This window comes from Kluyvera sp. (assembly GCF_047971185.1).
Classification (GTDB): domain Bacteria; phylum Pseudomonadota; class Gammaproteobacteria; order Enterobacterales; family Enterobacteriaceae; genus Kluyvera.
Map to the genome: position 1 here is coordinate 1 of NZ_JBKDZH010000018.1, position 202,125 is coordinate 202,125.

The following is a 202,125-nucleotide window of genomic DNA, read 5'->3' on the forward strand; positions in this document are numbered from 1 at the left end:
GGGTGCGTGATATAGGGTTCACCGCTTGAACGTGTCTGACCCTCGTGAGCGTCACGTGCAACGAGATACGCCTGCTGAAGACGTTTTATCTGGTCTTCAGGCAGGTAGTTTTGAATCAGTTGATTCAGGCTTTCAAACAGATACAAGGGCGACCCGCTTTGTGATTAACGACGGCCTTCAGCAATAGCGGTAACGGCTTGTAATTCAGCGGCTTCCTGCTCTTGCTGTTCCTGGCGCTCACGGACGTCGAGGATCTGGTTGTTGATCAGACCTTCTTCGATTTCGCGCAGCGCGATTACGGTAGTTTTATCGTTTTCTTCCGGTACAAGCGGATCCTTGCCGCCTACCTGCATCTGACGAGCGCGACGCGCGGCGACCAGTACCAGGTCAAAACGGTTACCAATTTTCTCTACAGCGTCCTGAACAGTTACGCGTGCCATATTTAAAATGCTCCACAGGTGAAGAAATGACTGGGCATGATACTGAAAGTGGGTTCAGTCTGCCAACAGTTTGCTGATTAAAGCGTCATGACGCTGCTTTTGGCGGCTCATGCGCAGACGTTCGGCGCGAATAATGGTTTTCAGATCGCCCAGGGCGGTGTCGAAATCATCATTCACAATAAGGTAATCATATTCGGCGTAATGGCTCATTTCTGCAACAGCTTGCGCCATACGTTTTGCGATTACGTCTTCGCTATCCTGACCGCGCCCGCGAAGGCGGCGGTCCAGCTCAATTTTGGACGGCGGTAAAATAAAGATACTGCGCGCTTGCGGCATCTTCTCACGAATTTGCTGCGCGCCCTGCCAGTCGATATCCAGAAAAACATCCACACCCGTTGCCAGCACTTGCTCAATGGTTTCACGCGATGTGCCGTAATAGTTACCAAACACTTCAGCGTGCTCCAGAAACGCATCTCTGCCAATCATGGTTTTGAACTCATGATGATCGACAAAGAAATAATGCTCGCCATGCACTTCACCCGGACGCGGTGCGCGCGTGGTGTGTGAAACAGAAACCTGGGTGTCATACAACGGTTGGGTTTTTAATAACGCCTGAATCAGGCTGGATTTACCCGCGCCACTGGGGGCAGAAACAATATAAAGCGTGCCTTGAGCCATGAGTATCTTATGTATGTGATTATCGAAAGAGAGCCTACATACGAGCTTATTATACACGTCGCCGCTATGTGACGTAGCCTTTGTCACACTTTTTGCGTCAGTTTATTGCGTTTTGCGTACCTGTTTCCTGATTTACCGTGTAGTTACTGTAATCAATGAAAATGTCTGGAAGCGTGTTCGCACGATCGCTTTTTGCCTCTCGGTTTTGATGACGCCCCGCGTTATACCTGGCCCGCAATCTACAGCGGAGGTACTGATGAGAAGAGGGAAAAGTATCGTGCTGAGTCTGTTGCTGTGGCATTTCCCGGTATGGGCGGCTTGCCCTGACTGGTCGCCAGCCAGAGCGAATGACGAAATCGCCCGGCTACAGCAGCAGCTCGCCCAGTGGAACGACAGTTACTGGCAGCAGGGGGTTAGTGCGGTAGAAGATAGTGTCTACGATCAGCTCAGCGCGCAATTGGTGCAATGGCAACGCTGCTTTGGCGGTGATACCGGGGCAGAACTGGCACCGCCAGTGAGCGGCTCATTACCCCATCCTGTTCCGCATACGGGTGTGCGAAAGCTTGCGGACAAACAGGCGGTGCAGCAGTGGATGCGTAAGCGCAGCGATTTGTGGGTGCAACCGAAAGTGGATGGAGTGGCGGTTACTCTCGTATACCGGGATGGGCGTCTGGTCAGCGCGATTAGCCGGGGGAACGGGCTTAAAGGCGAGGACTGGACGCAGAAGGTGCGTTTAATACCCGCAGTACCGCAAAGTACAAAAGGCGCGCTTGCCAATAGCACGTTGCAGGGTGAGATTTTTTTGCTGCGCGACAACCATATTCAGCGACAAATGGGAGGAATGAATGCCCGTTCGAAGGTCGCCGGAATGATGATGCGCCAGAATAACACCTCGTCGCTCCAGTCGCTGTCTGTTTTCATCTGGGCATGGCCTGATGGCCCGGCAACGATGCCTGAGCGCTTGCGTCAACTGTCCGGGGCAGGATTTGGCTTTGCACAACAATATTCTCAACCGGTGAAAAGCGCTGATGATGTTGAACGCGTGCGTACAGCATGGTGGACAACGGGATTACCGTTCGTTACCGATGGAGTCGTGGTAAGAACGGGTAAAGAACCTGAGGCCAGACACTGGATGCCCGGGCAGGGCGACTGGCTGGTTGCCTGGAAGTATCCTCCGGTCGCAAAAGTGGCTGAAGTCACCGGGGTTCAGTTCGCTGTCGGCAAGAGCGGGAAAATCTCGGTTGTGGCGTCGCTTGCGCCAGTGATGCTGGATGATAAACGGGTGAAGCGCGTAAATGTAGGGTCTGTCAGGCGCTGGGCGGAGTGGGACATTGCGCCAGGTGACCACATTCTTGTCAGCCTTGCCGGACAGGGGATTCCGCGTATTGATAAGGTTGTCTGGCGTAGCACTCAACGGGATAAGCCCGCTCCGCCGGGGAATCGCTATAACGCATTAACCTGTTTTTATGCGACTGAGGTATGCCAGGAGCAGTTCATCGCCAGGCTGGTCTGGCTGGGGTCGAAGGAGGCGCTGGAGGTTGACGGGATGGGGGAAGCAGGATGGCGTGTGCTTCACCAGGCGCATCGTTTCAAGCATATTTTCTCCTGGCTCGCGTTAACGCAGGAACAACTACAGGCGACACCTGGGTTTAGTAAAGAAAAAAGCAAGCAATTGTGGCATCAGTTTAACCTGGTGCGGCATCGGCCATTTATCCGCTGGGTGATGGCGATGGGCATACCGTTAACGCAGGTGGCGCTTAAGGCCAGCGGCGATCGTTCATGGGGGCAGCTACTGGCACGCACGGCAGAATACTGGCAACAGCTTCCGACAACAGGGGAGGGGCGCGCCAGGCGGGTCATCCAGTGGCGGGATAACCCGGAAATACGGGCGCTGGGCAACTGGCTGTCTGCCCGGCATATTAACGGCTTTAGCCCTTAGTGACCTTCGTGGCGATAGTAAAACACCGGCAGGCCAAGCTTGAGACGCAGCGCCAGCAAGCGAGCGGTAAAGCCAAAAACCAGCGTGGAGATAACCACGACGTCTTGGTTGGATACGTAGTGTTGTAGCGCGATGTACAACACGGCAGACGCAAAGGAAACACCAGCATACAGCTCTTTCTGGAAGACCAGCGGAATACGTTTGCAGAACATGTCACGCAATACGCCGCCAAATACGCCGGTAATGACAGCCGCCACAATAGCGATGACCGGGCTATGCCCCATATCCAGCGCAACCTGAGCGCCGATAATAGAAAAGACCACTAAGCCCAGCGCATCAAGTACAAGGAACAGTTTGCGTAGGTAAGGCATTACAGGGGCGACGATCGTCGTCAGAACCGCAGCAGAAGCGACAATAATCACGTACTCAGGGTGCTGTACCCAACCGAGCGGATAGTGACCGAGCAGAATATCGCGTACGGAACCGCCGCCAATTGCTGTCGCGGTGGCAATGATAATAACGCCAAATGTATCCATGCGGCGTCGACCCGCAGCGAGAGCCCCGGTCATGGCTTCGGCAGTAATGCCAATTAAGTAGAGAACGTGTAACAGCATGTCTTCCCCCTGGTTTACTGAGGGCAGAGACTAACGATTTGTGCGTAATATCACGATTGAGATTTTCTAAGGTGAAGCAATTTTGATAACTATAATTTATGTGGATATTGCGATTCATCCGCTATTTATGCGTTATTCATTTTTAATGGATTAGAAAATGGATAAGAAAAAATAATCCGAAAGTGGCGAGGCAGTACGGAGTGTAAAGGAAGCACGTAGCACCATCGCATCGCGACGGGCTACGTGGGAATGAGGTTTACTCGATATTCTGGATCTGCTCGCGCATTTGCTCGATCAATACTTTCAGCTCAATTGCAGAATTGGTGACATCAGCATTGATGGATTTGGAGGCCAGCGTGTTCGACTCGCGGTTGAACTCCTGCATCATAAAGTCCAGACGACGGCCAACCGCCTCTTTTTTCTTCAGGATGTTGTAGGTTTCTTTGACGTGCGCGTCCAGACGATCCAGCTCTTCCGCCACGTCAATGCGCTGTGCCATCAGCACCAGCTCTTGCTCCAGACGGTTATTTTCCAGTTGTACCTGTGCGTCTTCCAGTTTTGCTACCAGACGTTCGCGCTGCCATTGCAGGATTTCCGGCATATGGGCGCGGACTTTCACTACCTCAGCGCTGACGCCTTCCAGACGCTGCTCAATCAGCGCTTTCAAAGCCTGACCTTCGGTTTCCCGGGCGACAATGAAGTCATCCAGCGTCCCGTCCAGCGCGGCGAGGATCTCTGCGGCAATCGCGTCCAGATCCTGTTCCTGGGCGGCCATGACGCCCGGCCAACGCAGGATATCTACCGGGTTGATTTCCCCTTCATCGCTCTGCATTTTGACCCAGTTTGCGGAGGCAACGAGCTGCTTTGCCAGCTTCTCATTCAGAATGAGTTCGCCTTGCGCGCTGGCATCGGGTTCAAAGCGTAAAGTACATTCGATTTTTCCGCGCGTCAGGCGTGTACGAATGCGTTCGCGTACAACAGGTTCAAGGCTACGGAACTGTTCCGGCAGACGAAAATACGTTTCCAGATAACGCTGGTTTACCGAGCGCATTTCCCAGGTAGCGCTACCCCATTCACCCTTGATTTCACGCCGGGCGTAGGCGGTCATACTGCGGATCATAGACGTTCCTGTTTTTAAAGGAGAGATGGAAGGATTATAGCCATCCATGCCTTGTCAGGATAGGAATAACCGCCGGAAGTCCGTATAATGCGCAGCCACATTCGTTTCAAGCCGGAGATCTCAATATGCGTCCAGCAGGCCGTAGCGCTAATCAGGTGCGTCCCGTAACCCTGACCCGTAACTATACAAAACACGCTGAAGGCTCGGTGCTGGTCGAATTTGGAGATACCAAAGTGCTGTGCACTGCATCCATCGAAGAAGGCGTACCCCGCTTATTGAAAGGGCAGGGCCAGGGGTGTATCACAGCAGAATATGGCATGTTGCCACGCGCTACGCATACCCGTAACGCGCGTGAAGCGGCGAAAGGCAAGCAGGGCGGCCGCACGATGGAAATCCAGCGTCTGATCGCCCGCGCGCTGCGCGCTGCTGTCGATCTTAAAACGCTTGGCGAGTTTACTATCACTCTGGATTGCGATGTGATCCAGGCGGACGGCGGTACGCGTACTGCATCTATCTCCGGGGCTTGTGTTGCGCTGGCCGATGCGCTGAACAAGCTGGTCGCGAACGGTAAGCTGAAAACCAACCCGATGAAAGGGATGGTGGCTGCGGTTTCCGTCGGCATCGTGAATGGTGAAGCGCTCTGCGATCTGGAGTACGTTGAAGACTCCGCGGCTGAAACCGATATGAACGTGGTAATGACCGAAGACGGTCGAATTATTGAAGTGCAGGGAACGGCAGAAGGCGAGCCGTTCAGTCACGAAGAACTCCTTACCTTGTTGGCATTAGCCCGAGGGGGAATCGAATCCATTGTAGCGACGCAGAAAGCGGCGTTAGAAAATTGATTTTAAGGCGACCAGCGAGTCGCCTTTTTTTTGTCTGTAATAAAGTGAAATGAGGAGCGAATCCATGAAACCGTATCAGCGCCAGTTTATTGAGTTTGCGCTTAACAAGCAGGTACTAAAGTTTGGCGAATTTACGCTGAAATCCGGGCGCAAAAGCCCCTATTTCTTCAACGCCGGGCTGTTTAATACCGGGCGCGATCTGGCTCTGCTGGGACGTTTTTATGCCGAAGCGTTGGTGGATTCGGGTATCGATTTCGATCTGCTGTTTGGTCCGGCCTATAAAGGTATTCCGATTGCGACGACCACCGCTGTTGCACTGGCGGAACACCATGACAAAGACCTGCCGTACTGCTTTAACCGTAAGGAAGCCAAAGACCACGGTGAAGGCGGAAGTCTGGTCGGGAGCCCATTACAGGGACGCGTGATGCTGGTGGATGATGTGATCACTGCGGGTACTGCGATTCGTGAATCGATGGAGATTATTCAGGCGAATGGCGCAAGTCTGGCGGGGGTGCTGATTTCTTTGGATCGTCAGGAGCGTGGCCGTGGCGAGATTTCCGCGATTCAGGAAGTGGAACGCGATTACGGGTGTCAGGTGATCTCGATTATCACGCTGAAAGACCTGATTGCGTATCTGGAAGAGAAACCAGAGATGGCGGAACATCTGGCGGCAGTGCGCGCGTATCGGGAAGCGTACGGGGTTTAAGTGAATTGCCCGGCGGCGTAGTGCTTACCGGGCCTGTAAGGCCGGATAAGGCATCGCCGCCATCCGGCTACGCTGTTACTGCAATTGCGCGGCAACCAACGGCCAGCGGGCGTCGAAATCGTCCGTTGGGCGGTATTTGAACTCGCTGCGTACAAAGCGGGACAACATCCCTTCACAAAACGCCAGCAACTGACTTGCCAGCAGGGTTTCATCCGTGGCGTACCCTTCGCCTTCGCGCATTCTTTTTTCCCGCAGAACCTGACGCAGCTGCGCTTCAATGCGCTCAAACAGCTGGTTAATCCGTCCTTGCAGGCGATCTTGTTCAAACATTAACGCATGACCGGTGAGGATACGCGTCAGGCCTGGGTTGCGTTCGCCGAAGCCCAGAATCAACAACACAATTAAACGCAGACGCGCGCTGGTGTCTTTCTCATCTTTTAAGATCAGATTGATACGGGTAATCAGACTGTCTTCGATAAACTCAATCAGACTATCGAACATGCGAGTCTTACTGGGAAAATGGCGATACAGCGCCGCTTCAGAAACGCCGACGGAGGCTGCCAGTTTCGCTGTTGTGATGCGTTGGCTTCCATCGCTGGATTCCAGCATCAGCGCCAGAGACTGAAGTATTTCTTCGCGACGATTCCTTTTCGCAGTTTGTTTTTCTGCCATGTTACAAAATACCCCTGAAAATAAGCACTTGCCAGGCGAGCATCCACACTATGACCGCAGACTCAGCGTTTGCGGCGATGTTATGTCGTTATCAGGATGCGTAAATGTCTTACTTGCGACCAGAATGGCCGAAGCCGCCTTCACCACGGTCGGTGGCTTCAAACTCTTCCACCAGATTAAATTCGGCCTGTACAACCGGTACGAAAACCATCTGAGCAATACGTTCGCCTGGCTCAATGGTAAAGCTGTCCTGGCCACGGTTCCAGATGGAAACCATTAACTGACCCTGATAGTCAGAGTCGATCAGGCCGACCAGATTGCCGAGCACAATACCATGCTTATGGCCCAGGCCGGAACGTGGCAGCATTACCGCCGCCAGAGACGGATCGGCAATATGAATCGCCAGACCGGTCGGCACCAGCGTTGTTGCGCTAGGCGCCAGTTCTACGGCGTCATCGAGACAGGCGCGCAGGTCAAGTCCGGCGGAGCCGGAGGTGGCATAAGTTGGAAGCGGAAATTGCTGCCCAACGCGCGGGTCCAGAATCTTAACGTCGATTTTTTTCATCATAACGGGTCACGATCTCGTCGAGTAATAATTGGCCCAGGAGCGCTTTCCGTTCGAGCGGTAAGGCTTTATCTCCATCCTGCCAGAAAAGGTGTAATGCGTTGCTGTCGCTATTAAATCCTTGAGTTGAAAGCGAAACATCGTTCGCGCAGATCAGATCAAGGTTTTTGCGGATACGTTTTTGCCGGGCGTATTCTTCCACATTATTTGTTTCCGCGGCAAACCCAACGACATAAGGACGCTTGTCTTTGAGTGCGGCGACCCCGGCGACAATATCAGGGTTCTTGACCATTTTTACTGTTAATTCATCGCCCTGCGTCGCCTGTTTCTTAATTTTTTCACTGGCGACGGCGGCTGCACGGTAATCAGCAACCGCAGCACAGCCGATGAAAATATGCTGCTTCTGAACCGCTGCCTGGACTGCCGCTTCCATTTCCAGCGCAGTCATCACATCAATGCGCTGAACAAAAGGTGGTGTGGGCAGCGCAACGGGGCCGGAAACCAGCGTGACGTTGGCGCCGCGTCGTGCGGCGGCGGCGGCAATGGCAAATCCCATCTTACCGGAGCTGTGGTTAGAGATATAACGCACCGGATCGAGCGGCTCGCGCGTCGGGCCCGCCGTAATCATGATGTTGAGATGTTGCAGATCGTTGACAGGGGAGAAATGCGCTGCCGCCATATCCACAATGGTCAACGGGTCGAGCATGCGTCCTGGCCCCACGTCTCCACACGCCTGGCTGCCGCTGTCCGGCCCCCAGATAAGCATTCCGCGTGACGCGAGTACATCCAGATTATGTTGCGTGGCGGCGGCGCGATACATTTGCTGGTTCATGGCCGGAAGTACGGCAATCGGGGCGGGTGTCGCCAGACAAATCGTTGAAACCAGATCGTTAGCCATACCGGCAGCGACGCGAGCGATCAGGTCTGCCGTGGCTGGCGCGAGGATAACTAAATCCGCCCATTTCCCCAGCTCAATATGGCCCATCGCGGCTTCTGCGGCAGGGTCAAGCAGACTGTCAGAGACGGGATAACCCGACACCGCCTGTAGGCTCAGGGGCGTGATAAAGGCTTTTGCCGCTTCGGTCATCGCCACGCGGACGTCGGCGCCGCGTTCGCGTAAACGACGCACCAGTTCAGGGGCTTTATAGGCAGCAATGCCGCCGCTCACGCCGAGAACGATTTTTTTGCCAGCCAGGCTCATCATGATCTTTCCTGTTGGATTGCACCAGAAGGCGGACATTTTATCACAATCCTGAATCCCGTCGTGCAGTTGCCCGTAATTCACTTTGCGAGGCGCTACGCAGGAGTGAAATACGGGTGTCGATTCACCCCAGGAGCTATGCCACCATGAGGCGTACTTAAGGAGGTGAACGTATGGATGCGCCGGAACGTTTAATGCCCCGGGAAAAAATGTTGAAGTCAGGAATTGGTTCGCTGACGGATGTTGAACTGCTGGCGCTCTTTTTACGTACAGGAGTGCCAGGAAAAGATGTGATGGCTCTGGCGCATGAAACGCTGCAACGCAGTGGGTCGCTCTATGGGTTGCTGTCTGCGGATTTCGCGCAATTTCGCGGTACAGGTATCGGTATCGCTAAGTATGCGCAGCTTAAGGGGATTGCCGAACTGGCAAGGCGCTATTACAAGGCGCGCATGATGAAGGAAAACGCGTTGTTGAGCCCGGAAATGACGCGTGAGTTTCTGCAAAGCCAGTTGACGGGGGAAGAGCGGGAGATCTTCCTTGTGATCTTTCTGGATGCCCGGCACCGGGTGATTAAACACAGCCGTCTTTTTTCCGGCACGCTGAATCATGTCGAGGTGCATCCGCGCGAGATTATCCGCGAGGCGATAAAATTAAATGCTTCTGCGGTGATCCTTGCGCATAATCACCCCTCGGGGTGTGCAGAACCGAGCAAAGCGGATAAACTCATCACCGAACGTGTCGTAAAATGTTGTCAGTTCATGGATATACGAGTACTGGATCACCTTGTGATTGGGCGCGGAGAGTACGTTTCTTTTGCCGAACGTGGTTGGATTTAGAACACTTCGCGCGATCCATCGGGATCTTTGTCTGTTCGGGACTTGAGCACATCGCTTACACAGCGTATACTACGCCACCTTTGAGAATCTCGGGTTTGGCATTTGGGCCTGGCAATCGAGAGTTCACAATGAACTGCGATAACCAGGCTGAGAAGCCTGACGAGGCGCCAATACCCCATACGAAGCTCGAGCTAATTTGATTTTTGGAGAATAGACATGTCCCGAGTCTGCCAAGTTACTGGCAAGCGTCCGGTGACCGGTAACAACCGTTCCCACGCACTGAACGCGACTAAACGCCGTTTCCTGCCTAACCTGCACTCTCACCGTTTTTGGGTTGAGAGCGAGAAGCGTTTTGTCACCCTGCGCGTATCTGCTAAAGGTATGCGTGTAATCGATAAGAAAGGCATCGATTCAGTTCTGGCTGAACTGCGTGCCCGTGGCGAAAAGTACTAAGTACTTAGAGGAAATAAATCATGGCTAAAGGTATTCGTGAGAAAATCAAGCTGGTTTCTTCTGCTGGTACTGGTCACTTCTATACCACCACGAAGAACAAACGTACTAAGCCGGAAAAACTGGAACTGAAAAAGTTCGATCCAGTTGTCCGTCAGCACGTTCTGTACAAAGAAGCTAAAATCAAATAATTTTAGTTTCGATGTAGCAAAAAACCTCGCCCCGGCGGGGTTTTTTGTTTTCTGCGCGTCCCCATAATAGAGACATCTGTATTCGAGCCGGAGACGCTATGCCTGAATTACCCGAAGTTGAAACCAGCCGCCGGGGCATTGAACCCCATCTGGTTGGCGCAACCATCCAATATGCCGTTATTCGCAACGGACGCCTGCGCTGGCCCGTCTCTGATGAAATCTACCGCCTGAGCGATAAACCGGTTCTCAGCGTCCAGCGACGCGCCAAATACCTGCTGCTTGAGCTGCCTGACGGTTGGATCATCATCCATCTGGGTATGTCGGGAAGTTTGCGCATTCTGGCGGAAGAGCTGCCGGCGGAAAAACATGACCACGTCGATCTGGTGATGAGTAACGGTAAAGTGCTGCGCTACACCGACCCACGGCGCTTTGGCGCCTGGCTATGGACGCCGGTGCTGGAAGGGCACAGTGTTCTCGCTCATCTCGGCCCTGAGCCGCTGAGCGCGGAATTTAGCGCGGATTATCTGCAGGCAAAATGCGCGAAGAAGAAAACGCCGATTAAACCCTGGCTGATGGATAACAAGCTGGTGGTGGGCGTCGGTAATATCTACGCCAGCGAATCGCTGTTTGCCGCGCGGATCCATCCGGATCGGCTGGCTTCATCGTTATCTGCGGAAGAGTGTGAGCGGCTGGTGACGGCGATCAAAGCGGTACTGCAGCGATCGATTGAGCAGGGCGGAACCACGCTCAAAGACTTCCTGCAAAGCGACGGCAAACCGGGCTACTTTGCGCAGGAGCTACAGGTATACGGGCGGAAAGGGGAAGCGTGTCGGGTATGCGGGACGCCCATTATCGCCAGCAAACATGCGCAGCGGGCGACGTTTTATTGCCGGCAGTGCCAGAAGTAAGCTGATAGCCCCGGCGAGACGCCGCCGGGATGCCTACTTCAGCTTCTCCATCAGCGCCTGATGCACGTTCTCCGGCAGGAAGTGCGTGACGTCGCCCGCGTGGCGCGCCACCTCTTTCACCAACGATGACGAGATAAACGACCATTCCTTCGACGGCATCAGAAAGACGCTTTCCAGCTCCGGCATCAGGTGGCGATTCATGTGCGCCAGCTGCATTTCATATTCGAAATCCGCCACCGCACGCAGGCCGCGAATCAGAATATTGGCCTGCTGAGTGCGGGCGAAATTGGCCATCAGATCGCTAAAGCCCATCACTTCTACGTTGCCCAGATGCGCCGTTGCCTGCTGGGCCAGCGCCACGCGCTCGCTCAGATCAAACATCGGTTTTTTACTCGGGCTGGCGGCAATAGCGAGGATGACCTGGTCAAACATGCAGGCCGCGCGGGTCACGATATCAAGGTGACCGTTGGTGATGGGATCGAAAGTGCCCGGATAAATCGCCCGTTTTTGCATAATCATCCTCAATGCGTTTTCGGTGGCAGGTACGGTTCCAGGAGTTGTAACAGGCGTTGTAGCGCGCCCTGGTTCTGGTACAAGACCTCAACGGCGTGGCGACCGTAGAAGCTACGGTAATCGGCATCGCCTAACAGTGAGGATACCTCTTTTTCGAGACTTGCGGCATCGGTGACGGTGATAAGACCGCTCGCCTGCTCCAGACGCGCGCAGATATCTTTGAAGTTAAAGGTATGCGGACCCATGAGTACAGGAATCGCGTGCGCTGCGGCTTCCAGCGGATTATGCCCGCCGCGCTCAACCAGCGAGCCACCGACAAATGCCAGGTCGGCAATGCCGTACAGCAGCATCAGCTCGCCCATGGTGTCGCCAATGACCACCTGGGTGGTGGCGGAGGGTACTTCACCGGAGGAGCGGGTGATAAAGCTCAGGCCAGCCTGACGCGTGAGGTTGATGGCGTCGGGGAAGCGTTCCGGATGGCGCGGCACCAGAATCAGCAGTAAGTCCGGGTAGTGCTGCAGCAGCGCCTGATGGGCGGCAATGATGATGCTCTCTTCGCCTTCGTGCGTGCTGGTGGCGATCCACACCGGGCGACGCGGCGCCCACTGACGTCGCAGGGTGACCGCTTTGGCGGCCAGCTGCGGCGTAACGGAAATATCGAACTTCAGGCTGCCGGTAATGGTCACCTGATTATTTTTGGCGCCTAAGGTGACAAAACGCTGACCGTCTTCTTCATTCTGCGCGGCAATCAGCGTAATACGTTGCAGCAGCGTGCGCACGAATGAGCCCAGTTTGGCGTATCCGGCGGCGGAGCGCTCGGAGAGGCGTGCGTTAGCAATCACCAGCGGAATATGGCGGCGATGCAGGGCGGCAATCAGGTTGGGCCACAGCTCCGTTTCCATAATCAGCACCAGCTTAGGGTCGATTTTATCGAGGAAACGGTTGAGGGCATCGGGTAAGTCATACGGCAGATAGACGTGCTGGACGTCTTTGCCAAACGCCGACTGCACACGCTCGGAACCGGTTGGGGTCATCGTGGTCACAGTAATCGGCAGATCGGGATAACGGTGGCGCAGCGCGCGCACTAGCGGGATTGCCGCCAGCGTTTCGCCAACGGAGACGGAATGCAGCATGATCCCGCCGGGCTTCAGCGGCTGGCGGTAAAAACCGTAACGTTCACCCCAGCGTTTTCGGTAGGCTGGAGCCTTACGTCCGCGCACCCAAAGCCGTATCCAGATAAGAGGCTGAATAAGGTAGAGCAGAGCGGTGTAAAGCAATTCAAGCATAATAAATACTGAGTTATGAATGTGCTGTGGATTCTAAGTATTTACCTGAGGCTTTACCATTACTTTTGCTGTTTTTGGTCTAAATTATCCACAGCACCGGGGCTGGCCGTGGATATCACTGCCGATCCCCCTTTTTTATTCTGCTGGTTTCGGTTAATACCCCGGGATATTGGGGGAGGCTTTAGGCGGAAGTTATGGTGGCGGAAATTGTTTTATTGATATGATTTGTAAGGGAAAATATCTTTATTCGCGCGAAACGTATTCGGTTCGGATTGCGGCCCAGGAAGTGGTACACTAGCGCGTCAAAATAAGTGCAATATCAGTAATCAGGTAGCTGTTGAGCCTGGGGCGGTAGCGTGCTTTTTTCCTACTTTTACCGGAAAATCTCAACCAAAGAGTCGCTTGTGGAAAAGCCATTTCGAAAAATTCTGGTCATTAAAATGCGTTTTCACGGGGATATGTTGCTCACCACTCCCGTTATTAGCACGCTAAAACGCCATTATCCAGAGGCACAGGTGGATGTCCTGCTGTATCAGGACACGATCCCTATTTTGTCCGAAAACCCTGAAATTAATGCGCTGTACGGTATTAAAAATAAAAAAGCCAAAACGGCAGAAAAAATAACCAATTTCATCAGCACAATCAGGGCATTGCGTCGCAACAAATACGACCTCGTCATCAATATGGCCGACCAGTGGATGGCGGCGGTCTTAGTGCGCCTGCTGAATGCGCCGATGAGCATCTCGCAGGACTATGGTCACCGGCAATCGGCCTTCTGGCGTAACAGCTTCACGCATCTTGCGCCGTTAAGCGGCGACAACGTGGTTGAGAGCAACCTCTCGGTGCTGGCGCCGCTGGGGCTTGAGTCCCGCGTGGCGGAAACGACCATGAGCTATAACCCGGCCTGCTGGCAGCGCGTGCGCGGCGAGCTGGATAAAGCCGGCGTTGGCGAGCGCTATGTGGTGATTCAACCGACGGCGCGGCAGATATTTAAATGCTGGGAAAACGAGAAATTCTCCCGGGTGATAGACGCGTTGCACCAACGCGGCATTGAAGTGGTGCTGACCTCCGGGCCGGGCGCGGACGATCTGGCCTGCGTCAACGCGATCGCTCAGGGCTGCCAGCAGCCGCCGGTGACGGCGCTGGCTGGTAAAGTCAGCTTCCCCGAACTGGGCGCGCTGATTGACCACGCCGCGTTGTTTATTGGCGTCGACTCCGCACCGGGGCATATTGCGGCCGCGGTCAAAACGCCGCTGATTGCCTTATTCGGTGCAACGGACCATATTTTCTGGCGCCCGTGGTCGGATAATATGATCCAGTTCTGGGCCGGCGACTATCGGCCGATGCCGCCGCGCGAGCAGCGTAACCGCAATGAGATGTATCTTGCCGTTATTCCGGCAGAGGACGTTATCGCCGCTATCGATAAAATTCTGCCCGTTCCCGAGGCCGACTCTGCTACAGGCGAGGAATTATGATCGTTGCATTCTGTCTGTATAAGTACTTTCCCTTTGGCGGTCTGCAGCGCGACTTTATGCGTATTGCCCAGACCGTTGCGGCCCGCGGCCACCAGGTGCGCGTTTATACGCAATCGTGGGAAGGAGAGTGCCCCGAGGCGTTTGAGTTAATTCTGGTTCCGGTAAAATCTCATACCAACCACGGGCGTAACGCGGAATATTATACGTGGGTGCAAAATCATCTGCGTGAACATCCGGTTGCCAGGGTGGTGGGCTTTAATAAGATGCCGGGGCTGGATGTCTATTATGCTGCCGACGTGTGCTACGCCGAGAAAGTGGCGCAGGAGAAGGGCTTCTTCTATCGTCTGACGCCGCGCTACCGCCACTATGCGGCTTTCGAGCGCGCAACGTTTGAACACGGTAAGCCGACGCAGCTGCTGATGCTTACCGATAAGCAGATTGCAGATTTCCAGAAGCACTATCAAACCGAATCCGAGCGTTTTCATATTTTGCCACCGGGGATTTACCCGGACAGAAAATACAGCCAGCAGATTGATAACGCCCGTCAGGTTTATCGGCAGAAGAACGGTTTGAGCGAGTCGCAGAACGTGCTGCTGCAGGTCGGCTCAGACTTTACGCGTAAAGGCGTGGATCGCACGCTGGCCGCGATGGCTTCGCTGCCGGAGAGTCTGCGCCAGAATACGCAGCTGTTTATCGTCGGCCAGGATAAGCCGGGGAAATTCGCCGCGCTGGCTGAGAAGCTGGGGATCCACCGCAACGTTCACTTTTTCTCTGGCCGCAATGATGTGGCGGAGCTGATGGCGGCGGCAGACTTATTGCTGCATCCGGCCTATCAGGAAGCGGCAGGCATTGTGCTGCTGGAAGCGGTAACGGCGGGCCTGCCGGTGTTAACGACCCGCGTGTGCGGCTACGCGCACTATATCGCGGACGCAAACTGCGGCGCGGTGATTGACGAACCTTTCCGACAAGAAGCCTTAAATGAGATTCTCCTTAAGGCCCTGACCCAGCCAGCGCTGCGCGAGGCGTGGGCGGAAAATGCGCGCAATTACGCCGATACACAGGACTTATACAGTCTGGCGGACAGAGCGGCAGATATCATTATAGGTGATTTGGATGGTTGAGCTGAACGAACCGCTGGCCACGCTGTGGCGCGGAAAAGATGCCTTTGAGGAAGTGAAACATCTGCAGGGTGAGGTGTTCCGTGAACTGGAAACCCGCCGAACGCTGCGCTTCGAACTGGCCGGCGGCAGCTATTTTCTGAAATGGCACCGCGGCACCTCTCTCAAAGAGATCGTCAAGAACCTGATTTCCCTGCGTATGCCGGTGCTGGGTGCCGACCGTGAGTGGAACGCGATCCACCGCCTGCACGATGTGGGCGTCGACACCATGCACGGCGTGGGCTTTGGCGAGAAGGGGTTAAATCCGTTAACCCGCACGTCATTTATCATCACCGAAGATCTGACGCCCACCATCAGCCTGGAAGACTACTGCGCGGACTGGGTGGCGAATCCGCCGACGCCTGCGGTTAAACGCATGCTGATTAAACGTGTCGCCACGATGGTACGCAAGATGCATGAAGCGGGTATTAACCACCGCGACTGCTATATCTGCCATTTCCTGCTGCATCTGCCGTTTAGCGGTGAGGAAGAGACGTTAAAAATTTCAGTGATTGACCTGCACCGGGCGCAAATTCGCAACCGCGTGCCGCGTCGCTGGCGCGATAAGGATCTAATTGGTCTGTATTTTTCTTCGATGAATATTGGGCTGACCCAGCGGGATGTTCTGCGCTTTATGCGGATTTATTTTGATCGGCCGCTCAGCGACGTGATGAAGCAGGAGCAGGCGCTGATGGCGAAAGCCGAAGAAAAAGCGAATAAAATCAAAGAAAGAACGATCAGAAAGTCGTTGTAACGTTTGGGGCGGAGTATGGCGTATTCCTATTTAAATGCGGAAGAGATGATCAACGAAACGATTATCTTTGATGAGCGTGAAGCGGTTCAGGGCGGCTCGCCGTTCAATATCGCTTACGGTATTGATAAGAACTTCCTCTTCGGCTGCGGCGTCTCTATTGCCTCGGTTTTGCTGCACAACCGCGATATGGACTTTGTTTTCCACGTGTTTATCGATGTGCTGCCGGAAGCGGAAAAGCAGCATTTTTCGCAGCTGGCTAAGGACAACAAGACCTGTATTCAGATTCATATCGTCAACTGCGATCGCCTGAAGGCTTTCCCGACGACCAAGAACTGGTCCGTGGCGATGTATTTCCGCTTTATTATTGGTGACTACTTTATTGGCCAGCAGTCTCGCGTACTTTATCTGGATGCGGACATTGTGTGTCAGGGCAGCATAAACGAGCTGTCGACGCTGGCTTTAGGGGATAGCGTGGCAGGCGTCGTGCCGGAACGGGACAAGACGTGGTGGCTGTCGCGCAGTCAGAGCCTGGAATGCCCGGCTATTGAGAACGGCTACTTTAACTCGGGCGTGCTGTTGCTGAATATTCCAGCCTGGGCCAGCGAGTATGTCTCGGGCAAGGCCATGTCGCTGTTGTCTGATAAGAACGTGACCCGCAAACTGAGCTTTATGGATCAGGATATCCTGAACATTATTCTCGCCGGGAAAGTGACCTTTATCGCGGCTAAATATAATACGCAGTTCAGCCTCAACTATGAACTGAAAGACGCATTTATCAACCCGATTAATGACGCGACCGTGCTGATCCACTACGTAGGGCCGACGAAACCGTGGCATAACTGGGCAACTTACCCGAGCGCGGCGCCGTTCGTGAAAGCGAAAAAATCCTCCCCATGGTGCGAGCAGGCGCTACTTAATCCAGATAACTCAAATTATGCTCGATATTGTGCAAAACATAGTTTCAAACAACGTAAGTATTTTAATTGGTTAATAAATAATATTTATTATTACTATCTAAAATTGGCCCGCTAATAATAAAGGTAGCAGGATGAACGAATTTATTAAAGAAATATATAGTTTCGGGGTGACAAATGAAAAAAATAATTACCCGGAGCTAAATATATCTTATGGTATAGATAAGAACTTTCTATACGGTGCGGGTGTATCAATTTCGTCTGTATTACTGAATAACCAGGATATTAATTTTGTTTTTCATGTTTTCACAGATTATATTGATGATGAGTATTTAAATGCTTTCAAAAATACTGCGGAGCAATTTGATACGTCAATAAAAGTTTATCTTATTGACCCTCATTATTTTATTGATCTACCAACATCCGATGTATGGTCATATGCAACATATTTTAGAATTTATTCTTTTGACTATTTAAGCAGTTCGATATCAACGCTATTATATCTGGATGCGGATGTAGTCTGTAAGGGGAGTCTGAAGTTATTCACTGAAATTAATTTTAAAGATGAGTTTTCAGCGGTAATTCCTGACAGTAAAGCGACTCAAGAATCATGTAGTAATCGCTTAAATATTCCAGAAATGAATGGTCAGTATTTTAATGCCGGTGTGATGTTTGTAAACCTTGATAAATGGAAAAAGTCAAATTTAAAACCTTATTTATTGACTTTACTTAAAGGTGAAACTCGCTTTGGAAAATTAAAATATTTAGATCAGGATGCATTAAATATTTCATTTGAGATGAATAATATATATCTTCCAGGTATCTACAATACAATATATTCATTGAAAAATGAGTTGTCAGATCGAAAGCATGTCAAGTATCGGGAGGTTATTAATGATGAGACTGTGCTCATTCATTATACGGGCATTACTAAGCCATGGCATGCCTGGGCTAACTACCCTTCAGCAAAATATTTCCAGACTGCACGCGAAAGATCGCCATGGGTAGCATATCCACTTAAAGAAGCCAGAACAATTTCAGAGATGCAAAAAAAATATAAGCACCTATTTGTCCATGGTGCTTATATCAAAGGTCTGTTTGCAATGATTCAATATAAATTGAAAAAATAAATAAGAATAATATTTATATACAAATAAGGTTTTTCGATGAAAGTTTTAATCTATATTGTATCCCTACTTAGGGATACTGAAAGAAGAGAGAAGATTACGAGTGATTTTTCGAAGCTCGGAATAGACTTTCATTTTTTCGATGCTATTGATGCAAAAGAACCAAAAAATAAAATATTGATTGAGCAAGCAAGATTAAGTGGCGTCGGTCATAATATGACTGATGGGGAAATCGCGTGTACATTGAGTCACCAGTTTATTTATCAGGACTTGATATCAAGTAGTAATGATTGGATTATCATTCTTGAGGATGATGTAGAAATTGATAACCGCTTTAAAGAGTTTTGGTTATCTTTTAATGAAAATGAGCAGAAAAGATTGCCGAAAGATAATTTATATTTGCTTGGAGGACAGAAAGGACTGCACAGTTATCCTGTATTAGGTGTTAGTCTTTTTAGTGTCATAAAGGCTGGTAGCCTTCGATTAGGTCGCGTTAATTATAATAGAGACAAACTGCGTCGAACCTGTTGTTATCTGATGAATAAAACAATGGCGAAGCAACTTGTTGAATTAACTAAAAGTTATGGTACGTACCGGGCTGACAGTTGGCAACTGATGCATCAAGAAAAAATCATTAAAGAGTTTTATCTGAATGAAATCATATTCCATCCTATAGTTACCCCCCTAAATAGCCATCTGGAGTTGGAACGCAGTCTAATCTCCGGGCAGAAAAAAACGCGAGGAAAAGTAAAAGGAAAAATGAAATTGCTTCGTTCCTGGATTCGAGTCATTTTCTTCGCATTTCTAAAATAGATCGGTTTCTTTAGGTAAATAAATTTTGAATCTGCAAATTTTTAAAAATTACATATTCTTCATTGTGGTTTTTTTATGTTTTTTTGGGGGAGTGTTAATCCCCATAAACACAGACTATGCTAATAAGATAGTTATTGTTGTAGGCTTTACTTCTTTCGTCATGCTAATGCTTGAACGACAAGGCGGAGTGAGTAGAGGTACGCTATTTTTTGCCGTCGCTCTATTTATTTTAGGTGCAATAGATTTATTATGGTATGCATCCTATAAGACTGAATATGTTATCTATAAGAACGCGTATAGAGGGTATCTAGAAGCAGGGAAAATGTTTGTTTTTGGTGCTTTTGCTTTTATCTATATGTCGAAGAGTTCGCGAAAAGTAAATTTTAAATTTCATATAATAGCCAGTGTTCTGATGCAAGCTATCATATATATAGTTTCGTTATATCAGTACTATTGGCTGGGGGCAAGAAGGATTCCACTTTCGGCAATGGATGGTGGGATCGATCAGATGGGAGCGGCAACTATTGCCGCTTATATGATAACTTTTTGCTCTTTATATTCATCTATTGTATTTATAAACCTTTCGACAAAATATAAATGGTTTATTTTTTATGTGAATTTCTTGCTTAGCTTCTCAGTGATAATAATGACTGGCACCCGGGCAGCTATTTTTACCTATCCATTTATTGTTGCAATAATATTGTTTGCGCAATATTATCGGAACAAATTATTTCTAGCGAAGTGTATCGGTGGAATATTTATATCTTTGATGATTTGTGGTCTTGTATTTCAGCAATATGTGAATCATCGTATTACCCAGCTGCAACGCGATATTGTCAGTTATCAGACTTCAGATAATAGTGTTTCTTCTGTCGGTGCTCGCTTCTCTATGGTTATGGCGGGATTTAAAAGTGCGCCAGAGGGTTTAGAATGGCAATCTTTAGAGCAACGGGCCTCTAAGATTATTGCACTGAGCAAAGAGGATACTATTTATCAAGGCGCGACAGAATTCCTGAACGTTCATATGCATAATGATGTGATAGAGGCATTATCGACGAAAGGAGTAGTGGGTGTAGTTACTCTTGTTTTATTTTACGTTGCGTTAATTATATACTGCCTTTCTGAAGGACGGTATGCTTTATTAGTTTTTCCGGCATCCATTATATTATTTGGTATCAGTGACGTCATAACCCACGATAAACCAATACCAGCATCATGGATTATATGCTTGCTGCTATCGTCATTACTTTTAAAAAATAAAAGACAAGATAATTGCTAATATATTAGTGGGCATTATGCCCACTAAGAATTTGGCCCTATGGCGGTTTTATATAGGGCCATAACACTTTCTGCTTTTAGATGAGATAAATCTTTCTCAGGTGAACAGCACGCCACCTGGTTCTTCCCATATCCCCCAATCAATCCAGGGTCGGTCGGCCCATACAGCGTGATATTTGGGCGGTCCAGCGCCGCGGTTAAGTGGCTTAATCCGGTATCCACTGAAACAACAAATTCTGCACCTGCCAGCACGTGCGCCACCTTCTCCAGGCTCAGGCGCGGCAGAACGTCCACATAATCAAATCCCTCGGCCAGACGCTTTGCGCGGGCTTCTTCGTGCGGTGCGCCCCACGGGAGTTTAATGTGCAGCCCGCTCTCTTTTAGCAGACCAATCAGCTCCCGCCAGTTTTCTTCCGGCCAGTGTTTATCGTCACGCGTGGTGGCGTGCAAAAAGACGCAGTAGGGGGCTTCTGTTGGCGAACGATCGCCGAGGAAATGCTGGGCAATAGCATAATCACCCTGCGCATCGGGGATAGCGTAGCCGAGGCTTTTGGCAAACAGTTCGCGCGTACGTTCTACGGCGTGCTGCTGCTTCGCAATATGATGGCGACGGTTATAGAACAGGCTGGCCAACGGCTCGCGGGCGCTGCTCCAGTCCATACCGTGCTTCACCCCATGCGCCAGCCGGGTGACCAGCGCGGCGCTTTTTACCAGCCCCTGGGCATCGATGATCGCATCATACTTCACCGCCTGAACGGCATCACGGAAGGCTTTGCGCTCAGCCTTAATGGGGGCGGAGAACCACGCTTTGCGCCAGCGGCGGATGGCCACCGGGATCACATGGTCTACGGCGTCGTGCCAGGAGGGGATCTGCGCGAAGCCTTCTTCTACCACCCAGTCAAAACGAATGCCGGGAATGGCGCGCTGCGCGTCGGTTAACGCTGGCAGCGTGTGCAGAACGTCGCCCATGGAGGAGGTTTTTACAATCAGAACCCGCATGCGTCAGGCTTCCTCACTCGACAACAGTTCATTCAGCTCTTCCCGTACCCGCGCTGGCGTGATGTCGATAAGACTTTGATGGTAACCCTGCGCGGAGTCGCCTTTGCGTACCTTGTGATAGCCGGTAATCAACCGAATCACTCGCGCTTTGTTCGACAGCGGCGGCGTGAAGTCCGGGCTGCTTGGCCCGTAGAGCGCAACCAGCGGTCGGTTCAGGGCGGCGGCGACGTGCATCAGGCCAGAATCGTTGGTGACGATGGCCTTACAGGCGGCAATCAGCACCACCGCCTGCTCCAGCTGGGTTTCCCCGGCCAGGTTGCGGCACCAGCCCTTTTGTTCGTCGCTTAGCGCGGCGATGATCTCGTTACCGGCCTCGTTGTCTTTGGCGGAGCCGAAAAGAACAATCTGATTCCCTTCGTCGATCAGTTGCTTAGCAAGTGTGGCGTAGTGATAGTGCGGCCAGCGTTTTGCCGGGCCAAACTCGGCGCCGGGGCAAAAGCCGATCATCGGACGGTCGCTGGAGAGCGAAAACGCGTTACAGGCCAGCGACTTCTCGCCTTCGTTCACCTGCAGCTGCGGCCACAGCAGCGGCTGCGGCAGATCTTTCGCGCAGCGCATCACGCCTTTATCGTAGGCCAGCGCCACGTAGCGCTCGACCATCAGCGGCCAGGCGTCTTTATCCAGCACCCGTGCATCGTTCAGCAGGCCGTAGCGCATCTCGCCGCGCCAGCCGGTGCGCAGCGGAATACCGGCAAAGAACGGGACCAGCGCAGATTTAAAGGAATTAGGCAGCACATAAGCGCGATCATAGCGCCGCTCGCGCAGGCTATGGCCGAGCTTGCGCCGTTCGCCAATTTCCAGCGCGCCGTGCCCTAAAGGCATGGCAATCGCTTCATTGACTTCCGGCATCCGCGATAACAGCGGACGGCACCATGCGGGTGCCATCACGTCGATTATCGCCTGGGGATAGCGCGCCTTGAGCGTGCGATAGAGACTTTGCGACATCATCATGTCGCCCACCCATGACGGGCCGATCACCAGTATTTTCATGCTGAGTTCTTACGCGTCGCGGTTCAACCAGGCCATGTATTCCGTTACGCCTTCGGCGACGGTCTTGAACGGCTTATCGTAGCCGGCAGCGCGCAGGTTGGTCAGATCGGCCTGCGTGAACGCCTGATAGCGGCCTTTCAGTTTGTCCGGGAACGGAATGTACTCGATGCTGCCTTTCTTGTGGTATGCGAGGGTGGCATCAGCCACCGCCTGGAAGGATTCCGCGCGGCCGGTACCGAGGTTGAAGATGCCGGATTTGCCGTTTTCCCAGAACCACAGGTTTACCGCCGCCACGTCGCCGACGTAGACGAAGTCGCGCTTGAAGCCGTCGCTGCCTTCAAACAGTTTCGGGCTTTCGCCGTTGTTCAGCTGCGTGTTCAGGTGGAACGCGACGCTTGCCATGCTGCCTTTGTGGCCTTCACGCGGGCCGTAGACGTTGAAGTAGCGGAAGCCGACGATCGGTGAGTTCACTTCCGGCATGATGCGGCGTACGTACTCGTCAAACAGGAATTTGGAGTAGCCGTAAACGTTCAGCGGTTTTTCGAACTCGCGGGACTCAATAAAGTCGCTGGTGCGGCCGCCGTAGGTGGCAGCGGAAGAGGCGTACAGGAACGGGATTTCACGCTCCAGGCAGTAGTGCAGCAGCTCTTTGGAGTACTGATAGTTGTTATCCATCACGTACTTACCGTCCCACTCGGTGGTGGAAGAGCAGGCGCCTTCGTGGAACACGGCTTCGATATCGCCGAACTCTTCACCGGCCATAATCTGGATCAGAAAATCTTCTTTATCCATGTAGTCGGTGATGTCCAGGTCCACCAGGTTGACAAACTTGGTGCCGTCTTTCAGGTTGTCCACTACCAGGATGTCGGTAATGCCTTTGTCATTAAGCGCTTTCACGATGTTGCTGCCAATGAAGCCAGCGCCGCCGGTAACGATAATCATAGCTGTAACCTTTGAAATGGGAGGGCCCTGGAGTATCCCGGGCACGAATACTTCTTATCATACCATCACATTAGCCAGCCTTCAGCCTTTCACCGTACAGCGAGGTGAGGGACGCGTGATTTATGCTGCAAATAATTCATTCAGACATGCATCATCTCGTATCAGCGTATAGCTTTGGGTAATATGTGCCAAATTTTACCGAATCTGGAGAGTTGCAATGCGTGGTGATTTTTACAAACAGTTAACTCAGGACCTCGACACCGCCCGTGCGGAAGGGTTGTTTAAAGAAGAACGTATTATCACCTCCGCTCAGCAGGCGGATATCACCGTGGGCGACGGCAGCCACGTCATCAACTTCTGCGCCAACAACTATCTTGGCCTGGCGAACCATCCTGAGCTGATTAACGCCGCGAAAGCGGGGATGGACAGCCACGGTTTTGGTATGGCGTCCGTGCGCTTCATCTGCGGTACTCAGGACAGCCACAAAGCGCTGGAGCAGAAGCTGGCAAGCTTCCTCGGCATGGAAGATGCGATTCTGTACTCCTCCTGCTTCGACGCCAACGGCGGCCTGTTTGAAACGCTGCTCGGCGCAGAAGACGCCATCATCTCCGATGCCCTGAACCATGCCTCAATCATCGACGGCGTGCGTTTGTGTAAAGCGAAGCGTTTCCGCTACGCCAACAACGACATGGCTGAACTGGAAGCGCGCCTGAAAGAAGCGCGTGAAGCCGGTGCGCGTCACGTGCTGATCGCCACCGACGGCGTGTTCTCAATGGACGGCGTGATCGCCAACCTGAAAGGCGTGTGCGACCTCGCGGACAAATACGATGCGCTGGTGATGGTCGATGATTCCCACGCCGTCGGTTTCGTCGGTGAAAACGGCCGTGGTTCCCACGAATACTGCGACGTGATGGGCCGAGTCGACATCATCACCGGCACGCTGGGCAAAGCGCTAGGCGGCGCGTCCGGCGGCTATACCGCAGCGCGTAAAGAGGTGGTCGAGTGGCTGCGTCAGCGTTCACGCCCATACCTGTTCTCCAACTCGCTGGCGCCGGCAATTGTTGCCGCGTCGATTAAAGTGCTGGAGATGGTAGAGAACGGCGCCGAGCTGCGTGACCAGCTGTGGGCCAACGCCCGACTGTTCCGCGAAAAAATGACCGCCGCAGGCTTTACCCTGGCGGGCGCAGACCACGCGATTATCCCGGTGATGCTGGGCGACGCGGTGGTGGCGCAAAACTTCGCGCGCGAGCTGCAAAAAGAAGGGATTTACGTCACCGGATTCTTCTTCCCGGTGGTACCAAAAGGCCAGGCGCGTATCCGCACCCAGATGTCAGCGGCGCATACGACGGCACAAATTGAACGTGCGGTAGAAGCCTTTACCCGCATCGGTAAACAACTGGGCGTGATTGCCTAAGGGTCTCAGATGAAAGCGTTATCCAAACTGAAAGCTGAAGAAGGGATCTGGATGACCGACGTTCCGGAACCGGAGCTCGGCCATAACGATCTGCTGATTAAAATTCGCAAAACCGCGATTTGCGGCACCGACGTGCATATCTACAACTGGGACGAATGGTCGCAGAAAACCATCCCGGTGCCGATGGTCGTGGGCCATGAATACGTGGGCGAAGTGGTCGGCATCGGCCAGGAAGTGCGTGGCTTTAAGGTCGGCGACCGCGTTTCCGGCGAAGGCCACATCACCTGCGGCCACTGCCGTAACTGCCGCGCCGGGCGTACGCACCTGTGCCGCAACACCATTGGCGTCGGCGTTAACCGCCCGGGCTGCTTCGCGGAATATCTGGTGATCCCGGCGTTCAACGCCTTTAAAATCCCGGACAATATTTCCGACGAGCTGGCCTCTATTTTCGACCCGTTCGGCAATGCGGTGCACACCGCGCTCTCCTTCGACCTGGTCGGTGAAGACGTGCTGGTTTCCGGCGCGGGCCCGATTGGCGTGATGGCGGCGGCGGTAGCGAAACACGTTGGCGCGCGTAACGTGGTGATTACCGACGTGAACGAATACCGCCTGGAGCTGGCGCGCAAGATGGGCGTGACCCGCGCGGTGAACGTTGCCAAAGAGAACCTCAACGACGTGATGGCTGAGCTGGGCATGACCGAAGGCTTTGACGTCGGCCTGGAGATGTCCGGCGCGCCGCCGGCGTTCCGCTCGATGCTGGACACCATGAACCACGGCGGGCGTATCGCGATGCTGGGGATCCCGCCGTCGGATATGTCCATCGACTGGACCAAAGTTATCTTTAAAGGGCTGTTTATTAAAGGTATCTACGGTCGTGAAATGTTCGAAACCTGGTACAAGATGGCCGCGCTGATCCAGTCTGGCCTCGACCTGTCGCCGATCATTACTCACCGCTTCGGCATCGATGACTTCCAGAAAGGCTTTGACGCGATGCGCTCGGGTCAGTCCGGTAAAGTCGTGCTGAGCTGGGATTAATCCTCGTTGTATAACCGCTCCCCGGGCCTCGGTCCGGGGATTTTTTTGCCCGCACGCACAACAGGCAGCAACAACTTTCGCTGACCTTTTGCGGCTATCTATGTTAAAAATTGCCGTTAATTACACTGTTTGGCAGGATTTTATATGACCTACACCCCCGGTCTCCTGAGCGTCATCATGCCGCTTTACAACACGGGTGAGCCGTTCATCGCCTGTATGGATTCGCTGATTGCCCAAACCTGGCAGAATATCGAGATCATCATCGTTAACGATGGCTCGACGGATAATTCAGCCGAGCTGGCACAGTCCTACGTTGACCGCTATCCGCACGTTCATCTGCTGCACCAGCGCAATGCGGGCGTTTCGGCGGCGCGTAATACCGGCATGAAAGTGGCGAAAGGGGAGTACATTGCTTACGTTGATGGTGATGACATTGCCTATCCAGAGATGTACGAAACGCTGATGACGATGGCGCTAAAAGACAATCTCGACGTAGCGCAGTGCAACGCCGACTGGTGTATCGCCGAAACCGGCAAAACCTGGGCATCCATTCCGACTGACCGTATTCGCTCCACCGAGGTGATGACCGGGCCGGACTGGCTGCGTAAAGGGCTGGCGAGCCGCCGCTGGCGTCACGTGGTGTGGATGGGCGTCTACCGTCACCAGACTATCCGCGACGCGGGGCTGAGCTTTGTTCCCGGTCTGCATCATCAGGATATTATCTGGTCGACCGAGTTTATGTTTAACGCCAAACGCGCGCGTTACACCGAAGTGCCGCTGTACAAGTACTTCCTGCACGGCGCCTCCGTCAGCCGCCTGCCGCGCACCGGGCTGAAAAACCTGGCTTACCAGCGTCACTATCTCAAAATTACCCGCCTGCTCGATAAAATGAACCACGACTACGCCGGGCGCATTCCGATTTATCCGGAGTTTAAACAGCAGGTGATTTATGAAGCGCTGCGCGTCTGCCACTGCATTCGTAAAGAGCCGGACCAGAAGATTCGCGAGCGGATGATTGCCGAAGCGGAAGTCTCCGGCATGTTGAAACGCATGGTGAGCAATATTTGCAGCGTGAAGCTGGCGTATCAGGTCATGCTGTGGGCCATGCGCTTTAACAAATGGCGCGATAAATCACTCACGCCGCGCCGTCTGGCCCATCTTACGCTGGATCTGGAAGACTAACCGTTCTGCCACCCCTGCCACTGCAGCTGCATATACTGCACCAGCGTGCTGTGGGTGATGCTCTCGCTTAACACGTTGAAGAAGCGGCTGGCGTACACCGGCTCCAGCGGTTTCTTCGGCTGGCAGAGCTTCACGCCGCGGAACGGGTTGCGCGGGGTATTCGGCTGCGTTTGCGGCACGCCGCGATTCGGCGTTGAGGTATCGACCTGCGGTTCGTTGAGCAGGCTGCTTGGGCGTACCAGGGTGATATCCGGCGGCAGGTTATAGACCATTTGCTGTAAGACGCGCACGGTGGTGGGATGCGGATGGCCAATGGCAATCGCTGAACCGTTGCGGCGCGCCAGATCGACCGCCCGGTTAAACTGGCGGCGAATGTCCGCCTCGTTTTGCGTGTCGTCGAGGAACACCCGACGCTTAATCACCTTCACGCCGGTACCGTTAGCGGCGCGCATGGCCTGGCTGTTGCCGATGGTCATGCTGTCGAGGAAGTAAAGATTGTAGCGGCTGAGCGTCTGCATCACCTTCTGCATGCCGAACAGGCTGGAGGTCATCGCGCTGCCCATGTGGTTGTTCAGCCCCACGGCATACGGCACTTTATCTACCGCTTCGCGGATAATCCGCTCGATCTCATCGCTGCTCATATCCGGACGCAGCGTGTCTTTTTCCAGCGGCTGCTTGCTCAGCGGCGCCATTGGCAGGTGAATCAGCACCTCGTGCCCGGCGTTATGGGCTTTGGTGGCCATTTCCCGGGCGTGCGGGGCGTTAGGTAACACGGCGACGGAAATGGTGGACGGCATCGCCAGCACCTGATTTTCCTGATGCGGGCGATAACCAAAGTCATCGATAACGATAGAGAGCTTACCGGCATGGCTCGGCGCGGCGAAAACCAGCGCGCCGAGAAGTACAACCCGACGAAATTGAAGCAAAACTTATCTTCCCAACCACGGCAGTGGATTGACCGCCTGACCCTGGCGGCGAATTTCGAAATAGAGCGACGGTCGACCCTGACCGCCGCTGTTGCCCACCAGGGCGATCGGCTGCCCGGCGCGGACCTGTGTGCCGACGCTGACCAGCGCGCTCTGGTTATAACCGTAAAGGCTCATATCGCCTTTACCGTGCTCGACCACCACCACCAGGCCATAGCCCTGTAGCCAGTCGGCAAGGATGACGCGCCCATCGGCAATGGCTTTAACTTCGGTGCCTTCCGATGCGCTGATCACCATCCCCTTCCAACGTAGCTCACCTTGCAGCTGTTCGCCATAACGATGCAGCGTGGTACCGCGAACCGGCCAGTAGGCCTGACCGCGCGGCGCGCCCAGCCCTCCGGTGCGCGCCATCAGTGAACGTTCACTTTCGGAAGGTTTGTAGGTGGTGCCTTTGCGGGTGGCTTCTTGCTGACGGTTACGTACCGCCTGGGCCTCTTTGGCTTCACGTTCGGCGCGGGCTTTTGCCGCCGCTTCGGCACGCGCAATGCTATTGCGCAGGCGAGATTCGTTCGCCCGTAGCTCGCCAAGCTGTTGCTGGCCCTGCTCAATGGAGGATTCCAGCCCGGAAATTGTTTTCTGGCGCTCGTTACGCGCCGCTTCGAGTTTGGCCTGCTGGGCCTTCTGCTCGTACAGCAGCGTCTGCTGCTCGCTCTGTTTGTCTTCCAGCTCGGTTTTTTGCGCCGCCATCTCTTCGCGAGTTTGTTTCAGCTCGGCGATCGTTTCCTGGCGTGCCTGGTTCAGGTAGCCAAAATAGGCCTGCAGGCGCTGCCCGCGCTGGCTTTCTTCGCCGCTGAGAATTAGCTGAATACCGGTGTGCTCGCCCTGACGAAACGCGGCGTCAAGCTGCGCCGCCAGATTACGTTCCTGCGTGGCGCGCTGGGCTTCCAGTTTCGCCATATTGGCGTTCATCTCGGCGATTTGCGCATTGAGCTGCGTCAGCGAGTTTTGCGTTTCGCGTAGCTGACGCGCGGCGGCGGCAATGGCCTGTTCCTGCGCTTTAAGCTGGGCGAGAAGGGTGGAGCGTTGCTGCTGCTGTTGGCGTACCGCGCGCTCTTTGGCGGCGATATCGGCCTGAATAGACTGGAGCTGCGAGCGGTCGTCCGCATGGGCGGGCGCGGCGCACAGCAATACGCCAGCGCTGAGCGCGCTGGCGTAAAACGTGGACCGAAGCGTGGCCTCGGCCCATTTAATGGAATAGATCGCCTTTCCCCTCATGGGGAAGGATTATTCCACGATGAACAGCGGCTTACCAGTCATCTGTTGCGGGATTTCCATCCCCATCAGCGCCAGCATGGTCGGCGCGATGTCGGAGAGCTTACCGCCTTCCACCGCTTTGACGGTTTTGTCGCCAACGTAAATCAGCGGAACCGGCAGGCTGGTGTGGGCAGTGTGCGCCTGGCCGGTAGCCGGATCGCGCATCTGCTCTGCGTTGCCGTGGTCAGCGGTGACCAGCAGCTGGCCGCCCACTTTTTCCACCGCGCGGGTGACTTCATCCAGGCAGTGATCCAGCGCTTCAACGGCCTTCACTGCGGCTTCCATCACGCCGGTATGACCAACCATATCGCCGTTCGGGTAGTTACAGATGATGGTGTCGTATTTGCCGCTTTCGATCGCTGCAACCAGCTTCTCGGTCAGCTCGGCGGAGCTCATTTCCGGCTGCAGGTCGTAGGTCGCCACTTTCGGAGAGTTGATCAGAATGCGGTCTTCGCCTTTGAACGGCTCTTCGACGCCGCCGTTAAAGAAGAAGGTGACGTGCGCGTATTTCTCGGTTTCGGAGATGCGCAGCTGGGTTTTGTCATGGTTCGCCATCCACTCGCCGAAGGTGTTTTCCAGAGAGGCTGGCGGGTAGGCGCACGGCGCTTTGATGTCTGCCGCGTATTCGGTCAGCATAATGAAATCGCCCAGCTTCACTTCGGTGCGACGCTTGAAGCCGTCGAAGTCAGCGTTGACGAAGGCGCGGGTGATTTCACGGGCACGGTCGGCGCGGAAGTTCATGAAGATCAGCGCATCGCCGTCTTCCATGGCCGCATCGGCCTGGCCGGCAGCGCGGATAACGGTCGCTTTCACGAATTCGTCGTTTTCGTCACGGGCGTAAGCGGCTTCCTGCGCGGCAACGGCGGTGTCTGCCTGGAATTCGCCTTTTGCTTCAACCAGCAGGTTGTAAGCTTGTTCAACGCGATCCCAGCGGTTATCACGGTCCATCGCGTAGTAACGGCCAATGATGGATGCGACGCGGCCTTTGCCCAGCGCGGCGAATTTTTCTTCGAACTTCTGCAGGGAGCCGTTGGCGCTGCGCGGCGGGGTATCGCGACCGTCGAGGAAGGCGTGCAGGTAGATTTTTTCTGCGCCACGTTCCGCGGCCAGTTCAACCATCGCCATGATGTGATCTTCGTGGCTGTGAACGCCACCGGCGGACAGCAGGCCCATAATGTGTACCGCTTTACCGGCGGCAACCGCTTTGTCTACCGCGCCGGACAGCACCGGGTTAGTGAAGAACTGACGATCTTTGATTTCAACGTCAAGACGAGTCAGATCCTGATACACGATACGGCCTGCGCCCAGGTTCACGTGACCCACTTCGGAGTTACCCATCTGCCCGTCCGGCAGGCCTACTTCCAGGCCAGAGGCGTGGATCAGGGTGTGCGGGCGTTTGGCCCACAGCGCGTCCATCACCGGGGTTTTAGCGCTGTAAATAGCGTTATCCTGATGCTCTTCGCGGTAGCCGTAGCCATCCAGGATCACCAGTACCATAGGTTTTTTAGAAACCGACATTGCGACAACCTCATGCTCTAAAGACAGAAAATTTGCGTAATTTTACTACAGCTGAATCGATAAAATAACAATGAGAGATCAAAGAAAGCGGGGAGATGCGTACGGAAAAACGTTCATTTTCACCCTTTTTTCCGTAGCACTCCGCAGAAAACGCATTACATCGCGCGCGCTGGCTGTATTTGCGCCACGCCGCAGGTATACTCCTTCCCTGGTTTTTAAACATTACACGTCGGGAGCTGTTACCCCCCATGCAAGAAATTATGCAATTTGTAGGTCGTCACCCTGTCCTGAGCATCGCGTGGATCGCGCTGCTGGCGGCCGTGCTGTTCACCACCTTTAAAGGGCTGATGTCTAAAGTTAAGGTCATCAACCGCGGTGAAGCGACGCGCCTGATCAACAAAGAAGACGCGGTTGTTGTCGACCTGCGCCAGCGTGATGATTTCCGTAAAGGCCACATTGCCGGTTCCCTGAACCTGCTGCCGAACGAAATCAAAGCCAACAACCTCGGCGAGCTGGAAAAACACAAAGACAAGCCGGTTATCGTCACCGACGGTTCCGGGATGCAGGCAACGGATTCCGCAAACGCGCTGCTGAAAGCCGGTTTTGAAAAAGTATTCGTACTGAAAGAAGGTATTGCTGGCTGGAGCGGTGAAAACCTGCCTCTGGTTCGCGGCAAATAATTCCCTGCTCGTTCATCGAGTGAAGTCAGGAGAACTGTCATGGCGAAGATTGAAATCTATACCAAAGCAACATGCCCGTATTGCCACCGTGCAAAAGCGCTGCTGTCTGAAAAAGGCGTCACCTTCCAGGAGCTGCCGATTGACGGTAACGCCGAAAAGCGTGAAGAGATGATCCAGCGCAGCGGCCGCACGACGGTTCCGCAGATTTTTATTGATGCACAGCACATTGGCGGCTGCGACGACTTGTATGCGCTTGATGCGCGTGGTGGACTTGATCCCCTGCTGCGCTAATGCTTTGCGAAGCGTTCACGCCTGACCTGGGCGGGCGTGAAGCGTACCGCTTTTTTTTAAGGACAACACGAAAGGGTTTTTACACATGTCAGAACAAAACAACGCAGAAATGGCTTTCCAGATTCAGCGCATCTACACCAAAGACGTTTCCTTTGAAGCGCCGAATGCGCCGCACGTTTTCCAGAAAGATTGGCAGCCAGAGGTTAAACTTGATCTGGATACCGCTTCCAACCAGCTGGCTGAAGGCGTGTATGAAGTGGTGCTGCGTGTCACCGTAACGGCGACGCTGGGCGAAGAGACGGCTTTCCTGTGTGAAACTCAGCAGGCGGGTATCTTCTCTATCGAAGGCATTGAAGGAACTCAGATGGCTCACTGCCTGGGTGCCTACTGCCCGAACATCCTGTTCCCGTATGCGCGTGAATGCATCACCAGCCTGGTTTCCCGTGGGACCTTCCCACAGCTGAACCTTGCGCCGGTTAACTTTGATGCGCTGTTCATGAACTATCTGCAGCAGCAGGCTGGCGAAGGTGCAGAACAACATCAGGATGCCTGATGAACGCACTTAATGCTTCAATGACTGTGATCGGTGCCGGCTCGTACGGCACCGCTCTTGCCATCACCGTGGCAAGAAACGGCCACCAGGTTGTACTCTGGGGCCACGATCCCAAACATGTCGCGACGCTACAGCACGATCGCTGTAACGCGGCATTCCTGCCCGACGTTCCATTCCCCGATACGCTCCACCTGGAAAGCGACTTAGCGACCGCGCTGGCTGCCAGCCGCGATATTCTGGTGGTGGTCCCCAGCCACGTGTTTGGCGACGTACTGCGCCAGATGAAACCGCTGCTGCGCCCCGACGCGCGCCTGGTCTGGGCGACGAAAGGGCTGGAAGCCGAAACTGGCCGCCTGTTGCAGGACGTGGCGCGCGAAGCGCTGGGCGACGAGATCCCGCTTGCGGTGATTTCCGGCCCGACGTTTGCCAAAGAGCTGGCGGCAGGTCTGCCGACGGCGATTTCGCTGGCGGCGACGGACCCGGTTTTTGCCGACGATCTGCAGCAGCTGCTGCACTGCGGTAAAAGCTTCCGCGTCTACAGCAACCCGGATTTCATCGGCGTCCAGCTGGGCGGCGCGGTGAAAAACGTCATTGCCATTGGCGCGGGCATCTCCGACGGCATCGGCTTTGGCGCGAATGCGCGGACCGCGCTGATTACCCGCGGGCTGACCGAAATGTCGCGCCTCGGCGTGGCGCTCGGCGCTGACCCGGTGACCTTTATGGGCATGGCGGGGCTCGGCGATTTAGTCCTGACCTGTACCGACAACCAGTCGCGCAACCGCCGTTTTGGCATGGCGCTGGGCAAAGGGGCGCAGGTGCAGGAAGCGCAGGACAGTATTGGCCAGGTGGTCGAAGGTTACCGTAATACCAAAGAAGTCCGCGAGTTGGCGCACCGGGTAGGTGTCGAAATGCCAATAACCGAGGAAATTTATCAGGTATTATATTGCGGAAAAAACGCGCGCGAGGCAGCATTGACCTTATTAGGTCGTGCACGCAAGGATGAGCATAGCGGCAATTAATCGCAGGAAACCTTTGTCATCCGACGATCCGGCAAGCGCAGACTTGCCGATCGTTCCAATATGTCTGGAGTAAGCAATGTCGTGTGAAGAACTGGAAATTGTCTGGAACAATATTAAAGCGGAAGCCAGGGCTCTGGCAGACTGTGAGCCGATGCTCGCCAGTTTTTATCACGCGACGTTACTCAAGCACGAAAACCTTGGCAGCGCGCTGAGCTACATGCTTGCCAACAAGCTGGCTTCACCGATTATGCCCGCCATTGCCATTCGCGAAGTGGTGGAAGAAGCCTACGCCGCCGACCCGGAGATGATCGCCTCCGCCGCCTGTGATATTCAGGCCGTGCGCACCCGTGACCCGGCGGTCGACAAATATTCCACCCCGCTGCTGTACCTGAAGGGCTTCCACGCCCTGCAGGCCTATCGTATCGGCCACTGGCTGTGGGGGCAGGGGCGTCGCGCGCTGGCGATTTTCCTGCAAAATCAGGTCTCAGTCTCGTTCCAGGTCGATATTCACCCGGCGGCAAAAATTGGCCGCGGCATCATGCTCGACCACGCCACCGGCATTGTGGTGGGGGAAACGGCGGTGATCGAAAACGATGTCTCGATTCTGCAATCCGTCACCCTTGGCGGTACCGGTAAAACCAGCGGCGATCGTCACCCGAAAATTCGTGAAGGGGTGATGATTGGCGCCGGGGCGAAGATCCTCGGCAATATTGAAGTAGGGCGCGGCGCGAAGATTGGCGCGGGCTCGGTGGTGCTACAACCGGTACCGCCGCATACCACCGCCGCTGGCGTACCGGCGCGTATCGTTGGCAAACCGGAGTCGGATAAACCGGCGATGGATATGGATCAGCACTTCAACGGCATTAACCACGGGTTTGAGTACGGAGACGGGATTTAACGCTGCGGCGTTCCCGGCGTCGCTTCGCTCGGCCGGGCTACCTTCAAATGTAGCCCGGGCAAGGCGCCGCTTCCGGGAATGCGTTAGCTACGTAATACCGCGCCCGGATACCCCAGCTGGCGCCACGCCTCATACACCACCACCGACACCGCATTCGACAGGTTCATGCTGCGGCTGTCCGGCATCATTGGAATACGAATTTTTTGCTCGGGTGGCAGCGCATCGAGGATGGTCGCGGGCAGCCCGCGCGTCTCCGGGCCAAACATCAGAAAATCACCGTCCTGATAGCTCACCGCGCTGTGGGCGGGCGTGCCTTTGGTGGTCAGGGCAAACAGCCGCTGCGGTTTGGCGCTTGCCAGGAAAGCGGCGTAATCCGCATGACGCTGCACGGCGGTAAACTCATGATAATCCAGCCCAGCGCGGCGCAGACGCTTATCGTCCCACGCAAAGCCCATCGGCTCGATGATATGCAGATTAAAGCCGGTATTGGCGCACAGACGGATGATAGTGCCGGTATTCGGCGGGATTTCTGGTTCGAATAAAACGATGTTCAGCATGTTGCCCCCTGGATTGCGCGGGCAGGATAGCAGAATTTACGGAAACCCTCACCCCGGCTCTCTCCCTGAAAGGGAGAGGGAGCAGAGCAGGTCTGCGGGTGAGCAAACGAAACTGAACGATCCCCTCTCCCCGCTGGGGAGAGGGCTAGGGTGAGGGGAACAACCGGCGCAGAACTACGCAGCGCTCCCCTGCTTAATGGCGTTAAACGTCCGCGCCATCTCCGCATTATTCACCAGTGAATCGCGGCTAATCTCGTTAATCGATTTTGCCCCGGTAAGCGTCATCGCCACCTTCATCTCTTTCTCCACCAGATTCAGCAGATTCGCTACCCCCGCCTGGCCGTGGGTCGCCAGCGCGTACAGATAGGCGCGGCCCAGCAGCACGCTGTCTGCGCCCAGCGCGATCATGCGCACCACGTCCAGACCGTTGCGGATACCGCTGTCGGCGAGGATCGTGATATCGCCCTTCACCGCGTCGGCAATGGCCGGTAGCGCGCGAGTGGAGGAGAGCACGCCGTCGAGCTGGCGGCCGCCGTGGTTCGACACCACGATCCCGTCGGCACCGAAACGTACCGCGTCGCGCGCGTCTTCCGGATCAAGGATCCCCTTGATCACCATCGGGCCGTCCCAGAATTCGCGGATCCACTCGAGGTCTTTCCATGAAATAGACGGATCGAAGTTATTCGCCAGCCAGCCGATGTAATCTTCCAGCCCGGTCGGTTTACCGAGGTAGGTAGAGATATTGCCCAGGTCATGCGGGCGACCGTTCAGCCCCACATCCCATGCCCACTGCGGGTGGGTGACGGCCTGCCAGTAGCGGCGCATCGCGGCGTTGGTTCCGCTCATGCCGGAGTGGGCATCACGGTAGCGTGCGCCGGGCGTCGGCATATCGACGGTGAACACCAGCGTCGAGCAGCCTGCGGCCTTGGCACGTTCCAGCGCGTTACGCATAAAGCCGCGATCGCGCAGGACATACAGCTGGAACCACATCGGGCGCTTGATAGTCGGGGCCACTTCTTCAATCGGGCACACCGACACGGTGGAAAGGGTAAACGGAATGCCTTTCGCATCGGCGGCGGCGGCGGCCTGCACTTCGCCGCGACGGGCGTACATGCCGCACAGGCCCACCGGGGCCAGCGCCACCGGCATCGACAGCTGCTCTTTGAACAGCGTGGTTTCCAGGCTCAGGTCGGACATATTTTTCAGCACCCGCTGGCGCAGCGCCACATCGGACAGGTCTTCCACGTTGCGGCGCAGAGTGTGCTCCGAGTAGGCGCCGCCGTCGATGTAGTGGAACAGGAACGGCGGCAGAATGCGCTGGGCGGCGGCGCGGTAGTCACTCGCGGCGGAAATAATCATGCTTTTTTCTCCCTGGAAATTTCGTTGTGGTCGTCGGGCAGGCGGGTACTCCGCGCCTGGCGGGCCAGGTCTTCATCAAAACGTTTAATGGTGGTGTGGACAAAACCAAGGTGCGCCATCATCGCCTGACGCGCGCCTTCGGCGTCACCGGCGGTAATCGCGTTAAGAATCGCCAGATGCTGCTCGGTGAGCTTCGCAAACACCGGCGGCACCAGATACATCCGTTCACGGCTCTGGATCACCGACGATTGCAGTAGATCGAAAAAGCCGCGCATGGTTTGCAGCAGCACCACGTTGTGCGAGGCCTCGGCGATGGCCAGATGGAAGCGAACGTCGGCCTGTGAAGCGAGGTCCGGGTCATCGCTCTGGGTGGCGTCAAAGCAGAGGCGGATTTTTTCTTTATCGGCGTCGGTGGCGCGCATCGCCGCGTACCACGCGGTGCTGGCTTCAATGGCATGACGCGCTTCGAGGATGTCGAAGCTGTAGTCCGGGTCATCCGCCAGCAACGTCTTCAGCGGCTGCACGATATTCTGCTCCGACCAGCCTTCATGCTGCCAGCGCACGAAGGTGCCGCCGCCGCGGCGGCTAAGTAGCAATCCTTCGCTCACCAGCTTCGCCAGCGCCTCGCGCAGAGAGTTGCGCGAGACGCCGAGCTGGCTTGCCAGCTTGCGTTCGGCGGGCAATCGCATGCCCGCCTCCAGCTGTTGTTCTTCAATCAGCGCCCGCACGCGGCAGGCGACATCGTCTGACAGACGTTTGGGCAGGGTTATCACGGGATCATCCAGGTTAAGACGTAAGCCTGTAGCGTGGTGATCACGCCCACCATGCAGGTGAAGATCAGGCTATGTTTCACGGTGAAGCGGAACAGGTCGGACTCTTTGCCTACCAGTCCTACTGCCGCACAGGCGATCGCAATCGACTGCGGCGAAATCATCTTGCCGGTAACGCCGCCGGTGGTATTCGCGGCCACCAGCAGCACGTCCGACACGCCAATCTGCTGAGCGGCGGTGGCCTGAAGCGCGGCAAACAGGGCGTTGGAGGAGGTATCCGAGCCGGTCAGGAATACGCCCAGCCAGCCGAGGAACGGCGAGAAGAAGGTAAATGCGTGCCCGGTGTGCGCCAGTGCCAGCGCCAGCGTCGATGACAGCCCTGAGTAGTTTGAGATGAAAGCAAACGCCAGCACCATGCCGATGGAGTAAATCGGTAACGCCAGCTCTTTCAGCGTAGAGCCGAAGGTGTTGATGGCGTCTTTCGGCTTCATGCGTAGCCACACGATAGAGAGCAGGGCGGCAAACAGAATCGCCGTGCCGGTGGCGGAGAGCCAGTCGAACTTATACACCGCGGCATAGGCGGTCGCCTGGCTGACAACCGGCGGCATACGCGCAACCAGCTTGTCGAGATACGGCACTGAAATGTTAATCACCAGGTCGTACAGCGCGCCGCCCGGAGCAAACAGCGCTTTAAACGGCGGGATGCTCCACAGCGTGACGGTGGCGGTCAGGAACAGGAACGGCGACCATGCGCGGACGATTTGTCCGGCGGTGTAGCGAGTACGCGCCAGGTTCATATCCACCTGAGATGCGCCCATATCGCCAAAGCGGAAGATGCGTACCGGCTGCCAGCGCTTGAGGAACAGCGTCAGGCACACCAGCGACACCAGCGAGGAGATGATGTCCGGCAGCTCCGGGCCCAGGAAGTTAGAGCTGAGGTACTGGGCGATAGCAAAGGAACCGCCCGCCACCATCACCGCCGGCCAGGTCTCTTTGATGCCGCGCCAGCCGTCCATAATCGCCATGATCCAGAACAGCACGATAATGGTCAGGAACGGCAGCTGACGGCCCACCATCTGGCCGATTTCAAAGCTATCCAGCCCGGTAACCTGCCCGGCGACCAGAATCGGAATGCCCATCGCGCCGAACGCCACCGGCGCGGTGTTGACGATCAGGCACAGCCCGGCGGCGTACAGCGGGTTAAAGCCCAGGCCAACCAGCAGCGCCGCGGTAATCGCCACCGGCGCGCCAAAGCCAGCTGCCCCTTCCAGGAATGCGCCGAAGGAGAAGCCGACAATCAGCATCTGCAGGCGTTGGTCCGGCGTAATGGAGAGGATCGACGAGCGAATAATGTCGAACTGCCCGGTCTTCACCGAAATTTTGTAGACGAAAACGGCGGCGATAATAATCCAGGCGATCGGCCACAGGCCGTAGAAGAAGCCGTACACCACCGAAGCGAGCGCGCGGTCGACCGGCATTTTGTAGAACAGCAGCGCGACGGCCAGCGCGATAACCACCGTCCAGCTTGCCGCGACGTAGCCCTTCAGCTTGAGCTTAATCAGCGCAAAGAAGAAGAACAGGATAGGGAGCGAGGCGATCAGGCTGGATAGCCAGATATTGCCGGCCGGATCGTAGTTTTGTTGCCAGAGGCTCATGCAGGTCTCCAGGGGGCCACACGCGCTGGTCGGCGGTGAGTCTATGCTCATCTCTGCGTCACAGTTTGTGTAAAAGTGGCCCTGCCAATTAGGTGATGTAGGGGTAATGACAACGAATGGTTAACTAAATGTTATGTACTAGCAATGTGTTTGTGACTTTAAATGATGAAATTGTGAACCAATAGCGATTTGGTTGTGAAATTGGTTGGGCCAATTTGAGGGGGGAAAGAAGAGAACAAAACCTTCTCCCGGGCGGGAGAAGGCTCAGGGGCGGTGAATCAGAACTCGCTCTTCGCGAACCCGGTCATCACCTGCAGACCCATTTCACGGCCAAGCGCCGTCATGGGGTGAACAACCACCAGACCACGGACGCTTTTCTTCAGCTTGCCCATGTCGGCCTGTTCTTTTTTGGTAATCGGGCGGCTGAAGCCCATTTTCGTCAGCTTCTGCGCTTCTTTACTCAGCTTCTGAGTGTGAACTTCACGCAGGCGGGCGATTTCAGTTTCGAGCTTGGTTTTTTCTTCTTCCAGCTCGGCATATTTTTCTGCGCTTTCGACCAGAGACAGGCCTGCCTGCTGGTGGCGGATAGCGTCGAGCAGATCGCTCAGGCGCTTGATTTCATTTTTTTCGATTTCTTTCATCTTGCTGATATCTGATAACAAAATAGACGTAATAACGCTTAGTATGCGCGTTGTCGCTCATTTCTGGTAGTTAATTATACAAAATGGCCGTGTTTTATTACGTGATAATCAACGGCTCGCGACTATAACTTAATGAATAATATTAGTATTTCATAAATTAGTTAAGTCGATCGCTTTTTTGAAAATGAGTGACGAAAATCCGCACATTTTCCTCAACCCGTTACGTCAGGATTATCCATGCTTAGGGAAAGGTCTTAAAGAGGGAGAGCGACGATGAGTAAAATGGGCGAGAACGTACCGCAAATCATTGATAAAGCCGTAGACTTTATGGCCTCCAGCCAGGCTTTTATGGAGTATCTGCATAAACGTCCGCATTCGGACCGCGTACCCGCAGATATCCCAGAGGACAAAGCCGAGATGTTTCTGGCGCGACTGGCCCACTACCGTAACCTTTATCGTCCGGTGGAAACGCCGAAAAAGTAGTATAAAAAGCGGTATATTGACGCCGGTTTAACGACTTCTCCTGCTGGTGGTCCATCGCGGCCAGCCAGCGTTTTTTGCCGCCTGTCTTACTGAGTAAAAATTCCCTGCCGCCGGATGGCGAAAACGGCCATTGCGCATTATTTTCATATTACCAGCCATGAGCGTGTCGGCTGCCTGCAATTAAAAAATCCTATAAGCGTGAATCTGGGGCAGATATGTTTCTAAACTATTTTGCGTTAGGTGTGCTGATCTTTGTTTTCCTGGTCCTGTTTTACGGGATCATCATGATTCATGATATTCCCTATACCATTGCGAAAAAGCGCAACCATCCCCACGCGGATGCTATTCACACCGCCGGGTGGGTGAGCCTGTTTACGCTGCACGTCATCTGGCCGTTTTTATGGATCTGGGCCACCCTCTACCAGCCTGAACGCGGCTGGGGCATGCAGTCGCACATCAAGCCAGCCGAACCCGCGCCAGCTGCGGATGATACGCTTGCGCAGCTTTCCCTCCGGGTCACGGAGCTGGAGCAAAAACTGGCGCAAATTCGCCCCTCAGCCGACACGACGACGCCGGAGCAATAATCATGGATCTGCTGATTGTTTTAACCTACGTGGCACTCGCGTGGGCGGTGTTTAAAATATTCCGTATTCCAGTTAATCAATGGACGCTGGCGACCGCCGCGTTGGGCGGTATATTTTTGGTTAGCGGGCTTATTTTATTAATGAACTATAACCACCCCTATACCTATACCGCGCAAAAAGCGGTGATCTCGATTCCCATTACCCCGCAGGTTACCGGCGTCGTCAGCGAAGTGACGGATAAAAATAATCAGCTGATTAAAAAAGGCGAGGTGTTATTTAAGCTCGATCCGACGCGCTATCAGGCCCGCGTTGACCGCCTACAGGCGGATCTGGTGACCGCCACGCACAATATCCAGACGCTGAAAGCCCAGCTGTCGGAAGCGCAGGCCAATACCACCCGCGTATCCGCCGAGCGCGACCGGCTATACAAAGATTACCAGCGCTATCTGAAAGGCAGCCAGGCGCGGGTGAACCCGTTCTCAGAAAGCGATATCGACAACGCCCGACAGAATTATCTGGCGCAGGACGCGATGGTGAAAGGCTCCGTTGCCGAACAGTCGCAGATTCAGAGCCAGTTAGACAGTATGGTCAACGGCGAGCAGTCGCAGATTGTCAGCCTGCGCGCGCAGCTGGCGGAGGCGAAATATAACCTTGACCAGACGATTGTCCGCGCGCCTGGCGACGGCTATGCCACCCAGGTGCTGATCCGCCCGGGTACCTACGCCGCCGCGCTGCCTTTGCGCCCGGTGATGGTGTTTATCCCGGATCAGAAACGGCAGATTGTCGCCCAGTTCCGCCAGAACTCGCTGCTGCGTCTTGAAGCCGGCGACGAGGCGGAAGTGGTATTCAACGCCCTGCCGGGGCAGGTGTTCAGCGGCAAGCTGGCGAGTATTTTACCGGTCGTGCCCGGCGGCTCGTATCAGGCGCAGGGCACGCTCCAGTCGCTCACGGTAATCCCCGGAACCGATGGCGTACTCGCGCTGATTGACCTCGACCCGAACGCCGATGTGGATTCCCTGCCCGACGGCATTTACGCTCAGGTGGCGGTCTATTCCGACCATTTCGCTCACGTCTCGGTGATGCGTAAAGTGCTGCTGCGGATGACCAGCTGGATGCATTATCTTTATCTGGATCACTAGGATGACAAAATCCAGAAGGCGAATGCCGCTGCCTGAGCCATACTGATAGTTTTGTTGGCGCATGGAGATAAGAATGAAATTAGTCGGCAGCTACACCAGCCCGTTTGTCCGTAAGATATCGGTCCTGTTACTGGAAAAGGGGATCGCCTTCGACTTTATCAACGAGCAGCCCTACAGCCCCGACACCGGCGTGGCGCAGTACACGCCGCTGGGTAAAGTGCCCGCGCTGGTTACCGACGACGGCGAATGCTGGTACGACTCGCCAATTATCGCGCAGTATATTGAGCTGCTGAACGTCGCGCCGCAGATGGTGCCGTCCGACCCGCAGCAGGCGTTGAAAATCCGTCAGCTGGAAGCGCTGGCCGACGGCATTATGGATGCCGGGCTGGCCTCGGTGCGCGAGCAGGCGCGCCCGGCGGCGCAGCAGTCGGAAGAGGAAGTGCTGCGTCAGCGTGAAAAAATCAGCCGCAGCCTGGATGCGCTGGAAGGCTACCTTAACGACGGTACGCTGAAGACCGATGAACTCAACCTGGCGACCATCGCCATCGCCTGCGCGATCGGCTATCTCAACTTCCGCCGCATTGCGCCGGGCTGGTGCGTTGATCGTCCGCAGCTGGTGAAACTGGCCGAAACGCTGTTCCTGCGCGAAAGCTTTGCGCGTACCGAACCGCCAAAGGCTTGATTGAACGCTATAACGCGGCGGTGCAGTCCATTGTACAATCCCTTCCTATGAACTCCCTCTCCCGTCGGGAGGGGTAACATTTAACCGTCAGGCCTATTCATGACTACCGATACCCGTTCGCTCTACAGCCAGCTTCCCGCCACCGACCGCCTGCTTCGCGATCCCGATTTTGCCCGTTTACTTGAGGCCCACGGCCACTCGCAGGTGGTGGAACAGCTCCGCCTGATGCAGGAAGAGGCGCGGCTCTGCATTCGTGAGCAGCAGGCGCTGCCGCAGTGGAGCGAAAGCTGGGCGCAGGAGACGGCGCGGCGGCTCAACCGTGATTCGCAGAGCGCGCTACGGCCAGTAATCAACCTGACGGGAACCGTATTACATACCAACCTCGGCCGCGCGCAGCAGGCGCAGTCGGCGATTGATGCCGTTAGCCAGGCGATGCGCGACCCGGTGACGCTGGAGTACGATCTGGACGGCGCCGGGCGCGGCCACCGCGACCGGGCGCTGGCGGACCTGCTGTGCCGCTTAACCGGTGCGGAAGATGCCTGTATCGTCAACAATAATGCCGCGGCGGTGCTGCTGATGCTGGCGGCGACGGCGGCGGGTAAAGAGGTGGTGGTATCGCGCGGCGAGCTGGTGGAGATTGGCGGCGCGTTTCGTATTCCCGACGTGATGCGTCAGGCGGGCTGCGTGCTGCATGAAGTGGGCACCACCAACCGTACCCATGCGAAGGATTATCGTCAGGCGCTCAACGACAACACCGCGCTGCTGATGAAGGTACACACCAGTAACTACAGCATTGAAGGCTTTACCAAATCGGTGGAGGAAGCCGAACTGGCGGAAATCGGCCGTGAGCTCGGCGTGCCGGTGGTGGCGGATCTCGGCAGCGGTTCGCTGGTGGATCTCAGCCGCTACGGCCTGCCGAAAGAACCGATGCCGCAGGAGATGATTGCCGCGGGCGTGAGCCTCGTGAGCTTCTCCGGCGACAAGCTGCTGGGCGGCCCGCAGGCCGGGATTATCGTTGGCAGCAAAGCGCTGATCGCCCAGCTCCAGCAGCACCCGCTCAAGCGCGCGCTGCGCGCCGATAAAATGACGCTCGCGGCGCTGGAAGCGACCCTGCGTCTGTATCTGCACCCGGAAAAACTGGCGGCCGAGCTGCCGACCCTGCGCCTGCTGAGCCGCAGCGCACAGGAGATAGAGCAGCAGGCGCTGCGCTTGCGCGAGCCGCTGGCCGCCCGTTACAGCGAAGAGTTTGCCGTACAGGTGATGCCGTGTGCGTCGCAGATCGGCAGCGGATCGCTGCCTTCGGAAAGCCTGCCCAGCGCGGCCATTGCGCTGACGCCGCTCGACAGTCGCGGCAGCCGACTGGAGGCGCTGGCCAACCGCTGGCGCAGCCTGCCGGTGCCGGTAATCGGCCGCATTTACGATGGCCGCCTGTGGCTGGATTTGCGCTGCCTTGAAGATGAAACCCGTTTCCTGGAGATGTTGCTGAAATGATTATTGCCACCGCCGGTCACGTCGACCACGGCAAAACCACGCTGCTGCAGGCGATCACCGGCATTAACGCCGACCGCCTGCCGGAAGAGAAATCTCGCGGTATGACCATCGATCTGGGCTACGCCTACTGGCCGCAGCCGGACGGGCGCGTGCTGGGCTTTATCGACGTGCCGGGGCATGAAAAATTCCTCTCCAATATGCTGGCGGGCGTCGGTGGTATCGACCATGCGCTGCTGGTGGTGGCGTGCGATGACGGCGTGATGGCGCAGACCCGCGAGCATCTGGCGATTCTCCAACTGACGGGCAACCCGACGCTGACGGTGGCGTTAACCAAAACCGATCGCGTTGATGCGGCGAGAATTACTGAAGTGCGTGATGAAATCGCCGACGTGCTGCGTGAATACGGTTTTGAACAGGCTACATTATTTGAAACGGCGGCGACGGCGAATATCGGCATTGAAGCGCTGCGCGACCATTTACGCCAGCTTGCCGCTCGCGAGCACCCGGAGCATCAGCGTTTCCGTCTGGCTATCGACCGCGCTTTTACCGTCAAGGGCGCAGGCCTGGTGGTCACCGGCACGGCGCTGTCGGGCGACGTGCGCGTGGGCGATACTCTGTGGCTGACCGGCATGGGTACGCCGATGCGCGTGCGCGGTTTGCATGCGCAGAATCAGCCGGTTGAGCATGCGCACGGCGGGCAGCGTATTGCGCTGAATATCGTTGGCGCGGCGGAAAAGGGCGATATCAGCCGCGGCGACTGGCTGCTGACGGAAGCGCCGCCGGAGCCCGTTGAGCGGGTTATCGTTGAGCTGCAAAGCCACCTGCCGCTTAGCCAGTGGCAGCCGCTGCACATTCACCACGCCGCCAGCCATATCACCGGCCGCGTGTCGCTGCTGGAAAATAACCTCGCTGAGCTGGTGCTCGACACGCCGCTGTGGCTGGCGGATAACGACCGACTGGTGCTGCGCGATATTTCGGCGAAAGTGACGCTCGCCGGGGCGCGGGTGGTGACGCTGAACTCACCGCGCCGGGGCAAGCGTAAACCCGATTACCTGGCCTGGATCGCCGCGCTGGCGCTGGCAAAAACCGACGCTCAGGCGCTGGCGGCGCATCTCTCCCGCGATGCGGTGAAGCTGCGTGAGTTCGGCTGGGCGCGCCAGCTCAGCACGCAGGGGCTGGAACAGCTGATTGCCCAGCCGGGGTTTATCCTCGCTGGCGACTGCCTGCTGGATGCGCCGCTGGCGGCACGCTGGCAGCGTAAATTGCTGGACGCGCTGGCGCTGTATCACGAGCAGCATAAGGATGAGCCGGGCCCGGGCCGTGAACGCCTGCGCCGCATCGCGCTGCCGATGGAAGATGAAGCGCTGGTGCTGACCTTAATTGAGCAGATGCGTGAAAGCGGCGTGATTGCCAGCCATCACGGCTGGCTGCACCTGCCGGACCATAAGGCCGGGTTCACCGACGAGCAGCAGGCTATCTGGCAGAAAGCCGCGCCGCTGTTTGGCGACGAACCGTGGTGGGTGCGCGATCTGGCGACGCAGACCGGCACCGACGAGAATGCGATGCGCGGCGTGCTACGCCTGGCGGCGCAGCAGGGGATGATCACCGCGATTGTGAAAGACCGCTACTATCGCAACGATCGCATCGTGGCGTTCGCCAGCATGATTCGCGAGCTCGATCTGGAAAAAGGCTCCACCTGCGCGGCGGATTTCCGCGATAAGCTGAACGTTGGCCGTAAGTTAGCGATTCAGATCCTTGAATATTTTAACCGTATCGGCTTTACGCGCCGCCGCGGCAACGACCACTTATTGCGCGATGCGCTGCTGTTCCCGGAAAACAAAACGTAACAATTGATTTGAAAAAGATATCAAATCAAACACAAAAATATATTTATCACTATAAATCGCGACATTAACAACAAAATGCCGCGATTTTTATTTTTTACGTCGAGTAAAATGCTAACTGGATCGTGTTTTATGGGCGGTTAATGCTATAGCCTCGGGAGCTTGCTTATTAAATAAAGGAACTATCATGACTGCATCAACTTTCTTCATCCCTTCAGTGAACGTTATTGGTAACGGCGCCTTAAAAGACGCGATGAATACCATGAAAGACTACGGCTATCGCCGCGCTCTGATTGTCACTGATGCAGTTCTGAACAAGCTCGGCGTGGCGGCGGATATCCAGAAACGCCTCCAGGAATTTGACATCCTGAGCGTGGTATTCGACGGCACGCACCCGAACCCGACCACCGTTAACGTGGAAGAAGGCCTGGAAATGCTGCGCGCCAATGATTGCGACTGCGTCATTTCCCTGGGCGGCGGCTCCCCGCACGACTGTGCGAAAGGGATCGCGCTGGTCGCCTCTAACGGCGGCGATATCCGTGATTATGAAGGCGTTGATCGCTCTGCTAAACCGCAGCTGCCGATGATCGCCATCAACACCACTGCGGGCACGGCGTCTGAAATGACCCGTTTCTGCATCATCACCGACGTAACGCGTCATATCAAAATGGCGATCGTCGACAAGCACGTGACGCCGGTTCTCTCCGTCAACGACTCTTCCCTGATGGAAGGCATGCCGAAAGGGCTGACCGCCGCCACCGGTATGGATGCGCTGACCCACGCGATTGAAGCCTATGTCTCTATTGCCGCCACGCCGATTACCGACGCCTGCGCGCTGAAAGCCATCACCATGATTATCGACAATCTGCCGACCGCGGTAGAAAACGGTAGCAACAGCGAAGCGCGCGAAGCGATGGCCTACGCTCAGTTCCTGGCGGGCATGGCGTTCAACAACGCTTCCCTGGGCTACGTTCACGCGATGGCGCACCAGCTGGGCGGTTTCTACGATCTGCCGCACGGCGTGTGCAACGCGGTGCTGCTGCCGCACGTGCAGGTGTTCAACAGCAAAGTGGCCGCCGCGCGTCTGCGCGACTGCGCCCAGGCCATGCATATCGACGTGAGTGCAATGAGCGACGAGCAGGGCGCTGAAGCCTGCATTGAGGCCATTCGTAAACTGGCGCGCCAGGTGAACATCCCGGCGGGCCTGCGTGACCTGAACGTGAAAGAAGAGGACATCCCGGTGCTGGCGACCAACGCGCTGAAAGATGCCTGCGGCCTGACCAACCCAATCCAGGCAACGCACGACGAAATTATGGCGATTTTCCGCGCAGCCATGTAATTCCGCGCAAAGTAACAAAAAAGCAGAACGTTCACGTTCTGCTTTTTTATGGCCGCTGTTTTGCGCTGTAACCCCTGTTCGGTGATGCTGAACACATTATCTTCCGGCAAATAACTCTATAAAACATTGTTTCATTTTTATTCGTTTAACATAAAAAGGAATAATGCATGCGGAAGATATATTCATTAATTGTCATGCTCTCCGCTCTACCCGCAGTATCGCTCGCGGCGATAGATTGCCAGAAGCTGTCCGGCGATCGCTGGAAGGCGGGCGTTGAGGGCCAGCGGCAGGCCGACCTGGGCAATGGCTGCTACCTGAATCCCATTCTCTCTGGTGATCACCCCGATCCTTCCATTATTAAAGATGGTCAGGATTACTACATGACCTTCTCGTCATTTGAAGATTCTCCAGGCCTGATTATCTGGCACTCCCGCGATCTGGTGAACTGGCAGCCGGTTGGGCCCGCGCTGACGCAGCCAACTGATGCGGTGTGGGCACCAGACTTAGTGAAATATGGTGACCAGTACTATATCTACTTCACCACTAACCGCATCATTGATGAAAAAGGCACCAAAAAGAAAACGCTGTACGTGGTAACGGCGAAGGATATCCGCGGCCCGTGGAGTGCGCCGAAAGATATGGGGCTACAAAATCCGGCCAGTGACCCGGGGCATGCGGTGGGTGAAGATGGAAAACGCTATTTGTTTATGTCCGGCGGAAACCGTGTGCAGCTTAGCGATGATGGGCTGAGTACGGTAGGGCCGATGTCCGTAGTTTACACCGGCTGGCAATATCCTGAAGAGTGGGAGGTCGAAAGCTTTTCCCAGGAAGGCCCGAAGATTTTGCACCATGGCGATTATTACTACATGGTGCTGGCAGAAGGCGGAACGGCCGGGCCACCAACCGGGCACATGGTGATTGCGGCCAGATCGCGATCCATCAACGGGCCGTGGGAAAACTCGCCGCATAACCCGATTATCCGCACCCAGAATAAGCAGGAAAAATGGTGGTCGCGCGGCCATGCGACGCTGATTGAAGGGCCCGATAAGCAGTGGTACATGGTGTATCACGGCTATGAAAATGGCTTTATGACGCTGGGGCGGCAGGCGATGCTGGAACCTATCGTCTGGGGAGACGACGGCTGGTTCACCGCCTCCGGGGGCGATACCGGCAAACCGCTGCCGATGCCGAAGGGCGGCGAGGCCGTCGTGCACGGCATGGCGTGGTCCAATAGCTTTACGGCCGATGCGTTTCCGCTACGCTGGCATTTCTATCATGCACAGAATAATGAGCTACAGCGCGTTCGGCTCAATAACGGCGAGCTGGTGTTGCAGGCCAAAGGCTCGTCGCCAAAAGATACCTCGCCGTTGACGATGATTGCGGGCGATCGCGCTTATCAGGTAGAGGTAACCGCCCATTTCACCCCGCAGGCGCAGGCCGGACTGCTGCTGTTTTATAACCAGAAGCTGTACGTCGGGCTTGGGGTTAACGCGCAGGGCGTGGTAATGCACCGTTATGGCATGGAGCGAAACGAGAAGGCCCCGGCGCATCTGCAGAAGGTGAATACCGTCGATATCCGTATGATTAATCGCGAGAACATTGTGACCTTCTGGACGCGTCCCGCCGGTAGCGATAAATGGATAAAGTATCCGGTGCAGATGGAGGTATCAGGCTACAACCAGAACGTTGGCTATGATTTCCTCAGCCTGCGCCCGGCGTTGTATAGCGCGGGCGAAGGCAGCGTGACGTTTAGCCATTTTCGCTATCAGGCGCTGCCAGAGGCTGAGTGATTTTTTCGGCTACGTCGGTGATGAAAGGACAGAACGCTGGCGTTCTGTCTTTTCATTTTTGCGGCTTATTATTTCCGGGCACAACGCGCAGCGTTAGCTCGCGAAACTGCCCATAAATCCACAGTCCAAGCCAGCTCAGGCTGCCGATAACGGCGGTCAGAATTAATGCCAGCAACAGAAACAGCAGCGGGCTGAAAATGAGCGCAGGGAAGCCATGAACGATTTCTCCGTTCCAGCGAATGGTAATCAACGTAATACCTATCGCGCCGAGAATACCGTTGAACACGCCGAAGGGGACCAGTGAGCACAGCAGGCCGAGCAGGTGAATTCTATAGAGGCTGCCCGCGCTGATTTTCTTTAACGTCAGAGAGTGAAATTCGTCCATGGGGGTGAGTTACTTGCGGATTTTATTGTCAGGCGATTATAGGGGATTTGGCGTCGCTACGCTCGGCAGGTCTGATTTCAGACCCGGGCGGGCGCAGCGACGGCGGGGAGGTTACTCGCCTTCGTTAACCCAGATCGGCATCTCGCCTTCGCCACGGTTGGCCCAGCTAAACCACGGAATAAAGGTTAACGTCTGCGGCTGGCGCTGTGCCGGCGGCGTATCGTAATGCCACAGCGACTGCTGCTCCGGCTGGCTTGCCGTATGCTTAACGCCCTGCGCCTGCAGCAGCACCTTGTGAGCGAAAATGCCTTTGCCTTCCAGCTCGGTAAACGGCGCGTCTGCCGGCAGCCACAGATTATGCAGCTCCTCACCGTTATCGGCCTGCTCCAGGCAGTAAACCAGCGGCCCGCGCTGCACGGCGACCTTGCCGGCGACGTGGCGGACCAGCGGGTTGCCGTAGACCCGACGCACCGGCATTGGCAGCGTCAGCGTTAAGGTATCGCCTTCCACCCAGGTGCGGGAGATATGCAGATAGCCTTTTTTCACCGTTCCAGCCACGTCGCGACCGTTTAGCGTCACCAGCGGATCGCGGCACCAGTCCGGCAGGCGCAGCGCCAGCGTGTGGTTAACCGGATCCGGTGAATCAACGGCGATCTTGACCTGATCCTGCCATGGATAGTTACCGCTAATGCGCAAGCGCAGCGTTTGCTCGCCGACCGGGACCTCAACGCTGTTACCGATATACAGGTTCACGTATAGCGCATCCTGGCGCGGCGTGTAGATGTAGTGGCCGATTGAGGTCAGCACGCGGGCGATATTCGGCGGGCAGCAGGCGCAGCCGAACCAGCGCTGGCGCACCGGCTTCACGTGGTCGTAGATGTGGTTGAACGATAGCGTTTTCGGGTGCACTTCCAGCGGGTTAACGTAGAAGAAGTGCTTGCCGTCCAGCGCCATGCCGCCCAGCACCGTGTTATATAACGCGCGCTCCATAACGTCGGCGTACTGGCTGTCTGCCTCCATCTCCAGCATACGGCGGGCAAACATCATCAGGCCAATGGAGGCGCAGCTTTCTGCGTAGACCGTATCGTTCGGCAGGTCGTAGTCGCTGCTGAAGGCTTCGCCGCTGCTTTGTGAGCCGATCCCACCGGTGATGTACAGCTGGCGCTGCGCCATGTTGTTCCACAGGCGCAGGCAGTCCTGGCGTTTGTTTTCGTCCTGGCTCAGACGGGCGAGGTGCGCCACGCCGGTCATCAGGTAGACGAATCGCACCGCATGGCCAATAGCCGTAGGCTGCTCGGCAATGGGCTGATGCGCCTGGCTGTAAGGCTTGTCTTTCACCATCCATGCCGGGCCGTAGGTATTCCAGTAGGAGGTTTTACCGCGTTTTTCGTATTCGTCGTCGTAGAAGTGCGGCTGTTTACCGCGTTCTTCGACGAAATAATTCACCAGCGCCATATAGCGCGGCTCTTCGGTCACCTCATACAGGCGCATCAGCGCTAGCTCGATTTCCGGGTGGCCGGGGTAGCCGTGAATCTGGTTTTCTCCGGTGCCGAAGACCCGGTCGATATGGTCGGCGAGGCGGCACACCACTTCCAGCAGGCGACGTTTTCCGGTGGCCTGGAAGAAAGCGACGCCCGCTTCAATCATATGCCCCGCGCAGTACAGCTCGTGGCATTCGGCAAGATTGGTCCAGCGTTCTTGCGGGGCTTTGACGGTGAAATAGGTGTTCAGATAACCGTCGTCGCACTGGGCGGCGGCGACCAGTTCAATCACCGCATCGGCGGTTTTTTCCAGCTCGGCGTCCGGCTTCTGGCACAGCGACCAGGCGACGGCTTCCAGCCATTTCGCCACGTCGCTGTCCTGGAAGACCATGCCGTAAAATTCCCCCGCCTGCTGGCCTGCGGCAATGCGGAAGTTTTCTATCGCGTGGCTGGGTTCGGCATCGTCAATGCGGTCATTTAATGCATCCCATTGATAGGGGATTACCACATCGCGAACCAGCTGTTGATACTGGGCGAAAAACGGGTCATTAACTTTCAACGTATGCAGATTCACTTCCATAACAGACATGGCGAACTCCTCAGGACTGAACGTGACGGGCGCGAAGATCGGTGGCGATGCGCGCCATCATGGGATTATTGAGCTTGCAGGCGCGGATAGAGAACGCCAGCAGCAGGTGGAACAGGGCTGGCAGCAGGGTTTCCATCGACGTGATGCCCGCCAGCGATGATGCCGTTTGGTTTCCGACGCCGGGCTGATAGGCCACATAGATAAAGACAAGGCTAATAATGCCCGCGCTGGAGGCCCAGGCCAGCTTGATGAAAAACAGGTTAAAGGCGAAGTTCATGCCGGAGGAGCGCACACCGGTTTTCCATTCACCGTAGTCGTCGGAGAACGCCATCAGCGAGAAGTGTAGCGGCAGCGTGAAGCCAAGAATAATGCCGTTACCGAGAATGACCGCCAGCCATAAGGTCTGGTAAGCCGGGCCGGTGGGTAAGAACCACATCCCCAGCGCGATCGCCGCCAGCACCAGGTTGGTGTAGTAGTAGAGCTTGACGGTATCGAAGCGGCGCGACAGCAGGTTAATAATGACTGAGCCGAAAATAGACGCGAAGGTCACCATGGTGAAGAACAGGGAGGTGTAGCCGGTGGAGCCGCCCAGTACGTAGGTGATGAAGTACATATAGCCGCCGCCGCGGATATTAAAGACGTTAATCAGCAGGAACGACATCACCAGCATCAGCAGCAGCTGATCGTTTTTACGCAGCCCCGCAATGTGTTCACGCAGGGTAAATTTGCCCATCATGTCCAACGACACGCGCTCGCGAACCCAGAAGAAGCAGCACAGGAACATGACCGCGGCAATCGCGCATAGAACGCCGACGCCGTATTGATAACCCTGTGCCGTGTCGCCCTGACCAAGCGCCTTCACCAGCCACGGCAGGCCAACGGAGACCAGGAAACCCGCCACGCCGCACAGCACAAAACGCCAGGCCTGGCAGGAGATAACCTCGCTGTGGCGCGTGGTCATGGTGTTGATCAGCGCGCAGTAGGGCACGTTGATGGCGGTATAGCCCATCGACAGCAGCAGATAGGTGCCAAATGCCCAGGCGATCTTCACGCCTATGCTGGCGTCGGGAACGGTAAAGGTGAGTACGCCGATGATGGCGATGGGAAGCGCAATCCACATCTGCCACGGACGGAAGCGCCCCCAGCGGCTCTGCGTGCGGTCGGCCAGCACGCCCATAATCGGGTCGGAAATCGCATCAAAAACGCGAAGCGCCAGGAACAGGGTGCCAACCAGCGCAGGCGTCAGCCCAAAAACGTCGGTATAAAAGAAGGTCAGGAAGTTCATGATCAGGCAGGTAATCACGGTGCCGCCCGCATCGCCAAGGCCATAGCCGATTTTCTCGCGGACGGATAATTTCTCGTCCTGTGAACCGGACACGACCTCGCTGGTAGAAATAGGTGTAGCGGTCATGGGGTGCTCCTCGCAATGTGGAGATGTCTCTTTCAGTAGGGGTATTGTTGTAATGTCATGACCCGTTTAATTTTGCCTGGAAAGCGGCGACCAACAAGGTCACAAAGAAGTATAAAAAGTGGGTAATTCCGACCTGATGAGAAAAGTGTGAAGGCGATCGGGCATAAAATATTTTAGTTGTTAATAATCAGATAGAAAGGTCATTTTTTAGCGGCGAATAAGCGGGATATTTAATATTTATGCTCAATCTATCCATAGCGCTTCCGATTAAAGTTCAGAACGGTGGGCTATTTATCTCGCGCGGCGTGGGTCGTCACCCGGCGCGCAGACTGCGCTCATGGGAAGTCATATTCGTGGAAAAGGGGACATTAACGATTCAGGAAGAAGAGCATATTTTCCACGTTTCGGCCGGGGATACGCTCTTATTATGGCCAGGTCGTCGCCACGTTGGCGTTGAGGATTTCCCTACCGATCTGAAATTTTACTGGCTGCATTTCGAAGTGAATGCGCCCGTGCAGTCCCATCCGCTGTTAACCCAGCTGTCTATCCCGCAGCAGACCACCTCACACGACCCGCAGTACCTGATTTCTCTGTTTCGTCAGTTTCTGAACGAGCAGGAGAAAATTCAGCGCAACGCCTCGCTGGAGTTTATTTTACTGTTGATTTTGCAGCATATTTCGCTGTCGGCGCAAAATGAAGAGCCAAAAGATGAAGGCGGTACGGCGCTGGCGTGGAAGGCGCAGCAGGTGATTCATACCCGCTATCACCTGCCGCTCTCCACGTCGGCATTGGCAAAAGAGTTACACTGCAATGCCGACTATCTGGGGCGCGTGTATCGCCGGGTATTTCATCTGACGATTACCGAGGCCATCCACCGCCAGCGGGTGCGGGCGGCGGAAAAGCTGTTGAGCAACCACGCGCGTTCGCTTAAAGAGGTGGCCGAACAGTGCGGGTTTGCCGATGTGGGGTATTTCCGGCAGATTTTTCGCAAGCACACCGGGTTGACGCCTGCGGCCTGGAAACGGCGGTACTGCAAAGAGCATATTAATTCTGCTTGAGGCAAACGGCTGAATTTCGTCAGGCAGATAGCAAAAAATGCGCATCTCCCCTGTCGGATCAAAGCGTAGCGGCAGCCCGCTCTGGCACTCTTAAGCTTTATCGACCGTACGGAGAGGGGAATGAACCCGTTTATTGTTGCTGATTCCTTAAAGTGCATTGGCTGCCGGACCTGCGAGGTGGCCTGCGTGGTGGCGCATCAGGAACAGCAGGCTTGTGCGACCGTTTCGCGCGAGGCTTTTGTACCCCGCATTCGGGTGGTGAAGGGCGACGCGTTCTCAACGGCGGTGGCCTGCCATCAGTGTGAAGATGCGCCGTGCGGTAATGTGTGCCCTACCGGGGCGATAACCCGCGACAAAGAGGCGATCCGCGTCGATCAGGCACGCTGTATTGGCTGCAAGAGCTGCATGCTGGCGTGCCCGTTCGGGGCGATGACGGTGGCCGTGCAGCAGGCGCGGGCTCAGGCAATCAAGTGCGATTTATGTCACCACCGCGAGGAGGGGCCAGCCTGCGTGGCCGCCTGCCCGACGGGGGCGCTGGCCTGTATTGACGTCGGCCAGCTCTCCGTTTCTCGATTAATGTAGGTTATTGAAGTTCCAGCTGAAGGTCAGGCTGTAGCGCCATTCCCGGCTGTGCGTGTCGGTTGGCTTATCACCGACCGGGCGCGCGGCCTCGACGGTAACGCTGTAGTGTTTGTTGTCGCCAACCATCACCCCAGTGGCCACCGATGCCAGCCGCTGATGCGGAAATCCCGGCGCGTTGAACCACGTTTGTGCGGTATCGGCCAGCACGTAAGGCTGTACGGTCGCAACCCAGGTGCTCTCTTTGCGTTGATGCAGATAGCGCAGCTCAAGCTGCCCGCCGTAGCCGTAGTCACCGCTGGCTTCGCCGTCCTGGTAACCGCGACCAAAACGCTGGGCGCCGAAGCTGACGCGCTCTGGCTCTGGCAAATCGTTATCTGACCAATCGCCCTCCAGCGACGTGGAGAGGCGCCAGGTATCCGTTATCATCCATGCCGCGTCGATATTGCTTTTCCATAGGGTAAACGAGAGATCGTTGCCCTGCACCGGCGCGGCGTCGGCCAGCGAAGAGGCGTTAATGCCCTGGCGTAGCGTCAGCTTGCCGTTGATGCTGGCGCGGTCGAAGGCCTGAAAGCCATTCATGCCCAGTTCCAGCGCCGGATAGCGGACGTGTGATTTTTGCGTCAGGCCTAAGATTTCCTGCTCGTTAACGATGGCGCGGATGTGGTTGTCGTTACGGCGGTCGGTGTAATCCAGTCCGCCGTTAATATTGAACTGCCGTTTGCTGGTTAAGATCACCGGATAGCTGAACATCGCGCCGCCGTTGTATTGGGTGGTTTTCTGGCGCGATTCTATGTAGCCGGCGGGGAAGTTTAACAGGCGCGAATAGTCGCGCGGATCCTCGCGATAAAAGCTGCCCTTGAGCTGCATCATCAGCCCTTCATCCGTCAGGAACTGCTGATAGTTCAACCCGAGATAGGATTTGCGCGTCGAGCTGTCTAGCGGGATCAGGGTGGCGACCCCGAGCTGATCGCCGTAGCTGGTCAGGTTGCTGAGTGAGCCGTTGACGAACGCCATATTCTGACTGCGGCGGGTGTCGATCGTTGAGGAGATATCCCAGATACGCGGCTGCATCCCGACGGCCTGCATCGCCGCTGCGCCGTAGATATTCTGCGGTAGCTTCGCGTTAGCATCGACGGTCACGCCCGGGGTGCGCGTCATCAGTTGGGTATAGCGGTCGAAGGTGGCCTGGGTGAGCGGTTTCTGCGCCATGATTTTGGTCGCCAGACGCTTCAGGCGCTCGGCGATATTAGGGTTGTTGCTTTTTATATCGCTGTGGGCGATATAGCCTTCGACCAGTACGATTTTGAGCGTGCCGTCCTGAAAGTTGTTATCCGGAAGCCAGGCATAAGAGAGTGGATAACCGTCGGCACGATAGCGCAACGTAATATCGTTCACCAGCCCGGTCAGCGTTTTTAACGGCACCTGTTTATGGGCGTAGGGAACAAAAGGACGTAATAGTTCTTTTAATGGATAAACCGTGCCGCCAATAAATTGAATATGGTCGACTTTAATCAGCGTTTCGGGCGTTAATTTATTTTTGGGCACGCTCACGCTTAAACCTGGAGCGGCGGCTACGGGGGCTTGCGGTGTGCTGTTATTTTCTGCTTTAGCCGGGTTATTCGGATCAATCAATGCGGGTAATGTGTCTGCTCGGGCAATATTAAGCAGAACGATCCCCGATAGCGCATAAACCAGGGTAGTTTTCATGGCGCATTCCTTGTGTATTTTTTTGTGCAAGGATCATTATTGTTATTCTGCTGAAAAACGTGCCCCCATTGCGGGGGCACGGAACGCATTAATAAATGTATAGCTTATTTTTTAGTTGTTAACCCGAGCAGACCGCTTAAACCCCCTAAGGCACCGCCGCTGGTTCCTGTGCTGGCTGTTCCGGTACTGCTGCTACCGGTATTGGTGCTTGTGCTTACGTTCAGGCTTCCCGTGACGTTAGCTAACAGGCCGCCGCTGGTTCCGGTAGAGCCGCCGGTAGTGCCTCCGCTACTGGTGGCGGTTGGTTTCACCAGACCACCGGCGTCGGTCACGATATTACCGACGCTGGAGACCACCTGGCCCACGCCGCTCAGCGCAGGGGACGTGGTGCCAACCTGGCTGCCCACGCCGCTCACGGTGGTCCCGACCTGAGTCAGCAGGCCGTTAACCGGCGTGCCTACTCCGGTTGCCGTCCCTACGCCCTGAGTCACGCCCTGCACGCCGGAGAGCGTGTTATTGACCACCGAAGTTACGCCGGTGGTCGTCGCCGTCACGCCCGGGCTTTGCAGGGTGCTGGTCAATCCGCTGCCGGTGCTGCTGACAATCTGGCCCGTGCTGTTAACGACGTTGCCAACGACACCGGTGACACCGGCTACCGGGGTTCCCGAGGTGCTGGTGGAGAGATTACTCCCCACGCTGGAAACGGTATTGCCCAGTACGGTCACGGTGTTGGTTGTGCCCTGTAGCGTTGTCCCTACGCCGTTGGTATTTGACGAATTGCCAATACCATACCGGTGGTGACGCCGGTTCCCAGCGTATCGACCGCGTTACCCACGCCGCTCACCGTAGTGGAAATGGTTGAGGTGACCGGGTTATTGCCGGTGGTGGTGGTCAGCTGGCTTCCCAGACCGCCCAGCGTGTCACCCACGCCGGACACGGCTTTACCGGTATCGCCGACAATGCTGTTGATGGCGTTATTAGCGGTTGTACCGCTGCCGCCACCATTACCGCCGCCATCTCCACCGCCGGAGCCACCACCATTACCGCCGCCATCTCCACCGCCGGAGCCACCACCATCACCGCCGCCGGAGCCACCGCCGCTACCGCCGCTACCGCCACCAGAGCCGCCAGAACCACTACCGCCAGAACCGCTGCCACCTGACCCACTACCATCGCCGCCGCCAGAGCCGCTCCCCTGAGTGCTGCCATTTTTAGCCGTTGAATGAGAGCCCCCGCCGCTACCGCTACAGGCGGAGAGTGAGAATGCAATAAGAACCGCCACAGCAATAATGCTTAATTGGCTAACGTTTTTAGAGTTCATAACCATACTCCACCAGTTAAAACGCCGAGTGCGTATTAGTCAGTGTAAGTAGAAAATTAAGCCTTGCATGGCACGTTTCTTTTCATACGAAAGGCGGAATAAATCCGATTTAATTTAAGGTTAAACAAAGTCTGCTATGTAAATTAATATGCTTTGATGAAACAAGCTGTTACTTGGTTTTTAACATGTTAAGCCGGAATGAATAATTGCTTTAAATGTTTAGCAATAATGAAATGGCGCTTTAAATTGGGAGTAATCCGAGCGAAGAGAAGGGTAAATATTTCGGTTGTTATTTTCTGAATAACATTCGGGATCACCGAAAATATCGGCCTCAGAGAGTAGAGGCCGATATATTGTATATTATGAATGCTCGCGCCAGGCTAATTCAATTTCTTCAGCAAGGATTTTTACCCCGGCCTCGATTTTATCCGGGTCCGGTACGTAGTTCATTCGCATACATTGATGGGTATGATCCCACGGCTTATCCAGTCCCGGGAAGAAGAAGTCGCCGGGTACCATTAGCACGCCGCGTTTTTTCAGACGCTGGTAGAGCGTTTCGGTGGTAATCGGCAGATCTTTAAACCACAGCCACAGGAAAATCGCGCCTTCCGGCTTGTGGATCAGGCAACGTTCTTCCGGCAGGTAGCGGCGCAGGGTGGCGATAGTTTCCTGCACGCGCTGATAATAGAACGGCTTAATGACCGTTTCTGACAGGCGTAGCAGGTCGCGGCGCTTGATCATCTCGCACATGATGGCTGGGCCAATCCCGCCTGGGGCGAGGCTGATAATGCCGTTCATATTGCTGATGGCGGTGATGATTTTTTCGTCGGCGATGATGATGCCGCAGCGGCTGCCCGGCAGGCCAAGCTTAGACAGGCTCATACACAGCACGATGTTCGGGTTCCACAGCGGGGTCGCCTCGCTGAAGATAATCCCCGGGAACGGCACGCCGTAGGCGTTGTCGATAACCAGCGGGATGCCGTGCTGGTTGGCCAGTGCATCCAGCTGCTTCAGCTCTTCATCGGTGATGACGTTGCCCGTGGGGTTGGTCGGACGTGAAACGCAGATCATCCCGGTATCTTTATCAATAGGCAGATTTTCGAAATCAACGTGATATTTAAACTGGCCTTCTGGCAGCAGCTCAATGTGGGGACGGGTTGAGGCGAACAGATCGTCTTCCAGCCCCGAGTCGGCGTAGCCAATATACTCCGGCGTGAGGGGGAACAGTACCTTGCGGGTGGTACCGTCGGCACTGCGGCCGGCGAACAAATTGAACAAGTAGAAAAACGCGCTTTGGCTGCCGTTAGTCAGTGCAATATTCTGCGGTCCGATATCCCAACCTAATTCATTACGCAGCATATTGGCCAGCGCGACGAGTAGTTCGTTTTTCCCCTGCGGGCCGTCGTAATTGCACAGCGCATCAGAGACTTTGCCGCTTTCCAGCATCTCCGCCAGTAGATTATTAAAATAGGTATTCATCTCTGGGATCTGCGCCGGGTTACCGCCGCCAAGCATGATGGCGCCTGGGGTGCGTAAACCGTCGTTGAGGTCTTCCATCAGGCGGGTAATGCCTGAATGGCGGGTGAATTTGTCGCCGAAAAGAGAAAATGTCATAGCCAGATTTCTATTGCTTGTTCCGTGAAGTGGGTAACGATAACGCCACTGACGATGCGGTGCAAATGGCGTTAAGGCAGGGTCTTTAGTGGATAAAGTGAGATATTGCGGTATAAGCAGTTTTTTATTCTGCAAAGGCCCGGGCTAAAGCCGCGGGCCTGGAGGAGTCTCTATCAGCGCTTCCCGGCCCAGACAACCATGACCTTGTCCTCGCCGTATTCACGCACAAATCCGTAGCCTTGTGGCAGGGAGAGCGTGCTTTGTTTTCCTTCGCCAATGGCCGGATGACGGGCGCGGAACTGCCCCAGTTTTTGCCAGTGCGCCACCGTAGCGGCGGATTGACCGGCGACATCCTGCCAGTTCATGGACGAGCGCGTGCCTTGTAGCGGGTCGGAACCGGTGGGGCCAAACGGGCGATCAGATTCGTCGCCGTAGAAGATTTGTACCGCACCGGGCGCGAGCAGCAGCAGCTCGGCGGCGTTGTCGCCTTTTTCACGGAACAGGCGGGTATCGTGCGATGACAGGTAGCTCAGGACGTTAAAGCTTTGCAGCTTATCGGCCATTTGCTGCCAGGTCTGGTCGATGTTAGCCAGGCAGTCGCTGGCCTTTGCCGCCTGATCCTGGTAATCAAAGTTGATCATCGCGTCAAAGCCGTGGCGGTAGTAGTCGCTTTCCATTACGCCGTGCCCCCAGGCTTCGCCGGTCATCCAGAACGGCGCGTCGTCCATGGCCTTTTGCGGGTTGGCCTTTTTCCACGCCGCCAGCGCGGCCACCGACTGCGACTTGAGCTGCTGCCAGGCCGCCATCTCTACGTGCTTAGCGGTGTCGACGCGGAAGCCATCAATGCCGTAGTCGCGCACCCATTGGCTGAGCCACTGGGTCAGGTAATCACGCGGCGTGAAGCCGTCGACGGCGCGGGCGCGGGTATCCGGTTTGTGCTGGAAGAAATGGGGTAACCCGCCTGGAGCGGTCGATTCCGTTTTCAGATCGGGCAGAAACGCCAGCGACATCGTCAAATCATCAAAACCGGGGTTGTCGTAGTCGCCAATATCGGTGCGGATCCACGCTTTACCCCACCATTTATCCCATGCGGCCTTGTCGCTGAAGTTGATGTAGTCGTTGAAGCTGTGCCAGCTTTGCCCCGGGCCGGGCTTCCAGTCGGTCCAGCGCTGGCCCAGCGTTTTCGCCACCTCGTCGCCCTGCAGGTACAGCGCGCCGAACTGATATTCCTGCATGTCGGCCAGCGTCGCGTAGCCGGTATGGTTCATGACCACGTCGAAGAGGATACGGATGCCGCGCTGGTGGGCGCCATCAACCAGCGCGCGCAGATCGTCCTCGGTGCCCATATTGGCATCCAGCCGGGTCCAGTCCTGAGTGTAATAGCCGTGGTAGGCATAATGTGGAAAATCGCCCTTGGTACCGCCACCCACCCAGCCGTGAATTTGTTCCAGCGGCGAGCTAATCCACAGCGCGTTGACGCCCAGCTTTTGCAGATAGTCGAGCTTGCTGGTCAGGCCCTTCAGATCGCCGCCGTGGAAGGTGCCGATTTCCTGCATACCATCTTTCTGACGCCCATAGCTGTTGTCGTTGCTGGGATCGCCGTTCACGAAACGGTCGGTCAGCACGAAGTAAACGGTCGCGTTGTGCCAGCTGAACGGTGCGGTGGCGAGGACGTCGGCGCTTTCCAGCAGCAGTAAACCGTTGCTGCTCTCCGCGGGCTGTAAGGTAATTTTCCCCTGCGTGACGACCGCGGTCTGCCCGCTATAAAAATCGCGTACCTTGCTGCCTTCGGCGAAGGTCTGGCCGACATCCAGCGTCAGCGGTTTACCGTCCCAGCGCGGACACTGGCGAACGTTAACCTGCGCACTGCGGCTTTCGGCCTCGCTTTGCACGGCGATAGTCAGCGTGGGCGTGCCGGAGCGGGTATCAATTTCAAGCGTATAGCTGCCGTCGCGGAACAGCCGCCACTACGGCGCATCCCCCTGACAGGGTTCGAGCGACAGCATCTGGTTAAGGCGAACGGCGTCAGAGGGCTGCCAGCACTGCTGATCAAGATTCAACCTCAGAGCGCGGGTACCCTTCGCGAGCGTTTTCTGGCTGGTGAATTTCCCCGTGCCATCGGCTACAAAGGCGGGGAAGTCCTGCGTGGTCCAGCTGGCGGCGCTGGCGATAGCGGGGAGCAGTAGCGGTACAAGGGCGGCAAGCTTCATAGCGTTATCCTGTGCCTGGGCATTTTTTCTTCAGTGTGCCAGCAGGTTATCGCGCTGTACTCATCCTTATCCAGGGAGGAGGAAAAGGGCTGAGTGATGGTGGTCAAAAAATGCGCTAAAATGAGATATACCTAGCATTTCGTCTGCGTAATTTGTCTTATGCTGAATCGCGTCCGTTTGCTCGTTTCAGAATCGGACTATTTCCTGAACGTGCGTTGACGGGCTATTTTTGTTATAATTTGAGATTCATCTCTCAATTTTATTAAATAAGAAGGCGTTGGAATGATTGCATCCGACCAGGAGACCTAATGATATCGACTCCCATCCGACGATATGGGGCCGCGATACTAATGTTACTCATCTGCACATTTTCAGGTGGGGTGTTCGCAAAAACACACACGGTAACAAAGCATCAGAAAGCCTCGGTAACCAAGACGAGTTTAAGTAAGGCCAGCAGTAAACAAGAGTATTCTCGCAATAGTGTAAAGAGTAGTTCACTTCCTGATTTGCGAAAATACCCTTCCGGAACCCCAAGGAAAAGAGCGTTTCTCCGGACGGTAATGCCTTATATCACAAGTCAAAATGCTGCCATTACTGCGGATCGTAACTGGCTGGTTTCCAAACAGTACGAAGGCCGCTGGTCGCCGTCTGAACGTGCGCGCCTGAAAGATATCGCTGCACGCTACAAAGTCAGCTGGAACGGCAATACCCGTAAGGTGCCGTGGAATACGCTGCTTGAGCGCGTCGATATTATTCCTGGCAGCATGGTCGCCACGATGGCCGCCGCCGAAAGCGGCTGGGGTACCTCGAAGCTGGCGCGTAATAACAATAATCTGTTTGGCATGAAGTGCGGCAGAAGCTGTGGTTCAGGTTCAATGAACGGCTACACCCGGTTTAATTCGGTGAAAGAGTCCGTTCAGGCTTATGCCAGAAACCTCAATACGCATCCGGCCTATGCCTCGTTCCGTAAATCACGCGCCCAGCTGCGTAAAACGGATCAGGAAGTCACCGCTACCGCGATGATTCATAAGCTGAAAGGTTATTCCACCAAGGGGTCGCGCTATAACGACTACCTGTTCGCGATGTACCAGGATAACCAGCGTCTGATTGCGGCACATATGTAATCGCTGCTGAATATCAAAAAAGGCCTTCCATCTGAAGGCCTTTTTTGTGGGCGGGGGTCAGGCTTGAATCAGCGCCTCGCTATGCTGCTCGCGATACTCCTTTGGCGTGGTGTCGTACTCTTTTTTGAACACCGAATAGAAATACTGCAGCGACGGGTAGCCGCACATCTGCGAAATTTCGTTGATAGACAGCGATGTAGACACCAGCAGGCTGCGCGCTTTTTCCAGCTTCTCGCTGTGGATCACCGCGTGAATGGTTTCGCCCACTTCCTCCTTAAAGCGCTTCTCCAGGTTGGAGCGCGAGATGCCGACGGCGTCCAGCACCTGTTCAACCTTAATTCCCTTGCAGGCGTTGTTGCGAATATAGTGCATGGCCTGGATGACGGCGGGGTCGTTGAGCGAGCGGTAGTCCGTTGAGCGTCGTTCCATCACCCGCATCGGCGGCACCAGCACCCGCTGTAGCGGCAGAACTTCATTATCGAGCAGACGCTGCATCAGCTTGGCGGCCTGATAGCCCATCTGCCGTGCGCCCTGGGCGACGGACGAGAGCGCCACCCGGGAGAGGTAGCGGGTCAATTCTTCGTTATCAATGCCGATCACGCACAGTTTTTCCGGCACCGGAATATGCAAATGCTCGCAGGCCTGCAGGATATGGCGGGCGCGGGCATCCGTGACGGCAATAATGCCGGTTTGCGGCGGCAGGGTTTGCAGCCAATCCGCCAGCCGATTTTGCGCATGCTGCCAGTTCTCCGGCGCAGTTTCCTGGCCCTGATAGATGACGCCGCGGTACTTCTCTTTGGCGACAATCTGGCTGAAGGCATATTCGCGCTCCTCGGCCCAGCGCTTGCCGCTGGCGGTAGGTAGGCCATAGAAGGCGAAGCGATGGACGCCTTTCTCTTTGAGATGTAAAAAAGCGCTTTCAACCAGCGCGTAGTTATCGGTCGCGATGTAGTGAACGGGAGGATACTGCTCCTGGCGGTGATAGGAGCCGCCCACGCCGACGATAGGGACATCGACGTCGGTGAGCAGCGCTTCAATGGTGGGATCGTCATAGTCGGCGATAACGCCGTCTCCCAGCCACTCTTTAATGTTTTCGATCCGCGCGCGGAAATCTTCTTCAATGAAAATATCCCACTCGGACTGCGACGCCTGTAAATATTCGCCAACGCCTTCAACCACCTGACGGTCGAAGGCTTTGTTAGCGTTGAACAACAGCGTCACGCGGTGACGTTTTCCAAACATGGTTCAGGGTTCCTCGTGAAACATGAGGGGTGTTGCCGGCCACTGATTCGGCAACACCACGGCCAGGCAATTACGCACGCCGTTTGGTTGCGGAGTCCATCCAGACGGCAAGCAGTAAAATCGCACCTTTCACGATATATTGCCAGAAAGTGGGCACGTCCATCATACTCATTCCGTTATCGAGCGAGGCCATAATAAATGCCCCCATGACGGCGCCAGCGACGCTGCCGACGCCGCCCGCCAGGCTGGTACCGCCGATCACGCAGGCGGCGATGGCATCCAGCTCAGCAATGTTGCCCGCGGACGGCGAGCCGGCACCCAGACGTGAGCTTAAAATCAGCCCGGCAATCGCCACCATCAGGCCGTTAATGGCAAATACCGCCAGCTTGTTACGCTCGACGTTGATACCGGAAAGACGCGCGGCTTCAATATTGCCGCCAATCGCGTAGATACGGCGGCCAAAGGCGGTGCGGGTTGCCATAAACATGCCGCCGAGCAGCAGCAGCGTCAGCAGCAGCACTGGCGTGGGTACGCCGCGATAGTCGTTCAGCAGCCAGATGGCTCCCAGCACAATGACCGCCGTCAGCGCCTGACGCCCGACCACGCCGGTAGACGCAGGCGTTGACAGCCCCATCGACTGGCGGCGCATTCTGCCACGCCATTGCCAGGCAATAAACGCCATCAGCCCGACGGCGCCAAAGGTAAAACCGATGCCGTCTGGCAGATAGCTCTGACCAATTTGCGACATCGCCGCGCTGGTGGGCGACACGGTGGTGCCGTTGGTGATGCCAATCAAAATGCCGCGAAACGCCAGCATCCCCGCAAGGGTGACGATAAACGATGGCACCTTACGATAGGCTACCCACCATCCGTTCCACGCGCCGAGTACCAGCCCCATTGCCAGCGTCACGATAATGGTGAGCGGCAGCGGCCAGCCGAGCCAGACGTCGAAAATCGCCGCCGCGCCCCCTAACAATCCCATCATTGAGCCGACGGACAGGTCGATTTCGGCCGAGATAATCACAAACACCATCCCGACGGCGAGTATGCCGGTAATGGCGGTCTGGCGCAGCAGGTTGGAGACGTTACGCGCGCTCAGGTAGGCGCCATCGGTGGTCCAGGTGAAAAACAGCATGATCACAATAATGGCCGCAATCATGACGAAAACCTGCAAGTTCAGCGATTTTAGCCGCAGCGTCGGGGCCGCTGCGGGGGTGGCCAGTTTCATTTCAGACGGATTGTTTTTCGACATGGCGTTCGCTCCTTAAGGCGGCTTCCATCACATTTTCCTGAGTCAGGTTATGGTTCACCAGGTTGGCTTTGAGTTTCCCTTCGTGCATCACCAGCACCCGATCGCTCAGCCCCAGCACTTCCGGCAGCTCAGAGGAGATGACGATGACGGCGATGCCTTGCTGCACCAGTTGATTGATAAGTTTATAGATTTCATACTTCGCGCCGATGTCGATACCGCGCGTGGGTTCATCCAGAATCAGGATGCGCGGGTTCAGCAGCAGGCAGCGGGCCAGTATCGCTTTCTGCTGATTGCCGCCGCTCAGTCGACCGATGGCCAGATCCGGGGAGGAAGTTTTCACCTTCAGACGCTGAATGGATTGCAGGATGCACTGCTGTTCCCTGGCGTCATCGAGGCTGCTCAAGGCGCCACTGAAGTCGTTGAGCGCGGCAAGCGTGATGTTTTTGCCAACCGCCATCACCGGCACGATGCCGTCCTTTTTGCGGTCTTCTGGCACCATCGCAATGCCGTGGCCAATTGCCTGCTGGCAGCTGCGGATATCGACCTGCTTACCGTCGATAAAAATGCGCCCCTCCCAACGGCCGCGCCAGACGCCAAACAGGCACTGTACCGCCTCGGTACGCCCCGCGCCGACCAGCCCGGCAATGCCGAGGATTTCGCCGCGTTTCAGGCTGAAAGAGATGTCGTTGACGCGCTTGATATGGCGGTTAACCGGATGCCATGCGGTCAGATGCTCGACGCGCAGGATCTCCTCGCCCGCAGCGTGCGGTTCGCTGGGGTAGAGCGCCGTCAGCTCGCGGCCCACCATCATGGTGATGATGTCATCTTCCGTCATGTTGCTGGCGTCGCGGGTGCCGATATGCTGACCGTCGCGGATAACGCAGATCGTGTCGGATATCGCTTTGACTTCATTCAGCTTGTGCGAAATATAGATACAGGCGATGCCGTGGTTTTGTAGATCGCGGATGATATCCAGCAGGACGGCGGTCTCTTGCTCGGTCAGCGAGGCGGTCGGCTCATCAAGGATCAGCAGCCGCACCTGTTTGTTGAGCGCTTTGGCGATTTCGACCAGCTGCTGCTGGCCAAGCCCCAAATCGCCAACCCGGGTATCCGGGGAAATGGCGAGATTAACCTGTGCCAGCAGCTTTTCGCAGCGCAGGGTCATGGTGTCGTAATCAAGCACGCCACGGCGGCCGATCTCAGCACCGAGGAAAATATTTTCCAGCACGGTCAGATGTTTAACCAGCGCCAGCTCCTGGTGAATAATAGCAATACCTTTACGCTCGGTATCGCGAATATGCGTCGGCTGTAGCGTCTCGCCGGCGAAAATAATCTCTCCGTCATAGCTTCCGTGCGGATAAATACCGCAAAGCACCTTCATTAAGGTTGATTTGCCGGAGCCATTTTCGCCACACAGGGAAACAACCTCGCCTGGGTTTAATCTGAGGCTGACATTATCGATAGCCTTCACGACCCCGAAGGCTTTGGTAATGTTCTTCATTTCAAGTAAATACGGCATAAGTACTGGTGCTCCACGTAAGCCTGGCTACCGGGTATTCCCGGCGGCTACGCTGCCCCGGCGCTGGAGCCGGGGCATACTATTCAGAGTTCACTCTTCTTATGGAAACCGTCTTTCACAACGGTATCGTCAATGTTGGTTTTATTGACTTCGATAGGGGTTAACAGGCGCGACGGAACGTCTTTCAGCCCGTTATTCAGCGTGGCGTCAGATTTTGGCTGCTGACCGTTGCCCAGCTCGACGGCGATCTCTGCGGCGCTGTTCGCCAGCAGGGTAATCGGCTTGTAGACGGTCATGGTCTGGGTACCGTTGAGGATGCGCTTCACGCCCGCCAGGTCTGCATCCTGGCCGGAGATAGCCACTTTACCGGCCAGCCCTTGCGCGCTTAAGGCCTGGATTGCGCCGCCCGCGGTGGCGTCGTTAGAAGCGACAACGGCATCAATTTTGTTGTTATTGGCGGTGAGGGCGTTTTCCATAATCTTCAGCGCGTTTTCCGGCAGCCAGCCGTCAACCCATTGATCGCCGACGACTTTAATTTTGCCATCATCGATATACGGTTTTAATACTTTCATCTGCCCCGCGCGGAACAGCTTGGCATTATTATCAACCGGCGAGCCGCCCATCAGGAAATAATTCCCCTGGGGTACCTGATTGACCAGGCTTTGCGCCTGCATTTCGCCGACTTTTTCGTTATCGAAAGAAATATAAAAATCGATATCGGCGTTATTTATCATGCGATCATAGGCTAATACTTTAATGCCTTCTTGTTTCGCTTCTTTAATGACGTTACTCAGTACCTGACCGTTATAAGGAATAATAACAAGGACATCCACGCCGCGGTTGATCATATTTTCGATCTGCGACATTTGCGTTTCTTCATTGCCGTTGGCGGACTGCACAAAAACCTGTGCGCCAAGCTGTTCGGCTTTCTTAACGAAGATATCGCGGTCTTTCTGCCAGCGCTCAAGGCGCAGGTCATCAATGGCCATACACCGATCTTAACTTCTTTGGCGCTGCTCGCCATGCTGGTGAGAAGCAGTGAGGCGCAAAGCGTGAGGCAAAGGTTCTTTATCTTCATAATCGTAATGCCTTCTGTAGGATAAGGTGGTGAGATTGGCGATAAAAGAAACAGCGATGACTTAACACGCAGCAAATTTTTAACATGTAAACGGCGGCTGGCAATTACAGATTTTTATCTTGCCATTACGATATTTCGTTTAATTGCTGATTTTTGACCGCGATCTGATTTTAAAAGTTGGGAACGACAAATTTGCGTACATAAAACGAGGCGGATTCCATTTTATTTTGCGAGCCAGCGCACATTTGTGGATTCTCTTAATAGCAGTGTGAAATAACGTAATTGAGAGACCGCCATTCAGAATTCAGTATGACCATACGAATTATTCCTCGCCGCCTGTCAGATTATGGAGTTCATTATGCAAGCATATTTCGACCAACTGGATCGCGTTCGTTTTGAAGGCCCAAAAACCGAAAATCCGCTGGCGTTCCGCCACTACAATCCGGATGAACTGGTGCTGGGCAAACGTATGGAAGATCACCTGCGCTTCGCCGCCTGCTACTGGCATACCTTCTGCTGGAACGGCGCGGACATGTTTGGTGTCGGCTCCTTTAATCGTCCATGGCAGCAACCAGGCGAAGTCATTGAGCTTGCAAAACGCAAGGCAGATGTCGCTTTTGAATTCTTCCACAAGCTGAATGTACCTTACTACTGTTTCCATGACGTGGACGTCTCTCCGGAAGGCGCTAGCCTGAAAGAATATCTGAACAACTTTGCGCAGATGGTCGACGTGCTGGCGGAAAAACAGCAGCAGAGCGGCGTGAAGCTGCTGTGGGGCACCGCAAACTGCTTCACTAACCCGCGCTACGGCGCAGGTGCTGCGACTAACCCGGATCCAGAAGTGTTCAGCTGGGCGGCGACGCAGGTGTTTACCGCGATGAACGCCACCCACAAACTGGGCGGTGAAAACTACGTGCTGTGGGGCGGCCGTGAAGGCTATGAAACCCTGCTGAATACCGACCTGCGTCAGGAGCGCGAACAGATTGGCCGCTTCATGCAGATGGTTGTTGAGCACAAACACAAAATCGGCTTCCAGGGTACGCTGCTGATTGAGCCAAAACCGCAGGAGCCGACCAAGCACCAGTACGACTACGATGCATCAACCGTGTATGGCTTCCTGAAGCAGTTCGGTCTGGAGAAAGAGATCAAGCTGAATATCGAAGCCAACCACGCCACGCTGGCGGGCCACTCGTTCCATCACGAAATCGCCACCGCCATCGCGCTGGGCCTGTTTGGTTCTGTCGATGCCAACCGCGGCGACCCGCAGCTGGGCTGGGATACCGACCAGTTCCCGAACAGCGTGGAAGAAAACGCGCTGGTGATGTACGAAATCCTCAAAGCGGGTGGCTTTACCACCGGCGGTCTGAACTTTGACGCCAAAGTGCGCCGTCAGAGCACCGACAAATATGACCTGTTCTACGGCCATATTAGCGCGATGGACACCATGGCGCTGTCGCTGAAAGTGGCGGCCCGCATGATTGAAGGCGGCGAGCTGGATAAACGCGTTGCCAAGCGTTATGCCGGCTGGAACGGGGAGCTGGGCCAGCAAATCCTTAAAGGCCAGATGTCGCTGCAGGACCTGGCGAAATACGCTGAGCAGCATCAGCTGGCGCCGCAGCACCAGAGCGGCCATCAGGAGCTGCTGGAAGGGCTGGTAAACCACTACCTGTTCGACAAGTAATTTCAGCTTTGCCGTACACCATGCCCGGGGCGTAAGCTTCCGGGCATCGTACCACCTAAAGGAGCAGTCGCGATGTATATCGGCATAGATCTAGGCACTTCTGGCGTTAAGGCGATCCTGCTGGATGAGCAGGGCACCGTGCTGGCCTCGCACACGGAAAAACTGACGGTTTCCCGCCCGCATCCACTGTGGTCTGAGCAGGATCCTGAGCACTGGTGGCAGGCGACAGATCGCGCCATGAAGGAGCTGGGCCAGCAGCATAGCCTTCAGGGGGTAAAAGCCCTGGGGATTGCCGGGCAGATGCACGGCGCTACGCTGCTGGATAAACAGCAGCGCGTGCTGCGCCCGGCGATTTTGTGGAACGATGGCCGCTGTGCCGAAGAGTGCCAGCGGCTGGAAGCGCAGGTGGCCACCTCGCGACAAATTACCGGCAACCTGATGATGCCTGGCTTCACCGCACCGAAGCTGCTGTGGGTGCAGCGCCATGAAGCGGAGATTTTCCGCCAGGTGGATAAAGTGCTGTTGCCGAAAGATTATCTGCGTCTGCGTATGACCGGCGATTTCGCCAGCGATATGTCAGATGCGGCGGGCACTATGTGGATGGACGTGGCGAAGCGCGACTGGAGCGATGAGATGCTCGCTGCCTGTCAGCTGACTCGCGATAACATGCCCGCCCTGTTTGAAGGCTGCGAGGTGACGGGGCAACTGCTGCCTTCGGTCGCTAACGCCTGGAATATGCCCGCGGTGCCGGTGGTAGCCGGTGGGGGCGATAACGCTGCGGGAGCGGTCGGCGTGGGTATGGCGGACGCGGGCCAGGCGATGCTATCGCTGGGGACCTCCGGCGTCTACTTTGCGGTGAGCGAAGGCTTCCTCAGCAAGCCGGAAAGCGCGGTACACAGCTTCTGTCACGCGCTGCCCGGGCGCTGGCATTTGATGTCGGTGATGCTCAGCGCGGCATCGTGCCTGGACTGGGCGGCGAAGCTGACCGGCCTGGAGACGGTCCCTGCGCTGATTGCCGCTGCGCAAACGGCCGACGTTAGCGCGGGACCAGTCTGGTTCCTGCCGTATCTCTCCGGAGAGCGTACGCCGCACAATAATCCGCAGGCCAAAGGCGTGTTCTTTGGGCTGACCCATCAGCATGGTCCTGCCGAACTGGCGCAGGCCGTGCTGGAAGGTGTCGGCTTTGCGCTGGCTGACGGCATGGACGTCGTGCACGCCTGCGGCGTAGAGCCAAAAAGCATTACGCTTATCGGCGGCGGCGCGCGCAGTGCCTACTGGCGGCAAATGCTGGCGGATATCTGCGGTAAACAGCTGGATTACCGCACCGGCGGCGACGTCGGCCCGGCGCTGGGCGCCGCGCGTCTGGCGCAGCTGGCTATCCATCACGATCGTCCTTACGCTGACCTGTTGCCACAGCTGACGCTGGAGCAGGCGCATCTGCCGGATGCACAACGCTTTGCGCGCTATGCGCCGCAGCGTGAGACGTTCCGCCAGATTTATCAGCATCTGCTGCCGCTAATGTCCTGATACAACGCATAGCCCGCTCCCTCAAGGAGCGGGCTTCTCTTTGTTCTCCCGCGCCTTTATGTATTCCGAAACTGTCGCTTTTGCTGTGTTACTCCAATGTTAAAAGATTATCGTGCGCGATAATGGCGGAGTTGTCAGCAAGGGAGATGCTTATGGTAACCATCGTTAAATCACCGCGTTCGGCCTTGATTGCCGGCATTGTGCTGTATCTGATTTGTCTTTGGCGCGGCTGTCCGCATCTGGAGGATAAAGCCTATTTTCTGGCGATTTGGGTACTGGGAATCTTTGCGATTGCGGCGCATCGGCAGGCCGCGCAGGCGTCATTCGCCGCCTTATGCCGTCTGGTTCTGCTGTTAACATCCGGGTTACTGCTGGTGGGGATATGGAATATGCCGCTGGCGCTAGCCTATAAAATTCTCGCCGTCGCGGCATGGTTTAGCTGTATGTACGGCGCCGCACTGTGGCCGCGGCGGGTGCTTTCTAACTGATCAGGTTACGTTTATCTATGCGCTGTAAGGCCATCGAGAGCAGCAGGCTGCCCGCCAGGGTTATCGCAAAAACCCACGGGATATCCAGCGCGGGCCAGCTTTTGAGGTCGATATTCCAGCTTCGCAGCAGGTAAATAATAAAGGCGTGAAAACCGTAGATGCCCAGCGAGTGGCGAGAAATTAACCCCAATCCCGGCAAAATACGCTGATTCAGGGTGTTTTTAATCACGATGAACAGCGACGTCGCGCAGAGAAAGACCATCGGGCCACAGTACACATACCAGGTATCGCCAAAGTTACCGCGCCATTGCAGCTCATGCAGCGTGCCGCGCGAAATAATCCCGACCCCGAGGGCAAACAGCAGGCCACAGATCCACGTTAGCCCCTTGCGGCCGGTCTCCATCATGCCCAGCGCCCGGCCAAGCAGGCCATAAAGCACGTAGTAAAAGGTATCGCCGTTGATGTACAGATTCACCGGCAGCCAGGTCGCGCCGTCGGTTTTGAGCGGCGGGGTGTTCGGGTTGGCGACAATACCGATGACCACCATCAGCGCGAACAGCATTTTGCCGCTGATGGCTTTTACCTCAATCAGCGGTGAGACCAGATAAATCACCATGATGGCGAAGAAAAACCACAGATGGTAGAAAACCGGCTTTTGCAGCAGATTCTTCAGCGATGTCTCAAGGTTGATTTGGGTAAAGGCGGCAATGAAGAGCAGGGCGAGGGTGCTGTAAAATAGCAGGCATAGCGCAATGCGCAGGAAATGGCGCGGCTGCGCGCTGCGCTGGCCAAAAAACAGGTAGCCGGAAATCATAAAAAACAGCGGTACGCTGACGCGTGAGGCCGAATTCAGGACGTTAGCCAGATCCCAACTGAACGGGCTGATGTCGTGCGGGTGGGTCACAAACCAGGTTGTGGTATGGATCATCACCACCATCAGGCAGGCAATACCGCGTAAGTTATCAATCCAGCTAATTTTTTCTTGCATCAGATACCCTAATCTCCGCTATAAATATATTCAGACCACGCTGCCGTAGGCGCTATTTCACTGGATAATTCTGAGTTTTGCACCCTTGTGCTTGTAGAGTTATGGTGAGGTTCGCACAATGCGGAAGTGTGATAGGGGACAGCCTAAAATAATAGCCTGGTAAGATAAATAATGATGATGAAGTCTCTCCCTCCTTTGCTGGCGCTGGTGCTGCTGGCGGGGTGCTCGTCGGCCGAGCCGCCAGCGGCGCAAAAAACGCAAAGCGCAAAAATGAATCCGGCGCGCTCGCTGAGCATGGAGCAGCTCTGTAAAGACAACGCGGCGGAGCGCTATAACACCGCGCCGCAGAAAATAGACGTCACTGGATTTGAACGTTTCCAGGGCAGCTACGAGCTGCGCGGCTATACGGCGCGTAACGAAAGTTTTGTCTGCTCATTCGACGCCGACGGCGGCTTTTTACACCTCTCAATGCGTTAAAACAGGCCCGGGAGCAGCAAGATCCGGCCTGTTTTCCCCAATTTTCCTTAAACAATCCCCTTTCATACTGTATATCTCGCAGCCAGCGGGTATACTGACTGCTTCCTTTAAATCCACACGTATCCAGCACGAAATCATATGCAAAAGTTTGATACCAGGACCTTCCAGGGCCTGATCCTGACCTTACAGGATTACTGGGCTCGTCAGGGCTGCACCATTGTTCAACCACTGGACATGGAAGTTGGCGCGGGCACTTCTCACCCAATGACCTGCCTGCGTGCGTTGGGGCCGGAGCCGATGGCGACCGCCTACGTGCAGCCGTCCCGCCGTCCAACCGATGGCCGCTATGGCGAAAACCCGAACCGTTTACAGCACTACTACCAGTTCCAGGTGGTGATTAAGCCGTCTCCGGAAAATATTCAGGAGCTGTACCTTGGATCGCTGAAAGAGCTGGGTATGGACCCGACCATCCACGATATTCGCTTCGTGGAAGACAACTGGGAAAACCCGACGCTGGGCGCCTGGGGTCTGGGTTGGGAAGTGTGGCTGAACGGTATGGAAGTCACGCAGTTCACCTACTTCCAGCAGGTCGGTGGCCTGGAGTGTAAGCCGGTGACCGGTGAAATCACCTACGGTCTGGAGCGTCTGGCCATGTACATTCAGGGCGTAGACAGCGTTTACGACCTGGTCTGGAGCGACGGCCCGCTGGGTAAAACCACCTACGGCGACGTGTTCCATCAGAACGAAGTGGAGCAATCCACCTATAACTTCGAATACGCCGACGTCGACTTCCTGTTCTCCTGCTTCGAGCAGTATGAGAAAGAAGCCCAGCAGCTGCTGGCGCTGGAAAACCCGCTGCCGCTGCCTGCCTACGAGCGTATTCTTAAGGCTGCCCATAGCTTTAACCTGCTGGATGCGCGTAAAGCCATCTCCGTCACCGAGCGTCAGCGCTACATTCTGCGCATTCGCACCCTGACCAAAGCAGTGGCAGAAGCTTACTACGCTTCCCGTGAGGCCCTTGGCTTCCCGATGTGCAACAAGAATAAATAAGAGGCGGCCATGTCTGAGAAAACTTTCCTGGTGGAAATCGGCACTGAAGAGCTGCCACCAAAAGCGCTGCGCAACCTGGCGGAATCTTTTGCGGCCAACGTGACCGCAGAGCTGGATAACGCTGGCCTCGCGCACGGTAAAGTTGAATGGTTTGCTGCCCCGCGCCGTCTGGCGCTGAAAGTGGCGAATCTGGCGGCCGCGCAGGCGGATCGCGAAGTCGAAAAACGCGGTCCGGCGATTGCCCAGGCGTTCGACGCTGAAGGTAAACCGAGCAAAGCGGCAGAAGGCTGGGCGCGTGGCTGCGGTATCACCGTCGATCAGGCCGAGCGTCTGACCACCGACAAAGGTGAATGGCTGCTGTATCGCGCACACGTGAAGGGCGAAAGCACCGAAGCGCTGCTGCCGAACATGATTGCCACCTCGCTGGCGAAACTGCCGATCCCGAAACTGATGCGCTGGGGTGCCAACGACGTGCACTTCGTGCGTCCGGTTCACACCGTGACCCTGCTACTGGGCGATCAGGTGATCCCGGCCACCATTCTGGGTATTCAGTCTGACCGCGTGATTCGCGGCCATCGCTTTATGGGCGAGCCGGAGTTCACCATCGACAATGCCGACCAGTACCCGCAGATTCTGCTGGAACGCGGCATGGTGATGGCGGACTACGAAGCGCGTAAAGCAAAAATCAAAGCGGACGCGGAAGAAGCGGCACGCAAGATTGGCGGCAACGCCGACCTGAGCGAAAGCCTGCTGGAAGAAGTGACCTCGCTGGTGGAATGGCCGGTGGTGCTGACCGCGAAGTTTGAAGAGAAATTCCTCGCGGTACCGGCGGAAGCGCTGGTGTACACCATGAAGGGCGACCAGAAGTACTTCCCGGTTTACGACAACGCGGGCAAGCTGCTGCCAAACTTCATCTTCGTGGCGAACATCGAATCGAAAGATCCGCAGCAGATTATCGCCGGTAACGAGAAGGTGGTTCGTCCGCGTCTGGCGGATGCCGAGTTCTTCTTTAATACCGACCGTAAAAAGCGTCTGGAAGATAACCTGCCGCGTCTGCAGACCGTGCTGTTCCAGCAGCAGCTGGGCACGCTGCGCGACAAAACTGACCGTATTCAGGCCCTGGCGGGCTGGATCGCCGGCCAGATTGGCGCTGACGTGAACCACGCTACCCGCGCGGGCCTGCTGTCTAAGTGTGACCTGATGACCAACATGGTCTTCGAGTTCACCGACACCCAGGGCGTGATGGGCATGCACTACGCGCGTCACGATGGCGAAGCGGAAGATGTGGCCGTGGCGCTGAACGAGCAGTATCAGCCGCGCTTTGCCGGCGATGACCTGCCGTCTAACCCGGTAGCCTGTGCCGTAGCGATTGCCGACAAGATGGACACCCTCGCGGGTATCTTCGGTATCGGCCAGCATCCGAAAGGCGACAAAGACCCGTTTGCGCTGCGTCGTGCCGCGCTGGGCGTGCTGCGTATTATCGTTGAGAAGAACCTCAATCTGGATCTGCAAACCCTCACCGAAGAAGCGGTGCGTCTGTACGGCGACAAGCTGACCAACGCGAAAGTGGTCGATGACGTGATCGACTTTATGCTGGGTCGTTTCCGTGCCTGGTATCAGGACGAAGGTTATACCGTTGACACCATCCAGGCGGTACTGGCGCGTCGTCCGACCCGTCCGGCAGACTTCGATGCGCGTATGAAGGCGGTGTCTCACTTCCGTACTCTGGAAGAGTCCTCTGCGCTGGCTGCGGCCAACAAGCGTGTGTCGAACATTCTGGCGAAGTCTGACGAGACGCTGAACGATATCGTTCACGCCTCCGTCCTGAAAGACGCGGCGGAAATCAAGCTGGCGGGCCACCTGGTGGTGCTGCGCGATAAGCTTCAGCCGTACTTTGCCGAGGGTCGCTATCAGGAAGCGTTGATTGAACTGGCGTCCCTGCGCGAGCCGGTAGACACCTTCTTCGAGAACGTGATGGTCAACGCCGACGACAAAGACGTGCGTATCAACCGTCTGACGCTGCTGTCCAAACTGCGCGAATTGTTCCTGCAGGTAGCGGATATTTCGCTGCTCCAGTAACACGAAAGCGTTAAATAAAAACCTGCCTGATGGCAGGTTTTTTTATATCTGTTGTTTTATTACGTGAATCATTAATAATTATCTTGCCTATAATGCATGTTGTTTTTATTGATGAATGAAAAATATTTTAGGAATACATTAAAATAGGTGGGTGATTATTTTAAGGTAGAATGCTGGTGGGTGCTTGAGACTGTTTGTCTCAGGTATTCACCGAAAGGCAAACAGAGAAAAGCCCCACCTGACTATAAATCAGAATGCACTGCACCCATTTAGTTGGACTCTCTAATTGGAGAGTCCCATGTCCAGACGTAAATATACCTTTGAAGAACGCCTCCAGGTGGTTATGCATTATTTCACTACTGATGAGGGTTATCGTTTGACATCAGCACGCTTCGACGTCCCTCGAACCCAGGTAAGATTATGGGTTGCAGCCTATGATGCTTATGGGGAAGAGGGATTAAAATCCAGGGACAAGGGAGTCTCTGTTGACCCAGAGGTCAGAATTGAAGCTGTTAGAGCTGTACTTTCAGGTCAGATTTCCCAAACGCAGGCGGCTGCCAAATTTAAAGTTGCTGGCGCCGCTTCGATAGGCAAATGGATAAAAGTGTTCAACGAACATGGAGAGGACGGTTTGCGTTCTTTACGTGTTGGTAAGAAAAGGGCACCCCATATGATTGATGACCCTGTTAAAGCGGAAGCTGTACTGGAATATTCGAAGGATAAACGGATTCGAGAGTTGGAAAAAAAAGTCCACTTCCTTGAATTACGAGTTCTTTATCTAAAAAAGCTGAAAGCCTTGGTTCGGTAAGAGAGAAGGTTCAGGTTATCAATGAACTAAGGCAGTACTACCCATTAGAGCACCTGCTTCAGATAGCTCAGATACCCCGGAGTACATTTTACTATCACCTGAAAGGACTTAAATCTCCGGGGAAATATGATGATATAAGAAGTCGAATCAAAGAGATATATTTTGATAACCGTGGTCGTTACGGCTATCGCAGAATTACGCTTGCTCTCAGACGAGAAATTGGCGTAATCAATCATAAAGTCGTTCAACGATTGATGACATCAATGGTTCTTAAAGCAACCATCAAAGTTAAGCGCTACAGTTCATGGCGTGGTGAGTGTGGTGAAATTGCTGAAAACATTCTGAAGAGAAACTTTAAAGCCACGCGACCTAATGAGAAATGGGTCACTGATGTGACTGAATTTGCGGTAAATGGCCGGAAACTCTATCTTTCCCCTATCATCGATCTCTTTAATAACGAAGTTATTTCCTACAGTATTTCAGAACGCCCTGCGATGTCGATGATTGATGAAATGCTATTGAAGGCATTCGCCAGGCTGGATGACGACAGTAGGCCAGTACTTCACTCCGATCAGGGCTGGCAATACCGACACCGTTGGTATCAGTATCAGTATCAGTTGAAGTCTTCTGGTATCCTGCAAAGTATGTCCCGAAAGGGAAACTGCCTGGATAATGCCTGTGCTGAGTGTTTTTTCGGGGCATTGAAATCAGAGTGTTTTTATACCAGTGAATTCAATGATATTGATGAACTCAAGGTGTTTCTTGAGGACTATATCCGCTATTACAATACCCGTCGGATCAGCATTAAATTAAAAGGCCTTAGTCCGGTTGAGTATCGTCTGAAGGCCTACCCATTACGAATTTAGTTCTGGTATCAGATTTTGCTCTGATTAACGCGTGCTGATAACGCTTGGTGGCTCTCTTTTCGCTCGCTGTAGCGATCGGCAAGGTATCCCGTATGCCCTTTCAGTAGCAGCGTTATTTTAAATAGTTCCTCAGTGACATCAACGATACGGTCGTACCATGAGGACGGCTTCATGCGCCCATTTTCATCGAATTCCTGCCAGGCTTTTGCTACGGAGGACTGGTTGGGAATTGTGAACATACGCATCCACCGGCCCAGTATCCGCATCTGGTTAACAGCATTGAAGGACTGTGACCCGCCGCAGACCTGCATTACTGCGAGAGTTTTTCCCTGAGAGGGGCGAACAGCGCCTTCACTTAATGGAATCCAGTCAATCTGAGCTTTCATTATCGCGCTCATGGCACCGTGCCGTTCCGGGGAACTCCAGACCATTCCATCACACCATCTGACCAGGCTGCGAAGCTCAACGACTTTCGGATGCGTTTCTGGCGCATCGTCGGGTAACGGTAGCCCTGAAGGATTAAACATTTTCACTTCTGCGCCCATGACTGACAGCAGCCTTCCAGCTTCTTCTGCTGCAAAGCGGCTGTAGGAACGTTCTCGCACTGAACCGTACAGGATCAGGATTCTGGGGGGCTCCTGCAGGTGCAGGCGTTCGGCAATGTGTTGATCAAAGCATTCAGTATTCAGGGCAGGAAATTGTTCCATTTTTCTCCTCCGGAGAGAGCAGGTGATTTCAAAATCAATACATATGATTTACCATATGTGTATTCTAAAGGGAACGGAGTGAAAAATGCTACAACCTGTTCAGCTTTTCAAAATCCTGTCGGATGAAACCCGGCTCGCCATCGTCATGCTTCTCCGGGAGTCCGGAGAACTGTGCGTCTGCGATATCTGTGCGGCCACCTCCGAATCGCAGCCCAAAATATCGCGACATATGGCTATCCTGCGCGAGGCCGGGCTGGTACTTGACCGTCGGGAAGGCAAATGGATCCACTATCGTCTGTCACCCCACATACCGGCATGGGCAGCAGAGACAATCACGACGACCTGGCAGTGTATGCGGGAGGATGTGCGTGAATGGCTGGATAAATCAGCCTGCACCTCCTGCTGAGAAAGAAAAACACATTTACATAATCATATATAACGGAGTCTGATATGCTTTTGGCAGGGAGTATATTTTTACTGACGCTGGTACTGGTGATCTGGCAACCCAGAGGCCTGAGTATTGGCTGGAGCGCGAGTATCGGGGCAGTGCTGGCGCTGGGAACCGGTGTCATCCATATCGCTGATATTCCCGTTGTCTGGAATATCGTCTGGAACGCTACAGCGGCATTTATTGCGGTCATCATCATCAGCCTGCTGCTCGATGAGTCCGGCTTCTTTGAATGGGCCGCACTGCACGTCTCCCGCTGGGGTAACGGACGTGGCCGCCTGCTGTTCACCTGGATAGTCTTGCTCGGTGCCGCTGTTGCTGCGTTGTTTGCCAATGACGGCGCCGCGTTGATCCTGACGCCGATTGTGATTGCGATGCTGCTCGCACTGGGGTTCAGCCAGGGCACGACACTGGCCTTTGTCATGGCCGCAGGATTTATTGCAGATACGGCCAGCCTGCCACTCATTGTTTCTAACCTGGTGAATATCGTCTCGGCGGACTTCTTTGGTCTGGGCTTTACGCAGTACGCCTCCGTTATGATCCCCGTGGATGCGGCAGCGATTGCGGCCACGCTGATCATGCTGCATCTCTTCTTCCGCAGGGATATTCCGGCCACGTACGACGTTTCGCTGCTGAAGACGCCTGCCAGCGCGATCAAGGATCCGGCAACCTTCAGGGCGGGCTGGATTGTCCTGTTATTGCTGCTTGTCGGTTTCTTTGTTCTGGAGCCGCTGGGGATCCCGGTCAGTGCGATAGCGGCGGCTGGCGCAGCAGTGCTGTTTGTGGTGGCGAAAAGAGGCCATGCCATCAACACAGGGAAAGTCCTGCGCGGTGCGCCATGGCAGATCGTTATTTTCTCGCTGGGCATGTACCTCGTGGTCTATGGCCTGCGCAATGCAGGGCTCACGGAGTACCTGTCTGGCGTGCTGAATCTGCTGGCAGACAAGGGGTTATGGGCAGCGACGTTCGGCACCGGCTTCCTGACGGCATTTCTCTCATCAGTGATGAACAATATGCCGACGGTACTGATTGGCGCGCTGTCGATTGACGGGAGTACGGCGACCGGCGTCGTCAAAGAGGCAATGATTTATGCCAATGTGATTGGCTGCGATTTAGGCCCGAAAATCACTCCGATTGGCAGTCTGGCAACCCTGCTGTGGCTACATGTGCTTGCCCAGAAAAATATAAAGATTACCTGGGGATATTACTTCCGTACCGGCATTGTTATGACTGTGCCGGTGCTGTTTGTCACTCTGGCCGCGCTGGCGTGGCGGCTCTCTGTCACTTTGTAATGAGATACTGATATGAGCAACATTACCATCTATCACAACCCGGCCTGTGGCACCTCACGCAACACGCTGGAGATGATCCGTAACAGCGGCAACGAACCGACGATAATTTATTATCTCGATACGCCCCCGACCCACGATGAGCTTATTAAACTTATTTCAGATATGGGAATTACGGTACGTGCATTGCTGCGCAAGAATGTTGAACCTTATGAACAGCTTGGTCTTGCTGATGGTAAGTTTACCGATGAGCAATTAATCGGGTTTATGCTGGAACATCCTATTCTGATTAATCGCCCTATCGTAGTAACCCCCTTGGGAACTCGTCTGTGTCGTCCTTCAGAAGTTGTTCTGGATATTATCCCGGAGTCTCAAAAAGGTGCATTTACTAAAGAGGACGGTGAAAGAGTTGTTGATGAGAGCGGGAAGAAAGTGAGCCTATAATAACCTGTAATATGGATTATTCGGTCGCTGTGAATATACTTTATCTGTGTCTGTAAATAAAAAAGAGTCCATTATAATATGGACTCTTTCTCTGAAGCCTCGTTAATTCTGTCCAACTTTTGGGGGGCTGTGCAGAATGAGGCCGCCTCTATGCATGAACACCATAAGGGTAGCCTCTTACTTGTTGAAAATCAACACAGGAGGCGAGGGATGCCGCAAAAATCTATGTTGTATAGTTTAATAGTGAAATGTCTCACTATTCTATTATTTACCTGGATGGTTCGTGATTCATTATGTGAATTGCATATTAAGCAAGGTCGTACTGAATTAGCGGCATCTTTAGCCTGCGATATTAAACAGTAAGGGCTGATGGCGGGGCATCGTCCCCGCCATTCTGACGGCGTGATGCATTCTCTTTGCACCCAATTAGATTGATCTCAATAATATAAAAGCCTCCTGTCTACGGAGGCTTTTTTCTTTACGTTTCGCGCGCTGCGTAAAAAATAGTCTTGAAACCCGCCGCACAATACGTTTATCCTTGTTGCGACGAATCCCTCGTCTCACTGAGGCACACTGAAAATGGACAAACACACCTGCTGAATTCGAATCCTTGCCGGGCACATGCCGCGGGCAGGGGAGTTATTGATTTCACTCAGGAGTGCTTATGGCCCATTGTGCGCAATCCCCCTCTTTTATTTTGCATCAGGTCACCTGTCAGTTTGCGACGGGCGATACCCTTTTTGGCCCGCTGAATCTGTCGCTGGAGAGGTCGTTATGCGGCCTTGTCGGTCGCAACGGCGTAGGGAAAACCCGGCTACTGCGTCTGCTGGCGGGTAAAGATGTTCCCTCTGACGGGCATATTGAATCTCTTACTTCGTGGGCCTATGTGGCGCAGCAGCATACGGTCTCCCCTGAAATGACGCTGTCCACCCTGCTCGGCTACGACACGCACTTTGCGGCGCTGCAGCGCATGGCGAGCGGCAATGGGCTGGCGGAGGATGTTGAGACGCTTGACGGTTATTGGGATCTGCCAGAGCGTCTGAATACCGCGTTTCTGGCGGCGGGGCTGGGGGTGTTTGACCCAAACCGCCCCGCGATTTCCCTGAGCGGCGGCGAGCGGGTGAAGGCGCTGCTCTGTGCGGCGTTTACCTCCGGCGCGGATTATCTGTTGCTTGATGAACCGACCAACCATCTTGACCGTCCCGGGCGTGAATGGCTCTATCACCAGCTTGATGAGTGGCGAGGTGGCGCGCTTATTGCCAGCCACGATCGTGAACTCCTGGCGCGAATGCCGCGCATCCTGGAACTGACGGCGTCGGCGCTACGCAGCTACGGTGGCAGCTACGCGGATTACCAGCAGCAGCGCGATACTGAACGCGCGGCGGCGCGAGCGGCGCTGGAGCATGCCGCCACTGAACGGCGTCGCGTTCGGGCGCGTCTGCAAAAGGAACACGATGATTGCCAGAGGCGCTCGGCTAAAACCCTGCGCACTGTCGATAGCCTGAATATCGCCTCCTTTGAGCGCGTAAAATACAAGGGAGCGGCGCGCGAGCGGCCGGGGACGCTGCTCAATCAGCATCGGCAGCAAAACGCGGCGCTGAGTCAGGCGGTAACGCAGGCGCGGGAGCGTGTGGAAGAAGACGCGCCGGTCATGTTTACCCTGCCTGGCAGCCAGGTGGCGGCGGGCAAACAGGTGCTGGTCCTGGACGCGCTGCGCTTCGCCCATTCCTCGACGCCTGCGCTTAACTGGCGGCTGGACGGCCCGATGCGTGTCGCGCTGCGCGGCCCGAACGGCTGTGGCAAAACCACGTTGCTGAAAACGCTGATGGGGCTGGAAACGCCGCTCGGTGGGAGCTGTCAGGTGTCGGTTAGCGCGGCATGGTTGGATCAACACCTCACTCAGCTGGACCTGTCACGCTCGGTGATAGAACATCTACGCGCGGGAGAAACGCCGTTAGCGGAAGGCGCACTGCGTACCCGTCTGGCACAGCTGCAGCTCGGCGCGGAGAAAGTTAATCTACCGCTGGCAATGTTGAGCGGTGGGGAACGCTTAAAGGCAGCGCTGGCCTGCGTTTTGTGGCGTCGGGAGGCGACGCAGCTTTTATTGCTGGATGAGCCCACCAACCATCTCGATCTGACATCGGTTCAGGCGATTGAAGCCGCGCTAGCGGGGTTTCCCGGGGCGATGATTGTGGTGTCGCACGATGAGGCGTTTTTGCAGGGGCTGAAGCTGACGCACAGCCTGACATGGCAAGAGAGCGGTTGGGTTTTTACGGCGTTATAAATAAAAAAATCCCCGCCATAAGGCAGGGATTTCGTATTCTTAGCGGCGTGAACTTACAGAGAAGTTACGTTGCCAGCTGCCGGGCCTTTAGCGCCGTTTTCGATGGTGAAGGAAACTTTCTGACCTTCGTCCAGGGATTTGTAGCCATCGTTCTGGATAGCAGAGAAGTGTACGAACACGTCTTTAGAACCATCGTCAGGAGTGATGAAGCCGAAACCTTTGTCAGCGTTGAACCATTTTACGATACCATTCATTTTAACGGACATAGAAATTAACTTTAAAAATTAATTGAGCCTTACGGCGATATGGCATGCTTTACAGAATTTAAAGCGTAAAGGAAATGTCGCTACGAGGGGTACCAATGGATAACCTTGAAGGGAACTGCTTTACTCAACTGCTTTGTGGTCTGTATGTCAAACCGTGGAGGCATTAACGCATACTTCTGACCTCAAAAGCAAACGTTATCTGTCTATGTTTTTCAACGAAGCGGGAACAATAGCCGATACAAATGACGCTAATGTACTGATAAATAGGTAGACTTAAGGTCTGTTGGTGTTTTGTAAAAAAGCGTCATGAAACCCCGGCAGCCTGACTGCCGGGGCAAAAATTAGACTTTTTGCGCAGATTCCGGCAGCGACGCCGGGTCGCTGTTGCCTTGATTCTGCTGACGTTTACCGGCCGCGTACTTGATCATCAGCGCAATCGCGGACAGCACCGCCGGAATGGCCAGCAGGGCGAAGATGGTTTTAAACGACAGCTCCGCCTGCATCAGGAAGGCACCGCTGAAGGCACCGAGAATGCCCCCGAAGCGGCCCAGACCCAGCATCCAGGCGACGCCGGTGGCGCGCCCCTGAGTTGGGTAAAATCCGGCGGCCAGCGCGGGCATCGAAGACTGCGCGCCGTTCATGATGGTGCCGGCGATAAACACCATCACGCCCATCAGCACCAGGCTATGGGTTGAGAATCCCACCAGGCAGACAAAGACGCCGGTCAGCAGATAGCCTACCGCCACCACCTTGTTTGGATTCATCTTGTCCATCAGCGCACCCAGCACCAGTACGCCAATACCGCCGCCCAGCGGGAACAGGGCAGTGATTACCGAAGCCTGGCTGAGGGTTGCGCCGGTTTCGCGGATCAGCAGCGGCAGCCAGCTGGTCAGCAGATAGAAAATCAGCAGCCCCATAAAGTAGGTCAGACACAGCATCACGGTACCCACAAGGTAGCGCGGGGAGAAAATCACGCCCAGCGCGGACTTTTCTTTCACCTGGCCGGCCTCCTGCAATACGAAATGCGTGTTGTCAGGCAGTGGCGCGATACGGCGCAGAATGCGGGCAATGTGCTGCTGAGGCTGATTTTTTACCGCCAGATAACGCGCGGATTCCGGCAGCAGGAAAATCAGCGCGACGGCCAGCGCCAGCGGCATCACGCCGCCGAGAATCAGCACGCTCTGCCAGCCATAGTGCGGGATCATCCAGGCAGAGATGAAGCCGCCCATTGACGAACCAATCGGGAAACCGACGAACATCAGGTTGACCAGCAGCGCGCGGCGGCGTTCCGGCGCATATTCGCTCATCAGCGTCGCGGCGTTAGGCATCGCCGCGCCCAGCCCCAGGCCGGTTAAAAAGCGCAGCACGGTCAGCTGAGTCAGCGAAGTGGCGAAAGCGGTAATCAAACTGAAACCGCCAAAGACCAGAATGGACAGCACCAGCACCTTCTTGCGGCCGATGCGGTCAGCCATGGGGCCAGCGGTTAATGCGCCCACGGCCAGACCGACCAGCGCGGCGCTCATCACCGGGCCGAGATCGGACTTTTGTACGCCCCATTCCTGCACCAGGTCAGAGGCAATAAAACCAATAATGGCGGTATCAAATCCATCCATTGCGACGGTCACAAAGCACAGCACCAGAATCATCCACTGGTACTTTGAGAAAGGATGGCGGTTGATAAAAGCCTGAATATCCGTTGTTGTCTGTGTTGTCATGCGGTAATTCCTGCTAAGCGTTGTAAGAGAGCGGGCTTTATCCTCTTGTCTCTCCCACGGGTAGTGAGGTGTTTGGGCGATTATCGAACGTATTGTCGTTAATCGTTCATTTAATCAAATCACTTACCGGGTCTTCCCACAACGTGCCGCCGGGCGGAAGTGTGCGATTATCGTTCCCTGCGCCTGGCGGGAATCGCAATTATTGTAAAAAATTGCTGAATATCATTAGGTTAACTTTATTCCTTGCCTGTGATTTCATTGCTATAAATGTGATGGATGCAACAGCTTATTAACATTTCCAGTCAACCGCAGCGGAACGTATGAAAAAGGTATCTTGCGGCGCGGCTCTGGACTATCCTTGACACCGTCAGGCACGTGTGTGCCGGTTTGCGCTTTTTTTGGTTGAAGGAGTAAGAAAATGGCGACAGGAAAGTCCTGCTCTCGCTGGTTTGCGCCTCTTGCGGCGTTATTGATGGTTGTTAGCCTGAGTGGGTGTTTTGATAAGGAAGGCGATCAGCGTAAAGCATTCGTCGATTTCCTGCAGAATACGGTAATGCGTGGCGGCGAACGCCTGCCGACGCTAACGGCTGACCAGAAAAAACAGTTCGGTCCGTTTGTTTCCGACTACGCCGTCATTTATGGCTATTCACAGCAGGTGAGCCAGGCGATGGACGCGGGTCTGCGTCCGGTTGTTGATAGCGTGAACGCCATTCGCGTACCGCAGGATTACATGACCCAGCGCGAGCCGCTGCGTCAGGCGAATGGTTCGCTGGGCGTATTGAGCCAGCAGCTGCAAAACGCCAAAATGCAGGCCGATGCCGCGCACGGTGCGCTGAAGCAGGCCGACGATCTGAAGCCGGTCTTCGATCAGGTCTACAGCAAAGTGGTTACCACCCCGGCGCAAGCGCTGGAGCCGCTGATCCCCGCCGCCCAGGTCTTCACCCAGCAGCTGGTGCAGGTCGGCGACTTTGTTGCTCAGCAGGGTACGCAGGTGAGCTTTGTGGCGAACGGTATTCAGTTCCCGACCTCGCAGCAGGCTAGCCAGTATAACGCGCTGATTGGCCCGCTCGCGGCACAGCATCAGGCCTTTAGCCAGGCGTGGACTGCGGCGGTTAACGCCACCAAATAACGTTTTTAACGGACTTCAGGCCCTTCATATCCGCTGGTATGAGGGGCTTTTTATTGCCTCCGGCATGAAACGGGTTTGCATCAGCTGACGGTTTGTACCTATTTTCCTCCCGCTATTCCATTCTCTATTTCGCATTGCTATAACCCATTTACGCATGATGTTTATTGTCGATTTATCTATTCATTAATTATTTGCTGATTATTCTATTAATTAATTCCTGATGTGAATGATGTCGGATAAATAACATCTGACATCGCCGGGAATGGAATAGCATTGGAGCCTTTATGAAATTAACCGTAATCGGTGGCGGCGGCGTCAGATCGATATTTCTGGCCAAATCGCTGGCATGGAATGCGCATCGCATTAATCTGACTGAAGTCGTGTTTCTGGATAATTCAGCAGAAAATCTGGCGACCTTTGGTGAAATCGCCCGACATGTCTTTCAGTCGATTCGCCCGGATATTCAATTTTCGCTCAGCGAAGACCCGCAAAGCGCAATCAGAAACGCGAATTATATTATTACCACATTGCGTGTGGGCGGCGATGAAAGCCGGGTGCGGGATGAACGCATTGCCTTGTCGCATAATACGTTAGGCCAGGAGACAACGGGGGCGGCGGGTTTTGCCATGGCGCTGCGCTCCATCCCCGCGATTCTGGACTATTGCCGGATGATTGAAGAACTGGCGGTGCCAGACGCCATTCTCTTTAACTTCACCAATCCCTCAGGCATGGTGACGGAAGCGATTATTAAGTCCGGTTTCAAACGTCGCGTATACGGTATTTGTGACGCGCCATCCGAACTTATTCGTGAACTGCCAGCCGTACTGGGCTGTGATGAATCCGCCCTGAAGGTTGAATGCTATGGATTAAACCATTTCTCCTGGTTTAGCAATATCACGGTTGATGGCGTGCCCGTTTCGGCCGCGCTGGCAAAAAATGCGACGCTATATGAAAAAACCACCATGCAGTATTTCTCTGCGGACCTGGTGGCGCAATGTGATAATCAGCTGCTGAATGAATATCTCTATTATTACTATTATCGCCAGGAAGCGCTTGACGCTATTCAGCAGGCGGCGGAAACCCGTGGCGAACAGATCGCGCGAATTAACCAGCAGATGCGCAAAGCGCTGCTGACGATTGACGTAAAGCAGCACCCGGAAGACGCGTTTGATATCTGGATGCAGCATTATCTGTGCCGTGAAAATAGCTATATGCAGAGTGAATCGCAGAAGGAGAAACCGCATCCGAGAGCGGCATTAACATTAACCCAGTTTATTGAAGAGCCGGATACCGGCGGCTATGCCGGCGTCGCGCTGGATATTCTGGAAGCCGTTAACAGCCAGCAGACCAAGCGAATCGTGGTGTCGTTAACCAATAACGGCACGCTGGATTTTTTACGTCCCGATGATGTGATTGAAATCAGCTGCGATTTGAACAGCCAGGGGCTGACGCCGGTTAAACCAAGCGCGGTGCCGCAGGCGCAGAAGAATATGATTTCCTGCGTGAAGGAGTATGAGCGGCTGGCCGTTGAGGCCATTCTGACGCAAAACCGCGATGTGGCGGTTAAGGCTTTAATGGCTCACCCCTTAATTGGTTCATGGAGCCTCGCGACAAAACTGGTTCATGCCTATCTGGACGATCCTCAATATCGGCACTGGCAGTAAGGAGGCCAGATTCAGATGTGGGTAGCCCGGTAGTCGGGAAAACCGTGTCGCCTCTGGCTGGCACGGTTTTCCGGCACTACCCGGGAGAGGATTCTGGGTTGACGACTGAGTTACAGGGATCGAAATGAAAGAAAAACTACAAACCTATGGCAAAGCGATGCTGGTTCCCATCTCTCTGGTGGCGATTGGCGGGCTACTATTAGGCGTCGGCGGCGCGCTAACCTCGGAAGTGACCATCAATTCGCTTGGCGGTCATTGGGACAGCTGGTCACATTCCTTTTTCTTTAAATTTTTCAGCGTAATAAAAGGTCTTGGCGACGTAATCTTTAAAAACCTTGGCATCCTTTATGCCGTCGGCGTCGCGTTCTCGTTATCGAGAAAGGAAAACGGCTGGGCTGCGTTTTCTGCCATGGTGGCCTATATATCCATGCTGACGACGATATCTATCCTGTTAAAAAACCACGGGTTGAGCGTCGATAACACCACCATTAGCAGCTTTGTTTCACAAGGGCAGTCGACCATTCAGGCGACGAAATCCGCCGCGCTGTTTACCACCGAGTTGGGCTATTTTACCTATCGAACCGGGGTGTTTGGCGGTCTTGCCGTCGGCTTCAGCATCGCGGCCGTGCATGCGCGTTTCTACAATACCAAGCTGCCGGTGATCCTCTCTTTCTTCTCCGGGACCCGTACGGTTCCCATCCTGTCGCTGCTGGCCGGCGGTGCGCTGGGGATCTTTTTCTTTTTCTGCTGGCCGTTTGTCGGCCATGTGCTCGGGAATTTTGCCGGTTTTGTGCATGATTCCGGCTTAATCGGCACGTTTGTGTACCGCTTTGTTAATGAAATCCTGATCCCATTTGGTATGCACCCTCTGCTGTCGTTACCTATCCGCTGGACTGAGCTAGGGGGTTCCACGGTAGTCGACGGCGTGATTGTTTCCGGTACTTCCGCGATTCAGATGGCCCAGTTAGCCTCTTCGGAGCCTGGAAAGCTGCTGGTGCGAGCATTTATGGGCGGCAACGCGATCATTAACTTCGCCATTTATCCCGGCATTGCGCTGGCGATGTACCACACCACGCGCCCGGAAAATAAGAAGAAAGTGGCGGCGCTGCTTATCTCGGTGGTGGTTTCCACGATTGTATTTGGCATTACCGAACCGATTCTGTTCACCTTCTTGTTTATTGCGCCGTGGCTCTATTTTCTGGTGTATGCGCCGCTGGCGGCGATTGGCGAGGTGCTGGCCGAATTTAGCCAGGTATCGGTGTATCAGGGCAATATTAAGGACTGGATCCCCTTCATCTTCCGCCCTGAAAAGCTCAATATGTGGCCATTCCTCTATCTGTTCCCGATTTTCTTTATCGTGTCGTATCTTATTTTCAGGCTGTGTATTCAGTACTTTAATATAAGAACGCCGGGGCGCGACGAAGCCGAAGATGACGGTGATATCAAACTCTACAGTAAAAAGGACTACAACGAAAAGAACGCACAGGGAGCCGCACCTCAGCTTGATAAAGGCCATGCATCCCCGGCCAATGGGCTTGCCGGGGAGATCATTGCCGCGCTGGGTGGGCAGGAAAATATTGTTGAGGTGGATAACTGTATCTCTCGTCTGCGGGTGATCCTGCACAACGTTGAACTGATCGCCGACGATCGGCACTGGAAAAACGAATTGAACGCAATGGGCGTGGTCCGCGTCGGCAAGAATGGGGTGCAGGTTGTTTATGGCCCTGATGTCTGCCGAATCGCCGTTGAGGTCAGAGAGCTGCTGGAGGCATGAAATGCGTTTAACCTATCGCTTTACGCAGCAAACCTGCGAAGTTCACACCTCGGTAGTGGACGTTCCGGCGGGCAGCGACATCCATATCACGCTACTTAACGGGCCGTTTGAACATTTCTTTCTGCTGCTTAAGGATCCGACAAAGCGCCTTCGGGCGCTATTCACCTGGAAATCGCGGATCCAGCACTACTGCCTGCGCCAGGCTATCAGCGATGAGGCGAATTTAACCGTGCCGGGGCCGATAGCGGGCGGAGAGTGGCAGTTTACGGTGGTTAAACCGGGGAAGCTGCTGGGCGAAGCCGCCATTGATATCAACTGCGTTCCCGGCGCCGTGACGGGCAGCGGCAAGCCGCAGATTGATGTGTTAAACCAGCCGTTTGCTCGCGTTGTGAATCCACAGCACCGCTGGTATCACGGCGATCTCCACGCCCATACCCTCTATTCAGACGGTCGCGTTGCGCTGGATGACGTTCTGCATATTGCCGAGCAGCGGCAGATGGATTTTCTGGCCATCACCGACCATTCCATTGTGACCACTCATGTTGCGGATTGTCGGCCTCTGATTATCCCCGCTACCGAGCTGACGTTTGATAATGAGCTGCACTACAACGTTTTCGGCGTTAAGCAACTCATTGATTATAGTCAGTATTGTGAAGGCGGTATCAACGTCACCGATTTCATCTCGCGGCTGCACACCGACCTCGCACAGGCGGGAAACGTGCTCTCAATCAATCACCCATTTGCTGAAGGTATCAGCCTGGGGCATGAGTTTGATTTACGCTCGGTTCACCTGCTGGAAGTGATTAACGCCCCGCATCTTGCCGATCAGCCCATTGATAATGAAAAAGCCATTCGCTTTTTTGATTTTTTATGGTCAAAAGGGCTGAGAATCTTTGCGTCCGGCGGGAGCGACGCCCATAAACCCGGCGTGCAGGGCGGCTATCCGCTAGGGCTGCCCCGCGTGTCGATTTACTGTGAAGGTTTGAGCCTGGATGCGCTGCTTCAGGGGCTACGGTCGGGGCGAACCCTGATCGGTCATAACGTAACCTGTACGCTGAACATGCTTCACCACGGCGTACCGGTGTTTCCGGGCGACCAGATCAGCGAGCCGGTCATTTTCCAGGCTGAGTGTACCGAGCGCCCGCTGACCTGGAGAATGATACGCAACGGTGAGTGTATTCATGAGTTATATGGTCAATCTTATGACTATACGGTGGTGCCCGGTGCTGCGGATATGTTCCGCCTGGAGGGCCGGGAAGGGGAGCGTACGGTGTTCTTTGCTAATCCGGTTTACTCCGCGCTCCCGGCGGCCAGTGAATATCGATTTTCGGTTTTGTTGCAGGATTTTCTGGCTCAGGACAGCGCCAGAGCGCGCTGATTTTTATCATCGAACCACTGCTTCAGGCACTGTTCAAAGGCCAGAATGCAGTAGCCAAAAAACGGATTTGACCAGTAGATATCGTCATCAAACTTTTGCGGGTCATGGATGATAAACGCAATATCCGCAGCCTGCGCAAGCGGGCTGTTATGATCGCCGGTAAAACAAACCAGTTTGATGTTTTTATTTTTCAGGGCGTTGAGCCAGTTTAAGGTCGACGTGCTTCTTCCCGATTTTGATATTATCCAGATGCACTCCCACGGCGTGGCCGTTTTTTGTTCCAGAATTTCGTAATCAGGCCATAACGAGAGGCTGGCGTTAACGCCGGTAACCAGAAATTTATTGTAAACATACTGGGCGACCAGCTGCGAAAACCCGCTACCGTGGATGAGCAACTTCGCATTTTCTATCAGCGCGAACAGATCGTTGATTTTGTTCGCTGGCTCAATATGCATAAAGTTGCGATCGTTGGTGAGCTCCAGCCGGGGCTGCGCAATATTGAATTTTATAAAGTAAACCATTTCCAGCCAGCCGCTGTAGCCCAGCTTTTTGGCTAGGCGAACGAGCGTGGAGGGGTTGCTGTGACAGGCTGTCGCCGCTGAACGAATGCCTTCGCGCAGACAGCGCTCGGTATTATTTTGAATATAGTCGAGTATTGATATTTCCGTTTTATGTAAGGGGACATCACGCAAAATGTTGAAAATATTCATCCTTCCCTCCAGGTGAAGGACTACTGTAGCGTGTGAAAAGAATAAATCTGCGACCTGAGTTTTAAATCATGATGCCATCGCGGGGCGATGGCATCATTTCGGAACTTATTGCACCTGCGGGTTCACGCAGTTCTTCTCCACCTTCCCTTGCAGCGCATCAATCAGGTTATCCACCGCGCAGGCCGCCATGTTGTAGCGGGTTTCGTGCGTCGCGGAGCCAATATGCGGCAGGGCGACGACGTTGGGCATCGTCAGCAGCGGGGAGCTGGCCGGCAGCGGTTCCTGTTCGAACACGTCCAAACCGGCGGCGTGAATATCGCCGTTACGCAGCGCGGAGATCAGCGCTTTTTCGTCGACCACCGGGCCGCGGCCGGCGTTGATAAAGATGGCGGATGACTTCATGCGGGCAAACTGCTCGGCGCCGAACAGGTGGTACGTTTCATCCGTTAGCGGCAGGATCAGACAGACAAAATCCGCTTCATCCAGCAGGGTGTTCAAATCGCAGTAGCGGGCGTTGAAGCGCTCCTCCGCCTGCTCATGGCGACGGCGCGCGTTGTAGAGAATCGGCATGTTGAAACCGAAATGCGCGCGCTGCGCCAGCGCCATCCCGATGCGGCCCATCCCGACAATCCCCAGCGTTTTATGGTGCACATCAATACCGAACCAGTCCGGGCCGATGCCTTTGGTCCACTCACCGGCCTTCACCCGCTCGGCCACTTCCACCACGCGACGAGCGGAGCTGAGCACCAGCGCCATCAGCGTATCGGCGACCGTTTCGGTCAGCACCGTTGGCGTGTGCATCAGCAGCACGCGGCGGGCGTTGAGCGCCTCGACGTCAAAGTTATCGTAGCCCACGGAGATGGTCGACGTTGCGCGAAGCTTAGGCATCTTCTCCAGCAGGGCGGTATTGACGGTTTCACTCGAGCCCAGCAGACCTTCCGCATCAGCGAACGCCTGGGCGTGTTGCGCCACCGTCTCCGGGCGCAGGTTAGGCACCTGGGTAACGCTAAAATGCGCTTCCAGGCGACGCAGTAAATCGTCAGGTAACGCTTTGTAGAGAATAATGGACGGCTTCATACAAATCTCCGTGAGTTAATATTTAAGCGTGGCGTGCGCCAACGGGTAGCGGTTGATTATTAGCAGGCTTAACGATCAGAGTTAGCCATACTGAGGCAAAAAGTGCTACCCCCATAAAAATGTAAGAGGCCGACGGGCTGCCGGTGGCACCGTTGAGGTAGCCGACGAACCAGGAGCCGAAAAACGAACCGAGCGCGCCCATGCTGTTGATAAGCGCCATGGCGCCGCCCGCCACGTTACGCGGCAGCATCTCAGGAATGATGGCGAAGAACGGGCCGTACGGGGCGTACATCGCGGCTCCGGCAATCACCAGCAGAATATAAGAGAGCCAGAAGTGGTCCGCACCGACGGCCCACGAGCCGATAAAGGCAAAGCCGGCAAGCAGCAGCAGCGGCCAGACGAACAGGCGGCGGTTCTGCAATTTATCGGAAGCCCAGGAGACGACAATCATCGCCACCGTGGCGGCCAGATACGGGACGGAAGAGAGCCAGCCCACTTCGACCATGCCAAGGTTAGCGCCGCCGCTGCGGAGAATCGACGGCAGCCACAGCACGAAACCGTAGACGCCGATGCTCCAGGCAAAATACTGCATGCACAGCAGGATTACGTTGCGGGAGCGGAAGGCCTCGCCGTAGTTGCGCACCGCCTTAATGCCCTGCTGTTCGCGCTCCAGCTGCGCCTGCAGCGCGGCTTTTTCAGATTCGTTCAACCAACCGACCTGCGATGGCTTATCTTTTACCAGCACCCACCAGCAGAAGGCCCAGATAACCGCCGGGAAGCCTTCGATAATAAACATTTCACGCCAGCCGAGTGCCTGAATCAGATAGCCAGATACCACCGACATCCACAGTACCGTGACCGGATTGCCGAGGATCAGGAAGGTATTGGCCCGCGAGCGTTCCGATTTGGTAAACCAGTTGCTGATGTAAATCAGCATTGCGGGCATCACCGCGGCTTCGACGACGCCGAGAATAAAGCGAATCGCCGCCAGCGCCGGGATATTGGTGACCATCCCGGTCAGCGAGGCGCAGACGCCCCACAGCACCAGGCAGGTAAAGATCAGCTTACGTACGCTGCGGCGCTCGGCGTAGATAGCGCCGGGAATCTGGAAGAAGAAGTAGCCGAGGAAGAACAGGGCGCCCAGCAGGGAGGAGATCCCCTTGGTGATACCCAGATCTTCGGTGATCCCGGCGGCGGAGGCGAAACTGAAGTTCGCGCGGTCAAGGTACGCCAGGCTGTACGTGATAAACACGATCGGCATGATGTACCACCAACGTTTTGCTGCGTTTGTTGAGCTGTTCATAGGCCTGCCTCTATTGTCGCTGCGCCGCCGCTGTATGTAGGGTACAGGGTGGCCACTATCATAACGTGACGTTATTCGCCTAACGCTTCACGCGTGGGTAAACCTTCGCTGTCGCCCTGGACCTGAATGGCCAGCGCGCCAATTTTATTGCCTCGGGTCACGGCCTGATGCAGCGAACGGCCTTCCAGCAGCGCGCTGATGACGCCTACCGCAAAACCATCCCCGGCACCGACGGTATCGACAACGTTGTCGACTTTTACCGGCGCAACGTTGCCCTGTTCGCCGTCGGCCGTTTTGTACCAGGCACCATCTGCGCCGGTTTTCAGCACCACCGCTTTTACGCCGCGATGCAGATAGAAATCAGCGATGGCTTCCGGCGTCTGCTGTCCGGTTAAAATCATCCCCTCTTTCAGGCCGGGTAACACCCAGTCGGCCTGGAACGCGAGCTGGTTAAGTTTCTCCACCATTTCCGCTTCGCTTTTCCACAGCACCGGGCGCAGGTTCGGGTCAAAAGAGAGGGTTTTCCCCTGTGCCTTCATGGTGCGGGCGGTGTGGTCCAGCAGTGCATAAGAGCTGGCGGAGAGCGCTGCCGCCACGCCGCTTAAGTGCAGATGGCGGGCGCTGGCGAAGTAATCATCGTGATAATCATCAATGGAGAGATGGCTGGCTGCGGAGCCTTTGCGGAAGTATTCCACAATGGGATCGGTTCCATTTTCGACTTTAGATTTGAGCTGAAAGCCGGTTGCATGCTGTGGGTCGATAGTCACGCCGCAAGCATCAATGCCTTCTTTTTTCAGCGAATTAAGGACAAAGCGGCCAAAGCTATCGTTACCCACGCGGCTGACCCAGCCCACCTTCAGGCCGAGGCGCGCCAGGCCGGTGGCGACGTTCAGTTCAGCCCCCGCCACGCGCTTGATAAACTGCTCCACGTCGGCAACATCGCCGGTCTGCGTGGCAACAAACATCGCCATTGCTTCGCCGATGGTGATGACATCCAGAGAATTTTTCATTGCTTACTCCTTGCGTAACAGTTCGACGTAGCGGCGGGTGACGGCGGTCAGGTCATCTCCTGCCAGCGGGAACTCAATGCCGCGTGGTACGTCGCCAGGTAGCTGATTCAGCAGCGCCAGCCAGCGGGCGTCGGCCTCATCGGGCGGAAGCGCGCGGTAGCTGTCGTGATGCGGCACGGCGGCTTTGACGTGGATGTAACCGACGGACGGCGCCAGCTGCTCCGCCGCGGTTTCCGGCTTCTCGCCGACCCACAGCCAGTTGCCCATATCAAACGTCAGCTGAACGGGCAGCTTCTGCGTGTGGCAGGCGGCATTGAAGCGCTGCATCGGCGGCAGGCGTCCGCAGGGGGTTTGATCGTTCTCTACCACCAGTTTCATACCGCTGCTCGCCAGCCAGTCGCGCAGCGTGTTGAACGACTCGGTATGGCGAAAGTGACCCAGCGACACTTTCAGCCACAGCGCGCGCAGCGTGGTGGCTTCCTGAAGCAACGCGGGGAGCTGAGGATTGAGGGAGCCATCGGCCATAAACAGCGCTTCGGGCGCGGAGTAACAGGCCAGCAGGCCGCAAGATGCAACGGCGGAAGCTAATGCGGGCAGCGCCTGAAGCTCTCCGGGGGTCAACATCTCGCGGCGGATTTCCACGCCGTCGGCCCCGGCGCTGGCGATGATGGGCAGCATGGCGTGTTGCCCGCCGGCGCTGCTTACAACATCGTGACCATAGGCGGCGGTGACCACCATAATTTTTCTTTGCATAGGGACTCCGAATCTGACGCTATGTCTACTACGCTAGATGGAATCGGTTCCAAAGAAAATGTCACCGTGTTGAATTTATGATCGCCATCACGAAGGAAGATTAACGGGCCGTTGAACCGCGGACGATCAGCTCGCCAGAAAAGACCTGCTCATGAATGGAATCCGCCGCCCCTTCAATGCGCCGCACCACCTGCTCAACGGCGGCGTAGCCAATCTGCCAGGTCGGCTGCTTGAGCGTAGTGATGCCCACGCCCGCCAGCTCGGCCCACTCCAGTTCGTCAAACCCCAGCAGGCCGATATCGCTGCCCCAGTTCAGGCCGATGCGCTTGAGCGAGCGGGCCACCTGCAGGGTGAGCGCGCCGTTGGCGGAGATCACCGCTTTGCGCATTCCGCGATGCTGCTGGTGGAACTGGCGCAGGGTGTTATCGAGCTGGGCGTTCTCCGCCAGCGGCACTTCGGCGTTGTCGGCGACGACCCCGGGATAGCGGGCCAGCGTGGCGCGGAAGGCGCTCAGGCGCTCACGGCGCGTGTTGACGGTGCCCAGCGGCTCGCTGAGGAATAGCAGCGCTTCAAACCCTTGTTCAATCAGGTGTTCGGTAGCGGTAGTGGCGGCTTGGGTGTTATCCAGCCCGACCACGTCGCAGGCAAAATCGGGAATTTTGCGGTCGATCAGAACCATCGGCAACGCGGACTGCTGCAAGCGTTGCAGCCCCTCTTCACGCATCCCGACGGCGTTGACGACGATCCCCTCCACCTGATAGCTGCGCAGCAGGTCCAGATAGTGCAGCTCCTGGTCCACCTCGTTATTGGTGTTACACACCAGCGGGGTAAACCCTTTTTCGCGGCAGGCGGCTTCAATACCGCTGAGCACGTTAACGGAGTAGGGGTTGGTGATGTCGGCGATAATCAGGCCAATCAGGCGGGTACGGCCGCGCTTCAGGCTGCGGGCCATCAGGCTTGGGCGGTAGTCGAGCTCGGCAATGGCGGTTTCAATGCGGGCCAGCAGCGCGTCGGAAAGCAGATGTTTCTCGCCGTTAAGGTAACGGGAAATGCTGGTTTTGCCGGTTTTCGCCGCTTTTGCCACATCGCTGATGGTGGGGCGCGCTGATTTTGCCATGGGAAGGTCTCTCGCCTGAAAGTGACAACACCTTAACGCGAAAATCTGGCTAATCAAGTATTTTGCCGGGTGGGAAAGCCACCCGGCGATAACATTACTGCATCGGGCTTAAGGTAATTTCTACGCGACGGTTCTGCGCTTTGCCCTCTTCGGTGCTGTTGCTGGCGATAGGATTCGCCGGGCCCATACCGGAGGTCCGCACGCGTGTCGCCGCCACGCCCTGGGTGATCAACGAGCTGGCGACCGAGTCGGCGCGCTGCTGAGACAGCTTCATATTAAGCTGCTGGCCGCCGGTGCTGTCGGTATAGCCAATGACGTTGACCGCGGTTTTCTCATACTCTTTCAGCACCATTGCCACGCCGACCAGCGTGTTGGCGCCCGCCGGTTTCAGGGTGGCGGAGGAGCTGTCGAAGGTGACGTTATTGGGCATGTTCAGCACGATATTGTCACCGTTACGAGTGACGCTCACGCCGGTGCCCTGCATTTTTTCGCGCAGTTTGGCTTCCTGCACGTCCATGTAGTAGCCCACGCCGCCGCCGAGCGCCGCGCCCGCCGCAGCGCCGATCAGCGCGCCTTTGCCGCGATCTTTCTTCGACGACGAAAGGGCGCCGACGCCCGCGCCGACTAATGAACCAATGCCCGCGCCGATGCCGGATTTACCCGCTTCGCGCTCGCCGGTGTAAGGGTTGGTGGTGCAGCCTGAGATTGCCAGCGCGCCGCTGACGATGGCAGCGATCGCAAATACACGTTTTTTCATCTTAATTCCTTAATGACGTTCTTATTTTTCGCCACAGCGACCGTGGCGCGTCATTATGACTTGCGAAACAGACGAAAATTCTTGGGAACTCTCTGAAATTTGTAAGTAACATTAAACGGCGCAATCTATCACCGACGCCACCTGCAGGAGCGCTCACTTGTCTACGCCATCTTCTCCCTATACCGTTTTAACCGCTGCCCACTGGGGCCCGATGCTGGTCGATACCGACGGCGAACAGGTGCTCTCTTCACGCGGGGCGCTACAAACGTCGTTTACCAACTCGCTGCAAAGCGCGGTGCGCGATCAGGTGCACAGCAAAACCCGCGTGCGTTACCCCATGGTACGCAAAGGTTTTCTGGCGTCGCCGGATAGCCCTCAGGGCGTACGCGGCCAGGATGAATTTGTGCGGGTAAGCTGGGATGACGCGCTGGCGCTGATCGATCGCCAGCATCGGCGTATACGTGAAACCTATGGCCCGGCGTCGATTTTTGCCGGCTCTTACGGCTGGCGCTCCAACGGTGTATTGCACAAGGCGGCGACGCTGCTGCAACGCTATATGAGCCTTGCCGGGGGCTATACCGGCCATCTGGGGGATTACTCAACCGGCGCGGCGCAGGCGATCATGCCGCACGTGGTGGGCGGCAATGAGGTCTATCAGCAGCAAACCAGCTGGCCGATGGTGCTGGAACATACTGACGTGGTGGTGCTATGGAGCGCCAATCCGCTGAATACGCTGAAAATTTCCTGGAATGCTTCCGATGAGCAGGGGCTACCCTATTTTGAAAAGCTGCGCCAGAGCGGCAAGCGGCTGATCTGTATCGATCCGATGCGATCGGAAACCGTCGCCTTTTTCGGCGAGTCGATGGAGTGGATCGCCCCGCATATGGGCACCGACGTGGCGCTGATGCTGGGCATCGCCCACACGTTACTGGTGAATAACTGGCACGATGCCGACTTTTTATCGCGTTATACCGCCGGTTTCCCGACGTTTGCCGAATATCTCCTGGGGAGCCGCGACGGCGAGGTGAAATCCGCCGAGTGGGCAGCGGCGATTTGTGGGATTGACGCGGGTAAAATTCGCGAACTGGCGGATATCTTCCATAAAAATACCACCATGCTGATGGCGGGCTGGGGCATGCAGCGCCAGCAGTACGGCGAGCAAAAGCACTGGATGCTGGTCACGCTGGCGGCGATGCTGGGGCAGATTGGCACGCCGGGCGGCGGCTTTGGGCTGTCGTATCATTTTGCCAACGGCGGCAACCCGACGCGACGCGCGGCGGTGCTTCCGTCAATGCAGGGCACGGTGCCGGGCGGCGTGGATGCGGTGGATAAAATCCCGGTCGCGCGCATTGTCGAAGCGCTGGAAAACCCCGGCGCGCCGTATCAGCACAACGGTATGGATCGCCATTTCCCGGACATTCGTTTTGTCTGGTGGGCGGGCGGCGCCAACTTTACCCACCATCAGGACACCAACCGCCTGACTCGCGCCTGGCAAAAGCCCGAGCTGGTGGTGATTTCCGAATGCAACTGGACGGCGGCGGCACGGCACGCGGATATCGTGCTGCCCGCCACCACCTCGTTCGAGCGTAACGATCTGACCATGACCGGCGATTACAGCAACCAGCATCTGGTGCCGATGAAGCAGGTCGTACCGCCGCGTGATGAAGCGCGTGATGACTTTACGGTGTTTGCAGACCTCAGCGAGCTGTGGGAGCCGGGCGGCCGCGCGCGCTTTACCGAGGGCAAAAGCGAGCTGGAGTGGCTGGAGAGCTTCTACCAGATTGCCGCCCAGCGCGGCGCAAGCCAGCAGGTGACGCTGCCGCCGTTCGACCGCTTCTGGCAGGACAACGCGCTGATTGAGATGCCGGAAAGCGAGCAGAATGCGGCGTTCGTGCGTTTTGCTGCTTTCCGCGCCGACCCGCAGGCCAATCCGTTGAAAACGCCGAGCGGTAAAATTGAAATTTATTCCGAACGTATTGCCGGCTTCCAGTATGCCGACTGCCCGCCGCATCCGATGTGGCTGGCGCCGGACGAGTGGCACGGCAATGCGCAGCCGGGGCAGCTACAGCTGCTGTCGGCGCATCCGGCGCACCGCCTGCACAGCCAGCTAAACCATACCTCGCTGCGCGAGCGCTATGCGGTAGCCGGGCGCGAGCCGATTACCCTGCACCCGCGGGATGCGCAGGCGCGGCAGATTGCCGACGGCGACCTTGTCCGCGTGTGGAACCATCGCGGGCAGGTGCTGGCGGGCGCGGTGGTGAGCAACGACATTAAACCCGGCGTGATATGCCTGCATGAAGGCGCGTGGCCTGATTTTGCGCACGAAGCAGGGGGGATCTGCAAAAACGGGGCGGTGAACGTGCTGACCAAAGATATCCCCAGCTCGCGGCTGGGGAACGGCTGCGCCGGTAACACGGCGCTGGCTTGGGTCGAGAAATATGCCGGGCCGGCGCTTACGCTAACGGCGTTTGATCCGCCTGCCAACGCATAATCCACGTGGGATGCCGGGTCTCTTCCTGCCACGCGCTGTCTTCGATACGAAAGCCCTGCGCGTGGTAGAAATTCACCGCCCGGCTGTTTTTCTGATACACCTCGAGGCTGAGGTCGGAAAAGTGCTGCTTCACCACGTTGATCAGCGAACGACCGATGCCGTGGTGGATGGCCTCCGGCGTGACGAACAGCGCGCCGATAAAGCGTGATTCAATCACGCTGACAAACCCCTGCAGGCGCTGCTTATCTTCCCATACCCAGGTCTCGGCGGCGGGAAGGTAGGTATCGCGCACAATACCCAAACTCTCCTGCCAGTACTGCGCCTGAATAAACGGGTGCGCATAGGTGGTGCTTTCTAACCACAGCTCAAGTAACGGGTCGAACTGCTTAGTGTTCCATTTTCTGATCATGCTGAACTCCAGGATGGCAGAAGCAGGTAGTCACATGGTCGTTGACCAGCCCGCAGGCTTGCATGAAGGAATAACAGATCGTGGTGCCAACGAATTTAAAGCCACGTTTTTTCAGCGCTTTTGACAGCGCGTCTGAGGCGGGCGTTGACGTGGCGATGTCGCCCAGCGTCGCGGCCTGAGTGACGATTGGGGTGTTATCGACAAACGACCAGACGAAGTCATTGAATGATTCGCCGCTGGCCTCCATCGCCAGGAAGGCGCGGGCGTTGCCGATAATCGCCTGAATTTTACCCCGGTGGCGAATGATGCCGGCGTCCAGCACCAGTCGCTCGACGTCGTCTTCGGTCATGGCGGCAACCTTAACCGGGTCGAAATGGTGGAAGGCGCGACGATAGTTCTCGCGCTTTTTCAGTACGGTGATCCAGGAAAGCCCGGCCTGCTGGCCTTCCAGGCAGATCATCTCGAATAATTTCTGGTTATCTCTTTGGGGAACGCCCCATTCGGTATCGTGATACTCGATGTAAAGCGGATCCTGGCTTACCCAACCACAGCGCTGCATTTTTTTCTCCCTGTTTTTGTCGATGGCGCACGCATAACAATAAAACCCTGCACTTCGCTTGACGCCTGTCATAAAGAGACAATAGTTAATACAGGGATCTTTATCCCTAAAAACATAACAATAACAGCCAAAATTGGCTCTTTCTGGAGTCACTTAATGAATAATAAGAAATGCAATGGCCTTTGGCGATGTGCTGTGCCAGCGTCGGTTTTCGTGTGGATGTTACTATCGCCACATGCGAATGCCTGGCAACAGGAATATATCGTGACTGACTCACAAAGTAATACTGCGGAGCGCTATACATGGGATAGCGATCACCAACCGCGGTACGATGACATTCTGGCGGAGCGTATCGAGGCCGTACAAGCCGGCGCGGGGCTGAATATGAATCTCCCGGACGCGACGCCGCTGGATGCGACAAAAACCCTGAGCGTTGGCTGGAACTTCCCGCTGACGGAAAGGCTCACCACCGGGCCGGTCGCTTCGTGGCACTACGATGGCTCTCCGGGCTTTATGTGGAATGAATTTGGCGATACCGCCAGCGCCGGTGCGCAAACCGATCCGCTGTGGCATGCGAGCGTGAGCACGCTGGGGTGGCGCGTGGATTCGCACCCCTGGCTGGGCATTCGCCCGTGGGCACAGGTGAGCTATAACCAGCAGTTCGGCGAGAATCAGTGGAAAGCGCAATCTGGCCTGAATCGAATGCCAACGACCACCCAGGACGGCAACTGGGTCGATGTGACCGTCGGGGCGGATATGTTACTGAACTCACATCTGGCGGCCTATGCGGCGCTCTCGCAGGCGGATAATATGGCGGCAGGCGCGAACTATCTGTATACCATGGGCGTCAGCGCGCGTTTTTAATCACGCAATATATTCAGCAGCGGAATGATTTTTTCAATGTCATTCATTCCGCTGCTGATGCATTTCATTCCGTCCTCAATGCATTTCATGCCTTTTTGAACCAGCGAAAATGTTAACTTCGTTATCGTTGGCAGCAGTTAATTCAAGAAGGCATCTTCATCATGAACGCTGCAACTAAAAATCACACTCGCTGGCTGACATTGTTCGGCACCATTATTACCCAGTTCGCCCTCGGTTCTGTTTATACCTGGAGTCTGTTCAACAGCGCGCTGTCCAGCAAGCTGGACACCTCGGTCAGCCAGGTGGCGTTCTCCTTTGGCCTGCTTAGCCTCGGTCTGGCGCTCTCCTCGTCCGTGGCGGGTAAGCTGCAGGAACGCTTTGGCGTTAAGCACGTCACCATCGCTTCCGGCCTGCTGCTAGGGCTAGGCTTCTTCCTCACCGCCCACGCCACCAGCCTGATGATGCTGTGGCTGAGCGCCGGTATTATCGTTGGCCTGGCAGACGGCGCAGGCTATCTGCTGACGCTCTCCAACTGCGTGAAATGGTTCCCGGAGCGTAAAGGGCTGATTTCCGCCTTTGCGATTGGTTCTTACGGTTTAGGCAGCCTCGGTTTCAAATTTATCTGTAGCCATCTGCTGGCGACCGTCGGCCTGGAAAAAACCTTTGTGATTTGGGGCACGATTGTGCTGGTGATGATTGTCTTCGGCGCGATGCTGATGAAAGACGCGCCGAATCAGGAAGCGCAGAGCCATGACGGCGTGGTGGAAAATGACTTCACGCTGGCGGAATCCATGCGTAAACCGCAGTACTGGATGCTGGCCGTGATGTTCCTGACCGCCTGCATGAGCGGCCTGTACGTGATTGGCGTCGCTAAAGATATTGCGCAGGGGATGGTGCACCTGGATCTGGCAACCGCCGCCAACGCCGTTACCGTTATCTCGATTGCTAACCTGAGCGGCCGTCTGGTGCTGGGTATTCTGTCCGACAAAATCGCCCGCATCCGCGTGATTACGATTGGCCAGATTATTTCACTGGTCGGGATGGCGGCGCTGCTGTTCGCTCCGCTGAATGAAATGACTTTCTTCGCCGCGATTGCCTGCGTGGCCTTTAACTTCGGCGGTACCATCACCGTGTTCCCATCGCTGGTGAGCGAGTTCTTCGGCCTCAACAACCTGGCGAAAAACTACGGCGTGATTTACTTAGGCTTCGGTATCGGCAGCATCTGCGGTTCGCTGATTGCCTCAATGTTCGGCGGTTTCTACGTGACCTTCTGCGTGATTTTCGCCCTGCTGATTATCTCGCTGGCGCTGTCCACCACCATTCGTCAGCCGAAGACGGAAATGCTTCACGAAGCGCACGCTTAACAATATTGCCCTCCTCAATATGATGATTCAGGCCAAATATTTTTGTAAATATTTGGCCTAATCACATCCGCAGCGAATACTTTTCCCCTTTCTTGTTGTCTACTTACCGCGCTTGCAAATGCGGCCCTCTGGGCATAACGCATAAATTAACTAGTCTACTAATTCTGTGATTTGTAACTGGTTTTTTATTTTTCCCTTTTTCCAGGGTCATTTTGAATGAGATATATCAAAGCGATGTCGCTGCAAAAGCTGAGCCTTTTGCTGGCGGTATACATCGGCTGGTTTATGAATTATTCCGTGTTGGTCCGTCGTTTCGAGGGTTATCTGTCGGACTTTAGCGTCGAGAAAGGGATTTTTATCGGCATTGAACTGGTGAGCTCGCTGCTGGTGACGTTCTTCCTGCTGCGCCTGCTGTCGCTGGGTGGACGCACGCTGTGGAAAGTGCTCACCACCGCCGTGGTGCTGATTTCCGCCGGTGCCAGCTACTACATGACCAACCTTAACGTGGTGATTGGCTATGGGATCATTGCCTCGGTAATGACCACCGATGTCGATCTCTCTAAAGAGGTGGTGGGCTGGCATTTCATCTCGTGGCTGGTGCTGATAAGCATCGTGCCGCTGGTGTTTATCTGGTTTAACCGGGCGCGCGATACGCTGCTTTATCAGCTGCTTACGCCAGGCCAGCGCCTGCGCGGTATCGGTGCCGTGCTGCTTTGTGTGCTGCTGGTATGGGGGCCGATTCGCCTGATGGAAGCGCATCTGAAGAAGAGTGAACGCTTGTCGCAGGTGGATATGCCAAGCTACGGCGGCGTGCTGGCCAACTCCTATCTACCGAGCAACTGGGTTTCCGCGCTGAGCCTGTACGGCTGGACCCAGGTTGACGAATCGCTGGATACCAGCGATCTTATCGACCCGGCGAAGAAATTTACCTACGTCGAGCCCAAAGATATTGATGACACTTACCTGGTGTTTATTATCGGCGAAACCACCCGCTGGGATCACATGGGCCTGTTCGGCTATGAGCGCAACACCACGCCGGGGCTGGAGAAAGAGAAAAACCTGGTGGCCTTCCGCGGCTACTCCTGCGATACCGCGACCAAACTTTCACTACGCTGCATGTTCGTGCGTCAGGGCGGGGCGAGCGATAACCCGCAGCGGACGCTGAAGGAGCAGAACGTGTTTGCGGTACTGCATCAGCTCGGTTTCACCGGTGACCTGCTGGCGATGCAGAGCGAGCTGTGGTTCTACAGTAACACCATGGCCAACAACATCGCCTACCGCGAGCAGATTGGCGCCGAGCCGCGCAACCGGGGTAAGAGCGTGGACGACATGCTGCTGGCGGATGAAATGAAAAACGTGCTGGCACGAAACGGCGTCGACGGTAAGCATCTGATTATCATCCATACCAAAGGTTCGCACTTTAACTACACCCAGCGCTACCCGCGCAGCTTTGCAAAGTGGACGCCGGAGTGTGTGAACGTGGACGATAAATGCAGCAAAACGGAGCTGATTAACTCGTACGATAACTCAATCACCTACGTCGACCACTTCCTGGTGAACGTTTTCGACCAGCTGCGCGACAAGAAGGCGATCGTCTTCTATGCGGCGGACCACGGTGAGTCGATTAACGACCACGAGCGTCTGCACGGCACGCCGCGCAAGATGGCGCCGCCAGAACAGTTCCGCGTGCCGATGATGGTATGGATGTCGGATAAGTATCTGGAGAACCCGGACCACGCGAAGTCGTTCGCCTGGCTGCAAAAGCAGGCGGCGATGAAGCAGCCGAAGCGCCACGTGGAGCTTTATGACACCATTATGGGCTGTCTGGGTTACACTTCTCCGGACGGTGGCATCAACGAGCGCAATAACTGGTGCCACGTTCCCGAGGCCAAAAAGTCGGCGCAGTGATGGCTTTCTGGCCGAACGAAGGGCTTTTGTAAAATAAGGGATTGACGAGGGCGGGGCACAGCAGTAAGATGCGCCGCATTCGGTGATTGGCGCAGCCTGGTAGCGCACTTCGTTCGGGACGAAGGGGTCGGAGGTTCGAATCCTCTATCACCGACCAATTTGAAAAAGCCGCTCTCTGAGCGGCTTTTTTGCGTTTGTGGCCCGGTGGTATTCCCGGCGTCGCTGCGCTCGGCCGGGCTACGGTTGATGGGTATCCAGGCGTTTACGTGCGGAGCGCCGGCATGTAGCCCGGGCGAGGCGTTTACGCCGACCCCGGGGCGGTTGACGCCCGCACCACCAGATCCGGCATTTCCCCCTCGCTGTGGCTCACTGCTTCCCCTGCCAGGACGGCAAAGAGCAGCGTGATTGCCTGACGCGCCACTTCATCAAGGTGCATATTTACGGCCGTCAACGGCGGCACGGATTCGCGCGCGCGAATACCATCATAGCGGGTGACCACGCGTATCTGCTCGGGAATGATCACCGCCTTTTCCTGAAAAGCGCGCACGGCACCGCTGGCAAAGGTGTCTATCAGCACCAATATTCCGTCGACATCCGGATGGTCCTGCACAAGCTGGCAGGCTGCACGATAACCCGCCTCTTCCCCTTCATGTTCATTGAGATAATAAACAATCGGCGGCTGTTTTCCCTGACACCAGCGGCGATAGGTTGCCTCGGTTTCCTGCGTTGACGTACGGCAGGTGTTGCCAACAAAAAGCGCGCATCTTCCGGCCCCCGCGTCCTGCAGGTGCGACAGCAGCAGCTGCGCCGTTGCCGCCGAATGGAGCTCAACCCACGGTACCGGCGCGTCGGTCCCCGGCGTGCGGCCAATGGTCACGCAGGGGATACCGGCCTGGGCCAGCGCTGCAAGCTGCGGATCGTTTTCTGCCGGTTCAATCAGAATCGCAGCGTCAAAACCGACCGCATCGAGCGGGTTCGCGCCAGGGGGCACCAGAATCAGCGCGTGCTGTTTATCCAGCGCCATCATCGCCGACGTCAGCGCCACTTCCATCATAAAACCTAACCGCGACGCCCCGGAGGCGATGGTCAACGGTAGCGAAGAGAGCAGCGCGATGGTGTTGGTCTTACCGGTACGCAGCTGGCGAGCGCGAATGTTCGGCGTGTAGTTCAGCGCCTTGATGGCCTCTTCAATGCGCCGCCGCGTTTCCGGCTCGACAAAGCGGGTATTGTGCAACGCATTGGACACCGTCCCCGGCGACACGCCAGCGTGGCGGGCGACATCAATCAACTTCGCGCGTTTTTTCTCTTGAGCAGCCATCTGCTTCCTGACCTTCGGAATTTTACGCACAGAGTAACATATTTACCCGACGATAACGTTTGCCTTTTCTCGCTTAAGATCGCAAAAAACTCTTCATTAAAACGTTTTAATGGGTTATTTTGACGAAAATTTATTCCTCAGGAGGCGATATGGCACACTTAACTCAGGATCCATCTTTCACCCTCGGACGCCGTCTGGCGGGCCTGATCTACGCCGATAAAGAGAAGAGCTTTGGCGGCTATACGCTGTTTGCACCTCAGACCTCTGAAGGGCGCGTTTATCTGGTGGACGCGCAGGGCGACATTGCGCACCAGTGGCAGCTTCCGGTTCGTGCCGGGCGTGATGCGGTGCTGCTGCCAAACGGCAATCTGGGGTACAACGGCAGCCATGCTACCTCGGCAAATCTCTATCCAGCGTGGGATCTCTGGCACGGCGGCGACTTCTACGAAGTGACGCCGGATAACGAAATTGTCTGGCACTACGAAGATATCCATCACCACCACGACGCCCAGTGGCTGGCGAACGGCAACCTGCTGTATACCGCCGCCGCGCCGCTGCCGGCCGATATCGCTGCTCGCGTCACCGGCGGCGATCCGCGACGTGATGCGCCGGACGGCGTGATCCAGAGCGACGTGGTGAAAGAAGTGAATCGCGATGGGGAAGTGGTGTGGGAGTGGCGCGCCTGGGAGCACCTCAACCCGGAAGATTTCCCCATCCATGAGATTTTTGACCGTCGCCACTGGCCGATGATTAACGGCCTCTCCGTAACCCGCGATGGCCTGGTGCTGATGAGCCTGCGCACCACCTCTGGCGTTATCGCGGTGTCCAAAGAGAGCGGCAAGGTGGTGTGGCACGCGGGCCCGGAGGTGGTAGCGCAGCAGCACACGCCGGTGGAGATGGAAAACGGGTCGATTCTGGTGTTCGATAACGGCAACCTGCGTCCGGGCGTCACCTCGCCGCACTCCACGGTGCTGGAGTTCGATCCGCAAACCAAAGCCATTACCTGGCAGTATCGCGATATCTTCCCGCCGGCCTTTTTCTCGCCGTATATGGGCAGCGCGCAGCGGCTGGCGAACGGCAATACCTTTATCTGCGAATCGGCGTTTGGCCGTCTGTTTGAAGTAACGCCGCAAGGTGAAACGGTGTGGGAATACATCATTCCGTTCTTCAATGAGTATCCGGAGCACCTGAGCAAAGGCATTATTCCAGGTAAACAGAACAGCGCTTTCCGCGCGCATCGCTATGCCGCCGACGCGATTGCGTGGCTGAAATAATTTCCGCCGCCAGCCTGCGCTGGCGGTGATTTTCTGATGTTTAACGGGAGGCAATCATGCCGCAACCTGGGCTTACCACGCCGGATAACGACGCATTACCCTGGCAAACCACCTTTCTTCTGGCGCTTCAGCACGTGCTGGTCGTCGCCGCGACCCCCATCACCTCCGTCTTTCTCATCGCTAAAGCGCTCCATTTCACCGATGCGGTGACCGCGTCAGTGCTGAGCGCCACCTTTCTGATGTGCGGGCTGGGCGCCATGCTGCAAAGCCTGGGCGTGAAGGGCGTGGGCGCGCGTCTGCCGTTTATTATGGTGCCGGGCGGCGCGCCGATTGCCATTTTTGTCGCGATCGCCCTGCAAACCAATATCCAGACGGCGGTTGGCGCGGTGATCTTAACTTCAATATTCTATTTTCTGGCGCTGCCCATTTTCCGCCGCTGCCTGCACCATTTTCCGCCGTTTATTATCGGCATCATGCTGCTGATGGTGTCGATTAACCTCATTCGCCTGTATGGCGGCCTGATTATCGGCCAGCCGGGCAGCACCGATTTCGCCCATCCGACCAGCATTATTTTGTCGCTGGGGACGATTCTGATTACGCTGGTGTTCGCGCTGGTCTTTACCGGTATTCTGCGTCAGCTGGCGGTGATGTTTGGCCTGCTGGCCGGGACGCTACTGGGCATGATGCTGGGCAGCACTGACTTTAGCGGCGTAAGCCACGGGCCGCTGTTCAGCGTGCCGCAGCTGTTCCCCTTCGGCTGGCCTATATTCAACCTTTCCGCCTCGTTGCCGTTACTGATTTACGCGGTGATATCTATGGCTGAAGCAACTGGGCAAACGATTGCTACCGCGGAAATCGTCAATTCCACACAAAACGTCCGTGAGGCCATTCCGCGTACCATTCGCGGTGATGCCGTCATGTCGCTGCTGGGCGGGATTTTTGGCACCTCGCTGATCATTACCTCCGGTGAGAATATCGGCGTGGTGCGCACCACTAACGTTAAATCGCGCTACGTCACCGCCGCGGCGGGAGGGCTGCTGATTCTTATCGCGCTGTTCTCGCCGCTGGTGCGTCTTGCGACCTGCCTGCCCGGGCCGGTGGTGTGCGGTACGGCGGTGATGGTGTTTAGCATTATTGGCGTGATTGGGATCGATCTGATCGCCCGCGAGCCGCTGCATACGCCGGGTAAAACCTACGCGCTGGCCATGGGGCTGGCGATGGGGATGCTGCCGATTCTGGTGCCGGGTCTTTATCAAAATTTCCCATCGGGTGTGCAGATGGTATTTGGCAATGGCATGACGGCGGGAACATTGACGGCGATTCTGGTTAACTCCCTTTTTAACTGGAGTGAAAAACGCAGCCTGGCCCGCGCGAAAAACTAGACCTCGGAGGGCGGGCCGCTGGCCTGCCCTTATCAGGGGACGGCGCATCGTCTTTAGCCTGTTTGTTCACAATTCCGTGACATATTCCATTGTATTTTCGTATATATAGATGAATCTTTTTTCACGCCGCTTATGGGTAACCTCAGCATTTTCACCTGTGCGTTTTAACGTTCGCGGCATTTATCGCTCAGATAATCAGCATATCGAAAGAAATTTTTCACATAATGGCTAATTGTTAATCACTGAATGTTGCAAAGTATTAAGTGAATAACTCTGCCTTCTTGCCCATAGCATAAATTTCTCTGCTGAAAATAGGGCTTCGGGGTTTTTTTAATCTTTGCCCATCCATTCTCACCTTCAATACAAATCGCGGTTAACTGTATTGACGTTTTCACATTCTATTGACAGATTGTAGGGCATGAGGGGCATTTCATGGAGAATCCGCACTGCAACTCAGATGTTCCAGTGAACGGAATCCCGCCTCCACATATGCATCGACCAAGCCGGGTAAAAAATAAATAAAGGCCAGGCGGTGTAACCCACTGCAAAGGGTAAACAACACATATCACATTGGAGCAGAATAATGAGTATTTCCTTGAAGAAGTCAGGGATGCTGAAGCTGGGCCTCAGCCTGGTCGCCATGACCGTTGCCGCCAGCGTACAGGCCAAAACCCTGGTTTATTGTTCAGAAGGCTCGCCGGAAGGCTTTAACCCACAGCTCTTTACGTCTGGTACCACTTACGATGCCAGCTCCGTACCTATCTATAACCGTCTGGTTGAATTTAAAACCGGCACCACGGAAGTCATTCCGGGCCTGGCTGAGAAGTGGGATATCAGCGAAGACGGCAAAACCTACACCTTCCACCTGCGTCAGGGCGTGAAGTGGCAGGATAACAAAGAGTTTAAACCGACTCGCGACATGAACGCCGACGACATCGTCTTCTCCTTCGATCGTCAAAAAAACGCGCAAAACCCGTACCACAAAGTCTCTGGCGGCAGCTATGAATACTTTGAAGGCATGGGCCTGCAGGACCTGATTAGCGAAGTGAAAAAAGTCGACGATCATACCGTGCAGTTCGTGCTGACTCGCCCGGAAGCGCCGTTCCTGGCCGACCTGGCAATGGACTTCGCCTCTATTCTGTCAAAAGAATATGCTGACAACATGCTGAAAGCCGGTACGCCGGAGAAAGTGGACCTGAACCCAATCGGTACCGGCCCGTTCCAGCTGCTGCAGTATCAGAAAGACTCCCGTATTCTCTACAAAGCCTTCCCGGGCTACTGGGGCACCAAGCCGCAGATCGACCGTCTGGTCTTCTCCATTACGCCTGACGCTTCCGTGCGTTACGCCAAGCTGCAGAAGAACGAATGCCAGGTGATGCCGTACCCGAACCCGGCCGACATCGCGCGCATGAAGGAAGACAAAAACATCAATCTGATGGAGCAGGCGGGTTTGAACGTCGGCTATCTCTCCTTCAACACCGAGAAAAAACCGTTTGATGACGTGAAGGTGCGCCAGGCGCTGACCTACGCGGTCAACAAAGAAGCGATCATCAAAGCCGTTTATCAGGGCGCTGGCGTGGCCGCGAAAAACCTGATCCCACCAACCATGTGGGGCTATAACGACGACGTCAAAGACTACACCTACGATCCTGAGAAAGCGAAAGCGCTGCTGAAAGAAGCCGGCCAGGATAAAGGCTTTACCGTTGAGCTGTGGGCGATGCCGGTACAGCGTCCGTACAACCCGAACGCTCGCCGCATGGCGGAGATGATTCAGGCTGACTGGGCGAAGATCGGCGTACAGGCCAAAATCGTGACCTACGAGTGGGGCGAATACCTCAAGCGTGCGAAAGCGGGCGAACACCAGGCGGTGATGATGGGCTGGACCGGCGACAACGGGGATCCGGATAACTTCTTCGCCACGCTGTTCAGCTGCGCGGCGGCGAAAGACGGCTCCAACTACTCCCGCTGGTGCTACAAGCCGTTTGAAGACCTGATTCAACCGGCGCGTGCGACCGACGATCACAACAAGCGTATTGAACTGTACAAACAGGCTCAGGTAGTGATGCATGACCAGGCTCCGGCGCTGATCATCGCCCACTCCACCGTCTATGAGCCGGTGCGTAAAGAAGTCAAAGGCTATGTGGTTGACCCGTTAGGTAAACACCACTTCGAAAACGTTTCTGTCGAATAATAAAGACGATGCCTTAACCGGCAGCGCACGCTTCCTGCCCCCCTTGGGGCGGGAAGCCGCGCCGTATCTGCGCCTCTTGCATTCGGGAAGGGCGGCAGATTTGTGAGCAATACAGATGACCTGTGACCAGGCGGGCCGTCATTAGAGAGAATCAGGGTTATGTTGCAGTTCATCCTCAAACGATTGGGTCTGGTGATCCCGACGTTTATCGGTATCACCCTCCTCACGTTTGCCTTCGTGCATATGATCCCCGGCGATCCGGTGATGATTATGGCCGGCGAGCGTGGTATTTCCCCTGAGCGTCACGCCCAGCTGCTGGCTGAACTCGGCCTTGATAAGCCGATGTGGCAGCAGTACCTCCACTATATCTGGGGCGTGCTGCACGGCGACTTAGGGATTTCATTAAAGAGCCGCCTCCCGGTGTGGGACGAGTTTGTGCCGCGCTTTAAAGCGACGCTGGAGCTCGGTATCTGCGCCATGATTTTCGCCGTCGCCGTGGGTATCCCGGTGGGCGTGCTGGCTGCGGTGAAACGCGGCTCCATCTTCGACCACACCGCCGTTGGCCTGGCGCTGACCGGCTACTCCATGCCGATTTTCTGGTGGGGCATGATGCTGATTATGCTGGTCTCGGTACAGTGGAACCTGACGCCGGTCTCCGGACGCGTCAGCGATATGGTGTTCCTTGACGACACCAATCCGCTTACCGGCTTTATGCTGATCGACACCGCCATCTGGGGCGAAGAGGGCAACTTTATCGATGCGCTGGCGCATATGATTCTGCCGGCCATCGTGCTGGGCACCATCCCGCTGGCGGTAATTGTGCGTATGACCCGCTCCTCCATGCTGGAAGTGCTGGGCGAAGATTACATTCGTACCGCCCGCGCCAAGGGGCTGACCCGCATGCGGGTGATTATCGTTCACGCCTTGCGTAACGCCATGCTGCCGGTGGTCACCGTTATCGGCCTGCAGGTGGGTACGCTGCTGGCGGGCGCGATTCTAACGGAAACCATCTTCTCCTGGCCGGGCCTGGGGCGCTGGCTGATTGATGCCTTACAGCGCCGCGACTATCCGGTGGTGCAGGGCGGCGTGCTGCTGGTGGCGACGATGATTATTCTCGTCAACCTGCTGGTAGACCTGCTGTACGGCGTGGTGAACCCGCGCATTCGTCATAAGAAGTAAGGGGCCGTCATGTCACAAGTTACTGAGAATAAAGCACCGGTGCCGATGACCCCGTTACAGGAATTCTGGCACTACTTTAAGCGCAATAAAGGCGCGGTGGTGGGGCTGGCGTATGTGGTCATCGTGCTGTTTATCGCCATCTTCGCCAACTGGATTGCGCCCTATAACCCGGCGGAACAGTTCCGCGATAGCCTGCTGGCACCGCCGGCATGGCAGGAAGGCGGCAGCCTGGCGCACCTGCTGGGCACCGATGATGTGGGCCGTGACGTGCTGTCGCGCCTGATGTACGGCGCGCGACTGTCGTTGCTGGTGGGCTGTCTGGTGGTGGCGCTGTCGCTGGTGCTGGGCATCGTGCTCGGCCTGGTGGCGGGGTACTTCGGGGGCCTGATTGATAACATCATCATGCGCGTCGTCGACATCATGCTGGCGCTGCCAAGCCTGCTGCTGGCGCTGGCGCTGGTGCTGGTGGCGATCTTCGGCCCCTCCATCGGCAACGCCGCGCTGGCGCTGACCTTTGTCGCCCTGCCGCACTACGTCCGCTTAACCCGCGCCGCCGTGCTGGTGGAGGTCAACCGCGACTACGTGACCGCTTCCCGCGTGGCGGGCGCTGGCGCGATGCGTCAGATGTTCGTCAACATTTTTCCGAACTGCCTTGCGCCGCTGATTGTTCAGGCGTCGCTTGGTTTCTCTAACGCCATTCTCGATATGGCTGCCCTCGGCTTCCTGGGGATGGGCGCTCAGCCGCCTACCCCGGAGTGGGGCACCATGCTCTCTGACGTGCTGCAATTCGCACAAAGCGCCTGGTGGGTCGTGACCTTCCCGGGGCTGGCGATTCTGCTGACGGTGCTGGCATTTAACCTGATGGGTGACGGTCTGCGTGACGCGCTCGATCCCAAACTGAAGCAGTAAGAGGTTCGAGATGGCGTTATTAAATGTAGATAAATTATCGGTGCACTTCGGTGACGAAGGCACACCGTTTAAAGCCGTAGACCGCGTGAGCTACAGCGTGAATCAGGGCGAAGTGGTCGGGATCGTCGGGGAGTCCGGCTCCGGTAAGTCGGTGAGTTCGCTGGCGATCATGGGGCTGATTGATTACCCCGGCCGGGTGATGGCGGAAAGCCTGGCGTTTAACGGCCAGGATCTGAAGCGGATTTCTGAAAAAGAACGCCGCAACCTGGTGGGCGCCGAAGTGGCGATGATCTTCCAGGATCCGATGACCAGCCTCAACCCCTGCTACACCGTCGGTTTCCAGATTATGGAAGCCATTAAGGTGCATCAGGGCGGCAATAAGAAAACCCGTCGTCAGCGGGCGATTGACCTGTTAAACCAGGTGGGGATCCCGGATCCGGCATCGCGTCTCGACGTCTATCCGCACCAGCTTTCCGGCGGCATGAGCCAGCGCGTGATGATTGCGATGGCGATTGCCTGTCGTCCGAAGCTGCTGATTGCCGATGAACCGACGACCGCGCTCGATGTGACCATCCAGGCGCAGATTATCGAGCTGCTGCTGGAGTTGCAGCAGAAAGAGAATATGGCGCTGATCCTGATCACCCACGATCTGGCGCTGGTGGCCGAAGCGGCGCACAAAATTATCGTGATGTACGCCGGTCAGGTTGTCGAGACCGGCGCGGCCAGCGATATTTTCCGCGCGCCTCGCCACCCCTATACCCAGGCGCTGCTGCGCGCGCTGCCGGAGTTTGCTCAGGATAAAGCGCGTCTGGCTTCGCTGCCGGGTGTGGTACCGGGTAAATACGACCGCCCGAACGGCTGCCTGCTGAACCCGCGCTGCCCCTACGCCACGGAGAAATGCCGTAGCGTAGAGCCGGATCTGAACACCGTTGACGGCGCGCGCCAGTCGAAATGTCACTACCCACTTGATGATGCCGGGAGGCCGACACTATGAGTACGCATGAGGCCACCTCGCCGCAGCCGCTGCTGCAGGCCATCGATCTGAAAAAACACTACCCGGTGAAGAAGGGCATTTTTGCCCCGGAGCGTCTGGTGAAAGCGCTGGACGGTGTCTCCTTTACCCTTGAGCGTGGCAAAACGCTGGCGGTGGTGGGCGAGTCCGGCTGTGGCAAATCCACCCTTGGCCGCCTGCTGACGATGATCGAAATCCCGACCGGCGGCGAGTTGTACTACCAGGGGCAGGATCTGCTCAAGCACGACCCGCAGGCGCAGAAGCTGCGTCGGCAGAAAATCCAGATCGTGTTCCAGAACCCGTACGGTTCACTCAACCCGCGTAAGAAGGTGGGGCAGATTCTGGAAGAGCCGCTGCTGATTAACACGTCGTTCAGCAAAGAGCAGCGCCGTGAAAAAGCGCTGGCGATGATGGCGAAGGTGGGTCTTAAAACGGAGCACTACGATCGCTATCCGCATATGTTCTCCGGCGGCCAGCGTCAGCGTATTGCTATCGCCCGCGGTCTGATGCTCGACCCGGACGTGGTGATCGCCGACGAACCGGTCTCCGCGCTCGACGTTTCCGTTCGCGCGCAGGTATTGAACCTGATGATGGATTTGCAGCAGGATCTGGGGCTGTCTTATGTGTTCATCTCCCACGACCTGTCGGTGGTGGAGCACATCGCCGATGAGGTGATGGTGATGTACCTGGGCCGCTGCGTGGAGAAAGGGACGAAAGACCAGATCTTCAACAACCCGCGCCATCCGTACACTCAGGCGCTGCTCTCCGCGACGCCGCGTCTGAATCCGGACGAGCGCCGCGAGCGCATCAAGCTGACCGGCGAACTGCCAAGCCCGCTCAATCCGCCGCCGGGCTGCGCGTTCAACGCCCGCTGCCGCCGTCGCTTCGGGCCGTGCACGCAGCTCCAGCCGCAGTTAAAGGATTACGGTGGTCAGCTAGTGGCGTGTTTCGCCGTCGACCAGGATGAGAATCCAGAAAAGAGCGCGTAGCGTATGCGCTACCTGAAGGCCGCAGAGGTGACACTCTGCGGCCTTTTTTATTCGGGCGCAATTCTGAAAAAGGGTTTCTCCCGGCGAGTTGCAGGGACGATTACCGTATTATCGACGGCAAGCCGGGCATCCGGTGAGGCGCAATGTTGCGGGGGCTTGATCCCCGGCGGCATGCGTTGCTGGAAAGAGAAAGCCCCCGCACGTTGTTTGGTATAAACCAGCAACATAACGAGGGCCATTCACTTGCCTGGACAACAAGAGAATAGCCGCGAACGGTTGCTATTGCAATTGGCGGTTCTATGACGCTTAACGAAGCGTTAGTGCTTGCGGTTGTGACCTCCATCGTCGGCCCACTGGTGGTCGCGCTGGTACGTCACTTCTTCAGGTTCTAAGCTGACGGGGCGTCGTGGCTGCCGCAATGGCAACATGCGCCCGAACCGGGCCGCAGAGGTAAAACTCTGCGGCCTTTTTCGTGAGCACCAACGGCGTGTTATTGCGGGTACGGCACCCAGGCACCGCCGTTCAGGCGAACGTACGGTTTGCCCTGGTATTGCATCACCACCGCGTTGGCGTTCTCCGAGACGGCGGCGGTCTGCGGCAGATTGCTGGTCAGCGCCGACCAATCGACGCTGTCTTCAGTAAACAGCTTGCCGTCCACCGCGCGGGCCACCAGCTCGGAAATGGCGAGGTAGCTGCTTGGTTGGGTGATATCGATCGCCGTACCCTGATGCGGCGCCTTCATACCAAAGAACTTGATAGCCGCCGGGACGTGGGTAATTGAGGGGCTTGGAATGTCGCGCAGGCCAGAAACCTGCATCTTGTCACCCTGCAGCGCCGCGCCGTGCTCAGGGACGACCACCACCATCACTTTACGGCCCGATTTCTCCAGCTCGGTAAAGAAGGTATCCAGTTCATCAAACAGCTTCTGCCCGCGGGCCTTATAGTCTGCCGTTTTGCTCTGACCCGGATAATGGTTACCGTCGTGCAGCGGCAGAATATTGTAGAAGGTTGCAGAGCGGCCACCCGCTTGAATATCCGGTGACTGCATCCAGCGATTAAGCGTTGCGAGATCGTCATACACCGGTGAGCCGTCGAACGAGAGCAGATTAACCGGCAGTTTGCTCTGGTCCATCAGCGGACTCTGCACGCCGCCGTATTCACGTACTTCTTTGAGGAAGTCGCCAAAGACGCCGTCGTGATCGAGCATCAGGTGCTGCGTAAAGCCCAGCTTCGACAGGTTATCGAACAGGTAGCACTGGTTACCCGCAGGCTGATACAGGCTGGTGTGCGACGGCTGGCCGCAGCTGGCGCGCAGCAGGCGAATGGCCGCCGGGCCGCTGTAGGAGGTCGCGGAGTTGAAGTTGCTAAAACGGATATCAAAGTGCGACCACAGCGGATGCTGCATCAGCGCGGCGGCTTCAAGATCGGAGTTCGCCAGCGAGCAGATGTTGATGACCAGCAGATCAAACGGCTGCGCGTCGTCCGGTAGCTGCGTCGGGAAGGTGGTCGCGCGCTTGCTTTCCGAGGCGTAGAAACTGTTCAGCCAGGCATTCAGGTTGTCCGAGGTCGGCGCCGCGGTTTGCGCCGGGATATCCCCGCTTGCCGGCGCGCTGCCGCTCGCAGCTACCGCGGGGGCAGTGGTGTTGGCGGTTGTCGCCGTCGCATTCTGCCCGGTTGGCCACAGGCTAAACGACGGGCCGACCAGCGTGCTCAGGTTAATCCATACCATGGCTACCACGACGAACACCGTAATCCGAATCCACTGGTTCAGGAACAGCCACGCTACCAGCAGGACGAAGAAGGCGCCGACCATTTGCCAGTTAATAAAGCGGGTGATTAGGTCCCAGATGTAGTCGGCGCTAAAGCCCGCAATCTGCGAGCCCTGGCTCATAATGCTTTCTGGCCCCGGTAGCCATGTGTCGTGCCAGAACAGCGCAAAACCGATGGGAATCGCTATCCAGTGCCGCCAGCGGTGCAGGCGGCTGTTGGGCAGCGGGAACAGCAAAAATGCCATAAACACCAGGTTCTGCATGGCGTGAAAATTCAGGTACCCGGCCCACAGGAGGCCAAATTTGACCAGGAAGTAGAAGTTCCACCCGGAAAGGCCCCGCCAGTAATGCCAGGAGGACGGGGTCGCGGCAGCGTTTTGCTTCGAATTAGTCATTTTTTGATTTTGCCCTGACGGCCAGATCCCGGCGCAGCACGCCTACTGGCTTAACATAACGGGGTTTAAGAAACATCAAGCGGAAGGCGTTTTCAATTCGACGCTGATGATGGCGCGCCAGATATCCCAGCGGGAAAAAAATGAGCGCGCACAACACAACCAGTTGAATAATATCGCTTATTGACATCATGACGATTTCTCTTCGGTATCGGCAGACAAACGCAGCGGTTCCGGATAGCGACGCCAGCTGTTGCCCTCGTAGGTGGCATTCATCACGTTGGTCGGTTTCGGCGCCAGCTGGAGCGGCTTGGTCCACAGTTCAGGCTTCACGTCGCGCATGATCAGCAGTTCAGCAGCAATCTGCTTATCTTCAAACCAAATCATACGGTTAGAGAAAATATCGCCGGTCGGGAGTGGGAAAATATGGTTCAGCGCTTTATCCAGGTCGTTGACCCGGCAGAAGGGCAGGAACAACACCAGACGACGGTCAGCGATAGTGACGATATCGCCCATTCGGTGAGGGCGGCACAGCGTCAGCGCTTGTTCGACGCGCAGCCCCGGAGCCGGGCGCAGTGCGACCATTACCCCTTTACTGTCGGCGGGCAGCAGCGTGTTATTAACCACTTTTTGCACTGAATCGCAGAACACATCCCACTTTTGATAGCCTTTCAGCTTCAGGGGTTCCGTGTTGGCCAGCAGGGTGGTCAGATCTTCAGGAACGTGGCGATTGAACTGCTGCGTCTGCACGCTTTCAATCAACGTCAGGCTGCGAGACAGCGGCGCGCTCGCGGAAATCACCAGGTTGGCACCGCAGCTAAGCAGCAGGCGTTCATCGGTGGCGCGCAGGCTCGGCGTGGTTTCGCGGGCGATGATTTTTAACGCGCTGCCGCGCTGGCGGCGCAGGGTATGAATATAGCGGGCAAGCTGTTCAACCTGGCTATTCTGGCTCAGCGCGAAAATCACCGTGGCGGCCTGGGCGGTACGCGCGGCATTAAATACGGCGTCATTCGTATCGAATAAGGTCCAGTGTTCCGAAAGCGCCGGTGCACCTTCAAGAATATTGATATTACTCAGAACTTCTTTTTCGTCACTACGCGGTTGGACATTTGCAACCTCTTCCTGCGCTAAATGCCAGCCGTTGTCATTTTGTTTAATTAAAAGCTGTTGACGTGCGCTGACGCCTTTTTCATTAGCCCAGTAAGATATATCCAGAAGTTGACTATCACCCTGGTAACGTAAACTCGCGAGGCCAGAGAGCGAACGGTATTCGCCCAACAATAGCGAGGTTAAGGCATCTGCATTGTTTCCAGGGCTAAGAACTAAAAGCGTGCAATGGTAGTATTTCGCCCATTGTTGAGAATTGTTTACCCATTTGAAGAGTTTTTCGCCGGATATATTTTTCCAGGCGTTGTGGGAACATAAAAGGATAACGAAATAATCTTTTGGCTCTAGCGTGCACAGCAAATCGCGGCGCATAAAGTTTAGACCATTCTGGCTATCCTGCATGGTAAAAAGCGAAATTTTTTTGGGACCAGTATTATCCTTTAACACTATGAGGTCATTAGGGTTTTCACCCATGCTGACCACTGCAACCCTGGCTGAATCCGACTGCGCGGCCAGCGTCTGGTTTAGCAGGCTAACGGCATCCTCGTGGCGGTCAGTATTGACCCACCACACGCCGCCAGCGGGCATATGGCTCACTTCATCCCACAGCGACTGAATACCAAGTGAAAATATGGGGTTCATCGTGTCCCTCTTATCGACGAAAATCCTGAGTATAAGTTTACTAGTGTCATCGTCAGAATAAACCTAATATTGAAATTAAATAGCATCAGATTTAGCATGTATACTCTAAATAATTCGAGTTAACGCCAGGCGATAAGTGAGTAAATCCCCTGAAAATTGCATAACTATGTGGCTAAAATGAGTAGAAGTGGAAGTGCTCATCTGCCATCAAAAGTATGATGAGTATAAACGAATTTCATGGAAAGGTTGCCATTCGAGAGATACGGCGCATTCGTACTTTGATTTCAGAGGGAGTAAAAAAATGCCAGATAACGAACCTATGACATCAGTTGATTCGCAACTCGGTTACACTTTCCAGAATGATTTTCTCGCATTGAGCCGGGCTTTCTCTCTACCCAATATAGATTACACTGATATTTCCCAGCGTGAAAAATTAGCGGCGGCGTTTAAGCGATGGCCGCTGCTGTCTGAGTTTGCAGAACAAAAAGCCGAACAAGAATAAGGAAGCCTGATGGCTATTCTGGGATTACAGGGCGTGCGGGGTGGCGTAGGTACCACGTCAATCACGGCGGCCCTGGCATGGTCATTACAGCTGCTCGGGGAGTCGGTGTTGGTTATCGATGCCTGCCCCGACAATATGCTGCGCCTGTCATTCAATGATGATATCGCTCGCGACAGCGGCTGGGCGCGCGCGGTGCTGGACGGCAAAGACTGGCGCGATACCGCGCTGCGCTATACCTCGCAAATCGATGTATTGCCGTTCGGCAAGCTGCACCCCGGTGAACAGCAAAACGTCGGCGCTCTCAGCGAGGCGCTGTCGATTATTGCCACCATTGCCCAGACGCTGGAACGTGAGGGGCGCTACCAGTGGATCCTCATCGACCTGCCGCACGGTTTCTACCCCTGGACGCCTTCTCTTGTCGAAGCCTGCCATTACACCCTGACTATCGTTAAACCCGACGCCAACTGCCATATTCGCCTGCATCAGCAGCCGCTGCCGGCCAATACCCACATTCTGCTGAACGGCCTGCGGATGAGCAGCCCGTTGCAGGAAGATCTGTATCAGGTCTGGCTGCAAACGCAGCGCCGCCTGCTGCCGGTGGTGGTGCATCGCGATGAAGCGATGGCGGAGAGCCTCGCCAGCAAGCAGCCGCTGGGCGAGTATCGCCACGACTCCCTGGCCTCTGAAGAAATGATCACGCTCGCCAACTGGTGCCTGATGCATTATGCCGGTCGGCACCCGGCGGAAGAGAGCGAATCATGATTCGCCTCAGCAGCTGGATCTTCGTCCCGCCGGTGTACGCGCAGATACGCGCGCGCTACGTTGGCTATCGGCGCGCCGGCTCGTCCTGGCTCGCCGCGACGCTGGCCTGCCTGTGGGTAGGGCTGGCGTGGATGTTTTTACCGCTGGAAAATTCGCGCTGGCAGGCGTTACAGGCGCGACAGGAAGAACTGTTTCCGCATATTCGCTTTGCTCGCCCCCGGCCGTTAGATCCGCTGCGCTACGTGCTGCAGGCGCTTTGGCTTATCATCAGCAAGCCGCCGGAAACGCGCCGTGCCGTCGCCTGGCGGCCGCTGGCGGGCGTCGATCGCCTGCGCGAGCGCTACAACCAGTGGGCGGAATCGCTGCCCGGCCGCATCAATGCGCAAACCGGGCATCTTGATAATAAAAAAGAGCTGGCGCACCTGAACCCCAAACTGCGCCGGGTGGTGCTTGGCGTCGCCGTTGTGCTGTCGTTGCTGCTGGCGCTGGTCTGTATCACTCAGCCGTTTAACCCGATTTCACAGTTTATTTTCCTGATGCTGCTGTGGGGCGTGGCCCTGCTGGTGCGCCGCATTCCGGGCCGCTTCTCCGCGCTGATGCTGATCGTCCTGTCGCTGACGGTCTCCTGCCGCTACATCTGGTGGCGCTACACCTCGACGCTGAACTGGAACGATCCGGTAAGCCTGGTATGCGGCCTGATCCTGTTATTTGCGGAAACCTACGCCTGGATAGTGCTGGTGCTGGGCTACTTCCAGGTGGTCTGGCCGCTGAACCGTCATCCGGTACCGCTGCCGAAAGACATGAACGAATGGCCGACGGTCGATATCTTCGTGCCGACCTACAACGAAGATCTGAACGTGGTGAAAAATACCGTTTACGCGTCGCTCGGCATCGACTGGCCGAAAGATAAGGTCAAAATCTGGATCCTCGACGATGGCGGCCGCGAAGCGTTTCGGCAGTTTGCCAAAGACGTTGGCGTGGAGTACGTGGCGCGTACTACGCATGAACATGCAAAAGCGGGGAACATCAACAATGCGCTGAAGCTGGCGAAGGGCGAGTTTGTGTCGATCTTCGACTGTGACCACGTGCCGACCCGCTCGTTCCTGCAGATGACCATGGGCTGGTTCCTGAAGGACAAAAAGCTGGCGATGATGCAGACGCCGCACCACTTCTTTTCGCCGGACCCGTTTGAACGTAACCTCGGCCGTTTCCGTAAGACGCCGAACGAAGGCACGCTGTTCTACGGCCTGGTGCAGGACGGTAACGACATGTGGGACGCCACCTTCTTCTGCGGCTCCTGTGCGGTCATCCGCCGTAAGCCGCTGGACGAAATTGGCGGCATCGCCGTTGAAACCGTTACCGAGGATGCGCATACCTCGCTGCGTCTGCACCGCCGTGGCTACACCTCCGCCTATATGCGTCTGCCGCAGGCGGCGGGGCTGGCAACGGAAAGCCTGTCGGCGCATATCGGCCAGCGTATCCGCTGGGCGCGCGGGATGGTGCAGATCTTCCGCCTCGATAACCCGCTGTTTGGTAAAGGGCTGAAGCTGCCGCAGCGGCTGTGCTATCTCAACGCCATGTTCCACTTCTTATCCGGCGTGCCGCGGCTGATCTTCCTGACCGCGCCGCTGGCCTTCCTGCTGCTGCACGCTTACATCATCTACGCCCCGGCGCTGATGATTGCGCTGTTCGTGCTGCCGCACATGATCCACGCCAGCCTCACCAACTCGAAGATTCAGGGGAAATATCGCCACTCCTTCTGGAGTGAAATCTATGAAACGGTGCTGGCCTGGTACATCGCTCCGCCGACCATGGTGGCGCTGTTTAACCCGCATAAAGGCAAATTCAACGTGACCGCCAAGGGCGGGCTGGTGGAAGAGGAGTACGTCGACTGGGTTATCTCCCGGCCGTATATCTTCCTCGTGCTGCTCAACCTGGTGGGCGTGGCGTTCGGTATCTGGCGCTACATGTACGGCCCGGAGAATGAAATTCTCACCGTGTGGATAAGCCTGGTGTGGGTGTTCTACAACCTGATTATCCTCGGCGGCGCGGTGGCCGTGTCGGTGGAGAGCAAGCAGGTACGCCGTTCGCACCGCGTGGAAATCAAAATGCCGGGGGCGATTGCCCGCGAAGACGGCCATCTCTTCTCCTGTACGGTGCACGACTTTTCCGACGGCGGCGTGGGGATTCGCATCAACGGCGACGCCCAGGTGCTGGAAGAGCAAAAGGTGAATTTGCTGCTGAAACGCGGCCAGCAGGAGTACGTCTTCCCGACGCAGGTAGTGCGCGTGCTGGGCAGCGAAGTGGGCCTCAAGCTGCTGCCGATGAGCACCCGTCAGCATATCGACTTTGTACAGTGTACCTTTGCGCGCGCGGATACGTGGGCGCTGTGGCAGGACAGCTTCCCGGAAGATAAACCGCTGGAAAGTCTGTTCGATATTCTGAAGTTAGGGTTCCGTGGTTACCGTCACCTGGCCGAGTTTGCGCCGCCGGTGGCGAAGGAAATTTTCCGGTCACTCACCCTGCTGGTGGCGTGGGTGGCCTCATTTGTACCGCGTCGTCCGGAACGTGAGGCGGTGATCGAGCATCCGCTATCGGCTTTGGCTCAACAATAATGATGATTATGCGATGAAAAGAAACCTTTCCTGGATTTGTGCAGTGGCGATGGGGATGGGCAGTTTACTGCCGCTCACGACGCATTCAGAACCGACGCCAGAAGTGTCGGTGGCACCGACCGTTCAACCGGATGCCGCAGACCCAGCGGCGGTTGCGACGCCTGAGGCCGCGCCGGTGGTGGTGGAAGACGCGCCAAGCCGTGACGTAAAGCTTTCTTTCGCCCAGATAGCGCCGCCGCCCGGTAGCCTGGTGCTGCGCGGCTCCAATCCGAACGGTGGCGTGGAGTTTGGTATGCGCAGCGACGAAGTGGTGTCGAAGGCGCTGCTGAATCTGACCTACACGCCGTCGCCGTCGCTGCTGCCGATCACCTCGCAGCTGAAGGTGTATCTGAACGATGAGCTGATGGACGTACTGCCGGTCACCAAAGAGCAGCTGGGGAAAAAGGTCACGGCGCAGGTGGCGGTCGATCCGCTGTATATCACCGATTTTAACCGCGTGCGCCTCGAGTTTATCGGCCACTATCGCGACGTGTGCGAAAACCCGGCGAACAATACCGTCTGGCTGGACGTCGCCCGTAACAGCTCGCTGGATTTAACCTACCAGTCGCTGAAGGTTCGTAACGATCTCTCGCACTTCCCGGTGCCGTTCTTTGACGCGCGCGACAACCGCACGCTGGAACTGCCGATGGTCTTTGCCGCTTCACCAGACCTGCAACAGCAGCAGGCGGCGGGGATTATTGCCTCGTGGTTTGGCGCGAAGGCGGGCTGGCGTGGGCAGAATTTCCCGGTGCTGTTTAACACGCTGCCGGAGCGTAACGCGATCGTCTTTGCGACCAACGATCGTCGCCCGGACTTCCTGCGCGAACACCCGGCGGTAAACGCGCCGACGATCGAAATGATCGACCACCCGAACAACCCGTACGTGAAGCTGCTGGTAGTGTTTGGCCGCGATGATAAAGACTTGCTGCAGGCCGCGCAGGGGATTGCGTCGGGTAATATCCTGTTCCGTGGCGATAGCGTCACCGTTGATGAAGTGAAGCCGCTGCTGCCGCGCGTGCCGTACGATGCGCCGAACTGGGTGCGTACCGACCGTCCGGTCACCTTCGGCGAGCTGAAAACCTATGAGCAGCAGCTTCAGTCTACCGGGCTGGAACCCGCGTCAATCAACCTGTCGCTGAACCTACCGCCGGACCTGTACCTGATGCGCAGCACCGGCATTGATATGGACCTCAAGTATCGCTACACCATGCCGCCGGTGAAAGACAGCTCGCGGATGGACATCAGCCTCAACAACCAGTTCCTGCAGTCGTTTAACCTGGACAGTACCCAGGATGTCAACAAGCTGATGCTGCGCCTGCCGGTGCTGCAGGGGCTGTTGGACGGCAAGAATGACGTCAGCATTCCCGCGCTGCGTCTGGGCGCAATGAACCAGCTGCGTTTTGACTTCCAGTATATGAACCCAATGCCGGGCGGTACGGTGGAGAACTGCGTTACCTTCCAGCCGGTGCAGAACCATGTGGTGATTGGCGACGACTCGACGATCGACTTCTCAAACTACTATCACTTCCTGCCGATGCCGGATTTACGCACCTTTGCCAATGCGGGCTTCCCGTTCACCCGCATGGCGGACCTGTCCGATACGGTTATCGTGATGCCGAAGACGCCGTCGGAAGCCCAGATCAGCACGCTGCTGAACACCGTGGGCGTGGTCGGCGGTCAGACCGGCCTTGCCGGGACGAGCATGACCATTGTCGATGACGGCAGCCAGATTAAGAGTAAAGACGCCGACCTGCTGCTGATTGGCTCCATTCCGCAGCAGCTGAAGGACGATAAACATATCGACCTGCTGGTGAACGCCACCCAAAGCTGGGTGAAAACGCCGGTGCGTCACCACGACCTGCCGAGCATCTATATGGATGAGGATGACCGTCAGGCCAGCGTGCAGACCGGCATCACCTCCTCCGGCCCGATGGCGGCGGTGGTAGGCTTTGAATCGCCGTATCATAAACAGCGTAGCGTGGTGGCGCTGCTGGCCGATAGCGACAGAGGCTACACGCTGCTGAACGGCGCGCTGAACGACAGCGGCAAACGCGCGGCGATGTTTGGCTCGGTGTCGGTGATTCGTGAATCCGGCGTCAGCAGCCTGCGCGTGGGGGATATCTACTACGTCGGCCACCTGCCGTGGTTTGAACGCGTCTGGTTCGCGCTCTCCAACCATCCGGTGCTGCTGGCTATCTTTGCGGCGATCAGCATCGTGCTGCTGGCGTGGGTGCTGTGGCGTCTGCTGCGTATCATCAGCCGCCGTCGTTTGGATCCGGAAGACGAGTAAGCCACGATGAAAATGCTGAGCTGGATCGTTCTGCTGTGCGCTCTCGGCGGCCAGGTACAGGCCGCCTGTGACTGGCCGGCCTGGGAGCAGTTTAAAAAGGACTACGTAAGCGCGGAAGGGCGCGTGATCGATCCCAGCGATTCCCGCAAAATCACCACCTCCGAAGGGCAAAGCTACGCGCTGTTCTTTGCCCTGGCGGCCAACGATCGCCAGATGTTCGCCACCCTGTATAGCTGGACGCAGAACAATCTGGCGCAGGGTTCGATGCGCGAGCATTTACCGGCCTGGCTGTGGGGTAAAAAGAGCGCCGACGAGTGGACGGTGCTGGACAGCAATTCCGCTTCCGACTCCGACATCTGGATTGCCTGGGCGCTGCTGGAGGCTGGCCGGCTGTGGAAAAATGACGACTACGCCGCCACCGGCAAAGCGCTGCTGGCGAAGATTGCCGCCGATGAAGTGGTGAAGGTGCCAGGGCTGGGGCTGATGCTGCTGCCGGGTCGCGTCGGCTTTGCCGAAGAGACGCGCTGGCGCTTTAACCCAAGCTACTTCCCGCCGCAGGTGGCGCAGTACTTTAGCCGCTTCGGCGAGCCGTGGACGACACTGCGCGAAACTAACCTCAAGCTGCTGCTCGATACCGCGCCGAAAGGCTTCTCACCTGACTGGGTGAGCTATGAAAAAGCGAAAGGCTGGCAGTTGAAAGATGCGAACGTGGTGGGCAGCTATGACGCTATTCGCGTCTATCTGTGGGTCGGGATGATGCACGACGCGGACCCGCAAAAAGCGCGCCTGCTAAAACGCTTTAACCCCATGGCGGCGCAGACCGCCAGGCACGGGCTTCCCCCGGAAAAAGTGGCGATTGCCACCGGGAAGGTGACCGGCGATGGCCCGGTCGGTTTTTCCGCTTCACTGCTGCCATTCTTACAGGATCGTGACGCTCAGGCCGTTCAGCGCCAGCGCGTTACCGACCAATTTCCCGGCGCGGATGCTTACTATAGTTATGTTCTGGCCCTCTTTGGCCAGGGCTGGGATCAACACCGTTTTCGCTTCAGCGCCCGCGGCGAATTACTACCTGACTGGGGCCAGGAATGCGCAAGTTCACACTAAGTTTACTCACCCTCTCTCTGGGCCTATCGCTGGTACAGCCGCTCTATGCGGAAACCTCGGCGGAAGAGCAGTTGCTCAACCAGGTGCGCCTTGGCGAAGCCAGCAAGCGTGAGGATCTGGTGCAGCAGTCGCTGTACCGACTGGAGTTGATTAACCCCAATAATCCCAAAGTGCTGGCGGCTCGCCTGCGCTATATGCTGCGTCAGGGCGATACCGCCGGCGCGCAGCAGCAGTTGAAAAAGCTGGCGCAGGCGGCGCCGAACTCGGCGGAATATAACGCCTCACGCGTGGAAATCGGCCTGAACACCGATGCCGGGCGTCAGTCGCTGCAGCAGGCGCGCCTGCTGGCCACCACCGGTCACGTGCCGGAAGCGCTGGCCGAATATGAAAAAGCCTTTAATGGCCCGCCGCCGGACGGTGACTATGCCGTGGAATACTGGACGGCGGTGGCGAAACTGCCCGCCCGGCATGACGAAGCGCTCAAACATCTGCAGGCGCTGAACCGGCAGAACCCCGGCAACGTCGGCCTGCAAATGACGCTGGCCAATACGCTGCTGGCTGATAACCAGCGCGATGCGGCGTTTGCCGTACTGGAGCAGATGGCGAAATCCGCGGGCGGTCGCGGTCCGGCGAGCGATCTGTGGTTCAACGCCATTAAGAGTCAACCAGCCAGCCCATCAAGCGTGCAGGCGCTGCAGCGTTACCTGCTAATTTTTACCAGCGGCGAGTCGGCGGACAGCGCCCGCGCGCTGCTGGCCGAGCAGCAAAAACAGCTGGCGGATCCGGTGTTCCTTGCGAAGGCCAAAGAGGCCGAAGCGGAAGCGAACAAACCGCAAACCTGGGAGCTGTACTGGCCGCTGATCCGCAAAGGCGACGCGGCGCTGAAGGCCAACAATCTGGCGCAGGCACAGAGTTTCTACCAGCAGGCGCGTAAGCTGGATGCCACCGACAGCTATGCGGTGCAGGGGCTGGGCGACGTGGCGATAGCGCGTAAAGATACCGCCGCGGCCGAGCGTTACTACCAGCAGGCGCTGCGTCTGGACCGCAGTAACAGCGGCGCGGTGCGCGGGCTGGCGAACATCTACCGCGACGAGTCGCCGGAAAAAGCCACCGCGTTTATTAACGGCCTTTCGGCCAGCCAGCGTCGTAGCATCGATGATATTGAACGCAGCCTGACCAATGACCGACTTTCGCAGCAGGCGGAAGCGCTGGAAAATCGCGGCGAGTGGGCGCAGGCGGCGGCGTTACAGCGTCAGCGTCTGGCGCTATCGCCGGACGATGTCTGGATCACCTATCGTCTCTCCCGCGATCTGGTGAGCGCCGGGCAGCGCGGCGAAGCCGACCGCCTGATGCTCAACCTGGCACATAAGAAACCGACCGACGCCGAACAGGTGTACGCCTACGGACTGTATCTCTCCGGCAACGGCCAGGACCCGGCGGCGTTAACGCATCTGGCCGCGCTGCCGACGTCGCAGTGGACCGATAACATTCGCGAGCTGGACCAGCGTCTGCGCAGCGACCAGCTGCTTGCCCAGGCCAACCGTCTGCGCGACGGCGGGCAAGAGGCGCAGGCGATTGCGCTGCTCAAGCAGCAGCCGGAATCCCCGCGCATCCATTCAACGCTCGCCGATTGGGCGCAGCAGCGCGGCGATAACGCCACGGCGCTGGCCGAATACAACGCGGTGCTGGCGAAAGATCCCCAGAACGAAGATGCCCATCTGGGGCTGGCGGAGGTCTACGCCGCCGACGGCAACCGGTTTGCCGCGCGCCAGCAGCTAGCCGAGCTGCCTGCCGAAGGTGAGCGCTCGCTTAACACCCAGCGCCGGATTGCGCTGGTCAGCGCGCAGCTGGGCGACACCGAGACCGCGCAGAAAATGCTGACCGCCATCGTGCCGCAGGCAAAAGCACAGCCGCCATCCATGGAAAGCGCGATGGTGCTGCGTGACGCGGCGCGCTATCAGGCGCAGGGCGGCAACCCGCAACAGGCGCTGGAGACCTACAAAGACGCGATGGTGGCGGCGGAGATTTCGCCAACGCGGCCGCAGGATAACGACACCTTTACCCGCCTGACGCGCAACGATGAAAAAGATGACTGGCTGAAGCGCGGCGTGCGCAGCGATGCGGCGGATCTTTATCGCCAGCAGGATTTGAACGTCACGCTGGAGCACGATTTCTGGGGATCCAGCGGCACGGGCGGCTATTCCGATCTGAAAGCACACACCACCATGCTGCAGGTGGATGCGCCGCTCGCCGACGGACGAATGTTCTTCCGCTCTGATATGGTGAATATGGATGCAGGCAGCTTCTCGACCGACAAAGATGGCTACCATAATGAGCAGTGGGGCACCTGCGACCTGGCCCGCTGTAATGGCTCCACCAGGCAGAGCGACAGCGGCGCCAGCGTCGCCGTCGGCTGGAAGAACGATACCTGGAACGCCGACATCGGCACCACGCCGATTGGCTTTAACGTGGTCGACGTGGTCGGTAGCCTGAGCTACAGCAACGATCTCGGCCCGCTGGGCTATACGCTCAACGCCCACCGTCGGCCCATTTCCAGCTCGCTGCTGGCCTTCGGCGGGCAGAAAGATAACGGCAGCGGCGCACATCCGGGCACCACCTGGGGCGGCGTGCGCGCTAACGGCGGCGGCCTGAGCCTGAGCTACGATAAAGGTGAAGCCAACGGCGTCTGGGCCTCGCTAAGCGGCGACCAGTTGACCGGTAAAAACGTTGCCGACAACTGGCGCGTGCGCTGGATGACCGGTTACTACTACAAGGTCGTCAATGAGAACAACCGCCGGGTGACCGTCGGGCTGAACAACATGATTTGGCACTACCAGAAGGATCTGAGCGGCTATACGTTAGGCCAGGGCGGCTACTATAGCCCGCAGGAGTACGTCTCCTTCGCCGTGCCGGTGAACTGGCGTCAGCGTACGGAAAACTGGTCGTGGGAGCTGGGCGGCTCCGTCTCCTGGTCGCACTCGCGCACCAAAACCGAGCCGCGCTATCCGCTGATGAACCTGATCCCGTCACAATGGAGGCAGGACGCGAGCGACGATACCAACGGCGGCGGCAGTAGCCAGGGCTTCGGCTACACGGCGCGGGCCATCGTTGAGCGTCGCGTAACCTCCAACTGGTTTATCGGCGCGGGCGTGGATATCCAGCAGGCGAAAGACTATACCCCAAGCCATGCGCTGCTGTACGTGCGTTACTCCGCCGCCGGATGGCAGGGTGACCTCGATATGCCGCCGCAGCCGCTGGTTCCTTACGCCGACTGGTAACGGCATCTATTCTGATATAGGTATTCGTCTTATATAACCCGGCTTGACGCCGGGTTATAATTATCGCGCCAGAGTCCGTTTTGACTTTGCCGCCAGCCTCGTTATTCTCAATGCCTGAGCAATACGTTCGTACCTGTGGAGAGCTCTTTTGCGCGTCAGCCGTTCACTTACTATAAAACAAATGGCTATGGTTGCTGTTGTCACCATGTTGTTTTTGTTCATCTTTTGCTTCATTTTGCTGTTCCATTTTGTCCAGCAGGATCGCTATAACACGGCTACGCAATTAGAGAGTATCGCACGTTCGGTGCGCCAACCCCTTTCCGCCGCTATCCTCAAGGCCGATATTCCGGAGGCCGAGTCCATTCTCGGACGCATCCAGCCATCGGGTATTGTCAGCCGCGCGGACGTGGTGCTGCCAAACCAGTTTCAGGCGCTACGCATGAGCTTTATCCCGGAGCGCCCGATCCCGGTGAGTATCACCCGTATTTTTGAGCTGCCGGTGCAGATTTCGCTGCCGCTCTATTCGCTGGAACGCCCGGCAAACCCGCAGCCGCTGGCCTATCTAGTGCTACAGGCCGACTCCTGGCGGATGTATAAGTTTGTGATGAGCGCTCTGGCAACGATAGTGACCGCTTACTTCCTTCTGGTGTTGATTCTGACCGTCGCCCTGACCTGGTGTATCAACCGGCTCATCGTCCGGCCGCTGCGCAGTATCGCCTATGAGATTCACGATCTGCCGGGCGCGGACCGCATCGGGCATCAGCTGGCGCTGCCGCGCCTGCACCACGACGATGAAATCGGCACGCTGGTCCGTAGCTATAACCGTAATCAGCAGGCGTTAATGCGCCAGTACGATGAACTGAGCAGCCAATCGACCCGTTTCCCGGTGTCGGATTTGCCGAACAAAGCGTTCCTGCTGGGGCTGCTGGAACAAAGCCAGGCGCGTAAAACGCCGGTGGCGCTGCTGGCGATTGCCTGCGAAACCTTGCAGGACACCGCGGGCGTGCTGAAAGAGGCGCAGCGCGAGATGCTGCTGCTGACGCTGGCCGAGAAGATTAAGCAGGTGATCACCCCGCGTATGGTGCTGGCGCAGGTCAGCGGCTATGACTTCGCCATTCTGGCCTATGGCATCAATGAACCATGGCACGCAATTACATTAGGTCAGCAAGTACTCACTATTATGAATGAACGCTTGCCGATGCAGGGCATCCAGCTGCGCCCGAGCGCCAGCATTGGGATCGCCATGTCCAGCGATGGCCTGACCGCAGAGCAGCTCTACCGTCGTTCCCTCTCTGCCGCGTTTACCGCGCGGCGTAAGGGTAAAAACCAGATTGAGTTCTTTGACCCCGAACAGATGATCAAAGCGCAGAAACGGCTGACCGAAGAGAGCGATATTCTGACGGCGCTGGATACCCAACAGTTCTCTATCTGGCTCCAGCCGCAGGTGGATACCCTCACCGGTAAAGTCTGTAGCGCCGAGGTGCTGCTGCGCCAGCGGCAGGAGGACGGCAACTGGGCGTTACCCAACGATCTGATCGACAGCATTGAGTCCTGTGGCCTGATGGTCACCGTCGGTCATTGGGTGCTGGAGGAGGCCTGCCGTCAGCTGGCGGTGTGGCAGTCGCGCGATATCATGCTGCCGCTGTCGGTAAATATCTCCGCGTTGCAGCTGCTGCATCACGATATGGTCTCTGACATGCTGGCCCTGCTGGACCGCTACCGCATTGCGCCGGGCACGCTGGTGCTGGAAGTGACCGAAAGCCGCCGCATCGACGACCCGAAAGCGGCGGTGGCGATCCTGCGCCCGCTGCGTAACGCCGGGGTGCGTATTGCGCTGGATGACTTCGGTATGGGCTATGCAGGACTGCGTCAGCTGCAACATATGAAATCCGTACCGGTCGATATTCTGAAGATTGATAAAATCTTTATCGATACGCTGCCGGAAGACGCCAGCATGGTCGCGGCCATTATCCAGCTGGGGCGCAGCCTTAATCTGAAGATGGTTGCCGAAGGCGTTGAAAATGAAGAACAATATTCATGGCTTCGCGCCGCGAACGTAGATGTGTTGCAGGGTTTCCTGTTCGCCCGTGCGGTGCCGCCGGAGGTGTTTGAACAGGATTATCTCGGCCAGGAGAAATCGCTGTTACCGAGCGAAAGGACATAGCGATTGTGCGTGTCAGCTCAAAGATTTAACAATTAAACATCAAATCAACGTACAAATATTTCGATTATGTTTCTCGGATGTTATTTTGTGCTCACAGGTGAAAATAACCCCTACTTTTCCTGTGGCTATAGCTTAAGGACATCCTATGAAAACCTCTTTCTTCAAAAGCCTCTATTTCCAGGTGCTGACGGCGATAGTGATCGGCGTGCTGCTCGGTCACTATTACCCGGAAATAGGCGCACAAATGAAACCGCTCGGCGATGCCTTCGTCAAACTGATTAAAATGATTATCGCGCCGGTTATCTTTTGTACCGTAGTGACGGGAATCGCTGGCATGGAAAGCATGAAAGCGGTTGGCCGCACCGGCGCGGTGGCGCTGCTGTACTTTGAAGTGGTCAGTACCATCGCCCTGATTATTGGTCTGGTGATTGTTAACCTGGTGCAACCCGGCGCAGGGATGAACGTTGACCCGGCGACGCTTGACGCCAAAGCGGTCGCCATGTACGCGGAGCAGGCGAAGGACCAGGGTATTATCGCCTTCCTGATGGATATTATTCCGTCGAGCGTCATTGGCGCCTTTGCGAGCGGTAACATCCTGCAGGTGCTGCTGTTTGCGGTGATGTTTGGCTTTGCGCTGCACCGCCTGGGTAACAAGGGCCAGCTGATTTTCAACGTCATTGAAAGTTTCTCGCAGGTCATCTTCGGCATCATCAACATGATCATGCGCCTGGCGCCCATCGGCGCGTTCGGGGCGATGGCCTTCACCATCGGTAAATACGGCGTGGGCACGCTGGTGCAGCTCGGTCAGCTCATCATCTGCTTCTATATCACCTGTATCCTGTTTGTGGTGGTGGTGCTGGGCTCGATTGCCCGCGCGACCGGCTTCAGCATTTTCAAATTTATTCGCTACATCAAAGAAGAACTGCTGATTGTGCTGGGAACGTCCTCCTCGGAGTCCGCGCTGCCGCGTATGCTCGATAAGATGGAAAAACTGGGCTGCCGTAAATCGGTAGTGGGGCTGGTAATCCCGACCGGCTACTCGTTTAACCTCGACGGGACTTCCATTTACCTGACGATGGCGGCGGTGTTTATCGCCCAGGCGACCAATAGCCACATGGATATTTTCCATCAGGTGACGTTGCTGGTGGTGTTGCTGCTTTCGTCGAAAGGGGCGGCCGGGGTGACCGGCAGCGGCTTTATCGTGCTGGCGGCGACCATCTCGGCGGTAGGGCATTTACCGGTTGCCGGCCTGGCCCTGATTCTGGGGATCGACCGCTTTATGTCTGAAGCGCGTGCGCTGACCAACCTGATCGGTAACGGCGTGGCGACCATCGTGGTGGCGAAACGCGTGAAACAGCTGGATGCTAAACAGTTGGACGACGTGCTCAATAACCGTCCGACCGCCAAAAAACCGCACGAATTATCCTCTTAATCCTCTGAGTTCCGCCCGTACTCCCTTGCTGGAGTGCGGGCTCCTGCGCATAATGAGGCGGCGTCATGAATGGGCTGTGATAGCCTATGGCCGTCGTAAACTTTATTTTCCTTAGCCATGTGACGTTTTTGCGATCGTGTGGTCTAACTGACGTATTTACTTCATTATTTTAGGCAATCGCTCTATGGCGGTTGTCTTTGTAACCAGGAACGTTCATCAGGGGTTCACATGCAGGGCACAACAATTCGACTTTTAGCCGGTGGTTTGCTGATGATGGCAGCGTCCAGCTATGTGCAGGCAGAAGCGCTCCAGCCGGACCCGGCCTGGCAACAAGGCACGCTGTCTAACGGTTTTCAGTGGCAGGTTCTCGCCACGCCGCAGCGCCCGAGTGACCGTGTAGAAATTCGGCTCTCTATTGATATTGGTTCGCTGAATGAAAGCGCTCAGCAGACCGGCTTCAGCCACCTTATTCCGCGTATCGCGCTGACCCAAAGCGGCAGCCTGCCAACCATGCAGGCGCGCTCAATGTGGCAACAGGGCATTGACCCGAAGCGCCCGCTGCCGCCGGCGATCGTCTCGTATGATTACACCCGCTTTAACCTGAGCCTGCCGAATAACCGCAGCGATCTGCAAAAAGAGGCGCTGAACTGGCTGGCGAGCTCGCTGGGCAAGCCAAATATCACCCAGGAAAGCGTCAACTACGCGCTGAGCGTGCAGGATATGGTCGCGACCTGGCCGCAGGATACCAAAGAGGGCTGGTGGCGCTACCGCCTGAAAGGCTCAACCATGCTCGGCCACGACCCGGCTGAACCGCTGAAGATGCCGGTTGATGCCAAGCAGGTGGCCGATTTTTATCAGAAATGGTACACCCCGGACGCCATGACGCTGATCGTGGTCGGCAACGTCGACAGCCGTGCCACCATTGAACAGATTAGCAAGGCTTTTGGCGAGCTGAAGGGCAAACGTGAAACGCCGGCGGCCATGCCGACGCTGTCGCCGCTGCGCCCGGAAGCGGTGAGCATTATGACCAACGCGGTGCGTCAGGACCGTTTATCCATCATGTGGGACGCGCCGTGGACCCCTATCCGCGAATCGGCGGCGCTGCTGCGCTACTGGCGCGCCGACCTGTCTCGCGAAGCGCTGTTCTGGCACGTGCAGCAGAAGCTGAGCCGTACCAACACCAAAGATATCGGTCTGGGCTTCGACTGCCGCGTGCTGTACCTGCGCGCGCAGTGCGGCATTAACCTCGATTCGCCGGGCGAGAAGCTGGAAGGCAATCTGGGGCTGGTGGCGCGTGAGCTGGCCAACGTTCGCGATAACGGTCTGCCGCAGGATGAATTTGACGCGCTGGTCGCTCAGAAAAAGCTCGAGCTGCAAAAGCTGTTTGCCACCTACGCGCGCATGGATACCGACGTGCTGATTGGCCAACGCATGCGTTCGCTGCAAAATCAGGTGGTGGATATCGCGCCGGAGCAGTATCAGAAGCTGCGTCAGAGCTTCCTCGATTCGCTGACGCTGGAGATGCTGAATCAGGATCTGCGCCAGCAGCTGTCGCAGGATATGGCGCTGATTTTACAGCAGCCTACCGGCGAGCCGGAGTTCAATATGAAGGATCTCCAGGATACCTGGAGCAAGATCATGCTGGCGGAGAAGGCTGAGGCCGCGTCGGCTGCGGATGAGAGCCATCAGGATGTGACGGATATTCCGCCGGCGCAGTAATTTGCCCGGTGCATGCCCCCTCACCCTAACCCTCTCCCCAATGGGGAGAGGGGACCGATCGTGCACATGCTGAGGTCCGCTTTTCTCCTTCGCTCAATCTTGCGGTTTGCACATCCTGCTTTTCTCCCTCGCCCCTCTGGGGAGAGGGCCGGGGTGAGGGGAAACCTCTGCACCTATTCTCCAGACGAAAAAAAACCTCTCCCAACCGGAAGAGGTTCTTTCCTACCCGAAACCTTAAGCAGGCATCGCGTCGCGCGGAATAATCGCCCCGCGGTGCTGAATGACGGTGCTGGCCGTCAGGTGGCCGCGTTTTGCCGCCGCCGCCGCGTCGCCGCCGGTCAGGCGCACGGACAGGTAGCCTGCGCTGAAGGAGTCACCCGCCGCCGTGGTATCAACCACTTTCTCTTTCGGCAGCTTAACCGCCGGTACGTCAACCAGCGCTTCGCCGGTAATCGCCACCAGGCAGGAGTCGGCGCCGCGTTTCACAACCACTTCGCTCACGCCTGCGGCCTGAGTACGAGCAATCACTTCTTCAACCGGCTTCTCGCCCCACAGCGCGTCTTCGTCGTCGAGGGTCAGGAAGGCGATATCGGTGCATTGCAGCATCTGCTGATAAACCTGCTGCGTCTCTTCTTTGCTGGCCCACAGGCGCGGACGGTAGTTGTTGTCAAAGATGACTTTCCCGCCGTTCGCGCGGCACTGCTTCAGCAGCGCCAGCAGTTTTTCACGGCTGGACGGGCTTAAAATCGCCAGGCTGATGCCGCTCAGGTAGAGGTAGTCAAAGCCTGCCAGCTGCTCGCAGATAGCGGCAGACTGCTCGCTCTCCAGCCAGAACTTTGCCGCGGCTTCGTTACGCCAGTAGTAGAAGGTACGCTCGCCGGTGTCATCGGTTTCGATGTAGTACAGGCCCGGCATACGGTCGCTCATGCGTTGAATCAGGTCGGTTTTGACGTTCTCTGCCTGCCAGGCGTCCATCATCTGCTGGCTGAAGGTGTCGGTACCCAGCGCGGTCACGTAGTTGACGCTGAGTTCTGCAGGGGAGACCTGGCGCGCGATATAGACGGACGTATTTAAGGTGTCGCCGCCGAAGCCGCGGTTAACTTGTGCGCCCTTCTCGGACAGCTCAATCATGCATTCGCCAATCACGGCAATTTTTTTGGACATAGTCATCAACCTGATTCGGTAAATTTTTCGTAGTGTGCGCTGTGGCTAATCGATGGTCAACTATATTAAAACATCGTTCCATTATTTTTTTTGAGCTAGCGCGTGTTACGACGTATTTGTCCGCGTTGGGGGAAAATAAAATGCCCGCGTTGAACATAAAGTTCTCAATCGCAACGCCGATAACCTTAACACCAGACCCTCAGACCCTCTATTCACAGGAAGCCTAAATGACGTTAAAGCAGGTGAGCCAGCGGGCGAGAGTTCCTGATGCGGAGCTAGAAAGCCTACAGCAGCTGCGTTATTGGCAAGAGTGTGAGCGCGTCTATACCTACCAGCCTATCTACACCACGCAAGGCCGCCTGATGGCGATCGAAGTGCTAACGATAGTGACCCATCCCTCTCAACCGCAAAAGCGTATTGCCCCGGATCGTTACTTCGCCGCCGTCGCCATCGGCCAGCGGATCCACGTCATCAAAGAACAGGTGGCGATGCTGGCAAAAAAGAAACAATTCTTTGAACAGAATAAGGTGCTGGCGTCGGTAAACGTGGACGCGCCTACGCTGCTGGAAATGCGCCAGGACCGGATCCTGAGAACGATGATTGAAACGCTGCCGTGGCTGCGCTTCGAGCTGGTGGAACATATGCCGCTGCCGCAGGACTCTTCGGTGGCCTCGCTGTGCGAATTCGGCCCGCTGTGGCTGGATGATTTTGGCACCGGGATGGCGAACTTCTCGGCGCTGAATGAAGTGCGCTATGACTACATCAAAGTGGCGCGCGACCTGTTCATCATGCTGCGCAAAACCCCGGAAGGCCGCAAGCTGTTTATTCTGCTGCTGGAGCTGATGAACCGCTACTGCGAAGGGGTGATCGTCGAAGGCGTAGAGACGCTGGAAGAGTGGCGGGAGGTGCAGCAGTCGCCCGCCCATGCGGCGCAGGGCTATTTCCTCTCGCGTCCGGTACCGTTCGCCCATCTTGATGAGGTGTTCTTGTCACTTTGAATCGGGCTGTTTCCGCTAAATCTGCCCGTCTGGACTATCTTTAGGACAGGCAAGGGAAGAACAGAGGAAGCAGCATATGACCAGAGCAGGCAAAATTGCCGCCGCGATAACAGGGACTTTCTTGTTGTTGATCGTCGTACTCATCGTGGTGATTGCGACATTTGACTGGAACCGACTCAAACCGACCATCAACCAGAAAGTCTCTACGGAACTCAACCGTCCATTCGCCATCCGCGGCGATTTAGGCGTGGTATGGGAACGCCAGAAGCAGGAAACCGGCTGGCGAAGCTGGGTGCCGTGGCCGCACGTCCACGCGGAAGATATTACCCTCGGCAACCCGCCGGACATCCCCGATAAAACGATGGTCCATCTGCCCCGCGTGGAAGCCACGCTCGCGCCGCTGGCGCTGCTGACCAAAACCGTCTGGCTGCCGTGGGTTAAGCTGGTGAAGCCCGACGCGCGGCTGATTCGCCTGTCCGAAAAAAACAATAACTGGACCTTTAATCTCGCCGGAGGCAAGCAGCAGGACCCCAACGCACAGCCCTCCAGCTGGTCTTTCCGCCTCGACAATATTCTCTTCGATCAGGGGCGGATCGCGATTGATGACAAGGTCAGCAAGGCGGATATCGAGATCCTTGTCGATCCGCTGGGCAAGCCGCTGCCGTTTAGCGAGGTGACGGGCAGCAAAGGTAAAAATGAAAAATCCAACGTTGAGGATTACGTTTTTGGCCTGAAGGCGAAAGGGCGCTATAACGGCGAACCGCTGAGCGGTACGGGGAAAATTGGCGGCATGCTGGCGCTGCGCGGCGCGGATGCCTCGTTCCCGGTGCAGGCCGATTTCCGTTCCGGTAATACCCGGGTGGCGTTTGCCGGGGTGGTGAATGACCCGATGAAAATGGGCGGCGTCGATCTGCAGCTGAAATTTTCCGGCGATTCGCTGGCGGATCTGTATGACCTGACCGGCGTGCTGTTGCCGGATACGCCGCCGTTTGAGACCGACGGTCGGCTGGTGGCGAAAATCGATAGCCAAAAATCCTCAGTCTTTGACTACCGCGGCTTTAACGGGCGGATTGGCGATAGCGACATTCATGGTTCGCTCAGCTACACCACCGGTAAGCCGCGTCCGAAGCTGGAAGGCGATCTGGAGTCGCGACAGCTGCGGCTGGCGGATTTAGGCCCGCTGATTGGCGTTGATTCCGGCAAAGGCGCGGAACAGTCGAAGCGCGCGGAGCAGAAAAAGGGCGAGAAAAGCATTCAGCCGGCGGACAAAGTGCTGCCGTATGACCGCTTCGAAACCGATAAATGGAACGTGATGGACGCCGACGTCCGCTTCAAGGGGCGGCGTATTGAGCACGGCAGCAGCCTGCCGATTAGCGATCTCTCCACCCACATCGTGCTGAAAAACGCCGACCTGCGTCTGCAACCGCTGAAGCTGGGGCTGGCGGGCGGCAGCATCAACGCCAACATTCATCTGCGAGGAGATAAAAAACCGATGCAGGGGCAGGCGGATATTCAGGCCCGCCGCCTGAAGCTGAAAGAGCTGATGCCGGACGTTGAGCTGATGCAGAAAACCCTCGGCGAGATGAACGGCGACGCCGAGCTTCGCGGTACCGGCAACTCCGTCGCGGCGCTGCTCGGCAACAGCAACGGCAACCTGAAGCTGCTGATGAACGATGGTTTAATCAGCCGTAACCTGATGGAGATTGTGGGCCTGAACGTCGGTAACTTTATTGTCGGGCAGATTTTTGGCGATGATGAAGTGCGGGTGAACTGCGCGGCGGCCAACCTCGATATCGTCAACGGCGTGGCGCGTCCGCAGATTTTCGCCTTCGATACGGAGAACGCGCTTATTAGCATCAGCGGCACGGCAAGCTTCGCCTCTGAGCAGCTGGATTTAACCATCGACCCGGAAAGTAAAGGCATCCGCATTATTACCCTGCGCTCGCCGCTGTACGTGCGCGGCACCTTCAAGAATCCGCAGGCTGGGGTGAAAGCGGGGCCGCTTATCGCACGTGGCGCCGTCGCCGCCGCGCTGGCGACGCTGGTCACGCCGGCCGCCGCGCTGCTGGCACTGATTTCCCCCTCCGAAGGCGAGGCAAACCAGTGCCGGACGATTCTGACGCAGATGAAGAAATAAGAGGAGTCAGGCCGGATAGGGCGCGGCTGCGCCGCTATCCGGTCAATCAATCACAGCGACTGATGGCGCGTCTCATGGGTTAACAGCAGCGCAATCAGCGTTAGCGCGGCCATGCAAGCCAAATAGATGCCAACCGCGGCCAGCCCATAGTTCGACTGCAGCCAGGCCGCGATATACGGCGCGACCGATGCGCCCAGAATCGACGACACGTTGTAGGAGAAGGAAGCGCCGGTATAGCGGACTTCCGTCGGGCACAGCTCCGGCAGCAGCGCCCCCATTGGGCCAAAGGTCAGCCCCATCAGGCTCAGGCCGACCAGCAGGTACAGCATAATCAGCGCCGGATTACCGGAGCCCAGCAGCGGCTGGAAGAAGAACAGCGCGAAAATGATAATCAGGCTGGTAATCACGATCATGCTTGGGCGACGACCGAAACGGTCTGCCAGTAGGCCCGCGATCGGCACCATCACGCCAAAGCCAATCACCGCCAGCATCAGCATCCACAGCACTTCGTTACGCGGCAGGCCCAGGCCATTCGGCACGGCGGCGGTGCTGTAGGTCATGGAATAGACGGTCATGATGTAGAACAGCGTATAGGTAGCCAGCATGATAAAGGTGCCGAGTACCGTCACGCGCACGTGCTTGCTGAGCAGGGTACCCATCGGCACTTTGACCTGCTTCTTCGCGGCGGCGACTTTGGCGAATACCGGCGTCTCATGCAGCGATACGCGCACGTACAGGCCGATGATGACCAGCACGGCCGAGAAAATAAACGGTACGCGCCAGCCCCAGGTCATGAACTGCTCGTCGCTCAGCAGCCAGGAGAGCAGCAGGAAGGTGCCGTTGGCAAAGAAGAAGCCAATCGGCGCGCCCAGCTGCGGGAAGGAGCCGTACAGCGCGCGCTTACGCGGCGGGGCGTTTTCGGTGGCCAGCAGCGCCGCGCCGCCCCATTCACCGCCTAAGCCCAGACCCTGCCCAAAGCGCGCCAGCGCCAGCAGCATCGGCGCCAGAATGCCGATCGATTCATAGCTCGGCAGCAGGCCGATGACAACGGTCGAGATCCCCATCGTCAGCAGCGACGCAACCAGCGTCACCTTGCGGCCAACGCGGTCGCCGAAGTGACCAAATAGCGCGGAACCGATAGGGCGCGCGACGAACGCAATGGCGAACGTTGCCAGCGATTGCAGCGTTGCCGCCGCCGGGTCACCCTGCGGGAAGAAGATGTGCGGGAAGACGATGACCGCTGCGGTGGCGTAAATATAGAAGTCGAAAAACTCAATGGCGGTGCCGATAAGCGAGGCCACGACGACTATATTGCGCGAGTTAACCGGAGCGGTTGCCTGGTCGTTGTCGAGTGTTGTGCTGGTCATAGTGTTTTCTAATATTTATAGCGAACGAAAGGCCATATTAGACATAGCAAAAGCGACATTTCAATCTGTAACGGGATTGTAAAATGACGCTAAGAAGGGGAAAAAGTGGATAATTTTTATACCGGGAAATAAGCATCCATGAAATGCTTCACATTTTTTATAACTTAGATGATAAAACTGGTTTTTGGTTAAATAAAAGTTACGGGCTGGATTTATATGCTGAAACGAAAGGCTGGGCTGAAATTTTCAGCCCAGCGGTGCGCTTAGCTATGGGTTTTTCCCGGCATGCGCGGGTCGTCTTTGTATTCCGCGGTGGCGATCCACGCCGCGCAGAACAGCGTCAGGCGGGCGAAGAAGTAGAAGAAGGCCATCAGGCCAAGCACCGAACCAAACGCCGCGCCGGAAGGTGATTTCACCAGCGTGGGGAGCGTCCAGGTCATGATAATTTTAATCACTTCAAAGCCGATGGCGGCGATAAAGGTGCCGCGGATCAGCGCCTTCTTGCGCGGACGATGGCGCGGCAGACGCCAGAAAATCCAGAAGAACAGCAGATAGTTAGCGAAGATAGAGATTGCCAGGCCAATCAGCCGCCAGGCGGGTTTCAGCCACTCGATGCTGTCGAGGTACAGCGCCGAGATAATCATCTGCTGGGCGGAACCGGCCACCGAGGTGATGGACAGCGTGACGATCAGCGCAACCAACAGGCCAATCAGCGACACGAAATCACGCAGGTATTTTACCCAGATAGCCTCCTGGTCCTGCGGCGTGCGCTCCCAGACGTCGCGGGACTGCGCGCGAATCGCTTCGCGCAGGTTGCCCATCCAGTTCACGCCGGAGTAGAGGGCAATCCCCAGGCCGACCAGCCCGACGGTGGTGCGCTGCTGAACGGCGGTATTGATGGTGCTTTTTAAGGTGGCCGCTAGCGTCGGGTCGCTGACGTTGTTGAGGATCTTATTGAAAATATCCTGCAGCAGCGTGGGGTGCGAGGCGAGGATAAAACCGGCGGCGGCAAACGACACCATCAGGATCGGGATCATCGATAGGAACGAGAAGTAGGTGATCGCCGCGCCGAACTGGTTACCCATCCGGTCATTGAAGCGCTCGGCGGCGCGAATCAGGTGGGCGATAACCGGGCGGCGCTGAAGCTTCTGCGCGGTGCTGGTGACGGTATCCAGCGCTTTGCTGGCCTTTTGCTGTAGACGTTTGTCGTTGTTTTCCGACGTCATCAGGACGAATTTCCTTTTTCATTGCTTTTAATTGAGTATAGAAGGTTCCCCGGCGTCGGTGCTGCACACCTCATCCGGGCTACCTGTTGCCGTAGTCCGGACGAACGAAGTGACGCCGGGAGGCTTAATCGACATATTCGCGCAGCACTTCGGTGAGCCACTCCATCAGTACATGTACCCGGCGCGACAGATTGCGGCGGTGCGGGTAAATCAGCGAGACCGGCATGGGCTCGGCCCGATACTGCGGCAGAACCTCCACCAGTTTGCCGTCGCGCAGCGCTTCACGGACGCCCACGCGCGGTACCTGAATGATCCCCAGCCCTGCCAGGCAGGCCGCGTGGTAGGTTTCGGTACTGTTTACCGTCAGCACGCCGCCGGTTTTTACCCACTGCGTGCCGTTATCCCTCGCCACTTCAAAGCCTTGCGGACGTACGCCGAGGTTCACCGCATAGTGTACCAGCGCATGGCTGCTGAGATCTTCCAGTGATTCCGGATAGCCGAAGCGGGCGAGATACGCCGGGCTGGCGCAGTTGATGAGGGTGAGCTTGCCGAGCGGGCGGGCAATCAGCCCGGAATCTTTCAGCGCACCGACGCGCACCACGCAGTCAAACCCTTCGCGAATCACATCCACCAGGCGGTCGCTGCTGCTCAGTTCCAGTTCAATACCGGGATAGTGCTGCAAAAAGTCGGGCAGCCGGGGAATGACCACGTTACGCGCGATGGCGATCGGCATATCCACCCTTAACCGTCCGCTGACGCTACTGGGGTCGCTCTGGAACATGCTGTCCAGTTCCTCCAGGTTGCTCAGCAGATCTTTGGCGCGTTCAAAGTAGACCATCCCATCCTGAGTCAGTAGCACGCGGCGGGTCGTGCGGTGCAGCAGGCGGCAGCCAAGGTGGTTCTCCAGCGCCTGAATCTGCCGCGATACGCTACCTTTAGGAAGACCCAGCGTGTCCGCCGCTCGGGAAAAACTCTCCAGTTCGGCCACGCGGATGAACAGCTGCATTGCGTGTATTTTATCCATCTCAATGACCTATTGTTGTTGTGGATGAGACAGTGAAGCGTAATCAGAGATATTTATTGTTTTTTTATCACCTAATAAGCTTGTTCTCAACGTACACACCATGAGAAATGAGGTTTCCTATGAACCAGCGTATTGCGATCGTCACCGGCGGCAGCCGTGGATTGGGGAAAAATGCGGTATTAAAGCTTGCCGCGCAGGGAACGGATATTATTTTCACCTACCACAGCCAGCGCGATGCGGCGTTGCAGGTAGTGGCTGAAGTGGCGCAACTGGGGGCAAAAGCGGTGGCATTGCAGCTGAACGTCAGCGAAACCGCCAGCTTTGCCGCCTTCGTCGGGCAGGTCAAAACCCAGCTCCAGCAGGAGTGGGGGCGTGAGACGTTTGATTATTTAGTGAACAATGCCGGTATCGGCCTGTATGCTCCGTTTGCCGAGACCTCGGAAGCGCTGTTTGATGAGCTAATGAACATTCACTTTAAGGGGCCGTTCTTCCTCACTCAGCAGCTTCTGCCGCTGATGGCCGACGGCGGGCGCATCCTCAACGTCTCGACCGGGCTGGCGCGCTTTGCGCTGCCGGGATATGCGGCCTATGCATCGATGAAAGGGGCGATGGAGGTGCTGACCCGTTATCAGGCGAAAGAGCTGGGCGCGCGCGGGATCTCGGTGAACAGCATTGCGCCGGGCGCGATCGAAACCGACTTCGGCGGCGGGCATCTGCGCGACAACGCAGAGCTGAACCACTATGTGGCTTCACAAACCGCGCTGGGTCGCACAGGACTGCCGGACGACATCGGCGACGCTATCGCCGCGCTGCTGAGCGACAATCTGCGCTGGATGACCGCACAGCGCATTGAAGTCTCGGGCGGGATGTTCCTGTAACCACGCCGCATTATTCATATCATGCTGAAATAAGTCCTAAGGTGGACTTATTTCAGCTTCTGCTTCCGCTTTCTCCCGCCATGTAATACATTTCGTGAAATTAATATTCATTATTAGCTCTTCCTCTAATCCTTTTCTTAATCCCGGTGTGATGAACTATGTGAATACGTAATTGCAGCCCGAGGGGTGTAAGTATTCATAATCTTGATGTTTATATTGCCGGATATCTCCGTAGAATGCCCCATGCCAAACGGCGAGTTCTTATTTTGTGCCGTAAGGATTACTCTTTCGAGCATTAAGAGCTGATTATTTTTAATGGGGAAAGCGTTATGCAGGTAGTCATGTTTGACAGGCAGTCAATATTTATTCATGGAATGAAAGTTAGCTTACAGGAACATATTCCAGGAATTGATGTTTATGCCGTCAGTCAGGCAGATGACCTGTGGCGGCAGCTGTTACACCATCCGGAGGCGTTGCTCATTCTGGACGGCGAAATGGAACCGGGTTTTTGTCAGTGGCTGTTGCAGGAGAAGTATCAGCAGTTTCCAGAGTCGAAAGGGATTATTGTCGTCAATGAATATAATCAGGCATGGCTTGGCAATATGCTGGCATTTAACGTGCAGGCGATTATCCCACGCGATGCTGGCGTTGAGACTTTTGTGCAGACCATCAAAAGCGTGATGCGTGGGTTAATTTGTTTACCCAGCGACTGGCGAATGGAATCTGAACACACCAAACATGGGCTGGAAAGTTTAAGCCATCGGCAACGGGAAATATTAACCCTGCTCGCTAACGGGGAAACCAATAAAGAGATTAGCCGAACGCTGAATATCAGTACCGGGACGGTAAAGGCGCATCTGGAGTCTTTATACCGCCGTCTGGATGTAAAGAACCGCACGCAGGCGGCGATGCTGCTCAACCATAGCCAGAATTTACCGCATATCGTGCTGGAATAACGCGGATTCAGCCTGGCGCTGTAAGGCCAGGCTGTTTTGTTGCTGACCCTCGCGCTGCCATTCCGCCAGCGCGGCGCGAAAATCTTCGCGATTAATCGCCTGTACGATCGCCGAACGCTGTAGCCCTTCCGGCCCGAGACTGAACGCCAGCGACAGCAGCGCATCGAACTGCTGCTGGCCGAGCGGCACGTTGACGCACTGGCAAATCAGCTGCTGATAGTCTTGCGTATCACGCTGAAATAGCGCCTCGGCCTGCGCGTGACTAATACCTGCGTCAAAGCGTTCCCGATCGCGGATAAGATGGCCATAACCAATCAGCCATAACCCCTGCGCGTCGCGGTATTTCTCCAGCGAAAGCCCCTGAAAACGCTTAATCAATTCCAGCCCCTGCGGACTGGCTGCGGTAATCCCTGTGCTCATAACGATCTCTCTGTGGGTGAACAGAGAAGTGTAAAAGAGCCGCAGGCGCTCGACTATTGGCCGGATGACGGTGAATGATTATATTTGTGGTTAAGTAAGCCAAACAGCCAGTCGTTGTGCCACTGACCGGCGAGGAAATAGCTCTCGCGCAGTTCACCTTCGAGGCGGAAACCGAGCTTCTCCAGCGTGCGGCGGGAGGCCACGTTGCCTGCCGTGACCGTCGCCGTCAGGCGGCGGATGCCGCCGGCGCTAAAAGCATAATCGCACACCGCGCGCAGGGATTCGGTGCCGTAGCCTTGTCCCTGCGCCTCAGGGGCGAATAAAAATCCCACCTCCGCGCAGTCGGCGTCGCGATGAAGATAGCCGGTGATGCCGAGCGGCGCGTTTTGCGCATTGCGGACCATCAGGCATAGCCAATGCGCGTCGCCGGGAGACCAGTGGGGCAGACGGGCGTCAAAGGCGGCGCGGATCTCGCTCTCGCTGCGCTTATCCGCTACATAGCGCATCACCTGCGGGTGCTGCTGGAGGGCCAGAAAGAAGGGCCAGTCGCTGTCGATAAGCTGCGTGCAGACTAAATGTTCGGTGGTGAGCGCGATCATAATTTCACATCCTGAGTGGTGGCACAGGACTGTTAATTTGCCTGATTTCGGCTATGGTGTAACGACCAAAATAACATAAAAATAACATATTAAGCCTAAGGCGAAATGGCCTTGCTGTGGGTTAAGGAACGTGAAGATGTCGACGTCATCGCGTCAGGTTGGTCAGCACTTCGAGCATTGTCTGAGCATCATTCGCCAGGCCTCTATTGAAATTCTCACCCTGCTTAAGCTCCGCGTCACGGAGGGCAAAGATCCCCGCTGGTTTCTGGAACAGCTGGATCAGGCGCGGCTGAACCTCGGCGGCTGGGGGGCCGTGGCCCAGCGTTTGAGCATCAACGACAGCCAGCTGAGTGAATTTATGCTTCAGCTCCGGCATCTTCAGCAGGGTATTCCCTCGTATGAACATGGGCAGGGGGCGACGGAGAATCAGCTGATTGCAGCGCTGCGTTTTGTCGTCACGCTGGAGCAGATTAAACAGCAGCAGCCGCTGCTGATGTTCAACACCGGTTATGCCAACGACGCCGAACAGCTGCAGGAATCGGCGCTGCGCCAGCTGCGGGGCGTTGAGCTGACGCTGAGGGGTCTGATTGGCGAGGTCTGGCCCGACGAGCCGCATCTACACCCTTTTCTGAAGTCGCAGTTTGGCGCGCAGGCGTGCGCCCGCTGGCACTCGCGTAGCCCGTCGGGTGAGCTACTTGATGGAATGACTTTCAGCGAGATGGCGCTGCTGATTGTTGATAAAAAGACGTTCTCCCGGTACTTCGCTTCGCTCTTCAACTATGCCTCTGCGCTGACGTTTCTGGTCGAGCAGCGCGTCACGCTGCATTTGTTTCTCGACGATATCCGGCGGATGCGAAACTCGGTGCTGTCCCACCGGCCGCTGGGGGAAATGGAGTGTCTGCTGCTGGAGATTTACGCGCAGCAGATCGCCGCGCCGGTCCAGCGCGCGTATGAACAGGGCCGCACCCGCGTGAATCCGGCCAGCCTGATGGCGGCGGACGGTGGCGAGGTGCAGCACTTCTGGGAGCGGGCGCACGACGCTGCGCGCCGCTACGGTCTGGACGGGCAGCCCATTCCCGACAGCATTGAACGGCTATCGCATAAAAAGCGGCAGCGTGCCGATTCGCGCGAACGAATAATTGCCGCCGTGCTGTGGTGCGCGGTGGGTGTGACGGTGCTGGGCATCGTGCTGGGCGGTATCGGCCTGCTTACCGCCTCGCCGGAGCCGGCACCGCTCGCGGCCGCGCAGCATCAGCCGCAGGCGATGGCGGCCGAATCCCGCGTCGCGGTTTCACCGCGTGAAGCTCTTGCCCGCCGGGGGATCCTGTGGGACAGCAATGCGCTGCGCTCGGCCATCGACAGCAACAATATCGACGTGGCGGAACTCTTTTTACGCGGCGGGATGAACTGGCAGCTGGCCTGGACCGATCGGGCGATGTCCGCCGGGTACGACGCGGTGCTGAATCTGCTGCTGCGCTACCGCCTGCAGATGGACGAACCAAAACCCTGCCGTCGGTTTATCAACACCCTCACACACGAGATGTCGCAGGGCGCGCCGCTGAACCGGACGCGGCAATCGTATCTCCAGACCTTCTGCACGACGCCCGCGGTGGTGGCTCGCCAGCGGCTGGCGGTGGATAACGCGCAGCGGCGCAATCAGGCCATCGGCAATGCCGAAAGCAAAAAAGGGCTGCAAATACAGAAGGCTATCTATGATGTGATTCGTTAAGCGGGCTGCGTGACGAGAGAAGCGCGGTGGTACACCCCTGCAACCCCCGTTTATCTCTCGTCACGCAAGGCGGTTAAAGCAGACGATAGTGCGCGTCTGGCTTCATTTTGGCGGGGATAACGCTGTCCTTTATCATCTCTCTGAGATCGATCTCAATGGCGTTGCAAATTGCGTTAAGCGGCAGGTCGTTGTCTTCGGTACCGAAGGGGTCTTCCAGCTCGGTGGCGATGGCGTCGAGCGCCAGCAGCGCGTAGGTGGTAAAAATAGAGAACAGCAGCGTTAAAAAGCCAAAGTCATGAATCAGCAGCAGCGGGTAGACCGCGCAAAAAATCCCCACCGTGCGGTGCAGCAGCAGCGAATAGGCGTAAGGAATTGGGGTGTTGCTGATGCGCTCGCAGCCGCCCTGGATAGTGCTCATCTGATTCATATAGTGGTTGAAGTTGCGGTACACAAATTCGTTTGGCCGATGCTGATACAGCCACAGCCCCACGTTTTGCAGCAGCGCGTTGCAGGGGGTGGTGAGATGCTGATAGTCGAGCGCGCGCGATACCGGCACCGGGCCGTGACGGAGCTTGGCCTTCAGCGTGGTGCAGTAGGTGACTACCAAATCCAGCACCACCTTTTTCTCTTCCGCGCTGGCGTTGGTGGTGTTGATCACTTCGCGCATCAGCGAGCGGCTGACGATCAGTAAATCACCCCACAGTTTGCGGGCTTCCCAGTAGCGTAGCCACGCGGTGTTGTTGCGAAAGCCGAGAAACACCGATATCGAAATAGAGATACCGATGAAATAAAACGAGCTTTCCTTCGCAATAATGCCGTGCAGATGCAGCATCGGCAGCGCAAACAGATACGCGATGTTAAGCATGATAAAGAAGCAAAGCTGGGGAGAGATTTTTCTCATGATGGAGCCGCGCCATGAGAACAATTTACGCAACCAGCTTTGCTCTGGCCTGACGATCATCGTTTACGCCTTATCCGGTGACAGCGCTAAAATGGTGTCGTAAACCACCTGCAGGCGTTCGAGATAATGCGCAAACACCTGTGCTTTATCCTGCAAGGGAATGTGGCGATCGAGATGACCGTGGACGTCAATGCAGGCCGATTGCAGCTCGATGCGCCCCAGTTCCTCAGACTCCACCTCAAACTGAATCTGGATTTCACCGAACACCCGTGAGCGAATGATATGAATATTGATCCCGCTGAAGACGTTCACGCTTAAGCGGCCTTTCTCACTCGGCTGAATATGGTGATGATACATCCGCTCGGTGGCGGTGATCTGGGTGATAAGCTCCATGGAATAGATATTCCAGTATTTATCCATTTTGTTTTTCTGATTGAAAATCAGCAGCGATTTTTCTTCCAGTGAAGTAGCACAATGAGTCATTTTGTTTACTTATCGATAGAGTGGTTTAACAATATTGGATGCAGGCACATCCACTTTTATATGGCGTTGTTAAGAACGTCGTATTGCGTCACAAAGTTGATATAGTCACGGAGCACCGTGGGATTATGAGTTTTGCTCTGATAAATCATCCACAGGTCTATTTTCTGCACGGCCCAGTGCGGTAATAGCGCGACCAGTTGACCGCTTTGTAAATACGGTTTGGCGATATATTCCGGCAAAATAGCGACGCCGGTTCCCTGGAGCGCCTGTTGCAGAATATAGGTCAGGTTGTCGCTGGTGTGGCGCAGCGGCATGGTGAGTTCATAGGACTCATCCTGCTGGAACAGGGCGATGCTTTTCCATGTCCGATGGGTAATCAGATCGCAGGTTTGTAGCTCATCCGGGCGCTGAATATCGTGCTGCGCCTTGTATTCCGGCGTGCAGACGATAAAGCGGCTAAAGGTGCCAAGAAAGCGGCCAATGCAGGTGTCATCCGACGGTTTACCGATGCGATAGGCAACGTCAAATTCGCTGCCTACCGAGCCATAAAACGAGTCGGCGGTAATCAGCTGCAGCTCAATATTCGCATGGGTTTGCAAAAACTGATGGTGCACAGCGGGCAGAATGCTGGCCATAAACCCCGGTGGCGCGATGATTTTGAGCTTACCCCCGGTCTTATTATGCAGCGCCTGCACCGTTTTATCGCCGCGGATACTGGCATCCACCACTTCATGGCAGTAGGCCAGATAGCGCTCGCCGTCGGCGGTCAGTGAAATCTTGCGCGTCGTGCGATTAAGCAACCGGAGGTTGAGATATTCCTCAAGTGCGCTGATTCGTTGGCTGACGCGTGATTTAGTCATACCCAGTTCAGCGGCGGTTTTGGTAAAGGAACCATTTTTTACCAGCAGCGCGAAAAGCGCCATATCCTGAACGTGCTTGAGCATAACCTGACCTTAATGTATGACAGCGCAAAATTATACGTAGGGCTAATATCCCTGTATAGACCGGATTGTTTAATTCATCAGACTGAATTGTTTAATTATCCGCCCTTACAAAATAACACACTTCAGATATGATCGGCGGGTTAGTAAACCATAAATAATAAAGTAGCAAGCGAATGCCTATTACTGGTTATAAATATAATCAATGATGGTTATTTTTGCTGAATATTTATTTTATGGGATAGTCAGGCTAAAAAATCTGTATAAAAAGAAAGTGAAAAATAAGCGCATGTTTCTAAAGAGTAAATTTTGTAGTGGAGTGCTGGTCGGTTTGTTGGCAATGAATATTATCTTTGATGCGCTTCTGGGAAGCGAACTGTGGGTATGTCGCTATCCGTTCTTAGCGGGCTCGCTGGTGGTGGCGATTGCGGCACAGGGGATGGCGCTGAGCCGGTTGTGTCAGAAAATCCTGCACGCCTGATGCGGCGTGCAGGTGCGAATTAATCCAGCGTAATCCGCGCGACGCTGTCCGGCCCTTTGGTCGAACTGTCTTTGTTGAAGTCTTGCTTGAGGGTCACGTACAGCGTTTTGCCATCGTCAGACAGCAGCAGGCTGTTGGGACGGGTGCTGAAATCCCAGCTCTGCTTCACTTCATAGCTGGTTGCGTCCAGGCGCAGTACTTTTTTCGACTCGCGCTGGCTGATGAATAACGCGTTACGCTGCGCGTCAAACTTGATGCCCAGCGCATCGCCTGCAATACGCTTGATTACCTTGCCGGTGTGCTCATCAAACACCAGCGTGGTTTTGGCTTTCGAATCGTCGGTGACGAACAGACGGCCGGTTTTCGGATCTTCCGCCATATTCAGCAGCAGATACTCTTTGCCGTCGCCCGGCGTCCAGCGCTGTTCAATCTTGTAGCTTTGCGGGTTGATCACCAGCACTTCGCCGCCGCCGTTGGTGGCGTAGATGCGTTTTGTCACCGGAGAGTAAATGATGCCGGTAACCCATTTGCCTGCGTTATCAATACGCGCTTTCACGGTCATGTTGCTGGCATCGACCACCGAGATATAGCCCGGATCGGCCACGCGGCCGATAAACAGCAGGCCATTGTGGAACAGCACTTCGCGCGCGCCGGTTGGGTCACCATCTTTATCTTTTTTCTCATCCAGCATCAGGCGCTGCAGCACCTTGCCGCTTTTGGCATCCACTTTTGACACGCTGGCGTCCAGCGAGTTGGTGACGTAGAACACCTTACCGTTGTCATCGACCGCCATGCCGAAGTTTTTCAGATCGGTATGGGTGGTACCGGTCGTGGCGAGGGTGGTGGGATCCAGACGATAGATGACGCCGCCGTTCACGTCTTTAAAGCTCTGGGCGCTCGCGACGTACAGCGCTTTTTCCGCCGGGAAGAACGCCATTTCGTACAGGCCATCGCCAAGCTCGCGCTGGGCGACGGAAGCAGCCGTCTTCAGCGCACTTGCGCTCTCGGCGGGCTGCGCATTCTCAGCGGCGGCAGGCAGGACGGGCAGGGTAAATGCGGCGATTAGCGCAGCGCAGAGCGCCGTTTTGCGCGGGCTGAATAACGATACCATTCTCAACTCCATCATTGGATAAGCGGCTCCCGGCAGAGGTGACGGGATATTTTTAATAAGAATGAGAATAATAATTATTTATATGAAATGCGCAAACCGTTAATTGTAGGGGGGGACGGAGGACAGGGCGATCCGCTGCGCTGCCGAGAGGTGCTGTGGGTGAATACGAGCATCAATGCTGAATTAACTGTTTGATATAGAACAGGTATACATTTATTTACATTTAACTGGCGAAACTTTCTGTGTAATTTAAAGCGAGTGATTATCATTGGCATTCTCATTTGTTGCCTTTGTCGCTTTTTATGCAGCTCAATAGCTTACGGAAAAGTGCGTCATTCCCTGACGCTGCGGGCGGAACGGCTTCACTCACAACAACAAGATTTGATGGGAAACGTTATGTTCTTTAATGGCAGGGAAATCAGCGGCAAGCCGCTAACCGTTTCGCTCCTCGCGCTGGCGATTCACGGCTTTATTCAGCAGGCGCAGGCGGCGGAAACCGCTCAGGATATGGTCGTGTACGGCGGCACGGAAAGCACGGCGGATGAACAGCAGGATTATGCGGTCAGAACGACGCATGCCGGCACCAAAATGACGCTGGCGCCGCGCGATATTCCGCAGTCGGTCAGCGTCGTAACGCGCCAGCGTATGCAGGATCAGGATCTGCAAACGGTAGAAAATGTGCTGTCTAATGCCACCGGCATTTCCGCACAGCAGATTGACTCAGAACGCACCTATTTCTACTCCCGCGGCTTTGAAATCACCAACTTCTCCTATGACGATATTCCGACCTCGCTGGGCGACGCGTGGAACTACGGCGATGCGGCGGAAGACACCGCCATATACGACCGGATTGAGATCGTGCGCGGCGCCAGCGGGCTGATGACCGGCGCGGGCGACCCCGGTGCGACGGTCAATATGGTGCGCAAAAGAGCGGACAGCAAGGTGGCAACCGGCAATATCAGCGCCAGCTACGGTAGCTGGAACGCTCAGCGTTACGTGGCCGATCTTTCCACGCCGCTGAACAGCGACGGCAGCCTGCGCGGGCGCGTCGTCACGGGATATCAGGACCAGGACAGCTGGCTTGACCGCTACCATAAAACCAAAAAATTCCTCTATGGCGTGGTAGATGCCGATCTGACGGACAGCACCACGTTGTCGCTGGGCTGGGACTACCAGAAATCGAACACCGGTAACCCGACCTGGGGCGGCCTGCCGAGCCTCTACAGCAACGGCACGCGTACCCACTACGACCGCAGCACCAACACGGCGGCGGACTGGACGCGCTATCAGGTTGAATCCCGTAAGGTGTTTGTCGATCTGACCCACGAGTGGGATAACGGCTGGTCCTACCGCTTCAACGGTACCCACGGCGAGCAAACCTTTAATGACACGCTGCTGTACGTGATGGGCAACCCGGATGCCGAAACCGGCGACGGCGCGAGCGGCTGGGGCAGTAAAGATAAGGGTAAACGCACCGTCGACTCGTTCGATACCTACGCCAGCGGGCCGTTTACGCTGCTGGGCCGCCAGCATCAGCTGATGGCCGGAGCCAGCTACAGCCGCCAGCATAACGCCACCTTCAGCGAGGATGGGCCGATGGAGGCCAGTCAGATAGGCATCTTCGACAACAACTGGAACGGCAGCGTTGCGCAGCCGGAATGGGGCGACTGGTACCAGAACGCCGATGATATCGTCCGCCAGAAATCGGCCTATACCGCCGCGCGTCTGTCGCTGGCTGATCCGCTGTCGTTGATTATCGGCGCGCGCTATACCCAGTACAGCACCGACGGCAGCAGCGGCGATATGCGAAAATACAACATCACCCCGTACGGCGGGCTGGTGTATGACCTGACGGAAAGCCTGTCGGCCTACGCCAGCTACACCTCTATCTTCGCGCCGCAGACCAAGCGCTCCGTGAACGGCACGTGGCTGTCTCCGGTGACCGGCAAGAACTACGAAACCGGCCTGAAGGCCGACTGGATGGACGGGCGGCTGACCACCAACGTGGCGGTGTTCCGTATTGAGCAGGAGAACGTTGGCGAAGAGGTCAGCGGCGAATTTGTCAACGGCTCTAGCGAGCAGGCGTACCGTGCGACCAGCGGCGCGGTGAGCAAAGGGGCCGAGTTTGAAGTCAACGGTGCGGTCACCGACAACCTGCAATTAACCTTCAGCGCCACGCGCTACGTCGCCACGGACAGCGACGGCCGCTACAACAGCTTTGCGCCGCAAACCCAGCTGAAGCTGTTCACCCGCTATCGCCTGCCGATGATGCCTGCGCTCACCGTCGGTGGCGGCGCTAACTGGCAGAATCGCGTCTATAAAGACGTGACCGGGCCGGACGGTTCGACGCAGCGTTTGTATCAGGGCAGCTATCCGCTGGTTAGTCTGTTCGCGCAGTATCAGGTCACCAAACAGCTGGCGGTGCAGGCGAACGTCAACAACCTGTTTGACCGTGAATACTACTCGTACCTGGATGATTCCGCGGTATACGGCGAGCCGCGTAACGTCTCGGTAAGTATGAGCTACGCGTTCTGATAAACGATTCGCGTCGTGCCATAAAAAAAGCCAGACGAATGTCTGGCTTTTGTCGTTTGGGCGATGGGCCTTAGCGCATGGTAACGAACTCTTCCGCCGCCGTTGGGTGAATCGCCACGGTGTTGTCGAAGTCTTTCTTGGTGGCGCCCATTTTCAGCGCCACGGCGAAGCCCTGCAGCATCTCGTCCATACCGAAGCCGATACCGTGAATACCGACAATCTTCTCTTCCGGGCCCACGCACACCAGCTTCATGCGGCACGGCTGGCGGTGTGAGGTCACGGCGGTGTACATGGCGGTGAAGGAGGATTTATACACCTTCACGGCGTCGTCGCCGTACTGCTCGCGCGCCTGCGGCTCGGTTAAGCCGACGGTGCCAATGGGCGGGTGGCTGAACACGACGGTCGGAATATTGCTGTAATCCAGATGCTCGTCCGGCTTGTTGTTAAACAGACGCTCGGACAGACGACGGCCCGCGGCCACCGCCACCGGCGTCAGTTCCACCGCACCGGTGTTATCGCCCACGGCATAAATGCCCGGCACGTTGGTGTTCTGGAACTTATCAACGACGATGTAGCCTTTGTCGTTGGTTTTCACCCCGGTAGCCGCCAGGTTGAAGTTGTCCGTTTCCGGTTCGCGGCCAATCGCCCAGATCAGGCAATCGACGGTCTGGCTGCGGCCATCTTCCAGCGTCAGCGTCAGGCTGCCGTCAGCATTCTTAACCACCGCCTGCGGAATGGCGTTAGTGTGCAGCTGCGGGCCTTCTGCGTTCATCACTTCGACCAGCGTCTCGACGATCAGCGGGTCGAAGCTGCGCAGCGGCGCATGTTTACGCACGAACAGGTGGGTTTCTGCGCCCAGGCCGTTAATCACGCCCGCCAGCTCAACGGCGATATAGCCCGCGCCGACCACGGCTACGCGCTTCGGCAGCGCCGGCAGTTCGAAGAAACCGTTAGAGTCGATACCGTATTCCACGCCCGGAATATCCGGGTGGCTCGGACGGCCGCCGGTGGCAATCAGGATATGATCGGCGGTGATCGTCTCACCGTTCACTTCGATGGTTTTAGCGTCGACGAAGCGCGCAAAGCCTTTAATCACATCGACTTTATTCTTACCCAGTACGTTATCGTACGAGGTGTGGATACGGTCGATGTAGGCGGTACGGCTGGCGATCAGCTTGTCCCAGTCAAAGTGGTTGATGGTGGTATCGAAACCGTAGTCCGGGCCATACAGATGAATGGCTTCACGGATCTGCGCGGCATGCCACATCACTTTTTTCGGCACGCAGCCGACGTTCACGCAGGTACCGCCCAGATCTTTGGCTTCAATCAGCGCGCACTTCTGGCCGTACATGGCCGCACGGTTGATCGAGGCGATACCGCCGCTGCCGCCGCCGATAGCGATGTAGTCGTAATGTTTGGTCATGGCCGCTCCTCAAACGTTCAATGTCGAGCGGGTGAGCGTCATGCTCCCCGCCAAAATACTCGCGATTGTATACCTGAAACTGATAGGTTCCACCGATGCCTGCGATTACTCCGGCACGATCCAGTTTACCAGCGTGTGGCCGGTACCTGCCGGAACCAGCTTGCTGTGCAGCCACGGCAGCACGTTGTTCATCTGCGCTTCCAGCTTCCACGGCGGGTTGATCACAATCATGCCGGAAGCGGTCATGCCGCGCTGGTCGCTGTCCGGACGCACCGCCAGCTCAATTTGCAGGATCTTACGAATGCCGGTCTCTTCCAGATCGTGAACCATGCGTTTGATCTGCTGGCGCAGCACCACCGGATACCACAGCGCGTAGGTGCCGGTGGCAAAGCGTTTGTAGCCCTCGCTGATGCCGCTGACCACCGCCTGATAGTCGGTTTTAATTTCGTACGGCGGGTCAATCAGGATCAGGCCGCGACGAGAGACCGGCGGCAGCTTAGATTTCAGCTGCAGATAGCCGTCGGCGCGTTCTACGCGAGCGCGGCTGTCTTTCTGGAATTCAGAGCGCAGCAGCGGGAAGTCGCTCGGGTGCAGCTCGGTCATTTGCAGGCTGTCCTGCTCGCGCAGCAGCTGGCGGGCAATCAGCGGAGAGCCCGGGTAGTAACGCAGCTGGCCGCTGCGGTTGAAGTGCTCGACCACGGAGATATACGGCTCCAGCTCGGCGGGCAGGTCGTCCTGCTGCCAGATACGGGCGATGCCTTCCAGGTATTCACCGGTACGTTCGGCGTGCTCGCCGCTCAGCTGATAGCGGCCGGCGCCGGCGTGGGTGTCCAGATAGAGAAACGGTTTCTCTTTCTCTTTCAGGGATTCAATGATCAGACTCTGAACGGTGTGTTTGAGGACGTCGGCGTGGTTGCCTGCGTGAAAGCTGTGGCGATAACTGAGCATGGATGCGGATATTCCGGGAATTAAATAAGTTAACGTATAGTTTACCGCAGATCCGCCGAGATTACCGCTATCGCCCATTCAGAGGAGAACCTCCAGGGCTGACATTGAAATTCCCCCAACTATCCCCCATTCTAGATCCATAGCGAAAGCGCGATGGAGCGCTTCATTTCTTTCTTAGACCAGGACTGCGCATATGACCAATCCATTACTGACCCCCTTCGACCTGCCGCCGTTTTCCCAGATTCAGCCCGAACATGTTGTTCCTGCCGTGACCAAAGCACTGAACGACTGTCGTGAGAATGTGGAGCGCGTTGTTGCACAGGGCGGGCCGTATAGCTGGGAAAACCTCTGCCAGCCGCTAGCGGAAGTGGACGATGTGCTGGGGCGTATCTTCTCGCCGGTCAGCCACCTGAACTCGGTCAAAAACAGCCCGGAACTGCGTGAAGCCTACGAGCAAACGCTGCCGCTGCTCTCCGAGTACAGCACCTGGGTTGGGCAACATGAAGGTCTGTACAAAGCGTACCGCGACCTGCGTGACGGCGATAACTACGCCACCCTGAATACCGCACAGAAAAAAGCGGTCGATAACGCGCTGCGTGATTTTGAACTGTCCGGTATCGGCCTGCCGAAAGAGAAACAGCAGCGCTACGGCGAAATCGCCACCCGTTTGTCCGAGCTGGGTAACCAGTACAGCAACAACGTGCTCGACGCCACCATGGGCTGGACCAAGCTGGTGACGGACGAAAGCGAGCTGGCCGGAATGCCGGAAAGCGCGCTGGCGGCGGCGAAAGCCCAGGCGGAAGCCAAAGAGCAGGAAGGCTACCTGCTGACCCTGGATATCCCAAGCTACCTGCCTGTCATGACCTACTGCGACAACCAGGCGCTGCGTGAAGAGCTGTATCGCGCCTACTCCACCCGCGCCTCCGATCAGGGGCCGAACGCCGGCAAGTGGGACAACACTCCGGTGATGGAAGAAATTCTTGCGCTGCGCCACGAGCTGGCACAGCTGCTGGGCTTCGAAAGCTATGCCTTTAAATCTCTGGCCACCAAAATGGCGGAAAACCCGCAGCAAGTGCTCGACTTCCTGACCGACCTGGCCAAACGTGCCCGTCCGCAGGGGGAAAAAGAGCTGGCCCAGCTGCGCGCCTTCGCCAAAGCCGAATTTGGCGTTGAGGAACTTCAGCCATGGGATATCGCTTACTACAGCGAGAAACAAAAACAGCATCTGTACAGCATCAGCGACGAGCAGCTGCGCCCGTACTTCCCGGAAAACAAAGCCGTTAACGGTCTGTTTGAAGTGGTAAAACGCATTTACGGCATCACCGCAAAAGAGCGTACCGACGTTGACGTCTGGAATCCGGAAGTGCGCTTCTTCGAACTGTATGACGAAAACAACGAACTGCGCGGCAGCTTCTACCTCGACCTGTACGCCCGCGAACACAAACGCGGCGGGGCCTGGATGGACGACTGCGTCGGCCAGATGCGCAAGACCGACGGCACGCTGCAAAAGCCGGTTGCCTATCTGACCTGTAACTTCAACCGCCCGGTGAGCGGCAAACCGGCGCTGTTTACCCACGACGAAGTGATCACCCTGTTCCATGAGTTCGGTCACGGCCTGCACCATATGCTGACCCGCATCGAAACCGCCGGTGTCTCCGGCATCAGCGGGGTGCCATGGGATGCGGTCGAACTGCCAAGCCAGTTTATGGAAAACTGGTGCTGGGAGCCGGAAGCGCTGGCGTTTATCTCCGGTCACTATGAAACCGGCGAACCGCTGCCGAAGGAGCTGCTGGATAAAATGCTGGCGGCGAAAAACTACCAGGCGGCGCTGTTTATTCTGCGTCAGCTGGAGTTCGGCCTGTTCGACTTCCGCCTGCACGCGCAGTACAACCCGGAGCAGGGGGCGAAAGTCCTTGAGACGCTGGCGGAAATTAAGAAACAGGTTGCCGTGGTACCGGGCCCAACCTGGGGCCGCTTCCCGCACGCCTTCAGCCACATTTTTGCCGGTGGCTACGCGGCGGGTTACTACAGCTACCTGTGGGCCGACGTGCTGGCGGCGGATGCGTTTTCCCGCTTTGAAGAAGAGGGCATCTTCAACCGTGAAACCGGTCAGTCGTTCCTCGATAGCATTCTGACCCGCGGTGGTTCGGAAGAGCCGATGACGTTGTTCAAACGCTTCCGCGGCCGTGAGCCTCAGCTCGACGCCATGCTGGCGCATTACGGCATCAAGGGCTGATTGTTCGCGTGAAAATTTGTTTACTGGATGAAACGGGCGCCGGAGACGGCGCCTTATCTGTTCTGGTCGCCCGCTGGGGGCTGGAGCATGATGCAGACAACCTGATGGCGCTGGTGATGACGCCGGAACATCTGGAACTGCGTAAGCGAGACGAACCGAAGCTTGGCGGCATCTTCGTTGATTTTGTCGGCGGGGCGATGGCGCACCGACGTAAATTCGGCGGCGGTCGCGGTGAAGCGGTGGCGAAGGCGGTTGGCATCAAAGGTGACTATCTGCCGGACGTGGTCGATGCCACCGCCGGGCTGGGGCGCGATGCGTTTGTGCTGGCCTCCGTCGGCTGCCGCGTGCGGATGCTGGAGCGTAACCCGGTGGTGGCGGCGCTGCTCGACGACGGTCTGGCGCGTGGCTATGCCGATGCGGAAATTGGCGGCTGGCTTCAGGAACGTTTGCAGCTGATTCATGCCTCAAGCCTGACGGCGCTAACCGATATTACCCCGCGTCCGCAGGTGGTGTACCTCGATCCAATGTTCCCGCATAAACAGAAAAGCGCGCTGGTGAAGAAAGAGATGCGCGTGTTTCAGTCGCTGGTGGGGCCGGATCTGGATGCGGATGGCCTGCTGGAACCGGCGCGTCAGTTGGCAACTAAACGGGTGGTGGTGAAACGCCCGGACTACGCGCCGCCGCTGGCGGACGTGGCGACGCCGAACGCGGTGGTCACCAAAGGGCATCGGTTTGATATTTATGCGGGGACGGCGGAGTAATTTTTCCTCCTCACCCCAAGGGAGAGGGAACCGATCGTGCGGCTTGCACCCTCAGCCTTTCCCCTCGCCTTAAGGGGAAGAGGGCTCTCTGCTTTTCTCCCTCGCCCCTTTGTGGAGAGGGCCGGGGTGAGGGGGCTTGCACAATCTTAAACAAACGGTGCCAGCGGGTCCGCAATCTCAAACGCTACTGCACGATCCGCTTTCGGCGGGTAAATCAGCTCGCTAACAATCGACACCTTCAGCTTTTTCGCCTCTTCGCGCGTCAGTTTCACCTGCTGATCCCAGCCTTCGCTGTACACCGCACCCCATGCGCCCAGATCCAGACAGGTGACGTACATCTCCTGGCGGTACGGCAGCGGCGCCACGTCCAGCACGCTCGCCGCGGCGTTGTTCCCGGCGAACTTGCCCAGCAGAATGGCGTGCTGGCAGGTCATCAACGCATGGTTGCCTTTGTCATCGGTCGCCGCGTAGGCGACGTCGCCGGTGGCGTAGATATCGTCATGACCCAGCACCTGCAGGTTGCCGTTCACATGCAGACGACCCTGACGGTCACGCGGGGCATCAATCTGCGCGGTCAGCCCATTGGCCTGAACGCCGACGGTCCAGATAACGGTCTGGGAGGCGATAACCTGCCCATCTTTCAGCGTGACGCCAGATGCATCCACGCTCTCTACATCTGCGTTCACCAGCCACTCCACGCCCAGATCGGCAGACGCTTCGATAATCACGTCGCGTAATTCTTTGCTCCAGCGGCCGCCCGGCTGCGCGCCGCGCTCAACTACGACAACTCTGGTCTTAGCATCTTGGCCCAGGATTTCACGCAGACGGCCAGGAAGCTCCAGCGCCATCTCAATCCCAGTGAAGCCGCCGCCGCAGACAACCACGGTGTTACGCGCTTCGCTCTCAGGCTGGCCAGCCAGATCTTTCAGATGCTGCTCCAGCACCGTCGCGCTTTCCAGCTGGTCGAGATCGAATGCATGCTCGGCGGCACCCGCAACGATATCGCGGTTTACATGGCTGCCGCTGGCCAGCACCAGGCGATCGTAGCGGCGAAGACGCACTTCACCGTTCTCGTTTTTCCAGCTCACCTCTTTCGAGGCCGGAAGGATTTGTTCCACGGTGCCGCGCAGGAAGTTGACGCCGGTGACGTCGAACAGTGGCATCAGCGGAGAGACCAGCGTCTGGACGTGGCTTTCATAAAAACGCGGACGAACGCGCAGCTCTGGCTGTGGCGCAATCACCGTAATATCAACGGCCTGCTGGTGTTTGTCTGCCAGACGCGCGGCGCTCAGCGCTGCCCACATACCGGCAAAACCGGCACCGACGATCAGAATTTGTTTACGCATTAGGTTTGTCTCACTGTTCACTACGATTAATTGACTCGGATTTTATTGGTCGTAGTTAAAGATTGCAACGTGATTCGCTTCAGCAAACGCACTGGAAGATGCATTTTGAATTTATCTATTTGATATTTAATTATTTAAATTTTTGATCGATCAGTATTTATGCTTGCTATCTGGAATGAGTCAGACGAAAAAGCTACAATAACTCAGATTAATTTTGGCTGAGATAAGAGCGCATGGCATTTTACAGTTCCGGGGTTGAATACGGCATCCATAGCCTGATGTGTATGGTGGACGGCAAAGGCGACGCCCGCGATATGAGCGTGCGCGAAATTGCCGAGCTGCAAAGCGTTCCCTATGACTATCTGGCCAAAATATTTACCCGTCTGTCGAAGGCCGGGCTGGTGCGCAGCAGCGAAGGGAAGGGCGGCGGTTTTCAGCTGGCGAAACCGGCTGAGGACATTACGGTGCTGGACGTGGTCAACGCGATTGACGGCGATAAGCGTATTTTTGAGTGCCGGGAAATTCGCCAGCGTCTGGCGGTGTTTGATGAACAGCCGCCGGAGTGGGCCTGTGAAGGTATCTGTGGCGTGCGTTCGGTGATGGACATGGCGCAGCAGCGCATGGAAGAGGCGTTAGGCCAGCATACGATTCTGGACCTGGCGCGTAAGATGTACCGCAAAGCGCCGGACACCTTCGTGGTGGAAGTACAGGAGTGGATTGCCGGGCGTAAGGGGAGTTGAATTAACGCCGGGAAAACCCCGGAGTCGGCGCTCTCGCGCCTCGTCCGGGCTACCGATCAGACTTATTCTTCTTCGTCGTCTTTCAGTGGAACGATAAGCATGTCGACATGGACGGTGTTGATAAGCTGGCGTGCAGACGACATCAGCTTGCTCCAGAAGTCCTGGTGATGGCCGCAGACGACCAGGTCCATATCGTATTTTTTAATCGCATCAACCAGCACCTGGCCCAGGTCGCCGCTGCCGCTCAGGGTTTCGGTGATAGGGTAGCCTGCGTTGGTGGACAGTTCCGTCAGCGCGTGGTGGGTCTCTTCGGAGATGCGTTTTTGCATATCGCCAAGATTAACGTCAATCAGCCCGGTGTAGAGATCGGAATAGTTCACGTCAACGTGAATCAGCGAAACTTTTGCATTGTAGGGGCGAGCCATTGATACCGCTTTTTCCACCAGAACTTTGCTTTCCGGGGAAAGGTCGACTGCGATCAGAATGTGTTTGTAAGCCATAGTGTTACTCCTTCCATAAAGTTGTCGATGACTGTTGGACCAGACAGCCCATGCGCTGTCCCTTGCCCGCGTCCTGCGTGCTGAATGCGCGGGGTTTGCCCTTAAAGACCTAATTGTAGAAGATATTTCTACCTTATAGCGGCCTTCGGGCGCCGTCAATGCATCCGGTTCGCCAATTAGTTAAACAAATTTTTCCATCTTACGTATTGATAACGATTAACCTTGTGGTAAAAAATTTAACTGATCTCCTACACTATTTAATGAGCCGATCGGATAAATAAACGTGATCTGAATCGCACTCTTTTACTGAGGTGTTGGTGGGTTATTGGGGAGCGGGATGTCCTGGGGTCTCCGAGGACTGGTCGCCGGGGAGGAGTTATGATCAGCACGATTGCGCTGTTTTGGGCCCTGTGTGTCGTTTGTGTGGTAAATATGGCACGTTACTTCTCATCGTTGCGTGCATTATTGGTTGTACTACGTGGTTGCGATCCCTTGCTTTATCAGTATGTTGACGGCGGTGGTTTCTTTACCTCGCACGGTCAGCCGGGCAAACAAATGCGTCTGGTCTGGTATATCTATGGGCAGCGATATCGCGATCATCATGACGATGAGTTTATTCGCCGCTGTGACCGGGTGCGTCGGCAGTTTATTTTGACCAGCTCGCTGTGTGGTCTGGTGGTGATTAGCTTAATTGCCCTGATGATTTGGCACTAAGTAAAAAAAAACGGGCCAGTTTCCTGACCCGTTTTCTGTTTGTGCCAAACGCGCTTAGATAAGCTTCAGAGACAGCCAGTACAGCACGCCGGACAGCAGGATAGACGCCGGCAGCGTGAAGACCCAGGCCATCAGGATGTTGGTCACGGTTTTTCGTTGCAGACCGCCACCGTCAACGACCATGGTCCCCGCAACGGAAGACGACAGAACGTGGGTGGTTGATACCGGCATACCGGTATAGCTTGCCAGGCCGATGGAGACCGCAGACGTCATCTGCGCCGCCATACCCTGAGCGTAGGTCATGCCTTTCTTACCGATTTTCTCACCGATGGTGGTCGCCACACGACGCCAGCCGATCATCGTACCGATACCCAGCGCCAGCGCGACGGCCATGATAATCCAGATTGGCGCGTACTCGATGGTGCTCAGCATGTCGGTTTTCAGTTTCTTCAGCAGACGCTGATCGTCGGCGTTCACTTCCGGCATCTTCGCCACTTTATCGGTGGTATCAGAGATGCACAGCATGATGCGACGCAGCTGGCCGCGCTGTTCAACGGAGAGGCTGTCATAGCTCTCAATGTTGGTCAGCATGGCTTTTGCACGGTCGAGCGCGTTGATGGTATTGGCCGGATGGCAATGGAACTCAACGGCCGCTTCCGCTTCTGGGGTCAGCTGTTCAGCGCTGCTCGCTACTTTCAGCAGCAGCTCTGGGCGCTGCTGGAAGAAGGTTTCAACGTTGTTGATCGCATCGCGGGTACGGGTAATTTCGTAACCGGAAGCGTTCATATTGACCACGAAACCGGCCGGGGCAACGCCAATCAGCACCAGCATGACCAGACCAATGCCTTTCTGACCGTCGTTGGCGCCGTGGGAGAATGCCACGCCAATCGCCGAGATGATCAGAGCAATACGCGTCCAGACCGGCGGCTTTTTCTTACCGTCTTTCTTTTCACGCTCAGCCGGGGTCAGGTGGATACGGGCGCGTTTTTTGGTACCGCTCCAGTAACGACGCAGCAGGAAAATCAGGCCACCCGCGACAACCAGACCCACGATAGGTGAGATAATCAACGAGCCGAAAATGTTAATCACTTTCGGGATGTTGAGCGCCTCAACCACTGACGTGCCGGTCATCAGCGCATTGGTTAAACCAATACCGATGATAGCGCCGATCAGCGTGTGGGAGCTGGACGCCGGCAGACCGAAATACCAGGTGCCGAGGTTCCAGATAATGGCCGCCAGCAGCATGGAGAAGACCATGGCGAGGCCGTGCGCGGAGCCCATATTGAGCAGAAGATCCGTCGGCAGCATATGCACGATCGCATAGGCTACACTCAGACCGCCCAACAGAACGCCGAGGAAGTTAAAGATCGCCGCCATCGCTACAGCAAGCTGCGAACGCATGGCGCGGGTATAAATTACGGTAGCAACCGCATTCGCCGTATCGTGGAAGCCGTTAATCGCTTCGTAGAACAGGACAAATATCAGCGCCAGAACTAACAACAGCCCGGTATGTAAATCCAGGCCAGCAAACAAATGTAACATAGGACGTTACGCCATTTTGAGGACATGAACGCGCGGCATTATCAGGGACATTGGCGGCGCGGGCAAAGTGAAATCTCTACTTTTTTTGATATTTATCCGTATTCGTTAAAAGGTTGAAAAAAAATATTTCCCTTGTATCAATCAGATAAGTCGGGTTTGTCGATATTTCACTGGTATGACATCCATGAAAAATTTACACTTCCCGACAATACCTATGTTGAGGATAGTGCGTGGAAAGGTTTGATGCCATAGTAGTGGGTGCCGGAGCGGCAGGAATGTTTTGTGCAGCCATGGCCGGGCAGGCAGGCCGCCGCGTTTTGCTGTTGGATAACGGTAAAAAACCGGGGCGTAAAATCCTGATGTCCGGCGGCGGTCGCTGTAATTTTACTAACCTTTATGTCGAACCCGCGGCTTATCTCAGCCAAAACCCGCATTTTTGCAAATCTGCCCTCGCGCGCTACACCCAGTGGGACTTTATCGACATGGTCGGCAAGCACGGCATTGCCTGGCATGAGAAAACCCTCGGCCAGCTGTTCTGTGATGATTCGGCGGAACAGATTGTGGCGATGCTGGTGGCGGAATGCGAGAAGGGTAACGTGACCACGCGTCTGCGTAGCGAAATCCTCAGCGTGACCCGCGACGAGCAGGGTTACACCTTACAGCTCAACGGCGATACCGTGGCGGCCGAGAAACTGGTGATCGCCAGTGGCGGCCTGTCGATGCCGGGGCTGGGCGCTTCGCCTTTTGGCTACAAAATTGCCGAGCAGTTCGGCCTGAAGGTGCTGCCGACCCGCGCCGGGCTGGTACCGTTCACTCTGCATAAACCGATGCTGGAACAGTTCCAGGTTCTTTCCGGCGTCTCCGTACCGTCGGTGATTACCGCTGAAGACGGCACGGTGTTCCGCGAAAGTCTGCTTTTCACCCACCGCGGCCTGTCTGGCCCGGCAGTGCTACAAATCTCCAGCTATTGGCAGGCCGGCGAATTCGTCAGCATCAACCTGCTGCCGGATATCGAACTGGGCGACTTCCTCGACGCCCAGCGCGCCGAACACCCGAACCAGAGTCTGAAAAATACGCTGGCGATGCAGCTGCCGAAGCGTCTGGTGGAGTGCCTGCAACAGCTTGGTCAGATCCCTGACGTCACTCTCAAGCAACTGAACGTGCGCGAGCAGCAGACGCTGGTCGATACGCTGACGAACTGGCGCGTCCAGCCGAACGGTACCGAAGGCTACCGTACGGCGGAGGTAACCCTCGGCGGCGTCGACACCAATGAGCTCTCTTCTCGCACTATGGAAGCGAAGAAAGCGCCGGGCCTGTACTTTATTGGCGAAGTGATGGACGTCACCGGCTGGTTGGGCGGCTATAACTTCCAGTGGGCGTGGTCCAGCGCCTGGGCCTGCGCGCAGGCCCAGGCGGAGTAAGGCTATTAATGCTGCTGGCTAAACAGTGTCAGCAGCGTCTCCACCTGTTCATCCAGCGGCGTTAAATCCCGTTTGACGATCAGGTGCAGCGGCGTCGCGCGTCGCACGCCATGATTCAGCGGTAGCCGCTGTAATATCCCCTGCGCCAGCTCTTCCTGAATTCTCTCCTCCGGCAGCCAGCCATAGCCGACCTGATACATCACTGCGTCAATCGCCGCATCAATCGTGGAGAAGGTCCAGGCATCCCGCGTTTCCTGACGGCCGCTGTCGCTGTCGGCAATACGGATCAGCGGCCACGATCGCAGTTGCTCATCGCTGAGCGGGGCTGGTAGCTGAAACAGCGGATGATCGCGATGGGCGACGGCGACGAAGTCGATGTTCATCAGCCATTCGCCGCGACCGGTAATATCCTGCCGGCGGGTGAGTACCATTACATCCGCTTCGGCCTGCACGCCGTCGGCGTCGCTGGCGTTCTCCAGCACCTCGGTGAGCCGCACCTGGGTTTGCGGGTAGCGTTGCTGGAACTGGCGCAAGATGGCGAACAGCCGCTCGCGCGGAAAAATGCTGTCGACCACCAGGTCCAGCCGCGTGCGGGTGCCTTCACGCAGCGTGGCGGCGCGGCTTTCGACCCACGCAAAAGCCTTGAGCAGCGGCTTCACCTGGCCCAGCAGCAGCTCTCCCGCCGGGGTAAGCACCGCCCGTCGGCCTTCGGGGGCTAATAACGCCACGCCCAGCCGTTCCTGTAGCAGCGACAGGTTATAGCTAACCGACGACTGGCTGCGGTGCGTTTCTTCTGCGGCTTTCGCAAAGCTGCCGAGCTCGACGACCTTTTCCAGCAGCGCCCATTGTTCGAGGGTGGTCTTATGCATAATTGATTTAAAAATCCGATGAATTTCATCCAAACATAGCGTTATTCATTTAGATTTTAAAGCAATAAGATCTCTGCATCGACACAAGGAGATTTAATGATGAGCAACTTTGATAAACATGATTTGAGCGGCTTCGTGGGTAAACATCTGGTCTACACCTATGACAACGGCTGGAACTACGAAATTTACGTGAAAAACGACAACACCCTCGATTACCGTATTCACAGCGGCATCGTGGCCAATCGTTGGGTGAAAGATCAGCAGGCCTACATCGTGCGTGTGGGTGAAAGCATTTATAAAATTTCCTGGACCGAGCCGACCGGTACCGACGTCAGCCTGATTGTGAACCTGGGTGATAAACTGTTCCACGGCACCATCTTCTTCCCGCGTTGGGTGATCAACAACCCGGAAAAAACCGTCTGCTTCCAGAACGATCACATCCCGCTGATGAATGCTTACCGCGATGCGGGCCCGGCCTATCCGACTGAAGTGATTGATGAATTTGCGACCATTACCTTTGTTCGCGACTGCGGTGCGAATAATGACAGCGTGATTAACTGTGCCGCCAGTGAATTACCGAAAGATTTCCCAGCGAATTTACGCTAAGTATTAATAGTGCGGCTATACATTATTTATTACATTAATATGCAACGATATAAATACCTTGTTTAGCCTGCGTTGAATAACGTAAGCCAATGCCCAGCTACGATGTAAGCTGGGCATTTTATTTTATCAAGCTTTTACCGTAGGTCACTTGGTTAACTTATTGATTTTGTTTACCAACCATTTATTGTGCCCACCACGGCGACTTTCTTAATCTTATCCTAAGATAACATTGATACTTTTACCGTCATCGAATGTTGTTGGCTGGAATATCACGTTATCCATTCCTGTTTTAAACCAAAAACAACGCTCGAATCATTTATTGATGAGGCTGGTTTGCTCATTTGAGTAATAGGGTAAGGAACATTCATGAGTGATTTTCTGCCGTTTTCCCGCCCTTCCATGGGCGAGGCGGAGTTCGCGGCGCTGAAGGACGTGCTGCAATCCGGTTGGATCACCACCGGGCCAAAAAATCAGGCGCTGGAAGAGGCGTTCTGCGCGCTAACGGGTAACCGTTTTGCCATTGCCGTGAGCTCGGCCACCGGCGGCATGCACGTAACGCTGATGGCGTTGGGTATCGGCCCCGGCGATGAAGTCATCACCCCCTCCCAGACCTGGGTCTCCACGCTGAACATGATCGTCCTGCTGGGGGCGACCCCGGTGATGATCGATGTCGATCGCGACAATCTGATGATTACCCCGGAAGCGGTTGCAGCCGCCATCACGCCACGTACGAAAGCCATTATTCCCGTGCACTACGCGGGCGCGCCGGCCGATATTGACGGCATTCGCGCGGTGGCCGAGCGTCACGGCATTCCGCTGATTGAAGACGCGGCGCATGCGGCTGGCACCTACTATAAAGGCCAGCACGTGGGCGCGCGCGGAACGGCAATTTTTTCCTTCCACGCGATCAAAAATATGACCAGCGCCGAGGGCGGGCTGATTGTCACCGATGATGAATTGCTGGCAAACCGCATTCGCAGCCTGAAGTTTCATGGCCTGGGCGTCGACGCCTATGACCGCCAGACCCACGGCCGCGCGCCGCAGGCGGAGGTGATGAGCCCCGGCTTCAAATACAATCTCGCCGACATCAACGCCGCGCTGGCGCTGGTGCAGCTGGGCAAACTGGGCCAGGCCAACCAGCGCCGCAGTGAGATTGCCCAGCGCTACGCGCGTGAGCTGGCGGATACGCCGTTCGCCCCGCTGGCCGTTCCGCTCTGGCCGCATCTGCACGCCTGGCACCTGTTTATTATTCGCGTTGATGAGCAGCGCTGCGGCATCAGCCGTGATGCGCTGATGGAACAACTCAAAGCGCAAGGTATTGGCACCGGGCTGCACTTCCGCGCGGCGCATACGCAGAAATATTACCGCGAGCGTTTCCCGGAGGTTTCTCTGCCGAATACGGAATGGAATAGCGCGCGTATTTGTTCACTTCCTCTTTTCCCGGACATGACCGATGACGACACTACGCGCGTTATTACGGCGCTCCATCAGCTAGCGGGGCGTTGAAATGTTTGAGTATCCCTTAGTTAAAAAAGTCTCTGTGGTGATCCCGGTGTACAACGAGCAGGATAGCCTGCCGGAGCTGATTCGCCGTACCGACGCCGCCTGCGCCACCTTAAATCGCGACTATGAAATTCTGCTGGTTGACGATGGCAGCAGCGACGACTCCGCGCGCATGCTGGTTGACGCCGCCGAAGCCCCGGGCAGCCACATTGTGGCGGTGCTGCTGAACCGCAACTACGGCCAGCATTCGGCGATTATGGCGGGCTTCAGCCACGTCACCGGCGATCTGATCATCACCCTCGACGCCGACCTGCAAAACCCGCCGGAAGAGATCCCCCGGCTGGTCGCAAAGGCCGACGAAGGCTATGACGTGGTCGGCACCGTGCGGCAGAACCGCCAGGACAGCATCTTCCGTAAAACCGCCTCGAAGATGATCAACCGCCTGATTCAGCGCACCACCGGCAAAGCGATGGGCGACTACGGCTGCATGCTGCGCGCCTATCGTCGGCATATCGTCGATGCGATGCTCAACTGTCATGAGCGCAGCACCTTTATCCCCATTCTGGCAAACACCTTTGCCCGCCGCGCCGTGGAAATTCCGGTGCAGCACGCCGAGCGCGAATTTGGCGACTCGAAATACAGCTTTATGCGCCTGATCAACCTGATGTACGACCTGGTGACCTGCCTGACCACCACGCCGCTGCGCCTGCTAAGCGTAGTCGGCAGCGTGATTGCGCTGCTTGGCTTCGCCTTCTCGCTGCTGCTGGTGGTGCTGCGCCTGGTGCTGGGCGCGGAATGGGCAGGCGACGGCGTATTCATGCTGTTCGCCATTCTGTTCATGTTTATCGGCGCCCAGTTTATCGGCATGGGCCTGCTCGGGGAGTATATCGGCCGCATCTACAACGACGTGCGCGCCCGTCCCCGCTACTTTATTCAACGTGTTGTACGCCAGCAAAATCTGGATTCTGAAGAGGAAAATCGTTCATGAAAGCTGTTGTATTTGCCTACCACGACATGGGTTGCACCGGTATTCAGGCGCTGCTGGACGCCGGATACGACATCGAGGCGATCTTCACGCATCCGGATAACGCCGGTGAAAATCACTTTTTTGGCTCCGTCGCCCGTCTGGCGGCCGAGCAGGGCATTACCGTCTACGCGCCGGAGGATGTGAACCACCCGCTGTGGGTAGATCGCATTCGCGCGATGGCGCCGGCGGTGATTTTCTCCTTCTACTATCGCAACCTGCTGTGCGACGAAATCCTCAGCCTGGCGCCGAGAGGGGCGTTCAACCTGCACGGCTCGCTGCTGCCGAAATACCGTGGCCGCGCGCCGCTGAACTGGGTGCTGGTGAACGGTGAGAAAGAGACGGGAGTGACGCTACACCGCATGACTCACCGCGCCGATGCGGGCGATATTGTCGCTCAGCAGCGCGTTGAGATTGCCGACGCCGACGTGGCGCTGACTCTGCACCGTAAGCTGTGCGCGGCGTCGCAGACGCTGCTCGGCGATGCGCTGGCGAAGATTCGCAGCGGCCAGGCCGACGAACACGCGCAGGATGATACGCAGGCCACCTACGTGGGGCGTCGTACCCCGGAAGATGGACGTCTGGAGTGGGAAAAACCGGCGCAGACGCTGCATAACCTGGTGCGCGCGGTGAGCGACCCGTGGCCGGGGGCGTTTGGCTATGTTGGCACCAACAAATTTATCGTCTGGAAATCTCGCGTGCGCACCGACATGCCGACGGCGAAGCCGGGCACCGTGCTGTCCGTGGCACCGCTGGTGGTCGCCTGCGGTGAAGACGCGCTGGAAATCGTCACCGGCCAGAGCGCTAACGGCGTTTACATGCCGGGCGCACAGCTGGCGCCGGCGCTGGGGCTGGTGACGGGGGCACTGCTCTCCAGCCGCCCGTTCGTCGCCGTTAAGCGCCGCACCCGCGTGCTGATTCTTGGCGTGAACGGTTTTATCGGCAACCACCTGACCGAGCGTCTGCTGGCGGACGACAGCTATGAAATTTACGGCCTGGATATCGGCTCTGACGCCATCAGCCGCTTCCTCGACTGCCCGCGTTTCCACTTTGTGGAAGGCGATATCAGCATTCACTCCGAGTGGATCGAATACCACATTAAAAAATGCGACGTGGTGCTGCCGCTGGTGGCCATCGCCACGCCGATTGAGTACACCCGCAACCCGCTGCGCGTGTTTGAGCTGGATTTCGAAGAGAACCTGAAGATCATCCGCGACTGCGTGAAGTACAACAAGCGCATCATCTTCCCGTCCACCTCCGAAGTGTACGGCATGTGTACCGATGCTAACTTCGATGAAGATACCTCGAACCTGGTGGTGGGGCCGATCAACAAGCAGCGCTGGATCTACTCGGTGTCCAAACAGCTGCTGGATCGCGTGATTTGGGCCTACGGTGATAAAACCGATCTCAAGTTTACCCTGTTCCGGCCGTTTAACTGGATGGGGCCGCGGCTGGATAACCTGAACGCCGCGCGTATCGGCAGCTCCCGCGCGATCACGCAGTTGATCCTCAATCTGGTGGAAGGCTCGCCGATCAAACTGATCGAGGGCGGCAAACAGAAGCGCTGCTTCACCGACATCAGCGACGGTATCGAAGCGCTGTTCCGCATCATCGAAAACAAAGACGGCCGCTGCGACGGGCAGATTATCAACATCGGTAACCCGGACAACGAAGCGAGCATTAAAGAGCTGGCGGAAATGCTGCTTGACTGCTTCGAACGCCATCCGCTGCGCGACCGCTTCCCGCCGTTTGCCGGGTTCCGCGAAGTGGAAAGCAGCGACTACTATGGTAAAGGTTATCAGGACGTTGAGCACCGTAAGCCGAGCATTCGCAACGCCATACGCTGCCTGGACTGGCAGCCGACGGTTGAGATGCAGCAAACGGTGGAAGAGACGCTGGACTTCTTCCTGCGTACGGTTGAACTGACGGACGAAAAAACATCATGAGAAAAGTCGGTTTGCGCGTTGATGTCGACACCTTTCGCGGCACGCGCGAAGGGGTGCCACGGCTAATGGCGGTGCTCAAAAAGCATCGCGTGCAGGCCAGTTTTTTCTTCAGCGTCGGGCCGGACAACATGGGGCGCCACCTGTGGCGCCTGGTAAAACCGAAGTTCTTGTGGAAGATGCTGCGCTCGCGGGCGGCATCGCTGTATGGCTGGGATATTCTGCTGGCCGGGACGGCGTGGCCGGGGCGTCTGATTGGCGAAGCCAACGCGGAGATTATCCGCAGCGTCGCGCAGGTGCATGAGGTGGGGCTACACGCCTGGGATCATCACCGCTGGCAGCAGTGGAGCGGGGTGTGGAGCGAGCAGCAGCTGATTGACGAAATCGCCCACGGCCTGTCTGCGCTGGAGGCAATAATTGGCCGCCCGGTGACCTGCTCGGCGGTGGCGGGCTGGCGCGCCGACCAGCGGGTGGTGAAGGCGAAAGCGGCGTTCGATTTTCTCTACAACAGCGACTGCCGCGGTACCCAGCCGTTTATTCCCCAGCTCAGCAACGGCGAGACGGCCACCGTACAGATCCCCGTGACGCTACCGACCTGGGATGAGGCGGTTGGCAGTACGGTCAGCGCGGACGGCTTCAACCGCTGGCTGCTGGAACAGATTCGCCGTGATACCGGCACGCCGGTGTATACCATCCACGCGGAGGTGGAAGGCGGCGCCTATGCCGAACAGTTTGACTACCTGCTGACCCTTGCGGCACAGCAGGAAATTCGTTTTTGCCCGCTGAGCCAGCTTCTCCCGGAGGACTTCCGTCAGCTACCGGCCGGGAAGGTGGTGCGCGGAGAAATCGCCGGCCGTGAAGGCTGGCTGGGTTGCCAACAACTTTTGAGCGCTGATGTATGAAATCCCTTCGCGACGGTATTTCGTTAGCCGCACTGTTTATTGTGTATTACCTGGTTCCGCTCAACTTCCGGCTGCTGTGGCAGCCGGACGAAACCCGCTATGCGGAAATCAGCCGGGAGATGCTGGCGACCGGCGACTGGGTGGTGCCGCATTTTCTCGGGCTGCGTTATTTTGAAAAGCCGATTGCCGGTTACTGGATTAACAGCATCGGCCAGTGGCTGTTTGGCCACAATAACTTCGCGGTGCGCTTTGGCGCGGTGTTTTCTATCACCGTGTCGGCGCTGCTGGTGGTCTGGTTGGCGTGGAAAATCTGGCAGGATCGCAAGGCAGCGCTACTCTCCGGCGCGATCTTCTTAACCGTATTCCTGGTCTACGGAATTGGCACCTACGCGGTGCTGGACCCGATGATTACCCTGTGGATGACGCTGGCGATGGGCAGCTTCTGGCTGGCGGCGCAGGCGAAAACCAGCGGTGAGCGCTTCTGGGGTTACGTGCTGCTGGGCGTTGCCTGCGGTATGGGGGTTATGACCAAAGGCTTCCTCGCGCTGGCGGTGCCGGTGATTAGCGTGCTGCCGTGGGTGGTGGCGCAGAAACGCTGGCGGGAAGTGCTGGTCTGGGGCTGGCTGTCGGTGCTGGTCTGCGTGCTGACCGTTCTGCCGTGGGGGCTGGCGATCGCCGCGCGTGAAAGTGACTTCTGGCGCTACTTCTTTTGGGTTGAACATATTCAGCGTTTTGCCCAGAGCGATGCCCAGCATAAAGCGCCGTTCTGGTACTACCTGCCGTTCCTGATCGCCGGTAGCCTGCCGTGGCTGGCGCTGCTGCCCGGCGCGTTGCAGCGCGGCTGGCAGGAGCGCGAAGGCCTACGCGGCGGGTTATATCTGCTGGGCTGGGTGGTGATGCCGTTCCTGTTCTTCAGTATCGCCAAAGGCAAGCTGCCGACCTACATTCTGCCGTGCTTCGCGCCGCTGGCGATGCTGATGGCGCGCTACGCGGTTGAGGCGGCAAAAGCGGGCGCTAGCGCGCTGCGGGTGAACGGCATCATTAACGTCGTCTTCGGCGCGGTTGGGCTGATCGCGGTAGCGGTGGTCTCGCCGTGGGGGCCGATGAAGCACCCGGTCTGGACGCAGATCGAGCTGTATAAATGCGTGCTGGCGGCGGTGGCGTTCTTCTTCTGGGCGCTGATGGGCTGGATGTCGATAAAACAGAATGCGCAGCGCTGGACGCTGGCCGCGCTCTGCCCGCTGGGGCTGGCGCTGCTGGTGGGAATGGCGATTCCCGATCGCGTCACCGACAGTAAGCAGCCGCAGTTCCTGGTCGATATTGTCAGCGAATCGCTGGCGCCAAGCCGCTACGTCCTGAGCAACAGCGTCGGGGTGGCCGCCGGGCTGGCCTGGGAGCTGAAGCGCAGCGACGTGATGCTGTACGGCCAGCAGGGCGAGCTGAAATACGGGCTTTCGTATCCTGACGCTAAAGACCGCTTTGTCTCTACCGAGGCGTTCCCTCAGTGGCTGGCCGCGCATCGCCAGCAAGGGCCGATCTCGCTGGTGCTTTTGCTCTCTCGTGACGTACAGTTAGCACAACTGCCGCTGCCGAAACCGGATGAGGTGTATGTGATGGGCCGCACCGTCTTTATTCAGTACCGCCCGCAATGATCGCGTGGGCCTGTCTGCTGCTCGCCAGCCTGTTGAGCTGCGGCGGGCAGCTGTGCCAGAAACAGGCGACCCGCCCGGCCCGTAAAGGGCAGCGCGGGCGTCACCTGCTGACCTGGCTTGGGCTGGCGCTGGCGCTGCTGGGGCTGGGGATGCTGCTGTGGCTGCTGGTGCTTCAGCAGATCCCGGTCAGCGTGGCCTACCCGATGCTGAGCCTGAATTTTGTCTGGGTGACGCTGGCCGCGCGTCTTATCTGGCGCGAGCCGGTCAGCCGCCGCCACTGGGCGGGAGTGGCGCTGATTATCGTCGGTATTGCGCTATTGGGGAGCAGCGCCTGATGGGGCTTATCTGGGCATTAATCAGCGTGGCGCTGGTAAGCGTCGCGCAGTTGACGCTGCGCACGGCGATGACCGCGCTGCCGTCGGCGACGCAGCCGGTGGCTTTTTTACTGCATCTTCTGCATTTTGAAACCGGCACGCTGGCGCTGCTGCTCGGGCTGCTGGGCTACGTGGCTTCGATGGCCTGCTGGTTCTTCGCCCTCAAGCGTCTTCCGCTGGCGAAAGCCTATGCGCTGCTGAGCCTGAGCTACATGGTGGTGTGGCTGGCGGCGATTGTGCTGCCCGGCTGGCATGAGCCGTTCTCGTGGCGCGGCCTGCTGGGAGTGGTGGTGATTATCGCCGGTGTGATCACCATCTTCTGGCCAAACAAACTGACACCTCACCGGTAGTCCTAATTGGGCAATGCCGCCTTCCCGGCGACAAAATGTGCAATAATGTCATTTTTGTTGCATCTATAAGGGATTATCTATGCCAGCGGCCGACGCCGAGGCGCCGCTTAGCGGTCTGCGCCTCAATCTGCGTATTGTCTCCGTGGTGATCTTCAACTTCGCCAGCTATCTCACCATTGGCCTGCCGCTGGCAGTGCTGCCCGGCTATGTGCATGATGTGATGGGCTTTAGCGCCTTCTGGGCCGGTCTGGTGATCAGCCTGCAATACTTTGCCACGCTGCTGAGCCGCCCCCACGCCGGGCGCTACGCCGACCAGCTCGGGCCAAAAAAAATCGTGGTCTTTGGCCTGTGCGGCTGCTTCCTGAGTGGCGTGAGCTATCTGCTGGCGGCGTTTGGCGGCGGCTGGCCGTTGCTCAGCCTGGCGCTGCTGTGCCTGGGGCGGGTGATTCTCGGCATCGGCCAGAGCTTTGCCGGTACCGGCTCAACGCTGTGGGGCGTTGGCGTGGTGGGGTCGCCGCATATTGGCCGGGTGATCTCCTGGAACGGTATCGTCACCTACGGGGCGATGGCGATGGGCGCGCCGCTCGGGGTGCTGTGCTATCGCTATATTGGTCTGCAAGGGCTGGCGCTGGCGATTATGGCCGTCGCCGCCGTGGCGATTCTCGCGGCGCTGCCGCGTGAAGAAGTAAAAGCGAAAAAGGGCAAACCCATGTCCTTTCGCGCGGTGCTTGGGCGCGTGTGGCCGTACGGCATGGCGCTGGCCTCCGCCGGGTTTGGCGTGATCGCCACTTTTATCACCCTGTTTTATGACGCCAAAGGCTGGGACGGCGCGGCCTTCGCGCTCACGCTGTTCAGCTGCGCGTTTGTCGGCACGCGGCTGCTGTTCCCCAACGGTATCAACCGCCTGGGCGGCCTGAACGTGGCGATGATCTGTTTTGCCGTTGAGGTGGTGGGGCTGCTGCTGGTCGGCATTGCGATGACGCCGATGATGGCGAAGGTCGGCACTTTCCTGGCGGGGGCGGGCTTCTCGCTGGTGTTCCCGGCGCTGGGCGTGGTGGCGGTAAAAGCGGTGCCGCAGCAGAATCAGGGCTCCGCGCTGGCGACCTATACCGTATTTATGGATTTGTCATTAGGCATCACCGGGCCGCTGGCCGGGCTGGCGATGGCGTGGATGGGCGTATCGTCGATTTATCTCGCCGCAGCGGGGCTGGTGGCGGTGGCGTTATTGTTGGGCTGGCGGCTAAAAAAACGGCCTCTGGCGTAAACACGCGAGAGGCCGTGGTATCGTTACGCGCAATCAGTTAATGACCAGCGTATTAATGATTTGCTCGGCCTGAGTCTGCGCCTGCTGCTGGTTGTCCGCCGGCAGCGTGACCTGCATAGTCAGCAGTTTGTTATCGACTTTACCCAGCACTACGGAAGAGTAGGCGGTCTGGCCTTTCGCAGAGATGATGCTATCCAGTTGCTGCAGGGTGTGGCCTTTCAGCTCGATGGATTTGTTGGTCACGACCTGCAGCTGCGGGTCGCGGCTGCGCTGCTGATCCTGCAGGCGGGTCGCCAGCACGGAGAGATCTTCATCGGTGCTATCGCCGACGATCACGATGACCGCTTTCTGACCGGTGGCGTCAGAGTAGACGTGCATATTGTTGCTCTGGGTGCCCAGCTTACCGCTCTGGTCGGTCATCCCGGCAGGCAGCGTGAAGCTCAGCTTCCCGTCCATCAGGTTAATCGTCTGACCCGCAGCATCGCTGGCGGCAGCCGAATCCTGTGCAGGGGTGCTGGTATCGCTGTTGTCGCAGGCGGCAAGCCCCATCACCAGCAGGCCAATACCAACATATTTCACCAATTTGCGCATTGACTTCTTCCTTTCGCTAAATAGCCATGAACGGCTCATTTGCCTATCTTAACACAACCCGTCAAATGCACCCTTAACCTGGCTGCATTGCTGACAAATCAGATTTATCTGCCAGCCTTTTCAATAGCATATTCAGCAGTACGCCGTACATCGGCAGGAAGAAAATAATGCTAATGAGCACTTTAAAGCAGTAGTCGACGAGGGCGATTTCCACCCAGTGCGCCGCCATAAACGGGTCGGTGCTGCGCCAGAAGGCAATGAAGAAGAACGCCAGCGTATCGCTGATGTTGCCGAACAGCGTGGACGCGGTCGGCGCCAGCCACCAGCGACGGTTCTGACGCAGGCGGTTGAACACGTGAACGTCGAGGATCTGCCCCAGCGCATAGGCCATAAAGCTCGCGGCGGCGATACGGGCGACGAACAGGTTAAAGTGCGCCAGCGCGCCGAAGCCCTGCCATTCGCCCATATAAAACAGCGACGAAATCACGTAGGAGACCATCAGCGACGGAACCATCACCGCGAACACGATGCGTCGTGCCAGCGGCGCGCCAAAAATGCGCACGGTCAGGTCGGTGGCGAGGAATATAAACGGAAAGCTAAACGCACCCCAGGTGGTATGAAAGCCGAAAATGGAGATCGGCAGCTGTACCAGATAGTTACTGGAGGTGATCACTAGCAGATGAAATAGCGATAGCCAGACCAGCGCATGTCGGCGCTGAAGCGAAGTAAAGGGCGTCATATTGTACCTTTTTAGCGGTGGGGTGAGGGAACCCAATAATCTGCAAACTCATTGCAGGGGCGGAATGATACTGCTTTCGTGCGTCATTGCAATGGTTGTTTTTCGCGCAATCGTTAACCTGGTTGCGTCGTCGCGCCGTCGGCGTAAACTAGGCGCGTTTTTGACGATGACGAGATGATAATGACCGATTTGTTCTCCAGCCCCGACCATACCTTAGACGCGCAAGGGCTGCGCTGCCCGGAGCCGGTAATGATGGTGCGTAAAACCGTGCGCACGATGCCGGTGGGTGAAACACTGCTGATTATCGCCGACGATCCCGCCACTACGCGCGATATTCCCGGATTTTGCCGCTTTATGGAGCATGAGCTGATTGCCCAGCAGACCGAGTCGCTGCCGTATCAGTACCTGCTGCGCAAGCGCCATTAAGAGTGGGCGAGCGGTGGTGGCCGCTCTCTCCTCCCGCTACCCCGTCTAACCTTGAGCTGCCTCCCAGTTTTATTGTTTACCCTGTAAAGCTACTAGCAAACTTCTTGATGTGAATCGCATAATTTCCCCTCATTTCCCTTCCGGCACCTCAAATAACAATGAAAAAATCACTCTTAGCGCTTTTGCTTTGCCTGGGTACTGCTACGGCGATGGCTGAACCGGTCAATATTACGATTCTGGGCACCTCCGATCTCCACGGTACCTTCGTCCCCTGGGACTATTCGACGGATACTGAAAACCTGGCGGGCAGCCTCAGCCAGATTGCCACTCAGGTCCGCAAGGTGCGCAGCCAGCAGCCGAACGTCATTCTGGTCGACGCGGGCGACACCATTCAGGGTAATTTCGTCGAGACCTTCAAAAACGATAAAACCAGCCCGATGATCCTCGGCTTCAATGCGCTCGACTATGACGTCTGGGTGATGGGCAACCATGAATTCGATTTTGGCCTGACGTCGCTGTCGACCTCGCTGAACCAGTTTAAAGGCTCGGCGCTGGCCGGCAATATTCTGTGGGACAGCGGTAAACCCTATCTCCCCGCCTACAAAATCATTGAACGCCAGGGGGTGAAGATCGGCATTATCGGTATGGATACGCCGATGACCGCGGAATTCGCTAAAGGCACCGACCGCATTAAAGGGCTGAACTTTACCGATCCGGTACAGGCGGTGAAGCAAACCATCCAGCAGATTCAGAGCGAGGTGGATGCCATCGTGCTGGTGGCGCACATGGGGATCGATAACGAGAACCAGCGACCGGGAACCGGCGTCGGCGATATTGCGCGCGCCAACCCCGAGCTGGCGGCGATCGTCGCCGGGCATATGCACGTGAAGGTCGACAAAGAGGTGATTAACGGCGTCATCGTGACCGAGCCGGACAAATATGGCCGCGCGCTGTCGCGTATCGACCTGCAGTTTGAACAGCACAACGGCAAGTATGTGCTGATCAATAAAGACAGCTACACCTATTCCATCAAAGGCATGGCGTCGGATAAGGCGCTGGAAGAGGTCTATCAGCCGTATCACAAAATTCTGCGCGCCAACGCTAACCGGCCGATTGCCCAACTGAGCGGCCAGGATCTGGTGCCACCAGACGCGGTGAAGGGCATTCCGCAGGTTCACATTCAGGATACCGGCATCAGCAAGCTGTATCAGGAAGCCAGCCGCCACTACGCGCCGAAGGCGCAGGTGATTGCGCTGCAAATTGATAACGACCGCCCCAAACTGAATGTGGGCACCATTACGGCGAAAGATATTGCCTTCAACTACCAGTACGCGGGCGGCGAAATTACCGTGTATCAGCTGACCGGCAAAGCGCTGAAAAAGTACATGGAGTGGTCGGCTGGCTACTTTAATCAGCTGCATGACGGTGATGTCACCTACAGCTTTAACCCGCAGCGCCGGGCGTCCAAGTATTCTACCAACGACTTCTTCGACGGCGTCACCTACAAGATTGACCTGCGTCAGCCCGCCGGGCAGCGTATTCGCGATCTGCAAATGGCCGACGGCACGCCGGTGACCGACAGCACGCCGATTCGCCTCGGGATGAACAGCTACCGCATGGGCCATCTGACGCAAAAGGGCGGCGCGCTGGAAGGCATGCAGTTCCCGGTGCTGTCGGATAGCAAAGCGGAATACGGCGAAGAGGCGGGCACCATCCGCAATCTGACCATTCGCTACCTGACCGAGGTGAAAAAAGGCCAGTATCAGGGGCAGGCGGTGCAGCGCTGGCAGCTGGTTGGGCTGGAAGGCTACGATCGTGAACGTAAGATCGTCGAAAAACTGCTGAATGACGGCAAAATCAGCGTACCGATGAGCGACGATGGCCGCTACAGCAACGTGGCGTCGTTCAACGTGAAGGAACTGCTGTTTAGCGACCCACAGGCGAAGCAGCAAAAGCAGGCGGCCTTGCAGGCGGCGCTTGCGGCGGCAAACTCACCGGCGGCGAAGAAATTGGTGAGCGACCAGCTGGTCATTCTTGAGGCGATCAACGCGTAAGCGTTCCGGGTGCCCCCGGCCTACAGTTGTAGGCCGGATGAGGCAACGCCGCCATCCGGCACTTTGCGCCGAACCGCCTGATGGCGCTACGCTTATCAGGCCTACAGGGTATGTAACCCATAGGCCGGGTAAGGTGCAGCCGCCACCCGGTACCAAGGGCTGTGCGGCTATTTCCTGCGCAGCAGCCGCAGCGCGTTCAGCGTTACCAGTACGGTCGCGCCGGTATCCGCCAGCACCGCCAGCCACAGCCCGGTGATGCCCAGCAGGGTGGTGACGAGGAAAATCCCCTTCAGCCCCAGCGCAATGGCGATATTCTGCCGCACGTTGGCGTGGGTGGCGCGCGCCAGACGAATCATCTGCACCAGCCCGGTCAGACGGTTGTGGGTCAGCGCCGCGTCGGCGGTCTCCAGCGCGACGTCGGTCCCGCTGCCCATGGCAATCCCCATTGCCGCCGCTTTCATCGCCGGGGCGTCGTTGATGCCGTCGCCGACCATTGCCAGCGGGCCCTGAGCGTTGAGCGCCGTCACTTCCTTGACCTTATCGGCAGGTAGCAGACTCGCGCGGTACGTCATGCCCAGCTCATCGGCAATCGACTTCGCGGCGCGTGGGTTATCGCCGGTCAGAATCACGCTCTGAATGCCCAGCGCGCGCAGGCCATCGATCGCTTCACGCGCCTCGTTACGCACCGTATCGCGTAGCGCCAGGATACCGAGCAGCGTGTCGTCGCGAGTGACCAGCACCACGGTGTTACCCGCGCTTTCTAACTGCTGAATCAGCGCCTGCTGCGCGTCGGCCGGGAATTTCCCCGCTGCGCAGATAACGATGCGCTGGCCGTTCACTTGCGCTTCAATACCCGAGCCAACCAGCGTTCGCTGCGCTGTCGCCGCGGGGATCGTCAGCTGACGCTGCTGCGCTTCACGCATCACCGCCTGCGCCAGCGGGTGCGTGGAGCCTTGCTCGACGGATGCCGCCAGCGCCAGCAGCGCCTCTTTGTCCAGCTCGGCGGTGGTGATAATCCGCGTCACCTGCGGTTTACCCAGCGTCAGCGTACCGGTTTTATCAAACGCCATCTGGCGAATCAGGCCGAGCTGCTCCAGCGCCGCGCCGCCCTTAATCAACGCGCCGTGCCGCGCTGCGGTGGCGAGGCCGGAGGTTATCGCCGCTGGGGTCGAAATCACCAGCGCACACGGGCAGCCAATCAGCAGCAGGGTTAGCCCTTTGTAGATCCACTCCTCCCACGAGGCGGAGAGCAGCAGCGGCGGCACCAGCGCCACCAGCAGCGCAATGGCCATGATCACCGGGGTATAGACGCGGCTGAAGCGGTCGATAAAGCGCTCGATCGGCGCGCGGCGCTCTTCCGCTTCTTCAATCAGACGCAGGATGCGGTCAATGGCGCTGTCGCCGGGTCTGGAGACTACGCTCAGCTGTACCAGACGGTCGGCGCTGGTGGCTCCCGCAGGCACGCTTTCACCGGCGCTGCGTTCGACAGGGATCGACTCGCCGGTTAAGGCGCTTTCGTCAAAGCTGGCGAAAGGGGTGATCAGCTTGCCGTCGGCGGGCAGACGGCCCCCGGCGGCCACTTCAATCACGTCGCCGGGCTGCAACTCTTTCTGCGCCACGGTTTCACGCTGGCCATTACGCACGCGCACGGCGGTGTCCGGCTTCAGCGCCATCAGCGCGCTCACGCCCTGACGGGCGCGGTTCGCCGCCCAGCCCTCCAGCCGCTCACCGATTAAAAACAGCAGCAGCACCATTGCCGCTTCCGCCGTCGCGCCGATAAACAGCGCGCCGATGGCCGCCACGCTCATTAGCGTTTCAATGGCAAACCAGCTGCCGCTTTTCATCAGCCGCAGGGCCTGGCGGGCGATCGGGTACAGCCCGACCAGCGTGGTGGCGATAAACGCGAGGTTGCCGAACGGGTGATTGAACTGCTCCAGCCCCCAGCTGATCGCCATCATGACCACCAGCGCGATCAGCGGCAGGTTTTCTTTCAGGCGTGATTCTTCAGCAGCTGGCTGCGGCTTACCTTCGCTGCGCAGCGTGTAGCCGGCGGCGGTGACCGCTTTTTCGACCTGTGCGCGAACGTCATCGTCGGCCTCGACCAACAGTTTTTCGGTGGCAAACAGCACCTTTGCCTGCTTCACGCCGGCAACCTGGCTGGCTGCCGTCTCAACTTTTCGGGCGCAGGCCGCGCAGTCCATGCCGTTGACCACCCAGCTATAGCGCGCGTCCAGCCCGCTCTCTACGGCCGATTCGCCGGTGGCGCACTGGCTGTCGCAGCAGCACTCATCCTGCGGCTGCGGCGCGGGAGCGAGTTTGAATGAGGAGAACTGAGGGGCTTTCTTGCCCTGCATCTCTGGAGTCGACATTGTATCCTCCGGTTAATGATCGTGGTCTCATTAAGCGCAGCATACACTCTGGAGTCGACTCCAGAGTCAAGCGGGAAATTACAGATAAAGCGCGCGAACGATAAAGAAGTGCCCGGCAAAGTAGCAGGCGGCGTAAATCGCCGTATCGGCGCGGAAACGGCGGCGATAGTGGCTCACCAGCCAGACCATGTTGCCGATAAGTAGCAGCGCCGCGCCGAAGAAGCCGGACAGGGCGGTGTCGGTTGGCCGCAGGAACCATTGCTCGCCCGCCACCCACACCATCACCAGCGTCATACCGATAAAGGCCAGTACCGGCAGGCGCATCTCCTCCAGCCGCGTCCAGATAACCGCCACCCACAGCGCGCCAATCACCAGCAGCACGACCGGCAGCGGCCAGAAGAAGGTGAAGGTGAGCTGGCTCGTAAACCAGATGGTATACAGCAGGTGCGAGAGGAAAAACGCCCCCACGGCGTACAGCATGCGCTGGCGCGGTAGCTGGGTTAACGCATCGCCCGCCAGCGCGGCGCACAGGCCCGCCAGCACCAGGTAGCTGATGGCGTTAAACATCGGCGCCTGCCAGGCAAGAAACAGGAGTAAAATGAGCGTGATAGGTTTAAACACCCAGCGTTGCCAGGTGGGACCACGGTAGGCGGCATCTACGTAGAGCCAGCCGGAGAAAAATACGGCGATGAACGACCAAAGCATATTAAGTCCCTGTATCTGTTATCATTAATAGGTACTGTGTAGCCAGTCTTGAATGTCCAGTGTAGTAGTGTGGATGACCAGATGACAATGGCTGACCGCGCCCTTTACTATGATTTGCGTAAATTCTTAAGAGAACCAGAAATGAGCAAAATGCCTCTTTTTTTCATCGTGGTGGTGGCGATCATCGTGGTGGCCGCGTCGTTTCGCTACGTGCAGCAACGGCGTGAGAAGATGGACAACGACGCCGCACCGCTGATGCAAAAGCGGGTGGTGGTGAGCAATAAGCGCGAGAAAGTGCTCAACGACCGTCGTTCACGCCAGCAAACGGTAGCGCCTGCGGGCAGCGAGATGCGCTATGACGTGAGCTTTAAGCCGGAGCAGGGCGGGCTGGAAGTGAGCTTTCGCGTCGAGGCGGCGCAGTATCATCAGCTGACGGTGGGCGACAAAGGCACGCTGAGCTACAAAGGCTCGCGCTTCGTGGAGTTTAACGCCGATCGATAAAACGCGGCCTGGCGTGACCAGGCCGGAGAGATTTATTTCTTCTTCAAGCTAGCGCCAATTTTCTTCTGCCACACCAGCAGCTCAAAGACGCCAAACAGGAAGATGCGGATTTGCTCGCCGCGCGTCATCTGCGGGCCGTCTTTCGGCAGCGTGGATTTCAGCAGCGCCATCTGCATGCCGTGCATCAGCACCATAAAGATCAGCGCGACGTTAACGAAAATATTCAGCGGGCGCGGGAACGGCTGGAACAGGTTCAGCAGCAGAAACGCCCATACGCACAGCATCAACAAACGACCCAGATTAATCAGCATCCTTTTCTCCCTGTTTTTCACGTTGGTAGAGACGATAAGCCACCTGACCGGCGATTTTTTCCCGATGCAGATCCCAGCTAGCGGGCACCGGCGGCAGTCCGTTTTCAACTTCGCTTTCGACGTAGATTAGCGCGTCGTCGGCCAGCCAGCCGTTGGTCTCCAGTAAGTGTAACGTCTCTTCCAGTAATCCCTTACGGAACGGCGGATCGACAAACACGATATCGTGCGGCGTGCCGGTCTGGTTGAGGAACGCGAGAGTGTTGGTATTCACCACTTTGCCGTGCGCGGCTTTTAGCGTCGCGAGATTCTTTTGCAGCTGCTGAGCGACCTGGCGCTCCATTTCCAGCAGGGTGGCGCTACCGGCGTAGCGAGAGAGCGCTTCCAGCCCTAGCGCGCCGCTACCGGCGAAGCAGTCCAGGCAACGGGCGTCGACCATCGACGGGGCCAGCCAGTTGAATAAGGTTTCGCGCACCCGGTCGGTGGTGGGGCGCAGGCCCGGACTATCAGGAACGGGGAGTTTACGGCCGCGCCACTGCCCGCCAATAATGCGGATCTGGCCACTGCCGCCGGAAGTTGGTTTTTTCATTTGCTTGCTCTGGTCGCTCTTTCGGCCTGCTATTCTAGCGATCTGCTCTGCCGGGTGAAAGCGGTGAAGCCAGGGAAGTTAAGTGGTAGACTAAGCGACTAATTTCATCATTATTTTAGCCTTCGCGTCGATTATGGCGAAGTGGCGCCATCAAAAACAGCGGGGAGTGTGGTTGCAAATGGCAAAAGAAAAAAAACGTGGCTTTTTTTCCTGGCTGGGCTTTGGGCAGAAAGAACAGGAACAGGTTGTTGAATCAGAAGAGAAAATTGAATCACAGCCGGTAGAGGAAACGCCTGCCGTCGAGCCGGAAATCGTCCAGGAAGAGACGCCGGTCGCTGACGACACCCATACTGTCGCGGAGAGCGAAGCGTTCGCGGCTGAGGTCGTGGAAGTGACCGAGCAGGTTGCGGAAAGCGAAAAAGCGCAGCCGGAAGCGGTCGAAGAGACTCAGCCGGTAGTCGACGCGCAGCCGGAAGCGGTTGAAGAGACTCAGCCGGTGGCCGAAGCGCAGCCGGAAGTGCTGGAAGAGATTCAGCCGGTTGCCGAAGCGCAGCCGGAAGTGGTCGAAGAGACTCAGCCGGTAGTCGAAGCGCAGCCGGAAGTGGTGGAAGAGATTCAGCCGGTTGTTGAAGCACAGCCGGAAGTCATTGAAGAGATTGAACCTGAAGCCGTTGATGAGTTAACCGACGAAGAGCTGGAAGCGCAGGCGCTGGCGACGCAGTCTGAAAACGAAATCGTCGAAGACGAAGCGGCGGTGGAAGACGCGCCAGCCGATGACGCCCAGCAGGAGCAGGAAAAGCCGACCAAAGAAGGTTTCTTCGCTCGCCTGAAACGCAGCCTGCTGAAAACGAAAGAAAATCTCGGTTCCGGATTTATCGGTCTATTCCGCGGCAAAAAAATCGACGACGATCTGTTTGAAGAGCTGGAAGAGCAGCTGCTGATTGCCGACGTCGGCGTGGAAACCACCCGTAAAATCATCAGCAGCCTGACCGACACCGCCAGCCGTAAACAGCTCCGCGACGCCGAAGCGCTGTACGGCCTGCTGAAAGATGAAATGGGCGAAATCCTCGCAAAAGTCGATGAACCGCTTAATATTGAAGGCAAAACGCCTTTTGTTATTCTGATGGTTGGCGTCAACGGCGTGGGGAAAACCACCACCATCGGCAAGCTGGCGCGTCAGTTCGAACAGCAGGGTAAAACCGTGATGCTGGCGGCGGGCGATACCTTCCGCGCGGCGGCGGTTGAACAGCTGCAGGTCTGGGGCCAGCGCAACAATATTCCGGTGGTGGCGCAGCATACCGGCGCGGATTCCGCCTCGGTTATCTTTGACGCCATTCAGGCGGCGAAGGCGCGTAATGTCGATGTCCTGATTGCCGACACTGCCGGGCGCTTGCAGAACAAATCGCACCTGATGGAAGAGCTGAAGAAAATTGTCCGCGTGATGAAAAAGCTCGACGTTGATGCGCCGCATGAAGTGATGCTGACCATTGACGCCAGCACCGGGCAGAACGCCATCAGCCAGGCCAAACTGTTCCATGAAGCGGTCGGCCTGACCGGCATTACGTTGACTAAACTCGACGGGACCGCCAAAGGTGGGGTGATCTTCTCCGTGGCGGACCAGTTCGGCATCCCGATTCGTTATATCGGCGTCGGCGAGCGTATTGAGGACTTACGTCCGTTTAAAGCGGGCGATTTTATTGAGGCACTTTTTGCCCGAGAGGACTAACAATGATTCGCTTTGAACACGTCAGCAAAGCCTATCTCGGCGGGAGACAAGCGCTGCAGGGCGTCACTTTCCACATGCAGCCGGGCGAGATGGCATTCCTGACCGGCCACTCCGGCGCGGGTAAAAGTACCCTGCTGAAGCTTATCTGCGGGATTGAACGGCCTAGCGCCGGGAAAATTCTCTTCGGCGGTCATGACATTAGTCGCCTGAAGAACCGTGAGGTGCCGTTCCTGCGGCGCCAGATCGGCATGATTTTCCAGGATCACCACCTGCTGATGGATCGCACCGTTTTCGATAACGTGGCGATCCCGCTGATTATCGCCGGCGCCAGCGCGGACGATATTCGTCGCCGCGTGTCGGCGGCGCTGGATAAAGTGGGGCTGCTGGATAAGGCGAAGAACTTCCCGATTCAGCTCTCCGGCGGTGAACAGCAGCGCGTGGGCATCGCCCGCGCGGTGGTGAACAAACCGGCAGTACTGCTGGCGGATGAACCGACCGGTAACCTGGATAATGCGCTGTCGGAAGGCATTCTGCGACTGTTCGAAGAGTTTAACCGCGTAGGGGTGACCGTCCTGATGGCGACGCACGATATTGGGCTGATCTCCAGCCGCTCCTATCGCATGCTGACGCTGAGCGACGGCCACCTGCATGGAGGCCTGACGAATGAATAAACGTGAAGCCATCAACCAGATTCGCCAGTTCGGCGGGCGGCTGGACAGAATCCGCCAATCCGTCGGTAAAGGCGGCGATAACCGCAACGCACCGAAACGGCCGAAGCCTGCGCCGAAGCCGAACTCTCGTAAAACCAACGTGTTCAACGAGCAGGTGCGCTATGCGTGGCAGGGCGCGTTACAGGATCTGAAAAGCAAACCGTTCGCCACCTTCCTGACGATCATGGTTATCGCTATCTCCCTGACGCTGCCGAGCGTCTGCTACATGGTGTACAAGAACGTCAACACTGCCGCGTCGCAGTACTACCCGTCGCCGCAGATTACCGTCTATCTGGAAAAAACGCTGGATGACGATGCGGCCGCGCGCGTGGTCGGCCAGCTCCAGGCGGAGCAGGGCGTCGATAAGGTCAACTATCTCTCCCGCGACGAAGCGCTGGGCGAGTTCCGCAACTGGTCGGGCTTTGGCGGCGCGCTGGATATGCTGGAAGAGAACCCGCTGCCCGCCGTGGCGGTGGTGATCCCGAAAATCGACTTCCAGACTACCGACGCGCTGAACACGCTGCGTGACCGGGTATCCCAGATTCAGGGTGTGAACGAAGTGCGGATGGACGATAGCTGGTTTGCCCGTCTGGCCTCGATTACCGGTCTGGTTGGGCGCGTGGCGGCGATGATTGGCGTGCTGATGGTGGCGGCGGTGTTCCTCGTCATCGGTAACAGCGTGCGTCTGAGCATTTTTGCCCGTCGTGACACCATCAACGTGCAGAAGCTGATTGGCGCGACCGACGGCTTCATCCTGCGTCCGTTCCTGTATGGCGGGGCGCTGCTGGGCTTTGCCGGCGCGTTCCTGTCGCTGATTTTGTCGGAGATTCTGGTGATGCGTCTGTCATCGGCGGTCACCGAAGTGGCGCGCGTGTTTGGCACTCAGTTCGAGCTGAGCGGCCTGTCGTTTGACGAGTGTCTGCTGCTGCTGCTGTTGTGCTCAATGATTGGTTGGGTGGCAGCCTGGCTTGCCACGGTACAACATTTACGTCACTTTACCCCCGACTAAAAAAGTTCTGTTATACTCTTCCCCTGCGACGATTTCCGTTCGCAGGGGATGTGTTTTCAACCCCATCTTTCTGCCCTCGCGACCATCGCGTGTCACATTTTGTGCGTAATTTATTCACGCTGTTGCACGGAACTTGTGGATAAACTCACTGTCTGATAAAAGAACGGATGATATTCTCGTTGCTCATAGAGCCTGGCATGTTTGTTGCCTTCGGGGACAAGCCTCCGCCAGTATGAAGTGAATTGAGAGGATTTGAATGACCAAAGAAATGCAAAATTTAGCGTTAGCCCCTGTTGGTAACCTGGAATCTTATATCCGGGCTGCGAACGCATGGCCGATGTTGACGGCTGATGAAGAAAAGGCGCTTGCTGAACGGCTGCATTACCAGGGCGATCTGGAAGCAGCTAAAACGCTGATCCTGTCTCACCTGCGCTTTGTTGTTCATATTGCTCGTAACTACTCGGGCTATGGCCTGCCGCAGGCGGACCTGATTCAGGAAGGTAACATCGGCCTGATGAAAGCGGTGCGCCGTTTTAACCCGGAAGTGGGCGTTCGCCTGGTGTCCTTTGCGGTGCACTGGATCAAAGCGGAAATCCACGAATACGTGCTGCGCAACTGGCGTATCGTTAAAGTGGCAACCACCAAGGCACAGCGTAAGCTGTTCTTCAACCTGCGTAAAACCAAGCAGCGTCTGGGCTGGTTCAATCAGGACGAAGTAGAAATGGTGGCCCGCGAGCTGGGCGTGTCCAGCAAAGACGTGCGTGAGATGGAGTCGCGTATGGCGGCGCAGGACATGGCGTTTGATATGTCTTCCGACGACGAGTCTGAAAGCCACTCCGTTGCCCCGGTGCTCTATCTGCAGGATAAAACGTCCAACTTTGCTGATGGCATTGAAGACGACAACTGGGAAGAGCAGGCAGCTAACAAGCTGACCGACGCGATGCAGGGCCTGGACGAACGTAGCCAGGATATCATCCGCGCCCGCTGGCTGGACGAAGACAACAAGTCCACGCTGCAGGAACTGGCTGACCGTTACGGCGTTTCCGCCGAACGTGTGCGCCAGCTTGAAAAGAACGCGATGAAAAAACTGCGCGCGGCGATCGAAGCCTGATTTATTGCGTCGCGCCCTATGAACCCTCGAATGTGAATTCGGGGGTTTTTGTTTTGTAGGCCGGATAAGGCATAGCCGCCATCCGGCAATCTGCGCCAATCTGCCCGATGGCGCTACGCTTATCGGGCCTACGGGCTCGTTACTCCGATAATCCCACCGTCATCACGCTTTCCTCTGTTTATTTCCCTTTTACCGCTGGCGCGAATGAAGCCGATGGCAAAGACTAAATAAGCGCTAGGTATTTTTCCGTCTTTTAACGGCAGGGGGTTATCGTGAGTAACGAGTCACTGAATCATCGGCGTTTACAGGCGACGCCGCGCGGCGTCGGCGTGATGTGCGGCTTCTATGCGGAGCGCGCGGAGAACGCCACGCTGTGGGATATTGAAGGCAATGAGTATATCGATTTCGCCGCCGGGATCGCGGTGCTGAACACCGGCCATCGTCACCCGCAGGTGATCGCCGCCGTCGAGAACCAGCTGCGCGCGTTTACCCATACCGCCTACCAGATTGTCCCTTATGAAAGCTACGTGTCATTAGCAGAACGTATCAATGCCGTAGCGCCCATTGCTGGAAACGCCAAAACGGCCTTCTTCAGCACCGGGGCTGAAGCGGTGGAAAACGCGGTGAAGATTGCCCGCGCCTACACTAAACGTCCGGGGCTGATTACCTTCGGCGGCGGCTTCCATGGCCGCACCTTTATGACCATGGCCCTGACCGGCAAAGTGGCCCCGTATAAAATCGGCTTCGGCCCGTTCCCCGGTTCGGTGTACCACGCGACCTACCCCAATGCGGCGCACGGCGTTACCGTCGACATGGCGCTGAAAAGCCTGAGCCATATTTTCAAAGCCGACATCGCGCCGGATCAGGTGGCGGCGATTATCATTGAGCCGGTGCAGGGCGAGGGCGGCTTTAACGTTGCGCCGCCCGAGTTTATGCAGGCGCTGCGTACGCTGTGCGACACCCACGGTATTTTGCTGATTGCTGATGAAGTGCAGACCGGCTTTGCCCGTACCGGCAAGCTGTTTGCCATGGAACACCACAGCGTGAAGCCGGATCTGATCACCATGGCAAAAAGCCTGGCGGGCGGCTTCCCGCTCTCTGGCGTGGTGGGCCGCGCCGAGGTAATGGATGCCCCGGCCCCCGGTGGCCTTGGCGGTACCTACGCCGGTAATCCGCTGGCGATTGCCGCCGCGCACGCGGTGCTGGACGTCATCGAAGAAGAAGCCCTCTGTAACCGCGCCAACCATCTGGGCCAGCATCTGATTGAAGTGCTCAATAGCCTGCGCGACAGCTGCCCGGCGATTGCCGACGTGCGCGGCGTCGGCTCGATGGTGGCGGTGGAGTTTGTCGACCCGCAAACCCGCGAGCCGTCGCCGGAATTCACCAAATTGGTACAGGAACGCGCGCTGGCGGAAGGGGTGCTACTGCTGAGCTGCGGTGTGTACGGCAACGTGATTCGCTTCCTTTACCCCCTCACGATTCCTGAGAAACAGTTCCAGCAGGCGCTGGAGGTGATTCGTCGGGCTCTCAGTGAATGAATTGACTCCCCCTGATCCCCTAAGCCACTCCGATGAGTGGCTTTTTTTGTCATTTTTGCGTTACAAATCCGTCAAAATTAACGTGTCAATTCCACAAAAATGGGGTATGTTTTAGCTGAGTATGCTGCTAAAGCACAGGCAGCGTCCCTTAATATTAATATCTTATACTTACCATGCGTCTGATATAAGAATAATGTGCTAAACAACAACATCACAACAATTGCAATAACCATAATAATGGGGAACCTCAGGATGAAAATGAAGGGCAAAGCGTTACTGGCAGGATGTATTGCACTGGCATTCAGCAATATGGCATTAGCAGAAAATATTAAAGTTGCTGTCGTTGGCGCGATGTCTGGCCCGGTTGCGCAGTATGGCGATCAGGAGTTCAGCGGTGCGGCGCAAGCGGTGGCCGATATTAACGCCAAAGGCGGCATCAAGGGCAACAAGCTGGAAATCGTAAAATATGACGATGCCTGCGACCCGAAACAGGCGGTGGCGGTAGCGAACAAAGTGGTCAACGACGGCATTAAGTACGTTATCGGCCACCTGTGCTCCTCTTCCACTCAGCCAGCGTCCGACATCTATGAAGACGAAGGCATTCTGATGATCACCCCGGCTGCCACCGCGCCGGAGCTGACCGCGCGCGGCTATAAGCTGATTCTGCGTACCACCGGCCTGGACTCTGACCAGGGCCCGACCGCCGCGAAATATATCCTCGATAAAGTGAAGCCGCAGCGCATCGCTATCGTCCACGATAAGCAGCAGTACGGCGAAGGTCTGGCGCGTGCGGTGCAGGACGGCCTGAAAAAAGGCGGCGCCAACGTGGTCTTCTTTGATGGCATCACCGCCGGTGAGAAAGATTTCTCCACCCTGGAGGCGCGTCTGAAGAAAGAGAATATCGACTTCGTTTACTTCGGCGGCTATCACCCGGAAATGGGGCAGATTCTGCGCCAGGCGCGTGCCGCTGGCCTGAAAACCCAGTTTATGGGGCCGGAAGGGGTAGCGAACGTGTCGCTGTCTAACATCGCGGGCGAATCGGCGGAAGGCCTGCTGGTGACCAAGCCGAAGAACTATGACCAGGTGCCGGCGAACAAACCGATCGTTGACGCGATCAAGGCGAAGAAACAGGATCCAAGCGGTGCGTTCGTGTGGACCACCTACGCGGCGCTGCAATCGCTGCAGGCGGGTCTGAACCACTCTGACGATCCGGCTGAGATCGCTAAATTCCTGAAAGCCAGCAGCGTCGATACCGTAATGGGCCCGCTGACCTGGGATGAGAAAGGCGACCTGAAAGGCTTCGAGTTCGGCGTCTTCAACTGGCATGCGAACGGTACGGCGACCGACGCGAAGTAATATTTGACGTTTCCCTGCGTCGCTACGCTCGGCCGGGCTACTCTGAATGTAGCCCGGCCGAGGCGAAGCTGACGCCGGGAACAGGCACTATTCCTTAACCCACCCTTTACCCTGCATCGTAAAGCCCAGCGCTTTGGCAAACGCCGCCATCTCCAGACTCTCTTCCGCGCCGGATTTGTTCAGCACCCAACGGTTAATCTGTGGGTTATCGCGCATCACCTCTTCCAGCAGATACTGCCCCACGCCACGGCGACGGGTCACCTCACGCACGCATAAATCGCGCAGCTCGCCCTGATGCTCATTCAGCGTCACGCGCACAGCGGCCAGCAGGCGCTCATTAAAGCGGGCGGCGTACAGGCGGTGGGCGTCGTCGAGCGCCGATTCGGCGGGAACCTGGCCGGGCCAGATTTTGCCAAGGCAGATACGGTCCTGGTCGCTAAAGGTCTCTAAACGGATGATGGTCAGTTTCATGGGCGGTTGGCTCAAATCGTGAAAATGGCGGTCAGTGTACTCAATTTATTTCGCCGCAGGCTTTCTCTTTTTTGCTCTGGCAGCCAGGTGATTCGTTTTTCGATATCTGCACAGGCAGTCTGAAACAGTATGGATCGAAAAATAGACAGAATTTTAACCTAATAACTAGCGTTTTATTCGGCTCTTTGTACCGTTATTTTATGCTGTGTGGTGGACTTTTTTTTGTTTAACTATGGCAAAAATCAGAATATTATCTTTTCTTAATAGACTGAAAAATAGAGATTTTAGTCTGTTTTTAGCCAAAAAGCTGCGCTAACCCATTAAAGATAATGGCAAAAATAGCGTTGTATAGTAAAAGCACAGAATGCTTTTTAACCACTGAATTACAAAATATATACACGCCACGACGTGTAAACACGACATCACGAATGGGGATCCCGAAGTATGAAAAGGAATACAAAAACAGTAATCGCAGGGATGATCGCGCTGGCTATGTCTCACGCGGCCATGGCGGACGATATTAAGGTTGCGGTAGTGGGGGCGATGTCCGGCCCGGTCGCGCAGTGGGGCGACATGGAGTTCAACGGCGCGCGCCAGGCGATTAAAGATATCAACGCCAAAGGCGGTATTAAGGGCGACAAACTGGTGGGCGTTGAGTACGACGACGCCTGCGATCCAAAACAAGCGGTGGCGGTGGCTAACAAAATCGTCAACGACGGCATTAAATACGTTATCGGCCACCTGTGCTCCTCTTCCACGCAGCCGGCTTCCGACATTTACGAAGACGAAGGCATTCTGATGATTTCCCCGGGCGCGACCAACCCGGAGCTGACCCAGCGCGGCTACCAGTACATCATGCGCACCGCGGGCCTGGACTCGTCTCAGGGGCCGACGGCGGCGAACTACATCCTGAAAACGGTGAAGCCGCAGCGTATCGCCATCATTCATGACAAGCAGCAGTACGGCGAAGGCCTGGCGCGTTCCGTGCAGGACGGGCTGAAAAAAGGCGGCGCGAATATTGTCTTCTTCGACGGCATCACCGCCGGTGAGAAAGATTTCTCCGCGCTGATTGCCCGTCTGCAAAAAGAAAATATCGATTTTGTCTATTACGGCGGCTACTACCCGGAAATGGGTCAGATGCTGCGCCAGGCGCGCGCGGTAGGCCTGAAAACCCAGTTTATGGGGCCGGAAGGGGTCGGTAACGCCTCGCTGTCCAACATCGCGGGCGACGCGGGCGAGGGCATGCTGGTGACCATGCCAAAACGCTATGACCAGGATCCGGCAAACAGCGCTATCGTCGATGCCCTGAAAGCGCAGAAAAAAGATCCGAGCGGCCCGTACGTGTGGATCACCTACGCCGCCGTGCAGTCTCTGGCAACCGCCATGGAACGTACCGGCAGCGACGAGCCGCTGGATCTGATCAAAGACTTAAAAGCGAACGGCGCGAAAACCGTGATTGGGCCGCTGTCCTGGGATGAGAAAGGCGATCTGAAAGGATTCGAGTTCGGCGTCTTCCAGTGGCATGCCGACGGTTCGTCCACCGTGGCGAAGTAACCTTCATTTCCCCCCGGCGGGCGTAGATCCGCGGGGGTAGCAAAAGGCTAATTTATGTCAGAGCAGGTTCTCTACTTTGTGCAGCAGATGTTTAACGGCGTTACGCTGGGAAGCACCTATGCACTGATCGCCATCGGTTACACCATGGTGTACGGCATTATCGGCATGATCAACTTCGCCCACGGCGAGGTGTACATGATCGGTAGCTATGTCTCCTTTATGATCATCGCCGCGCTGATGATGATGGGCATCGACACCAGCTGGCTGCTGGTGGCCGCCGGATTCATCGGCGCGATTGTCATCGCCAGCGCCTACGGCTGGAGCATCGAACGGGTGGCCTATCGCCCGGTGCGCAGCTCCAAGCGCCTGATTGCGCTGATCTCCGCCATCGGGATGTCCATTTTCCTGCAAAACTACGTCAGCCTGACCGAAGGCTCGCGCGACATCGCGTTGCCGAGCCTGTTCAACGGCCAGTGGGTCGTCGGCAGCAGCGAAAACTTCTCCGCCTCTATCACTACCATGCAGTTGGTCATCTGGATTGTAACCTTTATCGCCATGCTGGCGCTGACACTGTTTATTCGTTACTCGCGAATGGGCCGCGCCTGCCGCGCCTGCGCGGAAGACCTGAAAATGGCCAGCCTGCTCGGCAGTAACACCGACCGCGTGATCGCCCTGACGTTCGTGATTGGCGCGGCGATGGCGGCGGTAGCGGGCGTGCTGCTCGGCCAGTTCTACGGCGTGATTAACCCGTACATCGGCTTTATGGCCGGGATGAAGGCCTTCACCGCTGCGGTTCTCGGCGGCATTGGCAGCATTCCTGGCGCGATGATCGGCGGGCTGATCCTCGGCATCGCGGAAGCGCTGTCGTCGGCGTATCTGAGCACCGAATATAAAGACGTGGTGTCGTTCGCGCTGCTGATCGTGGTGCTGCTGGTGATGCCGACCGGTATCCTGGGCCGCCCGGAGGTAGAGAAAGTATGAAACCGATGCAATTTGCGATGGCGCTGCTGTCGGCGGCGATGTTCTTCGTGCTGGCGGGCGTGTTTATGGGCGTCCAGCTGCAGCTCGACGGCACTAAACTGGTGGTGGGCAGCGCGGCGGATATCCGCTGGCAGTGGATTTTTATCGGCACCGCGGTGGTCTTTTTCTTCCAGCTGCTGCGCCCGCTGTTTCAGAAAGGGCTGAAGAGCGTCTCCGGGCCGAAGTTTATTCTGCCGGCGATTGACGGCTCGACGGTCAAACAAAAGTTGTTCCTGATTGCGCTGCTGGTGATTGCCGTGGCGTGGCCGTTTATGGTGTCGCGCGGGACGGTGGACATCGCCACCCTGACCATGATCTACATTATTCTCGGTCTGGGTCTGAACGTCGTCGTCGGGCTTTCCGGCCTGCTGGTGCTGGGCTACGGCGGCTTCTACGCCATCGGTGCGTACACTTTTGCGCTGCTGAACCACTATTACGGCCTCGGCTTCTGGACCTGCCTGCCGCTGGCGGGGCTGGTCTCTGCCGCCGCCGGTTTCCTGCTCGGCTTCCCGGTTCTGCGCCTGCGCGGCGACTATCTGGCGATTGTGACCTTAGGTTTCGGCGAAATTGTCCGTATCCTGCTGCTCAACAATACCGAAATCACCGGCGGTCCGAACGGCATCAGCCAGATCCCGAAACCGACCTTGTTCGGCCTGGAGTTCAGCCGCAGCGCGCGCGAAGGGGGCTGGGATACCTTCAGCAACTTCTTTAACGTCAAGTACGACCCCTCTGACCGCGTGATCTTCCTCTACCTGGTGGCGCTGCTGCTGGTGGTGCTGAGCCTGTTCGTGATTAACCGCCTGCTGCGTATGCCGCTGGGCCGCGCGTGGGAAGCGCTGCGTGAAGATGAAATCGCCTGCCGCTCGCTGGGCCTGAGCCCGACGCGCATCAAGCTGACCGCCTTCACCATCAGCGCCGCGTTCGCCGGTTTTGCCGGGACGCTGTTCGCCGCGCGCCAGGGCTTTGTTAGCCCGGAATCGTTCACCTTCGCCGAGTCGGCCTTTGTGCTGGCGATTGTGGTGCTGGGCGGGATGGGCTCGCAGTTCGCGGTGATCCTGGCCGCCGTTCTGCTGGTGGTCTCCCGCGAGCTGATGCGTGACTTTAACGAATACAGCATGTTGATGCTCGGCGGCCTGATGGTACTGATGATGATCTGGCGTCCGCAGGGCCTTCTGCCGATGACCCGTCCCCAGCTGAAACTGAAAAACGGGCAAGCGAAAGAAGGAGAGCAGGCATGAGTCAGCCATTATTATCCGTTAACGGCCTGATGATGCGTTTTGGCGGCCTGCTGGCGGTCAACAACGTGGCGCTGGAGCTGCATCCTCAGGAGATCGTCTCCCTGATTGGCCCAAACGGCGCGGGGAAAACCACGGTCTTTAACTGCCTGACCGGTTTCTATAAACCGACCGGCGGCACCATCAAGCTGCGCGACCAGCACCTCGAAGGGCTGCCGGGCCAGCAGATTGCCCGCATGGGCGTGGTGCGTACCTTCCAGCACGTGCGGCTGTTCCGTGAAATGACGGTGATTGAAAACCTGCTGGTAGCACAGCATCAGCAGCTGAAAACCGGCGTCTTTTCCGGGCTGCTGAAAACGCCTTCGTTCCGCCGCGCGCAGAGTGAAGCGCTGGATCGCGCCGCCACCTGGCTTGAGCGTATCGGCCTGCTGGAGCACGCCAACCGTCAGGCCAGTAACCTGGCCTACGGCGACCAGCGTCGTCTGGAGATCGCCCGCTGCATGGTGACCCAGCCGGAAATTCTGATGCTTGACGAACCGGCAGCCGGCCTCAACCCGAAAGAGACCAAAGAGCTGGATGAGCTGATTGCCGAGCTGCGTAACCATCACAACACCACCATTTTGCTGATTGAGCATGATATGAAGCTGGTGATGGGTATTTCCGACCGTATCTACGTGGTGAACCAGGGCACGCCGTTGGCTAACGGCACGCCGGAAGAGATCCGCAACAACCCGGATGTGATCCGCGCGTATCTGGGTGAGGCATAATATGGATAAAGTGATGTTATCGTTCGACAAAGTCAGCGCCCACTACGGCAAGATTCAGGCGCTGCACGAGGTCAGTCTGCATATTAACCAGGGGGAAATCGTCACCCTTATCGGCGCGAACGGCGCGGGGAAAACCACCCTGCTCGGCACGCTGTGCGGCGACCCGCGCGCTACCAGCGGGCGGATTGTCTTTGATGATAAGGACATTACCGACTGGCAGACGGCGAAAATCATGCGCGAAGCGGTGGCGATCGTCCCGGAAGGGCGTCGGGTGTTCTCGCGCATGACGGTGGAAGAGAACCTGGCGATGGGCGGTTTCTTTGCCGAGCGCGACCAGTTCCAGGAACGCATCAAGTGGGTGTACGAACTGTTCCCGCGTCTGCACGAGCGTCGTATCCAGCGCGCGGGCACCATGTCCGGCGGCGAACAGCAGATGCTGGCGATTGGCCGCGCGCTGATGAGCCAGCCGCGCCTGCTGCTGCTGGATGAACCGTCGCTCGGTCTGGCGCCGATCATCATCCAGCAGATCTTCGAAACCATCGAGCAGTTGCGCGAACAGGGCATGACTATCTTCCTCGTCGAGCAGAACGCCAACCAGGCGCTGAAGCTCGCCGACCGCGGCTACGTGCTGGAAAACGGCCACGTGGTGCTGGAAGACTCCGGTGATGCGCTGTTAGCAAACGAAGCGGTGCGCAGCGCGTACCTCGGCGGTTAACACGGCCCCGGCGGCGCTGCGCTTGGCCGGGCTACGTTTGTGCGTGTTGGAGTAGACGAAACTCTGCGAGAACGCCGCATAATTCATTAAAAGAGCCCTATGGCTCTTTTTTTGTACATATTTGTTGTACAATAAACATGTACAACTCGGGAGGTGTTTTATGCGTACGGTTAACTATAGCGAGGCGCGGCAAAATCTGGCCGAAGTCCTGGAAAGCGCGGTGACTGGCGGCCCTGTCACCATCACGCGTCGTGGGCATAAGCCCGCCGTGATCATCAGCGCCGAAGAGTTTGAGCGTTATCAGACGGCGCGGATGGATGATGAGTTTGCCTCCATTATGGCGGTTCATGGTAATGAACTCAGGGAGCTGGCGGATAAATGACCCTACAAATTATCTCAGCGGAAGAGATAATTCAGTTTCACGACAGGCTGCTCCGCGTTACGCCTGGTGTGACTGGTATGCCTGACCCTGGCCGCGCGGAAGCGCTAATGTACCGGGTGCTTAATCAAATCGAATATGAAGGCGTGACCGATGTATGGCTGCTGGCGGCTATGCATTTGCTGGCCATATCCCGTGGGCATATCTTTAACGATGGTAATAAACGTACCGCCTTGTTTATTACGCTGCTGTTTTTAAAGCGTAATGGGATTTCGCTCGCGGCGAATCCAGATTTTGTTGATATGACGGTCGACGCGGCAGCAGGGCGGCTGACGCTGGAGCAGATTGCCCTTCGTTTACGAGGCTGAGGTATTCCCGGCGGCGCTGCGCTTGGCCGGGCTACGTTTGTGCGCGTTCAATAAAACGATACCCGCGCCGTAGCCCGGGCAAGGCGCCTGCGCCGACCCCGGGAATAACGTCATCCCTATCCGTGTCTCAGCTCCCACTTTCCCTTCTTCGAACCGTCACCGCCTTGCCATCCCTTTGTCGCCTTACTATCTTTTTTTTGTAATAAAAAAGTTATTTTTCTGTCATTCGAGCATGTCATGTTACCCCCGCGAACATAAAACGCGTGATATCGCGCATCCCGGCACAAAAAGAGAGATAACCGATGATATCGTTACGACATACAGCTTTAGGATTGGCGTTGAGTATGGCATTGGCGGGTCAGGCGCTGGCCGTGACCACCATTCCGTTCTGGCATTCGATGGAAGGGGAACTTGGCAAGGAAGTTGATTCTCTGGCGCAGCGCTTCAACGCCGCCAACCCGGACTATAAAATTACGCCGGTGTACAAAGGCAACTACGAGCAGAGCCTGAGCGCGGGCATCGCCGCCTTCCGTACCGGCAACGCGCCGGCCATTTTGCAGGTGTATGAAGTCGGCACCGCCACCATGATGGCGTCAAAAGCGATTAAGCCGGTGTATCAGGTGTTCAGCGATGCCGGGATCAAGTTCGACGAATCGCAGTTTGTACCGACGGTCTCCGGCTACTACACCGACGCCAAAACCGGGCATCTGCTCTCCCAGCCGTTTAACAGCTCCACCCCGGTGCTGTACTACAACAAAGACGCCTTCAAGAAAGCCGGTTTAGACCCGGAGCAGCCGCCGAAAACCTGGCAGGATCTGGCCGCTTACACCGCGAAGCTGAAGGCCGCCGGGATGAAGTGCGGTTACGCCAGCGGCTGGCAGGGCTGGATCCAGATTGAAAACTTCAGCGCCTGGCACGGCCTACCGGTCGCCACCCAAAACAACGGCTTCGACGGTACCGATGCGGTGCTGGAGTTCAACAAGCCGGAGCAGGTGAAGCATATCGCGCTGCTTGCCGATCTGAACAAGAAGGGTGACTTCAGCTACTTCGGCCGTAAAGACGAATCCACCGAGAAGTTCTACAACGGCGACTGCGCCATCACCACCGCCTCCTCCGGCTCGCTGGCCGATATCCGTCACTACGCCAAATTCAACTACGGCGTGGGGATGATGCCGTACGACGCCGAGGTGAAAGGCGCGCCGCAGAACGCCATTATCGGCGGGGCCAGCCTGTGGGTGATGCAGGGGAAAGACAAAGAAACCTACACCGGCGTGGCGAAGTTCCTCGACTTCCTGATGAAGCCGGAAATTGCCGCCGAATGGCACCAGAAAACCGGCTATCTGCCGATCACTACCGCTGCTTACGATTTGACGCGTGAGCAGGGCTTCTATGACAAGAACCCCGGTGCGGATACCGCCACCCGTCAGATGCTGAACAAGCCGCCGTTGCCGTTCACCAAAGGCCTGCGCCTGGGTAACATGCCGCAGATTCGCACCATCGTGGATGAAGAGCTGGAAAGCGTCTGGACCGGCAAGAAAACGCCTCAGCAGGCGCTGGATTCTGCGGTTGAGCGTGGGAATCAGCTGCTGCGCCGTTTTGAGCAGTCGACCAAGTCTTAATCTTATAGCCTGACCCCTCACCCTAACCCTCTCCCCATAGGGGAGAGGGGACCGTTCGGTTTTCTCCCTCGCCCCTATGGGGAGAGGGCCGGGGTGAGGGGAAACCCAACTCAGAGTTTAACTATGTCATCATCCCGTCCGGTGTTTAAATCGCGCTGGCTGCCCTACGCATTGGTCGCCCCGCAGCTGATTATCACCGTTATTTTCTTTATCTGGCCCGCTGGCGAAGCGCTGTGGTATTCGCTGCAAAGCGTCGACCCGTTTGGCCTCTCCAGCCAGTTCGTTGGCCTGGATAACTTCGTCTCGCTGTTCCACGATCCGTACTATCTCGACTCCTTCTGGACGACGATTAAGTTCAGCGCCATGGTCACCGTCAGCGGCCTGCTGGTGTCGCTGATTTTCGCCGCGCTGGTGGATTACGTGGTGCGCGGCAGCCGCCTGTACCAAACGCTGATGCTGCTGCCTTACGCCGTCGCCCCCGCCGTCGCCGCCGTGCTGTGGATCTTCCTGTTTAACCCCGGTCGCGGGTTGATTACCCATTTCCTCGGTGAATTTGGCTATGACTGGAACCACGCGCAGAACAGTGGCCAGGCGATGTTTCTGGTGGTCTTCGCCTCGGTGTGGAAGCAGATCAGCTACAACTTCCTGTTCTTCTTCGCCGCGCTGCAGTCCATTCCGCGCTCGCTGGTGGAAGCCGCCGCTATCGACGGCGCAGGGCCGATTCGTCGCTTCTTCAAGCTGGCGCTGCCGCTGATTGCGCCGGTGAGCTTCTTCCTGCTGGTGGTGAACCTGGTCTACGCCTTCTTCGACACCTTCCCGGTGATCGACGCCGCGACGGCGGGCGGGCCGGTGCAGGCCACCACCACGCTGATTTATAAGATTTACCGCGAAGGCTTCGCCGGGCTGGATCTCTCGGCCTCAGCCGCCCAGTCGGTGGTGCTGATGTTCCTCGTCATCGTCCTGACCGTGGTGCAGTTCCGCTACGTGGAGAAAAAGGTGCGCTACCAATGATTGAGAACCGTCGCGGGCTGACTATTTTCAGCCACACCATGCTGATCCTCGGGATTATCGTGATTCTGTTTCCGCTGTACGTCGCCTTCACCGCCGCGACGCTCGACGACAAAGCGGTGTTTGAAACGCCGATGACGCTGATCCCCGGCGGCCATCTGTTTGAAAATATGAAGGCGATTTGGGTCAACGGCGTCGGCGCCAACAGCGCGCCATTCTGGCTGATGATGCTTAACAGCTTCATCATGGCTTTCGCCATTACCGTCGGCAAAATCACGGTGTCGATGCTCTCGGCCTTCGCCATCGTCTGGTTCCGCTTCCCGCTGCGCAACCTGTTCTTCTGGATGATCTTTATCACCCTGATGCTGCCGGTTGAAGTGCGCATTTTCCCGACGGTGGAGGTGATCGCCAACCTGAAAATGCTCGACAGCTACGCGGGCCTGACGCTGCCGCTGATGGCCTCGGCCACCGCCACCTTCCTGTTCCGCCAGTTCTTTATGACCCTGCCGGACGAGCTGATTGAAGCGGCGCGCATCGACGGCGCCTCGCCGATGCGCTTCTTCCGCGACATCGTGCTGCCGCTGTCGAAAACCAACCTCGCGGCGCTGTTCGTGATCACCTTTATCTACGGCTGGAATCAGTATCTGTGGCCGCTGCTGATCGTTACCGACGTCAACCTCGGCACCGCCGTGGCGGGCATTAAAGGCATGATCGCCATTGGGCAAGGCACCACCCAGTGGAATCAGGTAATGGCAGCCATGCTGCTGACGCTCATTCCTCCGGTTGTCATCGTTTTAGCCATGCAGCGTGCCTTCGTGCGCGGCCTGGTCGATAGTGAGAAATAAAAATGGCTGGTTTAAAACTACAGGCAGTAACCAAAAGCTGGGACGGCAAAACCCAGGTGATTCAACCGCTGACGCTGGACATCGCGGACGGCGAGTTTATTGTGATGGTCGGCCCGTCGGGCTGCGGCAAGTCGACGCTGCTGAGGATGGTGGCCGGGCTTGAGCGGGTCACCAGCGGCGATATCTGGATCGATCGCAAGCGCGTCACCGAAATGGAGCCGAAGGATCGCGGCATTGCGATGGTGTTCCAGAACTACGCACTCTACCCGCACATGAGCGTGGAAGAGAACATGGCCTGGGGGCTGAAAATTCGCGGTATGGGCAAAGCGCACATTGCTGAGAAAGTGCAGGAAGCCGCGCGCATCCTGGAGCTGGATGGCCTGCTCAAGCGCCGCCCGCGCGAGCTCTCCGGCGGCCAGCGTCAGCGCGTGGCGATGGGGCGCGCCATCGTGCGCGACCCGGCGGTGTTCCTGTTTGACGAACCGCTCTCTAACCTCGACGCCAAGCTGCGCGTGCAGATGCGCCTTGAGCTCCAGCAGCTGCACCGTCGCCTGAAAACCACCTCGCTGTACGTTACCCACGATCAGGTGGAAGCGATGACTCTCGCCCAGCGGGTGATGGTGATGAACAAAGGCATTGCCGAGCAGATTGGTACGCCGGTGGAGGTGTACGAGAGGCCCGCCA

General features: G+C 56.7%; 184 protein-coding genes, 1 tRNA gene and 2 pseudogenes. 111 read left to right on the forward strand and 76 right to left on the reverse strand.

From position 1 onward, the window contains the following. The 3 genes from ACK5JN_RS04210 to gmk all read right to left on the reverse strand — a co-directional run. A partial coding sequence (locus tag ACK5JN_RS04210) for a hypothetical protein (RefSeq protein WP_416869169.1) occupies positions 1–146 on the reverse strand: 146 nt, incomplete at its 3' end. Between the two features lie 18 nt (positions 147–164). Next, positions 165–440 carry a DNA-directed RNA polymerase subunit omega gene (gene rpoZ, locus ACK5JN_RS04215; protein ID WP_000135058.1) on the reverse strand — a complete coding sequence of 92 codons (276 nt, stop codon included), beginning with the start codon at positions 438–440 and terminating at the stop codon, positions 165–167. Between the two features lie 54 nt (positions 441–494). Beyond that, positions 495–1,118, reverse strand: a complete 624-nt coding sequence (gmk, locus tag ACK5JN_RS04220) for a guanylate kinase (protein ID WP_071259166.1) — start codon at positions 1,116–1,118, stop codon at positions 495–497. Between the two features lie 256 nt (positions 1,119–1,374). Between gmk and ligB the strand changes: the two genes are divergently transcribed. Then, positions 1,375–3,057, forward strand: a complete 1,683-nt coding sequence (gene ligB / locus ACK5JN_RS04225) for an NAD-dependent DNA ligase LigB (RefSeq protein WP_416869011.1) — start codon at positions 1,375–1,377, stop codon at positions 3,055–3,057. Here the strand turns inward: ligB and ACK5JN_RS04230 are convergent. Next, a complete protein-coding gene (locus tag ACK5JN_RS04230) occupies positions 3,054–3,671 on the reverse strand; it encodes a trimeric intracellular cation channel family protein (RefSeq protein ID WP_012135781.1) in 618 nt (205 codons plus the stop codon). The genes ligB and ACK5JN_RS04230 overlap by 4 nt on opposite strands. A 256-nt stretch (positions 3,672–3,927) precedes the next feature. Further along, positions 3,928–4,791, reverse strand: a complete 864-nt coding sequence (locus ACK5JN_RS04235) for a YicC/YloC family endoribonuclease (RefSeq protein WP_012135780.1) — start codon at positions 4,789–4,791, stop codon at positions 3,928–3,930. Positions 4,792–4,916: 125 nt separating this feature from the next. Between ACK5JN_RS04235 and rph the strand changes: the two genes are divergently transcribed. Together rph and pyrE are read left to right on the forward strand one after the other, a co-directional pair. After that, complete coding sequence (gene rph / locus ACK5JN_RS04240; protein WP_416869012.1) at positions 4,917–5,633, forward strand: ribonuclease PH; 717 nt, start codon at positions 4,917–4,919, stop codon at positions 5,631–5,633. A gap of 64 nt (positions 5,634–5,697) precedes the next feature. Then, the gene (gene pyrE / locus ACK5JN_RS04245; protein WP_024131063.1) at positions 5,698–6,339 is read left to right on the forward strand and encodes an orotate phosphoribosyltransferase; all 642 of its coding nucleotides are present in this window, start codon (positions 5,698–5,700) and stop codon (positions 6,337–6,339) included. A 75-nt stretch (positions 6,340–6,414) separates the two neighbouring features. On the opposite strand, the gene slmA is transcribed toward pyrE, so the two are convergent. The 3 genes from slmA to coaBC all read right to left on the reverse strand — a co-directional run bounded on the left by slmA (position 6,415) and on the right by coaBC (position 8,777). Then, positions 6,415–7,011, reverse strand: a complete 597-nt coding sequence (slmA, locus tag ACK5JN_RS04250) for a nucleoid occlusion factor SlmA (RefSeq protein ID WP_012135776.1) — start codon at positions 7,009–7,011, stop codon at positions 6,415–6,417. Between the two features lie 109 nt (positions 7,012–7,120). Continuing rightward, positions 7,121–7,579 carry a dUTP diphosphatase gene (gene dut / locus ACK5JN_RS04255; protein WP_416869013.1) on the reverse strand — a complete coding sequence of 153 codons (459 nt, stop codon included), beginning with the start codon at positions 7,577–7,579 and terminating at the stop codon, positions 7,121–7,123. Further along, positions 7,557–8,777, reverse strand: a complete 1,221-nt coding sequence (gene coaBC, locus ACK5JN_RS04260) for a bifunctional phosphopantothenoylcysteine decarboxylase/phosphopantothenate--cysteine ligase CoaBC (protein ID WP_096753935.1) — start codon at positions 8,775–8,777, stop codon at positions 7,557–7,559. The genes dut and coaBC overlap by 23 nt, the downstream gene beginning before the upstream one ends. A gap of 173 nt (positions 8,778–8,950) precedes the next feature. On the opposite strand from coaBC, the gene radC reads away from it, so the two are divergent. From radC to mutM, 4 genes are all read left to right on the forward strand, one after another. Beyond that, complete coding sequence (radC, locus tag ACK5JN_RS04265; protein WP_012135774.1) at positions 8,951–9,613, forward strand: RadC family protein; 663 nt, start codon at positions 8,951–8,953, stop codon at positions 9,611–9,613. 216 nt (positions 9,614–9,829) lie between these two features. Then, entirely contained in the window at positions 9,830–10,066 is a 237-nt protein-coding gene (rpmB, locus tag ACK5JN_RS04270) for a 50S ribosomal protein L28 (protein WP_106924954.1), read from the forward strand. 20 nt (positions 10,067–10,086) lie between these two features. Further along, on the forward strand, positions 10,087–10,254 hold the full coding sequence (gene rpmG / locus ACK5JN_RS04275; RefSeq protein WP_003024094.1) for a 50S ribosomal protein L33: 168 nt from the start codon (positions 10,087–10,089) through the stop codon (positions 10,252–10,254). A gap of 98 nt (positions 10,255–10,352) precedes the next feature. Beyond that, on the forward strand, positions 10,353–11,162 hold the full coding sequence (gene mutM, locus ACK5JN_RS04280) for a bifunctional DNA-formamidopyrimidine glycosylase/DNA-(apurinic or apyrimidinic site) lyase (RefSeq protein ID WP_416869014.1): 810 nt from the start codon (positions 10,353–10,355) through the stop codon (positions 11,160–11,162). Between the two features lie 33 nt (positions 11,163–11,195). On the opposite strand, the gene coaD is transcribed toward mutM, so the two are convergent. Continuing rightward, positions 11,196–11,675 carry a pantetheine-phosphate adenylyltransferase gene (coaD, locus tag ACK5JN_RS04285; protein ID WP_416869015.1) on the reverse strand — a complete coding sequence of 160 codons (480 nt, stop codon included), beginning with the start codon at positions 11,673–11,675 and terminating at the stop codon, positions 11,196–11,198. Positions 11,676–11,683: 8 nt separating this feature from the next. Continuing rightward, entirely contained in the window at positions 11,684–12,961 is a 1,278-nt protein-coding gene (waaA, locus tag ACK5JN_RS04290) for a lipid IV(A) 3-deoxy-D-manno-octulosonic acid transferase (RefSeq protein ID WP_416869016.1), read from the reverse strand. A 404-nt stretch (positions 12,962–13,365) separates the two neighbouring features. Here waaA and rfaQ point away from each other — a divergent pair, with 404 nt between their 5' ends. The 7 genes from rfaQ to ACK5JN_RS04325 are packed head-to-tail and all read left to right on the forward strand — an operon-like array spanning position 13,366 to position 20,480. After that, positions 13,366–14,436: a lipopolysaccharide core heptosyltransferase RfaQ gene (gene rfaQ, locus ACK5JN_RS04295; protein ID WP_416869017.1), complete on the forward strand. Its 1,071-nt coding sequence runs from the start codon at positions 13,366–13,368 to the stop codon at positions 14,434–14,436. After that, positions 14,433–15,557 carry a glycosyltransferase family 4 protein gene (locus tag ACK5JN_RS04300; protein ID WP_416869018.1) on the forward strand — a complete coding sequence of 375 codons (1,125 nt, stop codon included), beginning with the start codon at positions 14,433–14,435 and terminating at the stop codon, positions 15,555–15,557. The genes rfaQ and ACK5JN_RS04300 overlap by 4 nt, the downstream gene beginning before the upstream one ends. Further along, positions 15,550–16,347: a lipopolysaccharide core heptose(I) kinase RfaP gene (gene rfaP, locus ACK5JN_RS04305; RefSeq protein WP_416869019.1), complete on the forward strand. Its 798-nt coding sequence runs from the start codon at positions 15,550–15,552 to the stop codon at positions 16,345–16,347. The genes ACK5JN_RS04300 and rfaP overlap by 8 nt, the downstream gene beginning before the upstream one ends. 15 nt (positions 16,348–16,362) lie before the next feature. Then, positions 16,363–17,379 carry a lipopolysaccharide 3-alpha-galactosyltransferase gene (waaO, locus tag ACK5JN_RS04310; protein WP_416869020.1) on the forward strand — a complete coding sequence of 339 codons (1,017 nt, stop codon included), beginning with the start codon at positions 16,363–16,365 and terminating at the stop codon, positions 17,377–17,379. Positions 17,380–17,395: 16 nt separating this feature from the next. Beyond that, complete coding sequence (locus ACK5JN_RS04315) at positions 17,396–18,391, forward strand: glycosyltransferase family 8 protein (RefSeq protein WP_416869021.1); 996 nt, start codon at positions 17,396–17,398, stop codon at positions 18,389–18,391. Positions 18,392–18,427: 36 nt separating this feature from the next. Further along, the gene (locus tag ACK5JN_RS04320; RefSeq protein ID WP_416869022.1) at positions 18,428–19,201 is read left to right on the forward strand and encodes a glycosyltransferase family 25 protein; all 774 of its coding nucleotides are present in this window, start codon (positions 18,428–18,430) and stop codon (positions 19,199–19,201) included. A 25-nt stretch (positions 19,202–19,226) separates the two neighbouring features. Next, complete coding sequence (locus ACK5JN_RS04325; RefSeq protein WP_416869023.1) at positions 19,227–20,480, forward strand: O-antigen ligase family protein; 1,254 nt, start codon at positions 19,227–19,229, stop codon at positions 20,478–20,480. Positions 20,481–20,503: 23 nt separating this feature from the next. On the opposite strand, the gene rfaC is transcribed toward ACK5JN_RS04325, so the two are convergent. From rfaC to rfaD, 3 genes are read right to left on the reverse strand one after another with little or no spacing between them, the layout of a single operon-like run. Next, the gene (rfaC, locus tag ACK5JN_RS04330; protein WP_416869024.1) at positions 20,504–21,478 is read right to left on the reverse strand and encodes a lipopolysaccharide heptosyltransferase RfaC; all 975 of its coding nucleotides are present in this window, start codon (positions 21,476–21,478) and stop codon (positions 20,504–20,506) included. A gap of 3 nt (positions 21,479–21,481) precedes the next feature. Further along, positions 21,482–22,528 carry an ADP-heptose--LPS heptosyltransferase RfaF gene (gene rfaF, locus ACK5JN_RS04335; protein ID WP_416869025.1) on the reverse strand — a complete coding sequence of 349 codons (1,047 nt, stop codon included), beginning with the start codon at positions 22,526–22,528 and terminating at the stop codon, positions 21,482–21,484. A gap of 9 nt (positions 22,529–22,537) precedes the next feature. Continuing rightward, complete coding sequence (gene rfaD, locus ACK5JN_RS04340) at positions 22,538–23,470, reverse strand: ADP-glyceromanno-heptose 6-epimerase (RefSeq protein WP_416869026.1); 933 nt, start codon at positions 23,468–23,470, stop codon at positions 22,538–22,540. A gap of 217 nt (positions 23,471–23,687) precedes the next feature. On the opposite strand from rfaD, the gene kbl reads away from it, so the two are divergent. From kbl to ACK5JN_RS04355, 3 genes are all read left to right on the forward strand, one after another. After that, entirely contained in the window at positions 23,688–24,884 is a 1,197-nt protein-coding gene (gene kbl / locus ACK5JN_RS04345) for a glycine C-acetyltransferase (RefSeq protein ID WP_416869027.1), read from the forward strand. Positions 24,885–24,893: 9 nt separating this feature from the next. Then, positions 24,894–25,919 (forward strand): L-threonine 3-dehydrogenase, encoded by a 1,026-nt coding sequence (gene tdh / locus ACK5JN_RS04350; protein ID WP_416869028.1) that lies wholly within the window; start codon positions 24,894–24,896, stop codon positions 25,917–25,919. 144 nt (positions 25,920–26,063) lie between these two features. Then, positions 26,064–27,101: a glycosyltransferase gene (locus tag ACK5JN_RS04355; protein ID WP_416869029.1), complete on the forward strand. Its 1,038-nt coding sequence runs from the start codon at positions 26,064–26,066 to the stop codon at positions 27,099–27,101. Here ACK5JN_RS04355 and ACK5JN_RS04360 read toward each other — a convergent pair. The 3 genes from ACK5JN_RS04360 to gpmM are packed head-to-tail and all read right to left on the reverse strand — an operon-like array spanning position 27,098 to position 30,859. Further along, positions 27,098–28,027, reverse strand: coding sequence for a divergent polysaccharide deacetylase family protein (locus ACK5JN_RS04360; protein WP_416869030.1), 930 nt, complete (start codon positions 28,025–28,027; stop codon positions 27,098–27,100). The genes ACK5JN_RS04355 and ACK5JN_RS04360 overlap by 4 nt on opposite strands. Positions 28,028–28,030: 3 nt before the next feature. Beyond that, entirely contained in the window at positions 28,031–29,302 is a 1,272-nt protein-coding gene (gene envC / locus ACK5JN_RS04365; RefSeq protein ID WP_416869031.1) for a murein hydrolase activator EnvC, read from the reverse strand. Between the two features lie 9 nt (positions 29,303–29,311). Continuing rightward, complete coding sequence (gene gpmM / locus ACK5JN_RS04370; protein ID WP_416869032.1) at positions 29,312–30,859, reverse strand: 2,3-bisphosphoglycerate-independent phosphoglycerate mutase; 1,548 nt, start codon at positions 30,857–30,859, stop codon at positions 29,312–29,314. Between the two features lie 248 nt (positions 30,860–31,107). Between gpmM and ACK5JN_RS04375 the strand changes: the two genes are divergently transcribed. From ACK5JN_RS04375 to cysE, 5 genes are all read left to right on the forward strand, one after another. Further along, positions 31,108–31,539 (forward strand): rhodanese-like domain-containing protein, encoded by a 432-nt coding sequence (locus tag ACK5JN_RS04375; RefSeq protein ID WP_416869033.1) that lies wholly within the window; start codon positions 31,108–31,110, stop codon positions 31,537–31,539. Between the two features lie 39 nt (positions 31,540–31,578). Next, positions 31,579–31,830, forward strand: a complete 252-nt coding sequence (gene grxC, locus ACK5JN_RS04380; protein WP_106924973.1) for a glutaredoxin 3 — start codon at positions 31,579–31,581, stop codon at positions 31,828–31,830. Positions 31,831–31,915: 85 nt separating this feature from the next. Further along, a complete protein-coding gene (secB, locus tag ACK5JN_RS04385; RefSeq protein WP_064541041.1) occupies positions 31,916–32,383 on the forward strand; it encodes a protein-export chaperone SecB in 468 nt (155 codons plus the stop codon). Beyond that, positions 32,383–33,402, forward strand: a complete 1,020-nt coding sequence (gene gpsA, locus ACK5JN_RS04390) for an NAD(P)H-dependent glycerol-3-phosphate dehydrogenase (protein WP_416869034.1) — start codon at positions 32,383–32,385, stop codon at positions 33,400–33,402. The genes secB and gpsA overlap by 1 nt, the downstream gene beginning before the upstream one ends. 76 nt (positions 33,403–33,478) lie before the next feature. Beyond that, positions 33,479–34,300, forward strand: coding sequence for a serine O-acetyltransferase (cysE, locus tag ACK5JN_RS04395; protein WP_035894708.1), 822 nt, complete (start codon positions 33,479–33,481; stop codon positions 34,298–34,300). An 83-nt stretch (positions 34,301–34,383) separates the two neighbouring features. On the opposite strand, the gene trmL is transcribed toward cysE, so the two are convergent. From trmL to ACK5JN_RS04420, 5 genes are all read right to left on the reverse strand, one after another. Beyond that, on the reverse strand, positions 34,384–34,857 hold the full coding sequence (gene trmL, locus ACK5JN_RS04400) for a tRNA (uridine(34)/cytosine(34)/5-carboxymethylaminomethyluridine(34)-2'-O)-methyltransferase TrmL (RefSeq protein ID WP_416869035.1): 474 nt from the start codon (positions 34,855–34,857) through the stop codon (positions 34,384–34,386). A gap of 174 nt (positions 34,858–35,031) precedes the next feature. Then, positions 35,032–36,216 carry an FMN-dependent L-lactate dehydrogenase LldD gene (gene lldD, locus ACK5JN_RS04405; RefSeq protein ID WP_416869036.1) on the reverse strand — a complete coding sequence of 395 codons (1,185 nt, stop codon included), beginning with the start codon at positions 36,214–36,216 and terminating at the stop codon, positions 35,032–35,034. Beyond that, a complete protein-coding gene (gene lldR, locus ACK5JN_RS04410; RefSeq protein WP_416869037.1) occupies positions 36,213–36,989 on the reverse strand; it encodes a transcriptional regulator LldR in 777 nt (258 codons plus the stop codon). Before lldR ends, lldD begins: the two co-directional genes overlap by 4 nt. Then, complete coding sequence (lldP, locus tag ACK5JN_RS04415; protein WP_416869038.1) at positions 36,986–38,641, reverse strand: L-lactate permease; 1,656 nt, start codon at positions 38,639–38,641, stop codon at positions 36,986–36,988. Before lldP ends, lldR begins: the two co-directional genes overlap by 4 nt. A 278-nt stretch (positions 38,642–38,919) precedes the next feature. Further along, positions 38,920–39,282 (reverse strand): YibL family ribosome-associated protein, encoded by a 363-nt coding sequence (locus ACK5JN_RS04420; protein WP_223803697.1) that lies wholly within the window; start codon positions 39,280–39,282, stop codon positions 38,920–38,922. A gap of 273 nt (positions 39,283–39,555) precedes the next feature. On the opposite strand from ACK5JN_RS04420, the gene ACK5JN_RS04425 reads away from it, so the two are divergent. The 8 genes from ACK5JN_RS04425 (at position 39,556) to ACK5JN_RS04460 (ending at position 48,634) form a co-directional block, all read left to right on the forward strand. Next, positions 39,556–39,765: a hypothetical protein gene (locus ACK5JN_RS04425; protein ID WP_416869039.1), complete on the forward strand. Its 210-nt coding sequence runs from the start codon at positions 39,556–39,558 to the stop codon at positions 39,763–39,765. Positions 39,766–39,980: 215 nt separating this feature from the next. Further along, positions 39,981–40,349, forward strand: a complete 369-nt coding sequence (locus tag ACK5JN_RS04430) for a DUF3302 domain-containing protein (RefSeq protein ID WP_416869040.1) — start codon at positions 39,981–39,983, stop codon at positions 40,347–40,349. Positions 40,350–40,351: 2 nt separating this feature from the next. Further along, positions 40,352–41,488 (forward strand): HlyD family secretion protein, encoded by a 1,137-nt coding sequence (locus ACK5JN_RS04435; RefSeq protein ID WP_416869041.1) that lies wholly within the window; start codon positions 40,352–40,354, stop codon positions 41,486–41,488. 73 nt (positions 41,489–41,561) lie between these two features. Beyond that, entirely contained in the window at positions 41,562–42,170 is a 609-nt protein-coding gene (locus tag ACK5JN_RS04440) for a glutathione S-transferase (protein WP_416869042.1), read from the forward strand. Positions 42,171–42,269: 99 nt separating this feature from the next. Further along, on the forward strand, positions 42,270–43,661 hold the full coding sequence (gene selA, locus ACK5JN_RS04445) for an L-seryl-tRNA(Sec) selenium transferase (RefSeq protein ID WP_416869043.1): 1,392 nt from the start codon (positions 42,270–42,272) through the stop codon (positions 43,659–43,661). Beyond that, positions 43,658–45,508 (forward strand): selenocysteine-specific translation elongation factor, encoded by a 1,851-nt coding sequence (gene selB, locus ACK5JN_RS04450; RefSeq protein ID WP_416869044.1) that lies wholly within the window; start codon positions 43,658–43,660, stop codon positions 45,506–45,508. Before selA ends, selB begins: the two co-directional genes overlap by 4 nt. A 184-nt stretch (positions 45,509–45,692) precedes the next feature. Further along, on the forward strand, positions 45,693–46,844 hold the full coding sequence (yiaY, locus tag ACK5JN_RS04455) for an L-threonine dehydrogenase (protein WP_416869045.1): 1,152 nt from the start codon (positions 45,693–45,695) through the stop codon (positions 46,842–46,844). Positions 46,845–47,011: 167 nt separating this feature from the next. Continuing rightward, complete coding sequence (locus tag ACK5JN_RS04460) at positions 47,012–48,634, forward strand: family 43 glycosylhydrolase (protein ID WP_416869046.1); 1,623 nt, start codon at positions 47,012–47,014, stop codon at positions 48,632–48,634. Positions 48,635–48,686: 52 nt separating this feature from the next. On the opposite strand, the gene ACK5JN_RS04465 is transcribed toward ACK5JN_RS04460, so the two are convergent. The 3 genes from ACK5JN_RS04465 to ACK5JN_RS04475 form a co-directional block, all read right to left on the reverse strand. Next, complete coding sequence (locus tag ACK5JN_RS04465; RefSeq protein WP_416869047.1) at positions 48,687–49,019, reverse strand: hypothetical protein; 333 nt, start codon at positions 49,017–49,019, stop codon at positions 48,687–48,689. A 111-nt stretch (positions 49,020–49,130) separates the two neighbouring features. Further along, on the reverse strand, positions 49,131–51,089 hold the full coding sequence (locus ACK5JN_RS04470; RefSeq protein WP_416869048.1) for a glycoside hydrolase family 127 protein: 1,959 nt from the start codon (positions 51,087–51,089) through the stop codon (positions 49,131–49,133). Positions 51,090–51,099: 10 nt separating this feature from the next. Continuing rightward, positions 51,100–52,500 carry an MFS transporter gene (locus ACK5JN_RS04475; protein ID WP_416869049.1) on the reverse strand — a complete coding sequence of 467 codons (1,401 nt, stop codon included), beginning with the start codon at positions 52,498–52,500 and terminating at the stop codon, positions 51,100–51,102. A gap of 239 nt (positions 52,501–52,739) precedes the next feature. Between ACK5JN_RS04475 and ACK5JN_RS04480 the strand changes: the two genes are divergently transcribed. Both ACK5JN_RS04480 and ACK5JN_RS04485 read left to right on the forward strand, forming a co-directional pair. Next, entirely contained in the window at positions 52,740–53,558 is an 819-nt protein-coding gene (locus tag ACK5JN_RS04480) for a helix-turn-helix domain-containing protein (RefSeq protein ID WP_416869050.1), read from the forward strand. Between the two features lie 120 nt (positions 53,559–53,678). Then, positions 53,679–54,140, forward strand: coding sequence for a 4Fe-4S dicluster domain-containing protein (locus tag ACK5JN_RS04485; protein ID WP_416869051.1), 462 nt, complete (start codon positions 53,679–53,681; stop codon positions 54,138–54,140). On the opposite strand, the gene ACK5JN_RS04490 is transcribed toward ACK5JN_RS04485, so the two are convergent. The 6 genes and pseudogenes from ACK5JN_RS04490 to ACK5JN_RS04515 form a co-directional block, all read right to left on the reverse strand. Further along, positions 54,132–55,847, reverse strand: coding sequence for a ShlB/FhaC/HecB family hemolysin secretion/activation protein (locus ACK5JN_RS04490; protein ID WP_416869052.1), 1,716 nt, complete (start codon positions 55,845–55,847; stop codon positions 54,132–54,134). The two genes, ACK5JN_RS04485 and ACK5JN_RS04490, sit on opposite strands and share 9 nt — an antisense overlap. A gap of 104 nt (positions 55,848–55,951) precedes the next feature. Continuing rightward, positions 55,952–56,632 carry a collagen-like triple helix repeat-containing protein gene (locus tag ACK5JN_RS04495; protein ID WP_416869170.1) on the reverse strand — a complete coding sequence of 227 codons (681 nt, stop codon included), beginning with the start codon at positions 56,630–56,632 and terminating at the stop codon, positions 55,952–55,954. Beyond that, positions 56,602–56,784, reverse strand: a complete 183-nt coding sequence (locus tag ACK5JN_RS04500) for a hypothetical protein (protein WP_416869053.1) — start codon at positions 56,782–56,784, stop codon at positions 56,602–56,604. Before ACK5JN_RS04500 ends, ACK5JN_RS04495 begins: the two co-directional genes overlap by 31 nt. Beyond that, positions 56,739–57,056 (reverse strand): hypothetical protein, encoded by a 318-nt coding sequence (locus ACK5JN_RS04505; protein ID WP_416869054.1) that lies wholly within the window; start codon positions 57,054–57,056, stop codon positions 56,739–56,741. The genes ACK5JN_RS04500 and ACK5JN_RS04505 overlap by 46 nt, the downstream gene beginning before the upstream one ends. A gap of 472 nt (positions 57,057–57,528) precedes the next feature. Beyond that, positions 57,529–58,782 carry a valine--pyruvate transaminase gene (avtA, locus tag ACK5JN_RS04510; protein ID WP_416869055.1) on the reverse strand — a complete coding sequence of 418 codons (1,254 nt, stop codon included), beginning with the start codon at positions 58,780–58,782 and terminating at the stop codon, positions 57,529–57,531. Between the two features lie 173 nt (positions 58,783–58,955). Continuing rightward, positions 58,956–60,992: pseudogene (locus ACK5JN_RS04515) on the reverse strand (alpha-amylase). A 308-nt stretch (positions 60,993–61,300) separates the two neighbouring features. On the opposite strand from ACK5JN_RS04515, the gene ACK5JN_RS04520 reads away from it, so the two are divergent. Then, the gene (locus ACK5JN_RS04520) at positions 61,301–62,116 is read left to right on the forward strand and encodes a protein bax (protein WP_416869056.1); all 816 of its coding nucleotides are present in this window, start codon (positions 61,301–61,303) and stop codon (positions 62,114–62,116) included. A 57-nt stretch (positions 62,117–62,173) separates the two neighbouring features. Here ACK5JN_RS04520 and xylR read toward each other — a convergent pair whose 3' ends face one another. The 4 genes and pseudogenes from xylR to xylF form a co-directional block, all read right to left on the reverse strand. Next, positions 62,174–63,358 (reverse strand): D-xylose utilization transcriptional activator XylR, encoded by a 1,185-nt coding sequence (gene xylR, locus ACK5JN_RS04525; protein ID WP_271446707.1) that lies wholly within the window; start codon positions 63,356–63,358, stop codon positions 62,174–62,176. Positions 63,359–63,428: 70 nt separating this feature from the next. Continuing rightward, positions 63,429–64,610 carry a xylose ABC transporter permease XylH gene (gene xylH, locus ACK5JN_RS04530; RefSeq protein WP_416869057.1) on the reverse strand — a complete coding sequence of 394 codons (1,182 nt, stop codon included), beginning with the start codon at positions 64,608–64,610 and terminating at the stop codon, positions 63,429–63,431. Continuing rightward, positions 64,588–66,129, reverse strand: coding sequence for a xylose ABC transporter ATP-binding protein (locus tag ACK5JN_RS04535; RefSeq protein WP_416869058.1), 1,542 nt, complete (start codon positions 66,127–66,129; stop codon positions 64,588–64,590). The genes xylH and ACK5JN_RS04535 overlap by 23 nt, the downstream gene beginning before the upstream one ends. 83 nt (positions 66,130–66,212) lie before the next feature. Continuing rightward, positions 66,213–67,207: pseudogene (gene xylF, locus ACK5JN_RS04540) on the reverse strand (D-xylose ABC transporter substrate-binding protein). Between the two features lie 358 nt (positions 67,208–67,565). Between xylF and xylA the strand changes: the two are divergent. From xylA to ACK5JN_RS04555, 3 genes are all read left to right on the forward strand, one after another. After that, complete coding sequence (gene xylA, locus ACK5JN_RS04545; RefSeq protein ID WP_416869059.1) at positions 67,566–68,888, forward strand: xylose isomerase; 1,323 nt, start codon at positions 67,566–67,568, stop codon at positions 68,886–68,888. A gap of 72 nt (positions 68,889–68,960) precedes the next feature. After that, the gene (gene xylB, locus ACK5JN_RS04550) at positions 68,961–70,415 is read left to right on the forward strand and encodes a xylulokinase (protein WP_416869060.1); all 1,455 of its coding nucleotides are present in this window, start codon (positions 68,961–68,963) and stop codon (positions 70,413–70,415) included. A gap of 152 nt (positions 70,416–70,567) precedes the next feature. Continuing rightward, positions 70,568–70,903: a hypothetical protein gene (locus ACK5JN_RS04555; protein WP_416869061.1), complete on the forward strand. Its 336-nt coding sequence runs from the start codon at positions 70,568–70,570 to the stop codon at positions 70,901–70,903. On the opposite strand, the gene ACK5JN_RS04560 is transcribed toward ACK5JN_RS04555, so the two are convergent. Then, positions 70,896–71,891 (reverse strand): acyltransferase, encoded by a 996-nt coding sequence (locus ACK5JN_RS04560; protein WP_416869062.1) that lies wholly within the window; start codon positions 71,889–71,891, stop codon positions 70,896–70,898. The two genes, ACK5JN_RS04555 and ACK5JN_RS04560, sit on opposite strands and share 8 nt — an antisense overlap. Before the next feature lie 171 nt (positions 71,892–72,062). Between ACK5JN_RS04560 and ACK5JN_RS04565 the strand changes: the two genes are divergently transcribed. The 4 genes from ACK5JN_RS04565 to ACK5JN_RS04580 all read left to right on the forward strand — a co-directional run bounded on the left by ACK5JN_RS04565 (position 72,063) and on the right by ACK5JN_RS04580 (position 77,171). Continuing rightward, positions 72,063–72,368, forward strand: a complete 306-nt coding sequence (locus tag ACK5JN_RS04565; RefSeq protein WP_416869063.1) for a YsaB family lipoprotein — start codon at positions 72,063–72,065, stop codon at positions 72,366–72,368. 138 nt (positions 72,369–72,506) lie between these two features. After that, positions 72,507–73,418, forward strand: coding sequence for a glycine--tRNA ligase subunit alpha (gene glyQ / locus ACK5JN_RS04570; RefSeq protein ID WP_004106786.1), 912 nt, complete (start codon positions 72,507–72,509; stop codon positions 73,416–73,418). Positions 73,419–73,427: 9 nt separating this feature from the next. Further along, a complete protein-coding gene (gene glyS, locus ACK5JN_RS04575) occupies positions 73,428–75,497 on the forward strand; it encodes a glycine--tRNA ligase subunit beta (RefSeq protein WP_416869064.1) in 2,070 nt (689 codons plus the stop codon). A 298-nt stretch (positions 75,498–75,795) separates the two neighbouring features. Continuing rightward, positions 75,796–77,171 (forward strand): IS3 family transposase gene (locus ACK5JN_RS04580; RefSeq protein WP_416869065.1). Its coding sequence is split into 2 segments (ribosomal slippage): positions 75,796–76,276 and positions 76,276–77,171, totalling 1,377 coding nucleotides; the frame shifts between segments, so codons are not numbered across the junction. Between the two features lie 8 nt (positions 77,172–77,179). Here the strand turns inward: ACK5JN_RS04580 and arsH are convergent. Next, complete coding sequence (arsH, locus tag ACK5JN_RS04585) at positions 77,180–77,878, reverse strand: arsenical resistance protein ArsH (protein WP_040150695.1); 699 nt, start codon at positions 77,876–77,878, stop codon at positions 77,180–77,182. Positions 77,879–77,963: 85 nt separating this feature from the next. Here arsH and ACK5JN_RS04590 point away from each other — a divergent pair, with 85 nt between their 5' ends. The 5 genes from ACK5JN_RS04590 (at position 77,964) to ACK5JN_RS04610 (ending at position 82,343) form a co-directional block, all read left to right on the forward strand. Beyond that, positions 77,964–78,284 (forward strand): transcriptional regulator, encoded by a 321-nt coding sequence (locus tag ACK5JN_RS04590; RefSeq protein WP_040150694.1) that lies wholly within the window; start codon positions 77,964–77,966, stop codon positions 78,282–78,284. Positions 78,285–78,328: 44 nt separating this feature from the next. Then, positions 78,329–79,618, forward strand: coding sequence for an arsenic transporter (locus ACK5JN_RS04595; RefSeq protein ID WP_040150692.1), 1,290 nt, complete (start codon positions 78,329–78,331; stop codon positions 79,616–79,618). A 12-nt stretch (positions 79,619–79,630) separates the two neighbouring features. Beyond that, positions 79,631–80,059 (forward strand): glutaredoxin-dependent arsenate reductase, encoded by a 429-nt coding sequence (gene arsC, locus ACK5JN_RS04600; protein WP_325950991.1) that lies wholly within the window; start codon positions 79,631–79,633, stop codon positions 80,057–80,059. A 210-nt stretch (positions 80,060–80,269) separates the two neighbouring features. After that, complete coding sequence (gene hokA, locus ACK5JN_RS04605) at positions 80,270–80,422, forward strand: type I toxin-antitoxin system toxin HokA (protein ID WP_416869066.1); 153 nt, start codon at positions 80,270–80,272, stop codon at positions 80,420–80,422. A 301-nt stretch (positions 80,423–80,723) separates the two neighbouring features. Beyond that, on the forward strand, positions 80,724–82,343 hold the full coding sequence (locus ACK5JN_RS04610) for an ABC-F family ATP-binding cassette domain-containing protein (RefSeq protein ID WP_416869067.1): 1,620 nt from the start codon (positions 80,724–80,726) through the stop codon (positions 82,341–82,343). Positions 82,344–82,396: 53 nt separating this feature from the next. Here the strand turns inward: ACK5JN_RS04610 and cspA are convergent, their stop codons facing one another. Together cspA and ACK5JN_RS04620 are read right to left on the reverse strand one after the other, a co-directional pair. After that, on the reverse strand, positions 82,397–82,609 hold the full coding sequence (cspA, locus tag ACK5JN_RS04615) for an RNA chaperone/antiterminator CspA (protein WP_416869068.1): 213 nt from the start codon (positions 82,607–82,609) through the stop codon (positions 82,397–82,399). Positions 82,610–82,950: 341 nt separating this feature from the next. Next, positions 82,951–84,324 (reverse strand): MFS transporter, encoded by a 1,374-nt coding sequence (locus ACK5JN_RS04620; protein ID WP_416869069.1) that lies wholly within the window; start codon positions 84,322–84,324, stop codon positions 82,951–82,953. A 418-nt stretch (positions 84,325–84,742) separates the two neighbouring features. Here ACK5JN_RS04620 and ACK5JN_RS04625 point away from each other — a divergent pair, with 418 nt between their 5' ends. The 4 genes from ACK5JN_RS04625 to ACK5JN_RS04640 all read left to right on the forward strand — a co-directional run bounded on the left by ACK5JN_RS04625 (position 84,743) and on the right by ACK5JN_RS04640 (position 90,269). Next, positions 84,743–85,453 (forward strand): DUF3053 domain-containing protein, encoded by a 711-nt coding sequence (locus tag ACK5JN_RS04625; RefSeq protein WP_416869070.1) that lies wholly within the window; start codon positions 84,743–84,745, stop codon positions 85,451–85,453. A gap of 284 nt (positions 85,454–85,737) precedes the next feature. After that, positions 85,738–87,117: a glycoside hydrolase gene (locus ACK5JN_RS04630; RefSeq protein ID WP_416869071.1), complete on the forward strand. Its 1,380-nt coding sequence runs from the start codon at positions 85,738–85,740 to the stop codon at positions 87,115–87,117. 124 nt (positions 87,118–87,241) lie between these two features. Further along, a complete protein-coding gene (locus tag ACK5JN_RS04635) occupies positions 87,242–88,891 on the forward strand; it encodes a PTS transporter subunit EIIC (RefSeq protein ID WP_416869072.1) in 1,650 nt (549 codons plus the stop codon). Between the two features lies 1 nt (position 88,892). Continuing rightward, positions 88,893–90,269, forward strand: a complete 1,377-nt coding sequence (locus tag ACK5JN_RS04640; protein WP_416869073.1) for a CehA/McbA family metallohydrolase — start codon at positions 88,893–88,895, stop codon at positions 90,267–90,269. On the opposite strand, the gene ACK5JN_RS04645 is transcribed toward ACK5JN_RS04640, so the two are convergent. From ACK5JN_RS04645 to ACK5JN_RS04675, 7 genes are all read right to left on the reverse strand, one after another. Continuing rightward, entirely contained in the window at positions 90,245–90,979 is a 735-nt protein-coding gene (locus ACK5JN_RS04645) for a MurR/RpiR family transcriptional regulator (RefSeq protein WP_416869074.1), read from the reverse strand. The genes ACK5JN_RS04640 and ACK5JN_RS04645 overlap by 25 nt on opposite strands. Before the next feature lie 105 nt (positions 90,980–91,084). After that, positions 91,085–92,056 carry a glyoxylate/hydroxypyruvate reductase GhrB gene (ghrB, locus tag ACK5JN_RS04650; protein ID WP_416869075.1) on the reverse strand — a complete coding sequence of 324 codons (972 nt, stop codon included), beginning with the start codon at positions 92,054–92,056 and terminating at the stop codon, positions 91,085–91,087. A 22-nt stretch (positions 92,057–92,078) separates the two neighbouring features. Then, the gene (locus ACK5JN_RS04655; protein WP_416869076.1) at positions 92,079–93,359 is read right to left on the reverse strand and encodes an MFS transporter; all 1,281 of its coding nucleotides are present in this window, start codon (positions 93,357–93,359) and stop codon (positions 92,079–92,081) included. A 71-nt stretch (positions 93,360–93,430) separates the two neighbouring features. Further along, positions 93,431–94,369 (reverse strand): sugar kinase, encoded by a 939-nt coding sequence (locus tag ACK5JN_RS04660; RefSeq protein ID WP_416869077.1) that lies wholly within the window; start codon positions 94,367–94,369, stop codon positions 93,431–93,433. A gap of 3 nt (positions 94,370–94,372) precedes the next feature. Beyond that, positions 94,373–95,122, reverse strand: coding sequence for a sugar phosphate isomerase/epimerase family protein (locus ACK5JN_RS04665; RefSeq protein ID WP_416869078.1), 750 nt, complete (start codon positions 95,120–95,122; stop codon positions 94,373–94,375). A 100-nt stretch (positions 95,123–95,222) separates the two neighbouring features. Then, entirely contained in the window at positions 95,223–96,239 is a 1,017-nt protein-coding gene (locus tag ACK5JN_RS04670; protein WP_416869079.1) for a LacI family DNA-binding transcriptional regulator, read from the reverse strand. A 94-nt stretch (positions 96,240–96,333) separates the two neighbouring features. Next, positions 96,334–96,996 (reverse strand): OmpA family lipoprotein, encoded by a 663-nt coding sequence (locus tag ACK5JN_RS04675; protein ID WP_416869080.1) that lies wholly within the window; start codon positions 96,994–96,996, stop codon positions 96,334–96,336. Between the two features lie 211 nt (positions 96,997–97,207). On the opposite strand from ACK5JN_RS04675, the gene ACK5JN_RS04680 reads away from it, so the two are divergent. Further along, entirely contained in the window at positions 97,208–99,487 is a 2,280-nt protein-coding gene (locus ACK5JN_RS04680) for a molybdopterin guanine dinucleotide-containing S/N-oxide reductase (protein WP_416869171.1), read from the forward strand. Here ACK5JN_RS04680 and ACK5JN_RS04685 read toward each other — a convergent pair. Together ACK5JN_RS04685 and tag are read right to left on the reverse strand one after the other, a co-directional pair. Next, on the reverse strand, positions 99,450–99,896 hold the full coding sequence (locus ACK5JN_RS04685) for an N-acetyltransferase (protein ID WP_416869081.1): 447 nt from the start codon (positions 99,894–99,896) through the stop codon (positions 99,450–99,452). The genes ACK5JN_RS04680 and ACK5JN_RS04685 overlap by 38 nt on opposite strands. Beyond that, on the reverse strand, positions 99,874–100,455 hold the full coding sequence (gene tag / locus ACK5JN_RS04690) for a DNA-3-methyladenine glycosylase I (RefSeq protein WP_416869082.1): 582 nt from the start codon (positions 100,453–100,455) through the stop codon (positions 99,874–99,876). Before tag ends, ACK5JN_RS04685 begins: the two co-directional genes overlap by 23 nt. Before the next feature lie 156 nt (positions 100,456–100,611). Here tag and ACK5JN_RS04695 point away from each other — a divergent pair, with 156 nt between their 5' ends. The 4 genes from ACK5JN_RS04695 to ACK5JN_RS04710 all read left to right on the forward strand — a co-directional run bounded on the left by ACK5JN_RS04695 (position 100,612) and on the right by ACK5JN_RS04710 (position 104,748). Further along, complete coding sequence (locus ACK5JN_RS04695) at positions 100,612–101,319, forward strand: autotransporter domain-containing protein (RefSeq protein ID WP_416869083.1); 708 nt, start codon at positions 100,612–100,614, stop codon at positions 101,317–101,319. A gap of 161 nt (positions 101,320–101,480) precedes the next feature. Further along, the gene (locus ACK5JN_RS04700) at positions 101,481–102,683 is read left to right on the forward strand and encodes an MFS transporter (protein ID WP_416869084.1); all 1,203 of its coding nucleotides are present in this window, start codon (positions 101,481–101,483) and stop codon (positions 102,681–102,683) included. A 216-nt stretch (positions 102,684–102,899) separates the two neighbouring features. After that, the gene (gene eptB, locus ACK5JN_RS04705) at positions 102,900–104,591 is read left to right on the forward strand and encodes a kdo(2)-lipid A phosphoethanolamine 7''-transferase (RefSeq protein WP_416869085.1); all 1,692 of its coding nucleotides are present in this window, start codon (positions 102,900–102,902) and stop codon (positions 104,589–104,591) included. Between the two features lie 80 nt (positions 104,592–104,671). Beyond that, positions 104,672–104,748 (forward strand) — tRNA-Pro (locus ACK5JN_RS04710). 144 nt (positions 104,749–104,892) lie between these two features. Here ACK5JN_RS04710 and ACK5JN_RS04715 read toward each other — a convergent pair. Further along, positions 104,893–105,909: a substrate-binding domain-containing protein gene (locus tag ACK5JN_RS04715; RefSeq protein WP_416869086.1), complete on the reverse strand. Its 1,017-nt coding sequence runs from the start codon at positions 105,907–105,909 to the stop codon at positions 104,893–104,895. A 149-nt stretch (positions 105,910–106,058) separates the two neighbouring features. On the opposite strand from ACK5JN_RS04715, the gene ACK5JN_RS04720 reads away from it, so the two are divergent. From ACK5JN_RS04720 to dppF, 7 genes are all read left to right on the forward strand, one after another. Beyond that, positions 106,059–107,183 carry an aryl-sulfate sulfotransferase gene (locus tag ACK5JN_RS04720; RefSeq protein WP_416869087.1) on the forward strand — a complete coding sequence of 375 codons (1,125 nt, stop codon included), beginning with the start codon at positions 106,059–106,061 and terminating at the stop codon, positions 107,181–107,183. Between the two features lie 56 nt (positions 107,184–107,239). Then, positions 107,240–108,565 carry a uracil-xanthine permease family protein gene (locus ACK5JN_RS04725; RefSeq protein WP_416869088.1) on the forward strand — a complete coding sequence of 442 codons (1,326 nt, stop codon included), beginning with the start codon at positions 107,240–107,242 and terminating at the stop codon, positions 108,563–108,565. A gap of 583 nt (positions 108,566–109,148) precedes the next feature. After that, on the forward strand, positions 109,149–110,756 hold the full coding sequence (dppA, locus tag ACK5JN_RS04730) for a dipeptide ABC transporter periplasmic-binding protein DppA (protein ID WP_416869089.1): 1,608 nt from the start codon (positions 109,149–109,151) through the stop codon (positions 110,754–110,756). Positions 110,757–110,915: 159 nt separating this feature from the next. Beyond that, positions 110,916–111,935 carry a dipeptide ABC transporter permease DppB gene (gene dppB, locus ACK5JN_RS04735; protein ID WP_416869090.1) on the forward strand — a complete coding sequence of 340 codons (1,020 nt, stop codon included), beginning with the start codon at positions 110,916–110,918 and terminating at the stop codon, positions 111,933–111,935. Positions 111,936–111,944: 9 nt separating this feature from the next. After that, on the forward strand, positions 111,945–112,844 hold the full coding sequence (dppC, locus tag ACK5JN_RS04740; RefSeq protein WP_416869091.1) for a dipeptide ABC transporter permease DppC: 900 nt from the start codon (positions 111,945–111,947) through the stop codon (positions 112,842–112,844). Between the two features lie 10 nt (positions 112,845–112,854). Beyond that, positions 112,855–113,838 (forward strand): dipeptide ABC transporter ATP-binding protein, encoded by a 984-nt coding sequence (gene dppD, locus ACK5JN_RS04745; RefSeq protein WP_416869092.1) that lies wholly within the window; start codon positions 112,855–112,857, stop codon positions 113,836–113,838. Further along, positions 113,835–114,845 (forward strand): dipeptide ABC transporter ATP-binding subunit DppF, encoded by a 1,011-nt coding sequence (dppF, locus tag ACK5JN_RS04750; protein ID WP_416869093.1) that lies wholly within the window; start codon positions 113,835–113,837, stop codon positions 114,843–114,845. The genes dppD and dppF overlap by 4 nt, the downstream gene beginning before the upstream one ends. A 47-nt stretch (positions 114,846–114,892) precedes the next feature. Here the strand turns inward: dppF and ACK5JN_RS04755 are convergent, their stop codons facing one another. The 4 genes from ACK5JN_RS04755 to bcsE all read right to left on the reverse strand — a co-directional run bounded on the left by ACK5JN_RS04755 (position 114,893) and on the right by bcsE (position 118,755). Further along, positions 114,893–115,084 carry a hypothetical protein gene (locus ACK5JN_RS04755; protein WP_416869094.1) on the reverse strand — a complete coding sequence of 64 codons (192 nt, stop codon included), beginning with the start codon at positions 115,082–115,084 and terminating at the stop codon, positions 114,893–114,895. A 251-nt stretch (positions 115,085–115,335) separates the two neighbouring features. Continuing rightward, positions 115,336–117,009 (reverse strand): cellulose biosynthesis protein BcsG, encoded by a 1,674-nt coding sequence (bcsG, locus tag ACK5JN_RS04760; protein WP_416869095.1) that lies wholly within the window; start codon positions 117,007–117,009, stop codon positions 115,336–115,338. Then, the gene (gene bcsF / locus ACK5JN_RS04765) at positions 117,002–117,199 is read right to left on the reverse strand and encodes a cellulose biosynthesis protein BcsF (RefSeq protein ID WP_062778782.1); all 198 of its coding nucleotides are present in this window, start codon (positions 117,197–117,199) and stop codon (positions 117,002–117,004) included. The genes bcsG and bcsF overlap by 8 nt, the downstream gene beginning before the upstream one ends. Next, entirely contained in the window at positions 117,196–118,755 is a 1,560-nt protein-coding gene (bcsE, locus tag ACK5JN_RS04770; protein ID WP_416869096.1) for a cellulose biosynthesis protein BcsE, read from the reverse strand. Before bcsE ends, bcsF begins: the two co-directional genes overlap by 4 nt. 301 nt (positions 118,756–119,056) lie before the next feature. Here bcsE and bcsR point away from each other — a divergent pair, with 301 nt between their 5' ends. The 9 genes from bcsR (at position 119,057) to ACK5JN_RS04815 (ending at position 134,660) form a co-directional block, all read left to right on the forward strand. Then, complete coding sequence (bcsR, locus tag ACK5JN_RS04775) at positions 119,057–119,257, forward strand: cellulose biosynthesis protein BcsR (protein ID WP_416869097.1); 201 nt, start codon at positions 119,057–119,059, stop codon at positions 119,255–119,257. 9 nt (positions 119,258–119,266) lie between these two features. Beyond that, entirely contained in the window at positions 119,267–120,019 is a 753-nt protein-coding gene (bcsQ, locus tag ACK5JN_RS04780) for a cellulose biosynthesis protein BcsQ (protein ID WP_416869098.1), read from the forward strand. Next, on the forward strand, positions 120,016–122,634 hold the full coding sequence (bcsA, locus tag ACK5JN_RS04785) for a UDP-forming cellulose synthase catalytic subunit (protein WP_416869099.1): 2,619 nt from the start codon (positions 120,016–120,018) through the stop codon (positions 122,632–122,634). The genes bcsQ and bcsA overlap by 4 nt, the downstream gene beginning before the upstream one ends. A 13-nt stretch (positions 122,635–122,647) precedes the next feature. Then, positions 122,648–124,963 (forward strand): cellulose biosynthesis cyclic di-GMP-binding regulatory protein BcsB, encoded by a 2,316-nt coding sequence (gene bcsB / locus ACK5JN_RS04790; RefSeq protein WP_416869100.1) that lies wholly within the window; start codon positions 122,648–122,650, stop codon positions 124,961–124,963. A 6-nt stretch (positions 124,964–124,969) separates the two neighbouring features. Then, positions 124,970–126,067 carry a cellulose synthase complex periplasmic endoglucanase BcsZ gene (gene bcsZ / locus ACK5JN_RS04795; RefSeq protein ID WP_416869101.1) on the forward strand — a complete coding sequence of 366 codons (1,098 nt, stop codon included), beginning with the start codon at positions 124,970–124,972 and terminating at the stop codon, positions 126,065–126,067. Next, positions 126,049–129,345 carry a cellulose synthase complex outer membrane protein BcsC gene (gene bcsC, locus ACK5JN_RS04800; protein ID WP_416869102.1) on the forward strand — a complete coding sequence of 1,099 codons (3,297 nt, stop codon included), beginning with the start codon at positions 126,049–126,051 and terminating at the stop codon, positions 129,343–129,345. The genes bcsZ and bcsC overlap by 19 nt, the downstream gene beginning before the upstream one ends. Before the next feature lie 148 nt (positions 129,346–129,493). Then, on the forward strand, positions 129,494–131,509 hold the full coding sequence (gene hmsP, locus ACK5JN_RS04805; RefSeq protein WP_416869103.1) for a biofilm formation regulator HmsP: 2,016 nt from the start codon (positions 129,494–129,496) through the stop codon (positions 131,507–131,509). A gap of 145 nt (positions 131,510–131,654) precedes the next feature. Further along, positions 131,655–132,941: a dicarboxylate/amino acid:cation symporter gene (locus ACK5JN_RS04810; protein WP_416869104.1), complete on the forward strand. Its 1,287-nt coding sequence runs from the start codon at positions 131,655–131,657 to the stop codon at positions 132,939–132,941. Between the two features lie 228 nt (positions 132,942–133,169). Further along, positions 133,170–134,660, forward strand: a complete 1,491-nt coding sequence (locus ACK5JN_RS04815) for a M16 family metallopeptidase (RefSeq protein ID WP_416869105.1) — start codon at positions 133,170–133,172, stop codon at positions 134,658–134,660. A 234-nt stretch (positions 134,661–134,894) separates the two neighbouring features. Here ACK5JN_RS04815 and ACK5JN_RS04820 read toward each other — a convergent pair whose 3' ends face one another. Beyond that, on the reverse strand, positions 134,895–135,824 hold the full coding sequence (locus ACK5JN_RS04820) for a sugar kinase (protein ID WP_416869106.1): 930 nt from the start codon (positions 135,822–135,824) through the stop codon (positions 134,895–134,897). 227 nt (positions 135,825–136,051) lie between these two features. On the opposite strand from ACK5JN_RS04820, the gene pdeH reads away from it, so the two are divergent. Together pdeH and ACK5JN_RS04830 are read left to right on the forward strand one after the other, a co-directional pair. Further along, on the forward strand, positions 136,052–136,822 hold the full coding sequence (gene pdeH / locus ACK5JN_RS04825) for a cyclic-guanylate-specific phosphodiesterase (protein WP_416869107.1): 771 nt from the start codon (positions 136,052–136,054) through the stop codon (positions 136,820–136,822). Between the two features lie 76 nt (positions 136,823–136,898). Then, positions 136,899–138,959, forward strand: coding sequence for an AsmA family protein (locus ACK5JN_RS04830; RefSeq protein WP_416869108.1), 2,061 nt, complete (start codon positions 136,899–136,901; stop codon positions 138,957–138,959). A 50-nt stretch (positions 138,960–139,009) separates the two neighbouring features. Here ACK5JN_RS04830 and ACK5JN_RS04835 read toward each other — a convergent pair whose 3' ends face one another. From ACK5JN_RS04835 to ACK5JN_RS04845, 3 genes are all read right to left on the reverse strand, one after another. Continuing rightward, positions 139,010–140,326: an MFS transporter gene (locus ACK5JN_RS04835; protein WP_416869109.1), complete on the reverse strand. Its 1,317-nt coding sequence runs from the start codon at positions 140,324–140,326 to the stop codon at positions 139,010–139,012. Between the two features lie 263 nt (positions 140,327–140,589). Then, a complete protein-coding gene (gene yhjD / locus ACK5JN_RS04840; RefSeq protein ID WP_416869110.1) occupies positions 140,590–141,552 on the reverse strand; it encodes an inner membrane protein YhjD in 963 nt (320 codons plus the stop codon). 124 nt (positions 141,553–141,676) lie between these two features. Then, a complete protein-coding gene (locus ACK5JN_RS04845) occupies positions 141,677–142,576 on the reverse strand; it encodes a LysR family transcriptional regulator (RefSeq protein ID WP_416869111.1) in 900 nt (299 codons plus the stop codon). 119 nt (positions 142,577–142,695) lie between these two features. On the opposite strand from ACK5JN_RS04845, the gene ACK5JN_RS04850 reads away from it, so the two are divergent. Then, positions 142,696–143,454 (forward strand): SDR family NAD(P)-dependent oxidoreductase, encoded by a 759-nt coding sequence (locus ACK5JN_RS04850; protein WP_416869112.1) that lies wholly within the window; start codon positions 142,696–142,698, stop codon positions 143,452–143,454. 329 nt (positions 143,455–143,783) lie between these two features. Then, the gene (locus ACK5JN_RS04855; RefSeq protein ID WP_416869113.1) at positions 143,784–144,410 is read left to right on the forward strand and encodes a LuxR C-terminal-related transcriptional regulator; all 627 of its coding nucleotides are present in this window, start codon (positions 143,784–143,786) and stop codon (positions 144,408–144,410) included. Here ACK5JN_RS04855 and ACK5JN_RS04860 read toward each other — a convergent pair. Next, a complete protein-coding gene (locus ACK5JN_RS04860; RefSeq protein ID WP_416869114.1) occupies positions 144,387–144,830 on the reverse strand; it encodes a lysozyme in 444 nt (147 codons plus the stop codon). The genes ACK5JN_RS04855 and ACK5JN_RS04860 overlap by 24 nt on opposite strands. 53 nt (positions 144,831–144,883) lie before the next feature. Beyond that, positions 144,884–145,429, reverse strand: coding sequence for a GNAT family N-acetyltransferase (locus ACK5JN_RS04865; RefSeq protein ID WP_416869115.1), 546 nt, complete (start codon positions 145,427–145,429; stop codon positions 144,884–144,886). Positions 145,430–145,565: 136 nt separating this feature from the next. On the opposite strand from ACK5JN_RS04865, the gene ACK5JN_RS04870 reads away from it, so the two are divergent. Further along, entirely contained in the window at positions 145,566–147,158 is a 1,593-nt protein-coding gene (locus ACK5JN_RS04870) for an STY4199 family HEPN domain-containing protein (RefSeq protein ID WP_416869116.1), read from the forward strand. Between the two features lie 73 nt (positions 147,159–147,231). Here the strand turns inward: ACK5JN_RS04870 and ACK5JN_RS04875 are convergent, their stop codons facing one another. Genes ACK5JN_RS04875 through ACK5JN_RS04885 form a run of 3 tightly spaced genes read right to left on the reverse strand, consistent with a single transcriptional unit; the run spans position 147,232 to position 149,486 of the window. After that, complete coding sequence (locus tag ACK5JN_RS04875) at positions 147,232–148,119, reverse strand: bestrophin family protein (protein ID WP_416869117.1); 888 nt, start codon at positions 148,117–148,119, stop codon at positions 147,232–147,234. Between the two features lie 3 nt (positions 148,120–148,122). Beyond that, entirely contained in the window at positions 148,123–148,542 is a 420-nt protein-coding gene (locus ACK5JN_RS04880) for a hypothetical protein (protein ID WP_416869118.1), read from the reverse strand. Positions 148,543–148,598: 56 nt separating this feature from the next. Beyond that, the gene (locus tag ACK5JN_RS04885; RefSeq protein WP_416869119.1) at positions 148,599–149,486 is read right to left on the reverse strand and encodes a LysR family transcriptional regulator; all 888 of its coding nucleotides are present in this window, start codon (positions 149,484–149,486) and stop codon (positions 148,599–148,601) included. Between the two features lie 337 nt (positions 149,487–149,823). Here ACK5JN_RS04885 and ACK5JN_RS04890 point away from each other — a divergent pair, with 337 nt between their 5' ends. After that, complete coding sequence (locus ACK5JN_RS04890) at positions 149,824–149,964, forward strand: hypothetical protein (RefSeq protein ID WP_416869120.1); 141 nt, start codon at positions 149,824–149,826, stop codon at positions 149,962–149,964. Between the two features lie 19 nt (positions 149,965–149,983). Here ACK5JN_RS04890 and ACK5JN_RS04895 read toward each other — a convergent pair whose 3' ends face one another. Further along, complete coding sequence (locus ACK5JN_RS04895; protein WP_416869121.1) at positions 149,984–151,075, reverse strand: YncE family protein; 1,092 nt, start codon at positions 151,073–151,075, stop codon at positions 149,984–149,986. Positions 151,076–151,471: 396 nt separating this feature from the next. Here ACK5JN_RS04895 and fhuE point away from each other — a divergent pair, with 396 nt between their 5' ends. Continuing rightward, a complete protein-coding gene (fhuE, locus tag ACK5JN_RS04900; protein ID WP_416869122.1) occupies positions 151,472–153,610 on the forward strand; it encodes a ferric-rhodotorulic acid/ferric-coprogen receptor FhuE in 2,139 nt (712 codons plus the stop codon). Positions 153,611–153,680: 70 nt separating this feature from the next. On the opposite strand, the gene gorA is transcribed toward fhuE, so the two are convergent. Together gorA and ACK5JN_RS04910 are read right to left on the reverse strand one after the other, a co-directional pair. Beyond that, entirely contained in the window at positions 153,681–155,033 is a 1,353-nt protein-coding gene (gene gorA / locus ACK5JN_RS04905) for a glutathione-disulfide reductase (RefSeq protein WP_416869123.1), read from the reverse strand. A 105-nt stretch (positions 155,034–155,138) separates the two neighbouring features. Further along, the gene (locus tag ACK5JN_RS04910) at positions 155,139–155,981 is read right to left on the reverse strand and encodes a 23S rRNA (adenine(2030)-N(6))-methyltransferase RlmJ (protein ID WP_416869124.1); all 843 of its coding nucleotides are present in this window, start codon (positions 155,979–155,981) and stop codon (positions 155,139–155,141) included. A gap of 193 nt (positions 155,982–156,174) precedes the next feature. Between ACK5JN_RS04910 and prlC the strand changes: the two genes are divergently transcribed. Together prlC and rsmJ are read left to right on the forward strand one after the other, a co-directional pair. Further along, positions 156,175–158,217 carry an oligopeptidase A gene (gene prlC, locus ACK5JN_RS04915; protein ID WP_416869125.1) on the forward strand — a complete coding sequence of 681 codons (2,043 nt, stop codon included), beginning with the start codon at positions 156,175–156,177 and terminating at the stop codon, positions 158,215–158,217. Between the two features lie 8 nt (positions 158,218–158,225). Next, positions 158,226–158,978 (forward strand): 16S rRNA (guanine(1516)-N(2))-methyltransferase RsmJ, encoded by a 753-nt coding sequence (gene rsmJ / locus ACK5JN_RS04920; RefSeq protein WP_416869126.1) that lies wholly within the window; start codon positions 158,226–158,228, stop codon positions 158,976–158,978. A 146-nt stretch (positions 158,979–159,124) separates the two neighbouring features. Here the strand turns inward: rsmJ and ACK5JN_RS04925 are convergent, their stop codons facing one another. Then, positions 159,125–160,324 carry an NAD(P)/FAD-dependent oxidoreductase gene (locus ACK5JN_RS04925; protein WP_416869127.1) on the reverse strand — a complete coding sequence of 400 codons (1,200 nt, stop codon included), beginning with the start codon at positions 160,322–160,324 and terminating at the stop codon, positions 159,125–159,127. Positions 160,325–160,557: 233 nt separating this feature from the next. Here ACK5JN_RS04925 and ACK5JN_RS04930 point away from each other — a divergent pair, with 233 nt between their 5' ends. After that, complete coding sequence (locus ACK5JN_RS04930) at positions 160,558–161,064, forward strand: RrF2 family transcriptional regulator (RefSeq protein WP_416869128.1); 507 nt, start codon at positions 160,558–160,560, stop codon at positions 161,062–161,064. A gap of 62 nt (positions 161,065–161,126) precedes the next feature. On the opposite strand, the gene uspA is transcribed toward ACK5JN_RS04930, so the two are convergent. After that, positions 161,127–161,564 (reverse strand): universal stress protein UspA, encoded by a 438-nt coding sequence (uspA, locus tag ACK5JN_RS04935; protein WP_416869129.1) that lies wholly within the window; start codon positions 161,562–161,564, stop codon positions 161,127–161,129. A 378-nt stretch (positions 161,565–161,942) separates the two neighbouring features. On the opposite strand from uspA, the gene uspB reads away from it, so the two are divergent. After that, positions 161,943–162,278 (forward strand): universal stress protein UspB, encoded by a 336-nt coding sequence (uspB, locus tag ACK5JN_RS04940; protein WP_416869130.1) that lies wholly within the window; start codon positions 161,943–161,945, stop codon positions 162,276–162,278. A 54-nt stretch (positions 162,279–162,332) separates the two neighbouring features. Here the strand turns inward: uspB and pitA are convergent, their stop codons facing one another. Further along, positions 162,333–163,820 carry an inorganic phosphate transporter PitA gene (pitA, locus tag ACK5JN_RS04945; RefSeq protein WP_416869131.1) on the reverse strand — a complete coding sequence of 496 codons (1,488 nt, stop codon included), beginning with the start codon at positions 163,818–163,820 and terminating at the stop codon, positions 162,333–162,335. Between the two features lie 230 nt (positions 163,821–164,050). Between pitA and ACK5JN_RS04950 the strand changes: the two genes are divergently transcribed. Continuing rightward, positions 164,051–165,241 (forward strand): NAD(P)/FAD-dependent oxidoreductase, encoded by a 1,191-nt coding sequence (locus ACK5JN_RS04950; RefSeq protein ID WP_416869132.1) that lies wholly within the window; start codon positions 164,051–164,053, stop codon positions 165,239–165,241. Between the two features lie 5 nt (positions 165,242–165,246). Here ACK5JN_RS04950 and ACK5JN_RS04955 read toward each other — a convergent pair whose 3' ends face one another. Further along, positions 165,247–166,110 (reverse strand): LysR family transcriptional regulator, encoded by an 864-nt coding sequence (locus tag ACK5JN_RS04955; protein ID WP_416869133.1) that lies wholly within the window; start codon positions 166,108–166,110, stop codon positions 165,247–165,249. A 96-nt stretch (positions 166,111–166,206) separates the two neighbouring features. On the opposite strand from ACK5JN_RS04955, the gene ACK5JN_RS04960 reads away from it, so the two are divergent. The 9 genes from ACK5JN_RS04960 (at position 166,207) to ACK5JN_RS05000 (ending at position 175,728) form a co-directional block, all read left to right on the forward strand. After that, positions 166,207–166,716, forward strand: a complete 510-nt coding sequence (locus ACK5JN_RS04960; protein WP_416869134.1) for a phenolic acid decarboxylase — start codon at positions 166,207–166,209, stop codon at positions 166,714–166,716. Between the two features lie 366 nt (positions 166,717–167,082). Beyond that, positions 167,083–168,222, forward strand: coding sequence for a UDP-4-amino-4-deoxy-L-arabinose aminotransferase (arnB, locus tag ACK5JN_RS04965; protein ID WP_416869135.1), 1,140 nt, complete (start codon positions 167,083–167,085; stop codon positions 168,220–168,222). 1 nt (position 168,223) lies between these two features. Continuing rightward, the gene (gene arnC, locus ACK5JN_RS04970) at positions 168,224–169,207 is read left to right on the forward strand and encodes an undecaprenyl-phosphate 4-deoxy-4-formamido-L-arabinose transferase (protein WP_416869136.1); all 984 of its coding nucleotides are present in this window, start codon (positions 168,224–168,226) and stop codon (positions 169,205–169,207) included. Continuing rightward, on the forward strand, positions 169,204–171,189 hold the full coding sequence (gene arnA, locus ACK5JN_RS04975; RefSeq protein WP_416869137.1) for a bifunctional UDP-4-amino-4-deoxy-L-arabinose formyltransferase/UDP-glucuronic acid oxidase ArnA: 1,986 nt from the start codon (positions 169,204–169,206) through the stop codon (positions 171,187–171,189). The genes arnC and arnA overlap by 4 nt, the downstream gene beginning before the upstream one ends. Then, positions 171,186–172,088: a 4-deoxy-4-formamido-L-arabinose-phosphoundecaprenol deformylase gene (arnD, locus tag ACK5JN_RS04980; RefSeq protein WP_416869138.1), complete on the forward strand. Its 903-nt coding sequence runs from the start codon at positions 171,186–171,188 to the stop codon at positions 172,086–172,088. The genes arnA and arnD overlap by 4 nt, the downstream gene beginning before the upstream one ends. Further along, positions 172,085–173,740 (forward strand): lipid IV(A) 4-amino-4-deoxy-L-arabinosyltransferase, encoded by a 1,656-nt coding sequence (gene arnT, locus ACK5JN_RS04985; protein ID WP_416869139.1) that lies wholly within the window; start codon positions 172,085–172,087, stop codon positions 173,738–173,740. The genes arnD and arnT overlap by 4 nt, the downstream gene beginning before the upstream one ends. Then, positions 173,737–174,075 (forward strand): 4-amino-4-deoxy-L-arabinose-phosphoundecaprenol flippase subunit ArnE, encoded by a 339-nt coding sequence (arnE, locus tag ACK5JN_RS04990; RefSeq protein ID WP_416869140.1) that lies wholly within the window; start codon positions 173,737–173,739, stop codon positions 174,073–174,075. The genes arnT and arnE overlap by 4 nt, the downstream gene beginning before the upstream one ends. After that, positions 174,075–174,464: a 4-amino-4-deoxy-L-arabinose-phosphoundecaprenol flippase subunit ArnF gene (arnF, locus tag ACK5JN_RS04995; protein WP_416869141.1), complete on the forward strand. Its 390-nt coding sequence runs from the start codon at positions 174,075–174,077 to the stop codon at positions 174,462–174,464. The genes arnE and arnF overlap by 1 nt, the downstream gene beginning before the upstream one ends. Before the next feature lie 79 nt (positions 174,465–174,543). Next, positions 174,544–175,728: an MFS transporter gene (locus tag ACK5JN_RS05000; RefSeq protein ID WP_416869142.1), complete on the forward strand. Its 1,185-nt coding sequence runs from the start codon at positions 174,544–174,546 to the stop codon at positions 175,726–175,728. Between the two features lie 33 nt (positions 175,729–175,761). Here the strand turns inward: ACK5JN_RS05000 and ACK5JN_RS05005 are convergent, their stop codons facing one another. Beyond that, complete coding sequence (locus ACK5JN_RS05005; RefSeq protein ID WP_416869143.1) at positions 175,762–176,319, reverse strand: DcrB family lipoprotein; 558 nt, start codon at positions 176,317–176,319, stop codon at positions 175,762–175,764. Between the two features lie 73 nt (positions 176,320–176,392). Continuing rightward, positions 176,393–177,058 (reverse strand): 7-cyano-7-deazaguanine/7-aminomethyl-7-deazaguanine transporter, encoded by a 666-nt coding sequence (locus ACK5JN_RS05010; protein ID WP_416869144.1) that lies wholly within the window; start codon positions 177,056–177,058, stop codon positions 176,393–176,395. Positions 177,059–177,238: 180 nt separating this feature from the next. Here ACK5JN_RS05010 and tusA point away from each other — a divergent pair, with 180 nt between their 5' ends. Then, on the forward strand, positions 177,239–177,484 hold the full coding sequence (tusA, locus tag ACK5JN_RS05015) for a sulfurtransferase TusA (RefSeq protein WP_416869145.1): 246 nt from the start codon (positions 177,239–177,241) through the stop codon (positions 177,482–177,484). Positions 177,485–177,642: 158 nt separating this feature from the next. Continuing rightward, positions 177,643–179,538 (forward strand): bifunctional metallophosphatase/5'-nucleotidase, encoded by a 1,896-nt coding sequence (locus ACK5JN_RS05020; protein ID WP_416869146.1) that lies wholly within the window; start codon positions 177,643–177,645, stop codon positions 179,536–179,538. A 167-nt stretch (positions 179,539–179,705) separates the two neighbouring features. On the opposite strand, the gene zntA is transcribed toward ACK5JN_RS05020, so the two are convergent. Together zntA and ACK5JN_RS05030 are read right to left on the reverse strand one after the other, a co-directional pair. After that, positions 179,706–181,907, reverse strand: coding sequence for a Zn(II)/Cd(II)/Pb(II) translocating P-type ATPase ZntA (gene zntA / locus ACK5JN_RS05025; RefSeq protein WP_416869147.1), 2,202 nt, complete (start codon positions 181,905–181,907; stop codon positions 179,706–179,708). A gap of 78 nt (positions 181,908–181,985) precedes the next feature. Continuing rightward, positions 181,986–182,612: a lysoplasmalogenase gene (locus ACK5JN_RS05030; RefSeq protein WP_065356420.1), complete on the reverse strand. Its 627-nt coding sequence runs from the start codon at positions 182,610–182,612 to the stop codon at positions 181,986–181,988. 141 nt (positions 182,613–182,753) lie between these two features. On the opposite strand from ACK5JN_RS05030, the gene ACK5JN_RS05035 reads away from it, so the two are divergent. Beyond that, positions 182,754–183,113 (forward strand): DUF2500 domain-containing protein, encoded by a 360-nt coding sequence (locus ACK5JN_RS05035; RefSeq protein ID WP_416869148.1) that lies wholly within the window; start codon positions 182,754–182,756, stop codon positions 183,111–183,113. 32 nt (positions 183,114–183,145) lie between these two features. Here ACK5JN_RS05035 and ACK5JN_RS05040 read toward each other — a convergent pair whose 3' ends face one another. Both ACK5JN_RS05040 and rsmD read right to left on the reverse strand, forming a co-directional pair. Continuing rightward, positions 183,146–183,424 carry a DUF1145 family protein gene (locus tag ACK5JN_RS05040; protein WP_416869149.1) on the reverse strand — a complete coding sequence of 93 codons (279 nt, stop codon included), beginning with the start codon at positions 183,422–183,424 and terminating at the stop codon, positions 183,146–183,148. After that, the gene (rsmD, locus tag ACK5JN_RS05045) at positions 183,414–184,010 is read right to left on the reverse strand and encodes a 16S rRNA (guanine(966)-N(2))-methyltransferase (RefSeq protein WP_416869150.1); all 597 of its coding nucleotides are present in this window, start codon (positions 184,008–184,010) and stop codon (positions 183,414–183,416) included. Before rsmD ends, ACK5JN_RS05040 begins: the two co-directional genes overlap by 11 nt. A 178-nt stretch (positions 184,011–184,188) precedes the next feature. Between rsmD and ftsY the strand changes: the two genes are divergently transcribed. From ftsY to livJ, 6 genes are all read left to right on the forward strand, one after another. Next, the gene (gene ftsY / locus ACK5JN_RS05050; protein ID WP_416869151.1) at positions 184,189–185,736 is read left to right on the forward strand and encodes a signal recognition particle-docking protein FtsY; all 1,548 of its coding nucleotides are present in this window, start codon (positions 184,189–184,191) and stop codon (positions 185,734–185,736) included. Positions 185,737–185,738: 2 nt separating this feature from the next. Continuing rightward, positions 185,739–186,407 carry a cell division ATP-binding protein FtsE gene (gene ftsE / locus ACK5JN_RS05055; RefSeq protein WP_416869152.1) on the forward strand — a complete coding sequence of 223 codons (669 nt, stop codon included), beginning with the start codon at positions 185,739–185,741 and terminating at the stop codon, positions 186,405–186,407. Further along, a complete protein-coding gene (gene ftsX / locus ACK5JN_RS05060; protein ID WP_416869153.1) occupies positions 186,400–187,455 on the forward strand; it encodes a permease-like cell division protein FtsX in 1,056 nt (351 codons plus the stop codon). Before ftsE ends, ftsX begins: the two co-directional genes overlap by 8 nt. A 256-nt stretch (positions 187,456–187,711) precedes the next feature. After that, on the forward strand, positions 187,712–188,566 hold the full coding sequence (gene rpoH, locus ACK5JN_RS05065) for an RNA polymerase sigma factor RpoH (protein WP_416869154.1): 855 nt from the start codon (positions 187,712–187,714) through the stop codon (positions 188,564–188,566). Between the two features lie 272 nt (positions 188,567–188,838). Beyond that, a complete protein-coding gene (locus tag ACK5JN_RS05070) occupies positions 188,839–190,104 on the forward strand; it encodes a 4-aminobutyrate--2-oxoglutarate transaminase (protein ID WP_416869155.1) in 1,266 nt (421 codons plus the stop codon). Positions 190,105–190,356: 252 nt separating this feature from the next. Then, positions 190,357–191,460 (forward strand): branched chain amino acid ABC transporter substrate-binding protein LivJ, encoded by a 1,104-nt coding sequence (gene livJ / locus ACK5JN_RS05075; RefSeq protein ID WP_416869156.1) that lies wholly within the window; start codon positions 190,357–190,359, stop codon positions 191,458–191,460. A gap of 87 nt (positions 191,461–191,547) precedes the next feature. Here the strand turns inward: livJ and panM are convergent, their stop codons facing one another. Continuing rightward, positions 191,548–191,931: an aspartate 1-decarboxylase autocleavage activator PanM gene (gene panM, locus ACK5JN_RS05080; protein WP_416869157.1), complete on the reverse strand. Its 384-nt coding sequence runs from the start codon at positions 191,929–191,931 to the stop codon at positions 191,548–191,550. 444 nt (positions 191,932–192,375) lie between these two features. Here panM and livK point away from each other — a divergent pair, with 444 nt between their 5' ends. The 7 genes from livK (at position 192,376) to ACK5JN_RS05115 (ending at position 197,969) form a co-directional block, all read left to right on the forward strand. Continuing rightward, positions 192,376–193,485, forward strand: coding sequence for a high-affinity branched-chain amino acid ABC transporter substrate-binding protein LivK (livK, locus tag ACK5JN_RS05085; protein ID WP_416869158.1), 1,110 nt, complete (start codon positions 192,376–192,378; stop codon positions 193,483–193,485). A 54-nt stretch (positions 193,486–193,539) separates the two neighbouring features. After that, a complete protein-coding gene (gene livH, locus ACK5JN_RS05090; RefSeq protein ID WP_416869159.1) occupies positions 193,540–194,466 on the forward strand; it encodes a high-affinity branched-chain amino acid ABC transporter permease LivH in 927 nt (308 codons plus the stop codon). After that, on the forward strand, positions 194,463–195,743 hold the full coding sequence (livM, locus tag ACK5JN_RS05095) for a branched chain amino acid ABC transporter permease LivM (RefSeq protein WP_416869160.1): 1,281 nt from the start codon (positions 194,463–194,465) through the stop codon (positions 195,741–195,743). The genes livH and livM overlap by 4 nt, the downstream gene beginning before the upstream one ends. After that, positions 195,740–196,507: a high-affinity branched-chain amino acid ABC transporter ATP-binding protein LivG gene (gene livG / locus ACK5JN_RS05100; RefSeq protein WP_416869161.1), complete on the forward strand. Its 768-nt coding sequence runs from the start codon at positions 195,740–195,742 to the stop codon at positions 196,505–196,507. The genes livM and livG overlap by 4 nt, the downstream gene beginning before the upstream one ends. A 1-nt stretch (position 196,508) precedes the next feature. Beyond that, a complete protein-coding gene (gene livF / locus ACK5JN_RS05105; protein WP_416869162.1) occupies positions 196,509–197,222 on the forward strand; it encodes a high-affinity branched-chain amino acid ABC transporter ATP-binding protein LivF in 714 nt (237 codons plus the stop codon). Positions 197,223–197,382: 160 nt separating this feature from the next. Next, positions 197,383–197,604, forward strand: a complete 222-nt coding sequence (locus ACK5JN_RS05110) for a type II toxin-antitoxin system Phd/YefM family antitoxin (protein WP_064541381.1) — start codon at positions 197,383–197,385, stop codon at positions 197,602–197,604. Beyond that, positions 197,601–197,969 carry a type II toxin-antitoxin system death-on-curing family toxin gene (locus ACK5JN_RS05115; RefSeq protein ID WP_416869163.1) on the forward strand — a complete coding sequence of 123 codons (369 nt, stop codon included), beginning with the start codon at positions 197,601–197,603 and terminating at the stop codon, positions 197,967–197,969. The genes ACK5JN_RS05110 and ACK5JN_RS05115 overlap by 4 nt, the downstream gene beginning before the upstream one ends. Here the strand turns inward: ACK5JN_RS05115 and ACK5JN_RS05120 are convergent. Beyond that, on the reverse strand, positions 197,958–198,083 hold the full coding sequence (locus ACK5JN_RS05120; protein ID WP_416869164.1) for a hypothetical protein: 126 nt from the start codon (positions 198,081–198,083) through the stop codon (positions 197,958–197,960). The genes ACK5JN_RS05115 and ACK5JN_RS05120 overlap by 12 nt on opposite strands. Before the next feature lie 188 nt (positions 198,084–198,271). Between ACK5JN_RS05120 and ugpB the strand changes: the two genes are divergently transcribed. From ugpB to ugpC, 4 genes are all read left to right on the forward strand, one after another. Then, complete coding sequence (gene ugpB, locus ACK5JN_RS05125; RefSeq protein WP_416869165.1) at positions 198,272–199,588, forward strand: sn-glycerol-3-phosphate ABC transporter substrate-binding protein UgpB; 1,317 nt, start codon at positions 198,272–198,274, stop codon at positions 199,586–199,588. 123 nt (positions 199,589–199,711) lie between these two features. Continuing rightward, positions 199,712–200,599 (forward strand): sn-glycerol-3-phosphate ABC transporter permease UgpA, encoded by an 888-nt coding sequence (gene ugpA / locus ACK5JN_RS05130; protein ID WP_416869166.1) that lies wholly within the window; start codon positions 199,712–199,714, stop codon positions 200,597–200,599. Beyond that, positions 200,596–201,441: a sn-glycerol-3-phosphate ABC transporter permease UgpE gene (gene ugpE / locus ACK5JN_RS05135; protein WP_416869167.1), complete on the forward strand. Its 846-nt coding sequence runs from the start codon at positions 200,596–200,598 to the stop codon at positions 201,439–201,441. Before ugpA ends, ugpE begins: the two co-directional genes overlap by 4 nt. A gap of 2 nt (positions 201,442–201,443) precedes the next feature. After that, positions 201,444–202,125 (forward strand): sn-glycerol-3-phosphate ABC transporter ATP-binding protein UgpC (ugpC, locus tag ACK5JN_RS05140; RefSeq protein ID WP_416869168.1); only part of this gene is annotated, 682 nt, incomplete at its 3' end.

Excerpts from the sequence above, each read along its gene's own strand:
- rpoZ (WP_000135058.1), bottom strand. The coding sequence starts at position 440 with ATGGCACGCGTAACTGTTCAGGACGCTGTAGAGAAAATTGGTAACCGT.
- gmk (WP_071259166.1), bottom strand. The coding sequence starts at position 1,118 with ATGGCTCAAGGCACGCTTTATATTGTTTCTGCCCCCAGTGGCGCGGGT.
- ligB (WP_416869011.1), top strand. The coding sequence starts at position 1,375 with ATGAGAAGAGGGAAAAGTATCGTGCTGAGTCTGTTGCTGTGGCATTTC.
- ACK5JN_RS04230 (WP_012135781.1), bottom strand. The coding sequence starts at position 3,671 with ATGCTGTTACACGTTCTCTACTTAATTGGCATTACTGCCGAAGCCATG.
- ACK5JN_RS04235 (WP_012135780.1), bottom strand. The coding sequence starts at position 4,791 with ATGATCCGCAGTATGACCGCCTACGCCCGGCGTGAAATCAAGGGTGAA.
- rph (WP_416869012.1), top strand. The coding sequence starts at position 4,917 with ATGCGTCCAGCAGGCCGTAGCGCTAATCAGGTGCGTCCCGTAACCCTG.
- pyrE (WP_024131063.1), top strand. The coding sequence starts at position 5,698 with ATGAAACCGTATCAGCGCCAGTTTATTGAGTTTGCGCTTAACAAGCAG.
- slmA (WP_012135776.1), bottom strand. The coding sequence starts at position 7,011 with ATGGCAGAAAAACAAACTGCGAAAAGGAATCGTCGCGAAGAAATACTT.
- dut (WP_416869013.1), bottom strand. The coding sequence starts at position 7,579 with ATGATGAAAAAAATCGACGTTAAGATTCTGGACCCGCGCGTTGGGCAG.
- coaBC (WP_096753935.1), bottom strand. The coding sequence starts at position 8,777 with ATGAGCCTGGCTGGCAAAAAAATCGTTCTCGGCGTGAGCGGCGGCATT.
- radC (WP_012135774.1), top strand. The coding sequence starts at position 8,951 with ATGGATGCGCCGGAACGTTTAATGCCCCGGGAAAAAATGTTGAAGTCA.
- rpmB (WP_106924954.1), top strand. The coding sequence starts at position 9,830 with ATGTCCCGAGTCTGCCAAGTTACTGGCAAGCGTCCGGTGACCGGTAAC.
- rpmG (WP_003024094.1), top strand. The coding sequence starts at position 10,087 with ATGGCTAAAGGTATTCGTGAGAAAATCAAGCTGGTTTCTTCTGCTGGT.
- mutM (WP_416869014.1), top strand. The coding sequence starts at position 10,353 with ATGCCTGAATTACCCGAAGTTGAAACCAGCCGCCGGGGCATTGAACCC.
- coaD (WP_416869015.1), bottom strand. The coding sequence starts at position 11,675 with ATGCAAAAACGGGCGATTTATCCGGGCACTTTCGATCCCATCACCAAC.
- waaA (WP_416869016.1), bottom strand. The coding sequence starts at position 12,961 with ATGCTTGAATTGCTTTACACCGCTCTGCTCTACCTTATTCAGCCTCTT.
- ACK5JN_RS04300 (WP_416869018.1), top strand. The coding sequence starts at position 14,433 with ATGATCGTTGCATTCTGTCTGTATAAGTACTTTCCCTTTGGCGGTCTG.
- rfaP (WP_416869019.1), top strand. The coding sequence starts at position 15,550 with ATGGTTGAGCTGAACGAACCGCTGGCCACGCTGTGGCGCGGAAAAGAT.
- waaO (WP_416869020.1), top strand. The coding sequence starts at position 16,363 with ATGGCGTATTCCTATTTAAATGCGGAAGAGATGATCAACGAAACGATT.
- ACK5JN_RS04315 (WP_416869021.1), top strand. The coding sequence starts at position 17,396 with ATGAACGAATTTATTAAAGAAATATATAGTTTCGGGGTGACAAATGAA.
- ACK5JN_RS04320 (WP_416869022.1), top strand. The coding sequence starts at position 18,428 with ATGAAAGTTTTAATCTATATTGTATCCCTACTTAGGGATACTGAAAGA.
- rfaC (WP_416869024.1), bottom strand. The coding sequence starts at position 21,478 with ATGCGGGTTCTGATTGTAAAAACCTCCTCCATGGGCGACGTTCTGCAC.
- rfaF (WP_416869025.1), bottom strand. The coding sequence starts at position 22,528 with ATGAAAATACTGGTGATCGGCCCGTCATGGGTGGGCGACATGATGATG.
- rfaD (WP_416869026.1), bottom strand. The coding sequence starts at position 23,470 with ATGATTATCGTTACCGGCGGCGCTGGCTTCATTGGCAGCAACATCGTG.
- kbl (WP_416869027.1), top strand. The coding sequence starts at position 23,688 with ATGCGTGGTGATTTTTACAAACAGTTAACTCAGGACCTCGACACCGCC.
- tdh (WP_416869028.1), top strand. The coding sequence starts at position 24,894 with ATGAAAGCGTTATCCAAACTGAAAGCTGAAGAAGGGATCTGGATGACC.
- ACK5JN_RS04355 (WP_416869029.1), top strand. The coding sequence starts at position 26,064 with ATGACCTACACCCCCGGTCTCCTGAGCGTCATCATGCCGCTTTACAAC.
- envC (WP_416869031.1), bottom strand. The coding sequence starts at position 29,302 with ATGAGGGGAAAGGCGATCTATTCCATTAAATGGGCCGAGGCCACGCTT.
- gpmM (WP_416869032.1), bottom strand. The coding sequence starts at position 30,859 with ATGTCGGTTTCTAAAAAACCTATGGTACTGGTGATCCTGGATGGCTAC.
- ACK5JN_RS04375 (WP_416869033.1), top strand. The coding sequence starts at position 31,108 with ATGCAAGAAATTATGCAATTTGTAGGTCGTCACCCTGTCCTGAGCATC.
- grxC (WP_106924973.1), top strand. The coding sequence starts at position 31,579 with ATGGCGAAGATTGAAATCTATACCAAAGCAACATGCCCGTATTGCCAC.
- secB (WP_064541041.1), top strand. The coding sequence starts at position 31,916 with ATGTCAGAACAAAACAACGCAGAAATGGCTTTCCAGATTCAGCGCATC.
- gpsA (WP_416869034.1), top strand. The coding sequence starts at position 32,383 with ATGAACGCACTTAATGCTTCAATGACTGTGATCGGTGCCGGCTCGTAC.
- cysE (WP_035894708.1), top strand. The coding sequence starts at position 33,479 with ATGTCGTGTGAAGAACTGGAAATTGTCTGGAACAATATTAAAGCGGAA.
- trmL (WP_416869035.1), bottom strand. The coding sequence starts at position 34,857 with ATGCTGAACATCGTTTTATTCGAACCAGAAATCCCGCCGAATACCGGC.
- lldD (WP_416869036.1), bottom strand. The coding sequence starts at position 36,216 with ATGATTATTTCCGCCGCGAGTGACTACCGCGCCGCCGCCCAGCGCATT.
- lldP (WP_416869038.1), bottom strand. The coding sequence starts at position 38,641 with ATGAGCCTCTGGCAACAAAACTACGATCCGGCCGGCAATATCTGGCTA.
- ACK5JN_RS04420 (WP_223803697.1), bottom strand. The coding sequence starts at position 39,282 with ATGAAAGAAATCGAAAAAAATGAAATCAAGCGCCTGAGCGATCTGCTC.
- ACK5JN_RS04425 (WP_416869039.1), top strand. The coding sequence starts at position 39,556 with ATGAGTAAAATGGGCGAGAACGTACCGCAAATCATTGATAAAGCCGTA.
- ACK5JN_RS04430 (WP_416869040.1), top strand. The coding sequence starts at position 39,981 with ATGTTTCTAAACTATTTTGCGTTAGGTGTGCTGATCTTTGTTTTCCTG.
- ACK5JN_RS04435 (WP_416869041.1), top strand. The coding sequence starts at position 40,352 with ATGGATCTGCTGATTGTTTTAACCTACGTGGCACTCGCGTGGGCGGTG.
- ACK5JN_RS04440 (WP_416869042.1), top strand. The coding sequence starts at position 41,562 with ATGAAATTAGTCGGCAGCTACACCAGCCCGTTTGTCCGTAAGATATCG.
- selA (WP_416869043.1), top strand. The coding sequence starts at position 42,270 with ATGACTACCGATACCCGTTCGCTCTACAGCCAGCTTCCCGCCACCGAC.
- selB (WP_416869044.1), top strand. The coding sequence starts at position 43,658 with ATGATTATTGCCACCGCCGGTCACGTCGACCACGGCAAAACCACGCTG.
- yiaY (WP_416869045.1), top strand. The coding sequence starts at position 45,693 with ATGACTGCATCAACTTTCTTCATCCCTTCAGTGAACGTTATTGGTAAC.
- ACK5JN_RS04460 (WP_416869046.1), top strand. The coding sequence starts at position 47,012 with ATGCGGAAGATATATTCATTAATTGTCATGCTCTCCGCTCTACCCGCA.
- ACK5JN_RS04465 (WP_416869047.1), bottom strand. The coding sequence starts at position 49,019 with ATGGACGAATTTCACTCTCTGACGTTAAAGAAAATCAGCGCGGGCAGC.
- ACK5JN_RS04470 (WP_416869048.1), bottom strand. The coding sequence starts at position 51,089 with ATGTCTGTTATGGAAGTGAATCTGCATACGTTGAAAGTTAATGACCCG.
- ACK5JN_RS04475 (WP_416869049.1), bottom strand. The coding sequence starts at position 52,500 with ATGACCGCTACACCTATTTCTACCAGCGAGGTCGTGTCCGGTTCACAG.
- ACK5JN_RS04480 (WP_416869050.1), top strand. The coding sequence starts at position 52,740 with ATGCTCAATCTATCCATAGCGCTTCCGATTAAAGTTCAGAACGGTGGG.
- ACK5JN_RS04485 (WP_416869051.1), top strand. The coding sequence starts at position 53,679 with ATGAACCCGTTTATTGTTGCTGATTCCTTAAAGTGCATTGGCTGCCGG.
- ACK5JN_RS04490 (WP_416869052.1), bottom strand. The coding sequence starts at position 55,847 with ATGAAAACTACCCTGGTTTATGCGCTATCGGGGATCGTTCTGCTTAAT.
- ACK5JN_RS04505 (WP_416869054.1), bottom strand. The coding sequence starts at position 57,056 with ATGGCAGCACTCAGGGGAGCGGCTCTGGCGGCGGCGATGGTAGTGGGT.
- avtA (WP_416869055.1), bottom strand. The coding sequence starts at position 58,782 with ATGACATTTTCTCTTTTCGGCGACAAATTCACCCGCCATTCAGGCATT.
- ACK5JN_RS04520 (WP_416869056.1), top strand. The coding sequence starts at position 61,301 with ATGATATCGACTCCCATCCGACGATATGGGGCCGCGATACTAATGTTA.
- xylR (WP_271446707.1), bottom strand. The coding sequence starts at position 63,358 with ATGTTTGGAAAACGTCACCGCGTGACGCTGTTGTTCAACGCTAACAAA.
- xylH (WP_416869057.1), bottom strand. The coding sequence starts at position 64,610 with ATGTCGAAAAACAATCCGTCTGAAATGAAACTGGCCACCCCCGCAGCG.
- ACK5JN_RS04535 (WP_416869058.1), bottom strand. The coding sequence starts at position 66,129 with ATGCCGTATTTACTTGAAATGAAGAACATTACCAAAGCCTTCGGGGTC.
- xylA (WP_416869059.1), top strand. The coding sequence starts at position 67,566 with ATGCAAGCATATTTCGACCAACTGGATCGCGTTCGTTTTGAAGGCCCA.
- xylB (WP_416869060.1), top strand. The coding sequence starts at position 68,961 with ATGTATATCGGCATAGATCTAGGCACTTCTGGCGTTAAGGCGATCCTG.
- ACK5JN_RS04555 (WP_416869061.1), top strand. The coding sequence starts at position 70,568 with ATGGTAACCATCGTTAAATCACCGCGTTCGGCCTTGATTGCCGGCATT.
- ACK5JN_RS04560 (WP_416869062.1), bottom strand. The coding sequence starts at position 71,891 with ATGCAAGAAAAAATTAGCTGGATTGATAACTTACGCGGTATTGCCTGC.
- ACK5JN_RS04565 (WP_416869063.1), top strand. The coding sequence starts at position 72,063 with ATGATGATGAAGTCTCTCCCTCCTTTGCTGGCGCTGGTGCTGCTGGCG.
- glyQ (WP_004106786.1), top strand. The coding sequence starts at position 72,507 with ATGCAAAAGTTTGATACCAGGACCTTCCAGGGCCTGATCCTGACCTTA.
- glyS (WP_416869064.1), top strand. The coding sequence starts at position 73,428 with ATGTCTGAGAAAACTTTCCTGGTGGAAATCGGCACTGAAGAGCTGCCA.
- arsH (WP_040150695.1), bottom strand. The coding sequence starts at position 77,878 with ATGGAACAATTTCCTGCCCTGAATACTGAATGCTTTGATCAACACATT.
- ACK5JN_RS04590 (WP_040150694.1), top strand. The coding sequence starts at position 77,964 with ATGCTACAACCTGTTCAGCTTTTCAAAATCCTGTCGGATGAAACCCGG.
- ACK5JN_RS04595 (WP_040150692.1), top strand. The coding sequence starts at position 78,329 with ATGCTTTTGGCAGGGAGTATATTTTTACTGACGCTGGTACTGGTGATC.
- arsC (WP_325950991.1), top strand. The coding sequence starts at position 79,631 with ATGAGCAACATTACCATCTATCACAACCCGGCCTGTGGCACCTCACGC.
- hokA (WP_416869066.1), top strand. The coding sequence starts at position 80,270 with ATGCCGCAAAAATCTATGTTGTATAGTTTAATAGTGAAATGTCTCACT.
- ACK5JN_RS04610 (WP_416869067.1), top strand. The coding sequence starts at position 80,724 with ATGGCCCATTGTGCGCAATCCCCCTCTTTTATTTTGCATCAGGTCACC.
- cspA (WP_416869068.1), bottom strand. The coding sequence starts at position 82,609 with ATGTCCGTTAAAATGAATGGTATCGTAAAATGGTTCAACGCTGACAAA.
- ACK5JN_RS04620 (WP_416869069.1), bottom strand. The coding sequence starts at position 84,324 with ATGACAACACAGACAACAACGGATATTCAGGCTTTTATCAACCGCCAT.
- ACK5JN_RS04625 (WP_416869070.1), top strand. The coding sequence starts at position 84,743 with ATGGCGACAGGAAAGTCCTGCTCTCGCTGGTTTGCGCCTCTTGCGGCG.
- ACK5JN_RS04630 (WP_416869071.1), top strand. The coding sequence starts at position 85,738 with ATGAAATTAACCGTAATCGGTGGCGGCGGCGTCAGATCGATATTTCTG.
- ACK5JN_RS04635 (WP_416869072.1), top strand. The coding sequence starts at position 87,242 with ATGAAAGAAAAACTACAAACCTATGGCAAAGCGATGCTGGTTCCCATC.
- ACK5JN_RS04640 (WP_416869073.1), top strand. The coding sequence starts at position 88,893 with ATGCGTTTAACCTATCGCTTTACGCAGCAAACCTGCGAAGTTCACACC.
- ACK5JN_RS04645 (WP_416869074.1), bottom strand. The coding sequence starts at position 90,979 with ATGAATATTTTCAACATTTTGCGTGATGTCCCCTTACATAAAACGGAA.
- ghrB (WP_416869075.1), bottom strand. The coding sequence starts at position 92,056 with ATGAAGCCGTCCATTATTCTCTACAAAGCGTTACCTGACGATTTACTG.
- ACK5JN_RS04655 (WP_416869076.1), bottom strand. The coding sequence starts at position 93,359 with ATGAACAGCTCAACAAACGCAGCAAAACGTTGGTGGTACATCATGCCG.
- ACK5JN_RS04660 (WP_416869077.1), bottom strand. The coding sequence starts at position 94,369 with ATGAAAAATTCTCTGGATGTCATCACCATCGGCGAAGCAATGGCGATG.
- ACK5JN_RS04665 (WP_416869078.1), bottom strand. The coding sequence starts at position 95,122 with ATGCAAAGAAAAATTATGGTGGTCACCGCCGCCTATGGTCACGATGTT.
- ACK5JN_RS04670 (WP_416869079.1), bottom strand. The coding sequence starts at position 96,239 with ATGGCAAAATCAGCGCGCCCCACCATCAGCGATGTGGCAAAAGCGGCG.
- ACK5JN_RS04675 (WP_416869080.1), bottom strand. The coding sequence starts at position 96,996 with ATGAAAAAACGTGTATTTGCGATCGCTGCCATCGTCAGCGGCGCGCTG.
- ACK5JN_RS04680 (WP_416869171.1), top strand. The coding sequence starts at position 97,208 with ATGCTGGTCGATACCGACGGCGAACAGGTGCTCTCTTCACGCGGGGCG.
- ACK5JN_RS04685 (WP_416869081.1), bottom strand. The coding sequence starts at position 99,896 with ATGATCAGAAAATGGAACACTAAGCAGTTCGACCCGTTACTTGAGCTG.
- tag (WP_416869082.1), bottom strand. The coding sequence starts at position 100,455 with ATGCAGCGCTGTGGTTGGGTAAGCCAGGATCCGCTTTACATCGAGTAT.
- ACK5JN_RS04695 (WP_416869083.1), top strand. The coding sequence starts at position 100,612 with ATGAATAATAAGAAATGCAATGGCCTTTGGCGATGTGCTGTGCCAGCG.
- ACK5JN_RS04700 (WP_416869084.1), top strand. The coding sequence starts at position 101,481 with ATGAACGCTGCAACTAAAAATCACACTCGCTGGCTGACATTGTTCGGC.
- eptB (WP_416869085.1), top strand. The coding sequence starts at position 102,900 with ATGAGATATATCAAAGCGATGTCGCTGCAAAAGCTGAGCCTTTTGCTG.
- ACK5JN_RS04715 (WP_416869086.1), bottom strand. The coding sequence starts at position 105,909 with ATGGCTGCTCAAGAGAAAAAACGCGCGAAGTTGATTGATGTCGCCCGC.
- ACK5JN_RS04720 (WP_416869087.1), top strand. The coding sequence starts at position 106,059 with ATGGCACACTTAACTCAGGATCCATCTTTCACCCTCGGACGCCGTCTG.
- ACK5JN_RS04725 (WP_416869088.1), top strand. The coding sequence starts at position 107,240 with ATGCCGCAACCTGGGCTTACCACGCCGGATAACGACGCATTACCCTGG.
- dppA (WP_416869089.1), top strand. The coding sequence starts at position 109,149 with ATGAGTATTTCCTTGAAGAAGTCAGGGATGCTGAAGCTGGGCCTCAGC.
- dppB (WP_416869090.1), top strand. The coding sequence starts at position 110,916 with ATGTTGCAGTTCATCCTCAAACGATTGGGTCTGGTGATCCCGACGTTT.
- dppC (WP_416869091.1), top strand. The coding sequence starts at position 111,945 with ATGTCACAAGTTACTGAGAATAAAGCACCGGTGCCGATGACCCCGTTA.
- dppD (WP_416869092.1), top strand. The coding sequence starts at position 112,855 with ATGGCGTTATTAAATGTAGATAAATTATCGGTGCACTTCGGTGACGAA.
- dppF (WP_416869093.1), top strand. The coding sequence starts at position 113,835 with ATGAGTACGCATGAGGCCACCTCGCCGCAGCCGCTGCTGCAGGCCATC.
- ACK5JN_RS04755 (WP_416869094.1), bottom strand. The coding sequence starts at position 115,084 with ATGGCCCTCGTTATGTTGCTGGTTTATACCAAACAACGTGCGGGGGCT.
- bcsG (WP_416869095.1), bottom strand. The coding sequence starts at position 117,009 with ATGACTAATTCGAAGCAAAACGCTGCCGCGACCCCGTCCTCCTGGCAT.
- bcsF (WP_062778782.1), bottom strand. The coding sequence starts at position 117,199 with ATGATGTCAATAAGCGATATTATTCAACTGGTTGTGTTGTGCGCGCTC.
- bcsE (WP_416869096.1), bottom strand. The coding sequence starts at position 118,755 with ATGAACCCCATATTTTCACTTGGTATTCAGTCGCTGTGGGATGAAGTG.
- bcsR (WP_416869097.1), top strand. The coding sequence starts at position 119,057 with ATGCCAGATAACGAACCTATGACATCAGTTGATTCGCAACTCGGTTAC.
- bcsQ (WP_416869098.1), top strand. The coding sequence starts at position 119,267 with ATGGCTATTCTGGGATTACAGGGCGTGCGGGGTGGCGTAGGTACCACG.
- bcsA (WP_416869099.1), top strand. The coding sequence starts at position 120,016 with ATGATTCGCCTCAGCAGCTGGATCTTCGTCCCGCCGGTGTACGCGCAG.
- bcsB (WP_416869100.1), top strand. The coding sequence starts at position 122,648 with ATGAAAAGAAACCTTTCCTGGATTTGTGCAGTGGCGATGGGGATGGGC.
- bcsZ (WP_416869101.1), top strand. The coding sequence starts at position 124,970 with ATGAAAATGCTGAGCTGGATCGTTCTGCTGTGCGCTCTCGGCGGCCAG.
- bcsC (WP_416869102.1), top strand. The coding sequence starts at position 126,049 with ATGCGCAAGTTCACACTAAGTTTACTCACCCTCTCTCTGGGCCTATCG.
- ACK5JN_RS04810 (WP_416869104.1), top strand. The coding sequence starts at position 131,655 with ATGAAAACCTCTTTCTTCAAAAGCCTCTATTTCCAGGTGCTGACGGCG.
- ACK5JN_RS04815 (WP_416869105.1), top strand. The coding sequence starts at position 133,170 with ATGCAGGGCACAACAATTCGACTTTTAGCCGGTGGTTTGCTGATGATG.
- ACK5JN_RS04820 (WP_416869106.1), bottom strand. The coding sequence starts at position 135,824 with ATGTCCAAAAAAATTGCCGTGATTGGCGAATGCATGATTGAGCTGTCC.
- pdeH (WP_416869107.1), top strand. The coding sequence starts at position 136,052 with ATGACGTTAAAGCAGGTGAGCCAGCGGGCGAGAGTTCCTGATGCGGAG.
- ACK5JN_RS04830 (WP_416869108.1), top strand. The coding sequence starts at position 136,899 with ATGACCAGAGCAGGCAAAATTGCCGCCGCGATAACAGGGACTTTCTTG.
- ACK5JN_RS04835 (WP_416869109.1), bottom strand. The coding sequence starts at position 140,326 with ATGACCAGCACAACACTCGACAACGACCAGGCAACCGCTCCGGTTAAC.
- yhjD (WP_416869110.1), bottom strand. The coding sequence starts at position 141,552 with ATGACGTCGGAAAACAACGACAAACGTCTACAGCAAAAGGCCAGCAAA.
- ACK5JN_RS04845 (WP_416869111.1), bottom strand. The coding sequence starts at position 142,576 with ATGGATAAAATACACGCAATGCAGCTGTTCATCCGCGTGGCCGAACTG.
- ACK5JN_RS04850 (WP_416869112.1), top strand. The coding sequence starts at position 142,696 with ATGAACCAGCGTATTGCGATCGTCACCGGCGGCAGCCGTGGATTGGGG.
- ACK5JN_RS04855 (WP_416869113.1), top strand. The coding sequence starts at position 143,784 with ATGCAGGTAGTCATGTTTGACAGGCAGTCAATATTTATTCATGGAATG.
- ACK5JN_RS04860 (WP_416869114.1), bottom strand. The coding sequence starts at position 144,830 with ATGAGCACAGGGATTACCGCAGCCAGTCCGCAGGGGCTGGAATTGATT.
- ACK5JN_RS04865 (WP_416869115.1), bottom strand. The coding sequence starts at position 145,429 with ATGATCGCGCTCACCACCGAACATTTAGTCTGCACGCAGCTTATCGAC.
- ACK5JN_RS04870 (WP_416869116.1), top strand. The coding sequence starts at position 145,566 with ATGTCGACGTCATCGCGTCAGGTTGGTCAGCACTTCGAGCATTGTCTG.
- ACK5JN_RS04875 (WP_416869117.1), bottom strand. The coding sequence starts at position 148,119 with ATGATCGTCAGGCCAGAGCAAAGCTGGTTGCGTAAATTGTTCTCATGG.
- ACK5JN_RS04880 (WP_416869118.1), bottom strand. The coding sequence starts at position 148,542 with ATGACTCATTGTGCTACTTCACTGGAAGAAAAATCGCTGCTGATTTTC.
- ACK5JN_RS04885 (WP_416869119.1), bottom strand. The coding sequence starts at position 149,486 with ATGCTCAAGCACGTTCAGGATATGGCGCTTTTCGCGCTGCTGGTAAAA.
- ACK5JN_RS04890 (WP_416869120.1), top strand. The coding sequence starts at position 149,824 with ATGAATATTATCTTTGATGCGCTTCTGGGAAGCGAACTGTGGGTATGT.
- ACK5JN_RS04895 (WP_416869121.1), bottom strand. The coding sequence starts at position 151,075 with ATGGTATCGTTATTCAGCCCGCGCAAAACGGCGCTCTGCGCTGCGCTA.
- fhuE (WP_416869122.1), top strand. The coding sequence starts at position 151,472 with ATGTTCTTTAATGGCAGGGAAATCAGCGGCAAGCCGCTAACCGTTTCG.
- gorA (WP_416869123.1), bottom strand. The coding sequence starts at position 155,033 with ATGACCAAACATTACGACTACATCGCTATCGGCGGCGGCAGCGGCGGT.
- ACK5JN_RS04910 (WP_416869124.1), bottom strand. The coding sequence starts at position 155,981 with ATGCTCAGTTATCGCCACAGCTTTCACGCAGGCAACCACGCCGACGTC.
- prlC (WP_416869125.1), top strand. The coding sequence starts at position 156,175 with ATGACCAATCCATTACTGACCCCCTTCGACCTGCCGCCGTTTTCCCAG.
- ACK5JN_RS04925 (WP_416869127.1), bottom strand. The coding sequence starts at position 160,324 with ATGCGTAAACAAATTCTGATCGTCGGTGCCGGTTTTGCCGGTATGTGG.
- ACK5JN_RS04930 (WP_416869128.1), top strand. The coding sequence starts at position 160,558 with ATGGCATTTTACAGTTCCGGGGTTGAATACGGCATCCATAGCCTGATG.
- uspA (WP_416869129.1), bottom strand. The coding sequence starts at position 161,564 with ATGGCTTACAAACACATTCTGATCGCAGTCGACCTTTCCCCGGAAAGC.
- uspB (WP_416869130.1), top strand. The coding sequence starts at position 161,943 with ATGATCAGCACGATTGCGCTGTTTTGGGCCCTGTGTGTCGTTTGTGTG.
- pitA (WP_416869131.1), bottom strand. The coding sequence starts at position 163,820 with ATGTTACATTTGTTTGCTGGCCTGGATTTACATACCGGGCTGTTGTTA.
- ACK5JN_RS04955 (WP_416869133.1), bottom strand. The coding sequence starts at position 166,110 with ATGCATAAGACCACCCTCGAACAATGGGCGCTGCTGGAAAAGGTCGTC.
- ACK5JN_RS04960 (WP_416869134.1), top strand. The coding sequence starts at position 166,207 with ATGATGAGCAACTTTGATAAACATGATTTGAGCGGCTTCGTGGGTAAA.
- arnB (WP_416869135.1), top strand. The coding sequence starts at position 167,083 with ATGAGTGATTTTCTGCCGTTTTCCCGCCCTTCCATGGGCGAGGCGGAG.
- arnC (WP_416869136.1), top strand. The coding sequence starts at position 168,224 with ATGTTTGAGTATCCCTTAGTTAAAAAAGTCTCTGTGGTGATCCCGGTG.
- arnA (WP_416869137.1), top strand. The coding sequence starts at position 169,204 with ATGAAAGCTGTTGTATTTGCCTACCACGACATGGGTTGCACCGGTATT.
- arnD (WP_416869138.1), top strand. The coding sequence starts at position 171,186 with ATGAGAAAAGTCGGTTTGCGCGTTGATGTCGACACCTTTCGCGGCACG.
- arnT (WP_416869139.1), top strand. The coding sequence starts at position 172,085 with ATGAAATCCCTTCGCGACGGTATTTCGTTAGCCGCACTGTTTATTGTG.
- arnE (WP_416869140.1), top strand. The coding sequence starts at position 173,737 with ATGATCGCGTGGGCCTGTCTGCTGCTCGCCAGCCTGTTGAGCTGCGGC.
- arnF (WP_416869141.1), top strand. The coding sequence starts at position 174,075 with ATGGGGCTTATCTGGGCATTAATCAGCGTGGCGCTGGTAAGCGTCGCG.
- ACK5JN_RS05000 (WP_416869142.1), top strand. The coding sequence starts at position 174,544 with ATGCCAGCGGCCGACGCCGAGGCGCCGCTTAGCGGTCTGCGCCTCAAT.
- ACK5JN_RS05005 (WP_416869143.1), bottom strand. The coding sequence starts at position 176,319 with ATGCGCAAATTGGTGAAATATGTTGGTATTGGCCTGCTGGTGATGGGG.
- ACK5JN_RS05010 (WP_416869144.1), bottom strand. The coding sequence starts at position 177,058 with ATGACGCCCTTTACTTCGCTTCAGCGCCGACATGCGCTGGTCTGGCTA.
- tusA (WP_416869145.1), top strand. The coding sequence starts at position 177,239 with ATGACCGATTTGTTCTCCAGCCCCGACCATACCTTAGACGCGCAAGGG.
- ACK5JN_RS05020 (WP_416869146.1), top strand. The coding sequence starts at position 177,643 with ATGAAAAAATCACTCTTAGCGCTTTTGCTTTGCCTGGGTACTGCTACG.
- zntA (WP_416869147.1), bottom strand. The coding sequence starts at position 181,907 with ATGTCGACTCCAGAGATGCAGGGCAAGAAAGCCCCTCAGTTCTCCTCA.
- ACK5JN_RS05030 (WP_065356420.1), bottom strand. The coding sequence starts at position 182,612 with ATGCTTTGGTCGTTCATCGCCGTATTTTTCTCCGGCTGGCTCTACGTA.
- ACK5JN_RS05035 (WP_416869148.1), top strand. The coding sequence starts at position 182,754 with ATGAGCAAAATGCCTCTTTTTTTCATCGTGGTGGTGGCGATCATCGTG.
- ACK5JN_RS05040 (WP_416869149.1), bottom strand. The coding sequence starts at position 183,424 with ATGCTGATTAATCTGGGTCGTTTGTTGATGCTGTGCGTATGGGCGTTT.
- rsmD (WP_416869150.1), bottom strand. The coding sequence starts at position 184,010 with ATGAAAAAACCAACTTCCGGCGGCAGTGGCCAGATCCGCATTATTGGC.
- ftsY (WP_416869151.1), top strand. The coding sequence starts at position 184,189 with ATGGCAAAAGAAAAAAAACGTGGCTTTTTTTCCTGGCTGGGCTTTGGG.
- ftsE (WP_416869152.1), top strand. The coding sequence starts at position 185,739 with ATGATTCGCTTTGAACACGTCAGCAAAGCCTATCTCGGCGGGAGACAA.
- ftsX (WP_416869153.1), top strand. The coding sequence starts at position 186,400 with ATGAATAAACGTGAAGCCATCAACCAGATTCGCCAGTTCGGCGGGCGG.
- rpoH (WP_416869154.1), top strand. The coding sequence starts at position 187,712 with ATGACCAAAGAAATGCAAAATTTAGCGTTAGCCCCTGTTGGTAACCTG.
- livJ (WP_416869156.1), top strand. The coding sequence starts at position 190,357 with ATGAAAATGAAGGGCAAAGCGTTACTGGCAGGATGTATTGCACTGGCA.
- panM (WP_416869157.1), bottom strand. The coding sequence starts at position 191,931 with ATGAAACTGACCATCATCCGTTTAGAGACCTTTAGCGACCAGGACCGT.
- livK (WP_416869158.1), top strand. The coding sequence starts at position 192,376 with ATGAAAAGGAATACAAAAACAGTAATCGCAGGGATGATCGCGCTGGCT.
- livH (WP_416869159.1), top strand. The coding sequence starts at position 193,540 with ATGTCAGAGCAGGTTCTCTACTTTGTGCAGCAGATGTTTAACGGCGTT.
- livM (WP_416869160.1), top strand. The coding sequence starts at position 194,463 with ATGAAACCGATGCAATTTGCGATGGCGCTGCTGTCGGCGGCGATGTTC.
- livG (WP_416869161.1), top strand. The coding sequence starts at position 195,740 with ATGAGTCAGCCATTATTATCCGTTAACGGCCTGATGATGCGTTTTGGC.
- livF (WP_416869162.1), top strand. The coding sequence starts at position 196,509 with ATGGATAAAGTGATGTTATCGTTCGACAAAGTCAGCGCCCACTACGGC.
- ACK5JN_RS05110 (WP_064541381.1), top strand. The coding sequence starts at position 197,383 with ATGCGTACGGTTAACTATAGCGAGGCGCGGCAAAATCTGGCCGAAGTC.
- ACK5JN_RS05115 (WP_416869163.1), top strand. The coding sequence starts at position 197,601 with ATGACCCTACAAATTATCTCAGCGGAAGAGATAATTCAGTTTCACGAC.
- ACK5JN_RS05120 (WP_416869164.1), bottom strand. The coding sequence starts at position 198,083 with ATGACGTTATTCCCGGGGTCGGCGCAGGCGCCTTGCCCGGGCTACGGC.
- ugpB (WP_416869165.1), top strand. The coding sequence starts at position 198,272 with ATGATATCGTTACGACATACAGCTTTAGGATTGGCGTTGAGTATGGCA.
- ugpA (WP_416869166.1), top strand. The coding sequence starts at position 199,712 with ATGTCATCATCCCGTCCGGTGTTTAAATCGCGCTGGCTGCCCTACGCA.
- ugpE (WP_416869167.1), top strand. The coding sequence starts at position 200,596 with ATGATTGAGAACCGTCGCGGGCTGACTATTTTCAGCCACACCATGCTG.